At 66.4% G+C, this 167,513-nt stretch carries 156 protein-coding genes, 5 tRNA genes and 9 pseudogenes; 85 read left to right on the top strand and 85 right to left on the bottom strand.

Annotated features, from left to right (window positions below; genetic code table 11):
* Positions 1-189: 189 nt before the first annotated feature.
* Positions 190-1,464: an ISL3 family transposase gene (locus tag H7J89_RS02800; RefSeq protein WP_264036296.1), complete on the top strand. Its 1,275-nt coding sequence runs from the start codon at positions 190-192 to the stop codon at positions 1,462-1,464.
* Between the two features lie 158 nt (positions 1,465-1,622).
* Positions 1,623-2,031: pseudogene (locus H7J89_RS02795) on the top strand (alpha/beta fold hydrolase); the annotation flags it as partial.
* A 115-nt stretch (positions 2,032-2,146) separates the two neighbouring features.
* On the opposite strand, the gene H7J89_RS02790 reads toward H7J89_RS02795, so the two are convergent.
* Together H7J89_RS02790 and H7J89_RS02785 are read right to left on the bottom strand one after the other, a co-directional pair.
* Entirely contained in the window at positions 2,147-2,569 is a 423-nt protein-coding gene (locus H7J89_RS02790; RefSeq protein ID WP_264036261.1) for a DUF6188 family protein, read from the bottom strand.
* 45 nt (positions 2,570-2,614) lie between these two features.
* Positions 2,615-3,247, bottom strand: a complete 633-nt coding sequence (locus tag H7J89_RS02785; RefSeq protein ID WP_264036259.1) for a TetR/AcrR family transcriptional regulator — start codon at positions 3,245-3,247, stop codon at positions 2,615-2,617.
* A gap of 387 nt (positions 3,248-3,634) precedes the next feature.
* Between H7J89_RS02785 and H7J89_RS02780 the strand changes: the two genes are divergently transcribed.
* Positions 3,635-4,234, top strand: a complete 600-nt coding sequence (locus H7J89_RS02780; RefSeq protein ID WP_020188697.1) for a TetR family transcriptional regulator — start codon at positions 3,635-3,637, stop codon at positions 4,232-4,234.
* Between the two features lie 115 nt (positions 4,235-4,349).
* A pseudogene (locus H7J89_RS02775) lies at positions 4,350-4,673 on the top strand (tyrosine-type recombinase/integrase); the annotation flags it as partial.
* Between the two features lie 32 nt (positions 4,674-4,705).
* On the opposite strand, the gene H7J89_RS02770 reads toward H7J89_RS02775, so the two are convergent.
* The 3 genes from H7J89_RS02770 to H7J89_RS02760 all read right to left on the bottom strand — a co-directional run bounded on the left by H7J89_RS02770 (position 4,706) and on the right by H7J89_RS02760 (position 4,987).
* Positions 4,706-4,782 (bottom strand) — tRNA-Phe (locus tag H7J89_RS02770).
* 29 nt (positions 4,783-4,811) lie between these two features.
* Positions 4,812-4,885, bottom strand: a tRNA-Asp gene (locus H7J89_RS02765).
* A gap of 29 nt (positions 4,886-4,914) precedes the next feature.
* Positions 4,915-4,987: transfer RNA gene (locus H7J89_RS02760), tRNA-Glu, on the bottom strand.
* Between the two features lie 124 nt (positions 4,988-5,111).
* Here H7J89_RS02760 and H7J89_RS02755 point away from each other — a divergent pair.
* Positions 5,112-5,184, top strand: a tRNA-Lys gene (locus H7J89_RS02755).
* Positions 5,185-5,215: 31 nt separating this feature from the next.
* Here H7J89_RS02755 and H7J89_RS02750 read toward each other — a convergent pair.
* A complete protein-coding gene (locus H7J89_RS02750) occupies positions 5,216-6,115 on the bottom strand; it encodes a class I SAM-dependent methyltransferase (protein ID WP_264036256.1) in 900 nt (299 codons plus the stop codon).
* Positions 6,116-6,206: 91 nt separating this feature from the next.
* On the opposite strand from H7J89_RS02750, the gene H7J89_RS02745 reads away from it, so the two are divergent.
* The 3 genes from H7J89_RS02745 to H7J89_RS02735 are packed head-to-tail and all read left to right on the top strand — an operon-like array spanning position 6,207 to position 7,404.
* Entirely contained in the window at positions 6,207-6,707 is a 501-nt protein-coding gene (locus H7J89_RS02745) for a nucleoside deaminase (RefSeq protein ID WP_264036254.1), read from the top strand.
* Positions 6,708-6,753: 46 nt separating this feature from the next.
* On the top strand, positions 6,754-7,161 hold the full coding sequence (locus H7J89_RS02740; RefSeq protein WP_264036252.1) for an ArsR/SmtB family transcription factor: 408 nt from the start codon (positions 6,754-6,756) through the stop codon (positions 7,159-7,161).
* 42 nt (positions 7,162-7,203) lie between these two features.
* Positions 7,204-7,404 (top strand): zinc transporter Slc39a7, encoded by a 201-nt coding sequence (locus tag H7J89_RS02735; protein WP_264036250.1) that lies wholly within the window; start codon positions 7,204-7,206, stop codon positions 7,402-7,404.
* Positions 7,405-7,410: 6 nt separating this feature from the next.
* Here the strand turns inward: H7J89_RS02735 and H7J89_RS02730 are convergent, their stop codons facing one another.
* Positions 7,411-8,421, bottom strand: coding sequence for an oxygenase MpaB family protein (locus H7J89_RS02730; protein ID WP_264036295.1), 1,011 nt, complete (start codon positions 8,419-8,421; stop codon positions 7,411-7,413).
* Positions 8,422-8,515: 94 nt separating this feature from the next.
* Between H7J89_RS02730 and H7J89_RS02725 the strand changes: the two genes are divergently transcribed.
* The 5 genes from H7J89_RS02725 to phoU all read left to right on the top strand — a co-directional run bounded on the left by H7J89_RS02725 (position 8,516) and on the right by phoU (position 14,447).
* Positions 8,516-9,121, top strand: coding sequence for a TetR/AcrR family transcriptional regulator (locus H7J89_RS02725; RefSeq protein ID WP_264036248.1), 606 nt, complete (start codon positions 8,516-8,518; stop codon positions 9,119-9,121).
* A 185-nt stretch (positions 9,122-9,306) separates the two neighbouring features.
* The gene (locus tag H7J89_RS02720; RefSeq protein WP_264036246.1) at positions 9,307-10,329 is read left to right on the top strand and encodes an acyl-ACP desaturase; all 1,023 of its coding nucleotides are present in this window, start codon (positions 9,307-9,309) and stop codon (positions 10,327-10,329) included.
* Between the two features lie 7 nt (positions 10,330-10,336).
* Positions 10,337-11,470, top strand: coding sequence for a tRNA dihydrouridine synthase DusB (gene dusB / locus H7J89_RS02715; protein ID WP_264036244.1), 1,134 nt, complete (start codon positions 10,337-10,339; stop codon positions 11,468-11,470).
* A gap of 222 nt (positions 11,471-11,692) precedes the next feature.
* Positions 11,693-13,720, top strand: coding sequence for an LCP family protein (locus H7J89_RS02710; protein WP_264036241.1), 2,028 nt, complete (start codon positions 11,693-11,695; stop codon positions 13,718-13,720).
* Between the two features lie 58 nt (positions 13,721-13,778).
* Positions 13,779-14,447: a phosphate signaling complex protein PhoU gene (gene phoU, locus H7J89_RS02705; RefSeq protein ID WP_066957929.1), complete on the top strand. Its 669-nt coding sequence runs from the start codon at positions 13,779-13,781 to the stop codon at positions 14,445-14,447.
* A gap of 17 nt (positions 14,448-14,464) precedes the next feature.
* Here phoU and pstB read toward each other — a convergent pair whose 3' ends face one another.
* The 6 genes from pstB to H7J89_RS02675 form a co-directional block, all read right to left on the bottom strand.
* Entirely contained in the window at positions 14,465-15,241 is a 777-nt protein-coding gene (gene pstB, locus H7J89_RS02700) for a phosphate ABC transporter ATP-binding protein PstB (protein WP_067202987.1), read from the bottom strand.
* 13 nt (positions 15,242-15,254) lie between these two features.
* The gene (gene pstA / locus H7J89_RS02695) at positions 15,255-16,169 is read right to left on the bottom strand and encodes a phosphate ABC transporter permease PstA (RefSeq protein WP_264036235.1); all 915 of its coding nucleotides are present in this window, start codon (positions 16,167-16,169) and stop codon (positions 15,255-15,257) included.
* Positions 16,166-17,200 carry a phosphate ABC transporter permease subunit PstC gene (pstC, locus tag H7J89_RS02690; protein ID WP_372513700.1) on the bottom strand — a complete coding sequence of 345 codons (1,035 nt, stop codon included), beginning with the start codon at positions 17,198-17,200 and terminating at the stop codon, positions 16,166-16,168. The genes pstA and pstC overlap by 4 nt, the downstream gene beginning before the upstream one ends.
* 48 nt (positions 17,201-17,248) lie before the next feature.
* Positions 17,249-18,379 (bottom strand): phosphate ABC transporter substrate-binding protein PstS, encoded by a 1,131-nt coding sequence (pstS, locus tag H7J89_RS02685; protein WP_372513699.1) that lies wholly within the window; start codon positions 18,377-18,379, stop codon positions 17,249-17,251.
* Positions 18,380-18,506: 127 nt separating this feature from the next.
* Positions 18,507-19,484, bottom strand: a complete 978-nt coding sequence (mshD, locus tag H7J89_RS02680) for a mycothiol synthase (protein WP_264036233.1) — start codon at positions 19,482-19,484, stop codon at positions 18,507-18,509.
* Positions 19,481-20,257 (bottom strand): winged helix-turn-helix transcriptional regulator, encoded by a 777-nt coding sequence (locus tag H7J89_RS02675; protein ID WP_264036231.1) that lies wholly within the window; start codon positions 20,255-20,257, stop codon positions 19,481-19,483. The genes mshD and H7J89_RS02675 overlap by 4 nt, the downstream gene beginning before the upstream one ends.
* Before the next feature lie 183 nt (positions 20,258-20,440).
* Here H7J89_RS02675 and lmeA point away from each other — a divergent pair, with 183 nt between their 5' ends.
* From lmeA to H7J89_RS02640, 8 genes are all read left to right on the top strand, one after another.
* Positions 20,441-21,247: a mannan chain length control protein LmeA gene (gene lmeA / locus H7J89_RS02670; RefSeq protein WP_264036229.1), complete on the top strand. Its 807-nt coding sequence runs from the start codon at positions 20,441-20,443 to the stop codon at positions 21,245-21,247.
* A gap of 83 nt (positions 21,248-21,330) precedes the next feature.
* A complete protein-coding gene (locus H7J89_RS25855) occupies positions 21,331-21,420 on the top strand; it encodes an Ms5788A family Cys-rich leader peptide (protein WP_369816355.1) in 90 nt (29 codons plus the stop codon).
* Positions 21,421-21,526: 106 nt separating this feature from the next.
* Positions 21,527-21,994: a DUF4395 domain-containing protein gene (locus H7J89_RS02665; RefSeq protein ID WP_264036227.1), complete on the top strand. Its 468-nt coding sequence runs from the start codon at positions 21,527-21,529 to the stop codon at positions 21,992-21,994.
* Between the two features lie 35 nt (positions 21,995-22,029).
* A complete protein-coding gene (locus H7J89_RS02660; RefSeq protein WP_264036225.1) occupies positions 22,030-22,863 on the top strand; it encodes a sulfurtransferase in 834 nt (277 codons plus the stop codon).
* Between the two features lies 1 nt (position 22,864).
* Positions 22,865-23,167, top strand: coding sequence for a DUF1416 domain-containing protein (locus H7J89_RS02655; protein ID WP_055403506.1), 303 nt, complete (start codon positions 22,865-22,867; stop codon positions 23,165-23,167).
* Between the two features lie 145 nt (positions 23,168-23,312).
* A complete protein-coding gene (locus H7J89_RS02650; protein WP_264036219.1) occupies positions 23,313-23,969 on the top strand; it encodes a heme-binding beta-barrel domain-containing protein in 657 nt (218 codons plus the stop codon).
* Positions 23,970-24,098: 129 nt separating this feature from the next.
* Positions 24,099-26,474 carry a hypothetical protein gene (locus H7J89_RS02645; protein WP_264036218.1) on the top strand — a complete coding sequence of 792 codons (2,376 nt, stop codon included), beginning with the start codon at positions 24,099-24,101 and terminating at the stop codon, positions 26,472-26,474.
* Positions 26,475-26,615: 141 nt separating this feature from the next.
* The gene (locus H7J89_RS02640) at positions 26,616-28,124 is read left to right on the top strand and encodes a sensor domain-containing protein (RefSeq protein WP_264036216.1); all 1,509 of its coding nucleotides are present in this window, start codon (positions 26,616-26,618) and stop codon (positions 28,122-28,124) included.
* A gap of 242 nt (positions 28,125-28,366) precedes the next feature.
* Here the strand turns inward: H7J89_RS02640 and H7J89_RS02635 are convergent, their stop codons facing one another.
* A complete protein-coding gene (locus tag H7J89_RS02635) occupies positions 28,367-29,239 on the bottom strand; it encodes an aminodeoxychorismate lyase (RefSeq protein ID WP_264036289.1) in 873 nt (290 codons plus the stop codon).
* A gap of 102 nt (positions 29,240-29,341) precedes the next feature.
* Here H7J89_RS02635 and H7J89_RS02630 point away from each other — a divergent pair.
* The 3 genes and pseudogenes from H7J89_RS02630 to H7J89_RS02620 all read left to right on the top strand — a co-directional run.
* A pseudogene (locus H7J89_RS02630) lies at positions 29,342-29,416 on the top strand (16S rRNA (guanine(966)-N(2))-methyltransferase RsmD); the annotation flags it as partial.
* Entirely contained in the window at positions 29,413-30,507 is a 1,095-nt protein-coding gene (ygfZ, locus tag H7J89_RS02625; RefSeq protein WP_264036214.1) for a CAF17-like 4Fe-4S cluster assembly/insertion protein YgfZ, read from the top strand. The pseudogene H7J89_RS02630 and the gene ygfZ, both read left to right, overlap by 4 nt.
* Positions 30,508-30,653: 146 nt before the next feature.
* Positions 30,654-30,839 carry a DUF3073 domain-containing protein gene (locus tag H7J89_RS02620; protein ID WP_264036212.1) on the top strand — a complete coding sequence of 62 codons (186 nt, stop codon included), beginning with the start codon at positions 30,654-30,656 and terminating at the stop codon, positions 30,837-30,839.
* 61 nt (positions 30,840-30,900) lie between these two features.
* Here H7J89_RS02620 and purM read toward each other — a convergent pair whose 3' ends face one another.
* From purM to H7J89_RS02605, 3 genes are all read right to left on the bottom strand, one after another.
* A complete protein-coding gene (gene purM / locus H7J89_RS02615) occupies positions 30,901-31,995 on the bottom strand; it encodes a phosphoribosylformylglycinamidine cyclo-ligase (protein ID WP_264036210.1) in 1,095 nt (364 codons plus the stop codon).
* Between the two features lie 71 nt (positions 31,996-32,066).
* The gene (gene purF, locus H7J89_RS02610; RefSeq protein WP_264036209.1) at positions 32,067-33,593 is read right to left on the bottom strand and encodes an amidophosphoribosyltransferase; all 1,527 of its coding nucleotides are present in this window, start codon (positions 33,591-33,593) and stop codon (positions 32,067-32,069) included.
* Positions 33,594-33,732: 139 nt separating this feature from the next.
* On the bottom strand, positions 33,733-34,122 hold the full coding sequence (locus H7J89_RS02605; RefSeq protein WP_264036207.1) for a sterol carrier family protein: 390 nt from the start codon (positions 34,120-34,122) through the stop codon (positions 33,733-33,735).
* Positions 34,123-34,141: 19 nt separating this feature from the next.
* On the opposite strand from H7J89_RS02605, the pseudogene H7J89_RS02600 reads away from it, so the two are divergent.
* A pseudogene (locus H7J89_RS02600) lies at positions 34,142-35,355 on the top strand (MCE family protein).
* Here the strand turns inward: H7J89_RS02600 and H7J89_RS02595 are convergent.
* The 5 genes from H7J89_RS02595 to H7J89_RS02575 all read right to left on the bottom strand — a co-directional run bounded on the left by H7J89_RS02595 (position 35,337) and on the right by H7J89_RS02575 (position 40,702).
* Positions 35,337-35,972 (bottom strand): Rv0804 family intramembrane glutamic endopeptidase, encoded by a 636-nt coding sequence (locus H7J89_RS02595; RefSeq protein WP_264036205.1) that lies wholly within the window; start codon positions 35,970-35,972, stop codon positions 35,337-35,339. The pseudogene H7J89_RS02600 and the gene H7J89_RS02595 sit on opposite strands and share 19 nt — an antisense overlap.
* A gap of 19 nt (positions 35,973-35,991) precedes the next feature.
* A complete protein-coding gene (purL, locus tag H7J89_RS02590) occupies positions 35,992-38,289 on the bottom strand; it encodes a phosphoribosylformylglycinamidine synthase subunit PurL (protein ID WP_264036203.1) in 2,298 nt (765 codons plus the stop codon).
* Between the two features lie 49 nt (positions 38,290-38,338).
* Complete coding sequence (locus tag H7J89_RS02585) at positions 38,339-38,686, bottom strand: VOC family protein (protein WP_264036201.1); 348 nt, start codon at positions 38,684-38,686, stop codon at positions 38,339-38,341.
* Between the two features lie 70 nt (positions 38,687-38,756).
* Positions 38,757-40,283, bottom strand: a complete 1,527-nt coding sequence (locus tag H7J89_RS02580; protein WP_264036199.1) for a multicopper oxidase family protein — start codon at positions 40,281-40,283, stop codon at positions 38,757-38,759.
* A complete protein-coding gene (locus H7J89_RS02575) occupies positions 40,280-40,702 on the bottom strand; it encodes a hypothetical protein (protein WP_264036197.1) in 423 nt (140 codons plus the stop codon). The genes H7J89_RS02580 and H7J89_RS02575 overlap by 4 nt, the downstream gene beginning before the upstream one ends.
* 310 nt (positions 40,703-41,012) lie before the next feature.
* On the opposite strand from H7J89_RS02575, the gene H7J89_RS02570 reads away from it, so the two are divergent.
* Positions 41,013-41,462, top strand: coding sequence for a nitroreductase family deazaflavin-dependent oxidoreductase (locus H7J89_RS02570; protein ID WP_264036196.1), 450 nt, complete (start codon positions 41,013-41,015; stop codon positions 41,460-41,462).
* Positions 41,463-41,509: 47 nt separating this feature from the next.
* On the top strand, positions 41,510-41,878 hold the full coding sequence (locus H7J89_RS02565; RefSeq protein WP_264036194.1) for a DoxX family protein: 369 nt from the start codon (positions 41,510-41,512) through the stop codon (positions 41,876-41,878).
* A 12-nt stretch (positions 41,879-41,890) separates the two neighbouring features.
* Here H7J89_RS02565 and H7J89_RS02560 read toward each other — a convergent pair whose 3' ends face one another.
* The gene (locus tag H7J89_RS02560; protein ID WP_264036192.1) at positions 41,891-43,159 is read right to left on the bottom strand and encodes a M18 family aminopeptidase; all 1,269 of its coding nucleotides are present in this window, start codon (positions 43,157-43,159) and stop codon (positions 41,891-41,893) included.
* Between the two features lie 130 nt (positions 43,160-43,289).
* Here H7J89_RS02560 and H7J89_RS02555 point away from each other — a divergent pair, with 130 nt between their 5' ends.
* From H7J89_RS02555 to H7J89_RS02545, 3 genes are all read left to right on the top strand, one after another.
* Entirely contained in the window at positions 43,290-44,300 is a 1,011-nt protein-coding gene (locus H7J89_RS02555; RefSeq protein WP_264036190.1) for a Dyp-type peroxidase, read from the top strand.
* Positions 44,297-45,094, top strand: a complete 798-nt coding sequence (locus tag H7J89_RS02550; RefSeq protein WP_264036188.1) for a family 1 encapsulin nanocompartment shell protein — start codon at positions 44,297-44,299, stop codon at positions 45,092-45,094. Before H7J89_RS02555 ends, H7J89_RS02550 begins: the two co-directional genes overlap by 4 nt.
* 63 nt (positions 45,095-45,157) lie before the next feature.
* Positions 45,158-45,898: an SDR family NAD(P)-dependent oxidoreductase gene (locus H7J89_RS02545; RefSeq protein WP_264036186.1), complete on the top strand. Its 741-nt coding sequence runs from the start codon at positions 45,158-45,160 to the stop codon at positions 45,896-45,898.
* A gap of 14 nt (positions 45,899-45,912) precedes the next feature.
* Here H7J89_RS02545 and H7J89_RS02540 read toward each other — a convergent pair.
* Positions 45,913-47,606: pseudogene (locus H7J89_RS02540) on the bottom strand (MOSC domain-containing protein).
* A gap of 204 nt (positions 47,607-47,810) precedes the next feature.
* On the opposite strand from H7J89_RS02540, the gene H7J89_RS02535 reads away from it, so the two are divergent.
* The 6 genes and pseudogenes from H7J89_RS02535 (at position 47,811) to H7J89_RS02505 (ending at position 53,948) form a co-directional block, all read left to right on the top strand.
* Positions 47,811-48,683 carry an alpha/beta fold hydrolase gene (locus H7J89_RS02535; protein WP_264036184.1) on the top strand — a complete coding sequence of 291 codons (873 nt, stop codon included), beginning with the start codon at positions 47,811-47,813 and terminating at the stop codon, positions 48,681-48,683.
* Positions 48,684-48,748: 65 nt separating this feature from the next.
* A pseudogene (locus H7J89_RS25850) lies at positions 48,749-50,067 on the top strand (TetR/AcrR family transcriptional regulator).
* 137 nt (positions 50,068-50,204) lie between these two features.
* Positions 50,205-51,251, top strand: a complete 1,047-nt coding sequence (locus tag H7J89_RS02520) for a zinc-binding alcohol dehydrogenase family protein (RefSeq protein ID WP_264036177.1) — start codon at positions 50,205-50,207, stop codon at positions 51,249-51,251.
* A 79-nt stretch (positions 51,252-51,330) separates the two neighbouring features.
* Entirely contained in the window at positions 51,331-52,011 is a 681-nt protein-coding gene (locus H7J89_RS02515) for a haloacid dehalogenase type II (RefSeq protein ID WP_264036175.1), read from the top strand.
* A gap of 26 nt (positions 52,012-52,037) precedes the next feature.
* Positions 52,038-53,489 (top strand): dihydrolipoyl dehydrogenase family protein, encoded by a 1,452-nt coding sequence (locus H7J89_RS02510; protein WP_264036173.1) that lies wholly within the window; start codon positions 52,038-52,040, stop codon positions 53,487-53,489.
* A 3-nt stretch (positions 53,490-53,492) separates the two neighbouring features.
* On the top strand, positions 53,493-53,948 hold the full coding sequence (locus H7J89_RS02505; protein WP_264036171.1) for a cupin domain-containing protein: 456 nt from the start codon (positions 53,493-53,495) through the stop codon (positions 53,946-53,948).
* Positions 53,949-53,952: 4 nt separating this feature from the next.
* On the opposite strand, the gene H7J89_RS02500 is transcribed toward H7J89_RS02505, so the two are convergent.
* Positions 53,953-54,360: a VOC family protein gene (locus H7J89_RS02500; protein WP_264036169.1), complete on the bottom strand. Its 408-nt coding sequence runs from the start codon at positions 54,358-54,360 to the stop codon at positions 53,953-53,955.
* Positions 54,361-54,489: 129 nt separating this feature from the next.
* On the opposite strand from H7J89_RS02500, the gene H7J89_RS02495 reads away from it, so the two are divergent.
* The 4 genes from H7J89_RS02495 to H7J89_RS02480 all read left to right on the top strand — a co-directional run bounded on the left by H7J89_RS02495 (position 54,490) and on the right by H7J89_RS02480 (position 58,345).
* Positions 54,490-55,308: an Rv0792c family HTH-type transcriptional regulator gene (locus H7J89_RS02495; RefSeq protein WP_264036167.1), complete on the top strand. Its 819-nt coding sequence runs from the start codon at positions 54,490-54,492 to the stop codon at positions 55,306-55,308.
* A gap of 96 nt (positions 55,309-55,404) precedes the next feature.
* The gene (locus tag H7J89_RS02490; RefSeq protein ID WP_264036165.1) at positions 55,405-55,881 is read left to right on the top strand and encodes a hypothetical protein; all 477 of its coding nucleotides are present in this window, start codon (positions 55,405-55,407) and stop codon (positions 55,879-55,881) included.
* Positions 55,882-56,076: 195 nt separating this feature from the next.
* On the top strand, positions 56,077-56,892 hold the full coding sequence (locus H7J89_RS02485) for a lysophospholipid acyltransferase family protein (RefSeq protein WP_264036162.1): 816 nt from the start codon (positions 56,077-56,079) through the stop codon (positions 56,890-56,892).
* Positions 56,893-56,965: 73 nt separating this feature from the next.
* A complete protein-coding gene (locus H7J89_RS02480) occupies positions 56,966-58,345 on the top strand; it encodes a WS/DGAT/MGAT family O-acyltransferase (RefSeq protein WP_264036160.1) in 1,380 nt (459 codons plus the stop codon).
* Here H7J89_RS02480 and purQ read toward each other — a convergent pair.
* From purQ to H7J89_RS02465, 3 genes are all read right to left on the bottom strand, one after another.
* Complete coding sequence (gene purQ / locus H7J89_RS02475; RefSeq protein ID WP_067203085.1) at positions 58,342-59,016, bottom strand: phosphoribosylformylglycinamidine synthase subunit PurQ; 675 nt, start codon at positions 59,014-59,016, stop codon at positions 58,342-58,344. The two genes, H7J89_RS02480 and purQ, sit on opposite strands and share 4 nt — an antisense overlap.
* Positions 59,013-59,252, bottom strand: a complete 240-nt coding sequence (purS, locus tag H7J89_RS02470) for a phosphoribosylformylglycinamidine synthase subunit PurS (RefSeq protein WP_264036157.1) — start codon at positions 59,250-59,252, stop codon at positions 59,013-59,015. Before purS ends, purQ begins: the two co-directional genes overlap by 4 nt.
* 61 nt (positions 59,253-59,313) lie before the next feature.
* The gene (locus tag H7J89_RS02465) at positions 59,314-60,048 is read right to left on the bottom strand and encodes an ATPase (RefSeq protein ID WP_264036155.1); all 735 of its coding nucleotides are present in this window, start codon (positions 60,046-60,048) and stop codon (positions 59,314-59,316) included.
* On the opposite strand from H7J89_RS02465, the gene H7J89_RS02460 reads away from it, so the two are divergent.
* Positions 60,025-60,663 carry an MBL fold metallo-hydrolase gene (locus H7J89_RS02460; protein ID WP_264036153.1) on the top strand — a complete coding sequence of 213 codons (639 nt, stop codon included), beginning with the start codon at positions 60,025-60,027 and terminating at the stop codon, positions 60,661-60,663. The two genes, H7J89_RS02465 and H7J89_RS02460, sit on opposite strands and share 24 nt — an antisense overlap.
* Before the next feature lie 85 nt (positions 60,664-60,748).
* On the opposite strand, the gene H7J89_RS02455 is transcribed toward H7J89_RS02460, so the two are convergent.
* Positions 60,749-62,416 carry an FAD-binding dehydrogenase gene (locus H7J89_RS02455; protein ID WP_264036151.1) on the bottom strand — a complete coding sequence of 556 codons (1,668 nt, stop codon included), beginning with the start codon at positions 62,414-62,416 and terminating at the stop codon, positions 60,749-60,751.
* A 48-nt stretch (positions 62,417-62,464) separates the two neighbouring features.
* On the bottom strand, positions 62,465-63,169 hold the full coding sequence (locus H7J89_RS02450) for a DUF2334 domain-containing protein (RefSeq protein WP_264036149.1): 705 nt from the start codon (positions 63,167-63,169) through the stop codon (positions 62,465-62,467).
* Between the two features lie 136 nt (positions 63,170-63,305).
* Between H7J89_RS02450 and H7J89_RS02445 the strand changes: the two genes are divergently transcribed.
* Together H7J89_RS02445 and H7J89_RS02440 are read left to right on the top strand one after the other, a co-directional pair.
* Positions 63,306-64,961, top strand: a complete 1,656-nt coding sequence (locus tag H7J89_RS02445; RefSeq protein WP_264036147.1) for a DHA2 family efflux MFS transporter permease subunit — start codon at positions 63,306-63,308, stop codon at positions 64,959-64,961.
* Positions 64,962-65,045: 84 nt separating this feature from the next.
* Positions 65,046-66,668 (top strand): DHA2 family efflux MFS transporter permease subunit, encoded by a 1,623-nt coding sequence (locus H7J89_RS02440; protein ID WP_372513697.1) that lies wholly within the window; start codon positions 65,046-65,048, stop codon positions 66,666-66,668.
* A gap of 103 nt (positions 66,669-66,771) precedes the next feature.
* On the opposite strand, the gene H7J89_RS02435 is transcribed toward H7J89_RS02440, so the two are convergent.
* Entirely contained in the window at positions 66,772-68,895 is a 2,124-nt protein-coding gene (locus tag H7J89_RS02435) for a S9 family peptidase (protein ID WP_264036144.1), read from the bottom strand.
* On the bottom strand, positions 68,892-69,779 hold the full coding sequence (locus tag H7J89_RS02430) for a phosphoribosylaminoimidazolesuccinocarboxamide synthase (RefSeq protein WP_264036143.1): 888 nt from the start codon (positions 69,777-69,779) through the stop codon (positions 68,892-68,894). The genes H7J89_RS02435 and H7J89_RS02430 overlap by 4 nt, the downstream gene beginning before the upstream one ends.
* Before the next feature lie 64 nt (positions 69,780-69,843).
* Between H7J89_RS02430 and H7J89_RS02425 the strand changes: the two genes are divergently transcribed.
* Positions 69,844-70,464: a hypothetical protein gene (locus H7J89_RS02425; protein ID WP_067203105.1), complete on the top strand. Its 621-nt coding sequence runs from the start codon at positions 69,844-69,846 to the stop codon at positions 70,462-70,464.
* Here H7J89_RS02425 and H7J89_RS02420 read toward each other — a convergent pair.
* The 3 genes from H7J89_RS02420 to purB are packed head-to-tail and all read right to left on the bottom strand — an operon-like array spanning position 70,429 to position 74,107.
* The gene (locus H7J89_RS02420; RefSeq protein WP_264036140.1) at positions 70,429-71,448 is read right to left on the bottom strand and encodes a tellurite resistance/C4-dicarboxylate transporter family protein; all 1,020 of its coding nucleotides are present in this window, start codon (positions 71,446-71,448) and stop codon (positions 70,429-70,431) included. The two genes, H7J89_RS02425 and H7J89_RS02420, sit on opposite strands and share 36 nt — an antisense overlap.
* Positions 71,445-72,692, bottom strand: coding sequence for a cytochrome P450 (locus H7J89_RS02415; protein WP_264036139.1), 1,248 nt, complete (start codon positions 72,690-72,692; stop codon positions 71,445-71,447). Before H7J89_RS02415 ends, H7J89_RS02420 begins: the two co-directional genes overlap by 4 nt.
* Positions 72,689-74,107 (bottom strand): adenylosuccinate lyase, encoded by a 1,419-nt coding sequence (gene purB, locus H7J89_RS02410; protein WP_264036138.1) that lies wholly within the window; start codon positions 74,105-74,107, stop codon positions 72,689-72,691. The genes H7J89_RS02415 and purB overlap by 4 nt, the downstream gene beginning before the upstream one ends.
* A gap of 42 nt (positions 74,108-74,149) precedes the next feature.
* On the opposite strand from purB, the gene H7J89_RS02405 reads away from it, so the two are divergent.
* Positions 74,150-74,896, top strand: coding sequence for a DUF429 domain-containing protein (locus H7J89_RS02405; RefSeq protein ID WP_264036137.1), 747 nt, complete (start codon positions 74,150-74,152; stop codon positions 74,894-74,896).
* Here the strand turns inward: H7J89_RS02405 and H7J89_RS02400 are convergent.
* The gene (locus tag H7J89_RS02400; protein ID WP_372513696.1) at positions 74,830-75,492 is read right to left on the bottom strand and encodes a TetR/AcrR family transcriptional regulator; all 663 of its coding nucleotides are present in this window, start codon (positions 75,490-75,492) and stop codon (positions 74,830-74,832) included. The genes H7J89_RS02405 and H7J89_RS02400 overlap by 67 nt on opposite strands.
* Before the next feature lie 73 nt (positions 75,493-75,565).
* Between H7J89_RS02400 and H7J89_RS02395 the strand changes: the two genes are divergently transcribed.
* Positions 75,566-76,483, top strand: a complete 918-nt coding sequence (locus H7J89_RS02395; protein ID WP_264036135.1) for an alpha/beta hydrolase-fold protein — start codon at positions 75,566-75,568, stop codon at positions 76,481-76,483.
* Between the two features lie 75 nt (positions 76,484-76,558).
* Positions 76,559-78,142: a gamma-glutamyltransferase family protein gene (locus H7J89_RS02390; RefSeq protein ID WP_264036133.1), complete on the top strand. Its 1,584-nt coding sequence runs from the start codon at positions 76,559-76,561 to the stop codon at positions 78,140-78,142.
* Here the strand turns inward: H7J89_RS02390 and purD are convergent.
* Positions 78,139-79,407, bottom strand: coding sequence for a phosphoribosylamine--glycine ligase (purD, locus tag H7J89_RS02385; RefSeq protein ID WP_264036132.1), 1,269 nt, complete (start codon positions 79,405-79,407; stop codon positions 78,139-78,141). The genes H7J89_RS02390 and purD overlap by 4 nt on opposite strands.
* A 24-nt stretch (positions 79,408-79,431) precedes the next feature.
* The gene (locus H7J89_RS02380; RefSeq protein WP_231989201.1) at positions 79,432-79,863 is read right to left on the bottom strand and encodes a MarR family winged helix-turn-helix transcriptional regulator; all 432 of its coding nucleotides are present in this window, start codon (positions 79,861-79,863) and stop codon (positions 79,432-79,434) included.
* Between the two features lie 58 nt (positions 79,864-79,921).
* Here H7J89_RS02380 and H7J89_RS02375 point away from each other — a divergent pair, with 58 nt between their 5' ends.
* Positions 79,922-81,007 carry an aldo/keto reductase gene (locus H7J89_RS02375; protein ID WP_264036128.1) on the top strand — a complete coding sequence of 362 codons (1,086 nt, stop codon included), beginning with the start codon at positions 79,922-79,924 and terminating at the stop codon, positions 81,005-81,007.
* A 6-nt stretch (positions 81,008-81,013) separates the two neighbouring features.
* Here the strand turns inward: H7J89_RS02375 and H7J89_RS02370 are convergent, their stop codons facing one another.
* From H7J89_RS02370 to H7J89_RS02355, 4 genes are read right to left on the bottom strand one after another with little or no spacing between them, the layout of a single operon-like run.
* Positions 81,014-81,448, bottom strand: coding sequence for a carboxymuconolactone decarboxylase family protein (locus H7J89_RS02370; protein WP_264036285.1), 435 nt, complete (start codon positions 81,446-81,448; stop codon positions 81,014-81,016).
* Positions 81,448-82,308 (bottom strand): NAD(P)-dependent oxidoreductase, encoded by an 861-nt coding sequence (locus H7J89_RS02365; RefSeq protein ID WP_264036127.1) that lies wholly within the window; start codon positions 82,306-82,308, stop codon positions 81,448-81,450. The genes H7J89_RS02370 and H7J89_RS02365 overlap by 1 nt, the downstream gene beginning before the upstream one ends.
* On the bottom strand, positions 82,305-83,054 hold the full coding sequence (locus H7J89_RS02360) for an SDR family oxidoreductase (RefSeq protein WP_067203130.1): 750 nt from the start codon (positions 83,052-83,054) through the stop codon (positions 82,305-82,307). Before H7J89_RS02360 ends, H7J89_RS02365 begins: the two co-directional genes overlap by 4 nt.
* Before the next feature lie 14 nt (positions 83,055-83,068).
* A complete protein-coding gene (locus H7J89_RS02355; RefSeq protein ID WP_264036283.1) occupies positions 83,069-84,538 on the bottom strand; it encodes an aldehyde dehydrogenase in 1,470 nt (489 codons plus the stop codon).
* A gap of 218 nt (positions 84,539-84,756) precedes the next feature.
* On the opposite strand from H7J89_RS02355, the gene H7J89_RS02350 reads away from it, so the two are divergent.
* From H7J89_RS02350 to H7J89_RS02305, 10 genes are all read left to right on the top strand, one after another.
* On the top strand, positions 84,757-85,395 hold the full coding sequence (locus H7J89_RS02350; protein WP_264036125.1) for a TetR family transcriptional regulator: 639 nt from the start codon (positions 84,757-84,759) through the stop codon (positions 85,393-85,395).
* A complete protein-coding gene (locus H7J89_RS02345) occupies positions 85,392-86,618 on the top strand; it encodes a cytochrome P450 (RefSeq protein ID WP_264036123.1) in 1,227 nt (408 codons plus the stop codon). Before H7J89_RS02350 ends, H7J89_RS02345 begins: the two co-directional genes overlap by 4 nt.
* Complete coding sequence (locus H7J89_RS02340; RefSeq protein ID WP_264036121.1) at positions 86,619-87,443, top strand: SDR family oxidoreductase; 825 nt, start codon at positions 86,619-86,621, stop codon at positions 87,441-87,443.
* Positions 87,440-88,795 (top strand): lanosterol 14-alpha demethylase, encoded by a 1,356-nt coding sequence (gene cyp51, locus H7J89_RS02335; protein WP_264036119.1) that lies wholly within the window; start codon positions 87,440-87,442, stop codon positions 88,793-88,795. Before H7J89_RS02340 ends, cyp51 begins: the two co-directional genes overlap by 4 nt.
* Before the next feature lie 8 nt (positions 88,796-88,803).
* On the top strand, positions 88,804-89,013 hold the full coding sequence (gene fdx / locus H7J89_RS02330; RefSeq protein WP_264036117.1) for a ferredoxin Fdx: 210 nt from the start codon (positions 88,804-88,806) through the stop codon (positions 89,011-89,013).
* A complete protein-coding gene (locus tag H7J89_RS02325) occupies positions 89,013-89,552 on the top strand; it encodes a nuclear transport factor 2-like protein (RefSeq protein ID WP_264036115.1) in 540 nt (179 codons plus the stop codon). The genes fdx and H7J89_RS02325 overlap by 1 nt, the downstream gene beginning before the upstream one ends.
* Before the next feature lie 154 nt (positions 89,553-89,706).
* On the top strand, positions 89,707-90,834 hold the full coding sequence (locus tag H7J89_RS02320; protein ID WP_264036113.1) for an NDMA-dependent alcohol dehydrogenase: 1,128 nt from the start codon (positions 89,707-89,709) through the stop codon (positions 90,832-90,834).
* A gap of 27 nt (positions 90,835-90,861) precedes the next feature.
* Positions 90,862-92,916 (top strand): FAD-dependent oxidoreductase, encoded by a 2,055-nt coding sequence (locus H7J89_RS02315; RefSeq protein ID WP_264036109.1) that lies wholly within the window; start codon positions 90,862-90,864, stop codon positions 92,914-92,916.
* A 17-nt stretch (positions 92,917-92,933) separates the two neighbouring features.
* On the top strand, positions 92,934-93,353 hold the full coding sequence (locus H7J89_RS02310; protein WP_264036108.1) for a ketosteroid isomerase family protein: 420 nt from the start codon (positions 92,934-92,936) through the stop codon (positions 93,351-93,353).
* A gap of 49 nt (positions 93,354-93,402) precedes the next feature.
* Positions 93,403-93,807 carry an HIT family protein gene (locus H7J89_RS02305; RefSeq protein WP_264036106.1) on the top strand — a complete coding sequence of 135 codons (405 nt, stop codon included), beginning with the start codon at positions 93,403-93,405 and terminating at the stop codon, positions 93,805-93,807.
* On the opposite strand, the pseudogene H7J89_RS02300 reads toward H7J89_RS02305, so the two are convergent.
* Positions 93,779-95,237 (bottom strand): annotated as a pseudogene (locus H7J89_RS02300) (sensor histidine kinase). The gene H7J89_RS02305 and the pseudogene H7J89_RS02300 sit on opposite strands and share 29 nt — an antisense overlap.
* A gap of 40 nt (positions 95,238-95,277) precedes the next feature.
* Complete coding sequence (gene phoP, locus H7J89_RS02295) at positions 95,278-95,997, bottom strand: two-component system response regulator PhoP (RefSeq protein ID WP_067201572.1); 720 nt, start codon at positions 95,995-95,997, stop codon at positions 95,278-95,280.
* Positions 95,998-96,151: 154 nt separating this feature from the next.
* On the opposite strand from phoP, the gene H7J89_RS02290 reads away from it, so the two are divergent.
* Together H7J89_RS02290 and H7J89_RS02285 are read left to right on the top strand one after the other, a co-directional pair.
* Positions 96,152-96,868, top strand: a complete 717-nt coding sequence (locus H7J89_RS02290) for a hypothetical protein (RefSeq protein WP_264036099.1) — start codon at positions 96,152-96,154, stop codon at positions 96,866-96,868.
* Between the two features lie 28 nt (positions 96,869-96,896).
* A tRNA-Thr gene (locus H7J89_RS02285) sits at positions 96,897-96,968 on the top strand.
* Between the two features lie 533 nt (positions 96,969-97,501).
* On the opposite strand, the gene H7J89_RS02280 is transcribed toward H7J89_RS02285, so the two are convergent.
* Positions 97,502-98,287 carry a DUF732 domain-containing protein gene (locus tag H7J89_RS02280; protein WP_264036097.1) on the bottom strand — a complete coding sequence of 262 codons (786 nt, stop codon included), beginning with the start codon at positions 98,285-98,287 and terminating at the stop codon, positions 97,502-97,504.
* A 387-nt stretch (positions 98,288-98,674) separates the two neighbouring features.
* Here H7J89_RS02280 and H7J89_RS02275 point away from each other — a divergent pair, with 387 nt between their 5' ends.
* Together H7J89_RS02275 and H7J89_RS02270 are read left to right on the top strand one after the other, a co-directional pair.
* A complete protein-coding gene (locus H7J89_RS02275; RefSeq protein ID WP_007166408.1) occupies positions 98,675-98,878 on the top strand; it encodes a cold-shock protein in 204 nt (67 codons plus the stop codon).
* Positions 98,879-100,036: 1,158 nt separating this feature from the next.
* The gene (locus H7J89_RS02270; protein WP_264036281.1) at positions 100,037-100,945 is read left to right on the top strand and encodes a lytic transglycosylase domain-containing protein; all 909 of its coding nucleotides are present in this window, start codon (positions 100,037-100,039) and stop codon (positions 100,943-100,945) included.
* A 72-nt stretch (positions 100,946-101,017) separates the two neighbouring features.
* Here the strand turns inward: H7J89_RS02270 and H7J89_RS02265 are convergent, their stop codons facing one another.
* From H7J89_RS02265 to H7J89_RS02240, 6 genes are all read right to left on the bottom strand, one after another.
* Positions 101,018-101,788, bottom strand: coding sequence for an enoyl-CoA hydratase (locus tag H7J89_RS02265; RefSeq protein ID WP_264036279.1), 771 nt, complete (start codon positions 101,786-101,788; stop codon positions 101,018-101,020).
* 16 nt (positions 101,789-101,804) lie between these two features.
* Positions 101,805-102,044, bottom strand: coding sequence for a hypothetical protein (locus H7J89_RS02260; RefSeq protein WP_066955110.1), 240 nt, complete (start codon positions 102,042-102,044; stop codon positions 101,805-101,807).
* Between the two features lie 67 nt (positions 102,045-102,111).
* Complete coding sequence (locus H7J89_RS02255; RefSeq protein WP_264036277.1) at positions 102,112-103,068, bottom strand: MAP_0585 family protein; 957 nt, start codon at positions 103,066-103,068, stop codon at positions 102,112-102,114.
* Positions 103,069-103,108: 40 nt separating this feature from the next.
* The gene (locus H7J89_RS02250; protein ID WP_264036091.1) at positions 103,109-103,576 is read right to left on the bottom strand and encodes a lipoprotein LpqH; all 468 of its coding nucleotides are present in this window, start codon (positions 103,574-103,576) and stop codon (positions 103,109-103,111) included.
* 148 nt (positions 103,577-103,724) lie between these two features.
* Entirely contained in the window at positions 103,725-104,387 is a 663-nt protein-coding gene (locus tag H7J89_RS02245) for a S1 family peptidase (protein WP_264036272.1), read from the bottom strand.
* Positions 104,388-104,540: 153 nt separating this feature from the next.
* Positions 104,541-105,407, bottom strand: a complete 867-nt coding sequence (locus H7J89_RS02240; RefSeq protein ID WP_264036270.1) for an alpha/beta fold hydrolase — start codon at positions 105,405-105,407, stop codon at positions 104,541-104,543.
* Between the two features lie 90 nt (positions 105,408-105,497).
* Between H7J89_RS02240 and H7J89_RS02235 the strand changes: the two are divergent.
* Positions 105,498-106,983 (top strand): annotated as a pseudogene (locus tag H7J89_RS02235) (amidase).
* A 442-nt stretch (positions 106,984-107,425) separates the two neighbouring features.
* On the opposite strand, the gene H7J89_RS02230 reads toward H7J89_RS02235, so the two are convergent.
* Positions 107,426-108,574 carry a TDT family transporter gene (locus H7J89_RS02230; RefSeq protein ID WP_264036089.1) on the bottom strand — a complete coding sequence of 383 codons (1,149 nt, stop codon included), beginning with the start codon at positions 108,572-108,574 and terminating at the stop codon, positions 107,426-107,428.
* Between the two features lie 63 nt (positions 108,575-108,637).
* Here H7J89_RS02230 and H7J89_RS02225 point away from each other — a divergent pair, with 63 nt between their 5' ends.
* Entirely contained in the window at positions 108,638-108,910 is a 273-nt protein-coding gene (locus H7J89_RS02225; RefSeq protein ID WP_264036268.1) for a hypothetical protein, read from the top strand.
* A 278-nt stretch (positions 108,911-109,188) separates the two neighbouring features.
* On the top strand, positions 109,189-110,757 hold the full coding sequence (locus H7J89_RS02220; protein ID WP_264036086.1) for an LCP family protein: 1,569 nt from the start codon (positions 109,189-109,191) through the stop codon (positions 110,755-110,757).
* Between the two features lie 36 nt (positions 110,758-110,793).
* On the opposite strand, the gene H7J89_RS02215 is transcribed toward H7J89_RS02220, so the two are convergent.
* Positions 110,794-111,585, bottom strand: coding sequence for an SDR family NAD(P)-dependent oxidoreductase (locus H7J89_RS02215; RefSeq protein WP_264036083.1), 792 nt, complete (start codon positions 111,583-111,585; stop codon positions 110,794-110,796).
* Positions 111,586-111,661: 76 nt separating this feature from the next.
* Here H7J89_RS02215 and H7J89_RS02210 point away from each other — a divergent pair, with 76 nt between their 5' ends.
* Entirely contained in the window at positions 111,662-112,555 is an 894-nt protein-coding gene (locus H7J89_RS02210) for an NAD(P)-dependent oxidoreductase (RefSeq protein WP_264036081.1), read from the top strand.
* Here the strand turns inward: H7J89_RS02210 and H7J89_RS02205 are convergent.
* The 4 genes from H7J89_RS02205 to H7J89_RS02190 all read right to left on the bottom strand — a co-directional run bounded on the left by H7J89_RS02205 (position 112,538) and on the right by H7J89_RS02190 (position 115,912).
* Positions 112,538-113,368: an SDR family oxidoreductase gene (locus H7J89_RS02205; protein ID WP_264036079.1), complete on the bottom strand. Its 831-nt coding sequence runs from the start codon at positions 113,366-113,368 to the stop codon at positions 112,538-112,540. The two genes, H7J89_RS02210 and H7J89_RS02205, sit on opposite strands and share 18 nt — an antisense overlap.
* Positions 113,369-113,449: 81 nt before the next feature.
* On the bottom strand, positions 113,450-114,373 hold the full coding sequence (locus H7J89_RS02200; RefSeq protein ID WP_264036077.1) for an enoyl-CoA hydratase: 924 nt from the start codon (positions 114,371-114,373) through the stop codon (positions 113,450-113,452).
* Between the two features lie 64 nt (positions 114,374-114,437).
* Positions 114,438-115,235, bottom strand: a complete 798-nt coding sequence (locus H7J89_RS02195) for an ABC transporter permease (RefSeq protein WP_264036075.1) — start codon at positions 115,233-115,235, stop codon at positions 114,438-114,440.
* Positions 115,235-115,912, bottom strand: a complete 678-nt coding sequence (locus H7J89_RS02190; protein ID WP_264036074.1) for an ABC transporter ATP-binding protein — start codon at positions 115,910-115,912, stop codon at positions 115,235-115,237. The genes H7J89_RS02195 and H7J89_RS02190 overlap by 1 nt, the downstream gene beginning before the upstream one ends.
* 16 nt (positions 115,913-115,928) lie before the next feature.
* Here H7J89_RS02190 and H7J89_RS02185 point away from each other — a divergent pair, with 16 nt between their 5' ends.
* From H7J89_RS02185 to H7J89_RS02175, 3 genes are all read left to right on the top strand, one after another.
* Positions 115,929-116,093, top strand: coding sequence for a hypothetical protein (locus H7J89_RS02185; protein ID WP_264036072.1), 165 nt, complete (start codon positions 115,929-115,931; stop codon positions 116,091-116,093).
* Positions 116,094-117,575, top strand: a complete 1,482-nt coding sequence (locus tag H7J89_RS02180; RefSeq protein WP_264036070.1) for an alpha,alpha-trehalose-phosphate synthase (UDP-forming) — start codon at positions 116,094-116,096, stop codon at positions 117,573-117,575.
* A gap of 84 nt (positions 117,576-117,659) precedes the next feature.
* A complete protein-coding gene (locus H7J89_RS02175) occupies positions 117,660-118,238 on the top strand; it encodes a hypothetical protein (RefSeq protein ID WP_264036068.1) in 579 nt (192 codons plus the stop codon).
* Between the two features lie 9 nt (positions 118,239-118,247).
* Here the strand turns inward: H7J89_RS02175 and H7J89_RS02170 are convergent, their stop codons facing one another.
* From H7J89_RS02170 to H7J89_RS02115, 12 genes are all read right to left on the bottom strand, one after another.
* A complete protein-coding gene (locus H7J89_RS02170) occupies positions 118,248-118,739 on the bottom strand; it encodes a mammalian cell entry protein (protein WP_264036066.1) in 492 nt (163 codons plus the stop codon).
* The gene (locus H7J89_RS02165; RefSeq protein ID WP_264036065.1) at positions 118,739-119,428 is read right to left on the bottom strand and encodes an Rv1363c family protein; all 690 of its coding nucleotides are present in this window, start codon (positions 119,426-119,428) and stop codon (positions 118,739-118,741) included. The genes H7J89_RS02170 and H7J89_RS02165 overlap by 1 nt, the downstream gene beginning before the upstream one ends.
* Positions 119,428-121,152, bottom strand: a complete 1,725-nt coding sequence (locus H7J89_RS02160; RefSeq protein ID WP_264036061.1) for a virulence factor Mce family protein — start codon at positions 121,150-121,152, stop codon at positions 119,428-119,430. Before H7J89_RS02160 ends, H7J89_RS02165 begins: the two co-directional genes overlap by 1 nt.
* Positions 121,153-121,163: 11 nt before the next feature.
* Positions 121,164-122,318: an MCE family protein gene (locus tag H7J89_RS02155; protein ID WP_264036059.1), complete on the bottom strand. Its 1,155-nt coding sequence runs from the start codon at positions 122,316-122,318 to the stop codon at positions 121,164-121,166.
* A complete protein-coding gene (locus H7J89_RS02150) occupies positions 122,319-123,755 on the bottom strand; it encodes a virulence factor Mce family protein (RefSeq protein ID WP_264036055.1) in 1,437 nt (478 codons plus the stop codon).
* Positions 123,752-124,816 (bottom strand): virulence factor Mce family protein, encoded by a 1,065-nt coding sequence (locus tag H7J89_RS02145; RefSeq protein ID WP_264036053.1) that lies wholly within the window; start codon positions 124,814-124,816, stop codon positions 123,752-123,754. The genes H7J89_RS02150 and H7J89_RS02145 overlap by 4 nt, the downstream gene beginning before the upstream one ends.
* The gene (locus H7J89_RS02140; RefSeq protein ID WP_276041621.1) at positions 124,806-125,843 is read right to left on the bottom strand and encodes a virulence factor Mce family protein; all 1,038 of its coding nucleotides are present in this window, start codon (positions 125,841-125,843) and stop codon (positions 124,806-124,808) included. Before H7J89_RS02140 ends, H7J89_RS02145 begins: the two co-directional genes overlap by 11 nt.
* Before the next feature lie 14 nt (positions 125,844-125,857).
* Entirely contained in the window at positions 125,858-127,060 is a 1,203-nt protein-coding gene (locus tag H7J89_RS02135) for an MCE family protein (RefSeq protein ID WP_264036049.1), read from the bottom strand.
* An 18-nt stretch (positions 127,061-127,078) separates the two neighbouring features.
* On the bottom strand, positions 127,079-127,921 hold the full coding sequence (locus tag H7J89_RS02130) for an MlaE family ABC transporter permease (protein ID WP_264036046.1): 843 nt from the start codon (positions 127,919-127,921) through the stop codon (positions 127,079-127,081).
* A 7-nt stretch (positions 127,922-127,928) separates the two neighbouring features.
* Complete coding sequence (locus H7J89_RS02125; protein WP_264036044.1) at positions 127,929-128,693, bottom strand: MlaE family ABC transporter permease; 765 nt, start codon at positions 128,691-128,693, stop codon at positions 127,929-127,931.
* Positions 128,694-128,928: 235 nt separating this feature from the next.
* Entirely contained in the window at positions 128,929-129,843 is a 915-nt protein-coding gene (locus H7J89_RS02120) for a 3-oxoacyl-ACP reductase (protein WP_264036042.1), read from the bottom strand.
* 44 nt (positions 129,844-129,887) lie between these two features.
* Positions 129,888-130,079: a ferredoxin gene (locus H7J89_RS02115; RefSeq protein WP_264036040.1), complete on the bottom strand. Its 192-nt coding sequence runs from the start codon at positions 130,077-130,079 to the stop codon at positions 129,888-129,890.
* Positions 130,080-130,281: 202 nt separating this feature from the next.
* Here H7J89_RS02115 and H7J89_RS02110 point away from each other — a divergent pair, with 202 nt between their 5' ends.
* The 4 genes from H7J89_RS02110 (at position 130,282) to H7J89_RS02095 (ending at position 135,149) form a co-directional block, all read left to right on the top strand.
* Positions 130,282-131,460, top strand: coding sequence for an acyl-CoA dehydrogenase (locus tag H7J89_RS02110; RefSeq protein ID WP_264036038.1), 1,179 nt, complete (start codon positions 130,282-130,284; stop codon positions 131,458-131,460).
* Positions 131,461-131,488: 28 nt separating this feature from the next.
* Positions 131,489-132,586, top strand: a complete 1,098-nt coding sequence (locus tag H7J89_RS02105) for an acyl-CoA dehydrogenase family protein (RefSeq protein WP_264036036.1) — start codon at positions 131,489-131,491, stop codon at positions 132,584-132,586.
* 4 nt (positions 132,587-132,590) lie between these two features.
* Complete coding sequence (gene fadD17, locus H7J89_RS02100) at positions 132,591-134,135, top strand: long-chain-fatty-acid--CoA ligase FadD17 (RefSeq protein WP_264036034.1); 1,545 nt, start codon at positions 132,591-132,593, stop codon at positions 134,133-134,135.
* 300 nt (positions 134,136-134,435) lie between these two features.
* Entirely contained in the window at positions 134,436-135,149 is a 714-nt protein-coding gene (locus H7J89_RS02095; protein WP_264036033.1) for a serine hydrolase, read from the top strand.
* Here the strand turns inward: H7J89_RS02095 and H7J89_RS02090 are convergent.
* Genes H7J89_RS02090 through H7J89_RS02075 form a run of 4 tightly spaced genes read right to left on the bottom strand, consistent with a single transcriptional unit; the run spans position 135,135 to position 139,934 of the window.
* Positions 135,135-136,685 (bottom strand): acetolactate synthase large subunit, encoded by a 1,551-nt coding sequence (locus H7J89_RS02090; protein WP_264036032.1) that lies wholly within the window; start codon positions 136,683-136,685, stop codon positions 135,135-135,137. The genes H7J89_RS02095 and H7J89_RS02090 overlap by 15 nt on opposite strands.
* Positions 136,682-137,506: an amidohydrolase family protein gene (locus H7J89_RS02085; protein WP_264036030.1), complete on the bottom strand. Its 825-nt coding sequence runs from the start codon at positions 137,504-137,506 to the stop codon at positions 136,682-136,684. Before H7J89_RS02085 ends, H7J89_RS02090 begins: the two co-directional genes overlap by 4 nt.
* Before the next feature lie 23 nt (positions 137,507-137,529).
* Complete coding sequence (locus H7J89_RS02080) at positions 137,530-138,297, bottom strand: fructosamine kinase family protein (protein WP_264036028.1); 768 nt, start codon at positions 138,295-138,297, stop codon at positions 137,530-137,532.
* On the bottom strand, positions 138,294-139,934 hold the full coding sequence (locus H7J89_RS02075) for an acyl-CoA synthetase (RefSeq protein ID WP_264036025.1): 1,641 nt from the start codon (positions 139,932-139,934) through the stop codon (positions 138,294-138,296). The genes H7J89_RS02080 and H7J89_RS02075 overlap by 4 nt, the downstream gene beginning before the upstream one ends.
* A gap of 64 nt (positions 139,935-139,998) precedes the next feature.
* On the opposite strand from H7J89_RS02075, the gene H7J89_RS02070 reads away from it, so the two are divergent.
* Both H7J89_RS02070 and H7J89_RS02065 read left to right on the top strand, forming a co-directional pair.
* Complete coding sequence (locus tag H7J89_RS02070; RefSeq protein ID WP_264036023.1) at positions 139,999-140,811, top strand: crotonase/enoyl-CoA hydratase family protein; 813 nt, start codon at positions 139,999-140,001, stop codon at positions 140,809-140,811.
* A gap of 103 nt (positions 140,812-140,914) precedes the next feature.
* The gene (locus tag H7J89_RS02065; protein ID WP_264036021.1) at positions 140,915-141,754 is read left to right on the top strand and encodes a type IV toxin-antitoxin system AbiEi family antitoxin; all 840 of its coding nucleotides are present in this window, start codon (positions 140,915-140,917) and stop codon (positions 141,752-141,754) included.
* A 75-nt stretch (positions 141,755-141,829) separates the two neighbouring features.
* On the opposite strand, the gene H7J89_RS02060 is transcribed toward H7J89_RS02065, so the two are convergent.
* From H7J89_RS02060 to H7J89_RS02050, 3 genes are read right to left on the bottom strand one after another with little or no spacing between them, the layout of a single operon-like run.
* Positions 141,830-143,035, bottom strand: coding sequence for a cytochrome P450 (locus H7J89_RS02060; RefSeq protein ID WP_372513695.1), 1,206 nt, complete (start codon positions 143,033-143,035; stop codon positions 141,830-141,832).
* Complete coding sequence (locus H7J89_RS02055; RefSeq protein ID WP_264036019.1) at positions 143,025-143,750, bottom strand: acetoacetate decarboxylase family protein; 726 nt, start codon at positions 143,748-143,750, stop codon at positions 143,025-143,027. The genes H7J89_RS02060 and H7J89_RS02055 overlap by 11 nt, the downstream gene beginning before the upstream one ends.
* Positions 143,751-143,793: 43 nt before the next feature.
* Complete coding sequence (locus H7J89_RS02050; RefSeq protein WP_264036016.1) at positions 143,794-144,834, bottom strand: LLM class F420-dependent oxidoreductase; 1,041 nt, start codon at positions 144,832-144,834, stop codon at positions 143,794-143,796.
* A gap of 65 nt (positions 144,835-144,899) precedes the next feature.
* Between H7J89_RS02050 and H7J89_RS02045 the strand changes: the two genes are divergently transcribed.
* The 4 genes from H7J89_RS02045 to H7J89_RS02030 are packed head-to-tail and all read left to right on the top strand — an operon-like array spanning position 144,900 to position 148,578.
* The gene (locus H7J89_RS02045; protein ID WP_264036014.1) at positions 144,900-145,895 is read left to right on the top strand and encodes a Zn-ribbon domain-containing OB-fold protein; all 996 of its coding nucleotides are present in this window, start codon (positions 144,900-144,902) and stop codon (positions 145,893-145,895) included.
* Between the two features lie 15 nt (positions 145,896-145,910).
* Positions 145,911-146,975 (top strand): thiolase family protein, encoded by a 1,065-nt coding sequence (locus H7J89_RS02040; RefSeq protein ID WP_264036012.1) that lies wholly within the window; start codon positions 145,911-145,913, stop codon positions 146,973-146,975.
* A complete protein-coding gene (locus tag H7J89_RS02035) occupies positions 146,975-148,174 on the top strand; it encodes a thiolase family protein (RefSeq protein ID WP_264036010.1) in 1,200 nt (399 codons plus the stop codon). The genes H7J89_RS02040 and H7J89_RS02035 overlap by 1 nt, the downstream gene beginning before the upstream one ends.
* A complete protein-coding gene (locus H7J89_RS02030; RefSeq protein WP_264036008.1) occupies positions 148,171-148,578 on the top strand; it encodes a nuclear transport factor 2 family protein in 408 nt (135 codons plus the stop codon). Before H7J89_RS02035 ends, H7J89_RS02030 begins: the two co-directional genes overlap by 4 nt.
* Here H7J89_RS02030 and H7J89_RS02025 read toward each other — a convergent pair.
* Positions 148,575-149,099 (bottom strand): gamma carbonic anhydrase family protein, encoded by a 525-nt coding sequence (locus H7J89_RS02025; protein WP_264036007.1) that lies wholly within the window; start codon positions 149,097-149,099, stop codon positions 148,575-148,577. The two genes, H7J89_RS02030 and H7J89_RS02025, sit on opposite strands and share 4 nt — an antisense overlap.
* A 116-nt stretch (positions 149,100-149,215) precedes the next feature.
* Here H7J89_RS02025 and H7J89_RS02020 point away from each other — a divergent pair, with 116 nt between their 5' ends.
* On the top strand, positions 149,216-150,373 hold the full coding sequence (locus H7J89_RS02020) for a 3-ketosteroid-9-alpha-monooxygenase, oxygenase component (RefSeq protein WP_264036006.1): 1,158 nt from the start codon (positions 149,216-149,218) through the stop codon (positions 150,371-150,373).
* Between the two features lie 5 nt (positions 150,374-150,378).
* Positions 150,379-150,831: a hypothetical protein gene (locus tag H7J89_RS02015; RefSeq protein ID WP_264036004.1), complete on the top strand. Its 453-nt coding sequence runs from the start codon at positions 150,379-150,381 to the stop codon at positions 150,829-150,831.
* Position 150,832: 1 nt separating this feature from the next.
* Here the strand turns inward: H7J89_RS02015 and H7J89_RS02010 are convergent, their stop codons facing one another.
* The 3 genes from H7J89_RS02010 to H7J89_RS02000 form a co-directional block, all read right to left on the bottom strand.
* Positions 150,833-151,405 (bottom strand): TetR/AcrR family transcriptional regulator, encoded by a 573-nt coding sequence (locus H7J89_RS02010; RefSeq protein ID WP_264036001.1) that lies wholly within the window; start codon positions 151,403-151,405, stop codon positions 150,833-150,835.
* Between the two features lie 229 nt (positions 151,406-151,634).
* On the bottom strand, positions 151,635-154,667 hold the full coding sequence (locus H7J89_RS02005) for a Tn3 family transposase (RefSeq protein WP_264035999.1): 3,033 nt from the start codon (positions 154,665-154,667) through the stop codon (positions 151,635-151,637).
* Between the two features lie 187 nt (positions 154,668-154,854).
* Entirely contained in the window at positions 154,855-155,499 is a 645-nt protein-coding gene (locus H7J89_RS02000) for a TetR/AcrR family transcriptional regulator (protein WP_264035997.1), read from the bottom strand.
* Positions 155,500-155,550: 51 nt separating this feature from the next.
* Here H7J89_RS02000 and H7J89_RS01995 point away from each other — a divergent pair, with 51 nt between their 5' ends.
* Positions 155,551-156,858: a glycosyltransferase gene (locus tag H7J89_RS01995; RefSeq protein WP_264035995.1), complete on the top strand. Its 1,308-nt coding sequence runs from the start codon at positions 155,551-155,553 to the stop codon at positions 156,856-156,858.
* Between the two features lie 285 nt (positions 156,859-157,143).
* On the opposite strand, the gene H7J89_RS01990 is transcribed toward H7J89_RS01995, so the two are convergent.
* Together H7J89_RS01990 and H7J89_RS01985 are read right to left on the bottom strand one after the other, a co-directional pair.
* The gene (locus tag H7J89_RS01990; RefSeq protein ID WP_264035993.1) at positions 157,144-158,022 is read right to left on the bottom strand and encodes an alpha/beta hydrolase; all 879 of its coding nucleotides are present in this window, start codon (positions 158,020-158,022) and stop codon (positions 157,144-157,146) included.
* A gap of 257 nt (positions 158,023-158,279) precedes the next feature.
* On the bottom strand, positions 158,280-158,864 hold the full coding sequence (locus tag H7J89_RS01985) for a hypothetical protein (protein WP_264035991.1): 585 nt from the start codon (positions 158,862-158,864) through the stop codon (positions 158,280-158,282).
* Positions 158,865-158,945: 81 nt separating this feature from the next.
* Between H7J89_RS01985 and H7J89_RS01980 the strand changes: the two genes are divergently transcribed.
* Positions 158,946-159,434: a DUF6933 domain-containing protein gene (locus H7J89_RS01980; protein ID WP_264036265.1), complete on the top strand. Its 489-nt coding sequence runs from the start codon at positions 158,946-158,948 to the stop codon at positions 159,432-159,434.
* Here the strand turns inward: H7J89_RS01980 and H7J89_RS01975 are convergent.
* From H7J89_RS01975 to H7J89_RS01965, 3 genes and pseudogenes are all read right to left on the bottom strand, one after another.
* Positions 159,419-159,745, bottom strand: coding sequence for an HAD family hydrolase (locus H7J89_RS01975; RefSeq protein ID WP_264035989.1), 327 nt, complete (start codon positions 159,743-159,745; stop codon positions 159,419-159,421). The genes H7J89_RS01980 and H7J89_RS01975 overlap by 16 nt on opposite strands.
* Before the next feature lie 107 nt (positions 159,746-159,852).
* Positions 159,853-161,383 (bottom strand): annotated as a pseudogene (locus H7J89_RS01970) (adenylate/guanylate cyclase domain-containing protein).
* A gap of 216 nt (positions 161,384-161,599) precedes the next feature.
* Positions 161,600-162,187, bottom strand: coding sequence for a recombinase family protein (locus H7J89_RS01965; protein ID WP_264035987.1), 588 nt, complete (start codon positions 162,185-162,187; stop codon positions 161,600-161,602).
* Positions 162,188-162,712: 525 nt separating this feature from the next.
* On the opposite strand from H7J89_RS01965, the gene H7J89_RS01960 reads away from it, so the two are divergent.
* Both H7J89_RS01960 and H7J89_RS01955 read left to right on the top strand, forming a co-directional pair.
* Positions 162,713-163,594: a cation diffusion facilitator family transporter gene (locus H7J89_RS01960; protein ID WP_264035985.1), complete on the top strand. Its 882-nt coding sequence runs from the start codon at positions 162,713-162,715 to the stop codon at positions 163,592-163,594.
* A gap of 294 nt (positions 163,595-163,888) precedes the next feature.
* Entirely contained in the window at positions 163,889-167,059 is a 3,171-nt protein-coding gene (locus H7J89_RS01955; protein ID WP_372513693.1) for an adenylate/guanylate cyclase domain-containing protein, read from the top strand.
* The last annotated feature ends 454 nt before the right edge of the window (positions 167,060-167,513 follow it).

Below are 167,513 nucleotides of genomic sequence, written 5' to 3'. Positions count from 1 at the left end.
CGGCTCTTCGTGAACGAGAGTGCAGCGGTGGCCGGCGGATATCCGCGTGAAAGTGTCGTGTCGGTGAGCTGAGGCGGGGCCTCGGTGGGTGACGATGCGGGTTCCTACACCGTGCTTCACCAACACCACCGAGGTGACCCGTTGTCTGAGGCTACTGCCTGCCCGCCCTCTGTTGTTGCCGACACGATCATGCGCACGATCGAGTTGGGCGTGACGATCACCGACGCTGCCGTTGACGAGAAACAGACGACGATTTTCTGCATGCCGGTGACCCGGGATCCACGCTGCCCCGGTTGTGGGCGCGAGGGCCGTTATCGCGACACCGTCATCCGCCCGCTAACGGATCTGCCGGTGGCCGGCTACCCGCTGGTGCTGCGGGTCGCCGTACCGCGCTACCGCTGTACCACAGCGGAGTGTGGTCGTGCGGTGTTCAATCAGGATCTCGGAAAGCTGGCCGCCCCGCGGTCGTCGACGACGCGGCGGTGTGCCCAGTATGTGTTGCGGCGGTTGATGATCGACCGCACCACGGTCTCGGCGATCGCCGCTGAGCTGGGCCTGTCCTGGCATACCGTGAGCTCCATCGCGATGCGGACGGTCACCGAGCTGATCGCTACCGCCGGCCCCGACCGACTGACCGGCGTGCGCGTCATTGGCGTTGACGAACATCGCTGGGCGCCCCGCCGCCTTGGCGCGGCCGGCTTCGTCACGCTGATCATCGACCTGACCCCGACTCACGACCGGACTGGCCCGGCACGGCTGCTTGACTTGGTCGAAGGACGGTCTGCCACCGCGCTGGCGTCGTGGTTGGCTGCCCAACCCACCGATTTCGCTCAGGCCGTACAAGTCATTGCGATGGATGGGTTCGCCGGCTATAAGACCGCCGCCACCGAGGTCATCCCAGATGCAGTCACCGTGATGGACCCCTTCCACGTCGTCGCGCTGGCTGGCACCAAGTTCGACCTGACTCGCCAGCGCATCCAGCAGCAGACCCTGGGGCGGCGCGGCCATACCGGAGATCCGCTCTACGGGATCCGCCGCATCGCCCGCACTCGCTTGCAGCTGCTCTCCACTCGCCAGTACGCACGGCTGAACAGCGTTTTCGATGCCGAGGAACACCTCGCCGTCAAGGTGGCCTGGCTGATCTACCAGAAGATCATCGCCGCCTACGCCGACCCGAACCGCCGTCGCGGCAAGAAGGCGATGACCAGGCTGATCGAGTCGATCCGGCGCGGAGTGCCCGCCGGATTGGAGGAGATCGCCCAGCTCGGCCGCACGCTATGGCGCCGTCGCGCCGACATCTTGGCCTTCTTTGACCACCACGCCTCCAACGGGCCGACCGAGGCCATCAACGGCCGACTGGAAGCCTTGCGCCGCAACGCCCTCGGATTCAGAAACCTCACCAACTACCGCTGGCGCTCACTACTGCACAGCGGCGCACTCCACCAACTCATCAATGCACTCTGATTTGCGAAGAGCCNCGACTGGAAGCCTTGCGCCGCAACGCCCTCGGATTCAGAAACCTCACCAACTACCGCTGGCGCTCACTACTGCACAGCGGCGCACTCCACCAACTCATCAATGCACTCTGATTTGCGAAGAGCCACAAAACCCTGGGGTAGTTCAATTGGGACCCGAGCGGACAATACGAGGCCGAACGGTTCGTATCCGATCTGATCTCGCGACGAGGACACGTCAGCCCCGACAGTCCTCTGGCGTCGTCGGTGCATCGTTGGGCGGGCTGATCATCCTCGCTACCCACCCGCTGGCCTCACCCGACCTCTGGGCAGCCGTTGTCCTGGTCGACATCACCCCGCGAATGGAATTTGATGAATCACGGCCCCAACGCTGCTAGTACGCGGCGCACTTTCAGACGTAGTCTCCCAGGACACCGTCAACGAATTCCTCCTGCTCGTCCCGCACGCCGAAACGACGGACGTCACCGGCACCGGTCACATGGTTGCCGGCGACAACCACGATGCGTTCACCGCCGCGGTCACCGACTTCCTCGACCGCACAATGGGGATGACATGAGGATCCAATCAATGGGCACGGCCCGCCCTGCTATTGATCTCGTTGAATTCGACGAATCCGGCTGCCATTACGACTAAGCGCTCCAGATTGTTCCCTACGCCCCGCATGTAGTGATTTACGTAGTATCTGAGTCGTCGTCTTCTGCAGAAAGGTCGTGCCGAACCGCTCGGACTCGGCCCCGAGGCAGACACGCCATGTAGCCATGGCCTTTGCCATAGAGTTCCCACGCGGTCGCTGCTGCATCTGGGGGGACATCGATGCGGTGTCCGCGGGAGAACCCGAGATGGAGCGACCCGTCATCGTCGAACCAGGCTCGCGTGCATACCGCTCCGGCCAGGTCCAACAACGTCCGCTCTTCCGGCGAAAGGTGGGCGGGGTCGATCAACACCTCTTCCTCGGGCCAGACTCCTACTGCAGGAAGCGTCAGTCGCATCGGACGGGAGATTACGAGCTCGCTGTAGTCGTCGAGGTCGAGTACCAAGCCACCTTGCAGTGAGACTCGCTGAACAGTGCACTGCTCGATCCATTGTGCAGGCATAGCCGCTCCCTTCGACACGTCAGCGGAGCCACACTTATAAGACTTCTAGTATCGCAGCGATACTGCCGGTATTGCTAGAGATCGTTGGCACCCGCCCCCATCAAGAACAAATCGCATAGCTCCGTCGATGCACTCGCGTGTCTGCTCCGCTGTTGCCCGGCCGCCGATGAAGGCCATCAAGTTGGCCAGCCAGATATCAGCGATGAGCCCTGCGATCTGTCGCTCGTGGATTCCTTGCGTACCGCCACTCAGTGCCCGCGCCAGCATGCTTTCGATCAGATCGGCGGCATGTTGGACCGCCAGAGCTTCATCGGTGCCAGCAGTAACGAATGCGCGAACCACGGCCTCGGTGAGCTTCACATTTTGCTGCCATTCGTCGTGAAGCCGCCGAGTCAAGGATTCCACTCGCCGAATCGGGGACGCCGCACACGTGCTCCAGTCGCGTTCTTCATCCAGGCGCACGAACTCGCGGGCGAGCAGCGTCACCAGCAGGTGGGTCTTCGACGTGAAATGGTCATACACCGACCCGACCGTGACGCCGGCTTGCTTGGCGACCGATTTGAAGTGGACCGCCTTGAAGCCGCCAAACGTTGCGACCGCCCGGGTGGCGTCGAGGACTGCTGCGCTGCTCGCGGTGTGTGCCCCTGAACGAGACATCGCGGCCTCAACCTCAGCCAACAAGACACAGACCTCTACTGGGGGATGGAGGACCTAGCAACCTGAGGCTTGCGGAGCGCCATTTCTCAGCGGAATGTCGACAACCCGGACAGCACCAAGAACGGCAGGCACGAGCGCACTGTTTGGCGACCGATCTAGCCAGCGCCGAATTCGCGCCATGCCGAGCCGGTGTGAAACCTGAGCCCGATTGGCGGGCGCCTGTGGCCGCGGCTACTCGCGAATATTCGTGAGGCGACCGCCATTCCCGCGCAATCCGCGTCGCCTGCCTCGGTCCCCGACATCGCGACACCAGCAAAACAACCCCTAGTACTGTTGGTTTCGCTACGCTACTGTTCGTACCATAGCGCAGAAGGAAGCCTGGAATGTCGGATTGACGAAGGCGATGTCATGCCCTCCGCAAACACTGGCTCGTTAAGGGACCGACGCCGCGCCGAATTGCTCTCGCAGATCCAGGGAACCGCACATCAACTTTTTGCCGAACGTGGATTTGCTGCGGTGACCACCGAGGACATCGCTGCCGCTTCCGGGATATCCATCAGCACGTACTTCCGCTACGCGCCTACGAAGGAAGATCTGCTGATCGCCCCCTTGCGGCAAACGGTCGCTGAAATCGTTGCCGCCTATGGCGCTCAGCCATCGGACCAATCAGCAGCCGACGCGCTGATCGCGTTGTTCGCCGAAACCGCGTGGGACAAAACCAATCCGAAGCCGCACTACTGGCAACAAGCCATACTGACCGCCCCCCACCTACTGAGCAAATCGGCACTGATCAGCGATAACGATGGCCGCAAGTTCATCGAACTCGTCGCTGCACGGATGGGCGTCGATGCAGGGTTGGACATTCGTCCCTCGCTGCTTGTCCACACGGCCTTGGCCACCGCACAATTCATACTTCGACGCTGGCTGAGTGAAGACACTAAAACGAGCCCACCGCTCCACGTTGAGTTGGAACGGGCCTTGAGGGTTACGTTGGCTGGATTCGACTGAGTGCAGACCGCTGTGGAAGTCCGGGCCGTACAGTTGGCCAACTGCCCGCAATCTGGTCCGTCATAACCTTTAACCTGAAACGACATTTACTCCATCATGGGCGCGGGAGTGCGGATCTTCATCGAATGCATGCTTCCTGAGATCAAACAACTGGCGTAGACACACCCACTGGAACAAAGCCCTCAAGAAAACCGGCCTGGCGCCGCTGACGATCCACGACCTCCGCCACACCTACGCCAGCCTCGCCCGGAAATCCGGGGCCGACCTCCGCTACGTCCAGAAGACCATGGGGCACTCGACGCCGACCGTCACCGCCAACATCTACAGCGACCTCTACTCAGACGAACTCGACCACGTCGCTACGAATCTCGACCGGCTCAATGACGTCGCCAAAGACCGGGCGAACGGACAGGAACCGGACACACCGAAACATCCATAGAGTGCTGTCATCGCGTCCGTGCAGCTTAAGACTGGTGGCCAGGGGCGGGATCGAACCGCCGACCTTCCGCTTTTCAGGCGGACGCTCGTACCGACTGAGCTACCTGGCCGGAAGGCATGAAGTGCCTCGCCGAATCGGCGACCCTGACGGGACTCGAACCCGCGACCTCCGCCGTGACAGGGCGGCGCGCTAACCAACTGCGCCACAGGGCCTTGCTGCTGCTTCGCGTCACCGCGTCGCGTACCCCCAACGGGATTCGAACCCGTGCTACCGCCGTGAAAGGGCGGCGTCCTAGGCCACTAGACGATGGGGGCCAGAACCGAATCACTCCGGGGTACTCGCAACGAGGTTTCGTTAGGAGCCACGTCAGCTTAGGTCACCGCGGGCCCAATCCTCAAACGAGCCGCGTTTGGGCTCCAAGTATCCTGAATCTCCGCAGCCCCTATAGCTCAGTTGGTAGAGCTACGGACTTTTAATCCGCAGGTCCTAGGTTCGAGTCCTAGTGGGGGCACCGAAGCGTATTGGCCTCGGCAGATGGGCGCTCAGCGCCCGAGCACCGCGCTGCTGTAGGTCACGTCGGCGAAGGCTTGGGCGACCTCGTCGTCGGCGTAGACAAAGCCGTTGGCCGCGTGCAGTTCCGCGACAGTCTGCGACGTAGTCCGCCAGCCGCGCTGGCCCAGGTGGTCGACGATGTGGCTGCGCTCGCCGTGATAGACGAGGTCGTTGAAATCGACCTCGAACCCGTGCTCGCTCATCCGGTCGTGGTGTGCGCGCCAGCGCGGGTCGGCGAAAATCGCGGTGTCGGGCACGAAGTCGAAAGCCAGGCGGCTCCCCGGGGCGCTCAACGCGGTGATGTTGTCGAACAGGGCGTCCTGGGCCGCCTCCGGCAGGTATACCAATAGGCCTTCGGCGCTCCACGCCGACGGCGCCTGCGGATCGAATCCGGCATCGCGCAACGCCGTGGCCCAGTCGTCACGCAGATCGACGGCCACGGGGCGCCGCTCGGCGGTCGGCTCGGCGCCCAGATCGTCGAGGGTCAGAGTCTTGAACTCGATGACCTCCGGCATGTCGACCTCGTAGACGACGGTGCCCGCGGGCCACGGCAGCCGGTAGGCGCGCGCGTCCAGCCCCGACGCGAGGATCACCGCCTGGCCGATTCCGCTCCGCGTTGCGTCCAGGAAAAAGTCGTCGTAAAACCTTGTCCGGCAAGCCATCCCTCGGGCCATCCGGTGCGGATCGAACTCGGAAGCCCCGCCGGCCGGGATCTCGCCGTTCACCAACCGGACGTAGACATCGATCCCGACGGCGCGCACGAGCGGCGCCGCATAGGGGTCGTCGATCAGCTTCGCGTCGGAGGACAGGGCCCGCTGGGCGGCGACCATCGTCGCCGTCGCGCCCACGCTCGTCGCCAGATCCCAACGATCACGATCGGTGCGCGCCATGGTGCTCCCTCATCCCGACCAAATTAAATAGACAATCTAGTCAGTATCACAGGGCCCGACCTTCAAAGCCCGCGGGACTACCCTCCGGCCTATGACCGACTTCGCCCAGCGGACGATCGACCTGGCCCGGCGCAACGTCGCGGAGGGCGGTCGCCCGTTTGCGACCGTGATCGTCAAAAACGCCGAAGTCCTCGCCGAGAGCGCCAACAAAGTGGCACAGACGAACGACCCGACCGCCCACGCGGAAATCCTGGCCATCCGGGAGGCGTGCATGAAGCTGGGCACCGAGCACCTCGTCGACTGCACGATCTACGTGATGGCGCATCCGTGTCCGATGTGCCTCGGCTCGCTGTACTACTGCTCGCCCAAGGAAGTCGTCTTCCTCATTACCCGCGAGGCCTACGAGCGGTATTACCTCGACGACCGCAAGTACTTCGAGGTGTCCACCTTCTATGACGAATTCGCCAAGCGTTGGGACCGGCGGCGCCTGCCCATGCGCTACCAGCCACAGGAAGGCGCGGTGGACGTCTACCGGCTCTGGCACGAGCGCAACGGCGGTCAGCGCCGCTCCACCGTCGTCCCGTCACCCTAGGAAGGCAGCCGTTGGCAGCGCCGCCGAACTTGAATATTATTTGCGTATGCATGCAGATAGTAGTGAAGGCCGACTGCCGGACGATCAGGCGAGTCTGGTGGTCGAGGTCTTCCGGATGCTGGCCGACGCCACCCGCGTGCAGGCGCTCTGGGCGCTGACCGACCGCGAGATGTCGGTCAACGAACTCGCCGAGCACGTGGGCAAGCCGGCGCCGTCGGTTTCCCAGCACCTGGCGAAGCTGCGGATGGCGCGCTTGGTCCGCACCCGCCGGGAGGGAACGACAATCTTCTACAGCCTCGAGAACGATCACGTCCGTCAGCTCGTCATGGACGCCGTCTTCAACGCCGAGCACGCGGGCCCCGGCGTGCCCGGTCATCACCGCACGGACGGCGGGCTGAAGGCCGTCGCCGAATCGGCGCCCCCACCGGGCCGGCGGGACAGCGGCACCAAGTGAATAAGAAACCGGCACAACGCATTTGACCCAAGGAGTCGCACCATGACCGAGCAACACACCCATGACGCGCCGCACGCCCACGAACACGAGCACGGCGACGTCACTCACGCGCACGCGCACACCTCGCATGAGCACGAGCACGTCCAGCACGAGCACTCCCACGGCCACGCCGACGGCACCGAGCACAGCCATCAGCACGTGCACCAGGCGGGCCTGGAGGACGTTCACGGTCACCCGCACTAGAGGGCACTAAACCCGAGGGCAGTAGTGCTTTGGATCGCCGCGCAACTCCTGCGGCGGCAGATTGCGTGCCGGTGTCTGCGGCAGCGGCGCGTCGGCGGGGATGCGCCCGGATGCGCGGTCGAGGCCGGCGCGGGCCCGCGGGTGCTTGCGGTACCTGGGCGGCACAACCGCGAAGACCAGCCGCACCAGGTTGCCGAAGCGCCGGTGCAACCACTCGTCGCGGTCGGTCCACTGAAAGCCCAACCGTTCGCGAACGGCTGGGTGATACAAGCCGACTGTGAGCCAGACGAAGAACGGCCGCGACAGCTTGGTCAGGCCGCCCCACAGCCAATCCGGGAGCCACGGAGCGATCGGCAGCTTGTCATATATGGTCAGATCGAGCACGGCCCGCGTCGCGTAATTGTCCTCTAACACGTTGCGGCACATGTGGTCCCAGTAGACCTGAAACTCTTCCCAGGTCTTTGGCACCGGACGCATACTCATGCCGTACATCCGGTACCACTGGATGTGTTCGTCGAAGAGTTGGCGCTTTTCTGCCTCGGTCAGACCACCGCCGAACCGTTCGGCCACCAGGATTGTGCCCATGAAGAACGTGCTGTGCGCCCAATAAAAGACGTCGGGATTGAGTGCGTGGTACCGCCGCCCTTGGTCATCCACGCCCTTGATGTCGGTGTGGTAGTCGCGGACCTCGGCGCCCGTCGTCGGAGCCCGGTCGCCATCGAAGACCACCCCGCCGATCGGGTACAGCGACCGCATCACCCGCGGCAACGGTTCGGTGAAGAACGTCGAGTGTTGCTCCACAGCGGCGCCCAACTGCGGGTGCATGTTCTGCATGGATCCCGCGAACGGGCCCTGCAGCATCCCGCGCCAGTCCCCGAAGTACCGCCAGGTCAGCGATTCGGGACCGAGCGGGACCGGTGGCGCGTCGTAGCCGAGGGGCGACACCGGGCAGCCGCCGGCTACACCGGAAGATGCATCCGCGGTGGACGAAGCGCCGGGCACGACGTCGCTGTTCAGCGGGCGGGGTCCGGACGTATGTTGAGGCACTGGGTTCCTGTAGGTATCTGTAAAACTGACTACATGCGTTGTCAGTTTCAAGCTTAGGAGCGATGTGCAGTCCGGTCAACGACGGGGCCGGTGGACCGGCGTTCCCCTGGGGGATCGCCTTGCCCGCCGCCGCGACGACCTCATCGCCGCCGGCGTGCAATTGCTCGGCAGCGACAGTCGACCGGCGTTGACCGTGCGTGCCGTGTGCCGCAAGGCCGCGCTGACCGAACGCTACTTCTACGAAAGCTTCTCGGATCGAGACGAATTCGTGCGCGCGGTCTACGACGACGTGTGTACGCGCGCAATGAAGACGCTCACCTCGGCGAACACCCCGCGGGAGGCCGTCGAAAAGTTCGTCGAGCTGATGGTCGACGACCCGGTCCGCGGGCGCGTGTTGTTGCTGGCACCGGCGGTCGAGCCGATATTGACACGCTCGGGGGCGGAGTGGATGCCCAACTTCATCGAACTGCTGCAGCGCAAGTTGTCGCGGATCGGCGATCCCGTGCTGCAGAAGATGATCGCCACCAGCCTGGTCGGCGGCCTGTCCAGCCTGTTCACCGCATACCTGAACGGACAGCTCGGCGCGACGCGCAAACAATTCATCGACTACTGCGTCGACATCCTGTACATCACGGCGGCCCCGTACGTGCCCGCGCCGGACCTGGGGTAAGTGCGACCAACTGTTTATCGGCGGTGGCGCGGCGGCAACTCAATAAAACGTGAACTTGACGGCCGCGAGAAGCGCAAAATAAGGCATCTAACCGTTACAACGGCGCGCGGCCAGGCAGCTTGATGCTACTGATGTGCACAGATATATTGACTGCTACCCGTCGACACAGATAACTGGAGGGCCCCATGTCAGCCGAGCTGACACACCTACAGCTGCTGCACGAGCTCGAACCGTTCGTCGAGACCTACCTCAACCGGCACGAGAGCATGCATAAGGACTGGAACCCGCACGACTACATCCCGTGGTCGGACGGCAAGAACTTCTACGCGCTCGGGGGTCAGGACTGGGAACCCGGGCAGAGCAAGCTGTCCGACCTCGCCCAGGTGGCGATGGTGCAGAACCTGATGACGGAAGACAACCTCCCCTCGTACCACCGCGAGATCGCGATGAACTTCGGCCTGGACGGCCCCTGGGGCCAGTGGGTCAACCGCTGGACCGCCGAAGAGAACCGACACGGGATCGCGCTGCGCGATTACCTGGTGGTGACCCGCGCGGTCGACCCGATCGAGCTGGAGAAGCTGCGCATCGAGGTGGTGAACCGGGGCTTCAGCCCGGGCCAGAACCAGCAGATTCGAGCCGACCTGTTTGCCGAGAGCCTGTTCGACTCGGTCATCTACGTGACGTTCCAGGAGCTGGCCACCCGGATCTCCCACCGCAACACCGGCAAGGCGTGCAACGAGACGATCGCCGACCAGCTGCTGGCCAAGATCTCGGCCGACGAAAACCTGCACATGATCTTCTACCGCGATGTCAGCGACGCCGGGTTCACCGCGGCGCCCAACCAGGCGATGAAGTCGCTGCACAAGGTCCTGCGCAACTTCCAGATGCCGGGCTACCAGGTACCCGAGTTCCGCCGGAAGGCTGTCCTCATCGCCGTGGGCGGCGTGTACGACCCGCGCATCCACCTCGACGACGTGGTCATGCCGGTGCTGAAGAAATGGCGCATCTTCGAGCGTGAGGACTTCACCGGAGAGGCGGCCGCCATGCGCGACGACCTTGCGCTGCTGATCAAGGAGCTTGAGCAAACCTGCGAGAAGTTCGAGATCTCGAAGCAGCGTCAGCTCGACCGGGAAGCTCGCACCGGCAAGAGGACCACCGCGTTAGAGCTGCACCAGACCGCGGGCACGCTGACCATGAGCCGGCGGTAACCACGCGGTGCGCATCGGGCCCATCGCACTTGCCAGCCCGGTGGTGCTGGCACCGATGGCGGGCGTAACCAACGTCGCCTTTCGGACCCTGTGTCGTGAACTCGAGCAGTCGAAGGTCGGCACGGTAAGCGGCCTCTACGTCTGCGAGATGGTGACGGCGCGCGCGCTCGTCGAGCGGCATCCGGTCACCATGCACATGACCACCTTCGCGCCGGACGAGTCGCCACGCTCGTTGCAGCTCTACACCGTCGATCCGGCGACCACGTACGCCGCGGCCAAGATGATCGCCGACGAGGGCCTGGCCGACCACATCGACATGAACTTCGGCTGCCCGGTGCCAAAGGTCACCAAACGCGGCGGCGGGGCCGCCCTGCCGTACAAGCGGCGGCTCTTCGGGCAGATCATCGCGGCGGCCGTGCGCGCAACCGAAGGCACCGACATCCCGGTGACCGTCAAATTCCGCGTCGGCATCGACGACGAACACCACACGCACCTCGATGCCGGCCGCATCGCCGAAATGGAGGGTGCCGCCGCCGTCGCGCTGCACGCCCGCACGGCGGCGCAACGCTACTCGGGCACCGCCGATTGGGAGCAGATCGCCCTGCTCAAGCAACACGTGCGGACGATTCCAGTGCTGGGCAACGGCGACATCTATGACGCCAGCGACGCCCTGACGATGATGGCCAGCACCGGATGCGACGGCGTCGTGATCGGCCGCGGTTGCCTGGGCCGGCCCTGGCTTTTCGCCGAACTGTCGGCCGCGTTCACCGACAGCCCAGCCCCGGTGCCGCCCACGTTGGGCGAGGTTGCCGACATCGTCCGCCGGCACGGGCAGCTGCTGGCCGCGCACTTCGGCGAGGACAAGGGGATGCGCGACATCCGCAAGCACATCGGCTGGTACCTGCACGGCTTCCCGGCCGGCTCGGAGCTGCGCCGAGCCCTGGCGATGGTCAAGACGCTCGACGAACTCGATTCGCTGCTAAGCCAATTGGACCGCACCGTGCCCTTCCCGGACGCGGCCAGCGGCCCCCGGGGCCGGCAGGGCTCACCCGCCCGGGTGGCGCTGCCCGAAGGCTGGCTCACCGACCCGGACGACTGCGCCGTGCCGGCCGGCGCCGACGTGATGCACTCCGGAGGCTGATCGACCGCGCGAAATCGCGTCCGGACAGATAACTCAGTACGATGTGGACCTTGCTGCATTGCGCGTTGCTGCGGCGGATCGGTAACGCGCCGCCGCCCGAGCGCGACAAAGGAGTGCGCCCCACGGGTGGCACGGGCCGCAGCGCAGATACGCCAAGCGGTGGGCCGCTATTGCGCACGGATACGCTGACATCCGCATCAGAGCTTCGGAGGCCGGTAAGACATGAGTGACGCCGAGGACGACGCCACTCGCGACGCCCGACGCGCTGCGCTTGGCGCCGCCCCCTGGGAGCGGTTCTCGGAGCCACCGGCCCACTACAGTCGCCATCTCTGGCAGGCCGAGACCGCAGTCGAGCCCATCCAGTCCCGAGCCGCCGACGACGAAGAATCCGGATCCCATACGGCGGGCGGAGTGAGCGTCGCCGACCTGATCGCGAAACTCGGTGCCCCTCCGATCGCCCGGTCCACTCACCGCCGCGCCGAGCCGGACGTCGAACCCCTCGAGGCCGAATCGGCCCTGCCGGTGGAGCTGCAGAAGACGCAGGTGATCGAGGACCTGGCCTATTCGCTCGACGCGGTCTCGGAGCTCCCCGACCTCGACGCCGCCGACCATCCGAGCGGCCAGGGGTCCGTATCCGACGAAGCTCCCGACGCTCAGCGGCGGACACCCCGGCGCCGCCGCCGGCCGATGCTGCTGGCCGCGCGCTCGGTGGCGGCGGTGCTCGCGGCGCTCACCCTGGCCATGACCGGCGGGGCGTGGCAGTGGAGTACGTCGAAGAATGCCCGGCTCAACACCATCAACGCCCTCGACCAGGACTCCAGCGACATCCGCGACCGCAACGGCCAATACGGGGACGAAGACTTCTTGATCGTCGGCCTTGACTCGCGCGCCGGCGACAACGCCAACATGGGCGCGGGTAACACCGATGACGCGGACGGCGCCCGGTCGGACACCGTGATGCTGGTCAACATTCCGGCCAACCGCAAACGCGTGGTGGCGGTGTCGTTCCCGCGCGACCTGGCGATCACCCCGATGCAATGCGAGGCGTGGAACCCGCAGACGGGTAAGTACGGGCCCCTCTACGACGCGAAGACCAAATCCTGGGGCCCGAAGATGGTCTACACCGAAACCAAACTGAACTCGGCATTCGCCTTCGGCGGCCCGAAGTGTCTGGTCAAAGAGATCCAGAAGCTGTCCGGTTTGAGCATCAACCGCTTCATCGCCGTCGACTTTGCGGGGTTCGCCAAAATGGTGGACGCACTGGGGGGTGTGGAGGTGTGCTCGAAAACCGCGCTGCATGACTACGAGCTGGGCACGGTGCTCGACCACGGCGGCCGACAAGTCCTGGACGGCTCGACCGCCCTGAATTACGTGCGAGCCCGCCAGGTCACCACCGAAACCAACGGGGACTACGGCCGCATCAAACGCCAGCAGCTGTTCCTGTCCTCGCTGCTGCGCTCGCTGATCTCCGAGGACACGTTGCTCGACCTGAACAAGCTCAACAATGTCGTCAACATGTTCATCAGCGACACCGTCGTCGACAACGTGCAGTCGAGGGACTTGATCCAGCTCGGTCAGTCGTTGCAGGGCATGGCGGCCGGGCACGTCACGTTCGTCACCGTGCCGACCGGCGTCACCGACCAGAACGGCGACGAGCCGCCGCGCATGGCCGACATGCGGGCGCTGTTCGACGCCATCATCAACGACGATCCGCTGCCCGAGGAAAACGACCAGAACGCAAAGAATCTCGGAACTTCCGACGACAAGTCCGGGCAGACCAAGACACCCGCCACCAAGAAGGCGCCGCCCCCTACCGCGGCCCCCGAGGCCCGGCACGAGCAGGTCACCACGACCACACCGGGCGATGTCACGGTGCGCGTCTCCAACGCGACGACGCAGAGCGGCCTGGCGGCCACCGCGACCAGCCAACTCAAGCGGGACGGCTTCAACGTGATGACGCCGGACGACTACCCGAGCTCGGTGAACACGACGACGGTGTTGTTCTCGCCGGGCAACGAGCAGGCGGCGGCGACCGTGGCGTCTTCCTTCGCCAATGCGAAGGTGCAGCGAGTGTCCGGCTACGGGCAGGTCGTTCAGGTGGTGCTCGGACCCGACTTCAAGTCGGTCGCCACTCCCCAACCGAGCGGATCGTCGATCAGCTTGCAGATCGAACGCGGCTCGGGCAGCGCCCCGGCCAAACTGCCCGAGGACCTGACCGTCACCAACGCCGCCGACACCACCTGCGAGTAAGCGCCTTTGGCGGCGCTCCGCCGCTCCTTTTCTCTGCCGAGAACGTAGGCTTGGCGATATGCGAACCGCCTACCACGAGCAGCTCTCGGAGTTATCCGAGCGGCTCGGCGAGATGTGCGGGCTGGCGGGCATCGCCATGGAGCGGGCAACCCAGGCCCTGCTGCAGGCCGATCTGGTGCTGGCCGAACAGGTGATCTCGGACCACGAGAAGATCGCCACCCTGAGCGCCCGCGCCGAGGAAAGCGCCTTCGTGCTGCTGGCATTGCAGGCGCCGGTCGCCGGTGATCTGCGGTCCATCGTGAGCGCTATTCAAATGGTGGCTGACATCGACCGGATGGGCGCGCTGGCCCTGCACGTCGCGAAGATTGCCCGACGCCGGCATCCCCAGCACGCGCTGCCCGAAGAGGTCAATGGCTACTTCGCCGAAATGGGCAGGGTCGCAGTCGAATTGGGGAACAGCGCGCAAGAAGTGGTGATGTCACGCGATCCGGAGAAAGCCGCCCGGATCCGCGAAGAGGACGACGCCATGGACGATCTGCACCGCCATCTGTTCTCGGTGCTGATGGACCGTGAATGGAAGTACGGTGTGGCGGCCGCCGTCGACGTGACGCTCCTGGGCCGGTTCTACGAGCGCTTCGCCGACCACGCGGTGGAAGTGGCCCGGCGCGTCATCTTCCAGGCGACCGGCAAGCTGCCCGAGGAAGAAACGAAACCCACCTCGCAGTAAGCCAGAACAGGGCCGGGCTAGCCGAAGCGCCCGGAGATGTAATCCTCTGTCGCCTTCTGGCTCGGGTTGGAGAAAATCTTTTCGGTGTCGTCGACCTCGATCAACCGCCCCGGCTTTCCGACGGCTTCCAGGTTGAAGAACGCGGTGTAGTCGCTGACTCGCGCCGCCTGCTGCATGTTGTGGGTGACGATGACGATCGTGTAGTCCTGCTTCAGCTCGCTGATCAACTCCTCGATGGCCATCGTCGAGATCGGGTCCAGCGCGGAGCACGGCTCGTCCATGAGCAGCACGTCGGGCTGCACGGCGATCGCCCGCGCGATGCACAAGCGCTGCTGCTGGCCGCCGGACAATCCGCCGCCCGGCCTGTCCAGCCGGTCCTTGACCTCATCCCACAAGTTCGCACCGCGCAGCGAGTATTCGGCGGTCTCGTCGAGTACCTTGCGATTGCGCACGCCCTGCAGCTTCAAACCCGCGACCACGTTGTCGCGAATCGACATGGCGGGGAACGGGTTCGGCCGCTGGAACACCATTCCGATCGCCCGGCGCACGCCGACCGGGTCGACCCCGGCGCCGTAGATGTCCTCGTCGTCGAGGAGCACGCTGCCCTCGACCCGGCCGCCGGGGACCACCTCGTGCATCCGGTTGAGCGTGCGCAGCACCGTCGTCTTGCCGCACCCGGACGGGCCGATGAACGCGGTCACACTGCGGGGCAGGATCGACAGCGTCACATCCCCTACCGCGTGAAACGCACCGTAGTAGATGTTGACCGCTTTGAGGTCCAACCGCTTTGCCACTTAGTGCTCCTGCCTATGACTTTTTGGCGCCAAGAAACTTCGCTATCACTCGGGCCCCGATGTTGATGGTGGCGATCACCAGGATGAGGGTTAGGGCGGCACCCCACAACCGATCCGTGGGGACCGGGTTCACGCCGGCACCGGCGCTGGTCTGGTTGTACATCATGCCGGGTAGCGTCCCCATGAATCCACTGAAGATGTCGAAGCTCATAGATTGCGAGTAACCGACGAGAATCAGCAATGGGGCCGTCTCGCCCATCACCCTGGCCACCGCCAGCATGATGCCCGTGATGATGCCGGAGACCCCGGTGGGAAGCACGACCCTGACGATCGTCTTCCATTTCGGGATGCCCAGCGCGTAACTGGCCTCGCGAAGATCCACCGGGACGATCCGCAGCATCTCCTCGGTGGCTCGCACGATCACCGGCAGCATCAACAGGACCAGCGCAAGGGACACCGCGAACTCGGAGCGAGGAAGTCCCAACGTCGCCACGAACAGCGCGTAAATGAACAACGCCGCCACGATCGAGGGCACTCCGCTCAGGACGTCCACCATGAACGTGGCCAGCCTGCCCAGCGGGGTGCCGCCACCATATTCGGCCAGATAGATGGCGAGCATGAGGCCGATCGGGATGGAGATCAGCGCGCACACCACTCCTTGCAACACGGTGCCGACGATCGCGTGATAAGCGCCGCCGCCGGCCACGAACGCCGTCATGCCCGCTTGCGAATGCGTCCACCAAACGGTCGAAGCGATCGCCTTGCAGCCCTTGGCGATCACCGAGTAGAGCACCAACAGCAGGGGCGTCACCGCAATCACCATCGACAGCGAAACCAGCACCATCGCAACATGATCCGCGACCCGGCGGCGCCGGCTCGGCCGAGCGAACGTACGCGGCTTCAGCGGGCGGTCCAACATCGAGGTCATCGCCCGGCGCCCCATCTGGTTTTGGCGGCCGCGCCGCGCGCCAGGGCGTCGACCAGGAAGGTGAGCACGAAGAGCGCCAGCCCCGCGGCGATGTACGCGCCGGCCTTGTATTGGTCATTGAACTGCGCCACGGTGCCCGCGATCTTGGTCGCGACGGTGGAGCCGCCGTCGAACAGCGACCAGCCGAACGCCGCCTGGGTTCCGCGCAAGATGATCAGCAACGCGACCGTCTCACCCATCGCGCGGCCCAGTCCCAACACCGCTGCGCTGATGTATCCCGACCGCCCGAACGGCAGCACGATCGTCTTCACCACCTCCCAACGGGTAGCGCCGAGGGCCAGCGCGGCCTCGACCTGATCCTGTGGTGTCTGGACGAACACCTCGCGGGTGACGGCGGTGATGATCGGCAGGATCATCACCGCCAGGACGATGCCGCCGGTGAAGATGGTGCCGCCGCCCGCCACCGACGCGTTGCCGTCGGCGAACAGAAAGCACCAGCCCAGGTCGTGGTTCAGCCAGGTCGCCAGGGGTCGCAGCTGCGGCGCTAGCACATGCAGGCCCCACACGCCGTAAATGATGGACGGAACCCCCGCCAGCAGATCGACGGCGTAGGCCAGGGAGGCGGCGGCGCGCCGCGGCGAATACTGCGTGACGAAGATGGCGACGCCCAGCGCGACGGGCATGGCCAGGATCAACGCGAACGCCGACACGAACATGGTGACCTTCAGCAGGTCGGAGATGCCGAAGTGCATGGCCGAGGTGTCGGTGGTGATCCAGTTGCCGCCGTAGCTGAAGAAGTTCTCCCGATCCCGCCTCAGGGCCGGAATGGCCCGCAGCAGCAGGAATCCGCCGATTGCCCCGATGACGACGACGATCAGCAAGCCTGAGCCCTTGGCGAGCCAACGGAACGCGCGATCCCCGACGTGGGGGCGCCCATCGCCCCACGGGTTGATCGGTATCACCGGCGCCTCCGGAAAGGGCGCGGCGACGGTCGCGCCCGAGCCGGCGTCGATCGGGTTTGGCGTGGTCACTGTGATCCCAGCACAGTTCACTCGCTCCTTAAGCGCGGGGCCACTTGGTCACTGCAGAGCGTTGATCGCGGCAACCAGTCGCTCTTTGACCTTATCGGGCAGCGGGATATAGCCGGCCGAGGGAAGCTCGGTCTGCCCGCTGCCCGCGGCGACCGTGAGGAACGACTTGATCGCGCCGGAGGTGTCCGGGTCGGAGCCCTTCGAGCACACGATCTCGTACGTCGCCAGGACCAGCGGGTAGACACTCGGTTCCTGGGAGCGGTACATCGCGTTGAGGTCCAGCACCAGGTCGTTGCCGTCGGCCACGAAGTTGGCCGCCTTCACCGCATTCCCGGCCGTCTCGTTGGTGAGCGGGACCGCGACGCCCTTGTTGGTGGCGATCTGGGCGTACGGCATACCGCCCTGGTCGGCGAAGCCCTTCTCGACGTATCCGATTGCGCCCGGCGTCGCCCGCACGGCCTGGACGACGCCGGCCGACTTCATGGCGCCCTCACCCGCCCCGCCCTGAAATTCGGTGCCCACGCCTTTGGTCCAGCTCTGCGGCGCGGCGGCCGTCAGATATTTCTGCATGTTGTCGGTCGTTCCCGACGAGTCCGTCCGGTAGATCGGTGCGATCTTGGTGTCGGGCAGCACGACACCGGGATTGAGGGCCGCCAGGATGGGGTCATTCCAGGCGGTGATCCGTCCGCTGAAGATCTTGGCCAACGCGTCACTGCTCACCACCAATGCCGGCACTCCGGCCAGGTTGTAGACCAACGCGATCGGCCCGAACACCAGCGGCAAGTCCCACGCCGGGTTTCCCTCGCATCGTGCGGCGGCCGGACCGATCTGGTCGGCGCCCAGCGGCGAGTCGGCGCCCGCGAAGTCGACATGGCCGGCGATGAACTGCTCGCGGCCGGCGCCCGAACCGGTCGGGTTGTACGACACGCTCTTGCCCGGGCAGTACTGGCCCCAGACCTGGTTGAACAACGCCATCGCGTTTTGTTGGGCCGTCGAGCCTTCCGCCGTCAGCTTGTTCTTGCCGCCGCATCCCGCCGTGCCCGTGGGCCCGGAGACGGCTGCCGCGGACGCATCGCGGCGGTTCTGGTCGCTGCCACAGCCGGTCAATGCGCCGATACCCACTGCCACCGCCACCGCCAGCACCGCCAGCGCCCTGCCACCACCCCTGTCGAGCCTCACCGATCCAGCTTCCTGCCCCCTACGGGCCCGCGCGTGCCCCGCCGGCCATCTCCCAACAGGTTGCCAGGTCGTCGCGAAAATATGCCCCGTCGCATCCCGGGCACCCGGCTTCGCGCGGGCGCGTCTGTCAGTCGGAGGCGACGGCGTAGGCGGTGTCCACGCTGTAGGTGGTGAAGCCCAAGCGCTGGTAGGTGCGCACCGCGGCGACGTTGTCCGACTCCACGTAGAGCAGCACGGTCGGCTCGGCCGCCCCGGCCAGCCGCCGCGCCAAGGACTCGATGCCGATCGCCGTCAGCATCCGCCCCAGACCCCGCCCTTGCGCCGAAGGGTCGACGCCCACGACGTAGACCTCCCCCAGGCCGGGTTGATCGGGATGCACCTTGGTCCAATGGAAGCCCAGCAGCTTGCCCGGCTGATCGGTTTCGGACACGCCGAAAGCGAGGAACAAGCCGTCGGGGTCGAACCACGGTTCGTTGCGCCGCTCGGCCAGCTGCACTTCGGTCCAGCCGCCCTGTTCGGGATGGTCGGCAAAGGCGGCGTTGTTGACGCGCAGCAGCTCAGCGTCGTCGGCGGTTCCCGCGTAGGTGCGGACCCGTACGTCGGGCACGGGGCGGACCAAGTCGTGGGTGTCACGCAGCGTGCGGCGCATCTGCAGCAGTTCGCGTACCGGGACCAGGCCCAGCGCGTCGGCGGTGGCCCGGGCCGGCTCGAGTGTGCCGTGCGCCCAGAACCGGTTCCGTCCGCCGGTCTCGGCAAGGGCCGCACGCACCAGCGCCGTCCCGAAGCCGTGCCGGCGGACCCGCGGATGCACGACGAGTTCCGCCATCGCGGCTTCTGCGTCGTGCGAGAGATTGAGGTAACCCACGGTCTCGTCGGTCTCGGTGATGAGCAGATGCCCGGTGCGATCGTGCGAGAGATTGAGGTAACCCACGGTCTCGTCGGTCTCGGTGATGAGCAGATGCCCGGTGCGATCGTGCGCGAGCTCGCGCAGCACCTGTTCACCGACGGGTGCCACCCCATCGAATTCCGTTGTCGCCGTGATTAGTTCGCGCACTTGCCGCTGCTCGTCAGCGGTCAGCGCCGAGCGCCACTCGGGCGCGGTCACTGACTGCGCAACGGGTCGCCCAGGGGTTCTTGCATTTCCTCGGAGTCGGACTCGACGTCGTCGGCGGGTTCTTCGTCAGTGGTGTCGGCGATCGGGGCGCGGCCGCGTGCAGGCCGGACGGCTTTGTAGCCGACGTTGCGGACGGTGCCGATCAATGCCTCGTATTCGGGGCCGAGTTTGGCGCGCAGCCGACGCACGTGCACATCCACGGTGCGGGTGCCGCCGAAGAAGTCGTATCCCCAGACTTCATGCAGGAGCTGCGCGCGGGTGAAGACGCGCCCGGCATGCTGGGCGAGGTACTTGAGCAACTCGAACTCTTTGTAGGTGAGATCGAGCGGACGTCCCCGCAGTCTCGCGGTGTAGGTGCCCTCGTCGATCACCAGCTCACCCAGGCTCACCTTGCCGGCGCTTTCCTGATCCGCCAGCCCGCCGCGGCGCCCGACCACCAGCCGCAGCCTGGCGTCGATCTCGGCCGGCCCGGTGCTCGGCAGCAGGATCTCGTCCAGCCCCCAGTCGGCGCTGACCGCCACCAGACCACCTTCGCTCACGACAGCCAAGACGGGGACCGACCGGCCCGCGGTGCTCAACAGCCGGCAAAGGCCACGGGCCGACGACAAATCTGTGCGCGCGTCCACCAGCACGGCGTCCGCAGTCCCGGCCTCGAGCAACGAGGACGGTTCCGCGGGTGCCGTCCGGACGGTGTGGGGAAGCAGCGACAACGACGGCAGGACCGGGTCGGGATGCAGCTCCGAGGTAAGCAGTAATAGCTCCAACTAGCCCCTCCAGCTCGGGGGAACGGCATCTTCCACAATTCGCAACGCAACAACGCGTTAGTTGCCAGGCCACCTAACGATAACTTGCCACCTGCCATTTTTGCGTGGTGACGATGCAGTGTGAGCCCCGCCACCCGGGTGGTCCGCGACACGGCGCGCTAGGGGCTACGCGACAATAAGCGGGTGCGCAAGGTCCTGATCGGGGTGGCGGCCGCGGCGATCGCCGTGGCCGCGGTCGTGCTCGGTGCGGTTGTCGTCGACTACGGAAGCAGCATCTACGCCGAATACCGGCTGTCCTGCAGCGTGCGCAAGGCGGCCAATCTGAGGTCCGACCCGTTCGTGGCCATCGTGGCGTTTCCCTTCATCCCGCAGGCGATGCGCCACCACTACAACCAGGTGGAGATCAAAGCCAACGCCGTCGACCATGCAACGGTGGGCAAGGCCACCCTCGAGGCCACGATGTACGCGGTCGATCTGACCCACGCGTCCTGGCTGATCGAGCCCGTTGCGAAGCTGCCGGTGGGCAAACTGGAGAGCCGCATCATCATCGGCTCGACCCACCTGGGCCGTTATATGGGCATCAGCGACCTGATGGTCGAGGCGCCGGCGAAGGAGACCAACACCGCCACCGGCGGCGTCACCGCGTCGGGCATCTCCGACAGCCACGGTCTGGTGTTCAGCGGCACCCCGCACTCGGCCAACTTCGAGCACCGGGTGAGCGTCTCGGTGGACCTCTCCATCGCCCCGGACGACCAGTCGACGCTGGTGATCACGCCGACCGGCGTCCTGACCGGGGCGGACACCGCGGATCAAGCCGTTCCGGATGACAAGCGGGATGCGGTGCTGCGCGCCTTCACCACGAGGGTGCCCAACCAGCGGCTCCCGTTCGGGGTGGCACCGAAGACCGAGGGCGCGCGCGGCTCAGACGTAATCATCGAGGGCATCAGTTATGGCGTGACCGTCGATCTGGACGGCTTCAAGCAGTCGTGACTCCGCCATCGCCGACGACTTGCGGTCGCGGGGCAACCGCCGCTGGATTTGATCGCTGAACGTCATTCGGTAAGCTTGCCGACGTGCTAGCCCGCATTGAGCCCCTGCTCACCCAACGCCGCGCAGTCGATCTGTGCCGCACCGCGGGCTGTTGCTGTCGCTGTAGCTGCTGAGTCGCCGCGCACTTTCGCGTCGCACTCGGAGCAGCCCCGGAACGTTACCGTGGCCCGTCTCCCGTCGTTCGTTCCCTCAGCAACAGGCGTATCCAGGAGTAGTACCGTGCCGATCAGCAACACCACCCAGCCAGACATCGTCGACGTGCGCGGTCCGCGGTTTGCCGCCTGGGTCACCACCGCAGTCCTGGTGATCACGCTCGCCGTGTCCGCCGCCAGTCCCCTGGCGGCGGCGGTCATTCTGGGAGTGCAGGCCATTGTGTTCGCCGTCGGCGCCGCGGCCGGCCCGCGCAAGCATCCCTATGGGCGGATATTCGCCCTGGTCGTTGCACCCCGGCTCGGCCCCGTCACCGAGCGGGAACCGGTCGCACCGCTGAAGTTCGCCCAACTTGTCGGCCTTATCTTCGCGCTCGTGGGTGCCGTCGCATTCGCCGCGGGCGCCTTCTTGGTCGGCGTCATCGCCACCGCCGGGGCGCTCGTCGCCGCATTCCTGAATGCCGCCTTCGGCATCTGCCTGGGTTGCCAGCTCTACCCACTGGTTGCGCGTTTCCGAGGAGCCGCGCGCACCACATGACCTGTTCATAGAAAGCGATCGAAAGGATCCCCCGCATGGCACGCTCCGACGTCCTGGTCTCCGCGGACTGGGCCGAGAGCAATCTCGACGCAGCCGGCGTCGTCTTCGTCGAAGTCGACGAGGACACCAGCGCATACGACACCGGCCACATCCCCGGCGCGATCAGACTGGACTGGCGTTCCGACTTGCAAGACCCGGTGAAGCGGGACTTCGTCGACGCGCAGCAATTCTCGAAACTGCTCAGCGAACGCGGCATCTCCAACGACGACACCGTGATCCTCTACGGCGGCAACAACAACTGGTTCGCCGCCTACGCCTACTGGTACTTCAAGCTGTACGGCCATGACAAGGTCAAACTGCTCGACGGCGGCCGCAAGAAGTGGGAACTCGATGGGCGCGCACTGTCCCGCGACACGGTCACCCGGCAGGCAACCTCTTACACCGCCGCCGCGCCGGACAACAGCATCCGGGCGTTCCGCGACGAGGTCATCGCTGCCATCAACGCCAAGAACCTGGTCGACGTCCGTTCACCCGACGAGTTCTCCGGCAAGATCCTGGCGCCGGCGCATCTGCCGCAGGAGCAGAGCCAGCGGCCCGGCCATATTCCCGGAGCGATCAACGTGCCGTGGAGCAAGGCCGCCAACGAGGACGGGACCTTCAAATCCGACGAGGACCTGGCCAAGCTCTACGCCGACGCCGCACTGGACGGCACCAGGGAAACGATCGCGTACTGCCGCATCGGAGAGCGTTCGTCGCACACCTGGTTCGTGCTCCGGGAATTACTCGGCCACAAAAACGTCAAGAACTACGACGGAAGTTGGACGGAATACGGCTCCCTGGTGGGTGCCCCGATTGAGTTGGGAAGCTGATATGTGCTCTGCCCCGAAGCAAGGAGTGACGTTGCCCGCCAGCGTCGACTTGGAGAAGGAAACGGTGATCACCGGCCGGGTCGTGGACAGCGACGGCCAGGCGGTGGGTGGCGCGTTCGTCCGCTTGCTCGACTCGTCGGACGAGTTCACCGCCGAGGTCGTCGCGTCGGCCACGGGCGACTTCCGGTTCTTCGCGGCGCCGGGGTCCTGGACGCTGCGGGCGTTGTCGGCCGCCGGCAACGGGAACGCCGTGGTGAGCCCGTCGGGCGCGGGCATCCACGAGGTGGACGTCAAGATCGCCTGAGACCCCGGCTGCCCTGACCGGGATCTCCCGCGGCGAATAGACTTGTCCCCGTGGTGCTCTTCTTCGAGATCATGCTGGTCGTCGCCGTTGTGGTGATCTCATGGTTCGCGCTGTACACGCTGTACCGGCTCATCACCGACGAATCGTGACCTCTGACGAACTGGGTTCTTCTGCGAGCTCCGGCGATCGCGCGGTGGCCGCCGCCGCTGAGCGCGCCAAGCTGACCGCCGGCCGCAACATTCCCGCCTTCGACGACCTGCCGCTTCCCGCCGACACCGCCAACCTGCGCGAAGGCGCCAACCTGAATGACGCACTGCTGGCGCTGCTGCCGCTCGTCGGTGTGTGGCGCGGAGAAGGCGAAGGCCGCGGACACGACGGGGATTACCGATTCGGCCAGCAGATCGTGGTCTCGCACGACGGCGGCGACTACCTGAACTGGGAATCCCGCTCGTGGCGGCTCGACGAGACAGGCGATTTCCAGGCACACGGCTTGCGCGAAACGGGCTTCTGGCGCTTTGTCAGCGATCCCGACGACCCCACCGAATCTCAGGCCATCGAGTTGCTGTTGGCCCACTCCGCCGGGTACGTCGAACTGTTCTACGGACGGCCCCGTACCCAGTCGTCGTGGGAGCTGGTGACCGATGCGCTGGCCCGCAGCCGATCGGGTGTGCTGGTCGGCGGCGCCAAACGGCTCTACGGGATCGTCGAGGGCGGCGACCTGGCCTACGTCGAGGAACGGGTGGACGCTGACGGCGGACTCGTTCCCCATCTTTCGGCGCGGCTCTCGCGGTACGCCGGATAGCCGCCGACCTGTTGCCCGCCTGGATAACTCGGCGGCGCGCACCGGCCCGCAATCATTGCTTTCGACCTACCTTTTGCGTGTACTGTTCGACGTCCGAACAGCCGATACCGCGCGAAGGGAGATCGGCGGATGCGTCCCACGAGGGCACCCTCGCCCACGTTGCGCTGGGGCCTAACCGCGGTCGGCGTGCTGCTCATCGTGTACCTAGGTGTCCTGGACCTGTGGCCATGGATCATCGACGCGCTGCCGCCGGCCCTCGCCTGGTTCGGCCGACCCGGATCGATGCCCACGCTCGCGATCGTCGTGGCCGTCCTGATCGCGGTGTGCGTACTGACCTTCCGATCCGACAACAGCCACCGAGTGGTCGGCGTCTCGTTCACCGTGATCGCCGTCCTCATCGGTATGAGCGCGATCCTCGGCCTGACCTCGTATTGGGGATGCCACGACGCCAACCATCCCGCCTTCTTCACGCCACTGATGGCGACGGCCAGCCTGGTCAAGGGTGGCACCGGCGACTTCTCGGTGAGCGGGCGAACCTGCCCGAGCCCGACGCCGGTCGGCCTGGAACTGGCCCGCATCGCGGCACTGTCGGCGATCTTCACCGGGTTGGGGGGCGTCGTGGTGGGGGTCTTCCGGGCCCAGGTGGACCGGGTGCGGGCCAACCTCGCTGACTCCGTCACCGCCATCGTCGGCATCGACGCCGACACCCAGTCGATCGTCAGCGGGGTCGCGCGGACGCTGGACCGGCGCAGCACGCTGGTCGTCATCACCGGCGCCAGCGATGACCGGGTGCAGCGGGCACGCAGGCAGGGCGCCCGGGTCGTCCTGGTGGACTTCAACAACCCGTCCACCTTGGTGTCGCTGCGCCTGTGGCGCCACCTGTCCCGCCTCTACCTGATGGCGCCCGATCCCGCGATCAACCTGTTGTGGCTGGAGCAGATCGGCCGCCGGCTCGACGAGGTCGCCCACAAACGGCGGTTGCCGCTGATCGTGCGGATGGATGACCCCTGGCTGGCCCAGGCGTGGCGGGCCCAGCAGTTCGGCGGGTCGGACATTCGGTGGGCGGCCGACGTGGTCGGCAAGTATGAGGTGACCGCGGCCAGGCTACTCGACGGCATCATCGCAACTGGGCGAACGGAGCGGGTATTCGTCTGCGGCACTTCACAATTGACCCTAGCGCTGTGCGCGGATCTGACCCAACGCGCCCTCGAACGCGACTTCTACACGCCGCCGGGCGCGGTGCCGTTGCCCGCGCTCACCCTGGTCGAAAGGGACGCCCCGGAGTACTTGGCGGATCACGAGTTCTACCGGCAGCAGGCCGGATTCATGTCGGACGGGCCGACCATCGATGCCACGGCCGAGGCGCCGACGGTGCCGACCATGCTGAAGCTGATCGGTGACGTCGACCCCGCGACCAGCGCCGTGATCTTCATCGACTCCCATGACGCGACGACCGCGGCGAGGCTGGCGGCCCGCTTCCCCGACATGCCCATCTACGCCTCGGACCTCAACACCAGCATCACTGACGACTCGGTTCAGGTCGTCGGCCGGTTGCAGTCCTACTCGCTGGTGCTGGACACCCAGGAGGGCCAGGTGCAGGACGCCTGGGAGCGAGCGGCGAGGTTGATCCACGAGCGCTATGTCTCGACCATCGACGCGGCCGCGCCACGGTCTCCGGCCGCCATGCCCTGGGCCGAGCTCAACGAGTTCTATCGGGGGTCCAACCGGCGTCAGGTGCGCAACGCGCTGTGGATGGTGGAGCAGATCGCCGGGCACACCTGGAACACGTGGGGCAGCCCGCCCGCCCAGCTGTCCGGCAACGCGATGGCCGGGCTGCCTCCCTTGGAGCAGCTGGCCCTGATGGGCTTCGACCAGTATTCGGCGATGAGCATGGCCCGCGCCGAGCACGAGGATTGGTGCCGCTATTACCGCCGCAACGGCTGGAAATTCGGTTCGCCGCGCGACGACTCGCGCAAGATCCACAACAAGCTGGTCGACTGGTCGGTCGTCGAGAGCGATCCGGAGCTGCTCAATGCCGCGGTGCGCAGCCTGGCGGCCACGTTGTGGAGCCTGCGCCGGCTTGGCTTCCGGTCGCGCCCGCTCTGGCGGTCCTTCACCCGGGTGGGGACGGTGGCCGCCGAACAACGAAACGCCCCATGGACGTGGACGTCGGATTCGGGGCACACCATGAGCGCTGACGCCGGCGACTGGGCGATCCAGGAAGACGGCAGGGTGTGGTCAGTTCGCGACGACATCTTCAGGGATTCCTACGAGCCGGCCGGTGACGGGCGCTGGCAGCGCAAAGGGCGGGTCCAGGCCCGTCCCGCCCACCCGGGCGAGACCGTGAACACCTTGGAAGGGCCGACAACCGCGGCGGACGGCGACTGGGTCGTCCGGGGATCCACCGGTGAGCAGTGGCCGGTTCCCGGTGCCGAATTCGCGCGTCGCTATGCCGAATTCCACCCTCCCGAGGATGCTTCGGCGGTTGGCGGCGCCCAAGGTTAGTTTTAGCCGTCGCACCCCGAATAGCCGTGAATTTGGCCCGTCTGACACCGCCCGACACTGATACGGTATCGGCGCATGCCCAATAGCCGCGTGCACCGATTTTCGCCGTTCGTTTGCTACGCCTCCCCGTAGGAGACCGTGATGCCGCTGTTCATCAGCTACTCGAGCCAAGACAGGGCGGCGGTGGACGCCCTGACGGCCGCGCTTCGGCGCGCGCAGCAACAAGTTTGGTTCGATCAAGAGCTGGGCGGCGGCGAGTCGTGGTGGAACAAGATCCTCGAGCAGGTCCGCTCGTGTGACGTGTTCATCGTTGCGCTGTCCAACAACTGGCTGCAGTCCAAGCCCAGCCAGGCCGAGTTGCGATACGCGCGGGCGCTGAACCGGCCGATCCTTCCCGTGCGCATCGGTGACGTCGACAGCATGCGCGTGAATCCCCTTGCCGCACTGCAGATCATCGACTACCGGGAACCGACCGTCGACGCCGGCATCCAACTCGTTACCGCGGTACACGCGCTGCAAAGCAAGCCGGTGCCGTTGCCGGACCCGCTGCCCGAAGAGCCGCCCGTGCCGTTCGGGTACATCACCCGGTTGGGCGACACCCTCGCCGAAAAAGAGCTCAGCCCGCAGGCGCAGACCCAGCTTTTGATCGAACTCAGGCAGGGACTCGACGAGGACGGCGACGATCCCAGCGCGCGCGGCGACATCGGGCAACTGTTGCGCATGCTGCGCCTGCGCCACGACGTCACATACCGCACCCGCACCGAAATCGACAACGTGCTGGCCGAGATCGAGGCCAAGGACAGTTCGTCGGGGGGGCCGTCGCAGGCGAAGACGCCGACCCCTGCCGCACCGCAGCCCGCCGCCGCGGCGACACCCGCCGGGCCGTCGGCCGGGGCCGCAGCGCCCGTAGCGGCGGGCGGGTCCAGCAAGCGGTTGATGATCCTCGGCGGCACCGCGGCGGCGGTCATCGTCGCGATCGCGGTCGTCGTCGCATTGGTTATGCAGGGGGGCAAGACGAAGCCGTCCGCCAAAGCCGGCGGGAACCCGAGTTCGGCGGCGCCCAGCGCCCCGGCCACCGGGAACGCCTCGACGTTGGATTCGTACCTGCTCGGCCCCGCCGATGTCGGCGCCGTCGTCGGCGACCCGAACCTCGTGGTCTCCGAGAAAGCCGCACAGCTCCGCAACTTGCGTGCGACGCTGTCCAACCCGGACTGCAAGGGCGCGTACGAACCCATCGAAGAATCGGCCTATAAGGACGCGGACGGCTACACCTCGATGAGCGGGCAGGCTGTGCACACCGCCGGTGAAAACCCGCCGCACCGGGTCTACGAAGCGGTCGTGGGGTTTTCGTCACCCGATAAGGCGGCCGCCTTCGTGCAGACGTCGGCGGACAAATGGAGGGCGTGCGCCGGGCAATCGATCACCGTGAGCTTCAACGGCAAGAGCAGTGGGTGGAAGTTCGGCGAGGTCACCGGAACGGTGCCGAAGATCTTTCAGGAGCGGACTGAAGCGGACGGAACCCGGATCTGCCACCACGCGCTACACGCGGTGTCCAATGTGGTTGTCGACCTGTTGCTGTGCGGTCCCGACGCCGAGAACGGCCAGGCGGGCAAACTCGCCGGCCAGATAGCCGCGAAGGTCAGCCAGTAACCGCTCCTGACATGGAGCGGCCCCCGAGCAAGGCTCCTGGTTGGACAGACCGGAAGCTCGGGGGCCGGGTGGCTACGGGGAATTCGCCAGCGCGCGTAAATCGCCGGCTCTTCGAAAGCCACTGCTGCTAGCGCGCAGCCACCTCACATGTCCATGAAGCTATCAATTTCTCGGACCACCTCCCTTCCTGTGTACGGCCGACCGTACCCGGGATTCCGCAAGCCGACAACACAATTCAGCGCTTAGCGATCGCTGACGATCGCCGAGTCGACCAGTGCAGCGAATTCGGCGGCCAGCGGAGACCGGGGCAGCGGCCGGCCGTCGAGCGTGTGTACGCGGGCGGCCAACGTCATGCTCGAGACCAGCCAGATTCCTTGCGCCGCATTGAGATCGGTGAGCCGCAACGCGCGATAGTCGCAGTCGTAGCCCTTGGCCCGCGCCACCTCGAAGAGGGCCTGCTGCGTGGTGCCACGCAAAATCGGATACCACGGCGGCGGTGTCAGCAGGCAGAGGTTCCCGCCTGTTGCCGTCTCGTCAGCGGCCGCGATCACCACCGTCGAGCGCGGTCCTTCCAGGATGTAGCCATCCGAGCTGACGAAGATCACGTCACCGGCCCCTTGCCGGGCGGCATGACGCAAAGCCGCCATGTTGACCGCGTAGGACAGCGTCTTGGCGCCGGCGAGCAGCCACGGCATCGCGCCGGCACCGCCCGAGGGCAGTCCACGGTCCAACGTCACCGCGGCCAGGCCCTCGCGCCGAACCGCCGTCACTCGTTCGGGGACGGCGTTGACCATCACATAGGTGGTCGGCGTCGTCCCGCCCTCCCGGCCGCGGCTGTAGATCAACCGCATCGCGCCTTCGTCAGCGGTATCCGCGACCCACTGCCGAGTGGCCAGGTCGATCGCATCGCGCCAGCTCGGCAGGTCCGGCTCGGGCAGGTCCATCAGCCTCGCCGACTGGGTCAGCCGCTGCAGATGGGACTCGACGAGACAGGGCCTGCCGTCGCGGACCAAAAGCGTCTCGAAGATGCCGTCGCCGCGAACCGCCGCCAAGTCGTCAGCGTGCAGCAGAGGCGCGTCCGGCGGATGAATCGCGCCGTCCAGCGTGACGATCACACCCGCCCGGCCTGCCATGGAGGTAAAGCCTAGCCGCGAATGTGAGGGTGGCCGCACGCTCGCCGGACGGGACGCCGGGGTCCGTAGAGTTGACGTGTGTCTCGCGCCGGCGACGATGCAGTGGGGGCACCTCCCGCTTGCGGGGGACGTAGCGATGAGGAGGAGCGGCGCACATGAACGCAGTCCCCGCACCCGATGCCGGACCCGACGCGGGCGCCGTCTGGCATTACGGCGACCCCCTGGGCGAACAACGCGCGGCCGAAACCGCTGCAGTCGTGGTGGACCGCTCAAACCGCGCAGTCCTCACCCTGACCGGTCGCGATCGCCAGAAGTGGCTCCACAGCATCTCCACCCAGCACGTCAGCGACCTCCCCGAGGGCGCCAGCACGCAGAACCTCAGCCTTGACGGTCAGGGCCGCGTAGAGGACCACTGGGTCCAAACCGAACTCGGCGGCACCACCTACCTGGATACCGAACCCTGGCGCGGCGAACCGCTGCTGGAATACCTGCGCAAGATGGTCTTCTGGTCTGATGTCACTCCGGCTGCCGCCGACATGGCGGTGCTTTCGCTGTTGGGCCCGCGCCTGTCCGACCGGGCGGTGCTCGACGCGCTCGGCGTGGACGCCCTGCCCGCCGAGCTGACGGCGATCCCGGTGGCCGGCGGGGGCTTTGTGCGGCGGATGCCCGGCGGCGCGGCCGGCCAGATAGAACTGGATTTGGTGGTCCCGCGCGGCGACTCCGCCGGCTGGCAGAAACGTTTGGTGCAGGCGGGCCTGCGACCCGCGGGGGTCTGGGCGTACGAAGCGCACCGGGTGGTGGCGCTGCGCCCGCGATTGGGCGTCGACACCGATGAGCGCACGATTCCGCACGAGGTGGGGTGGATCGGCGGTCCCGGCGAGGGCGCCGTCCACCTTGACAAGGGCTGTTACCGGGGGCAAGAGACCGTCGCCCGGGTGCACAACCTCGGTAAACCACCCCGGATGCTGGTGCTGTTGCACCTCGACGGTTCGGTCGAGCGGCCCTCGACGGGTGACCCGGTGGTTGCCGGCGGTCGCGCGGTCGGTCGCCTTGGCACCGTGGTGGATCACGTGGACCTCGGGCCGGTGGCCCTGGCGCTCATCAAGCGCGGGGTGCCGGCGGACACGGAATTGGCGACCGGCCCGCAGGCTTCGGTGGCTGCGGTCATCGACGCCGATTCGCTGCCACGCACGGAACAGATCGGCGCGGGACGGCTGGCCGTTGAACGCTTGCGGGGCGGTGCGAGATAATTGTGAATGACGTCCGCCACAGCGGCAGGGGGCGCCGACGCCCGACCGTAAGGCACGGTAAACTGTCGGCAGGACAATAACGAAACCAGGAGATCGGAGCCGCCTACACGTTAGGCCGCTCCGTTATTGCGCGAGGGGGTTCCCCCATGGGCCGCGGCCGGGCTAAGGCAAAGCAGACCAAGGTTGCTCGAGAACTCAAATACAGTTCCCCGCAGACCGACTTCCAGCGGCTTCAGCAAGAGCTGGCAGGAACGGGTGCCGACGAATCCACCGAACTGGAGGACGACGGCGTCGGCGACTCCTGGGCAGACAGCGACGACTGGCGTCGCTAAGACTCACGCCGCTGCGCCGCTGCCATCCGCTCCGGCACGGCGCTAGCCCGGCTCCCGCCTTTTAGAATCTCGGGTGCTGCCCGACGAGCTTTGCCCGCGGGCCTTCTTTACCGCCTTTACAGACGATTCCCAACACCCAGCAGTCCAAGTGCCGGGCGGTCAAGATGGCCAGGGCCCGGTCGGTGTCCTCGGGGGCGACGACGGCGACCATGCCCACGCCCATGTTGAACGTCTTCTCCATCTCCGCCCGCGCCACCCGGCCACGCTGGGCGATCATGGCGAACACCGGTGCGGGCGTCCAGGTCCCGCGGTCGATCTCGGCAACCAGGCCGTGCGGGATGACGCGTTGCAGGTTGCCGCCCAGCCCGCCGCCGGTGACATGGCAGAACGTGCGGACATGGGTTTCGGCGGTCAACGCCAGGCAGTCTTTGGCGTAGATCCGGGTGGGTTCCAGCAGCTCTTCGCCCAGCGTGCGGCCGAACTCTTCGACATAACCCGCCAGGTTCATCCGGTCGATCTCGAGCAGCACCGTGCGGGCCAAAGAGTAGCCATTGGAATGCAGGCCGGAGGAGCCCATCGCGATGATGGTGTCGCCGGGTTTGACGCGTTCGGGACCCAACACGTCGTCGGCCTCGACGACGCCGATACCGGTCGCCGAGATGTCGTAGTGGTCCGGTTCCATCAGGCCGGGGTGCTCGGCGGTTTCCCCGCCCAGCAGCGCGCAGCCGGCGCGCACGCACCCCTCGGCGATACCGGCAACGATCGCGCTGAGGCGTTCGGGCACCGTCCGGCCCACCGCGATGTAGTCCTGCAGGAACAGCGGCTCGGCGCCGCACACCACGAGGTCGTCGACCACCATCGCGACCAAGTCCAGGCCGACGGTGTCATGCTTGTCCATCGCCTGGGCGACCGCCAGCTTGGTTCCCACACCGTCGGTGGACGCCGCCAGCAGCGGTTCGCGGTAATCGTTGCGCAACGCGAACAGCCCGGCGAACCCACCTAGGCCGCCCCGCACCTCGGGCCTAGTGGCCTTCGTCGCCAGCGGCTTGAACATTTCAACGGCGCGGTCGCCGGCCTCAATGTCCACCCCGGCCGACGCGTAGGTGATGCCGTGGGTGCCCGGGCTTCGTCCGGGGCTTTTTCCGGGATCCGTCATCGCGATAAAGGCTACCGGGCGCCGCCGACCGCCGTTATCAAACGTCTTGGAAGCGGCGCGCCGGACGTCCGTCAGTGGACGATCGGCACTTCGTCGGGTGCCAGATCGTCGAGACCGGCTCCGCGGGCGGCGTTGGTGAGCATGTGCTCGATGACGTTCTTGCCCAAAGCCGTCTCCTCGGGCAGTTCGATCGGATACTTGCCGTCGAAGCAGGCGGTACAGAGCCGCGACGCGGGTTGCTCGGACGCGGCGACCAGGCCGCGCAGCGAGATGTAGCCGAGGGTATCGGCGCCGATGGCATGCCGGACCGCCTCGAGTATCTCCTCTTTGTCCTGTACGGCGTTGGCGATCAACTCGGCCGGCGACGGGAAGTCGATGCCGTAGAAGCAGGGCCACTTCACCGGCGGCGACGCGATCCGCACGTGGACTTCGACGGCGCCGGCCTCGCGCAGCATGCGCAGCAGCGCGCGCTGGGTGTTCCCCCGCACGATCGAGTCGTCGACGACGATGAGCCGCTTGCCTCGGATGACCTCGCGAAGTGGGTTGAGCTTCAACCGGATACCGAGCTGCCGGATGGTCTGGGACGGCTGGATGAAGGTCCGCCCGACGTAGGCGTTCTTCATCAGGCCCTGCCCGTACGGAATGCCGGACTCCTGCGCGTATCCCACCGCGGCCGGGGTGCCCGACTCCGGGACCCCGATCACCAGGTCCGCGTCGACCGCGCATTCACGGGCCAGTCGGCGACCGATCTCCACCCGGGTGGCGTGCACGGACCGGCCGGCGATCGTGCTGTCCGGACGCGCCAGATAGACGTATTCGAAGACGCAGCCCTTGGGCGTGGGGTTGGCGAAACGCGTGGAGCGCACCCCGTCGGCGTCGATCGCGAGCAGCTCGCCAGGCTCGATGTCGCGTACGAACGACGCGCCGACGATGTCGAGGGCCGCCGTTTCAGAGGCCACCACCCAGCCGCGATCCAGCCGACCGAGCGAAAGTGGCCGCACCCCATGCGGATCGCGGCACGCATACAGCGTGTTCTCGTCCATGAACGTCAGGCAGAACGCGCCGCGCACGGTTGGCAGCAGATCCAGGGCCGCCTGCTCCAGCGTGGAATCGGCCGCGCCGTGGGCCAGCAGCGCGCCCAAGATGTCGGAGTCCGTTGTGGCGGGGGCGGGGGCACGCCGGGCGATCAGGCCCGCGTCGCGGGCGCGGGCGGCGAGCTCGGCGGTGTTGACCAGGTTTCCGTTGTGCCCCAGAGCGACGCCGGTACCGGCGGCGGTGTTGCGGAACACCGGTTGCGCGTTCTCCCAAGTGGTGTCGCCCGTGGTGGAGTAGCGGCAATGCCCGATGGCAACATGGCCCGGCATCGCCGCGAGCGTCTGCTCGTCGAACACCTGGCTGACCAAGCCCAAGTCTTTGAAGACGAGGACCTGCGATCCATCGGCGACGGCGATACCCGCAGCTTCCTGCCCGCGATGCTGCAGGGCGTACAAGCCGTAATAGGTGAGTTTTGCGACGTCCTCGCCCGGGGCCCAAACCCCAAAGACACCACACTCTTCACGAGGCGAGTTCAGGTCCTGCTCGGGTTCTCCGACGGTCACGATTGGGCGGCTCCCTGGGGAACGATTGGTGACGTAACGGAGTCTACGGGTCAGACGCCCGCGACCGCGAATTAACAGCGCGTGTTGGGCGGCGAAAATTCCCGCACCCGACCCTAAACCTGCAGTTCAGAGTTGCCATTCAGCCGACACCGAACAAGGGCAGACAGTGTTCGATCTCACCCGCCCGAGCGCCGGAAAGGCTCAGCACACCGGCATCCCTCGCGTCCTGGAAGGACATCATCCCGGTCGCCAGCAGCAGCCACGTCCGCGGATCGGTCTCCACCACGTTGGGAGGCGTGCCCCGGGTGTGCCTCGGGCCGGCGACGCATTGCACCGCGACAAACGGCGGGATACGCACTTCGACGCTGGCGCCGGGGGCCACGGCGGCCAGAGTGCGGGCAGTGAGCCGGACGGCCGCGGCCAGGCCCTCGCGGTCGGGGGCCGGCAGGGATTCGTCGCGCAACCAATCCGCCACCGCCAACACGGCCTGCCGGGTCTTTGCCGGATCGGCCTTCTCGCGGGCGGCCATACCCTAGGGTCTCAAACTCATGGAGCGTCGTCGCTTGCGGCGCGGGCCACCGTACAAGACCGTCGGCCTCGTGACGGTCATCATCATGGGTTTGGCCGGGTCGCTCCTGTACCTACAGTTCCGTGGCGACCTCACGCCGATGACGAAACTCACCATGGTCGCCACCCGGGCCGGACTGGTGATGGATCCAGGATCCAAGGTCACCTACAACGGGTGCAGATCGGCCGGGTGGCGAGCATTTCCGAGATCACCCGCGACGGTAAGCCGGCCGCCAAGGTGGTCCTCGATATCACCCCCCGGTACGTCAGGATGATCCCGGCTAACGTGGCGGCCGCCATCAAGGCGACCACGGTCTTCGGCAACAAATACGTCGCGCTGAACTCGCCGCCTCGGCCCGCGGCCCAGGCGATCACACCGTCGACCGTGATCGACGCGAGGTCGGTGACGACCGAATTCAACACCGTGTTCGAGACGCTCATCTCGATCGCGGAGAAAGTCGATCCGGTCAAGGTGAATCTGACGCTCAGCGCGGCCGCACAAGCCCTGACGGGATTGGGCGACAAGTTCGGCGCGTCTGTGGTCAACGGCAACACGATCCTCGACGACGTGAATCCCCGGATGCGCGAAATCCGCGCCGACCTTCAGCGGCTGGCCGCGCTCGGTGACACGTATGCCAACGCCTCCTCGGACTTGTGGGACGCGCTCGACCACGCGGTGACCACTGCGCGTGCGCTCAACCGCCAGCAAGCCGACCTGGACGCGGCACTGCTGGCGGCGGCCGGACTGGGCGGCACGGGCGCCGACGTATTCGGTCGCGGCGGACCGTACTTGGCGCGGGGGGCCGCCGATCTGGTCAGTTCCAGCCAGTTGCTCGACGAGTACAGCCCGGAAATCTTTTGCACCATCCGCAATTTCAACGAAGTCGGACCCAAGATCCACAACGCCCTCGGCGACAACGGCTACTCGCTGGGCGCCCACGCCGCGGGCGCGATCGCCGGCGCGCCCAATCCGTACATCTGGCCCGAGAATCTGCCGCGGACCAACGCCAGGGGCGGCCCCGGCGGCCTGCCGGGCTGTTGGCAGACGATCACCCGACAGCTGTGGCCGGCGCCGTTCCTGGTGATGGACACCGGCGCAAGCATGGCCCCCTACAACCACTTCGAAATCGGCTCACCACTTTTCGTCGAGCATGTGTGGGGTCGGCAACTGGGCGACTACACCATCAACCCGTGACGCCGCACGCCCAGCGCGGCGATCGCGCCGGCCTCGTTGATGGCCAGGTGCACCAACATGGGCGCGGCGATGCTGCCGGAACAGTCTGCCAGCCAACCGAATACCCAGCCCGCGATGCCCGTCACCAGGACGGTTCCCACTACCGGGTCGCCCGCCGACCTTGCGTCCGCGACGTGGGAGAGCCCAAAGCACGCCGCTTGCAACAGCCTTCCACCCGACCTGCCACACGCCCCGGAAGCGGCGACGGTCAGCGCGGCGCGAAACGCCGCCTCCTCGGCCCAGACGGTCCCGACGGGGATCCGCAGCAACAACCAACCGGACACCGATCCGGGGGGCTCCCGCTCGGCCATCGATGCCCGCACCAACGGCACGGCCGTCGTCGCCGCGATCACGCTCGCCGCCGCCGCGCCGGCCGCCGACCCAAGCCGCAGCCCCGCCCACAGCCGCGGCGGAGACAGACCCAGCGGAGCACGCGTCACCAGCACCAGCAGGCCGGCCGCACCGGCCTGCACCGCGGCGCGCCACGCCATGGGCAGTCGCGGGCCGACGAAGCTCCAACCAACCAGGGCGGCGGCCAAAGAAAACGCTTCCGCCCGCCGAAAACCGTTTCGGCCCATCAGGATTCGCTGCGAGGACTCATCCGAAGAGGCGGGGCAGCACCGCCTCGGACGTCTCGCGCAGTTCCTCGAGCGACACGGTGAACAGGCCCTGAACCTCCACCGCGTCCGAGGCCTGATCGACGACGCCGATGCGCACCGCGGGTAGCCCCCGTGCCTCACACATCGCCCGGAACCGGCTCTCCTCGGTGCGCGGCAGCGCCACCAATACCCGGCCCGCCGACTCGGAGAACAACGTGACGAACGGATCGGCACCCTCGGGAAGCACGATGCGGCAACCGGTTTCGCCCGCCAGGGCAGCCTCCACGATCGCCTGCGCCAACCCGCCCTCGGACAGGTCGTGCGCCGCGGACACCAGCCCGTCGCGGGAGGCCGCGGTCAGCACCTCGGCCAACAACTTTTCGCGCGCCAGGTCGACCGCGGGCGGCAGCCCACCCAGGTGATCGGCCGTCACTTGCGCCCAGATGGAGCCATCGAGTTCATCGCGCGTATCGCCCAGCAGCATCAGGGCCTCGCCCGGTTCGCCGCCCAGACCGGTTGGGATGCGCCGGCCGACATCGTCGAGCACACCGAGCACACCGACCACCGGCGTGGGCAGAATCGCCGCCGACCCGGTCTGGTTGTAGAAGCTGACGTTGCCGCCGGTGACCGGAATACCCAGGGCCGCACAACCATCGGCCAGCCCCCGCACCGCCTGAGCGAACTGCCACATCACCCCGGGATCTTCCGGAGAACCGAAATTGAGGCAGTTGGTCACCGCGACCGGGGTGGCGCCGGTGACGGCGACGTTGCGGTAGGCCTCCGCCAGCGCGAGTTGGGCTCCGACATAGGGGTCGAGCAGCGTGTAGCGCCCCGACGCGTCAGTCGACAACGCGATTCCGCGGCCGGTGGTTTCGTCGACGCGGAGCACACCGCCATCGGCGTGCTCGGCCAGCACGGTGTTGCCGCGCACGTAGCGGTCGTACTGCTCGGTGATGAAGGCGCGGCTGCACAGGTGCGGGCTGCCCAGCAGCGCAAGCAAAGTCACGCGCAGTTCCTCCCCGGTCGTTGGCCGCGGCAGGCTGGTGGACCGGTCGGCGTTCAGGCCGTCCTGCGATTCGGGCCGCGCGACCGGCCGCTGGTACACCGGGCCCTCGTGCGCCACGGTGCGCGGCGGCACGTCGACGATCGTTTCGCCGCGCCAGGTGATCCGCAACCGGTCGCCGTCGGTCACCTCGCCGATCACCGTGGCCAGCACCTCCCATTTGCGGCAAACCGCCAAGAAGGCGTCCACGTTCTCCGGCGCCACCACCGCGCACATCCGCTCCTGCGACTCGCTGCAGAGCACCTCCGCGGGCGTCATGTCCTTGGCCCGCAACGGGACCGCGTCGAGCTCGATCGCCATCCCGCCGTCCCCGGCCGACGCTAATTCCGAAGTTGCGCAGGACAATCCGGCCCCGCCGAGGTCCTGGATGCCGATCACCAGACCGCCCGCATAGAGCTCGAGGCAGCACTCGATGAGCACCTTCTCCATGAAGGGGTCGCCCACTTGCACCGAGGGGAGCTTCTTGCGGGACCCTTCGCTGTCGAAGGTTTCCGACGCCAGCACCGACACCCCACCGATGCCGTCGAGGCCGGTGCGCGCGCCGAACAGGATGATCTTGTTTCCGGTGCCCGAGGCGAACGCCAGGTGCAGGTCCTCCTGGCGTAACACGCCGACGCACAACGCGTTCACCAACGGATTGCCGGCGTAGCACGCATCGAAGACCGTCTCGCCGCCGATGTTGGGCAACCCGAGCGAGTTGCCGTAGCCGCCGATGCCACGGACCACCCCGTCGACCACGCGGCGGGTGTCGGGCGCGTCGGCGGCGCCGAACCGAAGCTGGTCCATCACCGCGACCGGCCGGGCCCCCATGGCCATGATGTCGCGGACGATGCCGCCCACGCCGGTCGCTGCGCCCTGGTAGGGCTCGACGTAAGACGGATGGTTGTGGGACTCCACTTTGAAGGTGACGGCCCAGCCGTCGCCGATGTCGACCACGCCGGCGTTTTCGCCGATGCCCGCCAGCATGCCGGCGCGCATGTCATCGGTGGTGGTCTCGCCGAAGTAGCGCAAATGAACCTTCGACGACTTGTACGAGCAGTGCTCGCTCCACATCACCGAGTACATCGCCAGCTCGGTGTCGGTGGGTCTGCGGCCCAGGATCTCGCGGATCCGCTCGTACTCGTCCTCTTTGAGGCCCAGCTCGGCGAACGGCTGCGGCTGGTCGGGGCTGGCAGCGGCGTGCTCGACGGTGTCGGTCGCCTGGGTGCGGGCGCTCGTCCCGGAGACAGTCACGCCAGACAGTCTAGGGCGGCGCCGCTACCGCCGTGGGGTCGCCGCGTGGCTATTGACCGACGACGCAGAAGACGTTGCCCTCGGGGTCGGACAGCACCACCCAGCGAAAGTTGTCACCGAACGTGTGCCGGCCGACCTCCGTAGCCCCGGCGGCGGTCAGCCGCGAGACCTCCGCGTCAACGTCGGAGGCACCGAAATCGAGGTGCACGCGGTTTTTCCCGGGCGTGGGATCGGGCACCTTCTGGAATCCGAGCCGGGGTCCTTCCGACAAGCTCACCGCGGTGAACTCGTCGGCCAGCAATTCCTGCGTCGTGCCCCCGAACTGCTCGGCCCACCATCCGGCCAGCATCGCGGGGTCGCTGCAGTCGAAAGTGATCATCTCCACGTTGAGCGCCATACCGCCAGACCTTAGGCCTCGGAATGACTCGGGTGGAAGGACTGCACGCATCGCCGAGGTGACCCGGCGGTTAAGCGATGGTCAGGAAGTCGGCCATCATGGCCATGTCCTCGTGCTCGAGGTTGTGGCAATGCAGAAGGTACGAGCCGGCGTAGTCGGTGAATCGGGTGAGGACTTCCACCGCCCCGGCCGGGCGGACGTCCACGGTGTCTTTCCAGCCCACGTCGAAACGTCCGGGTGCGCGGTTGTTGCGGGACAGCACTTGGAAGGAGTTCAGGTGCACATGAACGGGATGGTGGAACTCGGTGATGAACCGCCAGACTTCCGTCGTGCCGATCCTCGGACGCGCCAGCGGCCGACCCGGTTGATACGGCAGGTCGTTGATCGTCCATAGCCCTCTTCTGCCTAGGCGGAAGAGGAAGGTCCGAGTGCCCACCACTTGCTCTCGGCTTAAGGGGATGCTTGTGCTGAGCCGCTCGGGGATCGCCGAATCATCGGAGCGGTCGGCGCCCACGATGTCGAATCGCATAACCTCGGCGGCGCTTCCGGTAACCAACAGGTTCAGGAGGCGCACGCTTGTTCCCCTTTGGTAGCGGCCGAAGTCGACCATGACCTCGAAGCGTTCGGCCGGAGCGATGTCGATGAAGTCATGGCTTACCGGCCGCGCGAGCAATCCGCCATCACTGCCGATTTGCACCAGCGCCGACCCTCCGGGCGGCTGCGGGTCCAATTGCAGCCGGTAGCGACGGGCGTTGGATGCGTTGAGTAGCCGCAGGCGATAGCGGGCAGGATCGGCTTGCAGCACCGGCCATGGCGCACCGTTGACAAGGATGACGTCACCCAGGACGCCGTTCATGTAGTCACCCGTCACCCCGCCGGAGTCAGCGACGGGGTACCGAAACGAATCATCGGCGGCGAACGCACGATCGGTGATCATCAGTGGGATATCGCGGAAGCCGCGAGGCAGCGGCAACGCGTCTTCCTCGTCGTCGTGGACCAGGTGAAATCCGGCTAGCCCGCGCCACACCGCGGCACCGGTGTAGCCCATGCGGTGATCGTGGTACCACAACGTGGCGGCCCGCTGATCCATCGGATAAACGTATTCACGTTGTCCGACAACGCTATTGCGTGCCATGTCCATAGCGGCGGGTTGACCGGCCTGCGGCAGGATGAAATCGGTCGGGTACCCATCGTGGTCCGGCGGGGTGTGCCCGCCATGTAGATGTACCACCACCGGCACCGGCAGAGCGTTGCGGTGCCGCACGACGGTGCGTCGGCCGGACCGTGACGCGATCGTGGGGCCCGGGAAGCTCGTGTTGTAAGTCCATGCCGCAGTGGTTGTCTCGGGCAGGATACGCAACTGCGTGACCTGTTGCGTGATCTCGTAGTAGTCGGTGTGAGCATCGGTGCTCACTGGCGTCAATTGTTCCGGGATCGGCAGCGGGACTTGGTAGCGGGCCGGCAGTTTGGTCTCGCTGCGAATCAGCCGTCCCGACTCGGCGGAGCCCAGCAGTGCGTGCGACATCGGCCAGCCGGCGCCCACGACGCCGATCCCTGCCGCGGCGGCGCCCAACCGTAACGCGCTGCGCCGATTCACCGAGTCACATCCTGCTGCTCCGCGGGAGGGTGTGCGGTCAGCGGCAGGCGCCAAACCGACGCGGTCAGCTGCAGGATTCCGGCAATCAGCAGAACCCCGAGCGGAACGTGCAGGCCCGTCAGCCGCAATTCGCCCGAGGCGAACTCGGCCACGAAGAGAACTGTCACGAGCGTACCGACCGCTATCGGCCACCGCGGCCCGCCTGTCCTGCTGACGATCACGAGCGCAACCACCTGCACGACGGAGAGCACCGTGGTCACTCTGGCGCCGACCGAGTGCAGCATCAGTGCGTTGTACTGCCCGCCCAGGAAGCTGCCGGCGAATGCGGCCTGAGCCACCGCCAGGATCGCCAACGTGGCGGTGGTAGCCCGGGCGACTACCCGGGGCCAGCGTCGGCCCTGCCAGTTATCCGATGTCATTGCGGCACACTCGCTCCGCCTAGGGCTTCGTCGATGCTGTTCTTCCGCCGGATTTGGCTTGCGTCACGAAACCGCCAGCTTGCGTACAGCTTGGCGCCAGTCATGGTTCTCCTTCGGGGCGTCGGACATCCGTGCTCAGGAATGACGACGAGACGGCGCTGCGAAAAGTTACGGACGCAGTTGTAACTTTCTGCGCCACCGATCCGTCCTTGAATTACGAGCTGCGAGTGGGCGCCGGTTACCGCCTCGGCGGTACCCCGTCACAGCCGATTCCACGCTCACCGCAACGGAAAAGACCCAAGGAGAAGTGATGTCGAACCCGACGCCGCCCCGGTGGCTGAAGCCGATGAACAAGTTCATGATCGCGATGCAAAAGCTCGGCGTACCGACGGGACCGCCCATGGTTTTGACGGTGCCGGGCCGCAAATCCGGGAAGCCACGCAGCACGCCGATGACACCCTTCAGGCTGGACGGACAGCTTTTTGCCGTGGCCGGATTCCCCGGTGCCGATTGGGCACGCAATGCGCGCGCCGCCGGCGCCGGGACGCTGCGCAAGGGCCGAAAGGTGCGGCGCATCAGGATAACTGAGCTGAACGCCGAGCAAGCTCGCCCGGTGTTGCGGGAATACCCGAACGAAGTGCCGGTCGGTGTTGGCTTCTTGAAGCGCTCGGGCCTGGTGCGCCACGGCCATCCCGAAGAGGTCGAGGCGCTGGCCGGCCGGATCGCCGTGTTCCGGCTAGACCCCATTCCGGCGAGCTGACGCCGGACCATTCCGCTATCGGTCGACGATCCCCGAAAGCCACCAACATGCACACCGCGTACCTGGTCGTGACAATAATTGCCGTTGCCCTCGACGGATTTTCGGGGGTGAGCGCGCTGCTCCATTTCGCGCCCATCATTCCGCCCATGAGACGGGCCGGGGTTCCGCTGTCCTGGCTGAGATTTCCCATCGGCACCCTGAAAACCTTGGGCGCACTTGGGCTTGTGGTCGGACTGTGGGTTCCGGCAATCGGTATCGCGGCCGCGGCCGGGCTAACCATCTTCTTCGTCTGCGCGATGTACACCCACGTACTCGCCAACGATATTTCCGGTCAGTTCGTCTTCGCCGGGTTCCTGCTCACGCTCAACGCCGCGACCTTCGCACTGACCCTGACCGCCCACGCCGCTGCCGTTTAGGCCTGAGGAACCTCAGAATGAGTCAGGCGAAAGGAACGCGCGCATCGCCGCCGAGTAGGTGCCTATGTCGTGGGCGCCCATCAACTCGCGCGCGGAGTGCATCGCCAGCTGTGCGGCGCCGATGTCGACGGTGGGGATGCCGGTCCGGGCCGAGGCCAGCGGCCCGATCGTCGACCCACAGGGCAGGTCGGCGCGGTGCTCGTAACGCTGCAGGGCGACCCCGGCCTGCTGACAGGCCAGTGCGAAGGGGGCGGCCGTGCGCCCGTCGGTGGCATAACGCAGGTTCGGGTGCACCTTGAGCACCGGCCCGGCGTTCACCTCGATGAGATGGCCGGGTTCGTGCCGCTCCGGATAGTTGGGGTGGGTGGCGTGCGCCATGTCCGCCGAGGCCAGCAATGACTCGGGCAGCCGACGCAGGAAATCCTCCCGGGTGCCGCCGGCGGCGAGCACGATCCGCTCGAGGACGGTGCTCAACAGGTTGGACTGCGCACCGTGATCAGAAGACGAACCGACTTCCTCGTGGTCGAAAAGCACCAGCACAGGCAGGACGCCCCGCGGCTCGGCAGCCAGCAGAGCCTCCATCCCCGCATAACAGCTGGCCTGGTTGTCCAGCCGGGGAGCGCTGAGCAGGTCGCCGTCGGCGCCGAGCACAATCGATCCGGTGAGGTCGTGGGTCATCAGGTCGGCCGCCAGCACGGCGGCCGGCGCAACCCCGGCGCGTTCCGCGACGAAGTCAACGAACGATCTGGTTTCGGCGCCGGCGCCCCAGACCGCGTTGACGTGCCGCTGGGGGTCCAGCGTCAGTGATTTGCGGTCCTCGGCCAGGTGAATGGCCAGCTGCGGCACCCGAAGGATCGGCTCGTCTATCCGGACCAGCCGGTGCTCGATCCCCGGGCCTTGATTCGAGTGCACCGATAACCGTCCGCTGATGCCCAGGTCGCGGTCCAGCCAGGAGTTAAGCCACGCTCCGCCGTACGGCTCCAGCGCCACGACGCGCCAACCCGCGACCAGCCGATCCGGATGCTGCTTGACCCGCAGGTTAGGGCTGTCGGTGTGTGCGCCGACGATCCGGAACGGGCCGTCGGGCCCGTCGGAATTCCAGGCGACCAGCGAGCCGGCCCGCACGGTGAAGTAGCGACCCGGTTCGTCCGGCCAGCGTTGGGCCTCGCTCAGTTCGGTGTATCCGGCGGCAGTCAGCCGCGCCGCCACCGTGGCACAAACGTGAAACGGCGACGGAGAAGCGTCGATGAAATCGCAGAGGCCTGCGGCGCTGGCCGACATGTCCAACATCATGGCTGTCGACCGCAACGGAGTTCACGCTAGGTCCGATTGCGCGGCTCTCCCCCGCAAGCGGGGGGACCCCCAACCGCGCACTTCCTGCGCTCGCCGTCGCCACGCTAGGGTCGCCCATGTGCCTCCCGTCCAGCCACAGCCGATCCTCGAGCCATTGACGCCTGCGGCGGTCTTCCTGGTAGTGACCATCGACGGCGGCGGAGAAGCGACAGTGCACGACGCGCTGCCCGATATTTCCGGACTGGTGCGCGCGATCGGCTTCCGCGAGCCGCCGAAACGGTTGTCCGCCATCACCTCCATCGGCTCGCGAGCCTGGGATCGCTTGTTCTCCGGTCCGCGTCCCGCCGAGTTGCACCCGTTCGTCGAACTGGAGGGCCCACGGCACACCGCACCGGCCACGCCCGGGGACCTGCTGTTCCACATCCGGGCCGAGAGCTTGGACGTGTGTTTCGAATTGGCCGACCGCATTCTGAGGTCAATGGCCGGTGCCGTCACCGTCGTCGACGAGGTGCACGGATTCCGCTACTTCGACAACCGCGACCTGTTGGGCTTCGTCGACGGCACCGAAAACCCCGACGGCCCGTTGGCCGTCAGCGCCACCGCCATCGGCGCCGAGGATCCCGAATTCGAGGGCTCGTGCTACGTACACGTGCAGAAGTATCTGCACGAAATGTCATCGTGGAACGCGCTGTCGGTCAGCGAGCAGGAGTTGGTGATCGGCCGGACCAAACTGGAGAACCTCGAACTCGACGACGACCAAAAGCCGGCCAACGCCCACATCGCCCTCAACGTCATCACCGACGACGACGGCACCGAGCTGAAGATCGTGCGGCACAACATGCCGTTCGGCGAGCTCGGCAAGGGCGAGTACGGCACCTACTTCATCGGCTATTCCCGCACGCCGCGGGTCACCGAACAGATGCTGCGCAACATGTTTCTCGGGGATCCACCCGGAAACACCGACCACATCCTCGAGTTCTCCACCGCGGTCACCGGTGGCTTGTTCTTCTCCCCCACTGTGGACTTCCTCGATGATCCACCGCCACTGCCCGCAGCGCCGGTGGCGGAAACGTCTGTTGCACAAGACGGCTCACTTTCGATCGGCAGCCTGAAAGGAACCCCTTCATGAACAACCTCTACCGCGACCTGGCACCGGTCACCGAAGCCGCTTGGGACGAAATCGAGACGGAGGCGACCCGGACATTCAAACGCCATGTCGCCGGGCGCCGGGTCGTCGACGTCAGCGGCCCCGGCGGTCCGGTCACCGCGGCGGTCGGCACCGGCCGATTGATCGACGTGGCGGCACCGTCCGACGGCGTGGAGGCTCACCTGCGGGCGAGCAAACCCCTTGTCCGGCTACGGGTTCCGTTCACCCTCTCGCGTTACGAGATCGACAATGTCGAGCGTGGCGCGCAGGACTCCGACTGGGACCCGGTCAAGGAGGCCGCCAAGAAGTTGGCGTTCGTGGAAGACAGGGCGATCTTCGAGGGCTACGCCGCCGCATCGATCGAGGGCATCCGTTCCGCCAGCTCGAACAAGCCGTTGACCTTGCCGACCGATCCCCGCGAAATTCCCGATGTCATCACGCAGGCGATCTCCGAATTGCGGCTGGCCGGGGTCGACGGCCCCTACTCGGTGTTGTTGTCCGCCGACGTCTATACGAAGGTCAGCGAGACCACCGAACACGGATATCCGATCCTCGAGCACATCGACCGGCTGGTTCCGGGAGACATCATCTGGGCGCCGGCCATCGACGGTGCCTTCGTGCTGACCACCCGCGGCGGTGACTTTGATCTGCAGCTCGGGACGGACGTGTCGATCGGCTACACGAGCCATGATGCGGACACCGTGCAGCTGTATCTGCAGGAGACGCTGACATTCCTGTGCTACACCGCCGAGGCGGCGGTCCCGCTGGGCTCCTAGGAATAAAAGCCGGGGTGCGGCTGCTGTCGGTGAGGCAAATGAACTTCTCACCAGGAGGATCCGATGGCAGCAACGATGGCCGGCTCCACCGCGCTGGTGACCGGGGCCACGTCCGGTATCGGCAAGGAAATCGCGCTACAACTCGCCGAACGCGGGGTTGAGGTTGTGGTACACGGCCGCGACGCCGAACGCGGCGCGAAGACTGTCCGCGAGATCGAAAATGCCGGCGGTAGGGCGCGTTTCGTCGCGGCCGACCTCAACGACGGCGAAGACGTCCGCCGGTTGGCCGACGAGGCGGGGCCGGTCGACATATTGGTCAACAACGCCGGCGTCTACCAATTCGGAGCCACCGTGGACACCGACGATGCGACGTTCGAACAGCACGTGAATGTCAACCTGCGCGCCCCTTACATTTTGGTCCAGCAGTTGGTGCCGGGAATGATCGAGCGCGGCGGTGGCGCGGTGGTCAACGTGAGCACCGTCGCGGCGTCGGTGCCGGCGAGCGGCGCGGGCATCTACGGCGCCACCAAAGCCGGCCTGGAGCTGCTGACGCGCGTCTGGGCGGATGAGTACGGCCGGTCGGGAGTGCGGGTGAACGCGATCGCGCCGGGGCCCACCGACACTCCCGGCGTGGCGGTCCTACCGGGCGTGTTGGACGCGGTGGCGGCCAGCACCGCGATCGGCCGGCCCGCCGAGCCGAGTGAAATCGCCAGCGCGGTCATCTTCCTCAGCTCTCCCGACGCCAGTTACGTCAACGGCGCTGTGGTGCCCGTGAGCGGCGGTCAGCGCGCGATCGCCGCCTGAAGCAACGGTTTTCGTTACAGGTCGAGCACCAGCTCGCCCTCTGGGGCCGCCGAGCAGATGAGTACGGTCCCCTGCTCGGGCGGCTCCAGCGGCGGCTGCAGGTAACTGGCACTGCCGGCGACAACGCCGGTGACGCACACATGACACACGCCGCTCCGGCAGGAGAACCGGGTGGGCACGTCGCAAGCTTCGGCCAGCTCGAGGATGCTTCCGAATCGGGATGACCAGTTGACCGTTAGGCCGCTGCGCGCGAAGGTGATCGACGGGCCCGTCCCCGCAAGTCCCGCCGGCGGGTGCGGTGGCGTACCAGGGGCGCCATCGACGATGCCCGGATTGATCGACGGCAGGGCGCCGAACAGCTCGCTGTGGATCCGCTCGGGGGCCAGGCCCTCCGCGGTGAGTGCGTCGCGCATGTCACTCATGAATTGGGTTGGGCCACAGAGGTACGCAGTGGCGTTAGCCGGGATACCCAGCGCCGCGAGTGCCGACCGGCCCAACCGCCCCTGCGTGTGCGTATAGAACACCGACTGCCGCGCGCGCGGCAACGACTCGATCAAGCCCGCGACTTCGGCGGCGAAAGCTTGTGTTTGAGGACTGCGGGCGGTGTGCAGCCACCAGATCTCGCGGGGGCTGCGGACCGCCGCGAGCGCATGCAACATCGCCAAGACCGGGGTGATGCCGATTCCCGCCGAGAGCAGCAAGACTGGGCCGTCACCCTCGGCGAGGTGGAACTCGCCTCGCGGGGCGGCGGCCTCGACGACCGAGCCCACTTCGACGTGCTCGTGCAACCAGCGGCTCACCAGACCTTGCTCTTCACGTTTGACACTGATGCGGTAGTACCCGGCGCCGGGGTCGCTCGAAAGGGAGTAGCTGCGCAGCGGCACTGGTGCGCCCGCGCCGGGGATTCGTACCGTCAGGTATTGCCCGGGGAGCGCGGGTGGGAGACTCGCATGGTCGTCGGCCTCCAACCAAAGGGACATCACCTGTGAGCTTTCCCGGCGTATTTCACTGATACGCAAGGGACGAAAGCCCTCCCACGCCGGCTGCAGTTGGGCTGTGGATTCCTGTTGCGCTGCCAGCATGTCGCGGAACGACTGCTGCCAGCCCGGGCTGAGCGCGGGGACGTCGACGACCTTGTGAAGGCGGTCGAGGTCGCGGTTCGGCAGATAAAGGAGCGCATCGACATCGGCGACGCTGAGCTCGTGTCTACCACGGTGGGTACGCACGATCTCATCGTCGGCGCGGACCTCTCCCTCGGTGATCACCCGGAAGTAGAATCCCGGACGCCGCTGGGAGACAAGCAAGTTCGGCATCCTGGGTTCGTTCATGCGCAGACCAACGCGGAAACAGGTGACTCTGGGCTGGGTCACCTCGAACTCGGCCCCACCGATCCGGTAGCGGTCACCGATGCACACATCGTTGTCGGGCAGCCCGGTGATCGTGAAGTTCTCTCCGAAGTGGCCGGGCGCGAGGTCGTCGCGACCCAGGTAGCTCCTCCAGAAGTCGTAAGACTCGGTCTGGTAGACCATTACGGCGCGCTGCTCACCGCCATGGCCGCCGAGATCGCCCTGCGCGTCGCCGTCGATGTTCAGGCGGCGCACCATGACGACCCCTCGACCGGTCTTTTCCAGATCCCGGTGTAGACGGTCTTGTCATGCCACCGAACGTTCTTGGGCATGCCGACGTTCACCGAAATCAGCTTGCCCACTATTCACCTCCTGGCTTCGCCAGTGTGATGGCCGGCCCAGAATATGCCGCTCCGCGCCGGAGGGCAACAGGTGGCGGGACTGTTGCACCGTGCCGACTCTGGTGCATACTGGGTCGTACAACCCAAAATGCTCCGCCGCTGGAATTGAGTGCACCTCCGCCCAGCGCGTGGTGTTCGAGGGACGAAAACTGAGGAGGAAATGTCATGGCGGCTGTGCATCATCGATACGCCACCGTCGACGGCCACCGGCTCTTCTTCCGCGAAGCGGGCGACGCGAACGCTCCCGCGCTGGTGCTGTTGCACGGGTTTCCGACCAGCTCCTACATGTTCCGGCATCTGCTTCCGGCACTCGCTGACGACTTCCACGTCATCGCGCCGGATCACCTGGGATTCGGTCTTTCCGACGCGCCGTCCGTGCAACAGTTCGACTACACCTTCGACGCGCTGACCGACCTCACTGCCGGGTTGCTACGCGCGCTCGGCGTCGGCAGATACGCGATGTACGTCCAGGATTATGGCGCGCCGATCGGCTGGCGGCTGGCGTTGCGCGACCCGTCGGCGATCACCGCGATCATCACCCAGAACGGCAACGGCTACGACGAGGGATTCGTCGACAGCTTCTGGAAGATCGTGCGGGCCTACCAACGCGAACAAACGCATGAGACGGAGGCCGCGGTACGGCAATTCCTTACGCTGGACGCAACCCGATGGCAGTACGTCACCGGCGTTCCCGACGAGACCCTCGTCAACCCGGAATCGTGGCATCACGACTACGCGCTCATATCGCGGCCGGGCAACGACCTGGTGCAGCTGAAACTGTTGCGAGACTATGCCACCAATGCGCCGCTCTATCCGCGCTTGCACGAATACTTTCGAGCCAGCCAGGTGCCGCTGCTGGCGGTGTGGGGTCGCGGCGACGAGATCTTCGGTCCAGCCGGCGCCGAGGCGTTCGCCGACGATCTGCCGGATGCCGAGATTCGCCTGCTCGAGGGCGGCCACTTCCTGCTGGAGTCCGCACTGGACGACGTCGCCGCGCTGATCGGCGGCTTCCTAACCAAGGTTGACATGACCGCCTGACCGGTTCCGGGATCAATGGGTTGGATATCCCATAGTTCCCGAGCCACGCGGGTTAGCCTGACGCGATGGCCCATTCCGATGTTCGAGACGAACAACGGTTGACCGCCAAGGGGCGTGCCACCCGGGACCGCATCGTGGAAGCGGCCGCCCAACTGATCGTCACCGAGGGCCTGTCCGCGGCGAACATGGAAAACGTCCGCAGGGCGGCGTCGGTCAGCGGTTCGCAGCTCGCCCACTATTTCGCCGACAAGAGCGCACTGATTCGCGCGGTCCTCAGGCGTCAGATCGGGGTGGTGCTCGACTTCCACCGGCAGCCCAAGCTGGGGGGTCTGGATTCCTTCGAAGACTTCGAGCGGTGGATCGACCTCAACATGCGGTACCTCAGGCGCATCGGATATTTCGGCACACCCACCTACCATGCGCTCGCAGCCCAACTGGCGAAGTCCGACGACGCGACGCGCGAAACGCTGGCGGCCGGCTATTGGCAGTGGGTCGACCTGCTCCAGACAGCGATCCAGCGGATGAAGGAGGGCGGCGCCTTGGTCGCGGACGCCGACGCTCGAGGATTGGCGATGGTCATCGTCGCCGCCCATCAGGGCGGGGGCACCTTGGCCTTCACCTACCGGGCGGAGTGGCCGCACGCGGACGCGGTTCGCTTCGCGATCAACTACCTACGCACCTTCGCCACCGACCCCGGTGAGCGGGTTGGGCGACCTGCGCGGCGTCCACGGGGCCGCCGAAAGACCGTCACGTGAGCGACGACAGCACAACGCGATTCACCAGCAAGGGACTGGCGACTCGCGCGCGCATCGTTGACGTAGCCGCCCGTCTGATGTTCGAGCGGGGCGTCGCCAACACCAGCATCGAGCAGGTGCGGCGCGCGGCGGGGGTGGGCGGCTCTCAGATCGCGCACTATTTCCGGGACAAACGCGATCTGACCCGCCAGGTCGTTGCCACCCGCCGCGAAGACGTGCGGGCATTTCACACCCAGCCACCGCTGGGCGCCCTGGACAGCGTCGACGCCCTACAGGCATGGGCCGACGCCTGCGTCGCCGACATAGACACCGTGTACCGCGTCGGCGGTTGCGTGTACGGCTCCTTGGCGGGTGAGCTGATCGACGCCGACGACCAGATACACGGCGATCTCTCCGCCGGCTATGACCAGTGGATCGACCTGTTTCGGGCCGGCCTAACGGCGATGCGCCGACGCGGCGAACTGCGCGCCGGCGCCGACCCCCGGCACCTGGCGGTGTCGCTGGTCGTCGCGCATCAGGGCGGTGCGCTGTTGACCTACGCCACCGGGGATCCGGAACCGCTGCGAACCGCCGTCAACGCCGCCGTCGACTACGTCCGCTCGTTCGCGACACCCACGCGCAAGCGCTGAGCCGAATCGCCCTGGACAGATTGGGATGTGTAGCCCATAATAATTGGGTCATCTGGCCCATTATGCGCGGGGCCCTCACCGCGGGTTTCGCACCTCCGGATTCGTCGGGGCGGCCAGGAATTTGGGAGGAGCGGCACGTGTCCACCATCGATGCACCCCAGCTGCCGAACGCCCCCGCGATGGTGCGCGAGCAGCCCGGCGGGGAAACGATGCGCGCGATCATCCTGGACGGGTTCGGCGGTCTGGACAGGCTGGTCTACGCCGATATTCCGAAGCCGCTGCCCAAGGACGGCGAAGTGGTGATCGAAGTCCAGGCCTTCGGCATCAATCACGCCGAGCTGCACATGCGGCGCGGGGAATGGGCCGAAGCCGCGGAAGTCAGCGGCATCGAATGCGTCGGCGTCGTCGACACCTGCCCGGGCGGCGAATTCCCCGTGGGCGCCAAGGTGGCGGCGCTGATGGGTGGTCTGGGCCGAACCATCAACGGCAGCTACGCGCAGTACACCCGCGTACGCGCGGCGAACGTCGCCCTCATCGAATCCGACCTGCCGTGGTCGGATTTGGCCGCGCTGCCCGAAACCTACGCGGTCGCTTGGACATGTCTCTTCCGCAACCTCAACCTGAAAGCCGGCCAGACGCTGGTATTGCGCGGCGCGACATCGTCGTTGGGCCAGGCCGCACTGAAGATGGCCGTCGCCGCCGGCGCGCGCGTCATCTCCACCGCGCGGAATCGCGGCCGGTTTCCCATGCTGGAGGAACTGGGTGCGTCGCGCGTCGAATTGGAAAGGGGCGACCTGTCCGACCGCCTCCCCGAGGCCAAGCGGGTAGACGCGGTCCTGGACCTGGTCGGCAACAGCACCATCCTGGACTCCCTCGACATGCTGCGCCGCGGCGGAACGGCCTGCTTGGCGGGCTGGCTGGGCGGACTCGACCCGATCGGGGATTTCAATCCGCTGCTGCGCATGGCAAGCGGCGTCAACTGGAACTTCTTCGGCAGCTTCGTCTTTGGAACTCCGGGATTCCCGCTGTCGGACGTTCCTCTGCAAGACATCGCGCGGCAGGTCGCCGAGGGCGCTCTGGAGGCCAAGCCATCTCGCGTCTTCTCCTTCGACGAGATACGTGAGGCGCACCGAGTGATGGAAGCGGGGGAAGCGGGCGGCAAGATGGTCGTAGTGATGCGGTGAGCTACGCCGTTTCAGCACAGGGGCTTATCGGGTACTTACGGCCGGACGTGCCCACATTGCGGAAGATCGAGGCCTGACCATGCCCACACCGTCCGTGCTGGTTTTCGACGTCAACGAGACGTTGATTGATATCGATTCTCTCGCACCGCTTTTCGCCGAACTGTTCGGCGATGAGCGGGTGCTCCGCGAGTGGTTCGCCCAGCTGATCATGCACTCGATGTCCGCGACGTTGGCGGACAGCTACGTGAACTTCTCCACACTCGCCCAGGGCGTGCTGCGCATGGTCGGCGAGATCCACCGCGTCGACGTCTCCGACGATGACCTGCACCGCCTGAAGACCGGCCTACTCACCATGCCGGCGCATCCGGACGCCGCGGAAGGGCTGGCGAAACTGCGAGACAACGGTTTTCGCCTTGCGGCCCTGACGAATTCACCGCCCAACCCGGATGGGCCGACGGCGCTGCAGAGTTCCGGGCTGGGCGAATTCTTCGAACTACAACTGAGCGTCGATGCCTGCCGCGCCTTCAAGCCGGCGCCCACCGTGTACCGATACGCGTGCGAGAGGCTCGGGGTGGCCCCGGCCGACTGCATGATGGTGGCCGCGCACGTGTGGGACACCCTCGGCGCCCAGAAGGTCGGCTTCAGCGCGGCGCTCATTACCCGGCACGGCAATCCGCCGCTGCCGGTCGACGGGCTGCCCCAGCCGGATCTCGTGGTGGGTGACCTGCGGGAGCTTGCAGAGAAACTCATCGACAACTGAGACACGCACGGGGAGGACCGCCGGCAATGGCAACAGACACAAGGGACTACGACGTCATCGTTGTGGGCGCCGGGCCGATCGGCCAGAATGCCGCGGAGCGCGCCCGAGCGGCGGGCCTGACTGTCGCGCTGGTCGAGCGTGAACTCGTCGGCGGCGAGTGTTCTTATTGGGCCTGCGTACCGAGTAAGGCCTTGCTCCGCCCGGTAATTGCCGTCTCGGAAGCCCGCCAAGTCGACGGCGCGCGCGAGGCGGTCAGCGGCCCAATCAACGCTGCCGGAGTTTTCGGTCGCCGCAACCGCTATGTCAGCGACTGGGACGATAGTGGCCAGGCCGACTGGGTGAATCAAATCGGCGCAACCCTGGTGCGCGGCCATGGCCGGTTGGATGGCGCGCGACGAGTCGGCGTCACCGCTCCCGGCGGTGCGACGTCCCTGTTGACCGCACGGCACGCGGTCGTGATCTGCACCGGAAGCCGGCCCGTCCTCCCCGACTTGCCCGGAATCGACGAAGCCAGGCCGTGGACCAACCGCCAGGCCACCGACAGCAGCAACGTCCCCGAGCGGCTCGCGGTGGTCGGCGCCGGCGGCGTGGGCGTCGAAATGGCCACCGCGTGGCAAGGATTGGGATCCCAGGTGACGCTGCTCGCGCGAGGTCCGGGACTGCTGCCGAGGATGGAATCCTTCGTTGGGGAGCTCGTCGGCCGCGGCCTCGCCGATGCGGGCGTGGACGTGCGTGTCGGCGTATCGATTCGCGCGCTGCACCGGCCCGACGGCGGCCTCGTCACCCTCGAATTGGATGACGGCTCCGAATTACAGGTCAGCGAGGTACTTTTCGCGACGGGCCGGGCACCACTGACCGACGACATCGGCCTGCAGACCGTCGGTCTGACGCCGGGCAGCTGGCTCGACGTCGACGACACCTGCCGGGTGCGGGCCCTTCGGGACGGTTGGCTCTACGCGGCGGGCGACGTCAATCATCGGGCGTTGCTGACCCATCAGGGCAAGTACCAGGGCCGCATTGCTGGAGCGGCGATCGGCGCGCGCGCGGCGGGTACCCCGTTGGACACCGCACCGTGGGGCCGGCATGCCACCACCGCCGACCATTACGCCGTGCCGCAGGCCTTCTTCACCAATCCCGAAGCCGCCGCGGTCGGCCTGACGGCCCGGCAGGCCGAGCGGGCCGGGCACCGGGTACGGACGGTCGACGTGCAAATCGGCGATGTGGTGATGGGGGCCAAGCTTTATGCCGACGGGTACACCGGTCGGGCGCGGATGGTGGTGGACCTCGATCGCGGACACTTGCTCGGGGTCACGATGGTTGGGCCCGGGGTCACCGAAATGCTGCACTCCGCCACCATCGCTGTCGCCGGTCACGTGCCCATCGACCGGTTGTGGCACGCCGTGCCCTGCTTCCCCACGGTCAGCGAGCTGTGGCTGCGGCTCCTCGAGGCGTATCGGGATGCATCGGACCATAATTGACGCATGGCCACCACAGACGGATTCCACCCGGACTTCGACGAGACAACACCGGAAGTCACCCATAACCGGGTGCACCACGTCAGGGCATCGGACATCAGTTCCGACACCGCGCAATCGGAGGGACTCCGTCGCTTCGCAGCGCTCAGCGGCGCGTCGGTCGGAGCTGAGAAGCTCTGGATGGGCGAGACACACGCAATGCCGTCGACCATCTCGTCCAACCACCATCACGGCGATTCGGAGACCGCCATCTACGTGCGCAGTGGTCACCCGGAATTCGTCTTTCACGACGGCGCCCAAGAGGTGCGCATCTCGACTTCGCCCGGGGACTACGTCTTCATCCCGCCTCACCTGCCGCACCGAGAGGAAAACCCCGATCCGAACACAACGGCGGAGGTCGTCATCGCACGCAGCACCCAAGAGGCGGTCGTGGTGAACCTACCGGCGTTGTACCCGCTTTAGAGCGCTATACCGTTGAGTAGAAGGCGATTTCGACCAGATTCCCGTCGACGTCGCGGCAGTAGTGCGAGGTCATCGGGCCGAGCACTCCGGTTCTGGTGACCGGTCCCGCGATGATCTGAACTCCGCAGTCGGCGAGGTGGGCGCGGACGTCGTCCGGGCTGCTCAGCGTGATGAAGCACAAGTCCTCGGAACCGGCCGCTTCGATCGAAGCGGTGGCCCACTCGGGATCACGGGCCAGCGCCCCGACCGGCCGCAGGTTGAGTTTCTGCTCGCCGAAGCGCAGGGCGATCCGGCTAGAGGGACCAAACGTTTCTCGCCGCATGCCCAGAACCCGCTCGTACCACGCGGCGGTGGCCTCGACGTCCTTGCAGTTCAGCACGACATGATCAATCCGTTCCACCACGAATCCCACGGTCACCTCCTGGGGTGTGCAGCCGAAACTTGCTTGGCGCCAGAGTAATCCGACGGCGGGTACCGGTATGCGCGACGAGGAGCGGCCGCGGCCTTTACGCCCTGCTCACCAGACGTTTTAATACGTCTTATGAGCACCCGGTCGCTCGACCTCGAGTCCGCCGATCTGCGAGTCAGGCGCGGCAGCGTGCCCGCGAGCACCCAGCTCGCCGAAGCGCTCAAGGCCGCGATCATCAAGCAGCGCGTTCCCCGTGGGGGACGCCTGCCCAGCGAGCGGGAACTGATCGATCGATCCGGTCTGAGCCGGGTAACCGTGCGAGCGGCAGTCGGACTGCTCGAGCGCCAGGGCTGGCTGGTGCGGCGCCAGGGTCTGGGCACCTTCGTGACCAACCCGGTAAGACAAGAATTGGGCTCCGGCGTGCGGACGATCACCGAGGTCTTGGCGAGCTCCGGGATCACTCCACACGTCGACGTGCTGTCCCATCGCGTCGATGAACCCCCGCAACGAATAGCCGAAACGCTCGGCTTGTCCAAAGTCCTTTGCATCCACCGGCGCTTTCGCGACGGGGACGTACCGCTGGCGCTGATGATCGCCTACCTGCCGCCGGGAGTGGGCAAGGCCGTCGAACCGCTGCTGTCGAGCGTGTCGGACACGCAACCCGCACGGGCGATGGAAAGCACCTACACGATGTGGGAGCGGCGACTGGGCATCCCCGTCGCCCGGGCCGGCTATGAGATCCACGCGGCGGGGGCCTCCGTCGAGGTGGCCGGCGCGTTGAATCTGCCGTTGGGCTCCCCCGTGCTTGTGCTCGAACGCATCAGCTACGGCACTGATGACAAGCCGCTGGAGGTCGTGGAGTTCCACTATCGTCCCGAACGGTACCGGTTCTCGGTAACGCTGCCCCGGACCATGCCGGCGCCCGGTGCGGGGATTGTCGAGCGGCGCTGAAAGACCGGCTTGACTCAGGCAATTCTCAACAGATTCTTCGGTGGCTCATGGCTGGTCTCCCAGCATCCGCAAAGCCACTGGCCGCAGCATGTTTTCATGACGAACGAGCCCATGTGCGCGAACTTGGTCGAACGTTACCTGCGCACCCGCGGGCGACGCTATTTCCGTGGCCACCACGACGGTGAATATTTCTTCGTCACCGGTGGCCGCGCTTCCGTCGCGAGGCGCCTGCACGTCCACCTCGAGATCTCGCCCGAACATGGCGACGTGCTGATCATTCGCGTGACTCCGGGGTGCTTCTTCCCCGCCGCCGAGCGCCCCTGGTTGGTGCACTTCTCTGACACCTGGAACCGCCAGGACCGCGAAGTCACCGCGATCGTGCACGGCTCCTCCGATCCCCAGCGGATCGGAGTGGTGGCGCGCAGGTCGCACTGGATCCGGCAGAACGTTTCCTTCGAGGACTTCGCGGCCTTCGTCGACCGCACGATCGCGGACGCGACCGACCTCTTCGCCGACTTGAGTCCCGCCGTCGAACTGCCGGCGGCGCATCCATTGCTGCGCGACGCCGGCTGATCCTCGCGCGGTGCCACCCGTGGTCACCGGGTGAGAGCGACAAGGGCTTTCTCTATACCGTCCGGCACTGTCAGCAAACGAATATGCCATTCTCCTATACGGAGAGTAAGCTATGTCAGTCTGGGGCAGCAGGTTTGAGATCTGCGTCACACCGGCAATCAATAGCAAACGACAACAACATGACAGCGGGGAGCCATGACAGGCAGCGGTGTTGAGGCGGCCGAAAACCCCGAGACCGCCAAGTGGGATCCGGCCTTCACCGAGCAGGTCAGCAATGCCCTGGGGCCGGTCATCAAGCGGTGGTACCGGGCCGAGGTACGCAATCTCGACAACATCCCGCCCTCTGGCGGAGCGTTGGTGGTGTCCAACCACTCCGGGGGCATGCTCACCCCGGACGTGTTGATCTTCTCCCCGGCGTTCTACCAGAGGTTCGGTTACGACCGGCCCGTCTACACGCTGGGCCACTACGGCCTGTTCATGGGCCCTTTGGACGGCTGGCTGCGCCGCCTCGGGGTCATCGAGGCGAGCCGCGAAAACGCTGCCGCAGCGCTGCACTCGGGCGCGGTGGTGTTGGTGTTTCCGGGCGGTGACTACGACTCCTACCGGCCTACCTTCAGCGCCAACTCCATCGACTTCAACGGGCGCACCGGTTACGTGCGGACCGCCATCGAGGCCGGGGTGCCGATCGTGCCCTCCGTCTCGATAGGCGGCCAGGAGACCCAACTCTTCTTGACCCGCGGCAACTGGCTGGCGCGCAAATTGGGGCTGACGAAGGCGCGCATGGACATCTTGCCGGTGAGCTTCGGGTTCCCGTTCGGGCTGAGCGTCATCTTCCCGCCGAACCTGCCGCTACCCGCGAAGATCGTCACCGAGGTGCTCGAACCGATCGACGTCACCGCCCAGTTCGGCGACGACCCCGACATCGACGAGGTCGACGCGCACGTGCGCGCGGTCATGGAATCGGCGCTCAAGCGACTCGCCGGTCAGCGCCGGCTCCCCATCCTCGGCTGACCTCCAACGACTGAGGGCGAGACGCCATGCGAAACTCGTTACAGCACAGGCTGATTCCACGGCGAGGTGGCGGGTGAAAAGGCTCAACGGCATGGACGCCATGCTGCTGTACAGCGAGACGCCCAACCTGCACACGCACACGTTGAAAGTGGCGGTCATCGACCCCGCCGAATCCGAGTTCGGTTTCGAGGCGTTCCGCCGTCACGTTCGTCGCCGACTGCACCTGCTGGAACCCTTGCGCTACAAGCTCGTCGACATCCCCTGGCAGCTCCATCACCCGATGTGGCAGGAGGACTGCGAGGTCGACCTCGATTACCACCTGCGGCGGGTGCAGGTGCCCGCGCCGGGCGGCCGGCGAGAACTCGACCAGGTGATCGGCCAGGTCGCCTCGACGCCGCTGGACCGCAGCCGGCCGCTGTGGGAATTTCACTTCGCCGAGGGGCTGGCCGGTGGGCGGTTCGCCCTGGTCGGCAAGATTCACCACGCGCTGGCCGACGGCGTGGCGTCGGTCAATCTGCTGTCCCGCGCCATGGATCTCGAGGACGGGCCGACCGACGAACGCGACAACGACGAAGCGGGCGTCACCGCTTCGACCGCCGACCTGCTGCGCGCCGCAGCCCGCGACCATGCCCGGCAGATCGCCGAGCTGCCGGCGCTGGTCAGGGACGCCGCCGTAGGGCTGACGCGGGTGCGCCGCCGGTCCAAAGAACGGGGTGACCACCCCGACCTCGCCGATGCCTTCGACGCACCGCCGACCTTCTTGAACCACGTGGTATCGCCTCAGCGGCGGTTCGCCAGTGCGACGCTGCCGCTGGCCGGCGCCAAGGCGACGGCCAAGGCGCTGGGCATCACCATCAACGACCTGATCCTTGCGACGGCCGCCGGTGGCCTGCGCACGCTGCTGTTGGCCTATGACGGCACGGCCGACCGGCCGATCATCGCATCCGTACCGACGGCCACCGACAAGTCGGGCCGGGTCACCGGTAATGAGATCAGCGGCCTCATGATCTCGTTACCGGTACACGTCGCCGATGCCGCCGACCGGGCGCGGCTGGTGGCACTTGCAACTCGAATTGCCAAGGAAGACCACGAGATCCTCGGCCCGCAGCTCTACGGGCGACTAATGGCCTACCTGCCGACCGCCGCCGCCCCGGCCGCTTTCCGGTGGCTGGGGAAGCGCGACGCGCCGAACAAGCTGATGAACGTCGCCGTCTCCAGCGTGGTGGGCCCGCGTGAGCGCGGGCACTTCGGCGGCGCGGCGGTCAGCGAGATCTACTCGACCGGGGTCTTGTCGCCGGGCGCCCCGGTCAATATCACCGTGTGGAGCTACGTCGACCAGCTCGGCGTCGCCGTGCTCACCGACGACCGGACGTTCAACGACCCACACGAAGCGACCGACGCCATCAGCGCAGCATTCGCCGAATTGCGTTCAGCCGCAGGGGTTTCCGCTTAGACCGAAAGCACCGCGTCCAGCGCCGAATAGAACAGGCCCAAGCCATCGTCGGAGGGGCCGGTCAACGCTTCGATGGCGTGCTCGGGGTGCGGCATCAGCCCGACGACACGGCCGTTGGCGGAGCTGACTCCGGCGATGTCGTGCAGGGAGCCGTTGGGGTTGTCGAGGTAGCGGAACACGACCCGGCCCTCCCCTTCCAGCTCGTCGAGCACATCGTCGGGGGCCACGTAGCGGCCCTCGCCGGACTTCAGCGGCACCAGCAGCTCAGCGCCCCACTCGAAGCGCGACGTCCAGGCCGTCGAGATCGACGCCACTCGCAACCACACATCGCGGCAGACGAAGTGCAGCCCGACGTTGCGAGTCAGCGCCCCGGGCAGCAGCCCGGCCTCGCAGAGCACCTGAAATCCGTTGCAAATGCCCAACACTGGCATGCCGCGGTGCGCGGCGGCGACCACTTCACCCATCACCGGGGCGAACCTGGCGATCGCCCCCGCCCGCAGGTAGTCACCGTAGGAGAAACCGCCGGGCACCACCACGGCGTCGACACCCTTGAGGTCGGCGTCGGCGTGCCACAGGCTGACCGCCTCGGCCCCGACACGCCGCGCCGCCCGGGCGGCGTCGACGTCGTCCAGGGTTCCGGGAAAGGTGATGATGCCGATTCGCGCCGTCACTTGGTCTCCCGGCTGATCGTCCAGTCTTCGATCACCGTGTTCGCCAACAGCGTCTCCGCTATGTCGGCCAGCACCGAATCGTCGACGGTTTCGTCCACCTCGAGTTCGAATCTCTTGCCCTGTCTGACATCTGAGATCCCCGGATGACCGAGTCGGCCCAACGCGCCGACGATGGCCTGACCCTGCGGGTCGAGAATCTCCGCTTTGGGCATCACATGAACGACTACCCGGCCCACCGGCGCTCCTCCTCAGATCTGTCTTCGCGCCAACTCTACCGGCGGAGGTGCGGCTCGGCCGTTACGGGCACGAGGCAATGTAGGCCTCGCACAGGGGCGCGGTCATGGCGTTCAGCACGGGGTCGTCGGCCATTGCCGGCCACGGGACCTGCGGCGGGCCCGACGACCAGAGCGTGAGCTCGCTGATCGTGCTGCTGGCCGGGTGGGCGAGCAGGTAGGTATGCATGACGACCGGACCACTGATCACCGCGGCCATCCGGCTCGTATCGTCGCTGGTGATCGATGGTGATTGCAATGGCGCACGTTGCTGGCAGGAGCGCAGCGCGGCGACGGCGCTGCTGAACACCGACCCGGCGATGGCGCCGCCGCTGGCCGTGTCGCCGCGCCAGTGCAGGATCTGTGCCTGCAACTGCCACTGCCCGTCCGGGTGGGCGACCGTGGCCCGTGCCACGACCGCCGAATCGCGGGGGTCACGTGGCACCGGCGGGGTGGCACACACCTCCTCGAACCGGAACCGAGGGCCGGGCGTCGACCCGGTCACCTGCGCTGCCAGGCCCGCCAGCGGGGGCCAGCTGTAAACCGGATCCAGCGGCACCGCACGGCGCTGGATCCACGCGGAGTCGGGGATCTGGTCACACACCGGCGGACAGGCCTGCGGCTCGGCGGATGCGGGCACGGCGACAATGAGAGCCACCGCGAGGCCGCCGACCACCACCATGGTCGCCAGGATCACCCGCATCGGCATCACCCCCGTCGGGGCACAATCGTAGTCATGCAGCTGACGCATTTCGGCCATTCCTGTCTACTCGCAGAATTCGACCACACCCGCGTGCTCTTCGATCCTGGAACATTCGCGCACGGTTTTGAAGGCATCACGGGGTTATCGGCCATCTTGATCACCCATCAGCACCCCGACCACGTCGACGGCAGCCGCCTGCCGGCGCTGCTCGAGGGCAACCCGGACGCCGCGCTGTTCGCCGACCCGCAAACCACCGCCCAGCTGGGCGCGCCGTGTCAGGCCGTACACGTCGGCGACGAGCTGAGGATCGGTGAGCTGACGGTTCGCGCGGTCGGCGGCACCCACGCCGTCATTCACCCCGAAATCCCTGTGATAGAGAACATTTCATTTCTGGTGGGCGACGGGGATCATCGCGCCAGGCTGATGCACCCCGGCGATGCGCTGTTCGTGCCCGACGAGCCGGTGGACGTATTGGCGACGCCGGCGGCCGCCCCATGGATGAAGATCTCCGAGGCCGTCGACTACCTGCGCGCGGTGGCGCCGGCGCGTGCGGTGCCCATCCACCAAGGGATCATCGCCCCGGATGCCCGGGGCATCTACTACGGCCGGCTCACCGAGATGACCACGACCGATTTCCAGGTGCTGCCCGAGGAGGACGCGGTCCAGTTCTAACCGCTACTGGGGTCGGGTGTCACGCCAGCGTGACGCTCGAGCGGCAGGGTTGTGCTGGTGTGACGTTCGGCGAAGGTCGAGGGAGCTAGGCGATGTCGTCGGCCACGCCGCGCCCGGCGGCCCGGCCGGAGAAGATGCAACCACCCAGGAACGTGCCCTCCAGGGCGCGGTAGCCGTGCACGCCGCCCCCGCCGAAGCCGGCCACCTCACCGGCGGCGTACAACCCGCTCAGGGGTGTGCCGTCGGCTTTGAGCACGCGGGCGGCCAAATCGGTTTCGATGCCGCCCAACGTCTTTCGGGTCAGGATGTGCAGCTTCACCGCGATCATCGGCCCCGCCTTAGGATCGGTCAGCCGGTGCGGTGCCACCACCCGGCCCAGCCGGTCTCCCAGATAGCCGCGGGCGGCGCGGATCGCGGTGATCTGGCCGTCCTTGCTGAACTTGTTGGCCACCTCGCGGTCGCGGGCGGTCACCTCGCCCTCGACCGTGGCGTAGTCCAGCGGCGCCACGTCGGGCAGCTTGTTCATCCCGGTGACCAACTCCCGCAACGAGTTTGCGCTCACGAAGTCCACTCCGCGGTCGACGAAGGCCTGCACCGGCCCCGGCGGTCCGGAGCGCGCCCGGTTACGCAGCAGCTCGCGCAGGCTCTGCCCGGTCAGATCGGGATTCTGCTCCTGCCCGGACAGTGCGAATTCCTTCTCGATGATTTTGGCGTTCAACACAAACCAGGTGTAGTCGTACCCGGATTTGGTGATGTATTCCAGCGTGCCGAGGGTGTCGAAACCGGGGTACAGCGGCACCGGCAACCGCTTGCCGGTCGCGTCGAGCCACAGCGACGACGGCCCCGGAATGATCCGGATGCCGTGCAGTGGCCAGATCGGGTCGTAGTTGGTGATGCCCTCGGTGTAGTGCCACATCCGGTCCGGGTTGATCACCCGCGCACCGGCCCGCTGGGAGATGCCGATCATCCTGCCATCAACGTGCGCGGGCACGCCGCTGAGTAACTGCTCGGGTATGCGGCCCATCCGCTTCGGCCAATTCTTGCGCACCAGATCGTGATTGGCGCCGATGCCGCCGCTGGTGACGATCACCGCGGGCGCACGGAACTCGAATTGCCCCACGGCCGTTCGTGACGACGCCACGCCCCTGGGCGCGGCCGAGGGCTCCAGCACCGTGCCCCGGACCCCGATCACCGCGCCGCCCTCGACGATCAACTCGTCGACCTGGTGGCGGTGCGCGAATCGCACCGCCGAGCGGTCCCGCAGCTGACGGGCGAAGATCTCGACCAAAGCGGGCCCGGTGCCCCAGGTGATGTGGAAGCGGGGCACCGAATTGCCGTGGCCCTGAGCGTCGTACCCGCCACGTTCGGCCCAACCCACCAACGGAAAGAGCTTGAGTCCCCGGTCACGCAGCCAACGGCGCTTCTCCCCCGCGGCGAAATCGACGTAGGCGTGCGCCCATTGACGTGGCCAGTAGTCCTCCGGCCGATCAAACGCCGCGGTGCCGAGCCAGTCCTGCAAGGCGAGTTCGTGGCTGTCTCGGATCCCCAAACGGCGCTGCTCGGGGCTGTCGACGAAGAACAGGCCGCCGAACGACCAGAACGCCTGCCCACCCAGGTTGGCACTGCTCTCCTGGTCGACGATCAGCACCCGCATGCCGCGGTCCACCAATTCACAGGCGGCCACCAAGCCTGCGAGTCCCGCCCCCACGATGATGGCATCGGCGCCGAACCCCGCGGCCGAAGAATCGCTCATGTCGGACCAGGGTAGTGCGCGTGCCGGGCGGGTCGAGGGGACGCTTGGTCAGGCCGCGTCGAGAATCGCCTTGTCGCGCCGCCAGCGGTAAACCGCGGGTGCGCAGCCGTGCATCAGCGACAGATCGACGGCGTCCACCATCGCCTGCAGGGGGCCGGGTTTGCGCAGGTGGCGAGCTGCGACGGCCACCCGCACCACCCCGCCGCGCCGGGCGATCCGCTCGGCGGACAGCACCACCATCCGGCACCACCACGGTTCGGTGAGGAAGCCTTCACCGATACCGAGTACCCGGGAGCGCACGGTGGTGTGCCGAACCAGGTCGGTGATGCCATGCAGGTCGGCGAGCAGGCGGAAACCGTTGTCCGGCAACGCCTTGACGACCCCCGGGGACACCACCCAGCCGGGCGCCGCGAACAGCCGCGTGCGCAGCCCGAGGTGCTCGAGCACCCGGTCGGCAGCCATCAGACGCAGGTTTGCCTCGTGCGCCCGAAGGATCGCGAACTCGCCGCGGCGCTTCTTGGTGGCCGCATCGTCATAGCCGTGCAGCACGATGGCGTCGCCGCCGGATCGCCGGGCGGTCAACCATTCGACGGTGCGCGGGTCGTGGTCGAGTCGGTAGTCACCACTGAGCCGGGGTGCCACCAAGAGCGACACCGGCACGTTGCGGGCATCCATTTGCGCACAGAACGCCTCGACGTCACTCAGGGTGCGTTCGCCTATCCCCGAGACCGAGACGATCAATTTTCCAGCCACACCCGCAGTTTGACGATCTCAGGTGTCGGAATGGTGAAGGACACGCAGACGGCAGGCGTATATCGATACCGCAGGTCCTGCCGATCCGCTCCGCGCGGCACGGCCCGCGGGCGACGGCAAAGGGAATCGGTTCGATATGCTAAGCAACGCCATGGATCAGGCCCCGTACGCAGCGGCCGACACCCCGCTGCCCTACGTCCCCGCCCCGCAGCTGGGCGAGGGTGAGCGGGGCTACCCCGACAAGCTGGACGCCGGACTGTTGCGGATTTCCGGCGTGTGCATCTTGGCCACGGTGATGGCGATCGTGGATATCACCGTCGTCAGCGTCGCGCAGCGCACCTTCATCGACCAATTCGCGTCATCGCAGGCCGTCGTCGCTTGGACAATGACCGGCTACACGCTGGCGTTGGCGACCGTGATACCGATCACCGGGTGGGCGGCCGACCGGTTCGGCACCAAACGACTCTTCATGGGCTCCGTCCTGGCGTTCACACTGGGCTCGCTGCTGTGCGCGCTCGCCGCGAACATCTTGCAGCTCATCATCTTTCGGGTGGCCCAAGGCATTGGCGGTGGCATGCTGTTGCCCCTGAGTTTCATGATCTTGACCCGGGAGGCGGGGCCGTTGCGGCTCGGTCGCCTGATGTCGATCCTGAGCATCCCGATGCTGCTCGCCCCGATCGGTGGCCCAATCATGGGCGGCTGGCTCATCGGAACCTCCAGCTGGCGGTGGATCTTCCTGATCAACCTGCCGATCGGAGTCATCACCATCGTGCTCGCGGCCATCATCTTTCCCCGGGACCACCCGGCGCGATCGGAGACCTTCGACCTCGTCGGCGTGCTGCTGCTGTCTCCCGGCCTGGCGACATTCCTGTTCGCGGTGTCGTCGATCCCGCATTGCGGGACCGTGGCCGACCGCCGCGTGCTGATACCGGCGATCATCGGTCTGGGGTTGATCGCCGGGTTCGTTGCGCACGCGTGGCGCCGTGCGGATCACCCCCTGATCGATCTGAGGTTGTTCCGCAACCCGGTGCTCACTCACGCCAATGTGACGATGCTGGTGTTCGCCGCAGCCTTCTTCGGCGCCGGCTTGCTGCTGCCGAGTTACTTCCAGCAGGTGCTGCACCAGACGCCGATGCAGGCGGGCCTGCGCATGATCCCCCAGGGACTCGGCGCCATGCTGACGATGCGGCTGACCGGACCGTTGGTGGACCGGCAGGGGCCCGGCAAGATCGTGTTGGTCGGGATCGCGCTGATCACCGCCGGCCTGGGCACCTTCGCGGTCGGCGTCGCCCGGCAGGCCGACTACCTGCCCACGCTGCTGATCGGCCTGGCGATCATGGGCCTCGGCATGGGCTGCACCATGATGCCGCTGTCGGTCGCCGCGGTGCAGGCGCTGACCCCGCACCAGATCGCCCGGGGCACGACGCTGATGAGCGTCAGCCATCAAGTGGGCGGGTCGGTGGGCACCGCGCTGATGTCGATGATCCTGACCAATCAATTCAACCGGAGTGAGAACATCGTCGCCGCGAACAAGATTGCGGCGTTGCAGCAGGAAGCCGCCGTCAGCGGGGTGCCGGTCGACCAGTCCGCCATACCGCGGCAGACGCTCGACGCCGGTTTTTGGGCCAACGTCGTACACGACCTTTCCCACGCCTATACGGCGGTATTCGTGATTGCGGTGGTGTTGGTGGCCTCCACGATCATTCCGGCGTCCTTTTTGCCGAAAAAGCCGGCCAGCCAAACCGTCGGTAAGTGGCAGGATTCCTTCCCCGACCCAAACGGCGGCCAATGAACCGAAAATGCCCTATCCAGCCGGTTACCGGTGCTGGCGGAGCCAAACGCCTAAAAGCGTCAGCGGGCGGGTACCTATCTCGCTATGCTCGGCCACACGATGCAGAAAGCCTATTCCGGCTTGACCGACGCCCCCGTGCCCACCGCTGACACAGGGGCGTCAGACGACGACGCCGCACCTAATTACCCCGACAAGCTTGACATCGCACTGCTCCGTATCGCTGGGGTGTGCGGACTGGCCTGCATCATGGCGATTCTCGACAACACCGTCGTCGCCGTGGCGCAACGCACCTTCGCCGATCAGTTCGGGTCGACCCAAGCCATCGTTTCGTGGACGATGGCGGGGTACATGCTGGCGTTCGCGACTGTGATTCCAATCACGGGCTGGGCCGCCGACCGGTTCGGGACCAAACGACTCTTCATGGGCTCGATTCTGTTGTTCACGTTGGGGTCCCTGCTGTGCGCCGTGGCGCCGAGCATTTTGCTCCTCATCGTCTTCAGAGTGTTGCAAGGCATCGGTGGCGGCATGCTCTTGCCGCTGAGCTGGACCATTTTGACTCGCGAGGCCGGCCCTAACCGGGTAGGTCGCCTGATGGCCGTCGGAGGGGTTCCGATTCTGCTCGGGCCAATTGGTGGACCGATACTGGGTGGCTGGTTGATCGGCGCCTACGGCTGGCAGTGGATCTTCCTGGTCAACGTCCCGATTGGCCTGGCGACGTTCGTCCTCGCTGCGATCCTCTTTACAAAAGACTGCCCGGCCCCCGCGGAAGCACTCGATGTCACTGGACTGCTGCTGTTGTCACCCGGGGTGGCGATCTTTTTGTGTGGTGTGTCGTCCATCCCAGGACGACACACAATTGCCGACCGCTACGTCTTGGTACCGGCGGCACTCGGCCTGGCGCTGATCATCGCCTTTGTCTTGCACGCCCGGCGCACAGATCACCCGCTCATCGATCTTCGGCTGTTCAAGAACCCTGTCGTGACCCAGGTCAACGTGACGCTGCTGATCTTCGCCGCCGCCTCGGTTGGCGCGACACTTCTGATACCCAGTTACTTTCAGCTCGTATTGCATCAGACGCCCATGCGGTCTGGGCTCTACATGGTGCCGGTGGGAATCGGCGCCCTGATAACCCTGCCGATCGCAGGGGTTTTCATGGACAAGTACGGGCCGGGCAACATAGTGCTGATTGGCCTCCCGGTGATGGCTGTAGGTCTTGGCATCTTCACGTTGGGGGTGGCCCGGCAGGCCCACTATTCCCCGATGCTACTTGGCGGGCTGGCGATCACAGGTCTGGGCGTGGGTTGCACCACGACACCGCTCTCGGCGGCGCTCATGCAGTCCCTCGCCCCGCATCAGATCGCCCGGGGCACCACCTTGGTAAGCGTCAACCAGCAGCTGGGCGGCTCGATAGGAGCGGCCTTGATGGCCGTCGTCTTGACCAACCAATTCGCCAACAACGAAACTCTGGTCGCCGCGAACAGGCTTGCATCACTGCAGGAAGACGCCGATAAGCGCGGGCTGCCGCTTGACCCGTCGGCGATACCACGGCAAGCTCTCTCCCCGGATTTCAGCGGCCATGTGATCCATGACCTTTCCAAGGTCTACACGCTGGTGTTTGTGCTGGCCGTCGCACTGGTTGCGTTCACAATCATCCCAGCGGCGTTCTTGCCGAAGACACCGGTAACACCCGACCCCGACGTTTCCTAACGGGGCCGGACTCCCCCAAGGCGCATCGCCGCGGTCCGCTGCTCGGAGTCGGTGGAGCCCGCCCTTGGACTTGGATCATTGACAACACCGTTGAGCCGCAGCGTCAAAAGTCGCGGTGGCCTTCGGCGACAGCTAACAGCCAGGCGTACTGGAATGCGGTCTCCTGCCACGCCTTGTAGCGGCCACTGACCCCGCCGTGTCCGGCGTTCATCTGGGTCTTCAGCAGGATCGGACTGTCGTTGGTGTTGGCGTGCCGCAACGCCGCCACCCACTTGGCGGGCTCGACGTAATAGACCCTGGTGTCGTTCAGGGAAGTCATCGCCAGAATGGCCGGATACTGCTTGGCCTCGACATTCTCATAGGGCGAATATGACTTCATATAGGAATAGACGTCCTTGTCCTGCAATGGGTTTCCCCACTCGTCCCATTCCGTGACGGTCAGCGGCAAGGAGGGATCGAGGATGGTGGTCAGCGGGTCGACGAACGGGACCTGCGCCAGGATGCCGGCGAAGAGATCCGGCGCCAGGTTGGCGACCGCCCCCATCAGCAGGCCGCCCGCACTGCCGCCCAGCGCCACCAGCTGATGTGGCCGGGTGACACCCGTGTCGACCAAGTGCCTTGCCACGGCTACGAAGTCGGTGAAGGTGTTCTTCTTCTCCAACAGCTTGCCGTGCTCGTACCACGGCCGGCCCATCTCACCGCCTCCGCGGACATGTGCGATGGCGAAGACCATGCCGCGGTCGAGCAGCGACAACCGAGCGATGGAGAAGCTGGGGTCGGTACAGATCTCGTAGGCGCCATAGCCGTAAAGCAAGGCCGGCGCGGGGAATTCGATCCCGGCGCGGTGCACGATGGACACCGGGATGCGGGTCCCGTCGTCCGCAAGGGCCCAGTCGCGTCGTTCTACGTAGTCGTCGGTGCGGTAGTTGCCGAGCACGGGTTGCTCGCGCAGCAAGGTTCGCACCCCGGTGGCAAAGTCGATGTCGTATACCCGCGCCGGGATGACCAGCGACCCCGCTCTGATTCGCAACTTGGGCGCATCCCAGTTCGGGTTGCCCGCGAGACCGGCCGACATCAGCTCCGAGTCGAACGTGATCTCCTCGGGCTCACCGTATTCCCCTCGGGAATCGATGTGCCACACCTGGAGCCGGGGCAAAGCCTCCCGCCGGTAGCTGACCACCAGATGGCCGGCGAAGGCGTCTACGCCGTCGAGTCGCACGTCGTCGCGGTGCGGGATCAGGGTGCGCTGCTGGGTCGGGTCGCTCACCGGCGCTTCGGTCAGTGTGAAGTTCACCGCGTCTTCGTTGTGCAGAATCAAGAACCGGTCCTGCCCACCGACGATCGCGTGCTCGACGGCGTACTCGATGCCTTCGCGACGCGGCAGCACGAGGGTGAACGGTGCGCGCGGATCGGCGGCGTCGGCGTACCGGTACTCGGTGGTGATGGAGGAACCCGATGCGATCAACACGTAGGCCTCGCTGCGGGTGAGCCCCACGCCGAGCCAAAAGCGTTCGTCGGCCTCGTGATACACCAACTCCGCGGCCTCACCGGAGCCCACCCGGTAGCGCCAGACCTTGTCGGGGCGGTGAGCCTCATCCAGGGTCAGGTAGTACACGGTGCGGTTGTCGGCCGCCCAGGTCGCCCCCGCCCCGATGTCGGCGATCTGGTCCGGATACAGCTCGCCGGTGCGTAAGTCCTTGAAGCGCAAGGTATAGCGTTCGTCCCCGACAGTGTCGACGGAATATGCCAGCAGATTCCCGTCCAGGCTGACGGTCGCGGCACCGAGCGCGAAGAATTCGTGGCCTTGGGCCTCGGCGTTCGAGTCCAGCAGGATCTGCTCACCGGGTACTTCGGTGTCCTCTTCCAAAGTCGGCGGATCCCAGTCATCGGGATCGCTTACCGGACAACGGCACTGGACGCGGTACTGCTTGCCTTCGAAGGTGCGGGCGTAGTACCACCAGTCGCCTTGCCGCGTCGGAACCGACAGGTCGGTTTCCTTGGTACGCGCTTTGATCTCCTCGAAGATTTTCTGCCGCAGGGGTTCGAGATCGGCCGTCATCCGGTCGACGTAATCGTTTTCCGCCTCGAGGTAGGCGACGACTTCGGGGTCGGACTTGTCGCGCAGCCACTCGTAGGGGTCGATGAAGACGTCTCCGTGATGCTCGCGTCGGGTCTCCTCACGCTTGGCGACGGGTGGCGCCGAGGCGCCGGCGCGTGTTTCCGTCATGCGCCGATCCACTCGCCGAAACTGAGGCCCGAAATGCGTTCGTAGGCATCGATATAACGGCCCCGCGTGGCGTCGATGATGTGGTCGGGGAGCGGTGGCGGTGGCTGCGAGCCATGGCGGTCCCAGCCCGACTCGGGACTGGTGAGCCAGTTACGGACGAATTGCTTGTCGAAACTCGTCTGCACAACCCCGACCCGGTAATCCTCGGCCGGCCAGTATCGCGAGGAGTCCGGCGTGAAGATCTCGTCGGCCAGCAGCAAGTTGCCGTCGCCGTCGGTGCCGAACTCAAACTTCGTGTCCGCGATGATGATTCCCCTCGTCAGAGCGTGGTCGGCGGCCTGCACATAGATCTGCAGCGTGCGGTCGCGCAGCTGGTTGGCATAAACGCCGCCCACCAACTCGATCACCCGGTCGAACGAGATGTTCTCGTCGTGATCCCCGAGCGCCGCTTTGGTGGCGGGGGTGAACAGCGGTTCGGAGAACTTGCTGGCCTCGACGAGGCCGGGCGGCAGGGTGATGCCGCAGACCTTGCCGGTCGCCTGATAGTCCAGCAGTCCCGACCCGGTGAGGTAGCCGCGCGCCACACACTCCACCGGAAGCATCTCCAGCCGACGCACCACCAGTGCACGACCCAGAAGCTCCTCGGGGATCCGTGGGTCATCCGGCGGCCCGGCCAGGTGATTGGGAGCGTCGACCAGACCGAAGAAGAAGACACTCATCGCGGTGAGTATGCGGCCCTTGTCCGGGATCGTGCTGTCGAGGACGTAGTCGTACGCGGAGATCCGGTCAGTCGCGACCAGTAGCAGATGTTCCTCGTCGACGCGATAGATCTCGCGGACCTTGCCGCTGGCCAGGTGCCGGTAGTCGGACAGTGCAGGGCGCATCGGGTCAGCCTATCGGGCACCCGGGAAGGGGTCCCCTGTCGGGAGCTGTGCTGGGATCGAGACCATGACCCCGCGGTTTTTGCCCTACTCCACCCGGCCCGGCCGGCTGATGGCCCAGCTGCTCAGCGACTTCGCCGTCGTCCTGTGGACCGCTATCTGGCTGCTCGTCGGTCTGGCGGTTTACGACGCCGTTTCGACGATCGCCGAGGCCGGCCGGCAAGTCGAGAGCGGCGCGCACGGCATCGCCGGCAATCTGGCGTCGGCCGGCAAGGGCGCCCAGCACATCCCCTTGGTGGGGGACGCGGTCAGCCAGCCGTTGAACTCCGCCAGCCAGGCGGCGCTCGATCTTGCGGGCGCCGGCCACGACCTGGACTCCACGGCCAGCTGGCTTGCGGTCCTGCTGGCGATGGCCATCGCCGCCGTCCCGATCCTCGTCGCGGACGTACCGTGGCTTCTCCTGCGGCTGCGGTTCTTTCGACGGAAATTGACTGTGACCGCGCTGGCCGCCACCCCGGCCGGCGAGCAACTCCTTGCCTTGCGGGCATTGACGAACCGACCGCCGGGAAAGCTCGCCGCGGTCAGCGCGGATCCGGTCGGTGGGTGGCGCCGCGAGGATCCGTTCACGATCCGGGCGCTGGCCGCGCTCGAATTACGCGCAGCCGGCATCTCGATCGGCCGGCTCTAGCAGCGCTCTGCCGAGGAGCAACAGCCCAGCGACGACGACAACGAGCCACGCCGCCAACGCATCCCAGAAGAAGACCAGCGAAACCGTCAGCAATGACCGCTCGGCGATCTCGCCCGCCATGGCGTAGCTGGCCGCGGAATACATTCCCAGCGGAAACACGAACGCCCACCACACGCCGGCGAAGCGCAACACGTTGGGACGCCGGCTGATCCGGTGCAGGCCGAAGTAGATCAATGGCGGTATCCACAGGGTGGCCGTCATCCACGTCACGACGGTGACGATGCGCACGGGCCCGGCCAGCCAGGTGGGGGCCAGGGGGTGGATGTTGTCGCCGGCCAGCGTCACAATCGCCATGCCGCCCATCAGGATCCAGGTGTCCGGCTCGAATCCGTCCCGGTCCTGTCGTTCGTTGACGACCCGCCACAGGATCAGCCAGGTCATCAGGCCGTAGATCAGGATCGCCACCGCCCACACCGCCACGGCTACGGTCAGCCACCAACGATGACCGGTGTGGTACGCCGCCCGGGCGATGACGATCGCCAGCCCGGAGCTTCCCACGCTACCCAGTTCCCACGCGCCGTGGGCGTGGTCGCGCAGCGCCGGCCAGTCGCGCGCCAACATGTTCCGCGCAGTGAGGCCGATCAACACCAACCAGGACGACAGTCCGACCGCGCCGAGTACCCGCAGCACCCACACATCGGATGACAAACGGGTGTCGATCACCGCGCAGGCGGCGACGAAGGTGAACAACCGAAGGGTGACATCGGGATCCGCCAGATCCCAGCGCAGTTTCTTGCGCCTGCCCACGGCCGTCGTGATCACCAGGGCCACCAAGAACACCAGGCCGACGGTGGCGGCGACGCCCAGCGTGTCACTGATCCAGCGGTAGCCGTGGTTGTGCGCAGCGATCGACAGAATTCCGGTCGCCATCACCGCGGCGAAGACGTCCGGCGTCGGTTCGGCATCGGCGCGCCGGATCGTCACCGTTCCTCGAGTAGTTCCACAACCAGGTGCCGGATTCCGGTATGCCGATTACTGCGAGCCCATTCGACCGGCCGCACGACCCGCACGCCGCCGAATCGGGAGAGCAGCTCCTCATAGAGCACGCGCAGTTCCAGCCGGGCCAGGTTGGCGCCCAGGCAATAATGCACGCCTTGACCGAACCCTAAGTGCGGGTTGGGCTTTCGGGCGATATCAAAATCGTCGGCGCGCTCGAATACGGCGGCGTCGCGATTGGCCGAGCCCTCCCAGATCTGGATCTTCTGGCCCGCCTCGATCGACTGCCCGCCGAGCGTGGCGTCGCGCGTGGCGGTGCGCCGCTTGGACGGCGACGGCGACGTCCACCGCACGATCTCCTCGACGGCGGTCGGCAGCGCGCCGAGATCCGCGCGCAGCGCCCGCAGTTGCTCCGGATGGTTGGCGAACGCCAGCAGCCCCCCGGCGACCGCGTTGCGCGTCGTCTCCGCGCCGGCGCTGAACAACAGGCTGAAGAACAGGTAGAGCTCGAGATCGGATAGGGACGGCGCATCCGCGTCGTCGACCATCGCGTTCGCGACGACCGACAACATGTCGTCGGTCGGCTCCGCCCGCTTCGACGCGATCAGCTGCTGGCCGTACTCGTACATCCGTGACCCGGCCTCTTCGACCGACAGCTGCGATAACGACGCCTTGCGCGAGCCGCCGAAGTCGAACTGCGGCTCAATGGCCTCGAACAGCCAATGTCGTTCGGACTCGGGCACTCCCAACAGGATGCAGATCATCTGCATCGGCAGCTCGGCGGCGATGTCGACCAGGAAGTCGAATGGTTCGCCGGGCGTCACCGCGTCCAGCAGCCGACGCGTCCGCTCCCGCAGATCGTCTTCGACCAGCCGGATCATCCGGGGTGTCAGCCCGGAGCTGACGAGTCGCCGTATCTGCGAGTGGCGCGGGTCGTCCATCATGTTGAGTACTTGCCCGGCGATCGAGAGGTCCTGCAGCAGCGTGCCGCCGTACGGTCGGCCGCCACCCGTGACCGATGAGTATGTCGCCGGATCCTTAAGCACCTCAAGCGTTTCCGCATAGGTGGCGACGGACCAGAAACCCTCGCTGTCGGGGGTGTTGTCGGTCGGCTCGTGCCAATACACCGGCGCCTCGCGACGGTGGATGGCGAACAAGTCGTGCGGAAATCCGTTGGCGAAATTGTCCAGATCGGTGAAGTCGATCCCCGCGAGCGCGCCGGCGAGGGTCACAGCATCGCGCCCGGGGCGTACTTCGCGGCGTCCGGGTAGCGGCTCACCAGCGCGTCCACCGTGGCGGCCACCTCGTCCACCTGATCGCCGGCGGCGCCGATGAACGCCTTCTTGTCGGCCAGCGCGGCATCCAGCGCCGCCCGGTCCAGCGGCAGTCGCTCGTCGGCGGCCAGCCGCTCCAGCAGGTCGGGCTCCGCGCCCTGCTCCCGCATGGCCAGGGCCGTCGCGACCGCGTGCTCGCGGATCACATGGTGCGCGGCCTCGCGCCCCATCCCCGCGCGGACCGCCGCGATGAGTACCTTGGTCGTGGCCAAGAACGGCAGGTAGCGATCCAGCTCGCGGCTGATCACCGCGGGGTAGGCGCCGAATTCGTCGAGCACGGTCAAGAACGTCTCGATCTGCCCGTCTATGGCAAAGAAGCTGTCCGGCAATGCAACTCGGCGCACCACCGAGCAGAACACGTCACCCTCGTTCCATTGCGCGCCCGCGAGCTCGGCGGCCATCGAGGCGTAACCGCGCAGCACCACCTGCAGCCCGTTGACCCGTTCGCAACTGCGGGTGTTCATCTTGTGCGGCATCGCCGACGAGCCGACCTGGCCGGGAGCGAATCCCTCGGTGACGAGCTCGTGCCCGGCCATCAGCCGGATCGTGTGGGCCATCGACGACGGTCCGGCGCCGAGCTGCACCAGCGCGGAGAGCACGTCGTGGTCGAGCGATCGCGGATAAACCTGCCCGACGCTGGTCAAAACCGTTGCAAAGCCGAGGAATTGAGCCACGCGACGCTCGAGTTCGGCCAGCTTTGCCGCGTCACCGTCCAGCAGGTCCAACATGTCCTGGGCGGTGCCCATCGGGCCTTTGATGCCGCGCAGCGGGTAGCGGTCGATCAACTCGCGCAGCCGGGTCAACGCGATCAGCGTCTCTTGCGCGGCGGACGCGAACCGCTTGCCCAACGTGGTGGCCTGCGCGGCGACGTTGTGGCTGCGTCCGGTCATCACCAGGTCGCGGTAGGCCACCGCACGTTCGGCGAGCCGCGCAACCACCGCGATCCCATGGGCGAAGACCAACTCCAGGGACCGCCGGATCTGCAACTGCTCCACGTTCTCGGTCAAGTCGCGGCTGGTCATGCCCTTGTGCACGTGCTCGTGACCGGCCAGCGCGTTGAACTCTTCGATGCGGGCCTTGACGTCGTGGCGCAGCGCCCGCTCGCGCTCCGCGATCGAGGCCAAATCGACGTCCTCGAGCACCCGCTCGTAGTCGGCAATGGCGTCCTGCGGAACGTCCACTCCGAGCTCCGCCTGTGCCCGCAGCACCGCCAGCCACAGCCGGCGTTCGGCGACGACCTTGGCCTCCGGCGACCAGATCGCGACCATTTCCGCGCTGGCGTACCGGGCGGCCAGGACGTTCGGAATGCTCACAGACATAGAGCTTACGATCCGGCACGCCATACCCTGGGCAGGATGTACTTCGCCGGCGTCGATCTGGCGTGGGCCGGACGCAATCCCACCGGGGTCGCGGTCGTCGACGCCGGGGGCTGCCTCGTGCACATCGATGCCGTCGGCGACGACGCGGCGGTGCTCGCCGCATTGTCGCCCTATGTGCAGGAGCAGTGCCTGGTCGGATTCGACGCGCCGCTGGTGGTGACCAACCCGACGGGCCAGCGCCCCGCCGAAGCGGCGCTCAACCGCGACTTCCGCAAGTTCGAAGCCGGGGCGCACCCGGCCAACACGGCGAAACCGGAGTTCGCCGACGGCCCGCGCGCGGCGCGACTGGCGCGGGCGATGGGACTGGACATGGACCCGCGGTCACCAGCGTCCCGACGCGCCATCGAGGTCTACCCGCATCCGGCAACCGTCGTCCTGTTCCGGCTGGAGCGAACGCTCAAGTACAAGGCCAAGCCCGGCCGCGGCGTCGATCAGCTCAAATCCGAGCTGCTCTTGCTGATGGACGGCGTCGAGAAGCTCGCGCACGCTGAGGTGCCCCTGCAGGTGGCGGGTAATGAAGAGTGGACTCGGCTGCGCAGGCGCGTAACCACCGCCGAGCGCAAAAGCGAGCTGCGCCGCGCCGAGGATCCCGTCGACGCCGTCGTCTGCGCCTATGTGGCGCTCTACGCGCAGCGCAGCCCGGCGGATGTCACGATTTACGGCGACTTTGCCACCGGGTACATCGTGACGCCTTCGCTGCCGGCCGACCGCAGGGGCCGTTGATCGATGGGGGCGAGCACTTCGATGAGATCGACCACCGTCCCCAGCGCGGCCGCCCGAGGATCGCGGCCCTCGACCAACGCGGACACCACCGAACCGTCGACCGCGCAGATCAGCGTGCACACCAGCTCGATGTGCACCGTGCGGCCCGATCGCTCGATGGCCTCGGCCACGGCCTCGGCGCGCTGCCGCAGGCTGCGACGCATGGTCTCACGCAATGCGGGCAGCCGGGTGCACGCGATGTGTCGCTCGTAGCGCGAGATCAACTGATCGCTGAGCCCCGGGCTGGACACGTCGCCGACGAGCAGATCGACCAACACCTCGGCGATGGTCTCCGGTCCGCGGCGCCGGCGGGAAAGGGCGGTAACCCGCGACCGCAGCTGCGCCACCTCGATCATCGCGATGTGTTCGACGGCGCGCGCAATCAAATCATCAAGGGACGAGAAGTAATACGTCGTAGACGCCAACGGCAGTCCGGCCCGCCGAGCGACCGCGCGGTGGCCCACCGCATCGAATCCGCCTTCGGCAAGCAGCTCGGCGGCGGCGCTCACGAGCGCATACCGCCGACGTTCTCCCTTCGGAGTGACTGCTGCCGTCACGAGTAGCCATCGTGCCAGCCAAAGTGGTACTGCATTGCCATTTCGGCCAAACGGCCCGCCAAACGAACGTGGCATGATGGCCCGCATGCCCGACTTGAGCCGCCGCGCCCTGCTGGGTCTCGGCGCCAGCGCCGCCGCGGGCGCAGCGGGCACGTATGCGCTCGACATCCTGTTCAAACCCCGACCATCTCAGGCTATGCCGCTGTCGCCGGCCGGCAGCCAGGCGCCGCTGGCGCCGCGGCCGGCCCCACCCCTCGAGCCGGCTCCCCCGGGTCAGCCGGCGCCCACCATGGTGACGGGTTCCTTCGTCTCGGCGGCGCGCGGTGGCGTCAACACCAGCTGGGCCATCGCACGACCGCCCGGCCAAACGAAGACGCTGCGACCGGTCATCGCGCTGCACGGCAAGGGCAGCGACGCATCCACGGTGATGGCCGGCGGCGTCGAACAGGGCCTGGCCCAAGCCGTCAACGCGGGCCTGCCGCCGTTTGCCGTGGTCGCCGTCGACGGTGGCGGCAGTTATTGGCACAAGAGGGCGTCCGGCGAAGACAGCGGGGCCATGGTGCTCGACGAGCTCATCCCGATGTTGAGTAGTCAAGGCCTGGACACCTCGCGGGTGGCGTTCTTGGGCTGGTCGATGGGCGGCTACGGGGCGTTGCTGCTGGGGGGCCGGCTGGGTCCGGCCCGCACCGCGGCGATCTGCGCGGTCAGTCCCGCATTGTGGCTCTCCTCCGGCGCGGCTGCGCCTGGTGCCTTCGACGGGCCCGACGACTTCGCGGCGAATTCGGTGTTCGGGATGCCCGCACTGGGGTCGATTCCGATTCGGGTCGATTGCGGCGACGGCGATCCGTTTTACGCCGCGACCAAACAGTTCATCGCGCAACTGCCACATCCGCCCGCGGGCGGTTTCTCGCCCGGCGGCCACAACGGGGAGTTCTGGAGTTCGCAGCTGCCCGCCGAGCTGACCTGGATGGCGCCGCTGCTGACGGCGTGAATGCCCTTGGCCACCGTGCGTCACGCTAGCGCGGCGCTGGGCACCGAGCGTCACGCCAGCGCTACGCTCGCGAAGGTGACGGCACCCTTCGATTGGGAGTTCCCTTACGCGTGGCCGCGAAAGCCCATGCTGGCGGACAACGTTGTGTGCACGTCACAACCGCTGGCAGCCCAAGCGGGCCTTCGGATGCTCGCCGACGGAGGAAGCGCGGTGGATGCGGCCATCGCCACCGCGATCGCGCTCACGGTGGTGGAGCCCGTCTCCAACGGCATCGGCTCGGATGCCTTCGCCATCGTGTGGGACGGCCGACGCTTGCACGGGCTGAATGCCTCCGGCCGTTCGCCCGCGGCCTGGACCCCGGAATACTTCGGCGGCGACGCCGTTCCGGTGGTCGGCTGGAACGCGGTCACCGTGCCCGGGGCGGTGTCGGCATGGACCGAATTGCACGCCAAGTTCGGCAAGCTCCAGTTCGAAAAGCTCTTTGAGCCCGCAATCGGCTACGCGCGCAACGGGTTCCTGGTCTCACCGACCGTCGCCGAGCAATGGGCGGCGCAGCTACCGCTGTTCGAAAACCAGCCCGGCTTCGCAGCCGCCTTCATGCCCGCCGGGCGGGCGCCCAAACCCGGTGAGCGGTTCAGCTTCGCCGACCAGGCCGCCACGCTCGAGAAGATCGCTACGACCAACGGCGACGCGTTCTACCGCGGAGAGCTGGCCGCCCAACTTGAGGCGCACGCCCTGGCCAACGACGGCGTGATGCGCGCCAGTGACCTCGCCACTCACCGCGTCGACTGGGTGGGCACCATCCGCGGCAGCTACCGCGGGTACACCGTCCACGAGATCCCGCCCAACGGTCACGGGATCGTGGCCCTGATCGCCCTGGGAATCCTGCAGCACTTCGACATGGGCTCGTTTCCAGTCGATTCCGCCGACAGCGTGCACCTGCAGATCGAGGCGGTGAAGCTGGCCTTTGCCGACGCGCAGGCCTACGTCGCCGACATCGAGCACATGCCGGTCCGCCCGGAACACCTCCTGGACGCGGACTACCTGAGGCAACGCGCGGCCCTGATCGATCGCGCGCGGGCGAGGCCGGCGTCAGCGGGCGCTCCGCGTGGGGGAACCGTGTATCTGACCGCCGCCGACGCCGCGGGGACGATGGTGTCGATGATCCAGTCGAACTACATGGGATTCGGGTCCGGTGTCGTGGTGCCGGGCACCGGGATATCGCTTCAGAACCGCGGCGCGAATTTCGCTGCGGCCGAAGGACACCCGAACCGGGTGGGGCCGGCCAAACGGCCTTACCACACGATCATCCCGGGCTTTGTCACCAAAGACGGCGCCCCCGTGATGAGCTTCGGCGTGATGGGCGGAACGATGCAGCCGCAGGGTCACACCCAGGTGATGGTGCGCATCGCCGACCATGGACAGAATCCGCAGGCCGCGTGTGACGGCCCTCGGTTCCGGTGGGTGCAAGGCATGCAGGTCAGCTGCGAGAAAGGCTTCCCGGCCGCGACGCTCGACGGGCTTCGCCGCCGCGGACATGACCTGGTTGCCGTGGACGACTACAACCAGTTCGGCAGCTGCCAGGCGATCTGGCGGCTCGACGGCGGCTACCTGGCGGCGAGCGATCCCCGCCGCGACGGCCAGGCCGCGGGTTTCTAGACGCTGATCTTACCCTCGGCCGCCAACAGCGCGATGTCGCTTCGAAAGTGGCTGCCCGGCAATCGAATCGACCGCATCAGCTCGTACGCTTGCGACCGCGCGGCGGTGAGGTCGGCGCCGGTGCCCACCACCGACAGCACGCGGCCCCCCGACGAGACCACCTCGCCGTCGTCGCGACGCGCCGTCCCGGCGTGCAGCACCCCCTCGGCTTCCGAGCCGGCGACGACGTCCCCGACGCGAGGACGCCCGGGATAGTTCTCCGCCGCCAGCACCACCGTGACAGCCGCCCCCTCGTGCCAGCGCAGCTCGCCGAAGTCGGCCAGCTTGCCGGTGCCCGCCGCGTACAGCAGCTGCCCGAGCGGCGATTCCAGCAGCGCCAGCACGGCCTGGGTCTCCGGATCGCCGAACCGGCAGTTGAATTCGACCACGGCCGGCCCGTTGGTGGTGATCGCCAGTCCGACGTACAGCAATCCGCAGAACGGGCTGCCACGCTGAACCATTTCCGCCGCAACGGGTTCGACGATATTGCCGACGATGTCCCGGTACACCTCGTCGGGAAGCCACGGAACCGGTGCGTAGGCGCCCATGCCGCCGGTGTTGGGTCCGGTGTCGCCGTCGCCGACACGCTTGAAGTCCTGCGCCGGCAACAGCGGCACCACCGTCTCGCCGTCGACGACACAGAACAGCGACACCTCCGGGCCGTCCAGATACGACTCCAGCAGCACCGGGTGGCCCGCCTCGAGCAGTCCGGCGGCGTGCGCGCGGGCGACGCCGCGGTCCGCGGTCACCACTACGCCCTTGCCCGCGGCCAGCCTGTCGTCCTTGACCACCCAGGCGGGGTCGCCCGCCGGAGGCCCGAACCGATCCAGGGCGGCGTCCAAATGCGCCGGGCTGTCAACGGTTTCGCTTGCCGCGGTACGCACGCCGGCCGCGGCCATGACCTCCTTGGCGAACGCCTTGGAGCCTTCGATGCGGGCGGCGTCCTTGCTGGGCCCGAAGCAGACGATGCCCGCGGCTCGCAGCGCGTCGGCCACCCCCAGCACCAACGGCACCTCGGGACCGATCACCACCAGGTCGGCACCGAGCTCGCGCGCCAAGGCGACGACGTCGGAATTCGACGTGATGTCGACGTCATGCTGATCGGCCACGCGGGCGGTACCGGCATTGCCGGGAGCGACGAACAGGCCCGTGACCTGGGGGTCTTTCCGAAGCGCCAGCAACAGCGCATGCTCTCGTGCACCCGAACCGATCACCAGAACTCGCACGACACGTCAGACTAGCTCAGGCGTTCAGACGATTCGCTCCAGCAGGTCTTTCAGCTCTTTTTGCTGCGCGGCAGTGAGGCGTCCGAGACGCTTATTGAACTCGTCGGACAGCAGCGCCAGCCCGTCCGTGGCGGCCTTACGTCCGGCCGGAGTGAGCAGTAGTCGATGGCGCCGCAGATCGGAGGCGTCGATCTCACGACGCACGAATCCCGCGGCCTCCAGTCGTTTGAGGTAGACGGTGACCGTCGCCTTGGGCATGCTCAACGTCGCCGCCAGTTCGGCGGGGTAGGGGTGCTCGTCGATCTCGGCGAGCAGGAACAGCTCTTTGGATTCGAGCCCCAGCGCGCAGATGTCGGGTTCGGCGCACGAGATGACCGACAGCAGCACGCGGTAGTTCAACGACCAGATCTTGGCCGCGTCGATCGCAGGCTTCGACTTGCCTGATCGTTCAGACATGAACTAGTTTAGAATTGAACAAGACCACAATCGAACAATTTACCAGAAGGCGGCCCCTATGCCCCTGGATCAATACGTGACACTCGGACGGTCCGGATTGCGCGTCAGCCCCTTGTGCCTGGGCGCCATGACGTTCGGCGAGGACCTCGGCTGGGGAACCAGTGTCGAAGAGTCCCAACAGATCATCGACCGGTACACCGAACTCGGCGGCAACTTCGTTGACACCGCCAACTTCTACACCCGAAGCCATTCCGAGAAGATCATCGGCGACCATGTCGGTCGCAACGCTGCCCGCCGGGATCGATTGGTGATCGCCACCAAGTTCAGCGGCAACCTGTATCCAGGCGATCCCAACGGAGGGGGCTCGGGCCGTAAGTCGCTGATCAACGCTTGCGACAACTCCCTGCGGCGTCTGCAAACCGACTACATCGACCTGTACTGGCTGCACATCTGGGACGCGAACACTCCGATCGACGAGACGATGTCGGCGCTCGACGACCTCGTCCGCGCCGGAAAGGTGCGCTACATCGGCGTTTCGGACACCCCGGCATGGAAGATCGCCGAGGCCAACCTCATCGCCCGGTTCCGTGGCTGGTCGAGCTTCGTCGGCCTGCAAGTCGAGTACTCGCTCTTGGAACGCGCCATAGAACAGGAACTCGCCCCGATGGCAGCGGAGTTCGGCCTCGGCATCACACCATGGTCGCCGCTGAAGAGCGGCGTGCTCAGCGGCAAGTACACCCGCGCCACTGCCGGTCAGCACGACGCCGATCGCGGCGCGATGGTCGACGCATTCCTCAGCGAGAAGACCTACGCGCTGATCGACGAACTCGAAGGCATCGCCAAGGCGCACGAGACGAACGTCGCCAGCGTCGCACTGGCCTGGGTGCTCGCGCAGCCCGCCGTCTCCTCGGTCATCATCGGGGCGCGCAGGCTCGCGCAGCTCGAGGACAACGTCCGCGCCGTCGATGTGCGGCTCAGCGCCGACGAACTGGGCCGGCTCGACGCGCTGACCAAGCCGAAATTCGGTTTCCCGCACAACATGCTGGAAATGGCGCCGGGCATCATCAACGGCGGGACGTCGGTCAACGGCGGCTCCGCGCCGATCTCCGAGTACGTGATGCCCGAAGGCGGCCGGCCTTACTGATATCGGTCAGTCCTTGTCCCCGGAGTGCATCTTCAGGGCGGCGTCCACATTGGCCTTCTTGTCCTCTCCGGTACCCTTCGCCGCAGCCTTCTTGCGCTTCGCCACGACGGCGCTCACCGCACCGTTGAACGCCGAACCCAGCGGGAATCCGAGATAGTGGGTGAGGAAGACGGCCATCTCCTTGAGTTCGTCCTCGGTGAGTTCCCCGTTGAGCAGTGCGGCGTTGATCTGGATCTCGGCCAGGTCGCGGCTTCCGACGGCCGTCACCGCCGTCAACGTCATGATCCGCTTGTCGCGCATCGAAAGTCCCGGCCGGGTCCAGATGCTGCCGAACAGGTGGTCGACGGTCAGGTCGAAATACGCGTCGCCCTCGATGTTGGGCATCTCCCAGCCGTAGACCTCGTTCATCTTTTCGAGGCCCTTGCGGCGAAGTTCGTCCATCACGTTTCTCTCTCTGTGTGCGGTACCCCAAGGCCGGCGGCCAGCCCGCCGTAGGCCAACCGGGCCAGCGGCAGATCCACCGACACCGCCTCGCCCAGGGCCAGCGCCAGGCTCAGGTCTTTCTCCCCCAGCCCCCGGGTGTGCATGAACGGCTGGTACAGGAAATGTTCCGGCTCAAGGTCTTTCATGTCATCGCGGACCATTATCGCGCCGGGCCCGCCGGTGAGGGCATCGGTGTGACGCACCACTCGACCGAGCGCCTGCAGATCCAGGCCCGCCGCCTCCGCCAGTTTCATGGCTTCACACGCCGCGACATACGAAGTGAACGTCAACATGTTGCGGGCCAGCTTCATTCGGGTCCCGGCGCCCGGCTCACCGGCGTGGATGACCACCGCAGCCCAGTGTTTGAACGCCGGCTTGATCCGCTCGTACACCTCCCGATCGGCCCCGACCATGGTGGCCAGCTCGCCTTTCGCGGCGGCCGCGGCGCCACCGCTGACCGGCGCGTCCACGACATGGATGCCCTGCGGCTTGAGGTCACTGGCCAGTTCCGCAGCCGTGGTATCGCTGATGGTCGAGTGGATCGCGATGACCGTTCCGGGCTTGGCGTGGGCGGCCAGCTCGCCGACGACCTCGCGCACCTGCGCATCGTCGAGGACGGTGACGTGGATAATGTCGGCGGCGGCGGCGACGTCGGCGACGCTGTCGGCCAGGCCGGCGCCCTTCTCGGCCAGCGGCGTCATCGCCTCCGTCCGGATATCGTAAACCGTCACCCCGCTGGGCCATTCGGTCATCTTCGTGGCCATCGGCGCACCCATGTTGCCCAGCCCGATGTAGCCAAGCCTCAAGTCGTTCGTCATGACCGGATTATCTGCCCGCCGTCAACGTTGAAGATCTGCCCCGTGATCCACGACGCCTCGTCGGAGAGCAAGAACAGGCACATCCCGACCAGATCCTCGGGAGTCCCCATGCGCGACAGGGGAAGACCCTTCACGATGTCGGCGACCATCTCCTGCGGCGTGGTGGTCCGGTTGGCTTCGGTGTCGATGGGCCCGGGCGCGATCGCGTTGATCCGGATGTTCTGGCCGCCCAACTCGCGGGACAACTGTTGGGTCAGGCCGTTCACGCCGACCTTGGCCAGGCCGTAGTAGTTCGAGTACAGCCACGCCGCCGTGGACGACTGGTTCACGATCGCCCCGCCGCCGCGCTTGGCCATCTTCTTATAGACGGCGCGGGTGCACCACAAGGCGCCGTCGAGGTTGACGCTCATGAACTTCTTGTAGTACTCGGGGTCGATCGTGAGCAGGAAATCCAGCTTCATGCCCCCAAAGATCGCGGCGTTGTTGACCAGATAATCGATGCCACCGAACTCGGCCAGCGCGCGGTCGGCCATCGCCTTCGCCGACGCCGGGTCGGACACATCGACCGGAACCGCCAGGGCCGTGCCGCCGTCGGCGACGATTTGCTTGGCCACCGCCTCGGCCGCCTCGGATTTGATGTCGGCCACGACAACCGCGGCACCTTCGCGTGCCAGCGCCTCGGCGTACGCCTGCCCGATGCCGCCACCAGAACCGGTGACGATCGCGACCTTGTTCTCAAACCGCATGCTCTCGAGCTCCTCTAGTTAACCGCTGTCGCGATGGTCTTGATTTCCAGGTACTCCTCGAAACCGGCCAGGCCCATCTCGCGGCCGTTGCCGGACTGCTTGTAACCGCCGAACGGGGCGTCGGCCGAATACCACACGCCGCCATTGACATTGATGGTGCCCGCGCGAACCCGTGCGGCAACCCTCGCCGCCCGATCCGGGTCAGCCCCGAAAACGGTGCCCGACAAGCCGTATGGCGAGTCGTTGGCAATGCGCACCGCGTCGTCGTCGCCGTCGTGCGGGATCACCGTCAGGACCGGGCCGAAAATCTCCTCGCGCGCGCAGCGGGCGTCGTTGCCCAGCCCCGCGATGACGGTGGGCTCGATGAAGAAACCGACGTCACGGCCGGCCGGCCGGCCGCCCCCGCACGCGAATGTGCCGCCCTCGGCGATCGCCGAGTCGAGGTAGCCCTGGATTCGGTCCCGCTGGCGCGCCGAAATCACCGGCCCGCAGATGGTTCCGGGGTCGGTGGGGTCACCGGCCTTGATGCCGCCCATTGTCGCGGCCGCGATGGCGACGGCTTCGTCATACTTCGCCCGCGGCACCACCAGCCGGGTGGTGATCGCGCATCCCTGCCCGGCGTGCATGCAGACCGAGAACCCTGCCACGCCCACGGCACCGCTCAGGTCGGCGTCGTCGAGGACAATGAACGCCGACTTGCCGCCGAGCTCGAGGAAGACCTTCTTGATGGTGGCGGCGCCGTCGGCCATCACGCTGCGACCGGTGGCGGTTGACCCTGTGAACGAAACCATGTCCACCCGTGGGTCTTTGGCCAACAGCGCACCCACGCCGTGGTCGCTGGAGGTGACGATGTTGATGACACCGGGCGGGAAGTCGGTGTGCTCGGCGATGAGCTCGCCCAGCACGGCGGCGCACCAGGGGGTGTCGGGGGCGGGTTTGAGGACCACGGTGTTTCCGGCGGCCAGCGCCGGTCCGATCTTGGCGAGGTTGATCTGGTGCGGGAAGTTCCACGGGGTGATCGCGCCGACGACTCCGACGGCCTCACGGGCGATGGTGCGCCGGGTGGGAATGCCCATCGGCGATGCCTCGCCGAGATCCTGGTTGTACTCATAGGATTCGGCGGTGTCCGCCGCGAACGCCAGGTCGTTGACCGGGACTTCGAGCTGGGCGATGCTGGTGAGCATCCGCGGCGCGCCGACCTCGGCGATGGTCAGGTCCCGCAGTTCTTCGAGGTGCTGCTGCATCGCCTCGCGCAGTTGGCGCACGCACCGCACTCGCAGCTCGGTGTCGCGCGACCAGTCGGTGTCATCGAAGGCGCGCCGCGCGGCGTCGACGGCGCGGCCCATGTCGTCGGCGCCGCCATCGGCCGCGGCCCCCAATACTTCCTCGGTCGCCGGATTGATCGTCGGGAACGTGCCGGCGCTGCCGGGCGACATCTTCCCGTCGATGAAAAGTGCGCTCACGCCGTCGGCCAGCAAGGCCATCTCCCGCTCCCGTCTCTGCGACCCATCGAGCACGCGAATACCATTGGATTTCAGTGGACAGTTGTCCGATATTATCCGATGGAACCATAGCCGCCCGGCTGTTGGCGGTGCAAGGGCCGATCTCGGCTGGCGCGGTTCTTGACCGAAAACAGCACATTAACCCGTATCTTCGCCGATCGGTCTTGCTTCCGGCGGAGTCGGTCCGATAGCTTGGACATGTGTCCAGCGATGCACTGGTGACGATCACGTCTCAGGCCGAGCACCAGACCGGCCGGCCCGCGCGAAACCGCCGCCAGGAGGAGACCTTCCGGAAGGTGCTCGCGGCGGGCATCGAAACGCTGCGCGAAAAGTCGTACGCCGACCTGACGGTGCGCGCGGTGGCGGCCCGCGCCAAAGTCGCCCCGGCCACGGCTTACACCTACTTCTCGTCGAAGAACCACCTGATCGCCGAGGTCTACCTGGACCTGGTGCGGCAGGTCCCCTACTTCACCGACGTCAACGACCCGATGCCCACCCGGGTGGAACAGGTGTTGCGCCACCTGGCCCTGGTGGTCGCCGATGAGCCAGAAGTCAGCGCCGCGTGCACGACGGCCTTACTCAGCGGAGGCGCCGAGCCCGCGGTGCGGGCCGCACGCGACCGGATCGGCGCGGAGATCCACCGCCGCATCACGTCCGCGATCGGCCCCGACGCCGACCCCACCGCCGTGTCCGCACTGGAGATGTCGTTCTTCGGGGCGCTCGTTCAGGCCGGCAGCGGCGAATTCACCTATCGCGAGATCGCCGACCGGCTGGCCTATGTGGTCAGGCTGATACTCACCGGCGCCGGAGAGACGAGCCAGGAGATAGACATCGAATGACCATCCATGTTGGCGACCACGAGCTGGTCCTTGATCCGTACGACTACGACTTCCATGAGGACCCGTACCCGTACTACAAGCGCCTCCGCGATGAAGCCCCTGTGTATCGCAACGAGGACCTGAAGTTCTGGGCGTTATCGCGGCACCAAGATGTGCTGCAGGGGTTCCGAAACAGCACCACGCTATCCAACAAGTACGGCGTCTCGCTGGATCCGGCATCGCGCGGCCCGCACGCTTCCAAGACGATGTCGTTTCTGGCAATGGACGATCCCGCCCATCTGCGCCTGCGGACGCTGGTGTCAAAAGGCTTCACACCGAGGAGGATTCGCGAACTCGAACCCCGGGTAACCGAGATCGCGACACAACACCTCGACACGATGCTGGAGAAGGCCAGGTCTTCAGCGGACGGCACCGTCGACTATGTCGACGAGTTCGCCGGGAAGCTGCCCATGGACGTCATCTCCGAGTTGATGGGTGTCCCCGAACCGGATCGAGTTCAGGTGCGCGCCTGGGCCGACGGGGTGATGCACCGCGCGGAGGGCGTCACCGACGTGCCGCCGGAGGCCGTCGAGGCATCCATCAACCTGATCGTCTACTACCAGGGGATGGTCGCCGAGCGGCGCAAGCAGCTGACGGAAGACCTGACCTCGGCGCTGCTGGAAGCCGAGATCGACGGCGACCGGCTCACGGACGAGGAAGTCCTCGGCTTCATGTTCCTGATGGTGATAGCCGGCAACGAGACGACCACCAAACTGCTTGCCAACGCCGCGTTTTGGGGCCACAAGAACCCCGAACAGCTGACCCCGGTCTACGCCGACTTGTCGCTGGTGCCGCTGTGGGTAGAGGAGACCCTGCGCTACGACACGTCCAGCCAGATCCTGGCCCGCACGGTGTCGGGGGAGCTCACCCTGTACGACACCACTATTCCCGAGGGCGACGTCCTGCTGCTGTTGCCCGGTTCCGGCCACCGCGACGAGCGGGTCTTCGACCGTCCCGACGACTATCTGATCGGCCGCGAAATCGGCCCCAAACTATTGAGTTTCGGTAGTGGCGCACATTTCTGCCTGGGCGCGCATCTGGCGCGGATGGAAGCCCGGGTCGCGCTCACCGAGTTGTTCAAGCGAATCCGCGGATATGAGGTGGACGAGGCCAACGCCGTCCGCGTCCACTCCAGCAATGTCCGCGGATTCGCTCACCTACCAATGACCGTGGAGGTCCGCTGAATGCCCCGCTTTGACCCCCTGCCCGAACGCCGGCCGGCCATCGTGGCCGGCGCCTCGTCCGGCATCGGAGAGGCTACCGCCATCGAACTTGCGGCACACGGCTTCCCGGTCGCGCTGGGCGCGCGCCGGGTCGAGAAGCTCAACTACATCGTCGGCAAGATCAATGCCGAAGGAGGCGAGGCGGTCGGATTCCACCTGGACGTCACCGATCCGAACTCGGTGAAATCCTTTGTTGCGCAGTCGGTCGACGCACTGGGCGACATCGAGGTGCTGGTGGCCGGCGCCGGCGACACGTACTTCGGCAAACTCGCCGAGATCACCACCGACGAGTTCGAGTCGCAACTGCAGATCCACCTCGTCGGCGCCAACCGGCTGGCCGCCGCGGTGCTGCCGGGAATGCTGGAGCGCCAGCGGGGCGATTTGATCTTCGTCGGCTCCGACGTGGCCCTGCGCCAGCGGCCACACATGGGCGCCTACGGCGCGGCCAAGGCCGCACTCGTGGCGATGGTCACCAACTTCCAGATGGAGCTCGAAGGCACCGGCGTGCGGGCCTCGATCGTGCACCCCGGCCCGACGAAGACCTCGATGGGCTGGAGCCTGCCGGCCGAGAAGATCGGCCCCGCACTGGAGGACTGGGCCAAGTGGGGCCAGGCCCGCCATGACTACTTCCTGCGTGCGGCGGACCTGGCGCGCGCCATCACGTTCGTCGCCGAGACACCGCGCGGCGGGTTCATCGCGAACATGGAGCTTCAGCCCGAAGCCCCATTGGCCGACAAGAAAGATCGACAGAAGCTCGCACTCGGCGAGGAGGGGATGCCGTCATGACAACCACCGCGATTGTGCCGCGGGTTTCCGGCGGCGAGGAAGAGCACGGTCACCTCGAGGAATTCCGCACCGACCCAATCGGTCTGATGAAGCGCGTCCGGGAAGAGTGTGGCGACGTCGGCTGGTTCCAGCTGGTCGACAAGCACGTCATCCTGTTGTCCGGCGCGGGCGCCAACGAATTCTTCTTCCGCTCCGCGGACGAGGATCTGGACCAGGCCGAGGCATACCCGTTCATGACGCCGATCTTCGGCAAGGGCGTCGTTTTCGACGCCAGCCCCGAGCGGCGCAAGGAGATGCTGCACAACTCGGCGTTGCGCGGCGAGCAGATGAAGGGCCACGCCAGCACGATCGAGGGCGAAGTCAAGAAGATGATCGCCAACTGGGGCGACGAGGGCGAGATCGAGCTGCTCGACTTCTTCGCGGAGCTGACCATCTACACCTCGACCGCCTGCCTGATCGGGCTGAAATTCCGTGAGCAGCTCGACCACCGGTTCGCGGAGTACTACCACGAGCTGGAACGCGGCACCGACCCGCTGTGCTACGTCGATCCCTACCTGCCGATCGACAGTTTCAAACGACGGGACGAGGCGCGCGTCAAACTCGTTGCGCTGGTACAGGAGATCATGGACCAGCGGCTGGCCAATCCACCGAAGGACAAGGGCGACCGCGACATGCTCGACGTGCTCGTCTCGATCAAGGACGAAGGCGGCAATCCCCGATTCTCGGCCGACGAGGTCACCGGCATGTTCATCTCGCTGATGTTCGCGGGGCACCACACCAGCTCGGGGACCTCGGCGTGGACGTTGATCGAGTTGATCCGCCACCCCGATGTGTACGCCGAGGTGCTGGCCGAACTCGAGGAGCTGTACGCCGACGGCCAAGAGGTGAGTTTCCATGCGCTGCGGTCGATTCCGAAGCTGGACAACGTTGTCAAAGAGACCCTACGGCTGCACCCGCCGCTGATCATCTTGATGCGGGTGGCCCAGGGCGAGTTCGAGGTCGAGGGCTTCGGAATCCACAAGGGCGACTACGTCGCCGCGTCCCCGGCGATAAGCAATCGCATCCCCGAGGACTTCCCCGATCCGGATGCGTTCAAGCCCGACCGCTACAACAAGCCCGAGCAGGCCGACATCGTCAACCGGTGGACCTGGATTCCGTTCGGCGCGGGGCGACACCGGTGCGTCGGCGCCGCCTTCGCCCAGATGCAGATCAAGGCGATCTTCTCGGTTCTGCTGCGCGAGTATGAATTCGAGATGGCGCAGCCTGCCGACAGCTACCACAACGATCACTCCAAGATGGTCGTCCAGCTCGCCCGGCCGGCAAAAGTCCGCTACCGCAAGCGCCAGAAGTAGGTTCTTCCATGGGATTCAGGATCGAAGCCGATCTGGATTTGTGTCAGGGCCATGCCATGTGCGAACTGGAGGCGCCGGACTACTTCCGGGTGCCCAAGCGGGGCAAGGTCGAAATCATCGACCCCGAACCGCCCGAAGACGCCCGCGACGAAGTCGAGCGCGCGGTCGATTTGTGCCCAACGCATGCACTGTTCATCAAAGAGAAAGAAGACCAATAATGGCGTCACGCGACGAACTCGAGGCATGGGTCGACCGCTGGCTGCAGGCCAACAAGGACTGCGAGAAGGCCGGTGACTGGCGGCCGTTGGCGGACTTCTACACCCAGGACGCCACCTACGGCTGGAACATCGGCCCCAAGGAAGACGTCATGTGCGTCGGCATCGACGAGATCCGCGACATCGCCCTAGGCCTGGAGATGGAGGGCCTGGAGAACTGGGTGTACGAGTACCAGAAGGTGCTCATCGACGAGAAGCAGGGCGAGATCGTCGGGTTCTGGAAGCAGATCGTCAACAAGTCCGACGGCACCCGGGACGAGATCTACGGCATCGGCGGCAGTTGGTTCCGCCTCAACGCCGACAACCTCATCGAGTGGCAGCGGGACTTCTTCGACTTCGGTCACGTCGCGTACATGTTCGGCAAGCTCATCGAGTCCGGCGACCTCAGCTCCGGCATGCAGAAGCGGATCGAGCGCAGCATCGCCGGGGAGAAGCTGCCGGGCTACTACCCACTCGGCCAGGCACCGGTGCCGATCTGGTGACCGCAGCCAGTGGCGGACCAACCAAGCATTTGATTTGTTGCACGCGCTATGCTGACGCGACAAGGGTGCCTGTGGCGCCCGTCACCAAGTTGTCCGGCATGAAGGGGCCGGCCAGCTCTGATCGATTCAAAGGCGAAATGGGGTCAGGACCATCGTGAAGACAAAAGGCGCACTGATCTGGGAGTTCAACCAGCCCTGGTCCATCGAGGAAATCGAGATCGGCGACCCGCAAGCGCATGAGGTCAAGATCCAGATGGAAGCGGCCGGCATGTGCCACTCCGATCATCACCTCGTCACCGGCGGAATCCCGATGGCCGGTTTCCCGGTGCTCGGCGGGCATGAGGGTGCCGGCATCGTCACCGAGGTCGGTCCGGGCGTCGAAGACATCGCCCCCGGCGACCACGTGGTGCTGTCCTTCATCCCGTCCTGCGGGCAGTGCCCGACGTGTCAGGCTGGCATGCGCAACCTGTGCGACCTGGGGGCCGGACTGCTCGGCGGTGCCGCCGTCTCCGACGGCACGTTCCGCATCCAGGCAAAAGGCCAGAACGTCTTCCCCATGACGCTGCTGGGCACGTTCTCGCCGTACATGGTGGTCCACCGCAGCTCCGTGGTAAAGATCGACCCGTCGGTCCCCTTCGAGGTTGCCGCCCTGGTCGGCTGCGGCGTCACCACCGGGTACGGCTCGGCGGTCCGCACCGCCGACATCCGGCCGGGCCAGGACGTCGCCATCGTCGGTGTCGGCGGGGTTGGCATGGCAGCGCTGCAGGGTGCCGTCAACGCCGGCGCACGCTACATCTTCGCGATCGACCCGGTCGAATGGAAGCGCGACCAGGCGCTGAAATTCGGTGCGACCCACGTCTATCCCGACATCAACGCGGCGCTGATGGGCATCATGGAGGTCACTTACGGCTTGATGGCCCACAAGGTCGTGGTCACGGTCGGGGAGCTGCACGGCGCCGACGTCGACAACTACCTCAACATCACCCAAAAGGGCGGCACCTGCGTGCTGACCGCCATCGGCAGCCTGCTGGACACCAACGTCAACCTCAACCTGGCGATGCTCACCCTGATGCAGAAGAACTTGCAGGGCACCATCTTCGGCGGCGGCAACCCGCAGTACGACATCCCGCAGCTGCTGTCGATGTACAAGGCCGGCAAGCTCAACCTGGACGACATGGTCACCACCCAGTACCGCCTGGAGCAGATCAACGAGGGCTACCAGGACATGCTGAACGGCAAGAACATTCGCGGCGTCATCCGGTACACGGACGCCGACAGGTAACAGCCACCCCAACCGACTGGGTCCCGAGTGACGGGGTTCGGGCACCTGCTGGCGCCGGGACAGATCGGCGCCATGACGGTGCGCAACCGCGTGGTCATGTCTCCGATGGAGACCATGTACGGCACGCCCGATGGGCTGCCGTCCGAGCGCACCCGCGACTACTTCGCCGCGCGCGCCAAGGGCGGCGTCGGCCTGATCACGCTGGGCGCCACGGGGATCGACCACCAGCACCCGGAGACTCCCGGCGGGTTGCACCTGGCCACCGACGAATCGGTCGACGCGCATCGGGCGCTCGTGGAGGTGGTGCACGAGCACGGGGCCAAGATCCAGCCACAAATCGTGCATGCCGGTCCCGATGGCCTGGGGCCCGAGATCTTCGGTGTCACGTCATTGGGTCCGTCGGTGATCCCGTCCTACCTCACCGGGCGCCCGTCGGTCGAGATCAGCAAGCAACAGCTGTGCGGAGTGTTCGACTTGTTCAAGGCCGCGGCGCGGCGTGCGGTCGAGGCCGGGTACGACGGCATCGAGCTGCACGCCGCGCACGGCTACATGATGCTGGGCTCGTTCCTTGCGCCGCAACGCAATCGCCGCACCGACGACTATCGCGGTGATTCGGCGCGCGGCCGGGCGCGGGTGGTGCTCGATGCGCTGGCCGCGATCCGTTCCGAGATCGGTGACGCCCTGCCGATCACGCTGCGCATCTCGGGCTACGAACGCATCGCGGGTGGCCGGCCGATCTTCGAGACCGCGCAGCTGGCGCCGGAGTTCATGGCAGCGGGTGTCAACGCGTTCCACGTCAGCGGCGGGGTGATCGACCGGCTGGTGACCGGGATGGTCAACGGTGCCGACGACGGCGACGGGCTCAACGTCGGTGCCGCGGCCGCGGTCAAGCAGGTGGTCGACGTGCCCGTGATCGCCGTCGGCCGCATCCACGATCCGGCACTGGCCGAACGGATTCTGGCCGACGGACGGGCCGATTTCATCGCTATGGGCCGTCCGCTGCTGGCCGACCCCGAGCTGCCGCGCAAACTGCGCGACGGGCAGGCACACCGGATCCGTAAGTGCATCTCCTGTGAAAACTGCATCGATGCAATGGAACTGCGCTTCTCTGTCGACTGCGCCGTCAATCCACGCACCGGCAAGGAGCGCGAAATGGCGGCGACTCCCGCCGCGCGCACCAAGCGCGTGGTGGTGATCGGCGGCGGGCCCGCCGGTCTGGAGGCCGCCCGGGTAGCCGCTGAACGGGGACACCGCGTCACGCTGTTCGAACGCAGCGCCGCGTTGGGCGGCGCGCTGCGCTGGGCGGCGGTTCTGCATCCGGAGAATGAGCCTTTCCTGCGCTACCTGCGCGAGGAGATCAAGCTCAGCCGCGTGGAAGTCCGCCTGAGTCAATCGGTTTCGTCTCAAGACGTCGTCGATGCCGGCCCGGATGCGGTGGTGGTGGCGACCGGCGGCAGGGTCGCCGTGCCGGCGATCCCCGGATCCGATCTACCGCACGTACACACCGGGCCCGGGTTGCGCGAATTGCTGGGCGGGCGAGCCGAATCCGGCGCACCGGGCTGGCAACGGCTGGGGGCTTCCGCGCTGGGCGGGTGGCGGCAGCGGCTGGTGCGGCCTGCAGCGATCCGGATGGCCAGCCGCGCCTGGATGCCGGTCGGACGGCGGGTCGCCATCATCGGCGGAGACCTGGTCGCCCTGGAACTGGCCGAATTCCTGGCGGGCCGGGGCCGGCTGGTGTCGATACTCGAACCCGGCAAGAACATCGCCCCGGAGGTGGGCAACAAACGCAAGACTGAACACATGGACCGCCTCGACCGGTTGGGCGTCACCGTGCATGTGCGGGCCACCGTGGAACGGATCACAACCGACGCGGTGGTGTTCACCCCGGCCGGTGGCACCGCCCGGCGACTGGAGGCCGACAGCGTCGTGCTGGCCGGAACGTTCGAACCCGACGCCACGATGTTCGACGCGCTGGTCGCCGCCCTGCCCGGCGCTCAGGTGCACGCCGCCGGCGACTGCACCGGGCTCGGGCTGATCCGCAAGGCCACCGAGGAAGGCGCGCGCGCCGCGTGCGCAATCTAGTGACAGGAGAGATAACCATGACGCAAACCGCCCAATCCCCGGCACTGACCGCGTCGCAGTCATCATGGCGCTGCGCACAAGCCAAAGATCGGGACGGCTGGCTGGCGCTGATGACCGACGATGTGCTCATCGAGGACCCGATCGGCAAGTCCGTCACCAACCCCGACGGCACCGGCGTGCGCGGCAAGGCAGCCGTCGGCGAGTTTTTCGACAACAACATCGCCAAGAACCAGCTGACCATCACCTGCGAGGAGACTTTCCCGTCCAGCTCACCCGACGAAATCGCTCATATTCTGGTGCTGCAGAGCAAGTTTGAGGGCGGCATGACCAGCAAGGTGCGTGGCGTGTTCACCTACAAGGTCAACGAAGCGGGACTGATCACCAACATGCGGGGCTACTGGAACCTCGACGTCATGGAGTTCGGCCAGGAGGACTGAGGCGGGCGCGGCCCGAGGCGAGGACCGCGTCGCCCCTATGCTTGGGGCCATGGCGTCGATCTTCACCAAGATCATCAACCGTGAGCTTCCCGGCCGCTTCGTCTACGAGGACGACGACGTCGTCGCGTTCCTGACGATCGAGCCCATGACCCAAGGGCACACGTTGGTGGTGCCGCGGGCCGAAATCGACCAGTGGCAGGAGGTCGACGGCGCGACGTTCACCCGAATCATGAGCGTGAGTCAGCTCATCGGCAAGGCCGTGTGCAAGGCCTTCAAGACTGAGCGGGCGGGGGTGATCATCGCCGGGCTGGAGGTGCCCCATCTCCATGTGCACGTGTTCCCCACCCGCCGCCTGAGCGACTTCGGTTTCGCCAACGTCGACCGCAACCCGTCACCGGAGTCCCTGGACGAGGCGCAGGCCAAAATCAAGGCCGCCCTGGCTCAATTGGCGTGAACCGGCTCCTGCGCCGGCACCTCGCTGACGCGTGGCAGCGTGACGCGGAAACAGCAGCCCTCCCCGGGCGCGGTCGTCACCGTGACGGCGCCGCCATGCGCACGCACCAGCGAGTCGACGATCGATAGCCCCAGTCCGGTACCGCCGCTGGCACGTGCCCGCGACGAGTCGGTGCGATAGAAGCGCTCGAACACGCGCGACGCGTCCTGCTCGGTCATGCCGGGACCCTTGTCGGCCACTTCGAGCACGGCGTCGTCCCCCTCGGTGCCGACCCGCACGGTGACGTCGGCGCGCTCCGGGGTGTGCTGCAAGGCATTCGCGACCAGGTTGCTCAGCACCTGTCGGATCCGCGGTTCGTCCCCGAGCACCTCCGGGGTGCCAGGGCCGTCGAGCATTTCCATGGCAATCGTGCGTTTGGGGTCCACCGCCTGCGCGTCGTGCACGGCGTCGCTGGCCAGCGCCAGCAGGTCGACCCGGTTGTGCTCGAGCGGTCGCTGCACGTCCAGGCGGGCCAACAGCAGCAGGTCGTCGACCAGCAGCCCCATCCGGCTGGCTTCGCTTTCGATGCGCGACAACAACATGGCGACGTCGCGCGCGGCGCCCTGCCGATACAACTCCGCGAAGCCCCGGATGGTCGTCAGCGGGGTGCGCAGCTCGTGGCTGGCGTCGGTGATGAACCGTCGCATCCGCTCCTCGGAACCGCGGGCCTTCTCGGCCGACGACTCCGACGACGCGAGCGCTTCCTGGATCTGCGCAAGCATTCCGTTGAGGGCGAGGGACAGCCGGCCGACCTCGGTGCGCGGATCCCGTTCCGGGACACGGCGATCCAGCTGGCCGGCGGCTATCGCTGCGGCAGTCTGTTCGACCTCGGACAGCGGCCGCAGGCTGCGCTGCACGACCGCGAAGCCGGCGATGCCGACCACGACCAGCACCGCCACCCCGATGCCGATCTGCAACCAGACCAAGGAGCTGACGGTGTGTTGGACATCGGACAGGTCGATCGCCACGGTCGTCAGGCCGTGCGGGCCGCGCACCGACACCGCTCGCCACAAGATGTCGGACCCGTTGACCGACGGCAGCGTCGTCGGATTGGGGCCGACGTCGTTGTTGGGCGGCAATGCCGGTTCGGAGTTGCGGTCGTTGATGGCGGTGAACGGAGTCCCGTCGATGCCGACGCCCCGTACGTAGAACTTCGACGGCGGCCGGCCCGGGTCGGGACCCTCGTAGGGCGGCGGTGACTGTCGCCGCGGGTTCTGCGCCCAACCGCGCGAGGCGTCGAGCAGCGTCTGGTCGATCCGGGTGACCAGGCTGTGCCGCAGGATCGACGTGACCGCGATGCCGGAGACCGCTAGCCCGCACGCCACCAGCACCAGAGTGGCGGCGACCAGGCCTACCCGGAGCGGCAATCCGCGTCGATGCTGTTTGGCCATGTGAATCATTGTTCGCTAACGCTGATGAAAGAGCGCGGGCTCAGCGCGGTTCCCGCAACACATAGCCCACGCCCCGCAGGGTATGCAGTAGCCGCTTCTCCCCGGTATCGATCTTGCGACGCAGATACGACACGTAGGACTCGACGACATTGACGTCACCTCCGAAGTCGTATCGCCACACGTGGTCGAGGATCTTGGGCTTGCTCAAGACCGTGCCCGCGTTGATCACAAAGTAACGCAGCAGCGTGAACTCGGTCGGCGAGAGGGAGACCGGTTCGCCGGCCTTCCACACCTCATGGGTCTCCTCGTCGAGTTCGATGTCGGCGAAGGTCAGCCGGGCGCTGCGGGGCTCCGCTCCGCCCTTGCCGGCGCGCCGGAGGATGACCCGCAACCGGGCGACGACCTCCTCCAGGCTGAACGGCTTGGTCACGTAGTCGTCGCCGCCCAGGGTCAGTCCGGCGATCTTGTCCTGCAGTGAATCACGGGCCGTCAGGAACAGCGCCGGGGCGTCGATGCCGTCGGCACGCAGGCGCCGCAGCACCCCGAATCCGTCCATGCCGGGCATCATCACGTCCAGAATCACCGCGTCGGGGCGGGCTTCCCGGGCCCGATCCAGGGCTTGGGCGCCGTTGGTCGCGGTGTAGACCTCGAAACCCTGGAACTTGAGGCTCACCGAGAGCAGCTCAACGATGTTGGCCTCGTCGTCGACCACGAGGACACGAGCCTCCGGTTTCGTTTCACTTGGGGTTGCCGCGGTCATCAGATTCTCGCCTCTTGTTGAACGTTTCCTATGTAAAGATTGTGTAGTTGCTGAAAGCTCAGTGCCAACACTCTGATAGTAGTCTGCCAGGAATGATCGCAACCGCCTGGACCTGCGGGGGTCGACGCGGTCGCGTCGCGAATAAACTCGTGGAATGAACTTTGCCGCACGGATCGTCTTGGCCGCGACCGCCCCGGCACGTGTCGGGCTCGCCGCCGCGGACGCCGGCCTGACCGTGGCAACCGCGGCGGTCGGGGTGGCGAAACGGGCGTTGGGTGAGGGCGGCACCGGCGGAACGAACGCGATGACTTCCATGCTGGGAATCGACGACGCGATCGTTCGCGCCAACCGGCTCGCCCGGCTGCTGGACGACGATGCGCCACTGGGACGGGCCGTGGCGCCGGACGGGCCGATCGACCGGCTGCTGCGCCCGGGCGGGGTCGTCGACATGCTGACGTCGGACGGCGGTCTGCTGGACCGCCTTACCGCGGAGGGCGGCGGTCTGCACCGCACGCTGCAGCCCGGTGGCCTGGCCGATCAGCTTGTCTCCGAGGACGGATTGATCGAGCGGCTGCTGGCCGAGGATGGGCTGGCAGACCGGCTGCTGGCCGAGGGTGGTCTGGTCGACAAGCTGACGGCGAAGAACGGGCCGCTGGACCAGCTCGCCGACGTCGCCGACACCCTGGCACGGCTGACCCCCGGCATGGAAGCGTTGGAGCCCGCGATCGCGACGCTGCAGGACGCGGTCGTCGCGCTCACCATGGTGGTGAACCCGCTGAGCAACATCGCCGACCGCATACCGCTCCCGGGCCGGCGGCGTCCTTCGTCCCGGGCGGTGCGCTCCACGCGCATCATCGACAGCGGCGAGTGACCGATTAGGCTTGGACCGGTTTGATCCCGCCTCCTTAGCTCAGTGGTAGAGCACTCGCCTTGTAAGCGAGCGGTCGTCAGTTCAATCCTGACAGGGGGCTCCGCTCAGCGTGTGACGTCTACCGAGACCGCTAGGCATCGCCGCCGGTCGGCGCTGTCAGATTCCCGCGCAGATACGGATGATTGGAATCGGCGCGCAAATGCTGGCAGAGACGTATGGCCGGGGGCCGTAATAGCCACCCCAGGCGGGCGGCGGCGGGGCTGCGGGGGGCGGTGGTGGCGGTGGGGCCGCCGGTGGCGGCGCCACCGGTTGGGTCGCCTGCGCGAGCACCACACAGGTATCGGATGGCGCGTCGTAGACGGTGCCTTCGCCACATTCCGCGGCCCTACTTACCGCCGGCAACAAAGACGTCGTGGTGACCGCCAGCCCCAATACGGCTGGGCCGATGAGTGCCAAACGGTTAGCCATTCTGAGCATCACATGTCTCCGTGCAGGGAAATCGTAGTCCCGACCCCGTTGCTACGGAAGAGGCCGAAGTAGCCATTTTTGCGCGAACTCAACGCAAAACCAGTCGGCGAATTCGGGGGGCTCCGCACGGCAATTTCCTGGCCGGGCGAAGGACGACCACCCCGATCATGGAGGGCCTGGGATGCCCTCCAGATCTCGGTGGATGCCTTGCAGGTCCCCTTGGATGCCTTGCAGCTTTCCCTCGATTGCCTGCAGATCGGAGAGAGCGCTCTGGTAGGCCGGCGACAAGTCAGCCGGGGTGGCGGGTTGAGACTGAGGGCAGTACGCGACGATGGCACCCGCGGTGACTTCGGTGCTTTGGTTGGCGTCCCAAATCGAGGATCGCTGCACGAATTCGACCGCATCCGCAAAATTGGGTTGGCGCGCCAGGAAATCGCATACCGCGTGACCCTGGGTTATCACGTACTCGCGGCTGGGGACCGGTACGCCTTCGTGCTTCAACGCGGCGATGAACGCCGCGTCGGCCATCTCGATGCGCGGAGTGGGTGCTTGCGGCGCAACGGGTTTGGGCGCAGGCGCGGCCGACGGCGGTGTTTCTTCCTGCTGCGCCGGTGAGTCCTGGCGGTGGAGCGAAAACATCATCACCACCGCCGCGGCGAGGGCCACCAGAGATAGCGGCAACGCCGCGAGCAGGCCCAAATGCCGCGGCACGCCCTTACGCCGGCGAACCGTGGTGCCGATTCCGCCGCCCCTCGACCCGGCGTTCGCTGCAGCATTGGTTGCGCAGGCTTTCGCCGCAGCGGGAAGGGGCGCCCCGGCACTGTGGGCCAGGAGCTCGTCGAGCAGTTCGTCTACCTCTCGGGACGACGGCTCGCCGCCGTGCTCTCGGACCGCTCGTCGCCCGAGCGCGATGCGCCGCAATTCTGAATCGATGGTCTCGCGGTCGCGCATATCAACCAGTTTGAGCGCGTCGGGACGGCGTCACAAGCCCCGGTCAATACGGACCGATGACGGCGCACCCGCACTGCCGCCTCCCGCCGACCACACAGCGTTCTTGACACCGCCGCGAGCGCCGCCGAGCACGGCCAGACTCGCCGGGAGCCAGCCGCAGCACCGGCAGTTGCATGCCCCGTCGAGCTGGCGCAATGCGCAGGCCCCGATTCCATAATCGGGCTCGTAGCGGAGGCAGTCGAGACTCCCCGATTGGTCGCCCACCAGCCATATGATGAGGCATGAAAATCCCTCTGGCACAGTTGATTACAGTTCCCAGCCACCCCACGTGGTACGCTTGCCCGGGATGCCCGTCGGCATCCGTTCAAAATGAGAGAAGTTGAAGGTATGACACAGGGAACTGTGAAGTGGTTTAACAGCGAAAAAGGCTTCGGTTTTATCGCTCCGGACGGCGGCGCGGCTGACGTGTTCGTCCACTACTCGGAAATCCAGGGAAACGGCTACAGGTCGCTGGAGGAAAACCAACGAGTTGAGTTCAATGTCGAGCAGGGGGCCAAGGGTCCCCAGGCAGTCGGAGTAACCGCCGTCTAGTGCGAGTTCGACCGTGTGGGCTGGTGGGTCGTTTCCCACCAGCCCACAGCACGTTTAAGGGGTCTCCCAGCCTACTTCCGCAGGGGTACAAGGGGCCGCGGTTTTCGGGGTCGATGAATGCCAGGCGCTCGGCGCAACGTCTTTGCGAACTCTGGCGTGTAGATTGGTAGCAGCAGTCCGCGTTCGCGCTGCCGAGAAGCCAAATTCTTGTGGAGATGAGCAGATCCACGAATCGATCGCCCTTCGCCCCAAGCCAACCACGTTTGGGCTGAAGCCAAACTAACTTGAGGACCCGCTCCATGACATCGTCCGATTTGTTTTCACATCGCTACGAGCCGGAGGTCGTGTCACCTGCCAGCCACGATGCGGAACCGGTGCAACTTCCGACTTTCTCCGACGGCCCCAATAGCGATTCCGCCGCTCCGAAACCCTGAGCGTCTGAGCGCGATCCCGGTCTGACGCCCGGCCACCCGCGGCGTGAACGCTACAACCGCCGACCCGGGGTTTCCGATCGTCGTCGCACCGCGCTCCGCCGCCTACTGAGCCGGAGGTGGAACGGGACCCGGCGGCGGTCCGTCCGGCGGGGATGGTGGCGACGGCGTCCGATGCGTGCAGTCGGGCACGAAAATCACCACATGCCCGGCCATCGTCCACCCGATTGCGCAGCCCGGTGGCAGCAGAGGGCGGGTGTCCGGCGCGGCGACCAGCACCGTCACCACCGCGGTAAGCAGCGCTGGACGAACGAGACGGGAGATGAGCTTGGGCGTTGCCGGGGCCGAAGCTCGGCGAATCCTGTTTGGTCTCTCGGTCGGTTCAGCCGCGGCGTCACGCATGTAGCTTGTCCACTCTGCTGGGAAGGTGATTCTCAAGTCTGGAATAAGCCGCGGCCACCCGCAACTCGTGGGGATTTCCCGGTCTGCCCCGAGATTTCGCCAGTCTCCGCTCGGTGTGAAGCAGGTTGCCGTCAACGAGATTTCGCACTTCAGGGCCGCCTTGAGGGCACTGCCTAAGGCGATCTACCCCGGCCGATACGGACCACGGCATTGATGTCAGGCGGTCAGATGCGAAAGACTATTCCGGGCAAAATCGACGGAAGTGACTCCAGTGAGCCGTAACCCGACAGTCGCCGCGACCGCGCCGGTGTTTCTCGGCGCCATCATGTTCCTAGTCGTCGGCTGTTGGTCCCCGACGGTGAAACCCAATGCAACGCCGACGAACGCTTCAACCGCAGCGTCGGCGGGCGCCGCACCGCTCGCATCGAGAACCGTTGCCGCAGCACCGAATCCGCCCCTTGGCGCCCAGCCGCAACTGGCGTCGGACCCGGCTCAGTTGGCCGACGATTTGGTCGCGGACGAGCGCGCGCTGCGTGACCCGTCGACGCCGGAGCCGGCACTGACGGCGGCAGCGCACCGCGAGCAGGCCGCGTACCGCGCCATTGGGCGGCACCCCGAATGGGACTCGATCACCCGGCCGCGCATCCCGCCGGAGCTGGGCGGCGTCTACGACCGTAACCTCGATGCCCGTCGCCAGCTTCAGGCGATGACGCCCGCCAAAGACACGCTGCCCGCGTGGCGGATCGAACCTCCCGTACCCGCTGACGAGCTGACGAATGACTACCACCCGGCGGAAGCGGAAACCGGCGTCGGCTGGAACTACCTGGCCGCGATCAACCTGGTCGAGACCCGCTTCGGCAGCATCAACGGCGCGAGCACGGCCGGCGCGCAGGGCCCCATGCAGTTCTTGCCGTCGACGTTCGCCACCTACGGCCAGGGCGGCGATATCAATTCGCCGCGCGACAGCATCATCGCGGCGGGCCGCTTCCTGGCCGCCAACGGCTTCGCCAACGACCCCGACCGCGCCATTTACGGCTACAACCACGCACACGAATACGTCCAGGCGGTCGACCAATACGCGGCGCTGATCGCAGCCGACCCGGCCGCGTTCCCGACCTACTACCGGTGGGACGTCTATTACGTCACCACCGCCGGCGACGTGTTGCTCCCCGTCGGTTACGCGGCGCCGTCACCGATCCCGGTCGGGGACTACCTGGCGACCCACCCGCAGTAAGGCCTCGTGCGCACGAGTGATTCGTCAGCACCGCAAGGGATTTCGTGCACAGTCTGCCGTAAACGGCCGCCGCTACGCTCGGTCCTTCTTACGGGCCAGAAACGCTTGCATGTGGTGTTGGGGCTCCCCGGTCAAGAACGCCAGACCGAACTGCTCGATGCTGTCCTCGATCGCCCCGTGGACCGTCATGTCGAACCACTTGTTGAGCAGGCGCTTCTGCTGCCGGACCGCGTGCGGGCCGAATCCGGCGAATTTCGCGGTGAGTTCGGCGATGCGAGAGTCGAGCGCGTCGGCGGCAACCACCTCATGCACCAAACCCCACGTGACGGCCGTGCCCGCGTCGATTGTCTCACCGGTCAGCAGGAGCCACGCCGCGTGCGACGCCCCGATCAGCGCGGGCATCAAGGCCGAGTGGATCACCGAGGGGATTCCGACCGCCACTTCCGGCATGCCGAACGTCGCCCCGGATTCGGCGATCCGCAGATCGCAACACATCGCGACCTCGAGCCCACCGCCGAGGCAGTACCCGGCCAACCGGGCGATGACGGGGACGCGACATTCGCGGATCGACTCGCACAGGGTTGCGAGCCGCCGGATGAACGCCTCGGCGCTCGACCGGTCCAGGTCGACCATCTCGTTGATGTCGGCCCCGCCGATGAACGCCGCGTCCCCCGCCCCGCGCAGCACGACCACCCGGACGTCACCGTCGCCGTCGACGGCGCGGAATGCCTGAGTCAACTCCTCCACGGCGCGCGTGCCGACGATGTTGAGCCGTTTCGAATTGGTCAGCTCGATGGTGAGTACGCCGCCGTCACCACCGACCCGGACGAACCGCTTCTCCATCGCGTTCACGCACCCATTACAGGTACTTCAGGGCGATGTCTTGGAGGTGAGCGCGCATCTTCTGGCCGGTCGCCTTCTCCAGCTTGATCCCCAGCTCGCCCGCGAGGTTGACGAAGCCCATCAGCAGCAGGATTTCTCCGTCGGGCTCATCGATCACGTTCTCGACAAGCCGGTTCCAGGCGAATTCGTTGCCGCTGTCGGACGTCCAAGCCGTCATCACGTCGATGGCTCGGCGGACGTTCTCTCGCACATCCATTCCCGGAGCCTGCCACGACCACCCGATTACCGCCCGCCAACGGCGCGCCGGCTAAGCCGGCGGACCGTCAGTACAGCGGAACCCAGACGCCCATGTACCAGAACCCCCAACCGCCGAACTGCCAGTTGAAGACCGGGATGGCGGTGTAGGAGTCGTACTGGAACGGGCCGAAATCGACCTGCGCGACGGCGACATCACGCTGCGGCCCGGACCACGGACGGTTCCAGCCGCCGGGAGGCGGCGGACCGTCCCAACCCCCTGGAGGCGGCGCGCCGACCCAGTGCGGCGGCTGGTGGCCCGGGGCCGGACCGTCGTTCCAGCCGTGACCCCGCGGCGGGGGTGGCGGCGGCGCCCCGTGGTCGACGATGCTGAAGCCCGCTCGCGCGTCGCCGGGCCCGCCTACCTGGGCATTACCGCTGACGTACGTTCCGCGCGGAACGTAAGGCTGATGCGGAGGCTGGGTGCTCGGCGGGTTGAGGGCCTGCCTGCCCTGCGGCGGCGGCGGGTTGTGCTCGCTCGCCGGCGCGTTGGGTTGTCCACCCGGCCCGTTCTGATCGTGATCACCCGGCTGGTTGCCCGGCCCGCCCTGCTGTGGGTTCTGCCCGTGGTCGTTGGGCGCCGGCGAGTTCTGCCCGCCCTGCTGGGGGTTGTTCTGCCCGCCCTGCTGCGGGTTCTGTCCGTGCCCACCCTGGGGAGGATTGTCTTGGCCACCCTGCGCGCCGCCGGGCCCGCCCTGTTGTCCGCCGGATCCGCCCTGCTGCCCGCCGGGCCCGCCCTGCGGCCCACCGGGTCCGCCCTGCTGCCCACCGGGTCCGCCTGGCTGCCCACCGGGTCCGCCGGGGTTGCCCCCGCCCCCGCCGGGTCCGCCGGGGTTGCCCCCGCCCCCGCCGCCGCCGCCGCCATGGCAGCCAGGGCACGGCGGCGGTGGGTCGAGCGGAGCCGCGAAGGCCGAACCCGCGTTCAAAGTAACCGCGGACATGCTCAGGCCCGCCGCGACGGCCGCCGCGCTGACGACACGTTTCATAGACATAGCTGCGTCCCCTCTTGGGTCTCGGTCGCCTGCACTACGGGCAGGTCACGTCCAACTCGAAAGACTTGGTCACCTGCTGCGGTTGCTGCGGGTTGCTCATGTCGAGCCCGGTCGCGGTGCCCTTGATTGCGTAGGTCTTCCCGTTGACCGCGGCTCCAGCGTTGCCCCCTTGATTGGGAGCGGCGTCAGAAAAGCCGAGCGTGATGCCGTTGACGCTGCCGAGTCCGACCGAGTGCACGATGGGCGGGTTGGCGTTGCTGACCACGGCGCCGACCCCCGCCGTCGGGTCACCGATGCCGATGTTGGTGTTGTCGCCCGCCGGCGTGCACGTGACCTGGCCGCTGACGTTTTGAGTCTGACCGTCGACGATGACCTGCGGGCCGGCCGATGACGGCGACGAGGAACCCGACGATCCGGTGCTTGACTTGTTACTCGAACAGCCGGCGCACGCCGCGACCACTACGGCCACGCCCGCCACGCCGACGACGATCCCACGCTTCACTACTGCTCTCCCTCGTGTCGCTGGTGTCGCACTAACGAACTCATTGGCCGCGTCAACCTAGCGAGCCCCGGCCAGTGCCGCGGCGCGCGGATACCCGTTAGCCGCAGGTTACAAACGCTGTGTTAATGCGGGCGGGCGCGGTTGACCGTCAAGGGAGAACGCGTAACCCCCACCTGCCCAGCAGCGGGTCGATGAGCGTGAAGTAGGTCGTGTAGTCGTCGCCGTCGGGTGAGGACATCAACAGGCCCACGGCACTCACGGTGCCGTCCGGGTTCTTCACGAAACCCGGACTGCCGCTGTCGCCATTGAGGCTGAACACGCTGGCTTCGACAATGTCACCGTCTACGTGTGTGACGGAACCACAGGTCTCACCGGTGACCGCGCCTAGTTTGCAGAAAGGCATACCTTCACGAATTTGGTTAGCGCTCAACACATCGCGGACGAGGTACCGTCCGCCGACATCTCCGAGGGGCGCTCCCACGCTCGGGCCGAGGAGGATGATGGCGGCGTCCCTCGTGTCGCCCTCCTTCTCGCTGGCGGTGATCTTTCCGAGCGGGACGTCGTTGCCGTATGTCCACTGTGAGCCGTCGTGGGCGTCGCAGTGGCCGCTGGTCATCAGGTAGTAGCTGCCGTCATTGCCCTGAGCGGCGAAACCCGATGTGCACGAGCTTTTTTCGTCTTCGACCTTGATGCCCGGCGTGACGCGCGCGTCGGCCAGCGCCGGCTTCGCCAGTGCCGTGGCGGCGACGAGCACAGCACCGGCCAAGCCCAAACCTCGCAACCACCGCAATGCCGCGCCGCCTCTCTTGATGTGTCGGCCAGCATGCTAACAGCGCGAGCAGGTTTCGGCCGCCTGGGCGCCAAGTCCGGGCGCACGCCTGACCCGACCGAATTGACATGAGCGACAAAACTTTGAGCGAATGACCTGCTGGACAACGACTTTCACCCTAGGCCGACGGACTGATCAGTCGCCGAGATGCCGGGCGAGGAACCCCAGGATGGCGTCGGCGAAGATGTCGTTGCGGTCGCCGGCGACCATGTGTCCGGCACCGCGCACGTCGGTGAACTCGACCTGCGGAAAGCGCGCCAGAAATTCGTCCGCGCGTTCCTGGCTGACGAGGTCGCTCATCTGACCCCGAATCAATAGCATCGGCACGCCGCCGCCCAAGATGGCGTCGACGGCCGCGTGCATGCGGTCGGGGTCGGTGACCTCGAAAGGGGGATAGGCGGCGGTGCCGCTGATGAACTGGGGATCCCAGTGCCAGTACCAGCGATCGCCGCGGCGGCGCAGATTCGTCGTCAGGCCGTCTAAGTCGGTTGGGCGCGGGCGGTGTGGGTTGTACTCGGCGATCGCGTCAGCGACCTCGTCAAGCGAGGCAAAGCCCGATTCCACCCGATCGGACATGAAGGCGTGTATCCGATTGGCGCCGGACTGGTCCATGTTCGGCACGATGTCGACCAACACGACCGCGCTGGCGATGCCCGGGGAAATCTCACCCGCGAGCAGCATCGAGGTGAACCCGCCAAGAGAGGCACCGACCAGCACCGGCTGCGGGGGCAGCGTGCCCAGCACCTCCTGAACGTCGCCGGCGAAGCTGACGACGCGGTAGTCGCCTTCGTCGGACCAGTCGGATTCGCCGTGGCCGCGCAGGTCGACGGTCACGGCTTGCCAGCCACGCTGGGCGACGGCTGCGGCGGCCTTGCCCCAGGAGCGGCGGGTCTGCCCGCCGCCGTGCAGGAACACCACGGCGCGCGCTCGAGGATCGCCCAGCCGGTCGGCGACGATGCGCACGCCGCCGGGACCCTGGATCGAAAACGGTTCCACTGCCATGGGCATCAGGTGATACTAAGCCGCTTCGACGCCGACCTGGTGTCGAAGCGACTCCAATACGATGCAGCGGGGCGCCCAGAGGAGAGACCGATGCAGCTTGACGAGTACATGTCCTTGGACGCCTCTGCGTTGGCGGAACTGGTCGACCGCAAGCAGGTGAGGCCGGCCGAACTCCTCGCGCTGGCGCGTCAGCGATCAGACGCAGTGAATCCGCGGTTGAACGCGCTCGTCCGCCGCCTCGGCGATGTGGCGGACCGGCAGGCCGCCGACCCGGGCCTGCGCGGACCTTTTGCCGGTGTGCCCTTCGTGATCAAAGACCTTGCTCAGGAGTACCGCGGCTTTCCGACCTCGAGCGGTTCCCGTTCGCTGGCCAACGACGTGGCCGACCAACACGCTCTGGTGACTCAGCGGTTCCTGGACGCCGGACTGGTGATCTTCGCAATGACGAACACCCCGGAGTTCGGGGCCAAGGGCGTGACGGAATCGGATTACTGGGGCCCGGCCCGCAACCCGTGGAACACCGAGCACACGCCCGGCGGTTCGTCGGGTGGTTCCGGCGCGGCGGTCGCGGCCGGGATCGTCCCGGCGGCCGGGGCCAACGACGGTGGTGGATCGATCCGCATTCCCGCCGCCTGCAACGGGCTGGTCGGACTCAAGTTCAGCCGGGGACTGTCACCCTACGGCCCGCAGACCGGCGAGCCGATGTTTGGGATGGTGACCCAGGGCGTCGTATCCCGCACCGTGCGCGACAGCGCCGCACTGTGTGACGCGATCGTCGGCCGGGATCCGCGCGCCGCCTACGAAGTTGCCCTTCCGCGAGGCACTTTCGCCGACCACATCAAGCGTCGCCCGGGCGAGCTGCGCATCGGATACTCGTGGTCCTCGGCGATCAACCCACATCCCGACCGGGAAGCCGTTTCCGCGGTGGAACGGGCCGGTCGTGCTCCTCAGCGATCTGGGACACCGGGTCGAGGAGGTTCCACCCCCCTACGACGACGCCGCCCTGGCGCGGGACTTTCTCACCATCTGGTTCGCGCAGCTCTATCAGCACGTTGCCGACGCCAGACAACGCACCGGCGCCCGCGACCGCGATTTCGAGGCCGACACCTTGGCCGTGAGCGAACTCGCCCGCGCCACCGGCGTTCTGGCGCCCATTCTTGCGTTGGAGAACAGAAACAATCACATCCGATCCCTGTCGACGTTCCATGAGACCTTCGATTGCTTGTTGACCCCGACCCTGGCCACGCCGCCCCTTCGCGTCGGCGAAACGGCGACGCCGCGCCCGCTGCAACAGGTGGCCCGCGTCGCCAGCAAGCTGCGGGCGGGAAAAGTCATGGCGCACAGCGGAATTCTCGACCAACTGATCCAGGAAAGCCTGGGCTGGGTGCCCTACACGCAACTCGCCAACATCACCGGGCGCCCAGCGATCAGCGTGCCCCTGCATTGGACAGCGGCCGGGCTTCCGCTCGGTGTGCAGTTGGTGGGGCGCCTGGGCGCCGACGGCGATCTACTCCAGCTGGCAGCCCAACTCGAAGAAGCCGGCCCCTGGGCGCACCGATACCCGGCGCCCGCGTGACTAACCCGGGGACCCGGGCTTGTCCCCCGGCGCGTGATCGCCCCGCCACAACCTGGCGAACCGCCGGGCCACGTCGCCAAGCCGATACCCCGCTCGTCGCGAAGCGTTGATCCTACCGAGGGCCTGTTTGCCCTCCGCGGCGTAGTCCTTGACCGTTTCGTCGCCTTCTTCAGCGCGCATCCTCAACCTCCGGTCCTCATCAAGCTGCTTGTGTCCGCGCCCAACGCTCGGACGGTTCCGACGGCGTCAAACGCTCCGGCGGATCCGCCGGTGTGAGCCGTTCAGGTGTTTCCGTCGGCGCCGGCCGCTCGGGTGTCTCGCTCGGAGTACCCCGCTCCGGCGGCTCGCTTGAGTCCATCATTAGCCCTCCGATCGGCTCAGGGTTGCCTACCCGCCGACCCCGGGGATCGAAACGCTTACGGCGTTGAACACCGATGCCCGGTCAGGACACCGGTTCCTTGCTGGCCTTCACCGGCGTGGTGCTCGGTGGCAGCTTGAGCAGGTTGCCGCGGAGGCTGCCCCGCGCGGTGCGCGCGGCAACCAGCAGCCAGGTGAACAACAGGCCGGCGTACGCGATGGCCGCGGCCACCCGGAACGCGGACAGATGCGTGTGGCCGGCGAGCTGGGAGGTACCCGTGACGAAGGTTCCGACCGGGAAGGTCAGGCTCCACCACGTCAGGGCGAACGGCATGCCGCGCCGCAGTGTGCGCACGGTCAGGGCGGCGGCCAGCGCGATCCACAACACCGCGAAGCCCCAGACCGGAACTCCGTACAGGATCGCGAAGGCGTTCATGTCCTCGGCCACTTCGGGGTCGACGGCCAGCCCGGCGCTGGCGCCTAAAAGCCCTGCGGCGGTGATGGATTGGCCGAGCGGACCCAGGACGATCCACAGCGTTGGCACCCGCGCGGAACCCGAGGTGCCATACAGGGTCAGGCGCGCCCAGATCATCGCGATGATGTTCAGGGAAGCCAGCAACGACAGCCCGAACATCGCGTAGCAGCCGTACAGCATGGTCTCGCGCCCGCTCCCCGCCGACATGTGCGGCAGCAGCAGCGCACCGGTCGCCGCGGTCACCATGGGCGGAACCACCGGCATGAGCCAGCCACCGAATGCCGCGTCCGGTTCGACGTTGTGCTGGGTGAACATCAAGAACGGAATGCTCACCGCGGTGAACAGCCCGCCCAGCGTGCCCGCGGTCCACAGCACCCAATCCAGGTCGACGGCGATGCGTTCGCCCAGCAGATCCCTGCCGACCAACACCGCTCCGCCGCCGACCGTCATCAACGCCATCGGGGCGGCGCCGTAGAAGTGCGCCATCTGTGGATTGCGAGCGTGCGTGCGCGCGACGGTGGGGTGGCGCAACCAGTGCCCACCCACCAGGACGATCAGCGCCACCAGCAGGACGGCGGCCATCAACCAGACCGCTTGGGCGAACGCGCGCAATCCCGCCACGTGCACGGGAAGGGTGGCGCCGGCGATGGCCACGATCCCGGTCCCCATCACCGAGGCGAACCAGTTGGGTCCGATGTTGCCAAGTACCTCGACCCGGGTCTGCGGCGACGGCGCGCCGTCCGGGTTGATGGTGGTCATAGCTGAAAAACCCTACTGCGCCGCGCCGGACCGGGCGGGCATCCCGCTTACACTCCAACGGTGATGCATCCGGCGCCCCCGACGAGGCAGGCAATCATCAGGGTCCCGCTCATGGTCGGGATTGCCGTGGTGGTGGCGCTCGCCATTCTCGCCATCCCCATCAAACAACGATGCGGGGCGCCGGGCTTGTCCTGCGCGACGGCGGTGGACCCCCAGGGCAATGTTCATTACTACTACGAGGTCGAGCCGCTCGGTGTCTACCTCGCCGAGATCATGACCGGCTCGAACATCACTGTTTTCTACGAGTCGGGCGAGGACCTCGTCCCCGCCCGGTAGCCGCCGTCTCGGCTCGATAACAAGTTCGAGTCGGTCCCGCCGGCAGTGTGACCTTGTCGAAACCACGATGCGACGCTCGAGCCGGAACGCGCTGGTCAGGCCCGGATTACCGCCGCTAACGCGCGCGCGGGCCGCCGCAGGGGGCCGACCTGGGAAGCGTTCTCGATTGGGGGCTTCACAGCAAGCTAACGCATACTTGACATCATGCTTGAAGCGACATCGCCGCAAACCGCCGTTGCGGTGGCTGGTGATGCGCTGGGCGTGGGCAGAGGTTTGTGATGGCCCGCTCGGGCGGTGCTCATCGCCGTCATCGAGCCGTCCGCCAACCCTCACGTTTCCGTAAAGGGCTGACGCGCACCTTGGGCGCACTGATCTCGGTGGCGGCGGTAGGGCTGACCGGGGCGGGATACTACGTGGCTCACGGCGCGCTGGGCGGCATCACCGTCTCGAACGCCCTGCAACCCGACGATCCGCGGTCCAGCGGCGACGACATGAACATCCTGCTGATCGGGCTGGACTCGCGCAAAGACCAGGACGGCAACGACCTGCCGTGGTCGATCCTGAAGCATCTGCACGCCGGCGATTCCGACGACGGCGGCTACAACACCAACACGCTGATCCTGGTGCATGTCAGCGCCGACAACAAAGTTGTCGCCTTCTCAATCCCGCGCGACGACTGGGTGCCCTTCACCGGGGTCCCCGGGTACAACCACATCAAGATCAAGGAGGCGTACGGCCTCACCAAGCAGTACGTCGCGAACAAGCTTGCCAACCAGGGCACCAGCAGCCAGAAGGAACTCGAAACCAAGGGTCGCGAAGCCGGCCGGGCGGCGACGCTGCGCGCGGTGCGCAGCCTGACCGGCGTTCCGATCGACTATTTCGCCGAGGTCAATCTGGCCGGGTTCTTCGACCTGGCACAGACCCTGGGCGGGGTGGAGGTCTGCCTCAACCATCCCGTCTACGACTCGTATTCCGGTGCCGACTTCCCGGCAGGGCGACAGACGCTGGACGCCTCCCAGGCGTTGTCCTTCGTCCGGCAGCGCCACGGGCTGGAAAACGGTGACCTGGACCGGACCCACCGGCAACAGGCGTTCATTTCGTCGGTCATGCAGGAGCTGCAGGCCGCGGGAACCTTCACCAACCTGGACAAGCTCAAAGGCCTCATGGCGGTGGCGCGCAAGGATGTGGTGTTGTCTTCCGGTTGGGACGAGGAGATGATCCAGCGGCTGGGTTCGCTGGCCTCCGGCGGCCCCAATGGAAAAGGGGTCGAGTTCCGGACGCTGCCGGTGGTGCGCTACGACAACATCGACGGCCAGGATGTCAACATCATCGACCCGGCCGCGATCAAGGCGGAGGTGGCCACGGCGATCGGCGGCTCGCCCCCAACCACGACGCCCGCCACCACGGCCGCCAAACCGAGTCCGTCGACCACCGTCGACGTCATCAATGCCGGCAGCATGAGCGGACTCGCGACCGAGGTGTCCCACGCCCTGCAGAACCACGGCTACACCACGGGACAGACCCGGGACCGCAATTCGGGTGAGCCCACGGCGAGCACGGTCGCGTATGGCGCCGGGGCGGAAACCGACGCGCGTAACGTGGCCAAACTGCTCGGCCTCGACGCGCCCAGCCAGCCCGATCCCAGCGTCCAGCCCGGACACATCAGGGTGACCGTGGATACGAATTTCTCGGTGTCGATGGTTGACGACGGCACTTCGGACGAAACGGCGAGCACTACAACGTCGACCAAGGCCAAATCGTATTACTACAACGGCACCACCACGACCTATCAGACGCCGGATCAGGGGAAACCGATCGACGGCGGCGGCGTGCCCTGCGTTAACTAGCGGCGGAGCCGGACGCTGCGGGTCGCCGCATTCCGGCTAAGCGTGCGTCCCGCCGTCGATGCGGATCTCGGTCCCGGTGATGAACGCGCCGTCATCGGAGACCAGCATGGCGATCACCCCGGCGACCGCCGACGGGTCGGCCATCCCGGTGCCGCTGGACTCCACCGTGGTCGGCAGGATCGGCATCAACCTCGAAAACAACGACCAGTCGGCGTCTTTCGGGATGTATCCCCCGGTCGCGTCGGTGATTCCGGACTTGATGCTGCCGGGTGCCACACAGACCGCCCGCAGGCCGTCACGCGCGTACTCGAGCGCCAGTGAATGGGTGAAGGCCTGGATTCCGCCTTTGCTCGCCGCGTATGCCGCCATATACGGGTGGGCGAACGACGCCGAGGTCGAACTGAAGTTGACGATCGCGCTGCGCGGATTCTCCAGTAGCATCGGAAGCGCTTCGCGCACAACAAGAAACGTCCCGGTCAGGTTGACGCCGACGATCTGGTTCCACAATTCCAGGCTGGTCTGGTGGGTGTGCGCGGCGCGCAGGATGCCGGCGGCATTGACCAATGAATCCAGGCCGCCGAGCTTTTCGACGGCCAGGCGCACGCCGTCGATCACCGAGTCCTCGTTGCCCACGTCCATCCGCACAGCGGTGAGGCAGCCGGCGGTCGCGGCCTCGTCCGCGCGGGCCCGGGTGGCGTCCAGCCCGGCCTCGGCGACGTCGGAGGCGACCACGGTGGCGCCCTCGTCGAGGAGCCGCAGCGCGGTCGCCTGCCCGATCCCCGACGCGGCGCCCGTCACCAGAATTCGCTTGCCCTCGAGTCGATTCATTGCTGCTCCCGTGCTCGTCGCGTCACTAGGCGCTCATCATCGCAAAGGACGGCCCCCGACAAGGCAGAGTGGATGCATGGACATCGGATTTATCGGCTTGGGCAACATGGGCCGGGGCATGGCCGCCAACCTGATCGGGGCGGGCCATCAGGTCACCGTCTACAACCGTTCGCCCGGCAAAGCGGAGGGCCTGGTCGAGCGGGGCGCCACCGCCGCCTCAACGGTCGCCGAGGCCTGCACCGGCGACGTGGTGTTCACCATGCTGGCCGACGACCACGCCGTCGAGGCCGTTGCGTTCGGCGAACACGGGATTCTGGCGGCTCTGGCCGCGGGCGCCACGCACGTCTCGTCGAGCACCATCAGCGTTGCCCTCTCGGAGCGCCTGACCACCGCGCATGCCGAAGCGGGTCAGCGGTACGCCGCGGCGCCGGTATTCGGTCGGCCCGAAGCGGCAGCCGCCGCAAAGCTTTTCGTCGTCGCGGCGGGCCAGCCGCAGGTGCTGCAACCGCTGTCCCCGCTGTTCGACGCGATCGGCCAGCGGACCTTCGTGGTTTCCGAGCAGCCGCACAGCGCCAACCTGGTGAAACTGAGCGGCAACTTCCTGATCGCTTCGGTGATCGAGAGCGTCAGTGAGGCCGTCGCGTTGGTCGCCAAGGCCGGGGTCGACAGGCAGCAGTACGTCGACATCCTCACTTCGACGTTGTTCGCGGCCCCCGTCTATCAGACCTACGGCGGGCTCATCGCCCGGCGGGAATTCGAGCCGGCCGGCTTCGCCGCCCAGCTGGGCCTCAAAGATGTTCGCCTGGCGCTCGCCGCCGCCGAGCAGTTGCAGGTGCCACTGCCGGTGGCAAGCCTGCTGCGTGACCGCTTCCTCACCTTGGTGGCCACGGGCGGCGGGCACCTGGACTGGTCGGCGCTCGCCACGCTCGCCGATCGAGACGCCGGCCTGGGATCAGACGACTCCGCGTAGCCCGTCGGCGCCGAACGCGGGTTCCAGCATCGCGGAGTAGTCCGGTCCGCGTCGCAGCATGAGCCCACCGTCGACATTGATGACCTGCCCGGTGATGTAGCACGCGGCATCGCTGAGCAAGAACATCGCCAGGTTGGCGACGTCCTCGACCTCGCCGGGCCTCGGCAGGGGCGTGCACTCGCGGTAGTCGTCGCTTACTTCCGGCAACGCGAAGACCGGGGCGACCAGATCCGTGCGGATCAGGCCCGGCCGGATGCTGTTGACACGCACCCAGGACGGGCCGAGCTCGTCGGCGGCCAGCTGCATCATGTGGTCGACGGCCGACTTGCTGACGCCATAGGCGCCGAACCACCGGTGGGTGTTGCTGGCGGCGATCGACGAGATGCCCACGAACGAGCCGCCGCCGCCGCGGACCAGCTCCCGCGCCGCGTGCTTGAGCACGTACATGGTGCCGTTGACGTTGAGATCGACGGTGCGCCGCCAGCCTTCCGAGTCGATCTGGGTGATCGGCCCGATGGTCTCAGAGCCACCCGCGCAATGCACCACCCCGTGGAGTTGACCGTGCCAGGCCGTGGCGGCGTCCACCGCGCGGGCGGCCTCGTCCTCGTTGGTGACGTCGGTCGGCTCGTAGCGAATGGAGCCGCCACCCGGAAGCGCTTCGATCTCGCTGACTGCCCCCGCCAGCCGGTCGGGGTTACGGCCGACGATCATGACCGAGGCGCCCGCCGCGACCAGCCCGGCGGCCACGCCCTTGCCGATCCCGCTGCCACCGCCGGTGACCAGATATGTCCGGTTCTCGAAAGAAAGCTGCACGCGACGCCCTCTCAAACTGAAACAGGTTCTAGATATCGAACCACGCGGAGAACTCGCCGCGGCAACGGGTAGCCGCGTGCGCTACGGCGTATCGCGGCGGGCCACCTGCGTCGGCTTCGCCTTGCGCCAGTCCTCGACGTCGGGCGGCAGTCCGACCGCGTACCTGTTCTCGTTGTGGGCCGCCCAGTGCGCATGCCCCAACTCGTGGATGTGGAACGCATGCCGCAAAGCCTCGGTGAATCCCATTGCGTCGGAAGCCGCGTTGACCGAGTCCTTGACAAGCAGCGCCGCCATCGTGGGCCGGTCGGCGATGCGCCGGGCGAATTCCAGTGTCTTGTCGGCCAGCTCGTCGACGGGGAAAACCTTGGACACCATGCCAAGCCGATAGGCCTCGTCGGCGTCGAGCGAATCTCCGGTCAGCAGCAGTTCTTTGGCCTTGCGGGGACCGAATTCCCAAGGGTGTGCGTAATATTCGACGCCCGGCATCCCGAGGCGCACCGCGACGACATCGCTGAACTTGGCGTTGTCGGCGGCCACGATCAGATCGCATGCCCAAATCAGCATCAGGCCAGCGGAGATCGCGTTGCCCTGCACCTGGGCGATGGTGATTTTGCGCAAATCCCGCCAGCGGCAGGTGTTTTGGAAGAAGTAGTGCCACTCCTGCAGGTAGATCTTCTCCGCGATCGGATCGCGGGTCCCGCCGTTGATGCGGAAGCTCGGAAGCTGGCTGCGCTCGGCGATCGCCAGCTCTGAGCCCAGGTCGTGGCCCGCGGAGAAGTTACGGCCGCGCGCCGCCAGGATCACCACGCGCACGGTGTCGTCGGCCTCGGCGCGCAGAAACGCCTCGTCGAGTTGCACCAGCAGGCCGCGGCTTTGCGCGTTGTGGGCGTCCGGCCGGTTGAGCCAAATCCGCACGATGCGGCCCTCGTCGAGGGTTTCGTAGCTCACCAGCTCTTCGGCGTTGGCGTCGCCCGTCTGAGCACCGGTTTGCTCGGAGAGTGTCATGCGGCCCACCTCACTTGTTGTCAGGTCCGACGTCTTTACACATTACGGCCAGTGTGTAAGTGGGTCACCGGTGGGTGGGTGAGCCGTCCGGCCGCATGCCGAGCGGCAGCAGGCGGTGGTCACGGGTGAACGCCAAGCGGACCAGTCCGAGTGCGACGACGACGGTGGTGGCTGCCACCGAGCCCAGGATCAAGAACATCACGACGGCCTGGACCAGCACGGCCTGCACCGGGTGTACGCCGGCGAGGATGAGGCCCGTCATGGCACCCGGGAGGAACACCAGCCCGGTGGCTTTGGTGGTTTCGATCTGCGGCGATATCGCCGACCGCAACGCAGTCCGCAGGTACGGGGAGGCGGCCTGGCGGGAGGGTTGCCCGAGGGCGAGCCTGGCTTCGACCTCGTCGCGCTTGTCGCGGAGCTCGTCGACCAACCGCCGGGCCACCAACACCGTGGCCGTCATCGAGTTGCCGATCATCATCCCGGCGACCGGCACCAAAGTCCGCGCCTGCAGGGGGAACACCCGCAGCCCGAAAATCACCCCGAGGGTGATGACGGCCGCGGCGGCGAACGCCGCGATCGTCAGCGGCGCGAGTCGCGGCACCTCGGGCGCCCGACGCCGGGCGAGATCCCCGGCGTAGGCCACCATGCCGGCCACCCAGGCCCATGACCACCACAGGGAACGGCCGGGCTCGAACAGCAACGTCAGCGCACCGCCGACGAGCAGCAACTGCGCCAAGGCGCGGGCCGCCGCCCAAGCGAGCTGACCCTGCAGCCCCAACCGCTGCCACAGCGAAATCGCCGCCGCGAACGCCACCAGAATCAGCGACGCCGCCAGGCCCGTCCAGCCGACCTGGCCGTTCATCACGCCACCGACCCGACCGGGCCGAGGCCCAGGCTTCGGCCCCGCTCGATATGCAGGACCCGGTCCGCGGCGCGTTCCACCTGCGCCGAATCGTGGGTGACCCACAAAGCGGGAATCCCGTCGGCCGCCAGGTCACGCACGGCACGCTCGATCACCCTGGCGGCTTCGGCGTCGACGGCGGAGGTGGGTTCGTCGAGGAGCAACACCTGCGGTTGGGCCATCAGCGTGCGGGCCAGGCACATCCGCTGCGCCTCCCCGCCGGACAGGGCCGTGGCGTCGCGGTCCAGCCAGGATCCGGTCAAACCGACCCGGGACAGGGTGTCCCGCATCCGTTCGTCGGATGCGTCTGGGCCGGCTGCCCGCAGGTTGTCGGCGACCGTCCCCGGAAACGGCGACGGACGCTGGAAACACATGCCCACCCGGCGCCGCAACCACAGCGGATCGATGCCGGCGACGTCCTCGCCGCAGAACGACACCGTGCCGCTCGTCGGCACCTCGAGTCGGTTGCACAGCCGAAGCAGGGTGGATTTGCCCGAGCCCGACGGTCCGAACACCGCCGTCACGCCCCGACCCGGGATGGCCGCGGTCAGGCCGTCCAGCGCCCGCATTCCTTGCCGCTCTACGACCACGTCGAGGAACTCGAACATCAAGTCCTCACCCACCTGCTCATCCTGCATCACCTACAGTTATGTCATGGCTACGAAATCTAACGCTGGCGAGATCGGCGACGTCGAACCGGTTGCCGACAGCACCGCGAGCCAGGCCAGGCGAGTCGTCGCGGCCTACGCGAACGACGCCGACGAGTGCCGCGTCTTCCTGTCCATGCTCGGTATTGGGCCCGCAAAACTCGACGCGTAAATGACACCCGGGGCCGGGCACGACTCGAAGACACCGACCTTCGGGAATTCGGACTTTGTGGTGGTCGCCAACCGGCTGCCGGTAGACCAGGAACGGCTTCCCGACGGCACCACCGCATGGAAGCGCAGCCCCGGCGGCCTGGTGACGGCCCTGGAGCCGCTGCTGCGCCGCCGGCGGGGCGCGTGGGTCGGCTGGGCGGGCGTCGCCGAGGAAGAGACCGATTTCGATGACCAGCCCATCGTCCAGGAGGACCTGGAGCTGCGCCCGGTGCGGCTGAGCGCCGACGACATCGCCCAGTACTACGAGGGATTCTCGAACGCCACGCTGTGGCCGCTCTACCACGACGTCATCGTCAAGCCGATCTACCACCGCCAATGGTGGGACCGCTACGTCGAGGTCAACCGGCGCTTCGCCGCGGCCACCTCCCGCGCCGCCGCCGAGGGCGCGACCGTGTGGGTGCAGGACTACCAGCTGCAACTCGTGCCGGCGATGCTGCGGGAACTGCGGCCCGACCTGACCATCGGCTTTTTTCTGCACATCCCCTTCCCGCCGGTGGAACTGTTCATGCAGCTGCCGTGGCGCACCGAGATCATCGAGGGCCTGCTCGGCGCCGACCTGGTGGGCTTCCACCTGACCGGGGGCGCCCAGAACTTCCTGTTCCTGTCCCGGCGATTGATCGGCGTGAACACGTCCCGCGGGTCGGTCGGGGTGCGCGCGCGGTACGGCGAGGTCGATCTCGGGTCGCGCGTCGTCCGGGTCGGCGCCTTCCCCATCTCCATCGATTCGGGTTCACTGGACCAGGCCGCCCGCGACCGCGACATCAGGCGGCGCGCCCGGGAGATCCGGACCGAGCTGGGCAACCCCCGCAAGGTGCTGCTCGGCGTCGACCGGCTGGACTACACCAAGGGCATCGATGTGCGGCTGAAGGCCTTCTCGGAACTGCTCGCGGAGGGACGCGCAAAACGCGACGACACCGTCTTGGTGCAGCTCGCGACGCCGAGCCGCGAACGCGTGGAGAGCTACCAGATTCTGCGCAACGACATCGAGCGCCAGGTGGGCCACATCAACGGCGAATACGCGGAGGTCGGCCATCCGGTGGTGCACTACTTACACCGTCCCGTTCCCCGCAAGGAATTGATTGCCTTCTTCGTGGCCGCCGACGTCATGCTGGTGACGCCCCTGCGCGACGGCATGAACCTGGTGGCCAAGGAGTACGTCGCCTGCCGCAGCGACCTCGGCGGTGCGCTGGTGCTGTCCGAATTCACCGGCGCCGCCGCCGAACTCCGGCAGGCCTACCTGGTCAACCCGCACGACCTCGACGGTGTCAAGGACGCGATCGAAGCGGCGCTGAACCAGCCCGTCGAGGAGGGCCGGCGCCGGATGCGGTCGATGCGGCGCCAGGTGCTGGCCCACGACGTCGACCGCTGGGCGCGGTCATTCCTCGACGCGTTGGCCGAGCCGAGTTCGCAGGATGCCGAGTAGGCCGCCCGCACCCATGGTGCTGCCGCGCAAACGCTGTGATACTCGGTGGATCGGTGCAGGGGAAGGTCGGGAAGGGAGGGCACTGTGAAGCTCCGTCGGGCGCTGGCCGCCGGTGCCGGCATCTTTTCGGCAGTCGCCATCGGAATCGCGCTGGAATCCGGTGACCCGGCCCACGCGGTCGGACCACCGCCGGACGGCAACTACAACTACAACGAGGCGGGAGTCTCCGGGGTGACCTGGACCATCTCGGCCCTGTGCGACCAGCCGTCCGGAACCCGGAACATGAACGACTATTCCGACCCGATCGTCTTCGCGATGAACTGCGCCCTCAACATCGTGAGTTCGACGAACGAACAGATCACCCCCGCGGACAAGGCACAGAACTTCAGTGGCAGGGCCCGGATGTCCAGCATGCTGTGGACCTTCAAAGTCGATAAATCAGACGGCGTTTCGTGTCCGGGCGGCGGCACCGCAACGTCCACCGAAACCTACGCGTTCAGCGACGAGAACATGAGCGGCACGCACACCAGCCTGCACGGCCCCGTCTGCGGGATGCAGCCGGAGATGAAGAAGCAACCGTTCTCGCTCCAACTTGCCGGGCCCCCGCCCAGTCCCGTCGAACGTTATCCGTTGTACTGCAACGGTATTGCGATGTGCTACTAGGACCTGCTGCTAGATCGGCGTGATGTAGGCGATCAGCCATTGCTTGCCGATCTTTTTGTAGTCCACCCGTAACCTGCTGCCGTCGTAGAGCGGCTGGCGTGACTTGTCGGTCACGGTGCGGTTCATGTAGACCATGAGCGATGCCGAATCACGCTTGGCTGACATGATTCCCACTCCCACAACGCTGGCCTGAACGACCACCTCACGCTTCTTGGCCTCCGGAATGATCTGCGCGTTTGCACTTTTCCGGAACTCCTGGCGATAGTCGGGAGTCAACAGCGGGTACGCATCACTCAGGCTGCGTTCCACCGTCTGATAGTCGTAGGCGAAGACTTCGGGAATCTCCTTGGTAGCCAAGCCCGGTAGCACCGCCCGCGCCGCCTCCTCGCCACGCGTCTGCACCCGCCCCCAGTAGAACCAGCCGGCCGCCGCGGACAACCCGACGAACACCACAACCAGGAGGTAGCCCGCGACGACGAGCAGCCTGCGCCGCCACCGCATCAATTACCCCCGTTGGGATACTTCAGGTCATAGCCCGTCATCCGCCCCTGCTCGTCCTCGTGCACGATCACCCGCAGGCGGTAGGGCATAGAGGGCTTGTTCACGCCGTCGATGTCGGCCACCGTCACGCGCACCGAAACAAGCACGGACGCGTTGTCGGTGACGGTGTCGATGCCCTCCAGCGCGGCGCCGTTGATGACGGCCTCCGACGTCGCGTTGGTGGAGCGGAAGATACCCTTGAGGTTCTCGATGTTGTTGTTGGCGCCGAGCATTCCGCGCAGCGGTCCGCTGGTGCCGTTGTAGAACCGGTTCACGCTCTCGTCGATGTTGTCCTGCTTGTAGCTGAACATGTTGACCACCGTCTGGGTGGCGGTGTCGACGAAACGCTGATCGCGCGCCTGTTGGGCGTTGGCATGCCGTTGCTGCACAACGAGCACGGCCAGGCAGGCGGCCAGCGCGCCGATGGCCAACAGCGCGGACGCGAACGAGATCCCGGCCACCAGGGCGCGGTGCGGCCGCGGCCGTGGTGGCGGCCTGACGGACTTGAGGGCCTTGACGGTCTTGGCCGGCTGCGTCGGCGCGGCTTCGACCTGCACTGTGGCGGCCTGATTCGCCTCGCCTTTCGCGGGGCCGGCCGCGCGGGAGGCCCGACGACGAACGCGCGGGCTGTTCGTTGGCTCGTCTGCCACTACATCGGCCTCGGATCAAGCATCAGGTCCACCCAATTCTCGGCACTCGACGCGCCGCTAGCACCGGCCGCGAAAATACCAGTACCGCCGGCCGGGTCCTTGAACGCGCCAGTCTTCTCGTCATAGGTGGCATACGCCGGTCCGCTGGCCTGCGGCTGTCCGCCGAGTGGCGGCCCCCACGGCTTCTCCGGTCCCGGGCCCGCCGCTGGAGGGTTGATCCCATCCGGCGGCGCCGGCGGCGGCAGCCACTTGGGATAAGGCAGCTGCGGCGGCACGGGCGGAACCCCGGGCGGCTGCCAGGACGTGAACGGCGGTGGCGGCCCGTTGTCGTTGGGCGGCGGCGGATCGTATGCTGGCTGCTTGTTCGGCAGCGGGCCGGGCCCGGGCACCACCCCTGGCGGGGGCGGCCCGACGATGGGTGTGCCGGGATCGGGCTCGGCGCCCGGCGGGATGTATGGGAACTTGTTGGGCGGCAACACGTTCAGCCCGTTGGTCACCGGGGTGTCGTAGGGCACCGGCGGGCCGCGCCACGGGTTGCGTCCAACAGGGACGTAGCCCTTCGGGTCGCGGCAGAGTTGAACGGTCGGCGCCCGTTTGCCGGGGAATTCCTGGCACGGATAGTTACGGGCGCCCCGCACCGTGCTCGGATCGTTCTGGGCGACCTTGCAGTACAAGTCCTTTGGCAGGTCCCGCAACGAATCGTCGGCCGGCGTGCGCATCAGCGGCGGCGGCAGGAAGCCGACGGCGCACGGCGGCGGGTCGTTGAGGTCGAGCTTGAAGTCCAGCTTTGCGCCCTCGTCCTGCGGCACACCTCCCGCTGAGGTGATAATCGCGGCGAACAGCGCGGGCAGCACGACCAACAGATGTTCGATCGACTTGTGGTAGATGACGCCCACCCGTCCCAGGTTGGCCAGGCTGGCCGCCAACGCCGGGAAGGACGGACGGATGCCGGAGAACGCCGTGCTGGCCTCGTCGGTCGCCCCCGGGGCGGTGGCCAGCGTCGAACGCAGCTCCGGGTCGGCTTGCCGCACCTCGGAGGTGAACCGCGCCAGCCCGTCCGACAGCGACTTGATGTCCGCGCCGGCGCGAATCTGCGCCGCCAGGAACGGGCCGGCCTGGTCGATCAACTGCGACGCTTGCGGATAATTCGCGTTGGCCTCGTCCACCAGTAACCGGGCGGACTCGAACAGCCGGGCCAGCTCCGGGCCCGACCCGTTGGTCGCGATGAACGTCTCGTGCAGCAACTCCCGCAGCCGGGTGTCACCCAGGCTGTTGGTCAGCGCCTCCGCCCGCTTCAACAGCTCGGCGACGTCCTCCCCGATCCTGGTGTTCTGCCGGTCAATGCGGAATCCGTTGCGCAGCTTGGCCGTTGCCGGCGTGCCCGGAGGGACCAGGTCGATGTATTGCTCACCGACGGCCGACACGCTCTTGACAGTGGCAGTGACGTTCGACGGGATGGGCGTCCCGCTGTTCAGCCGCATCGTGGCGGTGACACCGTTCGGGTTGAGGTCCACCGACTCCACCCGACCGACCGCGACACCACGGTAGGTGACGTTGGCGTTCTTGTACAAGCCGCCGCCGGCAACGAAATCGGCCGCCCCAGCATAGGTGCCAAAGCCGAAAGTCGAAGGCAACCGTAAGTAGAAGATCGCCATGATGGTCAACGTGATGATGGTGATCACGGCGAAAATCCATAACTGGATCGTGGTGAGCCTGTCGTGCATATGTCTGTTCCCTATTGTCCTGAAGCCGCACCCGGCGGAATCTTGAACGGGTCAGCCGCCTGCCCGGATAGGTTGGCTAGTTCGCCCACCAAGAAGTCTGGGGGGTTCAGGATCTCGTTCATATGCGCCATGTTCGGGTCGAAGTACGCGGTCGTGAAGAACGTCTCTCCAATCCGGCGCAGCGTAAGGTCATACGTGGTGAACACGTTCAGGTAATCGCCTCGCACCGATTGTTTAATACCGAAGTTCGGGAACGGGAAGGTGAGCAGCAATTGCAGCGATGTGACGAATTCCTTTCGGTTGTCGTTAAGCGCCTTGACGACCGAATAGAGGCCCTTGAGATCCTCGGCAAAATCGACCTTCGTCTTCGCTAGCACCCGCGACGTAACCATAGCCAACTTCTTGAGCGCGGCGAACGCCTCGACAATGTGCTCGCGGTTCTTGTTGAGGACGCGAATCGCTTCGGGCAGCGTGTCCAGCGCGCGCCCCAGGTTGTCCCTATCCTGCGCTAGGGTCGCCGAGAATCGGTTCAATCCGTCAACCGCATCGATGATGTCGTTGACCTGCCGGTTGAGTCCCGCGGTCAGTTCTGCCAGTCGCGGGACCAGGTCGACGAACTGGTCCTGATGCCCGGCGAAAGCCTGATAGGTCTCGTCGGTGATCTCTTCCAGCGCACCGACGTTGCCCTTGTTCACTACGACACCGAGGGCTGAGAGCACCTCCTCGGTGGTGGGCGAACGGCCGGTGGCCGACTCGGATATCTTCGACCCGTCGGTCAGCCAGCCGACGGCCGGCTTGTCCTTTGGGCGGGCCAGGTCGATGTGCATCGAACCCAGCAGCGACGTCTGTGCGACCGTAGCCGTCGAGTTGGCCGGCATCATGACATTTTTGTCCAACGCCAATTTGACTGCCGCATAGAAAGAACCGTCGGAGCGCTGCATCGCCTGAATGCCCGCGACGCTGCCGACGGTGACGTCGTCGACCATGACGGGCGAGTTCTGGGGCAGCGTCGCCACGTCGGGCAGGTCGACGGTGATTGAGTAGGCGCCGGTGCCATGTCCGGCGGTGCCCGGCATCGCCACCGAGTTCAAGCCGTTGTATTGGCAGCCGGCCAGCAGCGCGCTACCCGCCGCTAAAGCGCCGCCGCGCAACCACATTCGGTTCATTTACCCGCCCCCTTGGTCGGCGGGTGGGGTCGGCGCCTGTCCCGGCGGCCCCGGTAGCGGACCGAAGGCGCTCCCCGGCGCGGGGCCCGGGGCCGGGGCGGCATTGCCCAAGGCCGGCGCGTGACCCGGGGCGGCACCCGTCTGCGGTGCCGTCGGAACGAGCAGGGCCTGCAGGTCCGCCGGGTTCTGGGGGGCGGGCGGGGCCTTGCCGCCGTTGGCCGGGATCCAGGTGAGATCTGGAACTGGGGTCTGCGACTTCGCCTGCGTCTCCGGAGTGTCGTAGATGATCTGGCCCTTGTAGGCAGTGATCGTGTTCAGCGGATGAAACATGATCGGGGGGTAATTGACGGTGAGCCGGCGCAGCACCGGCCCCAGCCGCTCGCGGCAGAGTTCGGCGCGCCGGAAGTAGTCAGGGCCACGTGGCCCTGCGGCGGTTTCGAAGGAACCACCACAAATGAATTGCACCGGGTTCGCAAACTCCGGAATAGAAAGCAAGCCGTTCAGGGCCCCCTGCGCGGGGTCGTAGATGTTGTAGAAATTGGAGATCCCCGGGCCCGCCACGTGCAGCACTTGCTCAATGTTGTCGCTCTGGTCGCTCAACGTCTTTGCCAGATCATTGAGGTTGTTGACCGTGTCGATGATGGTCGAGTTGTGCTCGTGCAAGAACCCCCGAATGTCAGAAAGCGCCTGGTTGAGCGTGCCCAGCGTCGTATCGAGGTGGCGGGAGCTGTCGGCGAGCACCTGGGAGACCGAGGCGACATTGCCGGCGAACTGCACGATCTGTTCGTTGCTGGCGGATAGCGCGTTGACGAGAACCTGGAGGTTCTTGACCGTGCCGAAGATGTCGCTGCGTGAATCCCCCAGCCGCCCAGCGGCTTGCGAGAGCTCGCGCAACGCGTTGTGGAAAGACTCGCCGTTGCCGCTGAGCGTGTCCGCGGCCTGGTTGATAGCCCGGCCCAAGGGCCCCTGCATCGATCCCGTGGTGGGGCCGAGTTGGGCAGCGAGCTGGGTCAGCGACTCCTTGACCTCATCCCATTCGACCGGAACTCCGGTGCGGTCCAAAGCGATGTTGCCATCGTCGGGCAGCATCGGCCCGCCGGTGTACGCCGGCGTCAGCTGAATGAACCGGGCGGCCACGAGGTTCGGCGACATGATGATCGCCTTCGCGTCCTTCGGGATCTTCACGTCCTTGGACACCAACATGGTGATCTTGACGTCGGAGGGCCGCGGCTCGATCGTGTCGACCCGGCCGACCGGCACCCCGAGGACGCGGACCTGGTCGCCGGGGTACAGCCCGACGGCGGACGTGAAGTAGCCGACGATACTGCGCGTATTACCGGTCGAAGACAGCACATACACGCCGCCCACCAACGCCGCGATGAGCGCGATGGCGTTGGTGTAGCGCAGCCCGCGGCTGCCGGCGATCCGCTGCATCATGGCGACTTCGGCCTAATGATCCAGCGTTCCTGGATGAGGCCCCGCAGATAGTCGGCTAGGCTCGCCGGCAGCTTGCCGGGTTGATAGAAGAAGTCAAACACCGTAGCGATCAAGGGCGCGGGTAGAACACTGTAGACGTTTACGTTGAACCCCGGTCCGGAGCCTACAACTTCGCCCAGCGTCGTTGCGTAAGCGGGGAGGCGCTTTAACGCCTCGGCAATGTAATCGCGGCGTTCATTGAGGTTGTCTAGCACAAGATTCAGCTTGTTGAGCGACGGGCCGAATTCCTTGCGGTTGTCGGCGACGAAGCCGGAGATCTGTGCCGACAGTCCCTGAATTCCCGAGATCAGCCGGCCGATGGCAGCACGCCGCTCATCGAGCGCGGCGAACAACGCGTTGCCGTCATCGACCAGCTTGTTGACTTGGTCGGCGCGCTGCGCCAGCACGCCGGTCACCGACTTCGCATGTGCCAGAAGGCTTTGCAGCGCCTCGTCACGACGGTTGAGGGTGCGTGACAGCGTCGTGACACCGTCGAGCGCACCGCGCAGCTCTGGGGTGGCGTCGTGCAGGGTGTCGGTCAAGACGTTCAACGCCTGCTCGAACTGGGGCTTGTTCAAGTTGTTGGCGTTTTGACCCAGATCCTCCAATGCGCCGGCGAGCGTGTAAGGCGTGGTCGTGCGGCTGAGCGGAATCGTGGTTGCCTTGCCGCTGCCGACCGGGGTCACCGCGATCGAGCGCTCACCGAGGATGGTGTCGGTGCGGATCGCCGCCAGTGACTGATCACCCACGGCGACATGGCGATCCACGCTGAAGCTGATCTTTGCGCTGTCTCCGGCCAGCCCGACCGACGTCACCTTTCCCACCTTCAAGCCCGAGACGTATACAGCGTTGCCGGGATTGATGCCGCCGGCGTCGGAGAAGTAGCCGTCGTATATCTTTCCCTGCGGCCAGAACGGCAGAGCCGCGTACCCGAACGCGATCAGCACGACGCACACCACCAGCACTACCCCGAAGATGCCGGTGCGCAGAGGATCTCGTACACGTTCACCCTCACTTGACAAAAGCGCACCTCCCCTTGCTGGGGTCGACCGGGCCGCCGAACGGAATCAAAATGTCGCCACCGGCTGGGCCGTTGATCTTGATCGTCACGGAGCAGAAGTAAATGTTGAAGAACGAACCGTAGGATCCCAGCGCAGCTAACCGCAGGTAATCCTCGCCCAGCTGCTCGATATCGTTGTCAACCTCGGCTTTACGATTGTCGATCTCGGTCGCCAGCGGCCGGGTGTTTTCCAGGATACCCTGCAGCGGCCGGCGTGAATTCTGCAGCAGCTCGGTCAGATCCGTCGTCGTAGATGCCAGCGGCGGGATGGCGCCCGCGATGTCGTCCTTGTTCTTGGCCAGCCCGCTGATCAATTGCTGTAATTGGTCAACACTCGTCGAAAATTGGGTGTTGCGCTGATCGAGGGTCTTGAGCACCGTGTTGAGGTTGTTGATGACGTCTCCGATGAGTTGGTCGCGCTGGCCCAGCGCCGACGAGAACGCGCTGGTGTCGGCCAGCACGTTGGACAATGCGCCGCCTTGGCCCTGCAGCAATTCGATGACGGCGCTGCTGATCGTGTTGACCTTGTCCGCATCCAGGCCTTTGAGCACCGGCCGCAGGCCGCCCAGCAGCGCATCGAGATCCAGTGCAGGCTGGGTGTGTTGGGAGTTGATGGTCGCGCCCGGCGGCAGCTTCCGGAGCTCCCCCGGGCCTGAGGTGATCTCCAGATACCGGTCCCCGACCAGGTTTTCGTAGCGAATCACCGCGCGCGTGGAGGAATAGAGCGTATAGCGCTTGTCGAGTCCGAACGTCACGTCAATGGTGTTGTCCGGGTTGAGCTTCACCCCGGACACCGCGCCGACCGGGACGCCGGCGATGCGGACTTTCTGGCCAGCCTTCAACCTCGACACGTCGGTAAACGTTGCGTGATAGGTGCCTTCGGGTCCGAACCGGAAGTCGCCGAAGATCACCACCAGTCCCGCGGACACGAGCAGCATTGCCACCGTGAAGATGCTGACCTTGATCATCATCGAGCGGTGTGTCGGCATGCTCCCGGCCGCCACTAGAAGTCGTCCCGTTCCGCGAACGCGCCGTGAAACAAGAATTGCAGCGTCGACGGCGCATCGACCTGCACCTCAGTGAACGGCTCGTACGGAACGTTCGCGTTATCGGTGACTAGGAAGGGTGAACGGTAGAACGAGCCTCCGTTCTGCTTCGTCGGAAGGTCGGGCAGACCGCGGCAGTTCGGTCCACCGGAGGCGTTGACGATCGGCAGAGATTCCGGGTACGTGTACGACGGTGAGCCGAGTACGAAGAGCGATGAGGTGAACAGGCCGGCCTTTACCGTGCCGATCAAAGGAGCAAACTCCTTCACTCCTCGCGCCACTCCCTTGAACAAGCAACCGAATTCGGGCGAGTAGTCATGGGCCACCTTCAATGGGGCTCGCAGCCGATTGATGGCGTCGATGAAATTCTGCTCGGCCGGCGCCAACGTCTCGTAAGCGTTGTTGGCCAGGCCGATCGTCGCCAATAACGTGTTGTTGAGGTTCTTCTGCTGGTCGACGACGGTCTTGTTGATCGCCGGCAGGTTGTCGAATACCGTGTTCAGGTCCGGGGCGGCGTCGGCGTAGGTGTTGGCGACGATGGCGGCCTTGCGGAAGTCCTCCTGCAGCGCAGGTAGCTTCGGGTTTGCCTGGCGCGTCAACGTGTTCAGGCCCGACAAGATGCCGCCCAAGTCGTCGCCGTGGCCACGCAGACCTTCGGACAGTGCGCTCAGCGTGCCGTTGAGCTCGACGGGGTCGATCTTGTGCAGCAGGTCCATCAGCGACTGGAACAAGGTGTTGACTTCCAGCTGCACCGCAGAGGCCATGACGTGCGCGTCCGGGCGTAGCGAGGTCAGCGAAGGGTACTGCGGCGGAAGGAATTCCACCGACTTGGCACCAAAGATGGTGTTCCCCCCGATGTGCACCGTCGCGTTGGAGGGGATGAAGTGCATGTCGTTGCTTTTGATGCCCAGCGTCAGCCGCGCCTGGTCACCGGAATAGTCGATGTTCTCGACCTTGCCGATTTGGACGCCGCGATACTTGACCTTGGCGCCCTTCGCCATCACCAGCCCGGCCCGCGGAGTCGAGACCGTGACCTTGTCGATCGAGGCGAAAGCCGCTGTGTAGGAAAGGTAAGTCACCGCGACGAACGCCAATATCAGACTGGCAAGCACGGCGGCTGCCAGCCGGACGGGGGTACGTCGCGTTCCTGTGTGTGCCATTTCCTTTAAGCGGTCCTCTTACCCGGAGAGGTTGAAGTTACCGGACGCGCCGTAAACGGCGAGTGAGATGAACAGTGTGATGACGACGACGGCGATCAGCGAGGTGCGCACGGCCTGGCCGACCGCGATGCCGACGCCGACCGGGCCGCCGCTGGCGTTGTAGCCGTAATAGGTATGGACGAGCATCACCGCGATGGACATGACGATCGCCTGCAGGAAAGACCACAGCAGGTCCGACGGGATGAGGAACGTATTGAAGTAGTGGTCGTAAAGGCCCTTGGATTGCCCGTTGATGTACACCGTGGTGAAGCGGGCGGCGAAGAACGCGGCCAGCACCGACAGCGAATACAGCGGAATGATCGCAATGAGGCCGGCAATCAAGCGAGTTGACACCAGGTAGGACACCGAGTGCACCGCCATGCACTCGACGGCGTCGATCTCTTCGGACACCCGCATGGCGCCCAATTGGGCGGTGGCACCGGCACCGATGGTGGCCGCCAGCGCGATGCCGGCGATCACGGGCGCGACAACCCGGACGTTCAGGAATGCCGACAGGAAGCCGGTCAGCGCCTCGATGCCGATGTTGCCCAGCGAAGAATACCCCTGCACGGCGATGACTCCGCCGGACGCCAAGGTCAAGAAAGCGGCGACGCCGACCGTGCCGCCGATCATGACGAGAGCCCCTGCGCCCATTGTCATCTCGGCGATCAGCCGGATCGTCTCCTTGCGGTAGCGGGTGAGCGCGTTTGGAACATAGCGCATGGTCTGCCCATAGAACAGTGCCTGTTCGCCGAAGTCGTCGACCGGCTCCTGAAACCGCAAGGCGAGGCTGCGCAGGCGATAGCTTACGTCGTAGCTCATCGAGTACTCACTTCGCCGAGATCCGCACGCCGATGGCCGTCATCACCACGTTGATGACGAACAGACAGATGAACGCATAGACGACCGTTTCATTGACGGCATTGCCGACACCCTTGGGTCCGCCCTTGACGGTCAGGCCGCGGTAACAACCGACCAGCCCGGCCATCACACCGAACAGGAGCGCCTTGACCTCGGCGAGCACCAGCTCGCGCAGCCCGGTCAGCACGGTCAGCCCGTTGATGAACGCACCCGGATTGACGCCCTGCAGGAAAACGGAGAACACGTAGCCACCCGATAATCCGATGGCGCACACCAATCCGTTGAGCAAGAGCGCGACGACAGTCGATGCCAGCACGCGGGGTACCACGAGTCGATGGACGGGGTCGATGCCGAGCACCCGCATCGCGTCGATTTCTTCGCGGATGGTGCGCGCACCGAGGTCGGCGCAGATCGCGGTGGCACCCGCACCGGCCACCACGAGCACGGTCACCACCGGACCCAACTGGGTGATCGTGCCGAATGCCGTTCCGGCGCCCGACAAGTCGGCGGCCCCGATTTCGCGCAGCAGAATATTGAGGGTGAACGCCACCAGCACGGTGAACGGGATGGATACCAGCAGCGTCGGGACCAGCGACACGCGCGCGATCATCCACGTCTGTTCCAAGAATTCGCCCAATTGAAACGGCCGGCGAAAAGTCTCGCGGCCGGTGTCGATCATCATTTCGAAGAACCCGCCGACGGCACGGGCGGGAACCGCAAGCTGCTGCATCAACTCGGCTACCCCCCTCAGCTGCTCGCGGCGAAGTCTATGCGTCGCCTTAGCGGTGTCTTCGTCGCATGCGGCTCGGTGTGAGCCGGATCATATTAACCCAGAACAAGTTAATGGTGTCAATGAACAGCATTTCTTTGTCTGAAACGTTAATTTGCCAGGTCAGATGCGCTTACGTCATTCCAAACTGACACACGTTCTTACTGCTGATTCCCCCCCACGAAGTAACGTCACACAGCTATTGCTCCATCAGCCCGACCGCGGAAAAGTTCCGCTCCGGATCCCGCCCAGCAAAGTACTCTTGCAGCGTCGCGCTCAGTTGCGCAGGCTCCCAAGCCTCACCCGCGGCGCTGAATTGATGCTCAGCGGTCGGCGCCGCAACCAGTGTCACCCGGGGCCCATAGACAATGAACACCTGGCCGTTGACTTCCGCGGCCGCCGGCGATGACAAGAACTTGACCAGACTGACGACGTGCTCGGGCGACAGCGGATCGATCCCGCCCGCATCGACTTCCGGTGCGGCACCGAAGACGTCGGCCGTCATGGCGGTGCGGGCGCGCGGACAGATCGCGTTGGCGCACACGCCGTAGCGGCCCAGCGCCCGCGCGGCCGTCAGGGTGAGCGAGATGATGCCGGCCTTGGCGGCGCCGTAGTTGGCCTGGCCCACCGGGCCGACCAGCCCCGCTTCGGACGCGGTGTTGACCAGGCGCCCGTAGACGGTTCCCCCCGCGTCCTTGGCCTTGGAGCGCCAGTAGGTCGCCGCGTTGCGAGTCAGCAAGAAGTGGCCGCGCAGGTGCACCGCGATCACCAGGTCCCACTCCTCGTCGGACATGTTGAACAGCATCCGGTCGCGGGTGATCCCCGCGTTGTTGACCACGATGTCCAGTCCACCGAGCCCGTCGGCCTGGGCGACCAGCTCGTCGGCGGTGGCGCGCTCGCTGATGTCGCCGACGACCGCGACGGCCTTGGAGCCGGCCGAGTTGATCTCGTCGATGACGTCGGAGGCGTCCAGGGCGGCGGCGATGTCGTTGACGACGACGGTGGCGCCGAGCCGGGCCAGCCCGAGCGCCTCGGCCCGCCCCAGTCCCGCGGCGGCACCGGTCACCACCGCGACCTTTCCGGAGAGATCGGTCGCGTTCGTGCTGTTAGTCAATTTATGAATACCTCTAGTTTCGGATGGCGCGCGTCAGTCTCGGGCTAGTCGCTGCGCGATAGCGCCGCGCGCGGGCATTCGGCGATAGCCCGCTCGGCCAGCTGTTCCTGATCGGCGGGAATCGGGTCGAGCTTCACGACGGCGTAATCGTCGTCGTCCAGGTCGAAGATATCCGGCGCGATTCCCATGCACACTGCGTTGCCTTCACACCGGTCACGGCCGACAATCACCCGCACAGCACTCTCCTTGCACCTGGCCTTCAGCTGAGGACATGCCCCATCAGTATGTAGGACCACCATAGGGCCCCGATACCGCCCGGGAAACGGTCGCTGGAATCTCAGACTAGAACGTGTTACAACCGGGAAGACGAACGGGTAGTCGTCGGCTGAGTAACGTCGGCTAATCGAGGCGTGTCACGTTAACAAAGGACGGCTGGGAATGCGCATCAGTTACACCCCTGAACAGGAGGAGCTGCGTCGCGAGCTGCGGTCGTACTTCACCACGCTCATGACCCCGGAACGGCGCGAGGCGCTGACATCGACGCAGGGCGAGGTCGGAACCGGCACCGCGTATCGCGACACCGTCGCGCAGATGGGCAAGGACGGATGGCTCACCCTGAACTGGCCCAAGGAGTACGGCGGCCAGGACCGCTCCCCGATGGACTCGCTGATCTTCACCGACGAGGCCGCGATCGCCGGCGTGCCAGTGCCGTTCCTGACGATCAACAGCGTGGCGCCGACCATCATGGCGTTCGGCACCGAGGAACAGAAGAAATTCTTCCTACCCAAGATCGCGGCCGGTGAACTGCACTTCTCGATCGGCTACTCCGAGCCCGGCGCCGGAACCGACCTGGCCAACCTGCGAACCACCGCCGTCCGCGACGGGGACGACTACGTCATCAACGGCCAGAAGATGTGGACTAGCCTGATCGCCTACGCCGACTGGGTCTGGCTCGCGGTCCGCACCAACCCCGAGGCGAAGAAGCACCGCGGCATTTCGATGCTGGTCGTGCCGACAACCGCCGAGGGTTTCTCCTGGACGCCCGTGCACACCATGGCCGGTGTGGACACCAGCGCCACCTACTACTCCGACGTGCGGGTGCCGGTGACCAACCTGATCGGCGAGGAAAACGGCGGCTGGAAGCTGGTGACCAACCAGCTCAACCACGAACGCGTCGCCCTGGTGTCGCCGCAACCGATCTTCCTGGCGCTGCGCGAGGTTCGCGAGTGGGCGCAGAACACCAAGGCCGCCGGCGGGGCGCGGCTGATCGACTCGGAGTGGGTGCAGATCAACCTGGCCCGCGTCCACGCCAAGGCCGAGGTGCTCAAGCTGATCAACTGGGAGCTGGCGTCGGCGAACAGCGAGTCCCTGTCGCCGGCCGACGCATCGGCGGCCAAGGTGTACGGCACCGAACTGGCCACCGAGGCGTACCGGCTGCTGATGGAGGTGCTGGGCACCGCGGCTACGCTGCGCCAGGATTCGCCGGGCGCCCTGCTGCGCGGCCGGGTCGAGCGGATGCACCGGGCGTGCCTGATCCTGACCTTCGGCGGCGGCACCAACGAAGTGCAGCGCGACATCATCGGCATGGTCGCGCTGGGCCTGCCCCGAAACCGCTGAACTCCCCTCTCCCTAAGGACGAATATCGATGGACTTTTCGACAACCGAAGCGGCGAACGATCTCGGCGGCCTGGTCGACACGATCGTGAACTCGGTATGCACACCGGAGCACCAGCGTGAGCTCGACAAGCTCGACCAACGGTTCGACCGCGAGCTGTGGGGCAAGCTCATCGACGCCGGCATCCTGACCAGCGCCTCGGCCACCTCGGTGGGCGGCGACGGATTCGGGGTGCTCGAGCAGGTTGCCATCTTGGTGGCGTTGGGCCACCGGCTGGCGGCCGTGCCCTACCTGGAGTCGGTGATGCTGGGTGCCGGCGCATTGGCCCGTTTCGGCACCGAAGAGCTGCAACAGGATTGGGGTGCCCCGGCGGTCAGCGGCGAGAAGGTGCTCGCCGTCGCGCTCTTGGGTGAAATGGGTGAGGGCCCGGTGCGGGCCGCCCGCGCCGGTGAGGGCTACCGCCTGACCGGTACGCGCACCCAGGTCGGCTTCGGGCCGGCGGCCGACGCCTTCCTCGTTCCGGCCGAGACCGATTCCGGGACCGCCGTTTTCGTGGTCGCCGCCGGAGACCCCGGGGTTGCGGTGACCCCATTGAAGACCACCGGCCTGGGCAGCGTGGGGCACCTGGCGCTGGACGGCACCGCAGTGGACGGCACCCGGATGGTCGGCGGCGCCGAGGTCGTGACCTGGCTCGACACGCTTGCGGCCTTGGGCCGCAGCGCCTTCCAGCTGGGAGTGCTGGAACGCGGACTGCAGCTCACCGCCGAATATGCCCGGGAACGGGAGCAGTTCGATCGCCCGATCGGCAGCTTCCAGGCGGTGTCGCAGCGGCTGGCGGACGGTTACATCGACGTCAAGGGCTTGCGGCTCACGCTCACCCAGGCGGCCTGGCGGGTCTCCGAGGATGTACCCGCCGACATCGACGTGGCCAGTGCAGCGTTCTGGGCCGCCGACGCCGGGCACCGCGTGGCGCACACCATCGTGCACGTACACGGCGGCGTCGGCGTCGACACCGATCATCCGGTGCACCGCTATTTTCTGGCCGCCAAGGAGGCCGAATTCGCGTTGGGCGGGGCGACGGGTCAGCTGCGCCGGATCGGCCGCGAGCTGGCGGAAACCCCTGCCTAGCTTCGTGCTTCCTCCGGACCCCACGGTCACCAAACTGCTGGTACCGCTGGCTGAGATCGACGACCGGGGCGTCTATTTCGAGGACTCCTACACCAGCTGGCGCGATCACCTGTGGCACGGCGCCGCGATCGCGGCGGCGCTGCGGGAACGCCTCGACCCGGTGAAGCCGCCACACGTCGGCGTGTTGTTGGAGAACACCCCGTTCTTCTCGGCGATGCTGACGGCGGCCGGCATGTCCGGGATCGTGCCGGTGGGGCTCAACCCGGTGCGCCGCGGCGACGCGCTGGCCCGCGACATCGCCCACGCCGACTGCCAGATGGTGCTGGCCGACTCGAATTCGGCAGCCGCACTGGGTGACATCGATTACGTGAACGTCGATTCCACGGAGTGGGCCGACGAGGTGGCCGCGCATCGCGACGCCGAGCCGCGATTCCAATCCGCAACCGCCGCGGACCTTTTCATGCTCATCTTCACCTCAGGCACCAGTGGCGAGCCCAAGGCGGTGAAGTGCAGCCACGGCAAGGTTGCGATCGCGGGCGTGACGATGGCCCAGCGATTCGATCTCGGCCGCGACGACGTCTGCTACGTGTCGATGCCGCTGTTTCATTCGAACGCGGTGTTGGTGGGCTGGGCGGTGGCGGCGGCCTGCCAGGGTTCACTGGCGTTGCGGCGCAAGTTCTCCGCCTCGAACTTCTTGGCGGACGTCCGCCGCTTCGGTGCCACCTATGCCAACTACGTCGGCAAGCCCCTGTCGTATGTGCTCGCCACGCCCGAGCAGCCCGACGACGCGGACAACCCGCTGCGCGCGGTCTACGGCAACGAGGGCGTGCCGCGCGACGTCGAACGCTTCGCGCGCCGGTTCGGCTGTGTCGTGCAGGACGGATTCGGTTCCACCGAAGGCGGTGTGGCGATCGCGCGATCTCCCGACACGCCGGACGGCGCGTTAGGACCACTGCCCGAAGGAGTCGAGATCGTCGACCCCGATACCGGTGCACCCTGCCCGGCGGGCGTGGTCGGCGAGCTGGTGAACACCGCCGGCGCTGGCCGCTTCGAGGGCTACTACAACGACGAGGCGGCCGAGGCCGAGCGGATGGCGGGCGGCGTGTACCACACTGGCGACCTCGCCTACCGCGACGACGCCGGTTACGCGTACTTCGCTGGGCGGCTCGGTGATTGGATGCGGGTCGACGGTGAGAACCTGGGCGCGGCTCCGATCGAGCGGGTGCTGCTGCGGCATCCCGACGTGACCGAGGTGGCCGTGTACGCGGTACCGGATCCGGTGGTCGGCGACCAGGTGATGGCCGCGTTGGTGCTGACGCCGGGCGCCGAGTTCGATGCGCGGAAGTTTCGCGCCTTCCTGGCCGGGCAGCCAGACCTGGGGCCCAAGCAGTGGCCGTCGTACGTCCGGGTCAGCGCCGAACTTCCGCGCACCGTGACCTTCAAGGTGCTCAAGCGCCAGTTGGCGGCGCAGGGCGTCGACTGCGACGATCCGGTATTACGGATCCAGCCGCAAACGGCGAGGGGAACGTCCGCGCGTAAATGTCCGTAGGACGATCGTCGGGTCCGCCCTCCTTGCTTCCTTCGGCGCCGTCGTGCTCGGGTTGGGCGCCGGTTTCGCCGCCGCGGATCCGGTGTTACCGCCGCCCCCACCGACGCTGGCATGGGTACCCCAGACGCCGGAACCCGATCCGTGGGAGCCACCTCCGCCGGCGGCGGGGCTGCCGCTTCCGCCCAGCTAGCGGCGCGCCGTCACCCTTGTCGCACTGCGCGTTAAGACCGTCGACGATAATGCGCCATTGCACAGACATGTCGGGATCGAAGGAGACGCGATGGTTGGTCCGATCAGCGCATGACTTCCCGGCCCCTGGAGACCGCGCTCGAAGCGAGCTTCGAGCAACTGTCCGCCGCGGTACCGGCGGACGTCGGCATAGCGATCGCCCGGCCGGATCGCACCTACTCGCTGGGCCGATGGTGGTCCGGTGTCGCATGGTCGACGATCAAGGTGCCGCTGGCGATCGCGGCGCTGCGCAGCGATTGGCTGCACGCCAAGGACCTGGCCGTCAAGGCCATCACGGAATCCGACAACCGCGCGTCGGAGCAATTGTGGGCCGCCCTGGGCGATCCCGGGGAAGCGGCGCGGCGGGTGCAGGGTGTGATCGCCGAGGGCGGTGACACGGCCACCGTGGTCGAATCTCGTCGGCTTCGGCGTGGGTATACGGCATTCGGCCAGACGCAGTGGACCCTGCAGCGGCAAGCGCGGTTCGCGGCCGAGCTGCCTTCGATCCCCGATTCGGCCGACGTCATCGAGCTGATGCAAGAACTCACCAGCGGCCATCGCTGGGGGCTGGCCGCCAAAGGACTTGCGGCCAAGGGCGGCTGGGGGCCCGGCATGCACGGCGACTACCTGGTGCGGCAGTTCGGCATCGTGCCCACACCATCGGGGCAGTGGGGCGTCGCGCTGGCGGCCACGGTTCACGACGGGGTGTTGGAGACTGGCGTCGACGTCCTGAACACGATGTCCGAGTGGGTCCTCAGCCGGCTTCCCGGGCTAGCCCGTTATTGACGGCACCACGGCGTCGATCAGGTGCGGCCCCGGTTCGCTCAATGCTTGACGCAGCGCGTCGGCGAGTTCCTCCGCGGTGGTGACGCGCCGGGCGGGCACTCCCATCCCCTCGCTGATCTTGACGAAATCCATTGTGGGGCGCGACAAGTCCAGCAGGCCCAGCGCCTTGGGCCCGGGAGCCGATCCGGCGCCCACCCGCGCCAACTCGATCCGCAGGATGTCGTAGGCGCTGTTGTCGTAGATCACCGTGGTCACGTTGAGGTTTTCCCGCGCCTGTGTCCACAATCCGGAGATCGTGTACATCGCCGACCCGTCGGATTCCAGGCAGAGCACCGGACGATCGGGGGCGGCCACCGCGGCACCCACGGCGGCCGGGATGCCGTACCCGATCGCCCCGCCGGTCAGCGTCAGCCAGTCATGGGCCGGCGCGCCGGCCGTGGCCTGGGCGAGCAACACCCCCGAGGTGTTCGACTCGTCGACGACGATCGCCCGTTCCGGCAGCAGCGCGCCGATCACGTCGGCCGCTGACGCGGACGTCAGGGCACCCGTCGGCAGCTGCGGCCGCGCCGCGGCCGCCACCGGGGCAGCCGCTCCGGGCGCGACCTCGTCGCCCACCGCGGCGAGCGCTTCGGCGGCGCCGCTGTGCCCGGCGAGCAGATGCACCTCGCAGCCGGCCGGGACGAGGTCGCTGGGCATGTTCGGGTAGGCGAAGAACGACACCGGCGACTTGGCGCCGGCCAGCACCAGATGCTTGGCGCCGTCGAGTTGGGCGGTCGCGGCCTCGGCGAAATAGGCCAGCCGCTCGACTGCGGGGACGCCCGCACCGCGCTCCAGGCGAGTCGGGAACGTCTCGCACAGCACCCGTGCCCCGGTCGCCTGCGCGATCCGAACGGCGGCGGCTAGGCCCGGACCGCGAGTGGCGTCACCGCCGATCATGAGCACCGTGGGTTCCCCGGAGCGCAGCGCCTCGATCACTTCGAACGCCAACCGCGGCTCGGCCCCCGCGGGTTCCGCGGGCATGGTGCCGCCGGCTTGGGCCCCGTCCGACCAGGACACGTCGGCGGGCAGGATCAGCGTCGAAATCTGCGAGCCCGCGCGGCTGGCGGCGATCGCCTCGGCGGCGTCGGACGCGACGTCCGCGGTGTGTTCGGTGCGACGCACCCACCCCGAGACCGTGCCCGCGAGCGCGTCGATGTCGGATTCCAGTGGGGCGTCGTACTTTTTGTGATACGTGGCGTGGTCGCCGACGACCACCACCATCGGCACCTGAGCGCGCCGGGCGTTGTGCAGGTTAGCCAGGCCGTTGCCCAGGCCGGGACCCAGGTGCAACAGCACCGCCGCCGGCCGGCCGGCGATGCGCGCGTAGCCGTCGGCCGCGCCGGTCGCGACTCCCTCGAACAGGGCCAGCACGCCGCGCATGCGCGGGACGGTGTCCAGCGCGGCCACGAAGTGCATCTCCGAGGTGCCCGGGTTGGCGAAACACACGTCGACGCCGCCGTCGACCAGGGTGTTGATCAGGGCCTGGGCACCGTTCACGTGATTGCCTCCAGTTTGAAAACGCGCTCGGCGTTGCCGTGCAAGAAGTCTCGGCGGCCCTCGTCGGCCAGACCGAGGTCCGCCAGTCCCGCCAAGGCGTGCGCGTGGGTCATCATCGGATAGTTGGTGCCGAACAAGACCTTGCGTTGTCCGGTACCGGTTTTCATGAATCGGATCAGTTCATCCGGAAGTCGCTTGATGGTGTAGGCCGACGTGTCGATGTAGACGTTCTCGTGTTTACGGGCGACCGCGACCATCTCCTCGGTCCACGGATAGCCGACGTGCCCACACACGATCACCAGCTCGGGGAAGTCGAGGGCGACCTCGTCGATGTAGGGGATCGGGCGGCCGGTCTCCGAGGGCCGCAGCGGACCGGTATGGCCCACCTGGGTGCAGAACGGCACCCCCAGCTCCACGCATTCGGCGAACAGCGGATAGTAGCGGCGGTCGGTGGGTGGCGCGTTCCACAGCCACGGCACCACCCGCAGGCCCAGGAATCCCGCTCGAACGCGGCGCCTCAGCTCACGGACCGCTTCCATCGGGCGATCGAGGTCGACGGTGGCCAGCCCCCCAAACCGGTTCGGATGCAGGCGAATCCACTCGGCGACCTCGTCGTTGGAAATCAAGTCCTGGCCGCCGGGGCCACGCCACGCGCTGAGCAGGCCGAAGCGGACGCCGGCCGCGTCCATGGTCGCGATGCTCACCTCGATCGGGACGTCGCCGTCCGGTATGGAGTCACCGGTCCAGCGCCGCAAGGATGCCAGCATGTCGCTGCGCAGGAACCGCGCAGTGGGGTGCTGCATCCATACATCGACCGTCATCGCGATCAAGAGTAGACGCGGCGTCAGAGGGCCAGCGCGGCGCGGGCGCAGGCGTGCGTCTGTTGCGCATACCCGCCACCGAACAGCACGACGTGTGCCAGCAGCGGAAAGAGTTGGTGCAGCCCGATCCGGTTGCGCCAGCCGTCTTTCAGTGGCCGCACCCGCTGGTAGCCGTCGAGGACCGCGTCGTAGTGCGGGCAATCGAACAGGGCAAGCATCGCCAAGTCAGTTTCGCGGTGGCCGCCGTGCGCGGCCGGGTCGATCAGTGCCACGCCGTCGGGCGTCCACATCACGTTGCCGCTCCACAGGTCGCCGTGCAACCGTGCGGGCCGGTCACCGTCGTCGAAGTCGCCCGCGCGGCAACGCACTACGACGGAATCGATCGCGCCGCGGGTGGCGGCGTCGAGCCGCGCCGCCGCGAGCTCGGCCATGGGGACCAGCCGCTCCGCGGCGTAAAACTCGCCCCAGCGGAGGTGCCGCCGCAGCGACATCGGCAGCGGCTGCGACAGCGGCCCGAAGAACCCCGGTCCGTCCCATCCGTCGGGCCCGGCGCCGAACGCGGGGGCACCCGCGTCGTGTGTGACGGCGAGCCGGCCGCCGAACTCGCGCGCCGCCTCGGGGGTCGGTGTCACCGAATCAAGCCGCCGCAGGGTCAGGCTCGTCGCGTCGACGGAGACGACGTGCGCGCACGGCACGCCGCCGTCAACGTCGGCCAGCCAGCGCAATCCGGCGGCTTCCCAGGCGAAGTAGCCGCTGGGCGCGGCCGGGTGTTGCTTGACGAAGTCGCTCAAGCGGTCGCGTGAGCGGCGTGCACGTCGTCGGCGGGACGGGCCTCCGTCTGCTCCTTGGCCCAGCGGTAGTCGGGTTTACCGGCCGGCGAACGCTTGACCTCGTCGACGAGCCAAAGGCTGCGCGGCACTTTGTATCCCGCGATCTCGGAGCGCACGAAGCGGTCCAGCTCGGCCAGCGACGGCCGGGCGCCCGGGCGGGGCTGCACGACGGCGGCCACGTGTTGGCCGTAGCGGGGATCGGGGACGCCGACCACCAGCGCGTCGAAGACGTCGGGGTGGGCCTTGAGCGCCGCCTCCACCTCTTCGGGGTAGATCTTCTCGCCGCCGCTGTTGATCGACACCGAGCCGCGGCCCAGCATCGTCACGGTGCCGTCCTCCTCGACGAGCGCCCAGTCCCCCGGGATCGCGTAGCGGACCCCGTTGATGGTCTTGAATGTTTCGGCGGTCTTCTTCTCGTCCTTGTAGTAGCCGACCGGGATGTTGCCCTTTTTGGCGATGAAGCCGCGCACACCCGAGCCAGGCTTGACCTCGTTGCCTTCCTCGTCGAGGACGACCGTGCGGTGGTCGATGGCCACGCGGGGCCCGCCGCTCTGCGGCGCGTCTTTGGTGACGACGCTGATACCGCCGAAGCCGGTCTCCGAGGAACCGATGGAGTCGGTGATGACCCGGTTGGGCAGCAACTCGAGGAGCTTCTCCTTGATGCTCGGCGAGAACAGCGCCGCGGTGCTGGCGAGCAGGAACAGCGATGACAGGTCGTAATCGTGATCGGTGTCAAGCGCGTCGAGCAGTGGCCGGGCCATCGCATCGCCGGTGAAGAACAGCAGGTTCACCTTGTGGTCGTGAATCGTGCGCCACACTTCGTCGGCATTGAATTCCGGTGCCAACACGGTGGTGTGACCGGCGAAGAGAGACATCCAGGTGGATGACTGGGTGGCGCCGTGGATCATCGGCGGAATCGGATAGCGGATCATCGGCGGATTCTCCGCGGCGGCCTTGGCGAGGTCGTATTCGTTCTCGACGAATTCGCCCGTCGCGAAGTCGGTCCCGCCGAAGAGCACCCGGTAGATGTCCTCGTGGCGCCACATCACCCCCTTGGGAAAGCCGGTGGTACCGCCGGTGTAGAGCAGGTAGATGTCGTCGGCGCTGCGCTCGCCGAAGTCGCGGTCGGGGGAACCCTGCGCGATCGCCGAGTAGAACTCGACGCCTCCGTAGCGCTCGTAGTCGTTGTCGGAGCCGTCCTCGATCACGAGGATCGTCTTGACGTTGGGGGTGTCCGGCAGCACATTGGCCACTCGCTCGGAGTATTGGCGCTCGTGGACCAGCGCCACCATGTCGGAGTTGTCGAACAGGTAGCGAAGTTCGCCCTCGACGTAGCGGAAGTTGACGTTCACCAGGATGGCGCCCGCCTTCACGATGCCGAGCATCGCGATGACGATCTCGATGCGGTTACGGCAGTACAGCCCGACCTTGTCGTCCTTTTTCACCCCCTGATCGATCAGGTAGTGGGCCAGGCGGTTGGCCTTCTCCTCTAATTCGGCGTAGGTCAGCTTCTCGTCGCCGCAGATCAGGGCGACACGGTCCGGCACAGCGTCGATGGCGTGCTCTGCGAGATCGGCAATATTCAGGGCCACGGCCACCAAATTAGAACGTGTTACATTTCTTGACAAGCTCACCCCCGACGTGGACGGAAAGGCGGTAGCCGTGGCCGAGGCTTCAGCAAACGAACAAACGGGACCCGACGCGCTGGTGGAACAGCGTGGCCACACCCTGATCGTCACGTTGAACCGGCCCCACGCGCGCAACGCCCTGAGCACCGAAATGATGGAAATCATGGTGCAGGCCTGGGACCGCGTCGACAACGATCCGGACATCCGCTGCTGCATCCTGACCGGGGCCGGTGGCTACTTCTGCGCCGGCATGGACCTCAAGGCGGCAACCAAGAAGCCGCCGGGTGAGTCGTTCAAGGACGGCAGCTACGACCCGTCGCGAATCGACGCTCTGCTGAAGGGGCGCCGGCTGACCAAGCCGCTGATCGCGGCCGTCGAAGGGCCCGCGATCGCCGGGGGCACCGAGATCCTGCAGGGCACCGACATCCGCATCGCGGGCGAGAGCGCCAAGTTCGGCATCTCGGAGGCCAAGTGGAGCCTCTACCCGATGGGCGGGTCGGCCGTGCGGCTGGTGCGCCAGATTCCCTACACCGTGGCGTGCGACCTGCTGTTGACCGGCCGGCACATCACCGCCGCCGAAGCCAAGGAGATGGGCTTGATCGGGCATGTGGTGCCGGACGGGCAGGCGCTGACGAAGGCGCTCGAGATCGCCGAGATCATCGAGAACAACGGCCCGCTGGCCGTGCAGGCGATCCTGCGGGCCATCCGCGAGACCGAGGGCATGCACGAGAACGAGGCCTTCAAGATCGACACCCAGATCGGCATCAAGGTGTTCCTGTCCGACGATGCCAAGGAAGGCCCCCGGGCGTTCGCCGAGAAGCGCAGGCCCAACTTCCAGAACAAGTAACCGGGTTCTTGGCGCCGAACGTGAACTGAGGGCTACTTTTCGGCCGACTTTTCGCCCTGACGTCACGTTCGGCGTTGTCAGTCCCCCGCGCCACACTGCCGGGATGCGGGAACCATTCATCGGCAGCGAGGCGCTGGCATCGGGCGCACTGACGCGATACCGGCTGCGCAGCCGATTCGTCGCGCTACATCCGGACGTCTACGTCCAACGCGACACGGATGTCACCGCTGTCATGCGTGCCCACGCCGCATGGTTGTGGTCACGGCGGCGCGGCGTGGTCGCGGGACAGTCCGCTGCGGCATTGCACGACGCGAAATGGGTCGATCACCGCGCACCGGCGCAATTGCTGTACGAACACCGTCGTCCACCGGCCGGCATCCACACTTGGTCGGACAGCGTCTCCCACGACGAAGTCCAGTTGATCGGCGGTATTCCGGCAACCACCTCGGCACGCACCGCTTTCGACCTTGCCTGCCGGAATCCCACTGGAAGGGCGGTTGCGGCTATCGATGCGCTAGCCCGGGCAACCAGGCTGAATATCGATCAGGTCCAACGACTCGCCGAACGCTACAAAGGTCGACGCAACATCCGGCGGGCGCGGTGCGCGCTGACACTCGTCGACGCGGGCGCGGAATCGCCGCGTGAGACGTGGCTGCGGCTGCTGCTCATCGAGGCCGGCTATCCGCGGCCGCGTACCCAGATTCCGGTCTATGGCGAATACGGGGAGCTCGTCGCGGTCCTCGACATGGGTTGGGAGGACGTCAAACTGGCCGTCGAATATGAAGGCGACCACCATCGCACCGATCGCAGGCAGTTCAACCGGGATATCGCCCGCTACGAAGCGCTGGCCGATCTCGGATGGATGGCCATCCGGGTCACGGCCGACGACACGCGGGGTGGCATCCTCGGACGCGTGGCCGCCGCTTGGACCCGCCGAACGTGAACTCACGGCTGGTTTCGGCCGATTTCCTCGCCCTCAGATCACGCTCGGCGCGAGGCGGCGCGGAGAGCGGGGCCCTTACCCCAGCGGCGCGCTCGGCGTGAACGCCACCGGCATCTTCTCCAGGCCGGACACGAAGTTCGCCGGGCGCAGCGGCAGGTCGGCGTCCGAGGCCAGCCGCATGTCGGGCAGACGTTGCAGCAGGCGCGTCTGCATGATGGACAGCTCCAGCCGGGCGAGCTGGTTGCCGAGGCAGAAGTGCGTCCCGAAGCCGAAGGCGAGGTGGTTGTTCGGGTAGCGCTCGATGTTGAACGTTTCCGGGTCGTCGAAAACCTTCTCGTCGAAGTTCGCCGACTCGAACAGCAGGATCATCTTCTCGCCCTGGTGCAGCTGGGTGCCGTGGAATTCGGTGTCGGCGGTGATCGTGCGCGCCATGTTCTTCACCGGCGCGGTCCAGCGGAGCATCTCTTCGATCGCGTTGGGCAGCAAGCTCAGATCGGCGGCCAGGCGCCGGTGCTGATCGGGATGCAACAGCAGCTGCCTCGTTCCGCCGGAGAGCGTGTGCCGCGTGGTCTCGTCGCCGCCGATCAACAGCAACAGGACCTCGGTGACGATCTGGTGGTCCTCGAGCCGCGAGCCCTCGACCTCCGCGTGTACCAGCACGCTGACCAGGTCGTCGGTCGGCTTTTCCTTGCGGGCCTCGATCATCCCCATCATGTACTGGCTGTAGGCCGCGAAAGCGTCCATGGTGACCTGGACGTCCGCTTCGGCCGCAGTGCTGCTCAACGCGCCGACCAGGTCGTCGGACCACTTGAGGAACATCGTGCGCTCTTCCGGCCGCACGCCGAGCATGTCGCCGATGACGGCCATCGGCAGCGGTGCGGCCAGGTCCCAGACGAAGTCACACTCGCCGCGTTCGCATACCGCGTCGATCAGCGTGTCGCACAGCGAAACGATCTTGGATTCCAAGTCTTTGACGCGCTTGCGGGTGAAGCCGGAGTTGACGAGCTTGCGGCGCAACAGATGTTGCGGATCGTCCATCTCGATCATCATCTCGACGCCCGGTTGGTCGGGGCGGATGCCGCCGGCGTTGGAGAACAACTCCGGGTTGCGCTCGGCGTCGATCACCGCCTGATAGGTCGAGGCGGCGGCTAATCCGTTGCGGTCCCGGAAGACTGGCTCGTTCTCGCGCATCCACTTGTAGACGGACCGAGAGTCACCGGCGTAGAAAGTCCCGTCGGTGAGGTCGATGTCGGGCTTGGTCTTCAACTCGCTAGCGGTCATGAGATCTCCCCTGGGCATCACCGAAGGACATTTGTACGTGGTCAACAGAGCTGGACATCAAAGCGCGTTTCGGAAGGCCCAGCGACGCAAGCTCTTTCGAATACGGATGATCGCCTAGCCGCACGCTCACTCCGCCGAACCGGGTGCGCACGCCGTCCAGGCTGTGTTCGAAGGCGGTTTCGCGGGTGATTCCGTCGCGGTGCGAGTAGGTGCGTTGCGATTGCTGGCGGGGCGTGAGCCGAAACGGCAGGCCGCGGCGGAATTCCATGCCGATCACCGATTGACCGTCGATGCTGAGGTCGAAGCCGAACTGACGGCCTTCCCGAACGGTGAAGTCGCCCATCACTTTCGGGTAGCCCCAGATCTTGGTTCCCGCCTCCAGGGTGAACGCCTGGTCGACGGGAAGGTGGTGGATGAAGGCGCCGGCCGACCGCAGGGCACCAAGACCGCTCGCCTTGGAGCCCGGTGGGTTGACCATCACGCTGGTGCCGAACTCGTGGTACCGGCCCAGGTCGCCGTCGATGTAGTGCATCAACATCAGGACCACGATCGCGCGGCCGGGGAGGTAGCGGCACACCTGCAGGCCGCTGTAACCGATCATCTGCTGCGCGGCATCGGCGTCGACCGAGAACATCGCCATGTGTTGATTTGCCTGGCGGATCTTCACCGGCATGGTGAGCACCGTGCCCGCGATGGTGTGCTGCGAGGCTGTCATCGGGCCAATCTAGAACGCGTTCTATTCGTTGGGCAATACTGGGTCAGATTAGCGTGGCCAGCTCCCTGATCTGCGCCTCGTTGCGTCCGTTGACCACCATCATGGTCACACCGGCGGCCTCCCAGACCTTGACCTGCTCACGAACGTAGTTGATATCGCCGACGATCGCGGCGTCGTCGACCACCTCGTCGGGGATGATGGCCGCGGCCTTGTCCTTCTGGTTGCTGCGGAACAGCTTGGTTACGTCGTCGACCACGTCGGCGTAGCCCATCCGACGGTACACGTCCGCGTGGAAATTGGTGTCCTCGGCGCCCATCCCACCCATGTAGAGGGCCAGGTAGGGCTTCATGGCCGCGAAGGCGGCAGCGCGGTCGTCGGTGATGACGATGTTCGCCGTCGCGCAGATCTCGAAGTCGTCGCGGCTGCGGCGAGCCCCGGGCCGCGCGAACCCTTCGTCGAGCCATTCGTTGTAGGTATCCGCCATCCGCGGTGTGTAGAAGATGGGCAGCCAGCCGTCGCAGATCTCGGCGGCCAGCGCCACGTTCTTCGGCCCCTCGGCCCCCAGCATGATCGGGATGTCGGGCCGCAACGGGTGGGTGATGGGCTTGAGCGGCTTGCCCAGGCCGGTGACCGGAACCCCGGCCCCCTCCTTCAATGGCAGCGGATAGTGCGGGCCGTCGCTGGTCACCGGCTTCTCCCGGGCCCAGACCTGACGCATGATGTCGATGTACTCACGGGTGCGGGCCAGCGGCTTGGGGAAAGGCCGGCCGTACCAGCCCTCCACTACCTGTGGGCCGGAGACGCCGAGCCCGATGATGTGCCGGCCGCCCGAGAGGTGATCGAGCGTCAGCGCGGCCATCGCGGTCGCCGTCGGGGTGCGCGCGGACAGCTGGATCACGGAGGTACCCAGCCGGAGCCGGTGCGTCGACGACCCCAGCCAGGCCAGCGGGGTGTACGCGTCGGATCCCCACGCCTCGGCCGTGAACACGGCGTCGAATCCGGTTTCCTCGGCCGCGGCGACGAGCTCCGCGTGATTCTCCGGCGGCTGAGCGCCCCAATACCCGAGCTGCAACCCCAGCTTCATAGTCATTGACCCTTCCGGCCGACCCGATGTTGAAACGGTTCTTAGAACCTGTTCTACTCGATGGCGTGACAGCCAGCTCGAGCAGCCCGACCTTGACCGATCACCCTGAGCCACCACTCTCCGCGCCACTGACGTTGTCTTTCGACTACACCCGTTCGGTCGGCGCCACGCTAAGCAAGTTCTTCACCGCACTGCGTGAGCGCCACGTCCTGGGGGTGCGCGGATCGGATGGTCGGGTACACGTACCGCCGGCGGAATACGACCCGGTTACCTACGAGCCGCTGGGCGAGATGGTACCGGTGTCCAGCGTCGGCACGGTGGTGTCCTGGACGTGGCAACCCGAACCGCTGGAGGGCCAGCCGCTGGACCGTCCGTTCGCCTGGGCGCTGATCAAGCTCGACGGCGCGGACACCCCGCTGATGCATGCCGTCGATGCCGGCAGCCCCGACGCCATCAAGAGCGGCTCCCGGGTGCACGTGCACTGGGCCGACGAGCCGGTCGGCGCCATCACCGACATCGCCTACTTCGAGCTCGGCGAGGACGCCGAGCCGGTGTCCGAACAGGCGGCGGGTGAACAAGACCCGGTGACCATGATCGTCACGCCGATCTCGCTGACGATTCAGCACACCGCCTCCCACGAGGAAAGCGCCTACCTGCGCGCCATCGCCCAGGGCAAACTGCTGGGGGCGCGCACCGGCGAGCACGGCAAGGTTTACTTCCCACCGCACGGCGCGGATCCGGCCACCGGCCAGCCGACCACCGAGTTCGTCGAGCTGCCGGACAAGGGCACGGTCACGACGTTCGCGATCATCAACATCCCGTTCCAGGGGCAGCGCATCAAACCGCCGTACGTGGCGGCCTATGTGCTGCTCGACGGGGCCGACATCCCGTTCCTGCATCTGGTCGCCGACATCGATGCGCATGAGGTGCGGATGGGCATGCGCGTGGAGGCGGTGTGGAAACCCCGCGAGGAGTGGGGCTTTGGCATCGACAACATCGAATACTTCCGGCCGACGGGGGAACCCGACGCCGACTACGACACCTACAAGCACCACCTGTAAAGGGCTTACCTGTAAATGAGCGCTCGCAACGTTGCGGTTGTCGGCTTTGCCCACGCCCCACACGTACGCCGCACCGACGGCACCACCAACGGCGTCGAGATGTTGATGCCGTGCTTCGCCGAGCTCTATGAGGACCTCGGGATCACGAAGGCCGATATCGGCTTCTGGTGCTCGGGATCGTCCGACTACCTTGCCGGACGGGCGTTTTCGTTCATATCGGCGATCGACTCGATCGGCGCCGTTCCGCCGATCAACGAATCGCACGTCGAGATGGATGCGGCCTGGGCCCTTTACGAGGCCTACATCAAGATCCTGACCGGTGAGGTCGACACCGCGCTGGTGTACGGCTTCGGCAAGTCCTCGGCGGGCATTCTGCGGCAGATCCTTTCGCGACAGACCGACCCCTACACCGTCGCGCCGTTGTGGCCGGATTCCATCTCCATGGCGGGGCTGCAGGCCCGTATCGGGCTCGACACCGGCAAGTGGTCGGAAGAGCAGATGGCGCGCGTCGCGTTCGACTCCTGGGAGAACGCGCGCCGGGTGGACTCCGTGGAGCCTCCGGTCAGCGTCTCCGCGTTGCTCGAAAGGCCGTTCTTCGCCGACCCGTTGCGGCGTCACGACATCGCCCCGATCACTGACGGCGCCGCCGCCATCGTGCTCGCGGCCGATGACCGGGCGCGCGAGCTGTGCGAAAACCCGGCCTGGATAACGGGAATCGAGCACCGCATCGAGACCCCGTCGCTCGGGGCGCGCGACCTCACCGAATCCGTGTCGACCAAGGCGGCGGCCCATGCCGCCACGGGCGGCAAGACCGGCAACCTCGACGTGGCCGAGATCTGCGCACCGTTCACCCACCAGCACCTGATCGTCGAGGAAGCCATCCGGATACCGGGGCCGACCAAAGTCAATCCGTCCGGCGGCGCGCTGGCCGCCAACCCGATGTTCGTCGCCGGCCTCGAGCGCATCGGCTTTGCGGCGCAACATATCTGGAACGGGTCGGCTGAGCGCGTGCTCGCGCACGCCACCAGCGGACCCGCGTTGCAACAGAACCTGGTCGCGGTCATGGAAGGGAAGAACTGATGGCCGGTGCAGGCGCGCACCTCGCCGCGGTACTGGGTACCGGGCAAACCAAGTATGTAGCCAAGCGCAAAGACGTTTCGATGAACGGGCTGGTGCGCGAGGCGATCGACCGTGCGCTGGAAGACTCCGGTTCGACGTTCGACGACATCGACGCCGTCGTCGTTGGCAAGGCGCCCGACTTCTTCGAGGGCGTCATGATGCCGGAGCTGTTCATGGCCGACGCCATGGGGGCCACCGGCAAGCCGCTGATCCGGGTGCACACCGCGGGTTCGGTCGGTGGGTCCACCGCGGTGGTGGCCGCCAGCCTCGTCCAGTCGGGTAAGTACCGGCGCGTGCTGGCGATGGCCTGGGAGAAGCAGTCGGAATCAAACGCCATGTGGGCGTTGTCGATTCCGATCCCCTTCATCAAACCGGTGGGCGCCGGCGCGGGTGGTTATTTCGCACCGCACGTGCGGTCCTACATCCGTCGATCCGGCGCACCGTTGAACATCGGCGCCATGGTCGCGGTCAAGGACCGGCTCAACGGCGCCCGCAATCCGCTGGCGCACCTGCACCAGCCCGACATCACCCTGGAGAAGGTGATGGAGTCGCCGATGCTATGGGATCCCATCCGTTACGACGAGACCTGTCCGTCGTCGGACGGCGCCGCCGCGGTCGTGATCGGCAACGAGGAGGCCGCCGAAGCCCGTCTGGCGCAAGGACAACCGGTGGCATGGATCCATGCCACCGCGCTGCGCACCGAGCCGCTGCAGTTCTCGGGCCGCGACCAGGTCAGCCCGCAGGCCGGGCGTGACGCGGCCGCCGCGCTGTGGAAGGCGGCGGGCATCACCAGCCCGATCGACGAGATCGACGCCGCGGAAATCTACGTGCCGTTCTCGTGGTTCGAGCCGATGTGGTTGGAAAACCTCGGGTTTGCGCCCGAGGGCGAGGGTTGGAAACTCACCGAAGCCGGCGAGACGGCGATCGGCGGACGGCTGCCGGTCAACCCGTCCGGCGGTGTGCTTTCGTCGAACCCGATCGGCGCCTCCGGCCTGATTCGGTTCGCCGAGGCGGCGATTCAGGTGATGGGCAAAGGTGGGGATCACCAGGTTCAGGGCGCGCGCAAGGCCTTGGGCCACGCGTACGGGGGCGGCTCGCAGTACTACTCCATGTGGGTGGTCGGTGCGGACAAGCCCACGCCTGAGAAAGTCGGCGCGTGAGCGAGCACCCGGCGCACGAGGCCGGTCGGCGCTCGCGCGAGGCGGTCATAGCCAGGGACAAAGAGGCGTGGCTGGCGGTGTTCGCCGACGACGCCATCGTGGAGGACCCGATCGGGCCGTCGGCCTTCGACCCGGAGGGCAAGGGCCACCGGGGCCGCGACGCGATCTCGGCCTTCTGGGACAAGGCCATCGCCCCCACCACCAAAATCGAGTTCGTCTTCCGCGACACCTATCAATGCGGCAACGAGGAAGCCAATGTCGGGCACATCCTCATCACCCATGGGGACTACCAGGTGACCGCCGAAGGTGTGTTCACGTACAGGGCCAACGACGAGGGCAAGGTGACCGCCCTGCGCGCGTACTGGGAGATGGACCGCGCGGCCGCGTCGGCCCGGAAGGTCTAGAGCGGCTCAAGCCCGGCCAGGTGCCGCTGAGCCAGTTCGCGGTAGGCCTGCGGATTCACCTTGATCCACATCTCGGCGCCCGTTCCGGCGACCGGGCCCTTGATCTGTGCCGGTGCGCCGGCCGCCAGCATGCCGGCGGGTATCTGGGTGCCGGCCGTCACGAGCGAGTGGGCCGCGATCAGGCTGCGCGCGCCGATCACCGCGCCGTCGAGAACGGTGGCGTGGTTGGCAATCAGGGCCTCGGATCCGACGTGCACCCCGTGAATGCAGCACATATGCGCCACCGTGGCGCCTGGGCCGATGTCGACCGGAATGCTGGGCGGCGCGTGCAACACGGACCCGTCCTGCACGTTGGCGCCCTCGCGCACCACGATCGGACCGTAGTCGCCGCGCAGCACGGTGTTGAACCACACCGATGCACCGGCCTCGATGACAACGTCGCCGATCAGGGTGGCGGTCGGGGCCACAAACGCCGTGGGATCGACCCGCGGCGCCCGACCCTCGAAAGCAAACAGCGGCATCGTCTAGATATACCCCAGCGCGCATATGCCGTGACCAGACGCGCCGTCGTTGCGCGTCCCCGCCGCAAAACTGTAACGTGTTCTAGTTAGAGGGCCAGTGAGTTGGAGGTGGACAGGTGAGTACCGACACCAAGGCGGTCGGCATCCGGGAGATCGATCCCGGCGCATTGCCGACAAGGTACGCCCGGGGCTGGCATTGCCTGGGCGTCGCGAAGGACTTCAAGGACGGTAAGCCGCACTCGGTCGAGGCGTTCGGTACCAAGCTGGTGGTTTTCGCCGACTCGCACGGGGACCTGAAGGTGCTGGACGGCTACTGCCGGCACATGGGTGGCGACCTGTCGGAGGGCACCATCAAGGGCGACGAGGTGGCCTGCCCGTTCCACGACTGGCGCTGGGGCGGTGATGGCCGCTGCAAGCTGGTGCCGTACGCCAAGCGCACTCCGAAGACGGCGCGCACCCGCTCGTGGACGACCGATGTGCGCGGCGGCCTGCTGTTCGTCTGGCACGACCACGAACAGAATCCGCCGGACCCCGCGGTCCGGATTCCCGACATCCCGGAAGCGGCCAGCGACGAGTGGACCGAATGGCGGTGGAATCGCATCCTCATCGAGGGGTCGAACTGCCGCGACATCATCGACAACGTCACCGACATGGCGCACTTCTTCTACATCCATTTCGGTTTGCCGACGTACTTCAAGAACGTTTTCGAGGGCCACATCGCATCGCAGTACCTGCACAACGTGGGCCGGCCGGACGTCAACGACCTGGGCACCTCCTACGGGGAGGCGCACCTGGACTCGGAGGCGTCCTACTTCGGGCCGTCGTTCATGATCAACTGGCTGCACAACAGCTACGGCGGCTATAAGGCCGAGTCGATCCTGATCAACTGCCACTACCCGGTGACCCAGAACTCGTTCGTGCTGCAGTGGGGCGTCATCGTCGAAAAGCCCAAGGGCATGGACGAAGCGATGACCGACAAGCTGTCGCGGGTGTTCACCGAAGGCGTCAGCAAGGGCTTCCTCCAGGACGTGGAGATCTGGAAGCACAAGACCCGCATCGACAACCCACTGCTGGTCGAGGAGGACGGCGCCGTGTACCAGCTGCGCCGCTGGTATCAGCAGTTCTATGTCGACGTTGCCGACATCGCGCCGGAGATGGTGGAGCGCTTCGAGATCGAGGTGGACACCACACGCGCGAACGAGTACTGGAACGCCGAGGTCGAAGAGAACCTCAAAGACAAAGAGACCGAAGACGTTCCCGTGGAGCAACACTGACCGACATGCCCGGCGATCAGGTTCCTGACGTCGATCGGCTCGCTCGGTCGATGTTGTTGCTGCACGGCGATCACCACGATCACGACGAGCGACCGGCCAGTTCCGAAAGCAATGGCGGATCTTGGTCGAAGTCAAGGGATTTCGCCAACGATCCGCAACGCGCCGCCGCCGTCGCCGAGGCCAGCCGCGCCGACCGAGAACGCTACCTCAGTTCGGGGCTGCTTCCGGTGGATTGCCGGTTCTGCCACGTCACGGTCACCGTCCGAAGGCTGGGCCCCGGCCACACCGCGGTGCAGTGGAACACCGAAGCATGGCAGCGCTGCGCGCACTTCACCGAGGTGCGTAACTTCGGCGGCGATACCGCACGCATCCGCTCGTGCCCCAAACTGAGCGACAGCATCGAACACGCCGTCGCTGAGGGCTATCTGGCCGAGCCCGACGATCCGGACGCTGACTGAATCACTGCCCTTTCGGCAGTTTGGTTATCGCCTCGAACGCCTCGAAAAATACCGCCGCGATGTCGCCGTCGCGAGCGTTGGCCATCGGCTTCTTCTGCAATAGGACGCGTTGCACGCCAATGCCCAACAACAGGGCCGTGACCATGTCCGCGCGGATCCTGGGCCGGTCCGCGGTTATCCGCTTCGCCAGGTTGCGCGTAAGGCCCTCGTCGAGCTGGGCATTGAGCCGCGCCACGACCGAGGGGTCGCCGCTGGACCGCAAGAGCGCGAACAACGGCGCATCGACGTCGCGGCGGGCGTGCAGGACGCGGGCAATCAACAGCTCTGCCAGCGCCTCGTCGGCGGCACCCAGGATCTCCTCCACATTCTCCGAAACTTCCGTCGCCTCCGCGAAAAGCCGTTCCTTAGAACCGAAATAGCGGCGAACCAGAGTGACATCCACACCGGCCCTCGCCGCCACCTCGCGTAGACCGATGGCGCTATACCCCCTGGCCAGAAAGAGCTCGCGAGCCGCTTCCAGCAGGCGGGTGCGGGTGGCGCCCGCGTCGCGGCGCCGGGGCGTCACGGTGTTCATGTCACTCCTTCGCGTCGTCTACGACTGTAGACATAACCGCCGCGACGACGCTAGGCTGGACATTATGTCTACGGGTGTAGACATAATGTCCAGAGCGGAGGTTGCCATGGCCGGAGTCATGCTTGTCAAACAGCGAGTCGCCAGCGTCGACCGATGGAACGCTGTGTTTCGCGATCGGGGTCGGCTTAGCAAGGGAACGATTCTGGGTGTTTTCGCGATCTTGTGGAGATCAGGCGGGGACGCGCAGCGGGCGGCGCCCGTCGCGGTGGAGTTCGGCGTCGATGTCGAACGAGTAGGTGCCGTAGAAGTTGATCTGGTCATGCTGGGCCGGGGTCAGGTGCGCGGCGATGTCGTCTCTGACCTCGATGCCGTCTGCGCGCAGCGCGTCGATCGTGTCGGCGAGATAGGTGGTGGTCCACAGCACGCAAGCGTTGGTGACCAGCGTCAGGCATAGGGCTTGATCGATCTGCTCGTCGAGGTGGCGGCGGCGGACGTGGCCTTGATGGGCGAAGAACAGGTTGCGGCGCAGCGCATGCAGGCTCTCGCCCTTGTTGAGCTGCCGCCGTACCCGCCGGCGCAGTTCTTCGTCGGCGACGTACCGGCAGACATAGATGGTGCGCACGAGGCGGCCGTACTCGTGCAGCGCCTTGGCGAGGCCACTCTGTCGGCTGCTGGCGTGCAGCTTGGCAATGAGCAGGCTGGCGGTGGTGTGTCCGAACTTCATCGAGGCGACCAGTCGGAGCAGGTCGTTCCAGTGTTCGGTGATCAGCTGGGTCTGGATCGGCTGACCGAGCAGCGGTCCGGCGTGCGGGTATCTAGTGCGCCAGCTGGATGCGTTTCCGAGGCGGTAGAGCTGGAGGCGGCCGATGTCTCGGATGCGTGGGGAGAACTGCAACCCGGCCAGGTAGAAGATCGCGAACGTGGCAAGGGTTTGTCCGGCGGTGTCGACGGTGTGCTCGCCGAGCGGCAAATCCGTTGGGTTGCCGAAGATCTCATCGAGCACCGCGACGGCCTCGCGCCAGGTGGTCGGGATGACTGTGGTGCCGTAAGTGGAGTGCTGATCGGAGACGTGGGTATACGTCGTTGTTCCCTCGTCGAGGAAGTACCGCGACAGTGCTCGGGCGGTCAGGCTGCGACCGCGCTGCGGGAAACGCTGCCCGTCCGATGACGACAGCGTCCCGCCGCCCCACAGCGTCGCGAGTGGATGTGCGTGGTGGGCGTTGACCAGTCGCGTGTTGGCCGCCCGCAGCGTCTCTTGGCGTAGGTACCACTGTGAGGTCCAGGCGAGCGCGTCTGCGGAGATGCCGGATGCGTCGGCCATCCCGGCGTAGCCGAGGTTGCAGGCGTAGGTGATCAGCGACGCGTACAGGTTGCGGCGCAGGTCGGGGCTGCGTGGCTGGGCACCGCCGGCGTGGGTGAACTCCTCGCTGAACCCGGTCAGCTGATCAACCTCGATCAGCAGCGCCGGCAACTGCACCCGCGGCAACCGGGCCGATGTAGCCTCCGCGAGCGTATTCGCTTCGGCCGGAATCTGTTCGGCGGGCAGCGGAGACACGATCAGCTCACCGTCATCACCCAGTCGTGCGAGTCCCTCGGCGCCGGGGTCCGCCAAGATCGTCTCCAACCTCGCAACCGCCGTGTGCAGCTCGGTCTCGAGTCGTTCGAGTTGCCGGGACGGGTTCGGGTCGGAGCCGGTGACGGTGCAGAAGTCGTCTCGCTGCCCGGCCCATCGCTCCGGCGGCAAGAGCAGGGTGGCGGGGTCGGTGTAGCGGCGTGAGCCGGGCACCCACAGGTCGCCAGCGCGTAGTCCGGCCTGCACTCCGTAGAGCACGCTCAGTTCCCAGTAGTGCCGGTAGGCCGCACCGCGGCCCTGCCCTCGGGCGGTGTCGAGGTAGCTGCGCCAGCGGGTCGGCACGAACACCGTGGCATCTGTCGTGGCCGCGTCCTCTGGGACGGTGGTCCGACCGGCCGCGTTCAGGTCGCGCAGCACCTCCACGGCCCTGAGCAATGTGGCAATGGGCGAACTAGCGGTGTTGCCGGTCAGCGGCAGGGCGGCAATCACCGGCGGGGTGAAGGTGCGCAGGTACTTGTAGCGGGCGGCCAGCAGCTGGAAGTGGCCGTGGTCGCGCGGCTCTCGCTGCTCGGCTGGTCGGCGGGCGGCGATCAACCGGGGCATTCCGATCTGCGCGCGGACCAGGCGGCCAGCGTCGGTGTCCGAGACGTTGGGGTTAGCGAGCACGTCGAGGATCTCATCAAGCAGCTGCGCCCGGTCCGCCTCGGCTTTGGCGCGGTCGACGAGCCGCTGGGACAACTCGCGGCGGGCTCGGGAGTCCGCGCCGGCAAGTGCCTGGTCGAGCAGTTGCACAAGTTCGTCGAGTACCTCGGCGTAGGTCTCGGCCAGCGTCGCGAGCAGGACGGGATGGCGGCGCTCGACGTCGGCGCGCTGCAGCGCCTGATTGGTTGAGCGGCGGCCGATCTCGGCGAGCATGCGGCGTCGTCCCGCCGGGAGTCGGGACAGATCCAGGGTGTCGGCGCCGTGGCGTCGCAGGAACTCCAGCTTGTCCAGCTCGGCCTTGAGCAGTTCGGGTGTGGCGACGGTGGCGCCACGGCGCAGCCACGCCAGGCGGGTGATGCCGAGGTCAGGCTCGACGTCGAGCAGTCGGTCCAGCTGCATCGGCCTCGGTGGTTGCAGCAGCGGCCCGAGCCGGTGGTAGGTCTCGGCTCGGGCCGCGTCACGTGCCGTGGCGATCCGACGAGTCAGGGTGTCTACTGGTGGGCGGACGATCGATTCGGCGCGTAACCAGTCGCAGGCCAGACGTAGCAGGACGCCAGGGGCATCGTGTTCGAGCGCCCGGGCCAGCAGGAACTCGTCGAGCAGTTTGCGTTCGCCGGCGCCGCACAAGCGCCAGCCCAGCCTGTCCAGTACCCGACCCCGGTGCTTGCGCCGGGTCTCGCCCTGCCAGCCGCCGTATTCGGTCAGCAATGCCGACGAGGTATCCGGCGCAATGGCCAAAGCCTCAGCGAGTCGATCGAGTGCCGTGGGCGGGCAACCGGCGAGGTCGTCGGGAATCCAGCCCAGCCACGGCAGTGTCGACAATTGGACGGCGACGCCGAGTCGGTTCTGCGGGCGGTTGAAGCCGGCTAGCCACGACAGATCGTCGGCGGAAAGCGTGAAGTAGGTGACCGCGTCCTCGTCGGCGATCTCGTCCGGCCAGCCGCTCAGCCGGGCCAGCTCCGGATCGGACAAGTAGCGGACCGGCATCTCACCTCCGAACGACCCGCGGTTCGGGCCGCCATCGCAGGGACGCTAACCAGGGTCAACGGAGGTTGGCAAGCCCCCGAGGCGACGCCCGTAAGGGGATCCCCTACTCAGACGGATGGACGTCCTGGCGCGCGCGTGCTGCTACGCCGTGGTGCTTGCGGTGCCGGTTATTGGCCCCGGGGACTGGTTAGCGCTTTGACACCGTCTCGTTCAGTATTCGCAGGAGCCATTTCTGGTAGGCGTCTGCACTGAGGCCGCCGTGGTGCACGATGCGCTGGTAGGTCTCCGCGCTTGTCAGGACCGCTGTCGTCTCCACGAGGTCGTCGAACGGGATGTCATCCCGTAGCCATCCGCGGTCGCGGCACACCGCGAGTAGTCGCCGGTGCTGAAGGGTGATGTCGGCTACCCATTCGGCGTGGTAGCGGCCCAACTCGGGGTCCATGGTTGCGGCGCCGGCCAGCGCCAGCCACAATGACGCGCCGCGCCCGTACATGTCGGACAGCGCGGAGATCATGGAGCTGATCGCCTCATCGCGGTCGCCGGTGGCAAGGAGACGCTGTCCGAGCTTGAGGTCGAACACGTCGTCCTTGTCGGGCTCGCCGAATGTCACGTACTCGGCCGCGGCTTTCAGCAGCGCCGCCTTGGGGCCGTGCGCCTGGACCGTCTGAGCGGAAACACCCGCTGCCGCCGCGATTTTCGCGAACGTGGTGCCGGCGTACCCCAGCGTGGCGAACAGCTCCGCGGCCGCCGCGACCACCTTAGATCGCGTCTGCGCCGCCTGCTGCTGACGCAACTCAGATCGGTATACCCGAGATATTGACTCTTGTGCCATACTAGTGAATAGTATATCGCACAACCCAATACGCGATCCCGAGGGGGAGCGATGTCGTCGATCATCGTTGCCAGCGTTCCATTCCAGGGCCACGTGACGTCCCTGTTGGCTGCCGCCCGAGGATTCGTTGAGCGCGGCGACGACGTGCGGTTCATCACCGGCGCCCGTTTCGCCGACCGGGTCAGCGCCACGGGCGCAACGCACATCGCGTTGCCGCCCGACATCGACTATGACGACAACGTTTTCGAGCAATTCACCGAGCGCGCAAAGTTGAAGGGGCTCAAAGCGGCTGCGTTCGACGTTGAGCACGTCTTCGCCAAACCGGCCAAGCTGCAGTACGAAGCGATCATGGCCGCCCACACCGCACAGCCGGCCGATGTCGTGCTCGCCGAGCAGAATTTCGCCGGCGGCGCGTTCCTGCTCGCACATCGGCGGCCCACGCGCCCGGCGGTCGTCGTGTCCAGTGTGATTCCGCTGGTGATGCCTAGCGCCGATACCGCACCGTTCGGCATGGGCCTACCCCCGGCGCGGTTGTTTAACCGCCGGCGCAATGCCATCTTGGCCGCGCTGAACCGCCGAGTCTGGGCGCGCGCCGACGACACCCTCGACCGGCTCCACCGCGCCGTGCACGGCCGAGCCCTGCCGGGCCAGATAATGAACTGGCTCGCCTGGGCCGACGCGGTCGTCCAGTTCACCGTGCCTTCCTTTGAGTACCCCCGCTCGGATGCACCGGCGTCGCTTCACTTCATCGGCCCGTTGAGCGCCACCGGCTCGCAGGCACCGCTGCCGGATTGGTGGGGCGACCTCGATGGCGCGCGCCCGGTCATCCATGTAACCCAAGGCACGTTCGCGAACAAGGACTACGCCCAAGTGATCGCGCCGACGCTCGAGGCGCTCGCCGGCGAGGATGTGCTGGTCACGGTGGCCACGGGCGGTCGCCCGCTCGACACACTGCCACCGCTGCCGGCGAATGCACGCGCCGCCGAGTACCTGCCTTATGACGAGTTGCTGCCCCGCACCAACGTTTTCGTCACCAACGGCGGGTACGGCGGAATCCAATACGCCCTGCGCTACGGGCTACCGATCGTCGCCACCGGTGGCAAAGAAGACAAGCCCGAAGTCGGCGCTCGCGTCGCCTGGTCTGGTGTCGGGCGACGCATCAGAACAGAACGACCAACGCCAAGCGCTCTGCGCCGCGACATCCTGGCCGTACTGAATCAGCCGCGCTACCAACGAGCTAGCCGACGCGTGGCAGCCGAGATGGTTGCAGCCCCCGGCTTCACCGGCTTAGCCGACATCGTTGATCGGTTGGTGGCAGCCTCCCCAGAAAGAGTGAGAAAACTACCGAAGATTCCTTGATATAGAACGGAAGAATTATTCGCCGCATGTGATTGTGCCGTAAACGCGACTCGCAACAGTTGCTGGCCGATCACTCCCGTTATGTCATGACGATCAACGTTTCGATCGGCTGCCGTAAGCCGAACCCTGTGCGGCACTGCGGAGCGGCGGCGAGCCGAAGTTTCCTGCCATCGAGCCACGCCTGCCGCTAAGCGTGGCCGCTCAAAGTCGCCCTGTCCGCTTGAAGGTTATCGAGACAACCGAGTCAAGTCCGCTGTTAAGCGGACCCCGTCGAACGGAATTCATTCACTTTTTGCGCTGAGTAAGTACTGGGATAGTGGCTGTCAACCAATCCGCTTGGTCGGTGATGATCAGTGCTGGATGGTCGCCGTAGAGCGGCTGGAAGTGATCAACATCGTACCGTTTCACCACGACGCGCGGTGCCCGGTGCGCGAGCTGGTCTATCGCCTTGGCTGATACCGAGATATCGCGCTGACCGACCTGGATCAGCATTGGGCATTTGACTTTCCGCGCGTGAGCAACTGGCCGCCAGAACGGCAAGGGTAGCGCCATCGCGGCGCGCACTTCGTTGCGCCAACCAGGCGCCACTGCCGAGCGGAAACCGTCGAACTCGCCGGGGAAGGTCAGTCCCCCGTGGCTGCCCGGCGGCGCTGACACGGGAATCGTCGCATCCCTGATCGCCTGGCCCATCAGCCACAGCGCGTTGCGCGGCTGGGTTTTGATGCCGTGGGTGGACCGCCACCGGCCGTCAGTGAAGGGGCAGAGCAGGATTACACCAGCTATGCGCTGATCTGTAGCGGCCGCCTCGATCGAGGTCCCGCCGCTCAGCGAGTAGCCCCACATGATGACTCTATCGGCGTCGATCCCCTCAAGTGTGCGCGCAAATGCGATCGCCGCCAGGCGGTCCTCAAGTTGCTCAGACATGCGGACCCGTTGCCGTGGTTGACCTTCCGAATCGCCAAGGTAGCGATGGTCATAGACCAGTACAGCGGCTCCGGCCCGCGCCAGCGCTTCGGCGTAACAGGCCAGGCCATCATTGCGGGTCAGTCCGAACCCGTGGGCCATCACCACACAGGGGACGTCGCCGTTGCCATCGGGGGGTCGGTACAGCCAGCCCGCGCAACGTATGCCCTCGGACAGGAACGTGACCTCAGTTCGATCCACCGGTCAGCCCTCCACGTTGCGGTCATGCCCGCACTGGGCACAGACATTGTTTGTGGGTCGCGTCCGAAAGCTGGTGTAAAGCACCGGCCGGTTCGCGGCTTCGTGGTCAGTATACGGGCAGAGGAACTCGAGGGAGGGGCACGCCCGCGGCCGCCCCTGATGGTGTCATGGGAAACGAGGCGCGGGTTTGGGTTTGTGGACACCCCGCTGCGGATGCTTCGACGGGCCGGGGCCGACACTGCAAGGCCGAGAGATGTTCAACCGTTTAGGGTTTGGGCGGCTTCGGTCAGTGCGTTAAACGCGGCGTCGAGGCGGTCTTGGCGGCGCCGGTTGGGTTCGTGGTTGGCTTCGGCGGCCACGAACCCGATCAGCTCCTCGAGGTCGTGTGCACTGGCCAGCAAGACAGCGCCGTCGGGGTGGGCGCGCATGCCAAACACCAGTCGCTCACAGTCGGGGTCGAGCAACACCAGCCCGCGTAGCGCGGCGGCGGTCTCGTCGCTGACGATGACCTCGTCGACGTCGCCGGCAACGCTGAGCCGGCGGCGGCGCAGGTCGTAGGGAGTGTCTGCCCAGTTGCGGAGCACCCCCTCGTCGTCGCAGACGGTGCACCACCATCGGATCGGCGCCGACGCCTCGGCCCCCACGAGGATGATGGTCATCCGCCCGGGGCAGCGCCTGTGGGCCGGTCGGCGTCGACACGGCAACGCCGACACCCACGGATCACCAACCTCGCCGGCGGTGCCCGCCCGGACAATGTCGCCCAAATGCTGCGCGAGGCGCCGCGCGGAACCCGAAGCGTCGGGCGGCATGTCGAGGAAGTGACCCAGATCAGCGACCAACACGCCGCCACACTGTACCGGCGCACCGCCACGGCGTTCGTGCGTACCGCTCACCGGTGGCGCTGCCTACGATCATGACTCGTGATGCTGCGATGCACCGCCAAGGTGTTGGCGCTGCTGGGGGTGTCTGAGCTGGCCATCGGCCAAGCCTGCGAGCAGGACTGGTATGCCCACCTGATCAGGATCGACCGGCGCAAATGCCTGCTGGTGACCCACGCCGGCACCTTGTTTTCGGTGTTCATGCCCAACGTCACCGCCGCCGGCCTGCGCCCGATCGGCCCGCCGGTCGTGGCGGCGATCCAGGCCGCGCTGCACGCCGAACACCTGCCCATCGATACACTCGGCGAACTCGACCCCCAGCAGGTGGCCGTGGCCAAGACCGCCGACCGCCGCATCCTGGGCACCATCAACGATCTAGCATTCACCACCGAACACCTCATCGCCACCACCGGCGGTCTGGCCCGCTGCGACATCGACGCGCTGCACCACGGCCTGCATCGCACCATCAACAGCATCACCGGCTACATCCCACCGATCGACCTGGTCACCGCCAACCGTCAAGACCAGCGGTAAGAACTGTCCTCCCCACCTGAGGGGAGATGTGTGGGTTCCGGTCCAAGAACGAGCTCGCCGAATAGCGGATCCCCTTGCGGGTGATCGAAAACAACCAAGGTTCCTTGCCGTCGCTGATGCGACCCCATCAACGAGCGCTGCACAACGTCTTCGGTTCGTCGGCCGTGACAGATCCGGAGTACTTCATCGGCGTCAACGCGATATCCCTCGGCCCAGGTGCGCCAGGACCGCTCGACCGGCGTGGTGGAGTCGATCAAGCTGCCGTCGATGTCGGACGAGATTCCTTGGACATGCAGCACCATGGACAGCATAGGCACACCTTGTCTCTGTCTCGTTGGTAAATTTTGTGGGTTTCTCGAAAGTCGCAAGCGAAAGTATCTGGTCGTAGGGTAGTCGCGCAGAGGTTTGATTCACCTCGCTAACTATTGAGGCCAGCCCGCGCGTCCGACTCTTGGTCGAGGCCGAAGAGCTGCACGGCGGCTGACTTTCCTTTCAGGACATGGAATCCGCGGTCGATTAGTCCAGGCGGTCGAAACGCCAAAGTGTCGACGCACTGCTGGGTGAGAAGGATAGCGTCGCCTGTGGTTTTGGTGAGTTGCTCCACGCGGGCAGCCACGTTGACGGTGTCACCGATGAGGGTGAACTCGAGCTTGCCTCCGCCGCCGATGGTTCCGGCGATCACCACACCGGTGTTGATCCCGATGCCGATGCGAAGCTCCCCGCCGAATCGCTCGGCGACCAGACGATGAATCAGCACAGCGGCCCCCACGGCGGCATCGGCGTGATCAGCGAGGTCGTTCGGGGCACCGAAGACGGCCAGCGCGCCATCACCGAGGAACTTGTTGACATGCCCACCGGCACCGACAACGGTCGGCACCACGATCTCGAACAGCGCGTTGAGACGCGCGACCGTGTCCTCGGCCCTGTTGGCCTCGGCGAACGGGGTGAAATCGCGAACGTCGATAAACATCACGGTCACCTCGCGGCGCTCACCGGTGAATACATCATCCCCCTGCTCCAGCAGCCGCGCCGCAAGGGCCGGATCGACGTAAGTGCCAAACGCAGCATGCAGTCGTCGCCGCTCAGCCAATCCGGTCTGCATGCGGTTAAACGACGCCGCCAGCGCCCCGAGGTCATCGTCCTGCACCACCGGCAGGCGTCGGCCATAGTCGCCGGCCCCAACCCGTTCAGTCGCCTCAGCGAGGTCGCGAATTGGGCGCAAAGACGACGCGAAGCCCATGCCGACGGTGAACGGCACCGCGTAGAAAAGCGCCTGCGCAGATGCGAACACTACGCAGAGCACGGGCACGTCACGGACGCGACCGAACACGGCCGCCAGCATCGCGCCCGTGAGGGCGAACGCGAACGCGGCCGCGAGCACCGACAAGTTCGCCCACGCGGCAAAAGTCGGGCGTGAGCGGGGAAGCGAGTCACCGATCTCGGTGTCACAAACCAGGGCGACCCTGGCTGGCCGCAACGCGGGGTCCAGGAAGCTGTGCATACCGAACAATGCCGAGCCAGCTCCGAACGCGGCGCCCAAAATCCCGTACTGGACAAGCCGCGTCCCACTCGCTCCCACGATCACACCGACAACCATCAAAAGCACTGCGACCCACACAGTCCTAAACCCCGTCGCTTGAACACCGGCTGCGCGAGTCCAGCTGTAAGTGTCTTGCAATGCCGCTGCACGATCGACCTCACGGCCCGCCGCCCACCCTTGCACAAGACGGAACCGTCGGCTGCCGGGAAGAACCACCACGAACGACAACACGGCCACCGCGATCACCGTCACAACGGTCGCCTCGACGTAGCGACCCGACTTCTCGAAAGCCACGACCAACAACGACCAAACGAGGTCGCCCGGCAGTTGTACGGCGAGAGCCTACCCAGATCGCCCACGAATACGTGGCCCCGTACCGATCCCAGGCCCACTGCCAGATGCGATCCATGCCGCGAGACTAAACGTTAGTCCCACCTAACGGCCTGCGGAAACGTGGAAGTATCGACGGCCCCCGCCCAGCTAAGTACCCAGCCGGGGAAAGCGGGGCAAGGTGTCGATGATCAGCTGCTCGTAAACCGAACGGTTTACGGCCTGCGGGGCGGTATTGGGGGCGCTGGGCCGTGGGTGCTAAGCACTGGCGTTTTTTGGGACGGCTCCTGCGGTCTTACTGTCGGGCAGCGGCCTGGTGGCGTTGCTGAGCGCGGTAGACGGTGGAGCGAGAGACACCGAACAGGTCGGCGAGTTCGGCGATGCTATGTTCACCGGCCTGGAACAGGCCGACCAGATGTGCTTCCTGCCGGGGGTTGAGCTTGGGCTGCTTGCCGCGGAGCCGACCCTTGGACTTCGCCACCTTCATCCCTTCTCGGGTGCGGAGCCGGATCAGGTCGGACTCGAACTCCGCGACCATGGCCAACACGTTGAACAACAGCCGGCCGACTGGGTCGTTCGGATCGTAGACCGAAGCGCCGAGACTGAGACGGACCTGTCGGGCCGTGAGTTCCTCGGCGATCGCCCGCGCGTCGGGCAGCGACCGGGCGAGGCGGTCGAGCTTGGTCACCACCAGGGTGTCGCCTTCTCGGCAGGCCGCTATCGCCTCCCGCAGGCCGGGTCGGTCTCGGTTCGTGCCGGTCAGGCCGTGATCGACGTAGATCCTGGCCGGCGAGACGCCCAGTGCGATCAGGCCGTCGTGCTGGGCGGTGAGGTCTTGCTGGTCGGTGGAGCAGCGTGCGTAACCGATGAGAAGCGCCGCCATGGCGCACCTCCTGTGTGAGGCCCGGCCACCGCGGCGCGGTGGCTCTGGCAGCGGCCGAAGCCGCTATCAGTACGACACTCCGATCACATGGCTTCGCAAAGCGATCCCCTTGCGAGCAGCCGATCGACACCTTGCCTCGCTGCCTCGGGGCCCGGCTACCCGCTAGCTTCCGAGCGGTGGCGGTCTGAACCACCGTGAGGATTCGAGAGTCGCGCTAGCCTGGACCCGACGCTTGTCACTGGCCGGACGCGTGTGCTGCGGTGCTGGCGGTGGAGGTTCTATCTTGTCCGGCCAGGTTTTTGCCGGCTCGGCGCCCGAGAAATTGCCGGGGGTCGCACAGCTAGCGGATGGGGTCGCCGCGCGGATTGAGTCGGTTGTCGGCGGTGCCGTTCGTTTGGGAGTTGGTTGCGTGTCGACGGTGCGCCAGCGGCACAGGACAACGTGGAAATTCCAAATGCACTCGCGAACCACTCGCTTTCGGCCGTGAGTTATTCGACTCGCGAATTGTGTTGTACACCGGGGGTATTGGCGATCCGCCGTCAAGCGAAAGATAGCTGTAACGACGCCTCTCACGTCGGCAAAGTGCATGGGCTGTCAGCAGAAGTGGTCGCGACAGTACAGCATGGCGGCGCCGGTGCCCATGATCAACAGGAGCGGATCGTCGGTGGGGCCGACGCGCTGATGGGCGATCTTGATGCCGTGGTTGTGGGCGGTCAGGGTGCCCATGCTGCTTCTATCATCGGCAAGATGTCGAAGGCCGCTCGGCTGGGACTGGTGTTGGGGCTCAACCTGCTGTTGGTGGCGGCCCTGGTGATCGTTGGGCTGGCGGCTCACTCCCTGGGGGTGTTGGCTGCCGGCGTTGATTATCTCGCTGATGCGGCCGCCATCGGTGTGTCAGTGCCGGCGATCTGGCTCACGCGTCAACCCCTGCGCCAGCAGCCGCGACGATGGGCAGACCCGACCCATATCGCGGCGCTGGTCAACGCCGGCTGGTTACTGGCCCTCAACGTGGGCGTCGTGGTTACCGCGATCCGTCGACTCGCGTCAGGCACCCCCGAGATCCACGGTCTGCCGGTATTGGTCGTCAGCGCATCCGCCGCCGTGGTCATGCTCATCGGCGCCATCATTGTGGGTGGCGATCTCGATGATGACGACGGCGGTGAGGACCTCAACGTCAAGGCCGTCGTGCTTGATACCGCTGCTGATGCGGCGGCCGCCAGCGGTGTCGCCGTCACCGGGGCGGTCATTTTGGCCACCCACGGCTGGTATTGGCTAGATCCCGCAGTAGCCCTGGCGATAGCGGTCGTCATCGGCTATCACGCTGTCGTCTTGATCTGGCGCGTCGTGACTGCGATCAAGACTCAACCAACATCACAAGCCGCCGAGGGCCCGAGCGAAAATTCGTGACAATGGGTAGCGCACCCGAAGCGCGACCCCGAAACCGGTGAGCTGCACGCGACCCCGACGGTGTCCAACTCATCGGTGAGCTCATAGTTGATGCCGCCGCCTTCGATCAAGGCGATCTCAAATCAGACATACGAGAGTCTCAAAACTCAGTCGCAGTTCCCGGCGAGCTGACGTGACGGCCCTGATGCAACCTGCCGAATGTATGCTGGCTACGGCGCGCAGAATCGTGACTGTCGTACAAGCTCGCAAAGCGATATNACAGACACCGCCGGCCTGCGGTGACACGATACTGACGTGGACCCAAGCGCGGACGGTCGCGGTGCGCTGATAGCGGGACCGTGTGGGTCGTGCGGCACTGAACTGCCGCCGAACTCTAAGTTCTGTAACGAGTGCGGTGCGCCGGTCACACAGGTCAGCCGATCGGCTGAGTATAAGCAGGTCACGGTTCTGTTCGCCGACGTGGTGCATTCGATGGACATCGCTGCCGCGGTCGGTCCGGAGCGTCTGCGCGAGATCATGACCGAGCTGGTCAACCGCTGCGCGGCGGTGGTGCAACGCTACGGGGGCACGGTGGACAAGTTCACCGGTGACGGGATCATGGCGGTGTTCGGTGCGCCGGTGGCGTTGGAGAACCACGCGCTTCGTGCCTGTCTGGCGGCTTTGGCGATTCAGGAGGAGGTGAAGCGACTCTCCGTCGATGTTCGAGACCGCGATGACGTGGAGCTGTGTCTGCGGGTTGGGTTGAACTCCGGTCAGGTGATTGCCGGTGAGATTGGCTCTGGTCCTTTCGGTTACACCACCATTGGCCAGCAGGTAGGGATGGCTCAGCGGATGGAGTCGGTTGCACCGCCCGGTGGAGTGATGCTAAGCGAATCCACGGCAAGACTGGTCGAGCAAACCGCGGTCCTCGCCGATCCGGCGCGGGCCCGCATCAAGGGCGCTGACGAACCAGTCGGGGCTCGTCGTCTATTGGGAATCGCGGGGGTTGTGCAGCCGGTCGCGCAAACCGCACTTGTGGGGCGACGATGGGAACTCGCTGCCCTGGAAGGCATGCTCGACCGTTCGGTTGTTGGGCAGGGGTGTGTTGTCGGTGTCGTTGGGCCGGCCGGTATCGGCAAGAGCCGACTCGTGGCCGAGACAGCTGCACTCGCGAGAAGCCGTGGTGTCGAAGTCTTTTCCACTTACTGCGAATCGCACACAAGCGACATCCCGTTTCTCGTGGCTGCGCGACTTCTGCGGGACGTGGCCGGAATTTCGGGCCTCGACAGTGTCACGGCGCGTGCCCAGGTCCGCACGCAGGTGCCCGATGCTGATCCGCAGGACCTATTGCTGCTGGACGACTTTCTCGGTATAGCCGATCCCGATGTCGCGCTTCCGGAGATTGATCCGGATGCGCGCCGGCGCCGAATTGCGGCAGTGGTGAACGCCACGACGCTGGCTCGAACCACCCCGGCGGTGGTGATCGTCGAGGACGCGCACTGGATCGACGAGGTCAGTGAATCGATCCTGGCCGGCTTCCTGCCTGTGGTTGCGCAGGTGCCGCTGACCGTGTTGATCACCTACCGGCCGGAGTACCGCGGGGCGCTTGCACCGCCGGGTGGCCAGACGGTGGTTCTTGCACCACTGAGTGATTCGGAATCCTCGGATTTAATCGACGAGCTGCTCGGCAGTGACCCATCGGTCGGCGCCTTGGCTACAGTGATCGTCGCCCGTGCGGCAGGCAACCCCTTCTTCGCCGAGGAGATCGTCCGGGATCTGGCCGAGCGAAAGGTACTGCAGGGGCAGCGCGGTTCGTACATATGCCGCTCGGATGTTGGCGAAGTCAGCGTTCCGGCCACGCTGCAGGCGGCTATCGCCGCGCGCATCGATCGTCTCGATGTCAAGGCGAAACGCACGTTGAATGCTGCAGCCGTGATCGGGTCACGCTTCAGTCCAGGCCTGTTGGCTGAACTGGACATCGATCCGGCGATCGACGACCTTGTCACGGCACAGCTGGTGGATCAGGTGCGCTTCACGCCGAGTGCAGAATATGCGTTCCGGCATCCATTAATTCGTGCGGTGGCCTACGAATCGCAGCTCAAATCAGATCGCGCCGAGTTGCACCGACGCCTCGCCGCCGCGATCGAAGCCACTGACGAGAACGCCTCCTTGATCGCCGAACATCTTGAGGCAGCAGGAGACTTGCTCGCCGCGTATGGCGGGCACATGCGCGGCGCCACGTGGGCCACTAACCGCGACATCGCCGCCGCACAGCTGAGTTGGACGCGGGCCCAAAAGATCGCCGACGCGCTACCCGCCGATCACCCGGACCGAGGCATCATGCGCATTGCCCCGCGCACCATGTTGTGCGGCATCGCCTGGCGAACCGATGCACATATTGCCCGTGAGAGTTTCGAAGAATTGCGGGAGTTGTGCGCGGTCGCCGGGGACAAGGCGTCGCTGGCCATCGCAATGGCGGGCGTGCTGATCGATCACGCGTATCAGGGCCGAATGCGCGAGGCGTGGCAGCTGGCGTCCGAAGCCATGGCACTTATCGAGTCGGTCGGCGATCCCACTCTGACGGTGGGGCTGTCTTTCGCGCCGATCTACCCCATGATCGACTTCGCCCAGTGGAGTGACGTGCTGCGGTTGTCGCAACAAGTCATCGACCTGGCCGACGGTGATCCGTCAAAAGGCAACTTCATTTTCGGGTCCCCGTTAGCGCTCGCCCTGACGCAGCGGGCTATCGCGCGGTACTGCTTGGGTCGTTTTGGATGGCGTGACGACCTGCGGGAGGCGGTCACGATGGCCCGCAGCGCCGATCCGGTGTCGTACGCCGCGGTCGTCACCTGGGTCTACTTCCCGGCAATACCGAATGGCGCGCTTGCTGCCGATGATCGGACGGTGCGCGAGATCGAGAACGCCCTACGCATTGCCGAACGCTCTGGTGATGATCACGCGTTAGAGTTCGCATTGCTGACGCTGGGGGTTGCGCTGGTGCATCGCCAAACGGATGCGGAGCGCGACCGCGGCGAGAAAATCCTTGCCGAGGTCAGAGAGGTGTTCCTGTGCCGAAGACACCACTTGAGCGAGTTACCGGCCCTCGAAATCTACTTGGCGCGTGTGAGGGCTCGGCGTGGAGATCGCCAGGACGCGATAACGACTATGCGCGTCAATGTCGACCACTTTTGCCGGGACGGGCGGCTGTCGGGGGCCGTTCTTACGACGGGGGTTCTGGTGGAGACACTGCTCGATCGCGGGACCGACAGTGACTTGGAAGAAGCCCAGGCGGCGATCGACCGCCTAGCGCGCATGCCCGCCGACAGCTTCGTGATGCGCGACACCTGGGTGCTGCGACTGCGGGCTCTACTTGCGCGGGTTCACGGCGACGAAAGCGCCTATCGCGACTATCGGGATCGCTACCGCGCGATGGCCACATCGCTGGGCTTCGAGGGACACATCCAGTGGGCCGAAGAAATGCCGTGAATCGCTTCCTATGGCGCCCCGTCTCGAAATACGACCTTGCGCTCAAGGACCCCACATTCGAGACGTCCCAGACTGGCCACCCATGGAATAGGATCTGCCAGGTCGTTGCGTCTCAAAACTTCGTCTCAGAAGACGTCGTCGCATACTGCGACACAGTCCTCATTACGAAATAGCTGTCCGTTTGGGGATCCGCTTGCGGTGCAGGACCAGCGGCGGGCAACCGAAGGCACCTCACATTTGAGGCACCCCTGCCGTTGCGCGTGACCGCTGACAACCCTGTCCATTCACGAAAGAAACAAATTCGCTCGGCTGCTTACGCCAACCCTTCCAGGCTCTTCGCAAATCAGAGTGCATTGATGAGTTGGTGGAGTGCGCCGCTGTGCAGTAGTGAGCGCCAGCGGTAGTTGGTGAGGTTTCTGAATCCGAGGGCGTTGCGGCGCAAGGCTTCCAGTCG

This window comes from Mycobacterium paraffinicum (assembly GCF_025822865.1).
Taxonomy (GTDB): Bacteria; Actinomycetota; Actinomycetes; order Mycobacteriales; family Mycobacteriaceae; genus Mycobacterium; species Mycobacterium paraffinicum.
The sequence above is the reverse complement of the archived record's forward strand: the minus strand, read 5'-3'. Positions and strand labels throughout refer to the sequence as shown.

What these genes read in the sequence shown, in the direction of transcription:
- H7J89_RS02130 (WP_264036046.1), bottom strand. Translation starts at nt 127,921, where the DNA reads ATGAGCTACGACGTAAGCTATCGCCTGCGCAGCCTCGCCTTGCGGTTT.
- H7J89_RS02215 (WP_264036083.1), bottom strand. Translation starts at nt 111,585, where the DNA reads ATGAATCGACTCGAGGGCAAGCGAATTCTGGTGACGGGCGCCGCGTCG.
- H7J89_RS02575 (WP_264036197.1), bottom strand. Translation starts at nt 40,702, where the DNA reads ATGACATCGGATAACTGGCAGGGCCGACGCTGGCCCCGGGTAGTCGCC.
- H7J89_RS02085 (WP_264036030.1), bottom strand. Translation starts at nt 137,506, where the DNA reads ATGACGGTCGATGTATGGATGCAGCACCCCACTGCGCGGTTCCTGCGC.
- H7J89_RS02010 (WP_264036001.1), bottom strand. Translation starts at nt 151,405, where the DNA reads ATGAACACCGTGACGCCCCGGCGCCGCGACGCGGGCGCCACCCGCACC.
- phoU (WP_066957929.1), top strand. Translation starts at nt 13,779, where the DNA reads ATGCGAACCGCCTACCACGAGCAGCTCTCGGAGTTATCCGAGCGGCTC.
- H7J89_RS02660 (WP_264036225.1), top strand. Translation starts at nt 22,030, where the DNA reads ATGGCACGCTCCGACGTCCTGGTCTCCGCGGACTGGGCCGAGAGCAAT.
- H7J89_RS02280 (WP_264036097.1), bottom strand. Translation starts at nt 98,287, where the DNA reads ATGCGCGACCGCGAGACCATCGATTCAGAATTGCGGCGCATCGCGCTC.
- H7J89_RS02645 (WP_264036218.1), top strand. Translation starts at nt 24,099, where the DNA reads ATGCGTCCCACGAGGGCACCCTCGCCCACGTTGCGCTGGGGCCTAACC.
- H7J89_RS02605 (WP_264036207.1), bottom strand. Translation starts at nt 34,122, where the DNA reads ATGGCCGCCCGCGAGAAGGCCGATCCGGCAAAGACCCGGCAGGCCGTG.
- H7J89_RS02105 (WP_264036036.1), top strand. Translation starts at nt 131,489, where the DNA reads ATGGACTTTTCGACAACCGAAGCGGCGAACGATCTCGGCGGCCTGGTC.
- H7J89_RS02560 (WP_264036192.1), bottom strand. Translation starts at nt 43,159, where the DNA reads ATGTCGGCCAGCGCCGCAGGCCTCTGCGATTTCATCGACGCTTCTCCG.
- H7J89_RS02185 (WP_264036072.1), top strand. Translation starts at nt 115,929, where the DNA reads ATGGCTACGAAATCTAACGCTGGCGAGATCGGCGACGTCGAACCGGTT.
- H7J89_RS02025 (WP_264036007.1), bottom strand. Translation starts at nt 149,099, where the DNA reads ATGCCGCTGTTTGCTTTCGAGGGTCGGGCGCCGCGGGTCGATCCCACG.
- H7J89_RS02405 (WP_264036137.1), top strand. Translation starts at nt 74,150, where the DNA reads ATGTACTTCGCCGGCGTCGATCTGGCGTGGGCCGGACGCAATCCCACC.
- H7J89_RS02780 (WP_020188697.1), top strand. Translation starts at nt 3,635, where the DNA reads ATGCCCTCCGCAAACACTGGCTCGTTAAGGGACCGACGCCGCGCCGAA.
- H7J89_RS02710 (WP_264036241.1), top strand. Translation starts at nt 11,693, where the DNA reads ATGAGTGACGCCGAGGACGACGCCACTCGCGACGCCCGACGCGCTGCG.
- H7J89_RS02190 (WP_264036074.1), bottom strand. Translation starts at nt 115,912, where the DNA reads ATGCAGGATGAGCAGGTGGGTGAGGACTTGATGTTCGAGTTCCTCGAC.
- H7J89_RS02655 (WP_055403506.1), top strand. Translation starts at nt 22,865, where the DNA reads ATGTGCTCTGCCCCGAAGCAAGGAGTGACGTTGCCCGCCAGCGTCGAC.
- pstA (WP_264036235.1), bottom strand. Translation starts at nt 16,169, where the DNA reads ATGACCTCGATGTTGGACCGCCCGCTGAAGCCGCGTACGTTCGCTCGG.
- H7J89_RS02225 (WP_264036268.1), top strand. Translation starts at nt 108,638, where the DNA reads ATGCATCCGGCGCCCCCGACGAGGCAGGCAATCATCAGGGTCCCGCTC.
- H7J89_RS02005 (WP_264035999.1), bottom strand. Translation starts at nt 154,667, where the DNA reads ATGCCGGTCCGCTACTTGTCCGATCCGGAGCTGGCCCGGCTGAGCGGC.
- H7J89_RS02485 (WP_264036162.1), top strand. Translation starts at nt 56,077, where the DNA reads ATGACAGGCAGCGGTGTTGAGGCGGCCGAAAACCCCGAGACCGCCAAG.
- cyp51 (WP_264036119.1), top strand. Translation starts at nt 87,440, where the DNA reads ATGACAACCACCGCGATTGTGCCGCGGGTTTCCGGCGGCGAGGAAGAG.
- H7J89_RS02465 (WP_264036155.1), bottom strand. Translation starts at nt 60,048, where the DNA reads ATGGCCGAAATGCGTCAGCTGCATGACTACGATTGTGCCCCGACGGGG.
- H7J89_RS02055 (WP_264036019.1), bottom strand. Translation starts at nt 143,750, where the DNA reads ATGACAGCCTCGCAGCACACCATCGCGGGCACGGTGCTCACCATGCCG.
- H7J89_RS02310 (WP_264036108.1), top strand. Translation starts at nt 92,934, where the DNA reads ATGACGCAAACCGCCCAATCCCCGGCACTGACCGCGTCGCAGTCATCA.
- H7J89_RS02015 (WP_264036004.1), top strand. Translation starts at nt 150,379, where the DNA reads ATGCCCGGCGATCAGGTTCCTGACGTCGATCGGCTCGCTCGGTCGATG.
- H7J89_RS02345 (WP_264036123.1), top strand. Translation starts at nt 85,392, where the DNA reads ATGACCATCCATGTTGGCGACCACGAGCTGGTCCTTGATCCGTACGAC.
- H7J89_RS02550 (WP_264036188.1), top strand. Translation starts at nt 44,297, where the DNA reads ATGAACAACCTCTACCGCGACCTGGCACCGGTCACCGAAGCCGCTTGG.
- H7J89_RS02430 (WP_264036143.1), bottom strand. Translation starts at nt 69,779, where the DNA reads ATGCGCCCTGCACTGTCCGACTACCGGCACCTGGCCAGCGGCAAGGTC.
- H7J89_RS02640 (WP_264036216.1), top strand. Translation starts at nt 26,616, where the DNA reads ATGCCGCTGTTCATCAGCTACTCGAGCCAAGACAGGGCGGCGGTGGAC.
- H7J89_RS02505 (WP_264036171.1), top strand. Translation starts at nt 53,493, where the DNA reads ATGGCCACCACAGACGGATTCCACCCGGACTTCGACGAGACAACACCG.
- H7J89_RS02490 (WP_264036165.1), top strand. Translation starts at nt 55,405, where the DNA reads ATGACGAACGAGCCCATGTGCGCGAACTTGGTCGAACGTTACCTGCGC.
- H7J89_RS02515 (WP_264036175.1), top strand. Translation starts at nt 51,331, where the DNA reads ATGCCCACACCGTCCGTGCTGGTTTTCGACGTCAACGAGACGTTGATT.
- H7J89_RS02040 (WP_264036012.1), top strand. Translation starts at nt 145,911, where the DNA reads ATGAGCGCTCGCAACGTTGCGGTTGTCGGCTTTGCCCACGCCCCACAC.
- H7J89_RS02050 (WP_264036016.1), bottom strand. Translation starts at nt 144,834, where the DNA reads ATGAAGCTGGGGTTGCAGCTCGGGTATTGGGGCGCTCAGCCGCCGGAG.
- H7J89_RS02365 (WP_264036127.1), bottom strand. Translation starts at nt 82,308, where the DNA reads ATGACGAACGACTTGAGGCTTGGCTACATCGGGCTGGGCAACATGGGT.
- H7J89_RS02570 (WP_264036196.1), top strand. Translation starts at nt 41,013, where the DNA reads ATGTCGAACCCGACGCCGCCCCGGTGGCTGAAGCCGATGAACAAGTTC.
- H7J89_RS02565 (WP_264036194.1), top strand. Translation starts at nt 41,510, where the DNA reads ATGCACACCGCGTACCTGGTCGTGACAATAATTGCCGTTGCCCTCGAC.
- H7J89_RS02000 (WP_264035997.1), bottom strand. Translation starts at nt 155,499, where the DNA reads ATGGCACAAGAGTCAATATCTCGGGTATACCGATCTGAGTTGCGTCAG.
- H7J89_RS02445 (WP_264036147.1), top strand. Translation starts at nt 63,306, where the DNA reads ATGCTAAGCAACGCCATGGATCAGGCCCCGTACGCAGCGGCCGACACC.
- H7J89_RS02595 (WP_264036205.1), bottom strand. Translation starts at nt 35,972, where the DNA reads ATGGGCCGAAACGGTTTTCGGCGGGCGGAAGCGTTTTCTTTGGCCGCC.
- H7J89_RS02035 (WP_264036010.1), top strand. Translation starts at nt 146,975, where the DNA reads ATGGCCGGTGCAGGCGCGCACCTCGCCGCGGTACTGGGTACCGGGCAA.
- H7J89_RS02220 (WP_264036086.1), top strand. Translation starts at nt 109,189, where the DNA reads ATGGCCCGCTCGGGCGGTGCTCATCGCCGTCATCGAGCCGTCCGCCAA.
- H7J89_RS02495 (WP_264036167.1), top strand. Translation starts at nt 54,490, where the DNA reads ATGAGCACCCGGTCGCTCGACCTCGAGTCCGCCGATCTGCGAGTCAGG.
- H7J89_RS01995 (WP_264035995.1), top strand. Translation starts at nt 155,551, where the DNA reads ATGTCGTCGATCATCGTTGCCAGCGTTCCATTCCAGGGCCACGTGACG.
- H7J89_RS02375 (WP_264036128.1), top strand. Translation starts at nt 79,922, where the DNA reads ATGCCCCTGGATCAATACGTGACACTCGGACGGTCCGGATTGCGCGTC.
- H7J89_RS02460 (WP_264036153.1), top strand. Translation starts at nt 60,025, where the DNA reads ATGCAGCTGACGCATTTCGGCCATTCCTGTCTACTCGCAGAATTCGAC.
- H7J89_RS02135 (WP_264036049.1), bottom strand. Translation starts at nt 127,060, where the DNA reads ATGGCACACACAGGAACGCGACGTACCCCCGTCCGGCTGGCAGCCGCC.
- H7J89_RS02195 (WP_264036075.1), bottom strand. Translation starts at nt 115,235, where the DNA reads ATGAACGGCCAGGTCGGCTGGACGGGCCTGGCGGCGTCGCTGATTCTG.
- H7J89_RS02150 (WP_264036055.1), bottom strand. Translation starts at nt 123,755, where the DNA reads ATGATGCAGCGGATCGCCGGCAGCCGCGGGCTGCGCTACACCAACGCC.
- H7J89_RS02425 (WP_067203105.1), top strand. Translation starts at nt 69,844, where the DNA reads ATGACCCCGCGGTTTTTGCCCTACTCCACCCGGCCCGGCCGGCTGATG.
- H7J89_RS02210 (WP_264036081.1), top strand. Translation starts at nt 111,662, where the DNA reads ATGGACATCGGATTTATCGGCTTGGGCAACATGGGCCGGGGCATGGCC.
- H7J89_RS02545 (WP_264036186.1), top strand. Translation starts at nt 45,158, where the DNA reads ATGGCAGCAACGATGGCCGGCTCCACCGCGCTGGTGACCGGGGCCACG.
- H7J89_RS02230 (WP_264036089.1), bottom strand. Translation starts at nt 108,574, where the DNA reads ATGACCACCATCAACCCGGACGGCGCGCCGTCGCCGCAGACCCGGGTC.
- H7J89_RS02435 (WP_264036144.1), bottom strand. Translation starts at nt 68,895, where the DNA reads ATGACGGAAACACGCGCCGGCGCCTCGGCGCCACCCGTCGCCAAGCGT.
- purM (WP_264036210.1), bottom strand. Translation starts at nt 31,995, where the DNA reads ATGACGGATCCCGGAAAAAGCCCCGGACGAAGCCCGGGCACCCACGGC.
- H7J89_RS02455 (WP_264036151.1), bottom strand. Translation starts at nt 62,416, where the DNA reads ATGAGCGATTCTTCGGCCGCGGGGTTCGGCGCCGATGCCATCATCGTG.
- H7J89_RS02060 (WP_372513695.1), bottom strand. Translation starts at nt 143,035, where the DNA reads ATGACCGCTAGCGAGTTGAAGACCAAGCCCGACATCGACCTCACCGAC.
- H7J89_RS02065 (WP_264036021.1), top strand. Translation starts at nt 140,915, where the DNA reads ATGCGGGAACCATTCATCGGCAGCGAGGCGCTGGCATCGGGCGCACTG.
- H7J89_RS02750 (WP_264036256.1), bottom strand. Translation starts at nt 6,115, where the DNA reads ATGGCGCGCACCGATCGTGATCGTTGGGATCTGGCGACGAGCGTGGGC.
- H7J89_RS02440 (WP_372513697.1), top strand. Translation starts at nt 65,046, where the DNA reads ATGCTCGGCCACACGATGCAGAAAGCCTATTCCGGCTTGACCGACGCC.
- H7J89_RS02370 (WP_264036285.1), bottom strand. Translation starts at nt 81,448, where the DNA reads ATGGACGAACTTCGCCGCAAGGGCCTCGAAAAGATGAACGAGGTCTAC.
- H7J89_RS02380 (WP_231989201.1), bottom strand. Translation starts at nt 79,863, where the DNA reads ATGTCTGAACGATCAGGCAAGTCGAAGCCTGCGATCGACGCGGCCAAG.
- ygfZ (WP_264036214.1), top strand. Translation starts at nt 29,413, where the DNA reads ATGAACGCAGTCCCCGCACCCGATGCCGGACCCGACGCGGGCGCCGTC.
- H7J89_RS02620 (WP_264036212.1), top strand. Translation starts at nt 30,654, where the DNA reads ATGGGCCGCGGCCGGGCTAAGGCAAAGCAGACCAAGGTTGCTCGAGAA.
- phoP (WP_067201572.1), bottom strand. Translation starts at nt 95,997, where the DNA reads ATGACCGCGGCAACCCCAAGTGAAACGAAACCGGAGGCTCGTGTCCTC.
- H7J89_RS02535 (WP_264036184.1), top strand. Translation starts at nt 47,811, where the DNA reads ATGGCGGCTGTGCATCATCGATACGCCACCGTCGACGGCCACCGGCTC.
- H7J89_RS02240 (WP_264036270.1), bottom strand. Translation starts at nt 105,407, where the DNA reads ATGGCAGTGGAACCGTTTTCGATCCAGGGTCCCGGCGGCGTGCGCATC.
- H7J89_RS02325 (WP_264036115.1), top strand. Translation starts at nt 89,013, where the DNA reads ATGGCGTCACGCGACGAACTCGAGGCATGGGTCGACCGCTGGCTGCAG.
- H7J89_RS02265 (WP_264036279.1), bottom strand. Translation starts at nt 101,788, where the DNA reads ATGGAGAAGCGGTTCGTCCGGGTCGGTGGTGACGGCGGCGTACTCACC.
- H7J89_RS02255 (WP_264036277.1), bottom strand. Translation starts at nt 103,068, where the DNA reads ATGAAACGTGTCGTCAGCGCGGCGGCCGTCGCGGCGGGCCTGAGCATG.
- H7J89_RS02305 (WP_264036106.1), top strand. Translation starts at nt 93,403, where the DNA reads ATGGCGTCGATCTTCACCAAGATCATCAACCGTGAGCTTCCCGGCCGC.
- H7J89_RS02800 (WP_264036296.1), top strand. Translation starts at nt 190, where the DNA reads ATGCGCACGATCGAGTTGGGCGTGACGATCACCGACGCTGCCGTTGAC.
- H7J89_RS02180 (WP_264036070.1), top strand. Translation starts at nt 116,094, where the DNA reads ATGACACCCGGGGCCGGGCACGACTCGAAGACACCGACCTTCGGGAAT.
- H7J89_RS02355 (WP_264036283.1), bottom strand. Translation starts at nt 84,538, where the DNA reads ATGGCCTTGCTGGCCGACGGCGTGAGCGCACTTTTCATCGACGGGAAG.
- H7J89_RS02740 (WP_264036252.1), top strand. Translation starts at nt 6,754, where the DNA reads ATGCATGCAGATAGTAGTGAAGGCCGACTGCCGGACGATCAGGCGAGT.
- H7J89_RS01965 (WP_264035987.1), bottom strand. Translation starts at nt 162,187, where the DNA reads ATGGCGGCGCTTCTCATCGGTTACGCACGCTGCTCCACCGACCAGCAA.
- H7J89_RS02260 (WP_066955110.1), bottom strand. Translation starts at nt 102,044, where the DNA reads ATGGATGTGCGAGAGAACGTCCGCCGAGCCATCGACGTGATGACGGCT.
- fdx (WP_264036117.1), top strand. Translation starts at nt 88,804, where the DNA reads ATGGGATTCAGGATCGAAGCCGATCTGGATTTGTGTCAGGGCCATGCC.
- H7J89_RS02745 (WP_264036254.1), top strand. Translation starts at nt 6,207, where the DNA reads ATGACCGACTTCGCCCAGCGGACGATCGACCTGGCCCGGCGCAACGTC.
- H7J89_RS02170 (WP_264036066.1), bottom strand. Translation starts at nt 118,739, where the DNA reads ATGCGGTGGCGGCGCAGGCTGCTCGTCGTCGCGGGCTACCTCCTGGTT.
- H7J89_RS02395 (WP_264036135.1), top strand. Translation starts at nt 75,566, where the DNA reads ATGATGGCCCGCATGCCCGACTTGAGCCGCCGCGCCCTGCTGGGTCTC.
- H7J89_RS02270 (WP_264036281.1), top strand. Translation starts at nt 100,037, where the DNA reads ATGTTCCTAGTCGTCGGCTGTTGGTCCCCGACGGTGAAACCCAATGCA.
- H7J89_RS02290 (WP_264036099.1), top strand. Translation starts at nt 96,152, where the DNA reads ATGAACTTTGCCGCACGGATCGTCTTGGCCGCGACCGCCCCGGCACGT.
- H7J89_RS02155 (WP_264036059.1), bottom strand. Translation starts at nt 122,318, where the DNA reads ATGAACCGAATGTGGTTGCGCGGCGGCGCTTTAGCGGCGGGTAGCGCG.
- H7J89_RS02340 (WP_264036121.1), top strand. Translation starts at nt 86,619, where the DNA reads ATGCCCCGCTTTGACCCCCTGCCCGAACGCCGGCCGGCCATCGTGGCC.
- H7J89_RS02160 (WP_264036061.1), bottom strand. Translation starts at nt 121,152, where the DNA reads ATGCACGACAGGCTCACCACGATCCAGTTATGGATTTTCGCCGTGATC.
- H7J89_RS02200 (WP_264036077.1), bottom strand. Translation starts at nt 114,373, where the DNA reads ATGACACTCTCCGAGCAAACCGGTGCTCAGACGGGCGACGCCAACGCC.
- H7J89_RS02275 (WP_007166408.1), top strand. Translation starts at nt 98,675, where the DNA reads ATGACACAGGGAACTGTGAAGTGGTTTAACAGCGAAAAAGGCTTCGGT.
- H7J89_RS02140 (WP_276041621.1), bottom strand. Translation starts at nt 125,843, where the DNA reads ATGCCGACACACCGCTCGATGATGATCAAGGTCAGCATCTTCACGGTG.
- H7J89_RS02790 (WP_264036261.1), bottom strand. Translation starts at nt 2,569, where the DNA reads ATGCCTGCACAATGGATCGAGCAGTGCACTGTTCAGCGAGTCTCACTG.
- H7J89_RS02360 (WP_067203130.1), bottom strand. Translation starts at nt 83,054, where the DNA reads ATGCGGTTTGAGAACAAGGTCGCGATCGTCACCGGTTCTGGTGGCGGC.
- H7J89_RS02585 (WP_264036201.1), bottom strand. Translation starts at nt 38,686, where the DNA reads ATGGCGCTCAACGTGGAGATGATCACTTTCGACTGCAGCGACCCCGCG.
- H7J89_RS02110 (WP_264036038.1), top strand. Translation starts at nt 130,282, where the DNA reads ATGCGCATCAGTTACACCCCTGAACAGGAGGAGCTGCGTCGCGAGCTG.
- H7J89_RS02735 (WP_264036250.1), top strand. Translation starts at nt 7,204, where the DNA reads ATGACCGAGCAACACACCCATGACGCGCCGCACGCCCACGAACACGAG.
- H7J89_RS01975 (WP_264035989.1), bottom strand. Translation starts at nt 159,745, where the DNA reads ATGCTGTCCATGGTGCTGCATGTCCAAGGAATCTCGTCCGACATCGAC.
- H7J89_RS02510 (WP_264036173.1), top strand. Translation starts at nt 52,038, where the DNA reads ATGGCAACAGACACAAGGGACTACGACGTCATCGTTGTGGGCGCCGGG.
- H7J89_RS01980 (WP_264036265.1), top strand. Translation starts at nt 158,946, where the DNA reads ATGCTGCGATGCACCGCCAAGGTGTTGGCGCTGCTGGGGGTGTCTGAG.
- H7J89_RS02720 (WP_264036246.1), top strand. Translation starts at nt 9,307, where the DNA reads ATGTCAGCCGAGCTGACACACCTACAGCTGCTGCACGAGCTCGAACCG.
- H7J89_RS02095 (WP_264036033.1), top strand. Translation starts at nt 134,436, where the DNA reads ATGACTTCCCGGCCCCTGGAGACCGCGCTCGAAGCGAGCTTCGAGCAA.